Source organism: Sorangium sp. So ce321 (genome assembly GCF_051530195.1).
Classification (GTDB): Bacteria; Myxococcota_A; Polyangia; order Polyangiales; family Polyangiaceae; genus Sorangium.
Genome location: NZ_CP150329.1, coordinates 8,015,914 through 8,243,542, shown reverse-complemented (window position 1 = coordinate 8,243,542; position 227,629 = coordinate 8,015,914). Strand labels below are relative to the sequence as shown.

At 71.2% G+C, this 227,629-nt stretch carries 196 protein-coding genes and 5 pseudogenes (2 of these 201 running past the window's edge); 96 read left to right on the top strand and 105 right to left on the bottom strand.

The features are described 5' to 3' along the window. Positions 1–301 carry the 5' portion of an SRPBCC family protein gene (locus WME89_RS30345; protein ID WP_437745411.1) on the bottom strand. The gene continues 224 nt to the left of window position 1, outside the view, so the window shows 301 of its 525 coding nt (coding positions 1–301); it begins with the start codon at positions 299–301; its stop codon lies off the left edge, out of view. Next, positions 288–644 (bottom strand): ArsR/SmtB family transcription factor, encoded by a 357-nt coding sequence (locus tag WME89_RS30340; RefSeq protein ID WP_438003176.1) that lies wholly within the window; start codon positions 642–644, stop codon positions 288–290. The genes WME89_RS30345 and WME89_RS30340 overlap by 14 nt, the downstream gene beginning before the upstream one ends. Before the next feature lie 225 nt (positions 645–869). On the opposite strand from WME89_RS30340, the gene WME89_RS30335 reads away from it, so the two are divergent. Then, positions 870–1,406 (top strand): hypothetical protein, encoded by a 537-nt coding sequence (locus tag WME89_RS30335; RefSeq protein ID WP_438003175.1) that lies wholly within the window; start codon positions 870–872, stop codon positions 1,404–1,406. A 317-nt stretch (positions 1,407–1,723) separates the two neighbouring features. Here WME89_RS30335 and WME89_RS30330 read toward each other — a convergent pair. Continuing rightward, positions 1,724–2,499: pseudogene (locus tag WME89_RS30330) on the bottom strand (IS3 family transposase); the annotation flags it as partial. A gap of 1,171 nt (positions 2,500–3,670) precedes the next feature. Here WME89_RS30330 and WME89_RS30325 point away from each other — a divergent pair. Beyond that, entirely contained in the window at positions 3,671–6,604 is a 2,934-nt protein-coding gene (locus WME89_RS30325; protein ID WP_438003174.1) for a Kelch repeat-containing protein, read from the top strand. 755 nt (positions 6,605–7,359) lie between these two features. Here WME89_RS30325 and WME89_RS30320 read toward each other — a convergent pair. Both WME89_RS30320 and WME89_RS30315 read right to left on the bottom strand, forming a co-directional pair. After that, a complete protein-coding gene (locus WME89_RS30320; protein ID WP_438003173.1) occupies positions 7,360–7,515 on the bottom strand; it encodes a hypothetical protein in 156 nt (51 codons plus the stop codon). 52 nt (positions 7,516–7,567) lie between these two features. After that, the gene (locus tag WME89_RS30315; protein WP_438003172.1) at positions 7,568–7,939 is read right to left on the bottom strand and encodes a hypothetical protein; all 372 of its coding nucleotides are present in this window, start codon (positions 7,937–7,939) and stop codon (positions 7,568–7,570) included. Between the two features lie 130 nt (positions 7,940–8,069). Between WME89_RS30315 and WME89_RS30310 the strand changes: the two genes are divergently transcribed. From WME89_RS30310 to WME89_RS30300, 3 genes are all read left to right on the top strand, one after another. Further along, positions 8,070–8,231, top strand: a complete 162-nt coding sequence (locus WME89_RS30310; RefSeq protein ID WP_437624180.1) for a hypothetical protein — start codon at positions 8,070–8,072, stop codon at positions 8,229–8,231. 100 nt (positions 8,232–8,331) lie between these two features. Continuing rightward, the gene (locus tag WME89_RS30305) at positions 8,332–9,351 is read left to right on the top strand and encodes a transposase (protein ID WP_438003171.1); all 1,020 of its coding nucleotides are present in this window, start codon (positions 8,332–8,334) and stop codon (positions 9,349–9,351) included. A 406-nt stretch (positions 9,352–9,757) separates the two neighbouring features. Continuing rightward, on the top strand, positions 9,758–10,930 hold the full coding sequence (locus WME89_RS30300; RefSeq protein WP_438003170.1) for a poly(ethylene terephthalate) hydrolase family protein: 1,173 nt from the start codon (positions 9,758–9,760) through the stop codon (positions 10,928–10,930). A 25-nt stretch (positions 10,931–10,955) separates the two neighbouring features. Here the strand turns inward: WME89_RS30300 and WME89_RS30295 are convergent, their stop codons facing one another. The 4 genes and pseudogenes from WME89_RS30295 to WME89_RS30280 all read right to left on the bottom strand — a co-directional run. Next, a complete protein-coding gene (locus WME89_RS30295; RefSeq protein WP_436625379.1) occupies positions 10,956–11,588 on the bottom strand; it encodes a glycoside hydrolase family 30 beta sandwich domain-containing protein in 633 nt (210 codons plus the stop codon). Positions 11,589–11,746: 158 nt separating this feature from the next. Then, positions 11,747–11,905 (bottom strand): hypothetical protein, encoded by a 159-nt coding sequence (locus tag WME89_RS30290; protein WP_437595166.1) that lies wholly within the window; start codon positions 11,903–11,905, stop codon positions 11,747–11,749. Further along, on the bottom strand, positions 11,902–12,627 hold the full coding sequence (locus tag WME89_RS30285) for a transposase (protein WP_438011989.1): 726 nt from the start codon (positions 12,625–12,627) through the stop codon (positions 11,902–11,904). Before WME89_RS30285 ends, WME89_RS30290 begins: the two co-directional genes overlap by 4 nt. Next, positions 12,540–13,292: pseudogene (locus tag WME89_RS30280) on the bottom strand (transposase zinc-binding domain-containing protein); the annotation flags it as partial. The gene WME89_RS30285 and the pseudogene WME89_RS30280, both read right to left, overlap by 88 nt. Here WME89_RS30280 and WME89_RS30275 point away from each other — a divergent pair. Continuing rightward, positions 13,276–13,617 (top strand): annotated as a pseudogene (locus WME89_RS30275) (zinc-binding dehydrogenase); the annotation flags it as partial. The pseudogenes WME89_RS30280 and WME89_RS30275 sit on opposite strands and share 17 nt — an antisense overlap. Before the next feature lie 142 nt (positions 13,618–13,759). On the opposite strand, the gene WME89_RS30270 reads toward WME89_RS30275, so the two are convergent. Then, positions 13,760–14,491, bottom strand: coding sequence for a YciI family protein (locus WME89_RS30270; protein WP_436625307.1), 732 nt, complete (start codon positions 14,489–14,491; stop codon positions 13,760–13,762). Between the two features lie 498 nt (positions 14,492–14,989). Here WME89_RS30270 and WME89_RS30265 point away from each other — a divergent pair, with 498 nt between their 5' ends. Together WME89_RS30265 and WME89_RS30260 are read left to right on the top strand one after the other, a co-directional pair. Next, a complete protein-coding gene (locus WME89_RS30265; RefSeq protein WP_437923700.1) occupies positions 14,990–15,253 on the top strand; it encodes a hypothetical protein in 264 nt (87 codons plus the stop codon). A gap of 462 nt (positions 15,254–15,715) precedes the next feature. Continuing rightward, positions 15,716–17,614: an FG-GAP-like repeat-containing protein gene (locus WME89_RS30260; protein WP_438003169.1), complete on the top strand. Its 1,899-nt coding sequence runs from the start codon at positions 15,716–15,718 to the stop codon at positions 17,612–17,614. A 202-nt stretch (positions 17,615–17,816) separates the two neighbouring features. On the opposite strand, the gene WME89_RS30255 is transcribed toward WME89_RS30260, so the two are convergent. From WME89_RS30255 to WME89_RS30245, 3 genes and pseudogenes are all read right to left on the bottom strand, one after another. Next, positions 17,817–18,614, bottom strand: coding sequence for a transposase (locus WME89_RS30255; protein ID WP_438003168.1), 798 nt, complete (start codon positions 18,612–18,614; stop codon positions 17,817–17,819). Positions 18,615–18,735: 121 nt separating this feature from the next. Beyond that, positions 18,736–19,353 (bottom strand): annotated as a pseudogene (locus tag WME89_RS30250) (transposase zinc-binding domain-containing protein); the annotation flags it as partial. 1,116 nt (positions 19,354–20,469) lie between these two features. Beyond that, complete coding sequence (locus WME89_RS30245) at positions 20,470–21,474, bottom strand: zinc-dependent alcohol dehydrogenase family protein (protein WP_438003167.1); 1,005 nt, start codon at positions 21,472–21,474, stop codon at positions 20,470–20,472. A 39-nt stretch (positions 21,475–21,513) separates the two neighbouring features. Here WME89_RS30245 and WME89_RS30240 point away from each other — a divergent pair, with 39 nt between their 5' ends. The 3 genes from WME89_RS30240 to WME89_RS30230 all read left to right on the top strand — a co-directional run bounded on the left by WME89_RS30240 (position 21,514) and on the right by WME89_RS30230 (position 24,378). Continuing rightward, positions 21,514–22,512, top strand: coding sequence for a hypothetical protein (locus tag WME89_RS30240; protein ID WP_438003166.1), 999 nt, complete (start codon positions 21,514–21,516; stop codon positions 22,510–22,512). Between the two features lie 313 nt (positions 22,513–22,825). Continuing rightward, entirely contained in the window at positions 22,826–23,458 is a 633-nt protein-coding gene (locus WME89_RS30235; protein ID WP_438003165.1) for a TetR/AcrR family transcriptional regulator, read from the top strand. Then, positions 23,455–24,378, top strand: coding sequence for an alpha/beta fold hydrolase (locus tag WME89_RS30230; protein WP_438003164.1), 924 nt, complete (start codon positions 23,455–23,457; stop codon positions 24,376–24,378). Before WME89_RS30235 ends, WME89_RS30230 begins: the two co-directional genes overlap by 4 nt. Before the next feature lie 295 nt (positions 24,379–24,673). On the opposite strand, the gene WME89_RS30225 is transcribed toward WME89_RS30230, so the two are convergent. The 4 genes from WME89_RS30225 to WME89_RS30210 form a co-directional block, all read right to left on the bottom strand. Continuing rightward, positions 24,674–25,603 (bottom strand): aldo/keto reductase, encoded by a 930-nt coding sequence (locus WME89_RS30225; RefSeq protein ID WP_438003163.1) that lies wholly within the window; start codon positions 25,601–25,603, stop codon positions 24,674–24,676. Positions 25,604–25,696: 93 nt separating this feature from the next. Beyond that, positions 25,697–26,530 (bottom strand): ABC transporter permease, encoded by an 834-nt coding sequence (locus WME89_RS30220; protein ID WP_437662261.1) that lies wholly within the window; start codon positions 26,528–26,530, stop codon positions 25,697–25,699. Then, the gene (locus tag WME89_RS30215; RefSeq protein ID WP_438003162.1) at positions 26,523–27,392 is read right to left on the bottom strand and encodes an ABC transporter ATP-binding protein; all 870 of its coding nucleotides are present in this window, start codon (positions 27,390–27,392) and stop codon (positions 26,523–26,525) included. The genes WME89_RS30220 and WME89_RS30215 overlap by 8 nt, the downstream gene beginning before the upstream one ends. A gap of 41 nt (positions 27,393–27,433) precedes the next feature. Beyond that, on the bottom strand, positions 27,434–28,531 hold the full coding sequence (locus tag WME89_RS30210) for an ABC transporter substrate-binding protein (protein ID WP_438003161.1): 1,098 nt from the start codon (positions 28,529–28,531) through the stop codon (positions 27,434–27,436). Between the two features lie 351 nt (positions 28,532–28,882). Between WME89_RS30210 and WME89_RS30205 the strand changes: the two genes are divergently transcribed. After that, the gene (locus WME89_RS30205) at positions 28,883–30,094 is read left to right on the top strand and encodes a PAS domain S-box protein (protein ID WP_438003160.1); all 1,212 of its coding nucleotides are present in this window, start codon (positions 28,883–28,885) and stop codon (positions 30,092–30,094) included. Positions 30,095–30,097: 3 nt separating this feature from the next. On the opposite strand, the gene WME89_RS30200 is transcribed toward WME89_RS30205, so the two are convergent. Then, the gene (locus WME89_RS30200; RefSeq protein ID WP_438003159.1) at positions 30,098–31,102 is read right to left on the bottom strand and encodes a LysR substrate-binding domain-containing protein; all 1,005 of its coding nucleotides are present in this window, start codon (positions 31,100–31,102) and stop codon (positions 30,098–30,100) included. Between the two features lie 143 nt (positions 31,103–31,245). On the opposite strand from WME89_RS30200, the gene WME89_RS30195 reads away from it, so the two are divergent. Continuing rightward, positions 31,246–31,377: a hypothetical protein gene (locus WME89_RS30195; RefSeq protein WP_437618033.1), complete on the top strand. Its 132-nt coding sequence runs from the start codon at positions 31,246–31,248 to the stop codon at positions 31,375–31,377. A 129-nt stretch (positions 31,378–31,506) separates the two neighbouring features. Here WME89_RS30195 and WME89_RS30190 read toward each other — a convergent pair whose 3' ends face one another. The 5 genes from WME89_RS30190 to WME89_RS30170 all read right to left on the bottom strand — a co-directional run bounded on the left by WME89_RS30190 (position 31,507) and on the right by WME89_RS30170 (position 36,479). Next, positions 31,507–31,743, bottom strand: a complete 237-nt coding sequence (locus tag WME89_RS30190; RefSeq protein WP_438003158.1) for a hypothetical protein — start codon at positions 31,741–31,743, stop codon at positions 31,507–31,509. A 550-nt stretch (positions 31,744–32,293) separates the two neighbouring features. Then, positions 32,294–34,351: an OPT family oligopeptide transporter gene (locus WME89_RS30185; RefSeq protein ID WP_438003157.1), complete on the bottom strand. Its 2,058-nt coding sequence runs from the start codon at positions 34,349–34,351 to the stop codon at positions 32,294–32,296. Between the two features lie 273 nt (positions 34,352–34,624). Then, positions 34,625–35,239 (bottom strand): hypothetical protein, encoded by a 615-nt coding sequence (locus WME89_RS30180; RefSeq protein WP_438003156.1) that lies wholly within the window; start codon positions 35,237–35,239, stop codon positions 34,625–34,627. 204 nt (positions 35,240–35,443) lie between these two features. After that, on the bottom strand, positions 35,444–35,860 hold the full coding sequence (locus WME89_RS30175) for a hypothetical protein (protein ID WP_438003155.1): 417 nt from the start codon (positions 35,858–35,860) through the stop codon (positions 35,444–35,446). 202 nt (positions 35,861–36,062) lie between these two features. Beyond that, positions 36,063–36,479, bottom strand: a complete 417-nt coding sequence (locus tag WME89_RS30170; RefSeq protein ID WP_438003154.1) for a hypothetical protein — start codon at positions 36,477–36,479, stop codon at positions 36,063–36,065. A gap of 206 nt (positions 36,480–36,685) precedes the next feature. Between WME89_RS30170 and WME89_RS30165 the strand changes: the two genes are divergently transcribed. Beyond that, complete coding sequence (locus WME89_RS30165; RefSeq protein ID WP_438003153.1) at positions 36,686–38,149, top strand: thioredoxin family protein; 1,464 nt, start codon at positions 36,686–36,688, stop codon at positions 38,147–38,149. A 42-nt stretch (positions 38,150–38,191) separates the two neighbouring features. Here WME89_RS30165 and WME89_RS30160 read toward each other — a convergent pair whose 3' ends face one another. The 3 genes from WME89_RS30160 to WME89_RS30150 form a co-directional block, all read right to left on the bottom strand. Continuing rightward, entirely contained in the window at positions 38,192–38,995 is an 804-nt protein-coding gene (locus WME89_RS30160) for a hypothetical protein (protein WP_438003152.1), read from the bottom strand. Positions 38,996–39,031: 36 nt separating this feature from the next. Next, positions 39,032–39,877, bottom strand: a complete 846-nt coding sequence (locus tag WME89_RS30155) for an aldo/keto reductase (protein WP_438003151.1) — start codon at positions 39,875–39,877, stop codon at positions 39,032–39,034. Positions 39,878–40,295: 418 nt separating this feature from the next. Continuing rightward, positions 40,296–41,201, bottom strand: coding sequence for a PP2C family protein-serine/threonine phosphatase (locus WME89_RS30150; RefSeq protein ID WP_438003150.1), 906 nt, complete (start codon positions 41,199–41,201; stop codon positions 40,296–40,298). Positions 41,202–41,295: 94 nt separating this feature from the next. Between WME89_RS30150 and WME89_RS30145 the strand changes: the two genes are divergently transcribed. The 3 genes from WME89_RS30145 (at position 41,296) to WME89_RS30135 (ending at position 44,159) form a co-directional block, all read left to right on the top strand. Then, positions 41,296–42,240 carry a phosphotransferase family protein gene (locus tag WME89_RS30145; protein WP_438003149.1) on the top strand — a complete coding sequence of 315 codons (945 nt, stop codon included), beginning with the start codon at positions 41,296–41,298 and terminating at the stop codon, positions 42,238–42,240. Between the two features lie 327 nt (positions 42,241–42,567). Then, positions 42,568–42,777, top strand: coding sequence for a DUF1585 domain-containing protein (locus WME89_RS30140; RefSeq protein WP_438003148.1), 210 nt, complete (start codon positions 42,568–42,570; stop codon positions 42,775–42,777). 5 nt (positions 42,778–42,782) lie between these two features. Beyond that, positions 42,783–44,159: a DUF1552 domain-containing protein gene (locus tag WME89_RS30135; RefSeq protein ID WP_438003147.1), complete on the top strand. Its 1,377-nt coding sequence runs from the start codon at positions 42,783–42,785 to the stop codon at positions 44,157–44,159. A 168-nt stretch (positions 44,160–44,327) separates the two neighbouring features. Here WME89_RS30135 and WME89_RS30130 read toward each other — a convergent pair whose 3' ends face one another. From WME89_RS30130 to WME89_RS30110, 5 genes are all read right to left on the bottom strand, one after another. Further along, positions 44,328–44,945 (bottom strand): glutathione S-transferase family protein, encoded by a 618-nt coding sequence (locus WME89_RS30130; protein WP_438003146.1) that lies wholly within the window; start codon positions 44,943–44,945, stop codon positions 44,328–44,330. A 126-nt stretch (positions 44,946–45,071) separates the two neighbouring features. Then, a complete protein-coding gene (locus tag WME89_RS30125; protein ID WP_438003145.1) occupies positions 45,072–45,836 on the bottom strand; it encodes a YkgJ family cysteine cluster protein in 765 nt (254 codons plus the stop codon). Positions 45,837–45,842: 6 nt separating this feature from the next. Next, on the bottom strand, positions 45,843–46,526 hold the full coding sequence (gene ung / locus WME89_RS30120; protein ID WP_438003144.1) for a uracil-DNA glycosylase: 684 nt from the start codon (positions 46,524–46,526) through the stop codon (positions 45,843–45,845). Between the two features lie 7 nt (positions 46,527–46,533). After that, positions 46,534–47,166 carry an endonuclease III gene (nth, locus tag WME89_RS30115; protein WP_438003143.1) on the bottom strand — a complete coding sequence of 211 codons (633 nt, stop codon included), beginning with the start codon at positions 47,164–47,166 and terminating at the stop codon, positions 46,534–46,536. Positions 47,167–47,204: 38 nt separating this feature from the next. Further along, positions 47,205–48,329 (bottom strand): penicillin-binding transpeptidase domain-containing protein, encoded by a 1,125-nt coding sequence (locus tag WME89_RS30110; protein WP_438003142.1) that lies wholly within the window; start codon positions 48,327–48,329, stop codon positions 47,205–47,207. A 423-nt stretch (positions 48,330–48,752) separates the two neighbouring features. On the opposite strand from WME89_RS30110, the gene WME89_RS30105 reads away from it, so the two are divergent. Both WME89_RS30105 and WME89_RS30100 read left to right on the top strand, forming a co-directional pair. After that, the gene (locus tag WME89_RS30105; protein ID WP_438003141.1) at positions 48,753–49,046 is read left to right on the top strand and encodes a hypothetical protein; all 294 of its coding nucleotides are present in this window, start codon (positions 48,753–48,755) and stop codon (positions 49,044–49,046) included. Beyond that, positions 49,007–50,122: an SBBP repeat-containing protein gene (locus tag WME89_RS30100; RefSeq protein ID WP_438003140.1), complete on the top strand. Its 1,116-nt coding sequence runs from the start codon at positions 49,007–49,009 to the stop codon at positions 50,120–50,122. Before WME89_RS30105 ends, WME89_RS30100 begins: the two co-directional genes overlap by 40 nt. A gap of 429 nt (positions 50,123–50,551) precedes the next feature. On the opposite strand, the gene WME89_RS30095 is transcribed toward WME89_RS30100, so the two are convergent. Beyond that, a complete protein-coding gene (locus WME89_RS30095) occupies positions 50,552–51,073 on the bottom strand; it encodes a GreA/GreB family elongation factor (protein ID WP_437618012.1) in 522 nt (173 codons plus the stop codon). A gap of 68 nt (positions 51,074–51,141) precedes the next feature. On the opposite strand from WME89_RS30095, the gene WME89_RS30090 reads away from it, so the two are divergent. Beyond that, positions 51,142–51,489: a hypothetical protein gene (locus tag WME89_RS30090; protein ID WP_438003139.1), complete on the top strand. Its 348-nt coding sequence runs from the start codon at positions 51,142–51,144 to the stop codon at positions 51,487–51,489. A 30-nt stretch (positions 51,490–51,519) separates the two neighbouring features. Here the strand turns inward: WME89_RS30090 and WME89_RS30085 are convergent, their stop codons facing one another. From WME89_RS30085 to WME89_RS30070, 4 genes are all read right to left on the bottom strand, one after another. Beyond that, positions 51,520–52,992, bottom strand: coding sequence for a glycoside hydrolase family 5 protein (locus WME89_RS30085; protein WP_438003138.1), 1,473 nt, complete (start codon positions 52,990–52,992; stop codon positions 51,520–51,522). Between the two features lie 222 nt (positions 52,993–53,214). Beyond that, positions 53,215–53,940 carry a fatty acid desaturase family protein gene (locus tag WME89_RS30080; protein WP_438011988.1) on the bottom strand — a complete coding sequence of 242 codons (726 nt, stop codon included), beginning with the start codon at positions 53,938–53,940 and terminating at the stop codon, positions 53,215–53,217. Between the two features lie 283 nt (positions 53,941–54,223). Beyond that, on the bottom strand, positions 54,224–54,757 hold the full coding sequence (locus WME89_RS30075; RefSeq protein WP_438003137.1) for a hypothetical protein: 534 nt from the start codon (positions 54,755–54,757) through the stop codon (positions 54,224–54,226). A gap of 261 nt (positions 54,758–55,018) precedes the next feature. Then, positions 55,019–56,005: a LysR family transcriptional regulator gene (locus WME89_RS30070; RefSeq protein ID WP_438003136.1), complete on the bottom strand. Its 987-nt coding sequence runs from the start codon at positions 56,003–56,005 to the stop codon at positions 55,019–55,021. Positions 56,006–56,082: 77 nt separating this feature from the next. On the opposite strand from WME89_RS30070, the gene WME89_RS30065 reads away from it, so the two are divergent. The 6 genes from WME89_RS30065 to WME89_RS30040 all read left to right on the top strand — a co-directional run bounded on the left by WME89_RS30065 (position 56,083) and on the right by WME89_RS30040 (position 60,667). After that, positions 56,083–56,511 carry a DoxX family protein gene (locus WME89_RS30065; protein ID WP_438003135.1) on the top strand — a complete coding sequence of 143 codons (429 nt, stop codon included), beginning with the start codon at positions 56,083–56,085 and terminating at the stop codon, positions 56,509–56,511. A 58-nt stretch (positions 56,512–56,569) separates the two neighbouring features. After that, entirely contained in the window at positions 56,570–57,154 is a 585-nt protein-coding gene (locus WME89_RS30060) for a malonic semialdehyde reductase (RefSeq protein WP_438003134.1), read from the top strand. A 145-nt stretch (positions 57,155–57,299) separates the two neighbouring features. Then, positions 57,300–58,175: an RNA repair domain-containing protein gene (locus tag WME89_RS30055; protein ID WP_438003133.1), complete on the top strand. Its 876-nt coding sequence runs from the start codon at positions 57,300–57,302 to the stop codon at positions 58,173–58,175. 268 nt (positions 58,176–58,443) lie between these two features. Next, positions 58,444–59,457: an NADPH:quinone reductase gene (locus WME89_RS30050; protein WP_438003132.1), complete on the top strand. Its 1,014-nt coding sequence runs from the start codon at positions 58,444–58,446 to the stop codon at positions 59,455–59,457. Then, the gene (locus WME89_RS30045; protein WP_438003131.1) at positions 59,454–59,972 is read left to right on the top strand and encodes a GNAT family N-acetyltransferase; all 519 of its coding nucleotides are present in this window, start codon (positions 59,454–59,456) and stop codon (positions 59,970–59,972) included. The genes WME89_RS30050 and WME89_RS30045 overlap by 4 nt, the downstream gene beginning before the upstream one ends. 311 nt (positions 59,973–60,283) lie before the next feature. Then, complete coding sequence (locus WME89_RS30040; RefSeq protein ID WP_438003130.1) at positions 60,284–60,667, top strand: VOC family protein; 384 nt, start codon at positions 60,284–60,286, stop codon at positions 60,665–60,667. A gap of 90 nt (positions 60,668–60,757) precedes the next feature. On the opposite strand, the gene WME89_RS30035 is transcribed toward WME89_RS30040, so the two are convergent. Both WME89_RS30035 and WME89_RS30030 read right to left on the bottom strand, forming a co-directional pair. Beyond that, a complete protein-coding gene (locus WME89_RS30035) occupies positions 60,758–61,480 on the bottom strand; it encodes a dienelactone hydrolase family protein (RefSeq protein ID WP_438003129.1) in 723 nt (240 codons plus the stop codon). A 208-nt stretch (positions 61,481–61,688) separates the two neighbouring features. Next, positions 61,689–62,420 carry a class I SAM-dependent methyltransferase gene (locus WME89_RS30030; protein WP_438003128.1) on the bottom strand — a complete coding sequence of 244 codons (732 nt, stop codon included), beginning with the start codon at positions 62,418–62,420 and terminating at the stop codon, positions 61,689–61,691. Positions 62,421–62,880: 460 nt separating this feature from the next. Between WME89_RS30030 and WME89_RS30025 the strand changes: the two genes are divergently transcribed. Beyond that, on the top strand, positions 62,881–70,383 hold the full coding sequence (locus WME89_RS30025) for an SDR family NAD(P)-dependent oxidoreductase (RefSeq protein WP_438003127.1): 7,503 nt from the start codon (positions 62,881–62,883) through the stop codon (positions 70,381–70,383). 135 nt (positions 70,384–70,518) lie between these two features. After that, on the top strand, positions 70,519–71,184 hold the full coding sequence (locus WME89_RS30020; protein WP_438003126.1) for a hypothetical protein: 666 nt from the start codon (positions 70,519–70,521) through the stop codon (positions 71,182–71,184). Positions 71,185–71,298: 114 nt separating this feature from the next. Here the strand turns inward: WME89_RS30020 and WME89_RS30015 are convergent, their stop codons facing one another. Then, positions 71,299–71,841: an EF-hand domain-containing protein gene (locus WME89_RS30015; protein WP_438003125.1), complete on the bottom strand. Its 543-nt coding sequence runs from the start codon at positions 71,839–71,841 to the stop codon at positions 71,299–71,301. 609 nt (positions 71,842–72,450) lie between these two features. On the opposite strand from WME89_RS30015, the gene WME89_RS30010 reads away from it, so the two are divergent. The 3 genes from WME89_RS30010 (at position 72,451) to WME89_RS30000 (ending at position 74,290) form a co-directional block, all read left to right on the top strand. After that, a complete protein-coding gene (locus WME89_RS30010) occupies positions 72,451–72,654 on the top strand; it encodes an ABC transporter substrate-binding protein (protein WP_438003124.1) in 204 nt (67 codons plus the stop codon). 281 nt (positions 72,655–72,935) lie between these two features. Next, a complete protein-coding gene (locus WME89_RS30005) occupies positions 72,936–73,274 on the top strand; it encodes a hypothetical protein (RefSeq protein WP_438003123.1) in 339 nt (112 codons plus the stop codon). Beyond that, the gene (locus WME89_RS30000; RefSeq protein ID WP_438003122.1) at positions 73,271–74,290 is read left to right on the top strand and encodes a lysylphosphatidylglycerol synthase transmembrane domain-containing protein; all 1,020 of its coding nucleotides are present in this window, start codon (positions 73,271–73,273) and stop codon (positions 74,288–74,290) included. The genes WME89_RS30005 and WME89_RS30000 overlap by 4 nt, the downstream gene beginning before the upstream one ends. A 96-nt stretch (positions 74,291–74,386) precedes the next feature. Here the strand turns inward: WME89_RS30000 and WME89_RS29995 are convergent, their stop codons facing one another. Next, on the bottom strand, positions 74,387–76,477 hold the full coding sequence (locus tag WME89_RS29995) for a hybrid sensor histidine kinase/response regulator (RefSeq protein WP_438003121.1): 2,091 nt from the start codon (positions 76,475–76,477) through the stop codon (positions 74,387–74,389). Between the two features lie 678 nt (positions 76,478–77,155). On the opposite strand from WME89_RS29995, the gene WME89_RS29990 reads away from it, so the two are divergent. Together WME89_RS29990 and WME89_RS29985 are read left to right on the top strand one after the other, a co-directional pair. Continuing rightward, a complete protein-coding gene (locus WME89_RS29990) occupies positions 77,156–78,397 on the top strand; it encodes a sugar phosphate isomerase/epimerase family protein (RefSeq protein WP_438003120.1) in 1,242 nt (413 codons plus the stop codon). A gap of 64 nt (positions 78,398–78,461) precedes the next feature. Beyond that, the gene (locus tag WME89_RS29985; protein WP_438003119.1) at positions 78,462–79,622 is read left to right on the top strand and encodes a Gfo/Idh/MocA family protein; all 1,161 of its coding nucleotides are present in this window, start codon (positions 78,462–78,464) and stop codon (positions 79,620–79,622) included. Between the two features lie 28 nt (positions 79,623–79,650). Here WME89_RS29985 and WME89_RS29980 read toward each other — a convergent pair whose 3' ends face one another. From WME89_RS29980 to WME89_RS29970, 3 genes are all read right to left on the bottom strand, one after another. After that, positions 79,651–80,940 (bottom strand): glycosyltransferase, encoded by a 1,290-nt coding sequence (locus tag WME89_RS29980; protein ID WP_438003118.1) that lies wholly within the window; start codon positions 80,938–80,940, stop codon positions 79,651–79,653. A gap of 133 nt (positions 80,941–81,073) precedes the next feature. Further along, on the bottom strand, positions 81,074–81,364 hold the full coding sequence (locus WME89_RS29975; protein WP_436619827.1) for a hypothetical protein: 291 nt from the start codon (positions 81,362–81,364) through the stop codon (positions 81,074–81,076). After that, positions 81,361–84,318, bottom strand: a complete 2,958-nt coding sequence (locus tag WME89_RS29970; RefSeq protein WP_438003117.1) for an acyltransferase domain-containing protein — start codon at positions 84,316–84,318, stop codon at positions 81,361–81,363. Before WME89_RS29970 ends, WME89_RS29975 begins: the two co-directional genes overlap by 4 nt. Positions 84,319–84,934: 616 nt before the next feature. Between WME89_RS29970 and rfbB the strand changes: the two genes are divergently transcribed. From rfbB to WME89_RS29940, 6 genes are all read left to right on the top strand, one after another. Next, positions 84,935–86,017: a dTDP-glucose 4,6-dehydratase gene (rfbB, locus tag WME89_RS29965; RefSeq protein WP_438003116.1), complete on the top strand. Its 1,083-nt coding sequence runs from the start codon at positions 84,935–84,937 to the stop codon at positions 86,015–86,017. Next, positions 86,014–86,892 carry a glucose-1-phosphate thymidylyltransferase RfbA gene (rfbA, locus tag WME89_RS29960; protein WP_438003115.1) on the top strand — a complete coding sequence of 293 codons (879 nt, stop codon included), beginning with the start codon at positions 86,014–86,016 and terminating at the stop codon, positions 86,890–86,892. Before rfbB ends, rfbA begins: the two co-directional genes overlap by 4 nt. 83 nt (positions 86,893–86,975) lie before the next feature. Beyond that, entirely contained in the window at positions 86,976–87,383 is a 408-nt protein-coding gene (locus WME89_RS29955; RefSeq protein ID WP_438003114.1) for a sugar 3,4-ketoisomerase, read from the top strand. A gap of 169 nt (positions 87,384–87,552) precedes the next feature. After that, positions 87,553–88,512, top strand: a complete 960-nt coding sequence (locus WME89_RS29950) for a Gfo/Idh/MocA family protein (RefSeq protein ID WP_438003113.1) — start codon at positions 87,553–87,555, stop codon at positions 88,510–88,512. Positions 88,513–88,589: 77 nt separating this feature from the next. Continuing rightward, a complete protein-coding gene (locus tag WME89_RS29945) occupies positions 88,590–89,567 on the top strand; it encodes an aldo/keto reductase (RefSeq protein WP_438003112.1) in 978 nt (325 codons plus the stop codon). Then, positions 89,564–90,001 (top strand): MerR family transcriptional regulator, encoded by a 438-nt coding sequence (locus WME89_RS29940; RefSeq protein WP_437662357.1) that lies wholly within the window; start codon positions 89,564–89,566, stop codon positions 89,999–90,001. The genes WME89_RS29945 and WME89_RS29940 overlap by 4 nt, the downstream gene beginning before the upstream one ends. Before the next feature lie 90 nt (positions 90,002–90,091). On the opposite strand, the gene WME89_RS29935 is transcribed toward WME89_RS29940, so the two are convergent. Then, positions 90,092–90,835, bottom strand: a complete 744-nt coding sequence (locus tag WME89_RS29935; RefSeq protein WP_438003111.1) for a hypothetical protein — start codon at positions 90,833–90,835, stop codon at positions 90,092–90,094. Between the two features lie 190 nt (positions 90,836–91,025). Between WME89_RS29935 and WME89_RS29930 the strand changes: the two genes are divergently transcribed. The 3 genes from WME89_RS29930 (at position 91,026) to WME89_RS29920 (ending at position 92,920) form a co-directional block, all read left to right on the top strand. Then, positions 91,026–91,520 (top strand): hypothetical protein, encoded by a 495-nt coding sequence (locus tag WME89_RS29930; RefSeq protein ID WP_437617984.1) that lies wholly within the window; start codon positions 91,026–91,028, stop codon positions 91,518–91,520. Between the two features lie 75 nt (positions 91,521–91,595). Then, positions 91,596–92,477 carry a TIGR02587 family membrane protein gene (locus WME89_RS29925; protein ID WP_437662371.1) on the top strand — a complete coding sequence of 294 codons (882 nt, stop codon included), beginning with the start codon at positions 91,596–91,598 and terminating at the stop codon, positions 92,475–92,477. Further along, positions 92,474–92,920 carry a hypothetical protein gene (locus tag WME89_RS29920; RefSeq protein ID WP_438003110.1) on the top strand — a complete coding sequence of 149 codons (447 nt, stop codon included), beginning with the start codon at positions 92,474–92,476 and terminating at the stop codon, positions 92,918–92,920. Before WME89_RS29925 ends, WME89_RS29920 begins: the two co-directional genes overlap by 4 nt. Positions 92,921–92,931: 11 nt before the next feature. Here the strand turns inward: WME89_RS29920 and WME89_RS29915 are convergent, their stop codons facing one another. The 5 genes from WME89_RS29915 to WME89_RS29895 all read right to left on the bottom strand — a co-directional run bounded on the left by WME89_RS29915 (position 92,932) and on the right by WME89_RS29895 (position 98,964). Continuing rightward, positions 92,932–94,359: a glycosyltransferase gene (locus tag WME89_RS29915; protein ID WP_438003109.1), complete on the bottom strand. Its 1,428-nt coding sequence runs from the start codon at positions 94,357–94,359 to the stop codon at positions 92,932–92,934. Positions 94,360–94,381: 22 nt separating this feature from the next. Further along, positions 94,382–95,068, bottom strand: a complete 687-nt coding sequence (locus WME89_RS29910; RefSeq protein WP_438003108.1) for a polysaccharide deacetylase family protein — start codon at positions 95,066–95,068, stop codon at positions 94,382–94,384. A gap of 366 nt (positions 95,069–95,434) precedes the next feature. Beyond that, on the bottom strand, positions 95,435–96,730 hold the full coding sequence (locus tag WME89_RS29905; RefSeq protein ID WP_438003107.1) for a vWA domain-containing protein: 1,296 nt from the start codon (positions 96,728–96,730) through the stop codon (positions 95,435–95,437). A gap of 77 nt (positions 96,731–96,807) precedes the next feature. Next, positions 96,808–98,166 carry an AAA family ATPase gene (locus WME89_RS29900; protein ID WP_438003106.1) on the bottom strand — a complete coding sequence of 453 codons (1,359 nt, stop codon included), beginning with the start codon at positions 98,164–98,166 and terminating at the stop codon, positions 96,808–96,810. Positions 98,167–98,358: 192 nt separating this feature from the next. After that, positions 98,359–98,964, bottom strand: a complete 606-nt coding sequence (locus WME89_RS29895; RefSeq protein WP_438003105.1) for a hypothetical protein — start codon at positions 98,962–98,964, stop codon at positions 98,359–98,361. A 233-nt stretch (positions 98,965–99,197) separates the two neighbouring features. Here WME89_RS29895 and WME89_RS29890 point away from each other — a divergent pair, with 233 nt between their 5' ends. Further along, positions 99,198–99,791, top strand: a complete 594-nt coding sequence (locus WME89_RS29890; RefSeq protein ID WP_438003104.1) for a Uma2 family endonuclease — start codon at positions 99,198–99,200, stop codon at positions 99,789–99,791. A 50-nt stretch (positions 99,792–99,841) separates the two neighbouring features. On the opposite strand, the gene WME89_RS29885 is transcribed toward WME89_RS29890, so the two are convergent. Continuing rightward, positions 99,842–100,843, bottom strand: a complete 1,002-nt coding sequence (locus tag WME89_RS29885; RefSeq protein WP_438003103.1) for a hypothetical protein — start codon at positions 100,841–100,843, stop codon at positions 99,842–99,844. A 155-nt stretch (positions 100,844–100,998) separates the two neighbouring features. After that, entirely contained in the window at positions 100,999–102,042 is a 1,044-nt protein-coding gene (locus tag WME89_RS29880; protein ID WP_438003102.1) for a hypothetical protein, read from the bottom strand. 620 nt (positions 102,043–102,662) lie between these two features. On the opposite strand from WME89_RS29880, the gene WME89_RS29875 reads away from it, so the two are divergent. Together WME89_RS29875 and WME89_RS29870 are read left to right on the top strand one after the other, a co-directional pair. Next, a complete protein-coding gene (locus WME89_RS29875; RefSeq protein WP_438003101.1) occupies positions 102,663–102,929 on the top strand; it encodes a hypothetical protein in 267 nt (88 codons plus the stop codon). A 76-nt stretch (positions 102,930–103,005) separates the two neighbouring features. Continuing rightward, positions 103,006–103,599 (top strand): TetR/AcrR family transcriptional regulator, encoded by a 594-nt coding sequence (locus WME89_RS29870; protein WP_438003100.1) that lies wholly within the window; start codon positions 103,006–103,008, stop codon positions 103,597–103,599. An 85-nt stretch (positions 103,600–103,684) separates the two neighbouring features. Here the strand turns inward: WME89_RS29870 and WME89_RS29865 are convergent, their stop codons facing one another. Both WME89_RS29865 and WME89_RS29860 read right to left on the bottom strand, forming a co-directional pair. Then, positions 103,685–104,386, bottom strand: a complete 702-nt coding sequence (locus tag WME89_RS29865) for a hypothetical protein (RefSeq protein ID WP_438003099.1) — start codon at positions 104,384–104,386, stop codon at positions 103,685–103,687. A 39-nt stretch (positions 104,387–104,425) separates the two neighbouring features. Further along, positions 104,426–105,640: an epoxide hydrolase family protein gene (locus WME89_RS29860; RefSeq protein ID WP_438003098.1), complete on the bottom strand. Its 1,215-nt coding sequence runs from the start codon at positions 105,638–105,640 to the stop codon at positions 104,426–104,428. Between the two features lie 634 nt (positions 105,641–106,274). Here WME89_RS29860 and WME89_RS29855 point away from each other — a divergent pair. Further along, positions 106,275–108,389, top strand: coding sequence for a TonB-dependent receptor plug domain-containing protein (locus WME89_RS29855; protein ID WP_438003097.1), 2,115 nt, complete (start codon positions 106,275–106,277; stop codon positions 108,387–108,389). Between the two features lie 229 nt (positions 108,390–108,618). Further along, positions 108,619–109,635, top strand: a complete 1,017-nt coding sequence (locus WME89_RS29850; protein ID WP_438003096.1) for an aldo/keto reductase — start codon at positions 108,619–108,621, stop codon at positions 109,633–109,635. A 6-nt stretch (positions 109,636–109,641) separates the two neighbouring features. Here the strand turns inward: WME89_RS29850 and WME89_RS29845 are convergent, their stop codons facing one another. Together WME89_RS29845 and WME89_RS29840 are read right to left on the bottom strand one after the other, a co-directional pair. Further along, the gene (locus tag WME89_RS29845; RefSeq protein WP_438003095.1) at positions 109,642–110,274 is read right to left on the bottom strand and encodes an NUDIX hydrolase; all 633 of its coding nucleotides are present in this window, start codon (positions 110,272–110,274) and stop codon (positions 109,642–109,644) included. An 84-nt stretch (positions 110,275–110,358) separates the two neighbouring features. After that, positions 110,359–112,038 (bottom strand): carboxylesterase/lipase family protein, encoded by a 1,680-nt coding sequence (locus WME89_RS29840; protein WP_438003094.1) that lies wholly within the window; start codon positions 112,036–112,038, stop codon positions 110,359–110,361. Positions 112,039–112,333: 295 nt separating this feature from the next. Between WME89_RS29840 and WME89_RS29835 the strand changes: the two genes are divergently transcribed. After that, positions 112,334–114,304, top strand: a complete 1,971-nt coding sequence (locus WME89_RS29835) for a hypothetical protein (RefSeq protein ID WP_438003093.1) — start codon at positions 112,334–112,336, stop codon at positions 114,302–114,304. Between the two features lie 77 nt (positions 114,305–114,381). Here the strand turns inward: WME89_RS29835 and WME89_RS29830 are convergent, their stop codons facing one another. Then, positions 114,382–117,426 carry a GAF domain-containing protein gene (locus tag WME89_RS29830; protein WP_438003092.1) on the bottom strand — a complete coding sequence of 1,015 codons (3,045 nt, stop codon included), beginning with the start codon at positions 117,424–117,426 and terminating at the stop codon, positions 114,382–114,384. Beyond that, entirely contained in the window at positions 117,423–117,650 is a 228-nt protein-coding gene (locus tag WME89_RS29825) for a hypothetical protein (protein ID WP_438003091.1), read from the bottom strand. The genes WME89_RS29830 and WME89_RS29825 overlap by 4 nt, the downstream gene beginning before the upstream one ends. A gap of 340 nt (positions 117,651–117,990) precedes the next feature. Here WME89_RS29825 and WME89_RS29820 point away from each other — a divergent pair, with 340 nt between their 5' ends. From WME89_RS29820 to WME89_RS29790, 7 genes are all read left to right on the top strand, one after another. Next, positions 117,991–118,398, top strand: a complete 408-nt coding sequence (locus WME89_RS29820) for a hypothetical protein (protein ID WP_438003090.1) — start codon at positions 117,991–117,993, stop codon at positions 118,396–118,398. 78 nt (positions 118,399–118,476) lie between these two features. Next, positions 118,477–118,629, top strand: a complete 153-nt coding sequence (locus WME89_RS29815; RefSeq protein ID WP_438003089.1) for a hypothetical protein — start codon at positions 118,477–118,479, stop codon at positions 118,627–118,629. A gap of 1,042 nt (positions 118,630–119,671) precedes the next feature. Then, positions 119,672–120,952: a glycosyltransferase gene (locus WME89_RS29810; protein WP_438003088.1), complete on the top strand. Its 1,281-nt coding sequence runs from the start codon at positions 119,672–119,674 to the stop codon at positions 120,950–120,952. 150 nt (positions 120,953–121,102) lie between these two features. Further along, positions 121,103–122,149, top strand: coding sequence for a polysaccharide deacetylase family protein (locus tag WME89_RS29805; RefSeq protein ID WP_438003087.1), 1,047 nt, complete (start codon positions 121,103–121,105; stop codon positions 122,147–122,149). Positions 122,150–122,151: 2 nt separating this feature from the next. After that, a complete protein-coding gene (locus WME89_RS29800) occupies positions 122,152–123,387 on the top strand; it encodes a carboxylate--amine ligase (RefSeq protein ID WP_438003086.1) in 1,236 nt (411 codons plus the stop codon). Continuing rightward, the gene (locus WME89_RS29795; protein ID WP_438003085.1) at positions 123,353–124,132 is read left to right on the top strand and encodes a metallophosphoesterase family protein; all 780 of its coding nucleotides are present in this window, start codon (positions 123,353–123,355) and stop codon (positions 124,130–124,132) included. Before WME89_RS29800 ends, WME89_RS29795 begins: the two co-directional genes overlap by 35 nt. Before the next feature lie 84 nt (positions 124,133–124,216). Then, positions 124,217–125,494: a GNAT family N-acetyltransferase gene (locus WME89_RS29790; protein ID WP_438003084.1), complete on the top strand. Its 1,278-nt coding sequence runs from the start codon at positions 124,217–124,219 to the stop codon at positions 125,492–125,494. Positions 125,495–125,578: 84 nt separating this feature from the next. On the opposite strand, the gene manA is transcribed toward WME89_RS29790, so the two are convergent. Beyond that, positions 125,579–126,778: a mannose-6-phosphate isomerase, class I gene (gene manA, locus WME89_RS29785; protein ID WP_438003083.1), complete on the bottom strand. Its 1,200-nt coding sequence runs from the start codon at positions 126,776–126,778 to the stop codon at positions 125,579–125,581. A 45-nt stretch (positions 126,779–126,823) separates the two neighbouring features. After that, positions 126,824–127,492 (bottom strand): PAS domain-containing protein, encoded by a 669-nt coding sequence (locus WME89_RS29780; RefSeq protein ID WP_438003082.1) that lies wholly within the window; start codon positions 127,490–127,492, stop codon positions 126,824–126,826. Between the two features lie 309 nt (positions 127,493–127,801). On the opposite strand from WME89_RS29780, the gene WME89_RS29775 reads away from it, so the two are divergent. The 3 genes from WME89_RS29775 (at position 127,802) to WME89_RS29765 (ending at position 132,409) form a co-directional block, all read left to right on the top strand. Beyond that, positions 127,802–129,085 (top strand): MmcQ/YjbR family DNA-binding protein, encoded by a 1,284-nt coding sequence (locus WME89_RS29775; RefSeq protein WP_438003081.1) that lies wholly within the window; start codon positions 127,802–127,804, stop codon positions 129,083–129,085. Between the two features lie 102 nt (positions 129,086–129,187). Further along, on the top strand, positions 129,188–130,315 hold the full coding sequence (locus WME89_RS29770) for an endonuclease/exonuclease/phosphatase family protein (RefSeq protein WP_438003080.1): 1,128 nt from the start codon (positions 129,188–129,190) through the stop codon (positions 130,313–130,315). Between the two features lie 690 nt (positions 130,316–131,005). Beyond that, positions 131,006–132,409: a glycoside hydrolase family 5 protein gene (locus WME89_RS29765; RefSeq protein WP_438003079.1), complete on the top strand. Its 1,404-nt coding sequence runs from the start codon at positions 131,006–131,008 to the stop codon at positions 132,407–132,409. 260 nt (positions 132,410–132,669) lie between these two features. Here the strand turns inward: WME89_RS29765 and WME89_RS29760 are convergent, their stop codons facing one another. Genes WME89_RS29760 through WME89_RS29745 form a run of 4 tightly spaced genes read right to left on the bottom strand, consistent with a single transcriptional unit; the run spans position 132,670 to position 137,647 of the window. Continuing rightward, positions 132,670–134,070 (bottom strand): TolC family protein, encoded by a 1,401-nt coding sequence (locus WME89_RS29760; RefSeq protein ID WP_438003078.1) that lies wholly within the window; start codon positions 134,068–134,070, stop codon positions 132,670–132,672. Further along, the gene (locus WME89_RS29755) at positions 134,058–136,157 is read right to left on the bottom strand and encodes an HlyD family secretion protein (RefSeq protein WP_438003077.1); all 2,100 of its coding nucleotides are present in this window, start codon (positions 136,155–136,157) and stop codon (positions 134,058–134,060) included. Before WME89_RS29755 ends, WME89_RS29760 begins: the two co-directional genes overlap by 13 nt. Before the next feature lie 3 nt (positions 136,158–136,160). Further along, a complete protein-coding gene (locus WME89_RS29750; protein WP_438011987.1) occupies positions 136,161–136,850 on the bottom strand; it encodes a DUF4956 domain-containing protein in 690 nt (229 codons plus the stop codon). After that, positions 136,850–137,647 carry a polyphosphate polymerase domain-containing protein gene (locus WME89_RS29745; RefSeq protein ID WP_438003076.1) on the bottom strand — a complete coding sequence of 266 codons (798 nt, stop codon included), beginning with the start codon at positions 137,645–137,647 and terminating at the stop codon, positions 136,850–136,852. Before WME89_RS29745 ends, WME89_RS29750 begins: the two co-directional genes overlap by 1 nt. Positions 137,648–137,813: 166 nt before the next feature. Between WME89_RS29745 and WME89_RS29740 the strand changes: the two genes are divergently transcribed. After that, positions 137,814–138,725 (top strand): hypothetical protein, encoded by a 912-nt coding sequence (locus WME89_RS29740; protein WP_438003075.1) that lies wholly within the window; start codon positions 137,814–137,816, stop codon positions 138,723–138,725. A gap of 72 nt (positions 138,726–138,797) precedes the next feature. On the opposite strand, the gene WME89_RS29735 is transcribed toward WME89_RS29740, so the two are convergent. Continuing rightward, a complete protein-coding gene (locus tag WME89_RS29735; protein WP_438003074.1) occupies positions 138,798–140,156 on the bottom strand; it encodes a CotH kinase family protein in 1,359 nt (452 codons plus the stop codon). Between the two features lie 180 nt (positions 140,157–140,336). On the opposite strand from WME89_RS29735, the gene WME89_RS29730 reads away from it, so the two are divergent. Both WME89_RS29730 and WME89_RS29725 read left to right on the top strand, forming a co-directional pair. Continuing rightward, a complete protein-coding gene (locus WME89_RS29730; protein WP_438003073.1) occupies positions 140,337–141,398 on the top strand; it encodes a hypothetical protein in 1,062 nt (353 codons plus the stop codon). A 360-nt stretch (positions 141,399–141,758) separates the two neighbouring features. Beyond that, complete coding sequence (locus tag WME89_RS29725; RefSeq protein WP_438003072.1) at positions 141,759–144,182, top strand: substrate-binding domain-containing protein; 2,424 nt, start codon at positions 141,759–141,761, stop codon at positions 144,180–144,182. A gap of 11 nt (positions 144,183–144,193) precedes the next feature. On the opposite strand, the gene WME89_RS29720 is transcribed toward WME89_RS29725, so the two are convergent. The 3 genes from WME89_RS29720 to WME89_RS29710 all read right to left on the bottom strand — a co-directional run bounded on the left by WME89_RS29720 (position 144,194) and on the right by WME89_RS29710 (position 148,573). After that, positions 144,194–145,267, bottom strand: a complete 1,074-nt coding sequence (locus WME89_RS29720; RefSeq protein ID WP_438003071.1) for an ABC transporter permease — start codon at positions 145,265–145,267, stop codon at positions 144,194–144,196. Then, positions 145,264–146,826, bottom strand: coding sequence for a sugar ABC transporter ATP-binding protein (locus WME89_RS29715; RefSeq protein ID WP_438003070.1), 1,563 nt, complete (start codon positions 146,824–146,826; stop codon positions 145,264–145,266). Before WME89_RS29715 ends, WME89_RS29720 begins: the two co-directional genes overlap by 4 nt. Before the next feature lie 634 nt (positions 146,827–147,460). Beyond that, positions 147,461–148,573, bottom strand: coding sequence for a Gfo/Idh/MocA family protein (locus tag WME89_RS29710; RefSeq protein ID WP_438003069.1), 1,113 nt, complete (start codon positions 148,571–148,573; stop codon positions 147,461–147,463). A gap of 313 nt (positions 148,574–148,886) precedes the next feature. Between WME89_RS29710 and WME89_RS29705 the strand changes: the two genes are divergently transcribed. Then, positions 148,887–149,642, top strand: coding sequence for a methyltransferase domain-containing protein (locus tag WME89_RS29705; RefSeq protein ID WP_438003068.1), 756 nt, complete (start codon positions 148,887–148,889; stop codon positions 149,640–149,642). A gap of 136 nt (positions 149,643–149,778) precedes the next feature. Here the strand turns inward: WME89_RS29705 and WME89_RS29700 are convergent, their stop codons facing one another. Then, positions 149,779–151,656 carry an erythromycin esterase family protein gene (locus WME89_RS29700; RefSeq protein WP_438003067.1) on the bottom strand — a complete coding sequence of 626 codons (1,878 nt, stop codon included), beginning with the start codon at positions 151,654–151,656 and terminating at the stop codon, positions 149,779–149,781. Between the two features lie 220 nt (positions 151,657–151,876). Between WME89_RS29700 and WME89_RS29695 the strand changes: the two genes are divergently transcribed. The 5 genes from WME89_RS29695 (at position 151,877) to WME89_RS29675 (ending at position 156,988) form a co-directional block, all read left to right on the top strand. Continuing rightward, positions 151,877–153,250: a helix-turn-helix domain-containing protein gene (locus WME89_RS29695; RefSeq protein WP_438003066.1), complete on the top strand. Its 1,374-nt coding sequence runs from the start codon at positions 151,877–151,879 to the stop codon at positions 153,248–153,250. 63 nt (positions 153,251–153,313) lie between these two features. Further along, positions 153,314–155,062, top strand: coding sequence for an amidohydrolase (locus tag WME89_RS29690; RefSeq protein ID WP_438003065.1), 1,749 nt, complete (start codon positions 153,314–153,316; stop codon positions 155,060–155,062). Positions 155,063–155,078: 16 nt separating this feature from the next. Continuing rightward, a complete protein-coding gene (locus WME89_RS29685) occupies positions 155,079–155,462 on the top strand; it encodes a hypothetical protein (protein WP_438003064.1) in 384 nt (127 codons plus the stop codon). A gap of 575 nt (positions 155,463–156,037) precedes the next feature. Continuing rightward, entirely contained in the window at positions 156,038–156,550 is a 513-nt protein-coding gene (locus WME89_RS29680) for an OmpA family protein (RefSeq protein WP_438003063.1), read from the top strand. Between the two features lie 51 nt (positions 156,551–156,601). Then, positions 156,602–156,988: an AgmX/PglI C-terminal domain-containing protein gene (locus tag WME89_RS29675; RefSeq protein WP_438003062.1), complete on the top strand. Its 387-nt coding sequence runs from the start codon at positions 156,602–156,604 to the stop codon at positions 156,986–156,988. A gap of 140 nt (positions 156,989–157,128) precedes the next feature. Here WME89_RS29675 and WME89_RS29670 read toward each other — a convergent pair whose 3' ends face one another. Together WME89_RS29670 and WME89_RS29665 are read right to left on the bottom strand one after the other, a co-directional pair. Beyond that, complete coding sequence (locus tag WME89_RS29670) at positions 157,129–157,863, bottom strand: serpin family protein (protein ID WP_438003061.1); 735 nt, start codon at positions 157,861–157,863, stop codon at positions 157,129–157,131. Between the two features lie 271 nt (positions 157,864–158,134). Then, the gene (locus WME89_RS29665; RefSeq protein ID WP_438003060.1) at positions 158,135–159,415 is read right to left on the bottom strand and encodes an MFS transporter; all 1,281 of its coding nucleotides are present in this window, start codon (positions 159,413–159,415) and stop codon (positions 158,135–158,137) included. 74 nt (positions 159,416–159,489) lie between these two features. On the opposite strand from WME89_RS29665, the gene WME89_RS29660 reads away from it, so the two are divergent. Continuing rightward, entirely contained in the window at positions 159,490–160,455 is a 966-nt protein-coding gene (locus WME89_RS29660; RefSeq protein WP_438003059.1) for a LysR family transcriptional regulator, read from the top strand. Between the two features lie 13 nt (positions 160,456–160,468). Here WME89_RS29660 and WME89_RS29655 read toward each other — a convergent pair whose 3' ends face one another. Beyond that, positions 160,469–161,395, bottom strand: coding sequence for a hypothetical protein (locus tag WME89_RS29655; protein WP_438003058.1), 927 nt, complete (start codon positions 161,393–161,395; stop codon positions 160,469–160,471). Positions 161,396–161,651: 256 nt separating this feature from the next. Next, entirely contained in the window at positions 161,652–161,906 is a 255-nt protein-coding gene (locus tag WME89_RS29650; RefSeq protein ID WP_438003057.1) for a JAB domain-containing protein, read from the bottom strand. 164 nt (positions 161,907–162,070) lie between these two features. Between WME89_RS29650 and xseA the strand changes: the two genes are divergently transcribed. The 3 genes from xseA (at position 162,071) to WME89_RS29635 (ending at position 164,626) form a co-directional block, all read left to right on the top strand. Then, positions 162,071–163,723 carry an exodeoxyribonuclease VII large subunit gene (gene xseA, locus WME89_RS29645; protein ID WP_438003056.1) on the top strand — a complete coding sequence of 551 codons (1,653 nt, stop codon included), beginning with the start codon at positions 162,071–162,073 and terminating at the stop codon, positions 163,721–163,723. Positions 163,724–163,727: 4 nt separating this feature from the next. After that, on the top strand, positions 163,728–164,051 hold the full coding sequence (xseB, locus tag WME89_RS29640) for an exodeoxyribonuclease VII small subunit (RefSeq protein WP_438003055.1): 324 nt from the start codon (positions 163,728–163,730) through the stop codon (positions 164,049–164,051). A 110-nt stretch (positions 164,052–164,161) separates the two neighbouring features. Beyond that, complete coding sequence (locus WME89_RS29635) at positions 164,162–164,626, top strand: GNAT family N-acetyltransferase (protein ID WP_438003054.1); 465 nt, start codon at positions 164,162–164,164, stop codon at positions 164,624–164,626. 30 nt (positions 164,627–164,656) lie between these two features. Here WME89_RS29635 and WME89_RS29630 read toward each other — a convergent pair whose 3' ends face one another. Next, a complete protein-coding gene (locus WME89_RS29630) occupies positions 164,657–165,556 on the bottom strand; it encodes a hypothetical protein (protein WP_438003053.1) in 900 nt (299 codons plus the stop codon). A gap of 315 nt (positions 165,557–165,871) precedes the next feature. Further along, positions 165,872–167,320: a cytochrome P450 gene (locus WME89_RS29625; RefSeq protein ID WP_438003052.1), complete on the bottom strand. Its 1,449-nt coding sequence runs from the start codon at positions 167,318–167,320 to the stop codon at positions 165,872–165,874. A gap of 414 nt (positions 167,321–167,734) precedes the next feature. On the opposite strand from WME89_RS29625, the gene WME89_RS29620 reads away from it, so the two are divergent. Together WME89_RS29620 and WME89_RS29615 are read left to right on the top strand one after the other, a co-directional pair. After that, the gene (locus WME89_RS29620) at positions 167,735–168,298 is read left to right on the top strand and encodes a tyrosine-protein phosphatase (RefSeq protein WP_438003051.1); all 564 of its coding nucleotides are present in this window, start codon (positions 167,735–167,737) and stop codon (positions 168,296–168,298) included. 173 nt (positions 168,299–168,471) lie between these two features. Beyond that, positions 168,472–169,560 carry a HisA/HisF-related TIM barrel protein gene (locus WME89_RS29615; protein ID WP_438003050.1) on the top strand — a complete coding sequence of 363 codons (1,089 nt, stop codon included), beginning with the start codon at positions 168,472–168,474 and terminating at the stop codon, positions 169,558–169,560. 148 nt (positions 169,561–169,708) lie between these two features. On the opposite strand, the gene WME89_RS29610 is transcribed toward WME89_RS29615, so the two are convergent. Then, positions 169,709–171,259: an outer membrane protein assembly factor BamB family protein gene (locus WME89_RS29610; RefSeq protein WP_438003049.1), complete on the bottom strand. Its 1,551-nt coding sequence runs from the start codon at positions 171,257–171,259 to the stop codon at positions 169,709–169,711. A gap of 559 nt (positions 171,260–171,818) precedes the next feature. Between WME89_RS29610 and WME89_RS29605 the strand changes: the two genes are divergently transcribed. Next, on the top strand, positions 171,819–173,069 hold the full coding sequence (locus WME89_RS29605; protein ID WP_438003048.1) for a hypothetical protein: 1,251 nt from the start codon (positions 171,819–171,821) through the stop codon (positions 173,067–173,069). Between the two features lie 35 nt (positions 173,070–173,104). Here the strand turns inward: WME89_RS29605 and WME89_RS29600 are convergent, their stop codons facing one another. Beyond that, complete coding sequence (locus WME89_RS29600) at positions 173,105–174,034, bottom strand: NAD(P)/FAD-dependent oxidoreductase (RefSeq protein ID WP_438003047.1); 930 nt, start codon at positions 174,032–174,034, stop codon at positions 173,105–173,107. A 961-nt stretch (positions 174,035–174,995) separates the two neighbouring features. Between WME89_RS29600 and WME89_RS29595 the strand changes: the two genes are divergently transcribed. From WME89_RS29595 to WME89_RS29580, 4 genes are all read left to right on the top strand, one after another. Next, entirely contained in the window at positions 174,996–175,490 is a 495-nt protein-coding gene (locus WME89_RS29595) for an RNA polymerase sigma factor (protein WP_438003046.1), read from the top strand. Between the two features lie 62 nt (positions 175,491–175,552). After that, positions 175,553–175,780, top strand: coding sequence for a hypothetical protein (locus tag WME89_RS29590; RefSeq protein WP_438003045.1), 228 nt, complete (start codon positions 175,553–175,555; stop codon positions 175,778–175,780). 266 nt (positions 175,781–176,046) lie between these two features. Continuing rightward, on the top strand, positions 176,047–176,532 hold the full coding sequence (locus tag WME89_RS29585; RefSeq protein ID WP_438003044.1) for a hypothetical protein: 486 nt from the start codon (positions 176,047–176,049) through the stop codon (positions 176,530–176,532). 759 nt (positions 176,533–177,291) lie between these two features. Further along, the gene (locus WME89_RS29580) at positions 177,292–178,212 is read left to right on the top strand and encodes a hypothetical protein (RefSeq protein WP_438003043.1); all 921 of its coding nucleotides are present in this window, start codon (positions 177,292–177,294) and stop codon (positions 178,210–178,212) included. 300 nt (positions 178,213–178,512) lie between these two features. On the opposite strand, the gene WME89_RS29575 is transcribed toward WME89_RS29580, so the two are convergent. Both WME89_RS29575 and WME89_RS29570 read right to left on the bottom strand, forming a co-directional pair. Then, positions 178,513–179,613: an IS1 family transposase gene (locus WME89_RS29575; RefSeq protein WP_438003042.1), complete on the bottom strand. Its 1,101-nt coding sequence runs from the start codon at positions 179,611–179,613 to the stop codon at positions 178,513–178,515. A 239-nt stretch (positions 179,614–179,852) separates the two neighbouring features. Next, a complete protein-coding gene (locus tag WME89_RS29570; RefSeq protein WP_438003041.1) occupies positions 179,853–180,317 on the bottom strand; it encodes a hypothetical protein in 465 nt (154 codons plus the stop codon). Positions 180,318–180,368: 51 nt separating this feature from the next. Here WME89_RS29570 and istA point away from each other — a divergent pair, with 51 nt between their 5' ends. Beyond that, on the top strand, positions 180,369–181,856 hold the full coding sequence (istA, locus tag WME89_RS29565) for an IS21 family transposase (RefSeq protein WP_438003040.1): 1,488 nt from the start codon (positions 180,369–180,371) through the stop codon (positions 181,854–181,856). Continuing rightward, positions 181,853–182,614, top strand: coding sequence for an ATP-binding protein (locus WME89_RS29560; RefSeq protein WP_438003039.1), 762 nt, complete (start codon positions 181,853–181,855; stop codon positions 182,612–182,614). The genes istA and WME89_RS29560 overlap by 4 nt, the downstream gene beginning before the upstream one ends. 450 nt (positions 182,615–183,064) lie before the next feature. On the opposite strand, the gene WME89_RS29555 is transcribed toward WME89_RS29560, so the two are convergent. Continuing rightward, positions 183,065–183,481, bottom strand: a complete 417-nt coding sequence (locus WME89_RS29555; protein ID WP_438003038.1) for a hypothetical protein — start codon at positions 183,479–183,481, stop codon at positions 183,065–183,067. A 607-nt stretch (positions 183,482–184,088) separates the two neighbouring features. Here WME89_RS29555 and WME89_RS29550 point away from each other — a divergent pair. Together WME89_RS29550 and WME89_RS29545 are read left to right on the top strand one after the other, a co-directional pair. Next, complete coding sequence (locus WME89_RS29550; protein WP_438003037.1) at positions 184,089–184,586, top strand: hypothetical protein; 498 nt, start codon at positions 184,089–184,091, stop codon at positions 184,584–184,586. Positions 184,587–185,493: 907 nt separating this feature from the next. Further along, complete coding sequence (locus WME89_RS29545; protein WP_438003036.1) at positions 185,494–185,859, top strand: hypothetical protein; 366 nt, start codon at positions 185,494–185,496, stop codon at positions 185,857–185,859. A 75-nt stretch (positions 185,860–185,934) separates the two neighbouring features. Here WME89_RS29545 and WME89_RS29540 read toward each other — a convergent pair whose 3' ends face one another. Further along, the gene (locus WME89_RS29540; RefSeq protein ID WP_438003035.1) at positions 185,935–187,407 is read right to left on the bottom strand and encodes a protein adenylyltransferase SelO; all 1,473 of its coding nucleotides are present in this window, start codon (positions 187,405–187,407) and stop codon (positions 185,935–185,937) included. A 137-nt stretch (positions 187,408–187,544) separates the two neighbouring features. After that, on the bottom strand, positions 187,545–187,973 hold the full coding sequence (locus tag WME89_RS29535) for a hypothetical protein (RefSeq protein ID WP_438003034.1): 429 nt from the start codon (positions 187,971–187,973) through the stop codon (positions 187,545–187,547). A gap of 261 nt (positions 187,974–188,234) precedes the next feature. On the opposite strand from WME89_RS29535, the gene WME89_RS29530 reads away from it, so the two are divergent. After that, positions 188,235–188,735 carry a hypothetical protein gene (locus WME89_RS29530; protein ID WP_438003033.1) on the top strand — a complete coding sequence of 167 codons (501 nt, stop codon included), beginning with the start codon at positions 188,235–188,237 and terminating at the stop codon, positions 188,733–188,735. 15 nt (positions 188,736–188,750) lie between these two features. On the opposite strand, the gene WME89_RS29525 is transcribed toward WME89_RS29530, so the two are convergent. Next, a complete protein-coding gene (locus WME89_RS29525; RefSeq protein WP_438003032.1) occupies positions 188,751–189,218 on the bottom strand; it encodes a DUF3072 domain-containing protein in 468 nt (155 codons plus the stop codon). A 200-nt stretch (positions 189,219–189,418) separates the two neighbouring features. On the opposite strand from WME89_RS29525, the gene WME89_RS29520 reads away from it, so the two are divergent. Next, on the top strand, positions 189,419–190,363 hold the full coding sequence (locus WME89_RS29520; protein ID WP_438003031.1) for a LysR family transcriptional regulator: 945 nt from the start codon (positions 189,419–189,421) through the stop codon (positions 190,361–190,363). Here the strand turns inward: WME89_RS29520 and WME89_RS29515 are convergent. The 5 genes from WME89_RS29515 to WME89_RS29495 form a co-directional block, all read right to left on the bottom strand. Further along, positions 190,344–190,661, bottom strand: coding sequence for a putative quinol monooxygenase (locus WME89_RS29515; RefSeq protein WP_438003030.1), 318 nt, complete (start codon positions 190,659–190,661; stop codon positions 190,344–190,346). The two genes, WME89_RS29520 and WME89_RS29515, sit on opposite strands and share 20 nt — an antisense overlap. Positions 190,662–190,811: 150 nt before the next feature. Continuing rightward, a complete protein-coding gene (locus WME89_RS29510; RefSeq protein WP_438003029.1) occupies positions 190,812–191,423 on the bottom strand; it encodes a hypothetical protein in 612 nt (203 codons plus the stop codon). Between the two features lie 261 nt (positions 191,424–191,684). Next, positions 191,685–192,044 carry a hypothetical protein gene (locus WME89_RS29505; RefSeq protein ID WP_438003028.1) on the bottom strand — a complete coding sequence of 120 codons (360 nt, stop codon included), beginning with the start codon at positions 192,042–192,044 and terminating at the stop codon, positions 191,685–191,687. Between the two features lie 98 nt (positions 192,045–192,142). Further along, the gene (locus WME89_RS29500) at positions 192,143–192,391 is read right to left on the bottom strand and encodes a hypothetical protein (RefSeq protein WP_437617923.1); all 249 of its coding nucleotides are present in this window, start codon (positions 192,389–192,391) and stop codon (positions 192,143–192,145) included. 291 nt (positions 192,392–192,682) lie between these two features. Beyond that, on the bottom strand, positions 192,683–193,456 hold the full coding sequence (locus tag WME89_RS29495; protein WP_438003027.1) for an acyl-CoA desaturase: 774 nt from the start codon (positions 193,454–193,456) through the stop codon (positions 192,683–192,685). 615 nt (positions 193,457–194,071) lie between these two features. On the opposite strand from WME89_RS29495, the gene WME89_RS29490 reads away from it, so the two are divergent. The 6 genes from WME89_RS29490 (at position 194,072) to WME89_RS29465 (ending at position 201,422) form a co-directional block, all read left to right on the top strand. Continuing rightward, the gene (locus WME89_RS29490; protein ID WP_438003026.1) at positions 194,072–194,890 is read left to right on the top strand and encodes a transglutaminase domain-containing protein; all 819 of its coding nucleotides are present in this window, start codon (positions 194,072–194,074) and stop codon (positions 194,888–194,890) included. Positions 194,891–194,997: 107 nt separating this feature from the next. Further along, positions 194,998–196,518 (top strand): phospholipase D-like domain-containing protein, encoded by a 1,521-nt coding sequence (locus tag WME89_RS29485; RefSeq protein ID WP_438003025.1) that lies wholly within the window; start codon positions 194,998–195,000, stop codon positions 196,516–196,518. 340 nt (positions 196,519–196,858) lie between these two features. Next, positions 196,859–198,103: an aldose epimerase family protein gene (locus WME89_RS29480; RefSeq protein ID WP_438003024.1), complete on the top strand. Its 1,245-nt coding sequence runs from the start codon at positions 196,859–196,861 to the stop codon at positions 198,101–198,103. 124 nt (positions 198,104–198,227) lie between these two features. Next, a complete protein-coding gene (locus WME89_RS29475; protein WP_438003023.1) occupies positions 198,228–198,950 on the top strand; it encodes an MBL fold metallo-hydrolase in 723 nt (240 codons plus the stop codon). A 242-nt stretch (positions 198,951–199,192) separates the two neighbouring features. Next, positions 199,193–199,723, top strand: coding sequence for a hypothetical protein (locus WME89_RS29470; RefSeq protein ID WP_438003022.1), 531 nt, complete (start codon positions 199,193–199,195; stop codon positions 199,721–199,723). Positions 199,724–200,117: 394 nt separating this feature from the next. Next, complete coding sequence (locus WME89_RS29465; RefSeq protein ID WP_438003021.1) at positions 200,118–201,422, top strand: hypothetical protein; 1,305 nt, start codon at positions 200,118–200,120, stop codon at positions 201,420–201,422. Between the two features lie 120 nt (positions 201,423–201,542). On the opposite strand, the gene WME89_RS29460 is transcribed toward WME89_RS29465, so the two are convergent. Further along, complete coding sequence (locus WME89_RS29460; protein WP_438003020.1) at positions 201,543–202,535, bottom strand: hypothetical protein; 993 nt, start codon at positions 202,533–202,535, stop codon at positions 201,543–201,545. A gap of 755 nt (positions 202,536–203,290) precedes the next feature. Here WME89_RS29460 and WME89_RS29455 point away from each other — a divergent pair. Beyond that, on the top strand, positions 203,291–204,772 hold the full coding sequence (locus tag WME89_RS29455; protein WP_438003019.1) for a hypothetical protein: 1,482 nt from the start codon (positions 203,291–203,293) through the stop codon (positions 204,770–204,772). Positions 204,773–204,822: 50 nt separating this feature from the next. Here the strand turns inward: WME89_RS29455 and WME89_RS29450 are convergent, their stop codons facing one another. The 5 genes from WME89_RS29450 to WME89_RS29430 form a co-directional block, all read right to left on the bottom strand. After that, entirely contained in the window at positions 204,823–205,857 is a 1,035-nt protein-coding gene (locus WME89_RS29450) for a hypothetical protein (RefSeq protein ID WP_438003018.1), read from the bottom strand. Positions 205,858–206,713: 856 nt separating this feature from the next. Continuing rightward, positions 206,714–207,385: a universal stress protein gene (locus WME89_RS29445; protein WP_438003017.1), complete on the bottom strand. Its 672-nt coding sequence runs from the start codon at positions 207,383–207,385 to the stop codon at positions 206,714–206,716. Between the two features lie 238 nt (positions 207,386–207,623). Then, positions 207,624–208,448 (bottom strand): SDR family oxidoreductase, encoded by an 825-nt coding sequence (locus tag WME89_RS29440; RefSeq protein ID WP_438003016.1) that lies wholly within the window; start codon positions 208,446–208,448, stop codon positions 207,624–207,626. A 71-nt stretch (positions 208,449–208,519) separates the two neighbouring features. Next, positions 208,520–208,672, bottom strand: a complete 153-nt coding sequence (locus WME89_RS29435; protein WP_438003015.1) for a hypothetical protein — start codon at positions 208,670–208,672, stop codon at positions 208,520–208,522. Continuing rightward, positions 208,669–208,935, bottom strand: a complete 267-nt coding sequence (locus WME89_RS29430; RefSeq protein WP_438003014.1) for a hypothetical protein — start codon at positions 208,933–208,935, stop codon at positions 208,669–208,671. The genes WME89_RS29435 and WME89_RS29430 overlap by 4 nt, the downstream gene beginning before the upstream one ends. Before the next feature lie 564 nt (positions 208,936–209,499). Here WME89_RS29430 and WME89_RS29425 point away from each other — a divergent pair. Beyond that, positions 209,500–213,369: a serine/threonine-protein kinase gene (locus tag WME89_RS29425; RefSeq protein ID WP_438003013.1), complete on the top strand. Its 3,870-nt coding sequence runs from the start codon at positions 209,500–209,502 to the stop codon at positions 213,367–213,369. Positions 213,370–213,596: 227 nt separating this feature from the next. On the opposite strand, the gene WME89_RS29420 is transcribed toward WME89_RS29425, so the two are convergent. From WME89_RS29420 to WME89_RS29410, 3 genes and pseudogenes are all read right to left on the bottom strand, one after another. Next, positions 213,597–214,538: a hypothetical protein gene (locus WME89_RS29420; protein WP_438003012.1), complete on the bottom strand. Its 942-nt coding sequence runs from the start codon at positions 214,536–214,538 to the stop codon at positions 213,597–213,599. A gap of 10 nt (positions 214,539–214,548) precedes the next feature. Beyond that, positions 214,549–214,872 (bottom strand): annotated as a pseudogene (locus WME89_RS29415) (MopE-related protein); the annotation flags it as partial. 9 nt (positions 214,873–214,881) lie between these two features. Beyond that, positions 214,882–215,427: a Hint domain-containing protein gene (locus tag WME89_RS29410; protein WP_438003011.1), complete on the bottom strand. Its 546-nt coding sequence runs from the start codon at positions 215,425–215,427 to the stop codon at positions 214,882–214,884. A 47-nt stretch (positions 215,428–215,474) separates the two neighbouring features. On the opposite strand from WME89_RS29410, the gene WME89_RS29405 reads away from it, so the two are divergent. Beyond that, positions 215,475–215,984 (top strand): SDR family oxidoreductase, encoded by a 510-nt coding sequence (locus WME89_RS29405; RefSeq protein ID WP_438003010.1) that lies wholly within the window; start codon positions 215,475–215,477, stop codon positions 215,982–215,984. Between the two features lie 12 nt (positions 215,985–215,996). Further along, positions 215,997–216,350 carry a hypothetical protein gene (locus WME89_RS29400; protein ID WP_438003009.1) on the top strand — a complete coding sequence of 118 codons (354 nt, stop codon included), beginning with the start codon at positions 215,997–215,999 and terminating at the stop codon, positions 216,348–216,350. A 30-nt stretch (positions 216,351–216,380) separates the two neighbouring features. Here the strand turns inward: WME89_RS29400 and WME89_RS29395 are convergent, their stop codons facing one another. After that, positions 216,381–217,121 (bottom strand): hypothetical protein, encoded by a 741-nt coding sequence (locus WME89_RS29395; RefSeq protein WP_438003008.1) that lies wholly within the window; start codon positions 217,119–217,121, stop codon positions 216,381–216,383. Between the two features lie 286 nt (positions 217,122–217,407). Here WME89_RS29395 and WME89_RS29390 point away from each other — a divergent pair, with 286 nt between their 5' ends. Further along, positions 217,408–217,893: a DUF2243 domain-containing protein gene (locus WME89_RS29390; RefSeq protein WP_438003007.1), complete on the top strand. Its 486-nt coding sequence runs from the start codon at positions 217,408–217,410 to the stop codon at positions 217,891–217,893. Here the strand turns inward: WME89_RS29390 and WME89_RS29385 are convergent. From WME89_RS29385 to ybaK, 3 genes are all read right to left on the bottom strand, one after another. Continuing rightward, a complete protein-coding gene (locus WME89_RS29385) occupies positions 217,890–218,978 on the bottom strand; it encodes a serine/threonine-protein kinase (protein ID WP_438003006.1) in 1,089 nt (362 codons plus the stop codon). The two genes, WME89_RS29390 and WME89_RS29385, sit on opposite strands and share 4 nt — an antisense overlap. Beyond that, positions 218,975–219,799, bottom strand: coding sequence for a hypothetical protein (locus tag WME89_RS29380; RefSeq protein WP_438003005.1), 825 nt, complete (start codon positions 219,797–219,799; stop codon positions 218,975–218,977). Before WME89_RS29380 ends, WME89_RS29385 begins: the two co-directional genes overlap by 4 nt. 71 nt (positions 219,800–219,870) lie before the next feature. Continuing rightward, the gene (gene ybaK, locus WME89_RS29375; protein WP_437617898.1) at positions 219,871–220,356 is read right to left on the bottom strand and encodes a Cys-tRNA(Pro) deacylase; all 486 of its coding nucleotides are present in this window, start codon (positions 220,354–220,356) and stop codon (positions 219,871–219,873) included. Between ybaK and WME89_RS29370 the strand changes: the two genes are divergently transcribed. Further along, on the top strand, positions 220,334–221,683 hold the full coding sequence (locus WME89_RS29370) for an ABC1 kinase family protein (RefSeq protein WP_438003004.1): 1,350 nt from the start codon (positions 220,334–220,336) through the stop codon (positions 221,681–221,683). The two genes, ybaK and WME89_RS29370, sit on opposite strands and share 23 nt — an antisense overlap. Positions 221,684–221,850: 167 nt before the next feature. Here WME89_RS29370 and WME89_RS29365 read toward each other — a convergent pair whose 3' ends face one another. The 5 genes from WME89_RS29365 to WME89_RS29345 form a co-directional block, all read right to left on the bottom strand. Then, on the bottom strand, positions 221,851–222,030 hold the full coding sequence (locus WME89_RS29365; protein ID WP_438003003.1) for a class I SAM-dependent methyltransferase: 180 nt from the start codon (positions 222,028–222,030) through the stop codon (positions 221,851–221,853). A 75-nt stretch (positions 222,031–222,105) separates the two neighbouring features. Then, positions 222,106–223,230 carry an LLM class flavin-dependent oxidoreductase gene (locus WME89_RS29360; RefSeq protein ID WP_438003002.1) on the bottom strand — a complete coding sequence of 375 codons (1,125 nt, stop codon included), beginning with the start codon at positions 223,228–223,230 and terminating at the stop codon, positions 222,106–222,108. A 617-nt stretch (positions 223,231–223,847) separates the two neighbouring features. Continuing rightward, positions 223,848–225,542, bottom strand: coding sequence for a hybrid sensor histidine kinase/response regulator (locus WME89_RS29355; protein WP_438003001.1), 1,695 nt, complete (start codon positions 225,540–225,542; stop codon positions 223,848–223,850). After that, on the bottom strand, positions 225,535–227,097 hold the full coding sequence (locus WME89_RS29350) for an ATPase domain-containing protein (RefSeq protein WP_438003000.1): 1,563 nt from the start codon (positions 227,095–227,097) through the stop codon (positions 225,535–225,537). Before WME89_RS29350 ends, WME89_RS29355 begins: the two co-directional genes overlap by 8 nt. A gap of 139 nt (positions 227,098–227,236) precedes the next feature. Next, a protein-coding gene (locus tag WME89_RS29345; protein WP_438002999.1) for an alpha/beta hydrolase crosses the window boundary here: on the bottom strand, positions 227,237–227,629 show its final stretch. It continues 522 nt past the right edge of the window; the window shows 393 of its 915 coding nt (coding positions 523–915); its start codon lies off the right edge, out of view; its stop codon occupies positions 227,237–227,239.

The window sequence follows — 227,629 nt, the reverse complement described above, 5'->3', positions numbered from 1 at the left end:
GCGAATGCGGTGTCACTTCGAGGTACGTGCCGAAGAACGCCATCGGCTGCGCGGCATCGTGACCAAAGACCAGGCGGTAGCTGCCGCCGGCGCGAATATCCGCTTCGTAGGAAAGTAGAGGCACGGGCATCGACTTCGGTATCCACCACCGCCTGAACAGCTCCGGCGTGGTCCACGCCTGGAACACGATGCGCGCCGGGGCATCGAAGGTCCGTGTGACGACGATCTCGCGATCGGACTTCGGTTCCACCGTCGTGCGATTACTCGTCAATTTGGGCTCACTCTCTTTACTTGCGTCCATCGACGTTCTCCTTTCGTTTCAGCTCCTCGATGACCTTGTCCAGCTCGTCGAAGCGTGCGGCCCAGAGCTGGCGGTACCTCTCGATCCACGCCGTCTCTTCGTCGAGCTGGCGCGGGCCGAGCTTGCAGGTACGCACGCGGCCGACCTTCTCGGTGGTGACGAGCCCGGCCCGCTCGAGGACGCCGACGTGCTTCTTCATGCCCGTGAGGGTCATGTGAAACTTCTCGGCGAGGTCCGTGATCGAAGCGTCGGCTCGTCCGAGCTGCTCCAGAACGCCGCGCCGGGTCGCGTCGGAAAGCGCGGCGAAGGAAGCATCGAGGCGGGCACTCGAATACTGAACCATGTGGTTCAATATTTAACGCGCGAGTCGGCGTCGTGCAAGAGGAGATCGAGCGCGTGCTCCGTCGCGAGCCGACTTTGATTCAGAAATTTGCGGCCATTTGCAGTGACAGCGGAATGCGGCTCGGCGCCGCCACCCCGCCTCGCCGGGCCAACGCGCCCCCCGCCGCGGGGGTACGGGGCCAGCAGGCGGTTGGACTACCTAATCCCGTACGGGGCCAGCTGGCGGTTGGACTACCTAATCCCCGACGACGGCGCGGGCGGCTATCGCGATTACGACGAGGTCTCGTACGCGTTCACGCTGCCCTCGGCCTTCACCGACGGCGCGGGAAAGGCCTTCGTGCGGCTCGTCTACCAGCCCACCACCAAGCACTACGTCGAGATCCTCGAGCAGGCGAACGCGGGCAAGAACGACCGCGGCGCCAAGCTGCGCGCCACCTGGGAGGCGCCCGGCAAGGCGGCGCCGTTCGTCGTGGCCGAGCTGACGACCGACGTCACGCTCGTCGGCGGCACGCTGCCCGACCCGGGCGCGGGCGGGGCGGGCGGCTCACCCCAAGGCGGGGGGGCGGGGCGGCGCCGGCGGCCGGCGCGAGCGGCGCGGGCCCCGCCAACCCGGCCGGCCCGGCCACGAGCCTCGAGGGCGGCGGTTGCTCGTGCAATCCCGTACGGGGCCAGCAGGCGGTTGGACTACCTAATCCCCCCTGGGCCCGACGCCACAGAGCCAGGTGCACTACGACTTCATCATTTTCCCGCTGTAGTTTCGTAGGGCCCCCCTCCGTTCGCGCTGCAGCCGCTTTGGCTTTGACTCCGTTCCGTGGAATAGCGGCTACCGACTGTCGGACGACCGAGTGCGAGGGCAGCGGATGTAACTGGTGGGTAAGGCCGCCTTTTGTCGGGGGCACTTCGCGCATCGGCCCTCGCGCTCGCCGAGGTCGGGAATGTTGAGAGGCGCGGCGCGCGGCCGGCTTCTTGAAAAAAAACTCTGCCCCGGATGGCGATCGGCAGGTGAGCGAAACGCGCGTCTGTGGTACCGCCGCGCCATGCGCTCTGGTCCTCCAGGGCGCGATCGTTGAACGCGCTCGCGGCCCAGCCGACCACGCGGCGCGAGAACAGGTCCAGGATCACGGCCAGGTACAGCCAGCCCTCGCCGGTGGGGATGTACGTCACGTCCGTCACCCAGACCTGGTTGGGCGCTCGGGCATCGAATTGCCGCTCGATCACATTCGGGGCGCTCGGGCCGTTGTGCCGCGAATCGGTGGTGCGGCGGAAGCGCCGCTTCCTCCGAGCCGCGAGCCTCTGAGCGCGCATCAGCCGCTCGACCCGTTTCTTGCCGACACGCATGCCGCGAGCGCGCAGCTCCGCATGGATGCGCGGACTGCCGTAGCGGCCACAGCTCTTGTGGTGCACGGCCCTGATCTGCGCGCTCAGTTGAGCGTCGGACTTGGCCCGCGCGGACTCCGAGCGCTTGGCCCACCCGTAGTAGCCGCTGCGCGAGACCAGCAGCACCGCGCACAGCACCAGCACCGGGTAGTGCGCCTTCTCCGCGTCGATGAACTCGAACCTCACTCGTTTTCCTTCGCGAAGAAGGCCGCCGCTTTTTTTAGGATCTCGCGCTCCATCTCCAGCCGCTTCACGTCGCGGCGCAGCCGCTGCAGTTCCTCACGCTCCGGCGTCGTCAGCGCCCCCGGCGGGCCGTGGCCCGCGTCGGTGTCCGCGCGCTTGATCCAGTCGCCCAGCGCCGTCTCGGTCAGGTCGAGGTCCTTCGCCACCTGGCCGATGCTCCGGTCGCTCGCCTTCGCCAGCCGTACCGCCTCCGCCTTGAACTCGGGCGTGAACGCCCTCCTCTTTCTCCGTCCCATCCCTGCCTCCTGGTGCCGTCCGGGGTGTCGACGGAAGCGGGGGAGGACCACTCGCGTGGTGCGCCATCGCCATAGGTTCGCGGCGCGATGCGAGAGCAACCTACGGCGAAGGTGGCGGGGAGCGGCAGCGCGCAGGGCAAGCCGCGGTGGGCACTGGCGCCGCGACCAGCGTGGTCGTCCGCAGGCGCGCCACGACGCCGAGGGCGGCCGATGCTCCTGCGCAGCCGGAGGCCCCGAGAGGGCGCCGGGCGCCACGCGCCGATACCGCGAGCGTCGAACAGGCCGCGCCAGCACGCCGAAGCCGGCGAGCCGCCTGCACCGGCGACAGTGAAGAGGCGCTGACCCGGGCGACGCCGGGTCACATTTCCACGGCGCCCAGGGGGCAGATTTCCGCGGGCGCCGCGGTCATTTTCTGCAGACGCGACGGTCACGTTTCCGCGGATCTTCGTGGTTAGATTCCTGCGGATCTCCGTGGCCATCTACACAAGGGTGAATCACGACGCGTGTCTCGGGCTGACATCCGGGGCTCGGGAGCGGCGTGCCCCAGGTGAATGCACGCGGCGGGGCCGGCGGTGCCGCGGGTGGGCGGGGAGCGCCGCGGCCGGCGGGGGACGGGAAACCTGCCTCACGATGCACGGTCCAGCGCTGCTCGGACGGTGCAGCGCTGCTCGGGTGGAGGCCACCCATCACGATCCACGCGTCCCCGCGCAGGAATGGGGGGCCGATCGGCAGGTGCCGCGTGGACGTACTCCCAGCCGAGCGCATCGGGGATCTCGCGCGCGATCAGGGCGCGCGGAATCGCCCCGAGCAGCCGCTTGCATGCAGGCCGACCTCGGTGGGGAGGGTTGTGCCATTCATGACCCTGGGTTAGATCGGCAGCCTGTTCCTGGTCCGGAGCGGCTCTCCAGCCGCAATCCAGACCTCATCGTGATGGGCGTGCCCAGCGCACGAGGTGCCATAACCTGGCACCGTGTAATGACGTGAATTGCCGCGACCGTCGTGTTCCTGGCACCGGCTGAAGAGTCCGCCTTTCCTGGGCAAGACACGGGCGCGCGCCCTTGACGCGCTTGAAAGGCGAGGGTAACAGCAGTCCGCTGATTGTCTCGCGCCCACCGGCCGGCTGGGGAGGGAGATTATGCATTCGGCACACGTCAAGTCGTTGCATTGCCGCATGGGGTGCTTCCTTGTCGTGGTCGTCGCCGGCTGCGGCACGCGCGAGGCGCCGTCGCGTGGAGCGACGGGCGACGGTGACGGCGGGGTGAAGATCCACTTGTTTTCGGCCGACAGGCTCTGGGGGGATGCGCCGCTCTCCACTCGGCTCTTGTGGGAGATTGAGGCGTCCCCAGGCGTCACGATGCGATGCGATCTGGACACCGACGGAGATGGAACGTTCGAGACTTCCATAGCGACCTGTCCGGTGTCCGGCAGCCACGCCGTCACGCTCACACGTGTCGGCGAGGTCGAGCCCAGGCTGCGGGTGACGGCGAACGGGACTTCGGTGGATGCGAAGGAACTCGTCTACGTCAACCACATCGACTGGGCACCCAACGTGGTGCGCGTGGCCGATCTCCCTGGCCTTGAGTCCTCCGTGGCGATCGACACGCATGTCACCCTCACGTTCCGGGACGCCGCGAGCGTGCCGGCGCTCGAGCCTGGGGATGTGCTGTTCGATCGGTCGGCGGACGGTTACGTCGCCAAGGTGACGAGCTCGAGCCGGACCGGGACCAAGGTGGATGTCGTGGTCACTCCGGGCAGCCTGGAGGACGTCGCAACGGGCGGCTTCTACGGGATCCGCAATCCGGACCCCGCGGTGAAGGCCCTGAGCGGCGGCGTCGCGTGCGATCCGGAGCGCTGGTCCGGAGGCTGGACTGGGGCCTTCGTCGGAATTCCTACGTTAGAGCTGAAGAAGGATTCCTTTTCGCTCACGCTCGACGACGGACGGATCGGCGGCGCGATCTGGATCGAAAAAGCTGTCTTCGATTTGAATCCGTTTCACCTCGTCGTCCACATCGACGTCCGCTCGAAGGCCGCGCTGTGTGCGGAGGTGACGGCAGCGATCAACGGCACTTGGGAGCCAGCCCCGCGGGAGATCCCGGTGCCAACCCTGGGACAGAAGGTGAACCTTGGTTTCATCGAGGCCAAGGCAGGGCTGATCCCGAAGGTCGGTCTCTCCGTGACTTCCTCGCTGAATCTGTCCGCGAGTATGGTCGCCAGCGTCGAGGCACAAGCGCGCTTCCATTTCGAGTCGGGCAAGCCCGTGGAGGCAGGAGTGCAGGTCACGCCCAACGTGACCTTCGACGACCTACATGTTGCGGCCGAGGGCGAGGCAAAGCTGTTTTTCGACCCGGCGCTCGAACTCACGTGGGCCAAGCCGCCGGCGGAGTGCAAGCCGGACACCAGCGCGGGCGGCGCCCTGCGGGTGGCGATCGATCCCGAAGTGGGGGTGAAGGACAGGATCGCGCTTAAGAACGGCCAGCTGTGCCTGACCGCGGCGATGTACGGCGAGGCGAGCGCGGAGGCCATTCCTCCGTTCGGTGTGTTTGACTGCTGGACGATCTCGGCGCCGCTGTTCCCAGACGCGGAGCTCTACGATCCCCCGTGGTGCACCGCTGCTGCGTCGGCCTGCGACGATGGCATGAAGAACGGTGAGGAAACTGACGTCGACTGCGGCGGCCCGTGCGCCTCGTGCCCAGACGGCAAGACGTGCAGCGGGGACGCGGACTGCACGAGCGGCGCATGCAGGGGGCAGATCTGTGTCGCGGATGCCGGGACGAGCGAAAGCGGGGCATCGACCGGAGCGAGCTCGTCCAGCGCAGGCGACGGTGGCACCGGAGGCACGGGCGGTGCGAACTCGGACAGCGGCGTCGGAGGTGCCGGCGCCGCCAGCACTGGCGCTGCCGCCAGCACTGGCGCTGCCGGCGGCGCTGGCGAGGGCACAGGCGGCGCTGGCGAGGGCACAGGCGGCGCTGGCGGCACCGGCGGGGATAGCGGCACCGGCGGGGATAGCGGCACCGGAGGAGCGATTGGCTTGTGCTCCGAAACTCCTTCTGGTTGGGCCGTGACATCCAGCATGGCTGTCACTCGATACGACCACACGAGCACTGAGTTACCCACGGGACGTGTTCTTGTGGCTGGCGGAGGCTTACCTGACGACAGACCTGAAATATTCGATCCGGCAACCGCAAGATGGTTCCCGACGGGTTCCACTACCGGCCCTCAGAACGACAGGCGCACCCTCGTAACGCTGCTTGATGGACGCGTTCTCCTTGCGGGAGGCATCGACTCTGGTTATCAGAGCGCACCGACCGAGGTCTACTCAGAGACCACAGACACATGGGAATCGCTCGCAAGCAAACCCAATGAGGCTCACTCCGGAGGGACCCTTTCTTTGCTCAGCAACGGGAAAGCTCTTCTCGTCGGAGGAAACAACTGCGCCTACTCGTGCCCACCAATCACAACAGCACTATTCGACGCCACGACGAACACGTGGACAGACTCCGGCAACCTCCAAATACGCCGCTTGCTTCACACAGCAACGCCGTTCGCCCCAAACAAGGCAATCGTTGCTGGGGGTTACACATGCAGGTCTAGCATTTGCCTATGCAGCAGAGGATATGATTTGTATCCCGAAACCGAAATCTACGACGATGCTACGGGAACATGGAGTACAGGGCCGGCCTTGAGCATCCCGCGTTATGGCCATGCAGCAGTGCTGCTGAGCAGCGGCAAGGTTCTAGTCGTCGGCGGCGTCACCGGCGACGGAAGCTGCGAGGGCCTGCAGCCTACATCCACAACAGAGATATTCGATCCCGCCACGAATCGATGGTCGCCAGGTCCTCCACTAACAGTCCCGCGTCAGCTCCACCGCATGGCAGTTCTTCCCAATGGATCAGTGCTTGTGTCCGGCGGATATGGACCGCTTGATGAATATCTAACGAACACCGAAATTCTGGATGTGTCGACTATGCATTGGTCGACAGCGGGCGACCTCCGTGCACCCCGCATTGGGCACACCATGAACGTGCTTCGTGACGGTGCCGTGCTTGTTTCTGGCGGTGTCGACACCAATGCTAGGCTTTCAGCTGCGGAACGCTTCTGCCCGTAGTTAAGACCCGCCATGGCGGGCACACGGAATTGGCCCTGTCATTTCGTGAAGGGGAGCGTCGTCGACGAGGTGCGTGCCCCGGGGAACCCGCCCGGGCACGTCGTCGCGCACACGCCCGCGGCCCTGGAGTTTTCCGTCGCGCTCGCCGAGCACCCGGCTCGCGCTCGATATGTCGGCGCGCGAGAACGCAGAGCGCGAGCGCGCAGCGTTGCAGGAGGAGATCATCCGGGTGCAGCAGAGCCGGCGAGCGGAGCTGTCCACGCAGATGATCCCGATCACCGAGCAGGTGATGGTCATGCCTCTCATCGGGACCATGGATGAGCAGCGTGCCAGGCACGTGCTTGAATCTGCGCTCTCTGGCGCCGAGGCGCATGGTGCGCGTGCCGCCTCCGTGCCAGCATGCAGGAGCCGCTTCGCCGCTCGTTTTCCCACCGCTCTCCCCATGGCGTCCGCAGTTCCGCCATGGCGTCGCCATGCAGCATCGCGGCGAGAGGGTCGTCGCCTGCGCACGCCGCCGCCGTTGCCTCCCGGCACAGGCCTGCTGCTTGCCGGCATCACTTTCCGGATGCCTCCGGGGCGCTTCGGCACGCAACCGCCGCGCGCGGGCGATCCCAGTAGAGCCGGCGGGCACTGGGTCCATGCCACCCGAGGGGGTGCGATCCGTCGTCACGCCCCCTCGAAATCCCGCCGAAAGTAACGGATCGCGACGGTTCGACACCGCACCGGAATCCTGGCAGGGTTTCTGACGCGCGACACTAGCCGCGCTGCGGCCGACCCACGGCGAGCGCGCCGTCGCCGAGGAGCGCCTGCGCGCCGAGCGCGATCATCAGGAAGGCGACGTACTCCCAGCCGCCCCCCTGGCCGGAGAACATCCAGCTGTTCGGGAGGTGCACGATCAGCGCGCCGGCCATCACCGGCAGGAGCGCGAGCGAGACGAGGCGCGTCTGGAAGCCCGGCGGAGGGTCAGGGGCCGCCGGAGAAGTGCACGTAGAGCACCGGCACGAGGACGCCGATGGCCAGCCACACGCCGCCCCGGCCGAGCAGGCCGCGGCGCCCCGGCAGCATGAAGACGCCGGTCAGGGCCAGCACCAGGAGCCCGGCCGCGTAGGTGTCGGCCACGTAGGTCCACGCCTTCTTGCCGCGGTTGAGGTGTAGCCAGTTGGCCACGCGCAGGAGGAACCGCGGCTCCTGCCCCTCGTCGAGCACGCGGCCCGTGGCGGGGTTGACGTGCAGGGTGCGCTTGTCGAACACGACGTCGAGCTGCTCCTCCGAGGCGCGATAGACCTCTTGCGGCTCGCCCGAGATCTCCAGCCGCTTCATCACCACGGCCGCCACCGCCTGGTCGTCGCCGACGATCGGGCCCCCGAGCTCGTGGGCGCGCTCGTAGCTCTGGAAGCTTGGATCCCAGCTCGAGCCGCGCTTCTACCTGCGCGTCGCGACACGCGCGGGGCTGCGGCGCGAGACCGTGCCGCTGCCCCACGAGGTGAAGGCGATGCTCGCGGCGGGGAAGCTCGATCCGAACGACTTCGAGGATCACACCGAAGAGATCGTCCGTGCGGCGCTCGCCGCCGCGCGTGCCGCGCCGGCGGCGGACCCAGCGGACGTCGCAGATCTGACGGGTCGCTGAGTCGCCCTCGCGGCGCGGAGCTGCGCGCGACACGGCGGTGTGGCGCCTGCTGATGACCGCCGTGACATGCCCCGGTCCAGAGGGGGACGCGCACCCGTGTGTGAACGACGTGCCGCCGGCACTCACGCGCGCGCGCGATTACACGATCTCGAGGCGCTCGGGGGACGGGCCAGGGCGAGGACTTACGCCGGACGATGGAGGCGAAGCGCGGTTCGAGGCGAAGCGCCGTGGGCCGCTCACGGTGGAGCTCGATGGTTTCAACGTCGAGGCGGCGGTGCGCATCGAGGGCTACGACGACGAGGGGCGCGAGCGGCTCGTCCGGTATTGCGCGCGTCCCTGCTTCGCTTTGGAGCGGCTCAGCATCCTCCGCGACGGTCGGGTGGCCTATCAGGTGAAATACCCGCGGCGAAAAGGAACGCATCGGGTGATGACGCCGATTGTGTTTTTCGCGAGGCTCGCCGCGCTGGTGCCGCCGTCGCGCCATCCGCTGGTGCGCTACCACGGTGTGCTCGCGCCGCATGCGAAGCAACGCAGCCTCGTGGTGCCGAAGGCGACGGGGAAGGCGCGTAAGGGCGAGCAGCGCGCCGGAGCTGATAGCGCGGGCAGCGATGACAAGAAGAAGACGACGACGATCACGCCCTTGCCGGCGAGGCAGGCGCCGAAGGGGCCGGCGAGAGGCATGGAGACGCCGTCGCGCAGAGGAGACGAGCGAAGCGAGGCGGCGCCGTCGGCAGTGTCGGAGCGAGGCGCTCGGGACGTGGCGGTTGGGGCGCTGCTGACGATGGTGCATGGCGCGGTCGAGCGCGAGCGGGTGTCGACTGCGCTGGGCGCTGTACTGCCGTGGGCTGATGTTGGATTCGTGTCGGAGGGGATCTCGGTCCGGCATCTTGATCGGCTGCTGGATGGGCTCCTTCTGGCGACGTCGCCTCGCGTCGAATGGGCGAAGCTTTTGCGGCGGACTTACGCAGTAGATGTTCTCGCGTGCCCGCGATGCAGCGGGCGGATGCGACTCATGGCCGCGATCACGGACAAGGCGACGGCGAGGAAGATCTTGAGCCACCTCGGTCTGTTCGCCGAGCCGCTGGAGTGCCGCGCGCGGTACCCGGCGGACCCCGCGTGACGAAACTGAAAGGGGAGGGACGCTGCTCGACGACGTGGCCGGGGGGAGGTCTGCCCTGAGGTGCGTGCGCCGGCCATCACGACGCGCCGCGAACCGCGACGGCGGCCGTTTGGACGAGCTCAGTAGTGTACAGCTATACGGTAGGATGCCTTCCGCTTGGTGCCAGTAGTGTACAGCTATACGGTAGGATGCCTTCCGCTTGGTGCGACGTCGCGGTAATCGCAGGCGTTTCACGAGTGGAAGGCCTGTCTGATCGCATAAGGCCCGTTCTGTCGATAAGCTCGTACAGTCGGACTGCACGAGCCAGGAACGGCTCCGAGAATCTTGACTTTGCGGAACGCGTTTGCTTGTCCTATCCGCCAAAGCGCTTGACGACGCTGAGCGGCTGGGCGAGGACAGAGTCACCATGAGGCGTTGGCTACTGACTTTGGGCGTGTGCGTTTCCACCGCGGCGTGTGGTAACGGATCGAATGGGGACGCTGCCGCGAGCGGGGGCGCGGTTGGCACGGACAGCGGTGGGACGGGCAGCGGGGGCACGGCCTCCGGTGGTGCGACGGGCTCTGGGGGAACGGCCGAAAGCGGCGGCGCATCCAGCGGCGGCGCATCCAGTGGTGGGGCTGGCGGCTCGAGTGGGGCCACGGGTGGCGCGGCTTCGGGCGGCGGCGGCCAAGGAAATGCCGGAAGCGGCGGCACGACCGGTAGCGGCGGCTCGGTCAGTAGCTGCGTCGGCGACCCGTTCCCCACGGCCGATCCTACCAAGACGGGCCCCTTCTCGGTCACCGCAGACAAGAACGTCGGCCCCCTCGCCGGCGTCGTTCCCGATCCGATCTATGGGGACGAGCAACAGCGCTTCCACGTGTACCGCCCGAGCAATATCGCAACCAGCGGCCACTGCCATCCGATCCTGATCTGGGCCAATGGCTACCGGGACAATCCGGAGCAGAACCCGCCGAAATGCGTCGTCAACGCCGGCAGCAATCAGTGGTGCGGACAATACGGACCGATCGTCAACCATCTCGCGTCCCACGGTTTCGTCGTGGTGGCTTCTCTCAGCACCGCGACCGCCGAAGGCGATCCTCTTCCCACGACCGCGGGCCTCGATTGGATCTTGGAACAAGCCGAGGATGCGAGCAGCCCGTACTATCACGCCCTCGACACCACGAAGATCGGCCAGCTTGGCCATTCCTATGGGGGCATGTCGACTTGCAAGACGGCCTCCGATCCCCGTTTCTCGGCCCTCGGCACGATTTGCGGCACCAGTGCCCTCGAGGGAGTGCACACCCCCATGTTGTTCTTCTGCGGGGGGAACGACTCCACGGTGCCCTGCAGCAGGGTCCACGATGTCTTCAAGACGGTCACCGATCAGCCCGCGTTTTTCCTCAACGAGCTCAACGCGGATCACGGTAGCTGGGTCTATCAGGGCGCAAATGGCGTGTCCCTGTCGTCGGCCGCGGCCTGGTTCCGCGTTCATCTGATGGATGACACAGCGAACAGGAACTTCTTCTACGGCGACAACTGCAAGTTCTGCACCGATGGCCGCGTGCAAGCAGAGCAGAACGCCCTGATGAACGTCCCCTGAGCGACGGGGCCGATCTGGCTAGGCTTCACTGACTCACGAACGTCGTCACGCTCATGGCTTCGAGGGCCATCGGGAGCGTGGCGTCCGTTACGGTGACGGGAGTTCCTTCGGCCCAGTTCTTCGAAGCGGCGGTCACGAAGGGGACCATCGCGCTTGGCGCGGTGCCGCCTGCGAAGGCGAGGGGAACGGTCTGGGCGGAGGTTGTCTCGTTGATGGCGACGACGACGACTTTGCCGCTGTCGTTTGTGTAGGCGCTGACGAGGACCTTTTCCGGGAAGACGCCGGTGACGGCGACGCGGTGGTAGCCGGGGCGAATGTAGCGGGTGAAGTTTCCGAACGTGTAGTAGCGCTTGGTGGTGACGCTGCCTGACTGCTGAATCAAGCCTTCGTTCGTGGTGTTGCCCGAGTACCACCACCAGAGCCAGGCGTTGGCTTCGCCGACCACGAGCGCGCTGTGCACCCAACGGGCGATGGCCACGCCGTTCTCGATGGTGTTGCTCGGTCCCTGTTCCGGCCACCACTTCACGCCGGACATCTCGGTCTGCCAGACTTCCTTGTCGCCCCGAGGCGGGACATCGTCCGGCCAGGGGTAGGCGACCTGAGTGTGCGCGTAGGTAAAAGAAGCCGGATCGCAGCGCGAAGAAGTGTAGCGCAGCAAACCGAAAGGGTGGGACCGCGGGCGTCGTGATGGCTCGGTCCTGGGTCGAAAGAGCGTGGTCCGGGCGGCGCCGAGCGCGCTACGGGGCGCATCGGCGTGCCGTGGGCACACGTGTCCGTCCGGGCGTTGGTCTGGCCCGGGAGGCGCGTCGCGAGACGCTATGCGGCGTCACCGGGCGCCTTGCGGCGCACAACGGTGCTCTTCCAGTACGGCGGCCCTCGGTTGGGAGAGCGTGCTGGGACGTCGGTCGGTTCGCCGAGCGCGGAGAGGAAGCGGGCGATGTTCCTTGGCTCGGTCACCATGGCGACGAGCTTCATCCGCCCCTTGCAAGCTGGGCACTCGAGGACGTCGATCGCAAATGTGCGGCGCAGGAGCTCGGCCCACGGTCGATAGCCGCCACGCTTGCGTTTCGAAGCGGCGCCTTCGTCCGCCTTCGTAGGCTCTTGTGGCTTAGCAGGGCGCGGTCCGATGCGATTGCGCGCCAACGTGGGCGACTTGCCGAGGCGAGCACGCCCGCGTATTTGACGGTGTGAAAGCGCGGCGGCGGGACGCTGGCTGCGAGGCGACACAAGAGCGAGAGCGGATCCATATCCACCGCGACAGTCCCGTCAGCGAAGGCGCGCTTGAGCGACAGCCGCACCAGGCCGTCCTGCTGCGGCTCGACGCGCTCGTTTGCGATCGGGGGTCGCAGCACGTAACGCAGCAGCGCCTCCCTCGCCGCGGCATGGTGCGCACCGGCGCGCGTCGCTGCGTGCAAGGTGAAGCCATCGAGCGCAGCGCACAGCGGCTTGTCGTACGCGAGCGCGCTCGGACAATACGACGAGAGCCCGCGGAGCCATTGCGGGGCGACGACGTGTGGCGCGGCTCTCGTCCCGAGACGGCGGAAGCACAGAGCGCGGCCTCGGGCTCGTCGTCCTCCTCGACGTCGTGCTCGATCTCGAGATGCCCGTGCCGCCGGAGGTAACGGAGCATCCGCCCGACGGCGTGCTCTAGGACTTGACCGACCTCGCCCGTTCGCAGGTGACCGAGTTCGTTCCACACGAGCTCGGTGCCGTCTTCGTGATAAGCCCCGTCGAGGAAGACCACGTGCAGATGCGGATTGAGCCGCATGTCGCCGGACGTGCGTTGCACGACGGTCACCGCGCCGCTCTTGACCGCGCCGCACGCGCCTCGGCGCGCACCGCGCTCTTCGTAGAACCGCTCCACGCTCTCGACGAAGATGCGGGTCAGCACGCCGAACAACGCCCCGTCCTGGGCGAGCCTGCGCCGCCACGGAAACGGAAACGTCAACACCCACGGACGGTGCGCCACCTCGGGCAGGACGTCCTCGATCAGGTTCGCCGCCGTGGAACACATGCGTCGGCCCAGACACGACGGGCAGAAACCGCGTCCTTTACAGCTGAAGGCCACCAGCCGACTCTCTTCGCAGCGCTCGCACCGGAGCCGCGCGAACCCGCGGCAGAGCAGCCCGCAGTCGAGGTAGGCTTCGAGCTCCTTCTTCGCGTGCTTGGGTATCCGGACGGCGATGGCGCCGTCGTCGATGGCCCCGTACAGCGTCTCCACGTTGTCGCGCACGATCTCGTAGAGCGTCGTCTTCTCGGGACGACGGCGCTCGTAGACGACGCCCGTGGTGCGAGCCGCGCTGGCCACACGGCGCCGACACCGCACGCCGCACGCCACGCGGTGAGGCTCGTTCGACTTCATCCTCGACACCGTGTCGGCCTCGCACGACGTGAACGCGCTCATCGGCACGCTCCGGCGCGACGGCACGCTCGTGCTCGTGGGCGCGCCGGAGAAGCCGCTCGAGATCGGGGCCTTCGGCCTGCTCCTCGGTCGCCGTCGGTTCGCGGGCTCCGCGATCGGCGGGATCAAGGAGACCCAGGAGATGCTCGATTACTGCGGCGAGCGCGGGATCGTCTCCGACGTGGAGGTGATCCCGATCCAGCAGGTCAACGAGGCGTACGAGCGGACCGTGAAGGGCGACGTTCGTTACCGCTTCGTGATCGACATGAAGAGCCTCTCGGCCTGACGTTCAACCGAACGCGTCCCGAAGCACGATCGTCTCGTCCCGCCGCGGCCCCACCGACACCAGGAACACCGGCACGCCGCTCCCTTCGACGCCACACCGCAGGCGGCGAGACCGCCTCGACGGCCGTCTCCGCCCCGCGCGCCTACTCTTCGTCCTTGCTGACGAGACGCACGTCGATCTCGAGCGTACCACCGAGGATGTCCGCGTAGCGCCGGGACACGTCGATGACTTCGTCCATCCCCGAGAGGTCGAGGACCGCGAAGCCACCGATGAGCTCCTTCGACTCCGCGAAGGGCCCGTCGAGCACGCTGAGCTCGCCCTTGGTGAACATGAGGCGTTTGGCCTGGGCACTCGGCTCGAGTCGATGGGTGCGGACGAGCACGCCAGCTTTGGTCATCTCGGTCCGGAGGCGCGAGAGCGCAGCCTTCTGCTGGGCACTCCGCCCGCCAGCCTCGGTGGACTGATCGGCCTTTTCGATCAGGAGCACCTGGAGTGGAGGGTTCTCCGGCATGGGCATGACGCCGATGTCCCACGGCTCGTTGACCTTGCCGACCTCGAGCTCACAGTCGCCGAGGATCTTGCCGTAGCGCTCCGCCCAGCCGAGCGCTTGATCGAGGGTGCCGACCTTGAGTTGCAAGGTTGCCGCGGGAAGCTCGTGCGCGCCCGGGTAGGGGCCGCGCTTGGTGGTGACCTTGCCTTCGCGGAAGACCAAGCGCGTTCGCGTCTTGCTGCCACCGAGGCCGGCACCGTCGATGAGTCGACCGGATTGTGCGAACTCGCCGACGAAGGCGCCCATCTTGTGGACGAGCTCGAGGGGCGGCGGGTTTCCTGCTTCGGTTTCGGGATCGTTCTTGTGCATCATCATAAAACGCATGGCTGACTCCTGATGTTAGAGGTGAGAAGAAGCTCGACGGGGCGGCCTCGCCACTCGCCTGGCCTTCATGGAGCACGACGTGCGGCGCATGGTCGTAAACGACGGGGCAGGGGAAATTTTCTCAACTCTGCGAAATGAAAAGGGAATCTTCTTCAGCGCTCCTGGCTGACAGGACGGGCGCGTGTCGCCCCTGCGACTGGCACGAACGTTGCTTCCCGTTACAGAAGCGATTAAAAACGTGTTAAATATTACATTGGTTTCGGTGGGCCTCGTCGTGGTGGGGCTCTGGGCCGGATTGGGTCGCAGTTCGGAGCCTGGACCCGACGGCGGCACCGGTGGGAGCGGCTCGGGCGGCGGGCCTGACGGAACGGGTGGCGGATCGGGCGGGGGTTCCGGCGGCTCAACGAGCTGCACGTCTAGTCTCGACCTGGGCACTTTTCTCGTGGAATCCGCGGCCATTGTTACATCACGAGGACCGGCCTGCGATGGTCCGCGATCGTGCGCCGTGGTTGCTGCGCCAATCCATGCACGTTGCCGCAGGGCGGGCCCTATTATGGGATCCACGATACGGGCGAGCCCGACGAGATACCGGCGGCGGTCGTGGAAGAGATCGAGGCCACGTACCCCGGCTACCAGACGATCCCGCCGGAGCTCGGGAACGAGGTGGTGCCGGATGTGGACATGGACGGGGTGATGATGATGGGCGAGGCGACGATCTACATGTGCCTCTTCTCGCCCAAGTGGACTTGGGTGGAACCGTAACCATTCCCTGGAACGAAAGGCCGTTGCCGGTACCTCCCGCACGGCGGTGGACGGCCGAGGAGCACGAACAGAGCGCGGCGCTTCGGATCGCCGCCGAGGTGGTCACGCACGACCGCAGTGCGGCAGTCGGCAACGCGCAGGAGCAAGCTCGTCGAGCGGGGCATCATGGCCCCGGTGATGGCATGGTCGACCCCGGTGAGCGCCGCAAGGGCCACACCCAGGGCGATGGGCGGGCGATGATGTTGATGCACCGTCCGATCGATCTCGCCTTGCTGCGCCTCCAGCACGGACGACCAAAAGCGTTATGGACACAGCACAATCCCTGTTGCCGCGTGCACGCTGGCCGCGCACAGACACCCTGATGAATGCCTTGAGCTCAGCATAGGGAAGGGGGACCGACTCCAGATCAGCGCTTGACGCGGGCCGCCGCGCCATGGCCTCCTCGGTGCGAGGGGGGCTGCGATGGCGCTCGTTCTTCGACGCGTTCTCCGGGCGTGGAGCCCGCTCTTGATGTTTCTCGCTTGCGTGCTCGCGCAGGCTGGATGCCAGTGTGTGCGCGGCGACCCGCCCATGGATCCGCGTCCGGGCCTCGTCGCCTGCCGGACCCAGCGCGCGCACGGCCCTGCCACGTCCCGCCCCGCGCTGGCGATCGAGACCGTCGCCGCCGGCACCCTGCCGGGGACGTTCTCGATCACGAGCACCGGCGAGGCCGTGTACACCATGGAGTTGGCTACCGTGCCCTCCCGCGCTGGCATGGGACCTCGGCTCCAGCTCGTCTATCGCAGCGATGGCGGCGACGGCGTGCTCGGCGCCAGCTTCGCCATCGCAGGGCTCTCCGCGATCACGCGATGCCCGAAAAGCCTCGCGCAGGACGGGGAGATCCGCGGCGTGCGGTACGACGGCGAGGACAAGCTCTGCCTCGACGGCCAGCGCCTCGTCCCTGTGAAAGAGGGACCGGGAACCATCGAGTACCGGACGTTCCCGGAGACCTTCGTCAAGGTGGTCGGTCACTACCCTCCGGAGGGCGGTGCGCCCGCCGAGGCGCTCTTCTTCGAGGCCTACCTGCCGAATGGCCGCGTCGTCGAGTACGGACGCACCGAAGGCAGCAAGCCGCTCGCGCGGGGAGAGGTCCCGCGCGCGTGGCTCGCGGAAAAGGTTCGTGACGGCCGGGGCAACGCCATGACCTACGCGTATTGCCTCGCCGAGGCCGAGGACGGCCATGCCGCGGACTACGCAGTGGATGAGATCCGCTACACGGGCTTTGAGGGCACGCCATCGCTCGCGCCTTCCCGGGCGGTGCGCTTCGTGTATGGCACCAAGGATCCGGCCGCCATTCGCACCGGCTCCTCGGGCGGCATGGCGCTCCAGCGCTCGCTTGGCCTGGAGGAGATCCAGATGCTCGGTCCGGGCGACGCGCTGGTCCGGAGCTACGGATTCCGCTACGAGCTCAGCCCGACGACGAGCCGGACGCTCCTGACCCAGGTCGAGGAGTGCGCGAGCGATCGGGTCTGCAAGCCTCCCACACGTTTTCAGTACAGTCACGGGAAGCCGGGGTTCAAGCGGCTGACGACGGATGTCGACAAGCCGGTCTCCGAGCTGGCGAGCCCGATGGTGTTCGACATCGACGCCGACGGGCTCGACGACCTCGTGATTCCGGACATGGTCGCGGGGCTCAGCACGCCGTCGAATCCGATCACCGCGTGGCGGGTGGCGCGAAACCTCGGGCCGCGCGTCGCATCGACCTACCTCGCACCGGCGGAGCTCGCCTTCCTTGAGGATTGGCTGTTCGTCGCCGATCCGGCTGGGCCCTCCGATCCGGCCCTACTTCAGCCCGAGCTCGGGACGGTCCTGGACTTCGACGACGATGGGCGGAGGGACGTCTTGCTCCACGACGCCTACGATTCCAAGACCACGTGGCATGTGCTCCTGTCCCGGCCGGACCGGACCTTCGCGCTTCATGACACGGGGATCCGCCGGCCGTTCCCGCTCGGGGTCACGCCCGCACCGCCGAGCCTGAGCAGCCCCGGCGGCTCGATGCACCTCGCCGACCTGGACGGCGATGGCATGCCGGATCTGCTCCAGTGCGAGGACCACGACCGACTGGGACAGTCGCCGATTCCGGCCTCTTCCGTGTGGGCCGTCCACCTCTGGAGGCCCGCGCGCGGCGCGACGCCCGCGGGCTTCGACCCGACGAGCGAATCGATCGAGCTGCTCACCGGCTACCCCTGCGATACGGAGCTTCACACGCTCGACGTCGACGCCGACAGCAAAATCGATCTCATCGTGCCGTCCCTGCGGCGGTTCGGTGACGGGACGGTCCTCCTCGGAGAGAGCTACGACGCGATCATGCGCAGCGCGTAGGTAAAAGAAGCCGGATCGCAGCGCGAAGAAGTGTAGCGCAGCAAAGCGAAAGGGTGGGACCGCGAGCGTCGTGATGGCTCGGTCCTGGGTCGAAAGAGCGTGGTCCGGGCGGCGCCGAGCGCGCTGCGGGGGCGCGTCGGCGTGCCGTGGCACACGTGTCCGTCCGGGCGTTGGTCTGGCCCGGGAGGCGCGTCGCGAGACGCTATGCGGCGTCACCGGGCGCCTTGCGGCGCAGAACGGTGCTTTTCCAGTACGGTGGCCCCCGGTTGGGAGAGCGTGCTGGAACATCGGTCGGCTCGCCGAGCGCGGAGAGGAAGCGGGCGATGTTCGTTGGCTCGGTCACCATGGCGACGAGCTTCATCCGCCCCTTGCAAGCTGGGCACTCGAGGACATCGATCGCAAATGTGCGGCGCAAGAGCTCGGCCCACGGTCGATAGCCGCCACGCTTGCGTTTCGGAGCGGCGTCATCGTCCGCCTTCGTAGGCTCTTCTGGCTTCGCAGGGCGCGGTCCGATGCGCTTGCGCCATGGACTTGCCGAGGCGAGCACGCCAGCGTACTTGACGGTGTGAAAGCGCGGCGGCGGGACGCTGGCCGCGAGGCGGCACAGGAGCGAGAGCGGATCCATGTCCACCGCGACAGTCCCGTCAGCGAAGGCGCGCTTGAGCGAGAGCCGCACCAGGCCGTCCTGCTGCGGCTCGACGCGCTCCTTTGCGATCGGGGGTCGCAACACGTAACGCAGCAGCGCCTCCCTCGCCGCGGCATGGTGCGCACCGGCGCGCGTCGCTGCGTGCAAGGTGAAGCCATCGAGCGCAGCGCACAGCGGCTTGTCGTACGCGAGCGCGCTCGGAAAGGACGGCGAGAGCCCGCGGAGCCATTGCGGGCCGGCGGGCGGCTCTCGTCCCGAGACGGCGGAGGCGCAGAGCGCGGCCTCGGGCTCGTCGTCCTCCTCGACGTCGTGCTCGATCTCGAGATGCCCGTGCCGCCGGAGGTAACGGAGCATCCGCCCGACGGCGTGCTCTAGGACCCGACCGACCTCGCGCGTTCGCAGGTGACCGAGCGGAGGCGCAGAGCGCGGCCTCGGGCTCGTCGTCCTCCTCGACGTCGTGCTCGATCTCGAGATGCCCGTGCCGCCGGAGGTAACGGAGCATCCGCCCGACGGCGTGCTCTAGGACTTGACCGACCTCGCCCGTTCGCAGGTGACCGAGTTCGTTCCACACGAGCTCGGTGCCGTCTTCGTGATAAGCCCCGTCGAGGAAGACCACGTGCAGATGCGGATTGAGCCGCATGTCGCCGGACGTGCGTTGCACGACGGTCACCGCGCCGCTCTTGACCGCGCCGCACGCGCCTCGGCGCGCACCGCGCTCTTCGTAGAACCGCTCCACGCTCTCGACGAAGATGCGGGTCAGCACGCCGAACAACGCCCCGTCCTGGGCGAGCCTGCGCCGCCACGGAAACGGAAACGTCAACACCCACTGCCGGAACGCCACCTCGGGCAGGACGTCCTCGATCAGGTTCGCCGCCGTGGCACACATGCGTCGGCCCAGACACGACGGGCAGAAACCGCGTCCCTTACAGCTGAAGGCCACCAGCCGACTCTCTTCGCAGCGCTCGCACCGGAGCCGCGCGAACCCGCGGCAGAGCAGCCCGCAGTCGAGGTAGGCTTCGAGCTCCTTCTTCGCGTGCTTGGGTATTCGGACGGCGATGGCGCCGTCGTCGATGGCCCCGTACAGCGTCTCCACATTGTCGCGCACGATCTCGTAGAGCGTCGTCTTCTCGGGGCGACGGCGCTCGTAGACGACGCCCGTGGTGCGAGCCGCGCTGGCCACACGGCGCCGACACCGCACGCCGCACGCCACGCGGTGAGGGCGCGTTTTCGCCGCGAATTTCGACAACCCGCCGGGCTATCGCCCATGGCGGCGCCATGGCGGAGCGGCGGGGCGGGGGGCGGCGGGCCGCGACGCTCGCTGCCGCGGCGGCGGAGGCGCTCGCCGAGCACCCGCCTCGCGCTCGATATGTCGGCGCGCGAGAACGCAGAGCGCGAGCGCGCAGCGTTGCAGGAGGAGATCATCCGGGTGCAGCAGAGCCGGCTAGCGGAGCTGTCCACGCCGATGATCCCGATCACCGAGCAGGTGATGGTCATGCCTCTCATCGGGACCATGGATGAGCAGCGTGTCAGGCTCGTGCTTGAATCTGCGCTCTCTGGCGCCGAGGCGCATGGTGCGCGTGCCGCCTCCGCGCCAGCATGCAGGAGCCGCTTCGCCACTCGTTTTCCCACCGCTCCCCGTGGCGTCCGCAGTTCCGCCATGGCGTCGCCATGCAGCAACGCGGCGAGAGGGTCGTCGCCTGCGCACGCCGCCGCCGTTGCCTCCCGGCACAGGCCTGCTGCTTGCCGGCATCACTTTCCGGATGCCTCCGGGGCGCTTCGGCACGCAACCGCCGCGCGCGGGCGATCCCAGCAGAGCCTGCGGCACTGGCGAGCGGCAAGGCTCCGGCAGCGAGTCGACGCGAGCGGCGGGCTCGACGTTCGGCCCAAGCTTGCTCACCCCTCCGGTGCCACCGGTAGCCCGAGCAGCTGACCGATCGCCTCGTGCACGACCCGGGCTGCCTCCGCGTCCCCGAGGGCGACGGCTCGGCTCAGGGTGCCGGCGAGCGACGCAACCACGGCGGCTCGAGGCGATGGATCGACCATCGCGAGCTCCCCGGGCCCAGGGCTCGGCGCTTGGGCCCGGGTTGGGTCCATGCCGTCCGAGGGGGTGCGATCCGTCGTCACGCCCTCCCGAAATCCCGCCGAAAGCAACGTATCGCGACGGTTCGACACCGCACCGGAACCCTGGCGGGATTTCTGACACGCTAAACTAGCCAGCACGGCCCGGCACGAGCACCGCCGCCCCGGAGAAGCGGCCGTGCCGCAGGTCGTCGAGCGCCTCGTTGGCCGCCTCCAGCGGGTAGACGTTCACCTCGGTCCGGACTGGCACCCGCGGCGCGAGCGCGAGGAACTCCTCGCCGTCCCTGCGCGTCAGGTTCGCCACCGAGCGCAGCACCCGCTCGCCCCAGAGGAGCGAATAGGGGAACGACGGGATATCGCTCATGTGGATTCCCCCGCAGACCACCGCGCCGCCCTTGCGCACGGCGCGCAGCGCGGCCGGCACGAGCTCGCCGGCCGGGGCGAAGATGAGCGCCGCGTCGAGCTCCTCGGGCGGCGCGTCCGAGGAAGCGCCCGCCCACTCGGCGCCCATCGACAGCGCGAACGCCCGCGCCGCCTCGTCGCCCGGCCGGACGAACCCGAAGAGGCGCCGCCCCTCGAAGCGGGCCACCTGCACCACGATGTGCGCGGCGGCGCCGAACCCGTAGATCCCGATCCGCTCCGCGTCCCCCGCCATGCGCAGCGTCCGGTAGCCGATGAGCCCGGCGCAGAGCAGCGGCGCGGCCGAGAGGTCCGCGAAGCCCGCAGGGACAGGGAAGCAGAAGCGCGCGTCCGCGACGGCGAGCTCCGCATACCCGCCGTCGATCTGGTAGCCGGTGAAGCGCGCCCTGTCGCAGAGGTTCTCCCGCCCGGCGCGGCAGTGCGCGCACGCGCCGCAGGTCCACCCGAGCCAGGGCACCCCCACGCGCGCGCCCCGCGCGAACCGCGGCCCCGCGCCGGGCGCGGGCACCTCGTCGAGGACCTCGCCGACGATCTGGTGCCCGGGCACGACCGGCAGCCGGGGGTCCGGCAGCTCGCCGTCGACCACGTGCAGATCGGTGCGGCACACGGCGCAGGCGCGCACGCGCAGCAGCACCTCGCCGGGGCCTGGCCGCGGGTCGGGCCGGTCCTCGAGGACGAGCGGGCTCTTCGCGGCTTTCAGGACCAGGGCGCGCATCGCTTCGAGCCAGTATATGCTGCGTCACCGAGCGTGCTCATGCGTGAACCCTCCTTGCTCCTCGTCTCCGCTGCTCTCCTTGTCGCGTGCGCCCCTGACGTCATCCTGGCCCCAGCCGGCTCCGGGGCCGCGGCGCCCGCCACCGGCGGCGCGGGGGAGAGCCCGGGCGGCGCGGGAGGCGCGCCCGCGCCGCGCGGCCCGGTCGTGCTGGCCTCCGGCCCATCCGAGCCGAGCTCCATGGCCGTCGACGCGACCCATGTCTACTGGACGGTCGATGACCAGGTCATGAAGGTGCCCCTCGAGGGCGGCAGCCCGGTGTCGCTCGTGAGCGGCTCTCAGTTTTATCCCACGAAAGGCATCGCCCTCGATGCCGACCACGTCTACTGGATCGCCTACTACGACGGCGTATTCCGTGTCCCGAAGAGCGGCGGACCGCCGGTCCACATCGTTTCGGTCTTCACCGAGGCCGCGAACGTCGCCGTGGACGACGACTTCGTTTACATGGGGGAATATGGCTCGGAAGAGGTCGACGGCTTCGCGAAGATCGTCAGGGCGCCAAAGACGGGAGGCGCGCTGGCCGACGTCGCTCAGACCGTGAACGGTGTGGACGTCATCGCGATCGACGCCGACCAAGTCTACTGGATCAACAGGTCGAGGGAGCGAGTCCACAGGGTCTCCAAGGCCGGCGGCAGCCCTGTCGAGCTCTTCAATGCCGGCGAGCGGCCCTCCGGCACTTATCGGATCTCGACGAGCGATACCGATGTCTTCTGGGCGAGTAGACAGGGGATCATGAAAGGCCCCAAGGGCGGCGGCGACGCCGTCCTGCTCCAGCTAGCCGGTTGGGGCGAGGACATGGCTCTGGACAGCGAGAATGTGTACTGGACCCAGTGGGGGAGCGACGTCGCGAAGAGCCCTCTCACCGGCGGAGAGCCGACGCTCATCGCCGAAGATCAGCCTTCTCCTGCGGCGATCGCCGTGGACGCCACGCACGTCTACTGGATCAACTACGACGGCACCGTGATGAAGGCCCCGAAGTGAGGGGAGAGGCACCCGGCGCGGCGGGTCCCGGGCAGGAGCGAGCTTCCGCGGCGCCTTCCTGACGGCGCAGGCCCGCGCGGCGCCTTTCCTGACGGCGCAGGCCCGCGCGGCGCCTTTCCTGACGGCGCAGGCCTGCGCGGCGCCTTCCTGACGGCGCAGGCCCGCGCGGCGCCTTCCTGACGGCGCAGGCCCGCGCGGCGCCTTCCTGATGACGCCGGGCCGTCGCGGCGGCCGGGCGAGCGGTCGAGGTCCGCCCTCGATCGTCTCCGCTCCCCCTTGCGCTTTCTCTCCGCCCATGACATGAACACGTTCAGTGAACGCGTTCACTCAAAAGCCGGGCCGGCGCGACGCGCAGAAGGACGCGACGCGCGCCCGGATCCTCGAGACGGCGCGCGACCACTTCGAGCGCCACGGGTTCGAGGCGGCGAGCGTCCGGGCCATCGCCGCGGACGCGGGCGTGGCGGCGGGCACGGTCCTGCTCCACTTCGAGGACAAGCGCGCCCTGCTGCACGCCGCGCTGTTCGACGACCTCGCCGCCACGGCGGCCGAGGCCGTGCGCGACGAGGAGCCAGGGACGCTCGAGGAGCGGCTCCACCGGCTCGCGGCCGGCTTCTTCGGGTACTACGCCCGCAGGCCGGCGCTGTCGAAGACGCTGCTGCGCGAGTCGCTGTTCGCCGACCCGCCCTGGCAGGCGCGCTTCGCCGAGCAGGTCGGCGCCGCGCACGGCCGCGTCGTCGCGCTGTTCGACGCCGCGCGCGCGCGCGGGGAGGTGGCCGAAGGCGCCGACGCCGCGCTCTTCGGGGTCGCGTTCTTCTCCTTCTACTACTTCGCGCTGATCGCGTGGGTCCAGGGCGCGCACCCGGCGCCCGTCGCCCTCCTCGATCGGCTCGTTGCTCAGCACCTGTGCGGCCTTCGCCCCGCAGATCACCCCGGGAGGTCCCGATGACGTCATCGATCATGTTCGAGAGCCCCGAGGCGCGCGCGCGCATCGCGGCGTGGTACGAGAGGTTCCGCGACAGGCTCACGTTCCCGACCGAGTCGCGCGAGGTAGCGACGCGCTTCGGCGCGACGCACCTCCTCGTCGCCGGCCCCGAGCACGCGCCGCCGCTCGTCTGCCTGCACGGCGCGCTCGCGAGCTCGGCGCACCTGATGGGCGAGCTCGGCGCGCTCGCCCAGCGCTTCCGCGTCTACGCCGTCGACGTGATCGGTCAGTCGGTCAAGAGCTCCGACGTGCGCTTGCGGCCCGACGGCCCGGCCTACGCCGAGTGGCTCACCGACGTCCTCGACGCGCTCGGGCTCGCGCGCGCGCACCTGCTCGGCGTGAGCTGGGGAGGCCTCGTGGCCGTGCGCATGGCCGAGTTCGCGCCCGCCCGGATAGACAAGCTCGTCCTGATCGTGCCGGGCGGGCTCGTGATGGGCTCGGTCTGGCAAGGCATGGTGCGCGTGGGGATCCCGATGGCGCTCTACCGCGCGTTCCCTTCCGAGAAGCGCCTCGCCCGCGTCGCCGCCGGGATGTTCTCCGCCCAGGACGACACGTGGATCCCTTATATCGGCGACGCGCTGCGGAGCTACCGGCTCGACTTCCGGCTGCCGCCGCTCGCGAAGCCCGAGACCCTCGCGGGCTTCACGCGCCCGGCGCTCGTGTTCGGCGCCGACGAGGACGTCCAGTTCCCCGGCGCGAAGCTGATCGCGCGCGCGAAGGAGCTGATGCCCCGCGCCGAGACCGAGCTGCTCGAGGGGTGCCGCCACTCGCCCCCCACCGACGACGCCTTCCGCGCGCGGCTCGGCGCGCGCATCGCCCGCTTCCTCGGACCCGACGCCGCGTCGCCCCTCGCGTCGCCCGGCGTCGCTCCTCCGGTCGCGTGACCCGCTCGCCGTGCGCCGGCGTGACTGACGCTCTCGCCGTGCGCCGGCGTGATTGACCCTCTCGCCTTACGCCGGCGTGATTGACCCTCTCGCCGCGCGACGGCGTGATTGACCCTCTCGCCGCGCGACGGCCGGCGAGCGCCCTCAGTGCCCTGACCTGGGGGATCGCCTCATTGTGAAGCCATTTCAGCGGGGAAATGGAACAGGGAGGCGGGGAGACGGGGAGTAATTTGAAGATTTTCCTCCCCGCCTCCCCGCCTCCCTGTGAATTTTCCGAAGAATCTACGGGGATGCCTCAGTGACCCGAGACGTCGTCGACCTGCGCGAACGCCTCGACGAGGCGCTCGCGGGCCCCCGGCGACAGCCGGGGCGCCTCGATCGACCGCACGTTCTCCAGCAGGTGCGCCACGCTGCTCGTCCCCGACAGGATCACGTGGGCGCCTGGCTCGTCCCGGCAGAAGCGGTATGCCGCGTCCGGGAGCGACGCGACGTCCTCGCCCTCGAGGAGCGCGTCCAGCCCGTCGGCGGCGAGCTCGCGCGACACCTTGCCCCGCGCCGCCAGATCGCCGAGCAGCTCCCTCAGCCGGTCGGGGCGGCTCAGCGCGCGCCGGACCGCGAACATGATCAGCGTGCCGATGTTCTTCGCCTGCGTCAGCGGGAACACCCTCGCCCGCGCCGACTGGTTCAGGAGGTTGAACCCGACCATCACGACGTCCCAGAGGTCGTCGCGGAGCGCCCGCTCGAGCATGGCGTGCGTCGGATCGGCGGCGAACGCCTCCGTGATGCCGAGGAAGCGGATCTTGCCCTGCTCCCGCAGCCGCAGGAGGACGGGGACGATCCGCTCGCGCAGATCGGCGTAGTGGTCCGGGAGCACCCCGTGCAGGTGATAGACGTCGACGTGGTCGGTGCCGAGCCGCTCCAGGCTCGCGTGCAGCGACGTCACGACGTCCTCGGCCCGGAGGGGCGCCTCGAGGCGCGTCGTCTTCTTCGTCGAGAGCACCACGCTGTCGCGCGGCACCTCGCGGAGCGCCTTCCCGAGGAGCCCCTCGGTGCCGTACGCCTCCGCCGTGTCGAAGAAGTTCACGCCGCCCTCGATGGCCGCACGGACGAGCCGGAGCGACTCGGCCTCGGTAATGCGCCCGGAGCCGAGCCGGCTGTCGCCGCCCGCGCCCAGGCCGAGCACGCTGACCGTGAGGCCGGTCCGACCCAGGATGATGCGATTCACGCGGTCCTCTCCCTCTGTCGATGAACGGTGGGCGCGCCACGGTGCGCGGCGCGCGACGTACAAAGCGCGCTGCGCGCGCGCGGTGGGGTCACGTCACTCCTTGGGAGCGACCTTCCACGCGGTGAAGCGCCGCTCGACGCGCATGAGCAGGTAATTGAACGTCAGCCCGAGCGTCGTGATCGTGAGAATGCCGACATACATGCTCGGGATCTGGAAGTTGTATTGCGCGTAGATGATGAGGTACCCGAGCCCCGCCTTGGCGCCGATCATCTCCGCCGCGACGAGGACGAGCAGCGAGTACGCGCCCGCGAGGCGGATGCCCACGAAGATCGTCGGGACGGCCGCCGGGAGGATGACCTTGCGGAACAGCTGGAGGGGCGACAGCCCCATCGTCCGCGCCGACTTGATGAGCAGCGGATCGACCCCGCGCACCCCGCTGATCGTGTTGAGCAGGATCGGCCAGGTGCACGAGTAGATCACGAGCGCGACCTTCGAGGCCTCCCCGATCCCGAGCAGCAGGAGGAACACGGGCAAGAGCGCGAGCGCCGCGGTGTTGCGCAGCACCTCGAGCAGCGGGTTGATGGCGTCCGCCACGCCCTTGTACCAGCCGATCGCGAGCCCGAGCGGCACGCCCACCAGGATCGCCAGCGAGAAGCCGAGCAGCGAGCGGGAAAGGCTCGCCTTGATGTGGCTCAGGAGCTGCCCGTTCTGGAGGAGCTGCCACCCGTTCGCCAGCACCTCGGAGAGCGGCGGCAGGAACGCCGCCTCGACGAGGCCGACCCGCGGCGCCGTCTCCCAGAGCGCGGCCACGAGGAGCAAGATCCCGGAGCGCGCGGCGGCGCGGCCGAGCCACCGCCCCACCTCGCCGACGAGCTGCGGCTGCGGCGCTTCCTCGTGCAGCTCGATCGATTGTTCGATGCTAGCCATTGACCGCCACCACGCCTGCCACAGGGCGGCTCTCCGCCGCGCGCTTCTGCTTCTTGCTCCGCTCCAGCTCGTCCGCCTTGAGCACCTCCTCGCGCAGGAGCGACCAGATCTCGTGCCGCAGCCTGCCGAACTCCGGCGTCGACCGCGGGTCCTCGTGGCCCCGGATCTCCGGCGGGATCTCGATGACGTGCTTCACGCGGCCGGGCCGGGACGTCATGATCGCGACCCGCTGCCCGAGGAACACCGCCTCGTCGATGCTGTGCGTGATGAAGAGGATCGTCTTGCGCGACTTCTCCCAGATCCGGAGCAGCTCGGCCTGCAGCGACTCGCGCGTCTGCGCGTCGAGCGCCGCGAACGGCTCGTCCATCATCAGCACCTCCGGGTCGTAAGCGAGGCTCCTGGCGATGGCCACGCGCTGCTTCATGCCGCCCGACAGCTCGTGCGGATACCGGTCCTCGAAGCCGGAGAGGCTGACCAGCTCGAGGTAGCTCTGGGCGATCTCCTTGCGCTGGCTCTCCGGGATGCCCTTGGCCTCCAGCCCGAACTCGACGTTCTCGCGCGCCGTGCGCCACGGGAACAGCGCGTATTGCTGGAACACGATCCCCCGGTCGAGGGCAGGTCCGGTGATCGGCTTGCCGTCGAGCAGGAGCCGCCCGGTCGACGGCATCGACAGCCCGCCGAGCAGATCGATGAGCGTCGACTTGCCGCAACCGCTCGGCCCGACGAGGACCATCAGCTCGCTCGCCCTCACGTCGAGGCAGAGGTTCTCGATGGCCGTGAACCGCGCGCCCTCCTTCGTCCCCGCCGGCCCCTTGATGGCGAACGTCTTGCTCACGTTTTGGAACTGGATCTTGTTGCTCATGGCTACTCCTGCTGCCCATCCTCGACGAGGGCCCGATCCTTTCACGGACCGCCCTTCCAAAACGGGTTGAACTCGTTCGTGTACAGCTCGCTCAGCTGGACCTGTCCTTGCTTGAGCTCGCCGTCCCTCACCAGCCAGTCGATCCACACCTGGAACTCGGTCTCCGCGATGAGCCCGCCCTTGCCGGCCACACCCGTGCTCCGCCAGTACTTCAGCACCGACGCTTCCTCGTTCCGGCCCCGGCCCGCGACGATCTTCTCGAACCGCGCGATGACCTCTCCCCTCGGCGTCGTCTGCGCCCAGTCGATCGCCTTCGCCACGGCCTCGACGAACTTGCGCGCCGTCCGCGGGTTGTCGCGGATGAACTCCTTCGTGAGCACGTAGCTGCCCGCGGTGAACGCGCCGAAGAGGTCGTGATCCGTGAACAGCGGGTGCAGCCCGCCCCGCTCCATGGCCTTGTCGCGCAGGATGCCGCCGAGCGTCGCCACGTCGACCTGCTTCTGCCGCAGCGCGAGCTCGCCGTTGACCGGCGGGATGACCACGAGGGTCACCTGATTCACCTCGTCGCGGCTCAGCCCGTTGCGGAGCAGGTACTCCTTCAGGATGAACTCGGAGTGCGCCCCGAGCGTGTTGACCGAGATCTTCTTGCCGATGAGATCCCGCGGGCTCTTGATCGGGCTGTCGTCGAGGACGTAGAAGCCGCTCCACGTCTCCTTGTCGACGCCGTAATAGCCGATCACCGCCTTGATCGGCGCCCTCGCCGCGAACAGCTTGATCACGGCCCCGTTGAACGCCCCGCCGAAGTCGGTGTCCCCGGTGACGACCGACTGGATGTTGTGCGGTCCGCTGATGGAGCTGCCGACGAAGCTCAGCCGGAGGGGCGCGAGGAAGCCGAGGTCCTCGGCGAGCTCCGGGAACGAGACGCCCGTCCCTCCCTCGTAACGGAGCTCGAGCTTCTCGTACCCCTCGGCGTCGCCGCCGCCCAGAGGCGCGGAGGATGCTTTGGAGCAGCCGAGCACGGCGATGGCGACGAGCAGCGCCGCGAGGCCCCGCCAGGCGATCTCGGAGAGGTGTCGATGGCTGAGCGGGGCGGGACCGAGAGGCCCAGAGGCGTTCGCAAAGTCAAGGCCATCCTGCATAAAACGACCGCAAATCCCTCGACCTGGCGCGCGCCGTTGCCCTTTGATGAGCTCGACCACGCGTGGCTGCGGGGGCGCTCTCCTCGAGCACGCCGGAGGTGTGGAGCACCGGGTGTCGCGTGTTGAGCACGCGCCGTACCAACCACGCGCCGGCTCACAAGACGTAGATCCGCTATAGCAGACGGCGGGCTGCTGCTGGCGCAGCAGGCGCTGCGCGGGGGGTGTTGCTGCAGCAGCAGGAGATCCGCGCGGCCGGGGCGCGCGACCGGCGCGGGCGCTGTCCGCGGCGCGCCGGAGCGAGCGTCTCAGCCTCTCGACGGCCAGGGAACGCTCGGGTTAAATTTTGCAATCATGAACGTGTCCAATGCCCCGCAGGGGGGGGTCGAGGCAGAACCGCGCGCTGGCAGGCGAGCGCTCCTTTTTGAACGGGCGCCGCTCGCGATCGTCGAGGTCGGCAGCGATCTCACGATCCAGGACTGGAACGGCGCGGCCGAGCGCCTGTTCGGTCACGCGCCGCGCGAGGCGCTCGGCCGCCGCGTGGACGAGCTGCTGCCGGTCTCCGGCGACCCCGAGGCGTGGCGGCGGCTCCTCGCGGAGGACGGCCCGACGCCCCGGGTGTGGACCCATGTGAGGAAGGACGGCGGCGAGGCGTGCTTCGAGTGGCTCCACGAGCGCCTCGTCGACGAGCAGGGGAAGGTCCTCGGCGTCGGGGTGTTCGGGCAGGACGTGACGGAGCGGATGGAGCGGCTCCGCCGCCACCAGCAGAAGGAGGTGGTCCTGCGGACCGTCACGCAGACGCTGCCGATCGTCGTCTGGGCGATCGATCGCGAAGGGATCTTCACGTTCCACGAGGGCAAGGGGGTCGTGAGCGCGGGGCTCGAGGAAGGCGCGCACATCGGCAAGAACGTGTTCGAGCTCTACGCGGGCAACGAAGGCAACGACGTGCTGCGGCGGGCGCTCGAGGGCGAGGCGTCCCACTCGATGAACGAGTCGCACGGGGTGTTCTGGGAGAACTGGGAGATCCCGATCCGCGACGAGCAGGGGAAGGTCTACGCGGTCGTCGGCTTCACCCTCGATGTCAGCGACACCAAGCGCACCGAGCAGGAGCTCCGGACCAAGCTGGACCTCATCCAGCGGCAGCAGCAGGTCATCCGCGACCTGTCGACTCCCATCATCCAGGTCTGGGACGGCGTGCTGACGTTGCCGATGATCGGGATGGTCGACAGCCAGCGGACCGCGGAGGTGATGGATGCGCTGCTCGACGCGATCGTCCGCACGGGCGCCCGCTACGCGATCCTCGACCTCACCGGCGTCGAGATGGTCGACACCAAGACGGCGAGCTACCTCCTCGAGCTCGTCCGCGCGATCCGGCTCCTCGGCGCCGAGGGCATCGTCACGGGCATCCGGTCGAACGTCGCTCAGACGATCGTGAGCCTCGGGATCGATCTGGCCAATATAACGACCCTGTCGAACCTCCGCGCGGCGCTCCAGCACTGCATTCGCCAGATGACCAGGGAGCGCGCGGCGCCGGCCGCGATGCAGGCGGCGCCCGAGCGGGGGTGACGGCTATCGCGTCCTTGGCGGCCTCGCGGTCTGGCGGCCAGAGCTCTTGTCTTCCTGGCGTCCTCGACGACTCGAGCTCTCTTCATCTGAATCTGATCGCGCCGCTCCCGCTGCCCCGCGCCCCTTCATCACCCTGGCCAGCTCCTCGACGAACACGCGGACCGCGGCGCGCGCGGGCGCCGCGTAGACCGCGAAGCTCGCGCGCTGCGACGCGCCGTAGGCCGGCAGCACGCGCCGCAGCGCGCCGCTCTCCAGGTGCTCCTGAACGAGGTAGTCCGGGAGGTTGGCCAGGCCGAGGCCGGCGACCGCGGCGTCGCGCAGCGTCATCGTGTCGCTGGTGCGGAACGTGCCGCTCACCGGGATGACGCGCTCCCCCTCGGGGCCGACGAGCGTCCACCGAGCGACAGGCTCCATGTTGAGCGTGATGCAGTCGTGGTCGGCCAGGTCCTCGAGGCGGCGCGGCGTCCCGTGGCGGCGCAGGTACCGCGGGCTCGCGCAGAGCACGCGCAGGTCGTCCGCGAGCCGCCGCGCGACGAGCGAAGCAGGGGAGATCGCGGCCGCCAGGCGCACCGCCACGTCGACGCGCTCGGCCACCAGATCGACGAGGCGGTCGGTGAGATCGAGATCGATGCGGAGCTCCGGGTACCGCGCGCGGCAGGCCAGCACGGCCGGCGCGACGCGGATCGTGCCGAGGACCGTGGGCGCCGAGATGCGCAGCGCCCCGCGCGGCGTCCCGTCGAGCTCCGCGACCGCCCGCTCCGCCTCCTCGACGTCCGAGAGGATCCGGTCGGCGCGCTCGGCGTAGAGGTGCCCCGCCTCCGTGAGGCTCACGCGGCGCGTGGTGCGCTTCAGGAGCTTCGCGCGGAGGCGCTCCTCGAGCCGCGCTACCTGCTTGCTGACCGACGACGACGTGAGCCCGAGCGCCTTCGCCGCCGCCGAGAAGCTCTGCCGCCGCGCCACCTCCAGGAACGCCCTCATCTCCCCCAGGTGACCGCTCGCCGGATCCATGCCATTCGTTCCTTCCGCGACGCAATCTTCGTCGACGGACCAGGATTATCACGCGCCTCGTCCAGAGCTAGCTTCCTGGAGAGCGAGGCGAACGCCCCGCGATGGACAGCGGGGCGACCGCCTCGCCGTGTAAGGAGGGATCCATGCTCACGCAGGCTCGCGGCCGCACAGGCGTCGCTCTGCTGCTCTTCATCCTTGTCTCTGCGCTCGCCGCAGATCAGCTCGCGGCGCTTCCCCCGGCGCAGGGGGCGCCGACGGCGCTGCGCGGGCTGTAGGCGTCGCTCGCGGCGCTGGCCGACCGCTTCGCGGCCGTGACGCCGACCGAGGCGGCGCTCGCGCTGCCGCTCCACGACCCCGCGATGTGAGCGCGCCGGCTCGCCGGCGCGGGCCCGGCGGCCGCCGGGTCACGCCACGCGATCGATCGCGCCCTGGACGCCCTCCTGCTTGGAGCAGTGCGCACAGCAGTAGAACGCCCCGCCGGCCTCGACGCCGTGGCCCACGATCCGGCAGGCGCAGTGGGCGCACACGGGCGCGAGCTTGTGAATCGCGCACTCGAAGCAGTCGAATGTGTAGGTCGTGCCGCCCGCCATGATCTGGAAGGCCTTGTCATAGGTGTTGCCGCAGCAATCGCAGGTGTTCATGGGACCTCTCGACAGTTAGGGACGCCGTCACGCCGCAAGGCCAACACGGCCAGCACTCGCGATCACGCCGGGCTCCTTCGGCGGTTGCCCCGGCGCCGGAGGGTCCTCGATGATGTCGGGAGAGGGCTCTCCGGGCTCGGGCGGCGACGGCGGGGGATCCCGACGCGCTGGCTCGCCCGGATCAGGGTCGCGCCGCGGGGGCTCGTTCGGGGCGGGATCCCGCATCGGCGGATCCTGCTCGGGATCGCCGACAGGCGCGGGGCTGGGCGTTCCTCGGGACGGGGGCGCGTTCGTTGACATCAAGGGTCCTTTCCCCGCGCGTCCTCTCGCGGGCTCGTGCTGACGCGGCGTGAGCAGGGCTGCACGAAGCGCGCCACTGCAGTCCCGAGCAGCGCGGCTCAGCCGGGCGACGCGCTGCGCTCACCGCGGCTCGCCGCGGCCGCCGGGAGCGGGCATTCCTGTCACACTGGGGCGCTGCTGCGTGGTGGCTGAGCGGCCGCGAGCGGGCCGGAGGGGCCCGCGCATCCAGCGGGGCCCGCCCGGCGGCGCCTCACCTGGGGACGAGGCCGAGGAGCTGCCCGAGCGCCTTGCCGAAGCTCGTGGCTTCCAGGACGTCGGGCAGCACCAGCACGCCGAGCACGCTCAGGCCGATGCCCATCAGCGAGCCTCCGGCGATCACGCCCGCGCAGATCGCCTCGGTGTTCTCCGCGGCCAGTGCATACCAGGGCCGATTGACCGGCGGGGGCAGCGGCGCCTCGACGAGCCCGCCGGGCCCGGTCACGCTCATCCGCGCCTCCTGCTCGCGCCTCCTGTGCCACGCCGCGGCGCGCCGCTCGAGCAGCCAGAAGGCGAACGAGCCGAGGAACATCGACCAGATGTCGGTGAAGTTCAGGATGAAGGCGAGCCCCAGGGCGACAGCGGAGAGGGGGAATCGGTTCTTCGTGACCTGCTTCGTGACCTCGACGACGACGCCGACGATCGCCCCGACGAGCACCGCGGACTTGGCCGTCGGGTGGAGGAAGTCGAGCCCCTTCATCAGCACCTCGGCGACGGCCTTCCAGGTGAGCGCGCTCGGGACCGGCAGCTTCTCCGTCCCGTAGCGGCCGATGTCCCCCTGGATGAGCACGAGGTACCAGACGGGCACCGAGAGCACGAGCCCCGCGATGGTCCCGAGCACGTGCCCGAGCGCCTGGTGGCGCGGCTTGCCGCCGAGCATGTAGCCCGGCTTGATGTCCATGAGCAGGTTCGCGGTGTTGCTCGCGACCTCCGCCGTGATCCCGGCCGTCATCAGGTTCGTCGTGATGTTCTTCGGCGCGAGGACCCCGTAGGTGAGCTGCGTCAGCTTGCCGAGCGCCCCGGTCGGGGTGATCGCCGTGATCGCCGTCGAGTTGACGGCGATGAGCGAGAAGACGAAGACGAGCGGGATCGCGAGGATCCCGAGCCACCACGCGATGCCGAACCAGACATGCCCGAGCACGACGACGACCGCGCCGACGACGGGCACGCCGATGATCGACAGCTTCACCGGCAGCTCGATGTCCGCGAGCACGTCCCGCGAGCCACCTTTCCGGGAGAGGCCCTTGAACGCGTCCAGGATCACCTTGGGCTTGGAGAAGAAGGCATAGAGCGAGGACGTCGTCATGCACGCGACGCCGCCCCACAGCGCCCAGATGGTGATCTGCCCGAACCCGTAGTGCCCGTTCCTCGGCAGGATGATCCCGTGCTGGATGAGGAGCGGGGCCAGGACCCAGTAGTTGAGGATGCCCCCGAGGAGGAGCGAGACGCCGGTCCGGATGCCCATCAGGCCGCCCGTGGCGACGAAGATGAGGCTCGTGTCGAAGCGGATCGTGAGCTCGTTGAGGGGGACGCCCCGGATGGCCGGGGTGAGCCCCCACCGCTTGAGCAGGTCGGCGAAGCCACCTTTGTAGAGGAGCTCGTCGTAGTAATGGGGGATGTTCTTCAGCGCGAAGAGGGCGCGCATCACCTTGTCGTCGCGCAGGAGCTCGAGGGCGGCGCTCAGGAGGCCGCCGCCGAGGAGGAGCTTCGCCTTGAAGAGGCCCTCCTTCTCGTCGCTCTCGTGCAGCGCGTCCATGACGACGCCGGCGGCCATCCCCTCGGGGAAGGGGAGCTGCTCGTCGTTGATGAAGCGCTTCTTCATGGGGAAGGCGAAGAGCACGCCGAGGATGGCGAGGACGAACATCCAGATCATCGCCCTTCCCATGGGGATGACCGTGGTCGTGACCATCGAATAGGCCGCGAGGCTCGTGAAGAGAGGCGCGTTGATGTACCCGGCCGACGTCGCGATGGACTGCATCGCGTTGTTCTCGAGCACGGTCATGTCGCGGCCGAGGCCCAGCCGGGAGAGGACCTTGAAGAGGCCGAAGGCCAGGATCACGCTCGTGATCCCGACCCCGAGAGACCAGCCGGTGCGCGCGCCGATGTACACGTTCGTGAGCGACAGGAAGGCGCCGAGGAGCATGCCCGTCATCGCCGAGCGCAGCGTGAGCTGAGGCATGTCGCCGCGGTAGACGTTCTTCAGCCACCATGTGTCCTTCTCTTCGAGGGACATGGTGTGGACCTGCTCTGGCGTGAGCTGCTTGATGGCCATTGCTCGGCGACCTCCGCGCACCTTGTACCATGGTGGGCGAGGCGCCGTGCAGCTCTTCGGCGGGCGCTCCCGGCGCCGCGCAGCTCCTTTTTGACGGCGGCGCCGGCGCGCTGGCCGGCGTGACATGGAATTCGCGGCGGCGACGGAATTGCTGAGCTCGTGTCGCGGGGCTCGCGCCCGGCGCCGGCTCGCGTCGCGCGCGCCGCCGACTCGCATGCTCGTCCGGAGGCGGAGTCGCCTCCTCCGAGCATGCCTGTCGTCGCCGGCGGCGCCTCAGTCGTCCCGGCCGCTGCCGCTGAAGCCGTCCTCACGGCGGGCGAAGAGGACGTTGAACGTGGTGAGGGTCCCGTAACAGCCGGTGATGTACGCCTGGAGCTGGACCTTCTCCGCGTCGCTCAGCCCCTCGTGCGTGTTGATCTTCTGCTCCAGTACGCGGAGCTTGTCGCGGAGCATCACGATCTTGTGGAAGAACACGTCGAGCGGGATGCGCTTCTCGGCCGTGCCCTCCTTTCCCGGCCGGAGGACGATCTCCCCGCCTTCCCAGCGGCCGCCCATCTCCGCGCGGCCGACGCCGAGCTCCTCGGACAGCACCTCGCGCAGCACACGGCGGAACTCGTCGATATCCATGTCGATGTCGATCTCCCTTGGCAGCGTGGAACGGAGGGGCTGCGGCGCCGCGGCGGGCCGGCGCTCCGGCGACGGCGCCCGCTCGGGCGCCCGCGGCTTGCCGCCCGAGCCGCGCGGCTGGCCAGCGGCCCGGGGCGGCGGCGGCGGCGGCGGCGCGCCCTTGGCCCGGTAGCGGGCGCACGTCGCGGTCGCCTTGACCGGCGGCGGGTACACCTCGAGGGCGCACTCGCCCACGCGGCCGCGCGCCGGATCCTCATGCACCCTCGTGTATGCCGCGCAGCTCCCGCACCGACCCGCGTAATCGTTCACCGCGGCGCCACTCTACCAGCTTTGTGGCCAGCGGGGAGGCGCGTCGTCAGATCACCGCCGCGGCGCTCCCCGGGCGACGGCCTCATCCCCGAGGCGCCCTCGAGGCGCCCGGCCGCTCCGAACCCGGCCCCCGCTCGGGCGCGACGGGCTGCGGGCTCACCCGGCGCTGGGCCTCGCCGCGATCTGCTCCCGCCGCGTCACGAGCCACGCCCGTACGTCTGCCTCTTCCCTGGCGAAGTAGACCGCTATATCGGCGCCCGTGGCGAGCGCATAGGCCCGGATCACCAGCTCGTTGATGACCCTCGCCGCGAAGGTCGCGCGGTAATAGGCGACGCCGCGGATGGGCGGCACCCTCGTCGCTTCCTCGAAGATGACCCTCCGGGACTCCGCCGGGATCCGGCCCAGCCCGGACATGTCGCCCGTGACCAGCGCGTAGCTCCGGCCCGCGAACCGTGCCGCAATGAAGCCGAAGAGCTCCTTCACCTCGTCCGGCGCGAGGTCGCCCCGCAGCGTCAGCTCCAGGGTGTCCTGGTGTTCACCGACGCGGGCCGTGTGCTTTCCTATCCTCTGCACGTGCTCGATCATACGATTCCGCCCCCCGATGTGCTCAGCGTGGCTTATCCGGCGTGTCCGGGCGCCATCGCGCGACAAGCGAGCACCGGCAGGCCCATCGTCTGATCCAGGCGGGGGGCCGACGGCGCGTCAACGTGGCATTCGACGCGCGCTCGACATGCCGCGCCGGGCGGGCGCCGCGGGGCGCGGACAACCCCGGGGCTCACCTGTGCGGCGCCGCGCCCGCGAGCTGCGCCCGGCGCCTCGCGAGCCACGCGCCTGCCTCCGCCTCGTCCTTGACGAAATGGACCGGGAGGTCGGCTCCCGTGGCGAGCGCATAGCCACGGATCACGAGCTCGGTGAGGACCCTCGCCGTGAAGCCCGTGTGGTGATAGACAAGCCCGCGGATGGGCGGGATCCTGCTCGCATCCGTGACGAGCAGTCTCCGCACCTCCGCCAGGACATGGCCGAGCTCGGACATGTCGCCGGTGACCAGCATGTAGCTCCGCCCCGCGAACCGGGCCGCCATGAAGTCGAAGATCTGCCTCGCGTCGTCCAGCGTGACGTCGCCCCGCAGCGTCAGATCGAGGGTGTCCTCGTGTTCACCGACGCGGACGGTGTGCTTTCCTATCCTCTGCACGTGCTCGATCATGCGACTCCGCCCCCTGATGTGTTCGCCCTGGCGGGCCCGGCGGCGCGGCGATTCCATGGCGTGGCACGCGAGCACCTGCCGGTCGAGAGAGACCATCTATGCGGAGCGATGATGGCGCGTCAACGTGGCGCTGTCTCTCCGCGCTGGTGGTCGCGGAGAGGGCGAGGCGGCCGCGCCTGAGCTACCATGCCGGCGTGCGTCACCCCGCCTCGCTCGCCGCGCTCGTCTCCGCCCTCGCCTCCGCCCTCGCCCTGGCCGCCTGCGCGGCCGAGCCGCCGCCGCGCGCTCCGGCGCCCCCGGCCGCCGCGGCGCCGCCGCCCGCTGCCGTGGCCGCGGCGCCCGCCGCCAAGCCGGAGCCGGCGCGGCCGCCGCTCGAGTTCATCCACGACGACCTGCCAAAGGCGCGCGAGAAGGCCCGGGCCGAGGGCAAGGCGCTGTTCGTCGATGCGTGGGCGCCGTGGTGCCACACGTGCCTGAGCATGAAGCACTACGTGCTGACCGATCCGTCGCTGCGCCCGTTCGCCGATCGGGTGGTGTTCGCCGACATCGACACGGATCGCCCGGAGAACGCGCCGTTCCTGGAGCGACACGAGGTGACCGTGTGGCCGACGTTCTTCCTCTTCGAGCCGGCGAACGGCGACGTCGTCGGGCTCTGGCGGGGCGCGGCCTCGGTGGAGGAGCTGCGCGAGCTGTTCCGCGAGGCGCTGCTCGCCATGGATTCCGAGGCCGCCGCGAAGCTGCGGGCGGACGACCCGAACCGGCTGCTCGTCGAGGCGAAGCGGGCCCACAGCGCCGGCGATCACGCCGCCGCCGCGTCCGCGTACCAGCGCGCCCTGGCGAGGGCCGGGAAGGACTGGCCGCGGCGCAGCGAGGCGCTGCTCGGCCTGGTTTCGTCGCTGCGCAAGAAGGACGCCGCGGCGTGCGCGGACGTCGGCAGGGCGCACGTCGGCGAGGTGAAGGGCGCGGCGCTGCCCGCCGATTTCGCGAGCGTCCTGCTCTCGTGCGCGGCGGCGCTCCCGGACCGCAATGCGCAGCGGGCCGCGCGCGAGGCGGCGGTCGCCCGGCTCCGGTCGATCGTCGAGAGCCCGCCCGCGGACGCGAGCGCGGACGACCGCGCGGACGCGTGGGGCCTGCTCGCCGAGGGGCTGGAGGCGCTCGGCGAGGCCGACAAGGCCCGCGCGGCGAACGAGTCGAAGCTCGCCGTGCTGGAGCAGGCCGCGAAGGAGGCGAGGGAGCCCGAGGCGGCGGCCGCCTACGATTACGGGCGGGCCATGGCGTACCTCGCGCTCTCGCGCGGCGACGAGGCGGTGGCGATGCTGAAGCAGCGCGAGGCGCAGATGCCCGCGTCGTACGAGCCGCCCGCGCGGCTCGCGCAGGTGCTCCACGCGATGGGCCGCGAGCCGGAGGCGCTCGCCGCGGTGGAGCGCGCGATCGGCCGCGCCTATGGCCCGCGCCGGCTGCGCTACCTGAAGCTCCGCGCCGAGATCCAGCAGAAGCTCGGCCAGCGCGCGGAGCAGGTGGCGACGCTGCGCGAGGAGGTGGCCGGATACGAGGCGCTCCCGAAGGGCCTCGCGAGCCAGGCCGCCCTCGACGACGCGCGGCGGCGGCTCGCCGAGGCCGAGAAGGCGCAGCGCGGCGGCGGGGCGAAGAAGCGCTGAGGGAGGCAGGGGCAGGAGGCCGCGTCGAGGCCCGCGGCGCGGCTACCTGCAGCCGCCTTCCACCTCCACGTCGGTGGCCCTGAGGACGACGGTCGCGGGCTCGTCCGGAAACGTGACCGTGACGTCGACTCCGAGGGAGCACGGGAGGGCCGTCCCCGCGATATCCCACGTCAGCTTCCCGGTGGCGCCCGTGGCGTTCACGGCCTTGCCGGTGGGGCTGATGGTCCCCGGCGCGCAGTCGGCCGCCCGGTCGGTCCTCTCGACGCGCGACACGACCCAGGGCGTCGGGAGCGTGACGTCGAAGCCCTCCCGCGCCCCCTCGACCGGCGCGTCGGCGAACAGCATCACGCACCGGTTCGCCTCCGGGTCGGCCTTGTAAATGATGAGGTGATCGAGCCCGCCGGGCCAGTAGGATGCGGCGTAGTCGACGGCCGCGGGCTTCCTGCACGAGGTGCTCTCCGAGACATCCACCCCGGCTCCCTGCGCGGCGCACGCGTTGCAGTAGAGCTGGCCGTCGCACCCGCAGACGCCCGGGCAATCCGTGGGGCAGACCTCGGGCCGGGCGGAACACTCGCCCTCGGTGTCGAACGTTCCGCACGAATCGTCAGGGAAGTCGCAGAACTCCTCCGCGCCACAGGTGCCGCCGCTGCGCGCTCCGCAGGCGACCGACGCCTCGCCGCCGCCGCCCGAGGTCGAGCTCGTGGCGCCGCCGGCGCCGTCCGAGGTCGAGCTCGTGGCGCCGCCAGCGCCGCCGGCTCCTCCGCTGCCAGGCGGGGTGTCGACGGAGCCGCCGCAGGCGGCGAGGAGGAGCCCGAAGAGAGCCGAGCCGATGAATGGTTGTCTCATGTGCGGAGCATGCCACGACCGGCCGGCCAGAGCCGCCTACAGCGTCGGCAGCACGCCGCGGTCGCGGCCGAGCGGGAACGCCGTCTCGATGCGGGCGAGGTCCTCGCTGGTGAGGCGCAGGTCCCCCGCGGCCGCGTTGTCGAGCGCGTGCGCGGCGCTCGCGGCTTTGGGGATCACGAAGACCGGCTGGCGCCGGAGCAGGAAGCGCAGGGCGACCTGCCGCGGCGTCGCGCCGCGGGCGGCGGCGATCGACGCGAGCACCTTGCCCGTCGTGCTGTTCGGCGCCGGGAACCGGCCCGAGCCGAACGGGCTGTAGGCCACGACCGCGATGCCGTGCCGCTCGCAGAGCGGCACGACCCGGTGCTCGATCGCCCGCTCGAGCAGGTGGTAGAGCACCTGGTTGCAGGCGATCTCGTTCGGCCCGGCGATGGCGATCGCCTTCGAGAGCTCCGCCTGGTCGAAGTTGCTGACGCCGAAATAACGGATCTTGCCCTGGTCCCTCAGGTGCTTGAAGGCGCGGAGGGTCTCCTCGAGCGGGTGCGCGCCGGGCCAGTGGAGGAGATAGAGGTCGAGCCGGTCGGTGCGGAGCCGCTTCAGGCTGCGCTCGCACGCGGCGATCGTGCCGGAGTAGCTCGCGTTGTTGGGCAGCACCTTGGAGGCGAGGAACACCTCGTCACGGCGCCCCTCGATGGCCTTGCCGACGAGCGACTCGACCGCGCCCGAGCCGTACATCTCCGCCGTGTCGATGTGCGTCATCCCCGCGTCGAGCCCCCGCCGGATGGCGTCGAGGCAGGCCGCCTCGTCGTCGCCCTCCATCTGCCAGGTGCCCTGTCCGACGACCGGGAGCTTGATGCCCGTGAACCCGAATGCGCGCTGCTCCATTGACGATGACCTCCGCTCCATCCCGAAAGGACAGCATGCGGCTCCCTCCCTCGTCCGAGGCGAGCCTCCGCCCCGGGTGGGATCGCCGAGATCACCGCGGAAAGCAAGCCCGAGCGCGCTCCGCCCGGGCCGAGGCCGGCTGTCTGCAGCGCCGTCCGCCCGTGGAAAATTCCTCGCGCGAGGACGGCGCCTACGGGCGATGAGCGGCTGTATGGATTGCCCGCCGCGAGCCAGGGAATCCCCTCACTTCGCAGCCCTTTTCAGCGGGGAAATTGAACAGGGAGGCGGGGAGACAGGGAGTATTTGAAGATTTTTCCTCCCCGTCTCCCCGCCTCCCTGTGAATTTTCCAAAGAATTCGAGGCGATGCTTCAGCGCCGCGAGCCCTGGAGGAGACCGGCCGCGGCGGCCGTCGCGCGCTCAGGAACGGCGGATAGACGCTTCAGAAAACTTCGCGATCTCGACGACCTGTGGAGCGCTGTCGCCAGCCGGCGGGGCGAGCCACGGGCCGTCGAACCGCGCGACGACGACGGTCACGTTGTCGTGGCCTCCGGCGGCGAGCGCGGCCTCGATGAGGGCGCTGGACGCCGCTGCCGGGTCGGGGTGGGCGTCGAGCGTCGCGGCGATGTGCTGATCGTGGATGAGGTCGCTCAGCCCGTCGGTGCAGAGCAGCAGCGTGTCCTCGCGGCGGAGCTCCACGGCGGAGAGCGCGATCCTGAGCTGCTCGCGGAGCCCGAGCGCCTGGAGCATCACGCCCCGGTGCTCGAACGTCGCCGCCTCCTCGGGCTGCAGCTTGCCGCTCTCGAGCAGCGACTGGACGAGGGTCTGGTCGCGGCTGATCTGCGTGAGGGCGCCGCCCCGGAGGAGGTAGGCGCGGCTGTCGCCGACCTGGGCGAGCAGCAGGCGCTCGTCGCAGAGCGCGGCCACGGTGGCGGTGGTGCCGCTGCTGCGGTGCTCCGTGCCGCGGCGGGCGTTGCCGAGGACGGCGCGCCCGGCCGCGGCGATCGCGTCGAGCAGGCTGCGCTCGAGCGCGTCGCTCGACCGCGGCGCGGCCCGCGTGAGGGCGGCGTGGACCGTGCGCGCCGCGAGCCGGCTCGCCGCGTCCGGGGACGACGCGCCGCCGGAGCCGTCGTAGACGCCGAGCGACAGGGTGAGCGGCGGCTCTGCCAGCACCTGGGCGGCCGCTGACCCGTGGGCGAGCCCGCGCGCGAGATCGCTGATCAGGAAGGCGTCCTCGTTGTGATCGCGGCTGAGCCCCACGTCGGTCCGGGCCGCCATGGCGACCGACGCGGCGCGGTCGAAGGCGGACGAGCGGTACACGGGCATGTGCGCATCGTACTCCGAGGTAGCCGTCCGAGGGAGGGCGTCGGGCGGCGCCGCGCCCTCGACGTGCCGCGCGTTCCGTGCTGAAGAGGCCGCAATGAGACAGCTGCCCAACCCCGAGCGCGCGTGGGAGCGCGCCGCGCCCGCCGAGACCCTGGCGCGCGCCGGGGTCGACCTGGCTCGCGCGGAGACCGACCTGGTTCGCGCCGAGGTCGAGCGGCGGATCGGGCCATTCGACGGCGAGATGGAGGTGCTCTCCGGCGGGCTCGCCAACGTGAACGTGCGCGTCGGAGCCGGGCGCGTCGTGCGGGTGTACCTCCGGGACCCGGGCGCGGCGTTGAAGGAGGCCAGCCTGCTCGCGCGCGGCTGGCGGTCGTTCCGCGTCCCGGCGGTCCTGTCGGCGGGGGAGGACTTCCTCGTCCTCGAGCACGTCCCTCACGGGCCCCTCCAGGACACCGCGGCGTGCGGCGCCGCGGCCGGGCGCGCGCTCGCGGAGATCCACGCCGTCGGCTTCGACACGGCGGGCTTCCTGGGGCCGGATCTCGCCGTCACCTGGCGGTTCGACGACTGCGTCGGCGCGTTCCGGGCCCACATCGACGCGGTCCTCGACAGGGTGGCTCCTGCCCTCCGCGACGCGCTCCGCGAGCCCGTGGGCGCGTTCCTCGACGCGAGCGCGGGCTCGCTCCGCGCGCTCGCGTCGGCGCCGGTGCTGCTGCACGGGGACTTCAAGGCGTCCAACCTGCACTGGCTCGCGTCCGGCGAGCTGCTCGTGCTCGACTGGGAGTTCGCGTACGCCGGACCGAGTCTGATGGATGTCGGGCAGATCCTTCGCTGGAGCCCGGGGCCCGAGTTCGTCGCGGCGTTCGCGGACGCCTACCGAGCGCGCGCGCCGCTCCCGGAAGGGTTCGAGCGCTGGGCCGCGGCCTTCGACCTGTTCAACCTGGTGGGGCTGCTCGACGGGGTGGAGCCAGGCTCGCGCCGGGCCATCGATGTCCGCGAACGGATCCTGAAGACGGTCGAGAGGGTCGAAGAGGAGAGCTGATCTGGGCTGATCGGCTCGTCTTCGACTTCGTACAAGGCCAGTCGCTCACGGACGTGGCGACGCGGATGTCGCTCGCGCAACGCGGCGCCGCGCTGACCCAGATCGCGGCCGCGCTGGCCCATGTACACGGCCTGGGCCTCGTGCACCTCCACATGGACGGCATGAGCCTGCCGGAGATCGCGGAGAGTGAAGGAGGCCCGACAGCGTCGCCGCTCCGAGTGCACGTGCTCCACCGGGATACGGCCTGCAGCGAAGGGGGCTTCGTCGGGGGCGACCAGACGCACGCTTCGGTAGTAAAAATTCACCTCCGCGATATCTTCGCTTGTGGTGAACCGGTTCGAGGGCCAACCGCTACTGCTTGAGTACGAGCACGCACCGGCGTGTACAACGTGGCGGACCCTGCGCGCCGAGGACTCCTGCACCAAGCAGCCGATAACGACCGCCTTCAAGCCGTCCGGGTACAACGTGAAGCAGCTCCTGATCGATCTCACGCAGACGGATGCTTTCCACTACATCACGGTTGCTCACCAGGAGTGATGGTCATGTCCAACTTTCGTTTGAGCCGACGTGCCGTGCTGCGGGGCGCTGGCGCCATCGCCATCGCGCTCCCCTGGCTGGAAATCATGGGCACCGAGAGCACGGCGCGCGCGGCCCCCGCCCCCGCCAAGCGCTTCCTCGCCGTCTACACGCCCGGCGGAACCGTGATGGACCGCTGGCGGCCGACCGGCACCGAGACGAGCTTCACCCTGGGCCCCATCCTGTCGCCGCTCGCGCCGGTGCAGGACAGGCTGCTCGTCGTCGACGGCCTCGACATGAAGAGCGCGCTCGGTGAGCAGCACCAGGCCGGGATCATCGCCTGGCTCACGGGCACGCCGCAACAGCTCGTGTCGAGCAGCGGCTACGCGAGCGGGCCGTCGGTCGATCAGGTGATCGCCTCCCGGATCTCCGCCGGTATCAAGGCGAAGGCGAGCATCCAGCTCGCGGTGCGCTGGGCGACGGGCAGGTCCCACGGCCTGATGTCGCCGATGAACATCGCCAATTTCGAGGACGCCGCGCCGTACAGCCCCATCCCGCCGCGCCTCGATCCCGTGGAGATCTTCACCGAGCTCTTCGGCACGCTGGACCCCAGCGCCGGCGACGATGCCGCTCGTCGCCTCGCGCGAAGGCGGTCGATCCTCGACTTCCTCGACGGGCGCTACTCCGCCCTCTCCGCGCGGCTGGGCGCCGCCGACAGGCAGAAGATCGACCAGCACCTGACGAAGATCCGCGAGATCGAGCAGAGCCTCAGCACGACGCCGGCCACGCCGGCCGCTTGCCGGGCCCCGACGATGGTCGACACGTCCGACTACAACCCGCGCGCGGGGCTCAACGCGGACGACGTCGGCGTGATCAAGGACCTCGCGACCGACGCGGCGATCCCCAAGGTGGGCAAGCTGATGACGGACATGCTGGTGATGGCGCTCGCCTGCGACATCACCGCGGTCGGCACCCTGCAGTGGAGCGACACCGAGGCGAAGTACACGTTGCCGTGGCTGAACCTGCCCGAGCACCACCATTTCTACCAGGAACAAGGCGGCTTCAAGCCGGCCGAGTGCGAGCTCATCTACACCTGGTACTCGGAGCAGCACCTCTATCTCTTGCAGGAGATGGAGAAGGTCGACATGGGCGGGCACTCGCTGCTCGACGAGAGCGTCGTCTTCTTCGGCTCCGAGATCTCGGATCCGGCGAGGCACGCCAAGAGGGACATGCCGTTCCTGCTGGCGGGCGGCGGCGGGGGCCTGCGCACCGGGCGCTGGGTCCGGTACCCGAGCCTCCCGCACAACAACCTGCTCGTCTCGATCTTGAACCTGTTCGGCGACACCCGGACCACGTTCGGCGATCGGGGGTACTGCACCGGGCCGCTCACGAACCTGACGTAGCCATTCCGGCGGCGGGGCACCGGCTGGCTCGATCTCGACGGGAGATCGCCGGTGCAGCAGGGGATATCGACACGAGCTCATGCGCCGGGACGCGCGCGCGTCCCGGCGCCTCGGGCTACCTCGCTCGCCGGCGCTCGCGGCCGTCGACTCGAGTCAGGACGAGGACGTTCAGGAAGACACCTTCACCCACGCCGGGCGCGCGCTGAGGCGCTTCCACCAGGCCGCGACGTTCTGCCGGTCGGTGATGAGCTCCCCGACCTTCGACACGACGAGACACTGGAGGTACGGCATGAACGAGATGTCGGCCAGCGAGTAGCTCGAGCCCGCGAGGTACTCCTGGTTGCCGAGCGCCTTGTCGACCACGTCGAGCGTCCGCGCGACCTCGCCCTTCGCCACCTCGACGATCGACTCGTCGCCCTGCTTGCTGAGCATCGGCATGATCACCCGCTGGTAGAGGATCTTGATGGCGGGCGTGGAGAAGTACGACTGCTCCACGCTGAGCCACTGATCCATGAGCGCCCTGGCCCTGAGCTCGGTCGGCGTCAGCGACGCGCCGGGGAGCTTCTGGTCGAGGTAGCGGATGATCGCCCTCGACTCGTACAGCGAGAAGTCCCCGTCCTCGAGCACCGGGATCACGCCGAAGGGATGGCGCGCGAGGTGGTCGGGCTGCTTGTGCTCGCCCTTCATCAGGTCGACGACCACGACCTGCGCCTCGTGACCCTTCTCGGCGAGCACCGTCAACACCTTGCGCGTACACGTGCTCATGGGATGTCCGTAGAGCTTCATGGAGCCTCCTTGTCCTGTGTCGTGGCGTGAGGCGCCGACCGGCGGCGCCCTCCGCGGCGCGCTAGACTAAACCGATTTCCCGGCCTGCCAACGCCCTCATGGGCCCGGGGGGGCCGCGGCGCGCGATCACGCCTCGCGCCGCCGGTCCTCCTGCCACTCGGCGTCGCGGGCCGCGGCGAAGACGGGGAGGCGCGCGAGCCACCGCTCGCCGGCGTTCGGGCGCTCGAGCGCGATGCGCAGCGCGGCGATGAGCTCGAGCGGGACGGCGTCGAGGCCCTGCTCCTTCGCGGCCCAGCCAAGGCCGGCGAGGACGGCGTTCGCTACCTCGTAGCTCGGGCGGTGCATCGGCGCCGTGGGGACGGCCGCGGGCGCGGCGAAGTGGCGCTCGCACGCCGCGGCGTCGAGGGAGTTCCAGCCCGCGCAGACCAGGGGGCGGACGGCGTGGACCGAGCAGGCGCCGCGCTCGTCGAGGAGCGGGCAGGGGACCCGCGCCTCGGCGCGCTCGAGGCGCGTGAGGCCGCGCGTCGCGGCGTCGGCGGCCCGGACGCGCTCCGCCAGCGCGGCGAGCTCCGCCCCGCTCCGCGTGGCGCGCAGGTGGGCGGCGATGCGGAGCACCTCCGGCGCCATCACGAGCACCTTGCTCACGCAGCAGGTCGAGCAGCCGGCCCTGCACGCGATCGGCCGAGCGGGCGGCTCGGCCGCCGCGGCGGCCTCCTCCAGCGCCTCGGCGCGCGCGAGGGCCGCGGCCGCCGCCGACACGGCGCCCAGCTCGGTGCGCCTGGCGAGCGAGAGCCCGAGCGCGGCGCGCTCGCCGTCGGCGATGCCCTCGAGGACGGCGGGCGTGTACCGCGTCGGCGGGGCGAGCGGCAGCGAGCGCGTCTGCCGGCGCATCGCGCGCTACTCGAGCTCCGGGAGCCGCCAGTCGATCTCCGCCGCGCCGCGCGCGCGGAGCGCGGCGTTGATCGACGAGAACGGCTTGCTGCCGAAGAAGCCGCTCCGCGCCGACAGCGGCGAGGGGTGCGCCGCCTTGATGACCGTGTGGCGGCGCGCGTCGATGAGCTTCGCCTTCTTCTGCGCGTGGCCGCCCCACAGCACGAACACGACCCCGTCGGGCCTGTCGTTCACCTTCCTGATCACGGCGTCGGTGAACGTCTCCCAGCCCTGGTTCTTGTGCGAGTTCGGCGTGTGCGCCCGGACGGTGAGCACCGTGTTCAGCAGCAGCACGCCCTGGCGCGCCCAGGGGGTGAGGCAGCCGTGGCTCGGGATCGTGAAGTCGGGGACGTCGGAGAGCGCCTCCTTGTACATGTTGGCGAGCGACGGCGGCGGCGGGACGCCCGGGCGCACGGAGAAGCACAGCCCGTGGGCCTGCCCCTCGTCGTGGTACGGGTCCTGGCCGAGGAGCAGCACGCGGACGCTCTCGTACGGCGTGAGCCGGAACGCGGCGAAGACGTCCTCCTCGGCCGGGAAGACCCGGTGCGCCTTGCGCTCGGCCTCGAGGAAGCCCAGGAGCCGCTGGAAATAGGGCTGGTCGAGCTCTCCGGCGAGCACGCCTTGCCACGAGTCGGGCAGATCGATCTTCATCGCTCGTTCAGACCCCTTCCTTCGGGCAGAGCGCGCTGATGCGGCACTCGGCGCACTTCGGCTTCCGGGCGACGCAGGTGTAGCGGCCGTGCAGCACCATCGCGGGGCCGAAGAAGGTCCACTGCTCCTTCGGCACGAGCCGCATCAGGTCCTCCTCGATCTGCTCGGGCTTCTCGCGCTTCGAGAGGCCGATGCGCCCGCTGAGCCGGGCGACGTGCGTGTCGACGATGATCCCCGAGGGGAGGTTGAACGCGGTGTTGAGCACGACGTTCGCCGTCTTCCTGGCCACGCCCGGCAGCGAGGTGAGCTCGGCCATGGTCTCGGGCACCTCGCCGCCGAAGCGCGCGACGAGCTCCTGGCAGGCGGCCTTCACGGTCTTCGTCTTCTGGCGGTAGAAGCCGGTCGGCTTGAGCTCCTCCTCGAGCTGCTCGGTGGGCGCGTCGGCGTACGCCTGCGCGGTCGGGTACTTCTTGAAGAGGGTGGCGGTCACCCGGTTGACGCGCTCGTCCGTGCACTGCGCGGCCAGGATGGTCGCGACGAGCAGATCGAGCGGCGTCTCCCAGTCGAGCTCGTAGCGCGCGTCGGGGTAGGCCTCGCGCAGGTGCTGGAGGAGGAGCGGTACGCGGTCTCGGGCATTCATGCGGCTCGCCGCAGCGTAGCCCAGCCTGGTACCGGCCGTCAGCGCCTCCGGGCGACGGGGCCGGCGCGCTTGCGGCCGAAGTAGGTCTCGAGCAGCTCGCGGCCGACGAGGTTCGCCTTGGTGCGCCACGCGATGTCGTTGGCGAGCATCACGGAGACGGCGATCTCGGGGCGATCGGACGGCGCGAACGAGGCGAACCACGAGAACATCCGCGACGGGTTGCCGCCGACGAGCGTGCCGGTCTTGGCCGCGACGGGCATGGTGCCGAGGGCGCGGGTGCCGTCGGGCTTGCGGAACGCCTTGGCGCAGGTGCCCCGCCGCGTCGTGACCTCGAGCATCGACCGGAGGGTGCGCGCGACGTCGGGCCGGAGGCCGCGGCCGTCGGTGCTGCGCGGCGCGGCGGCGTCCCCGCGGGCCGGCGCGAGCAGCGAGAAGCGGACGCGCTCGCCGTCGTTGGCGATGGTCTGCATCGCGAAGAGGGCGCCGAGCGGGCTGAGCTTGCCGCTCCAGAAGCCCGCGGCGGCGCGCGCGAGGCCGAGCGAGTCGGCCGGGACCTGGGCGGCGCTCGGCGCGACGGGGATGTCGATGGGGACCTCGCCGTCGAAGCCGAGAGCGCGGGCCTTGTCGCGCAGGTCGGCGGCCGTGAGGTGCTGGCCGGCGAGGCGGGCGAACACGCCGTTGATGCTGCGGCCGAGCGCCTCGCCGAACACCGTGCAGGTGGCGCCGCGCCCCTCGAGATCCCGCGCGGTGATCGCGCTCATGCCGCCCGTGTAGCAGACGGGGGTCGCGACATTCACCTTGCCGGCCTCGAGGAGCGCGGCCGCGGTGACGATCTTGAAGAGGCTCGCGCTCGGGGCGAGCGGGGTCGCGACGTAGTCCCTGCTGCCGCGGCTCGCCCACACGAGGATGCGGCCGGTGCGGACGTCGGAGGCGACGATGGCGCCCTCGGGGGCGCCGGAGCGGGCGAGGAGGCGCTCGGCGGCGCGCTGGAGCTCGGGGTCGAGCGTGAGGCGCACCTGCTTGCCCGCGGCGCCGACCGTGGCGTGGAAAGCGCCGGCCTCGACGTGGAGCTTTCGGACGCCCGGCGGGGCCGGAGATGCCACCGCCGGCGCGATCCACACGGCGACCGCGGCGGCGAGCGCGAGGTGAAGACGCGAACGCACCCGGGGCAGATGCCAGAGGGGGGGCGCGGGGGCCAAGTTTCGCGCAGCCGCGTCGCCGCGCTGGAGGGTGAGGAGGGGCCCGGGTCGTACACGAGGCGCTCCGGTTGGCTGCTCGGGCGGCCGGCGGCTTGTCGAGCGAGGCGATACGCGACGGGTTTGCGGCGCTCACGCACCCTCCACGCGTGCCTGCGCGAGGGAGTTCGTCGGATCCGCATCGACCCTTGTCGGCGCGGGGCGGGCGCGAGTTGCGGCGGCCGGCGGCAGAGGGCAACCCCGCGTCCTCCTGGCTCGGCCAGACCGTTCTCTCCGGGATGAATCCGCGCGCGCGTCGCGGCACCCATGGCTTCATGGCCTGAGCTCCGCGGGCGTACAGGACCAGGGTAGCGTTCGGGATACGTGGCCACTCAACGAAAGATGGAGCGCATGAGACACGGAGATACCGGGGTGTGGTACGGGTTCAGAGGGGCCGTGCTGCTCGCGACGACGCTGGCCGTCGGCTGCACGATCGGCGGCGGCGGCCAGGGAGGCGCCGGGGGAGAGCCGGCGACCGGCGGCGGCGGCCAGGGGGGCGCCGGGGGAGAGCCGCGACCGGCGGCGGCGGCCAGGGGGGCGCCGGGGGAGAGCCGGCGACCGGCGGCGGCGGTGGCGGCCCAGCGAGCTGCGTGCCGGGATCGCAGATGGGCTGCTATTCTGGGCTCCCGGGGACGCAAGGGGTAGGGCTCTGCACCTCCGGCGTTCAAACCTGCCTCCCCGACGGATCCGGCTACGGCCCGTGCACCGGCGAGATCGCGCCATCTGTCGAAGACTGCGCCACGGACGCCGACGAGGACTGCGACGGCATGGGGCAGTGCGCGCCGCCGCTGTGGTCCACCGGTCTGGGCGGCGCTGGCGATCAGGCTGCCTACGCCGTCGCAACGGACGCCGCAGGCAACCTCTATGTGACGGGCTGGTTCGAGGGGACGGTCGATTTCGGAGCGGGGCCTCTCGTGAGCGCAGGGAACGGGGACGTGTTTGTGCTCAAGCTCGACCCGGCAGGCCATGCGCTATGGAGCAGGCGATTCGGCAGCAGCCCCTACAGGGAATCAGGAACCCACATTGCGCTCGACGGGAGCGGCAACATCCTCGTTGGCGGCAGCTATTCCGGCGCCCCCTTTGACGGGCCGCCGCCTGTAGACTTCGGGGGCGGCCCGCTCCCCTGGGGCAATGACTTCTCCTTGAGCGCCGTCTTCCTGGTCAAGCTCGATCCGGACGGGAATCACCTCTGGACGTGCCCCTGCGACTACTACTTCCACGTCGAGAAGCGAGACCCTGCGGGCAACGTGCTCTGGCAGAAGCTCCTGTCAGGACCGTCCGCACCGGACTTCGGGGGAGAAGGCGGAGATGCGGAGGATGTCGCCGTCGACGCCGAGGACAATCTCCTGGTCGTGGGCCGCAGTCAGCGGAATCTCGATCTCGGCGGTGGGCCCATCGCCGACGGAACGCACTTCGTGGTGAAGATGAGCCCGCTCGGCGACTACCTCTGGCACCGGGAGGCCCCGCCTGACGCCGTGGTCAGGGGCTCGGGCGGGAACTTCATCGTCCTGGCAGAGCGGTCCCTCGTCAAGCTCGATGCTTCCGGCGCGGAGCTCTGGCGCCGCACGTTCACGGACGTGCCTGTCACGATAAGAGGCCTGACGACCGACCGCGACGGCAATATCGCGCTCGTCGGTGACTTCACGGGTACAGCCGATTTCGGCACCGGTCCGCTCACCGCCGCGGGCACGGACGGCTTCGTCGCGGTCTTCGGTCCCTGACGCACGCGATCGCGCGCGCATCGCGTGGTCCTTTCCGGTCGCAAAGGGCGCTCGAGGGCGCCGAGCGGGCTGAGCTTGCCGCTCCAGAAGCCCGCGGCGGCGCGCGCGAGGCCGAGCGAGTCGGCCGGGACCTGGGCTGTGCTCGGCGCGACAGGGATGTCGATGGGGACCTCGCCGTCGAAGCCGAGAGCGCGGGCCTTGTCGCGCAGGTCGGCGGCCGTGAGGTGCTGGCCGGCGAGGCGGGCGAACACGCCGTTGATGCTGCGGCCGAGCGCCTCGCCGAACACCGTGCAGGTGGCGCCGCGCCCCTCGAGATCCCGCGCGGTGATCGCGCTCATGCCGCCCGTGTAGCAGACGGGGGTCGCGACATTCACCTTGCCGGCCTCGAGGAGCGCGGCCGCGGTGACGAGGTGGTCAACCTGAGTCAGGTCACCGGCGCCCCGCCGGCGCGTAGCTCACCTGCACCACCTCGAGCTCCTCGTCCCCCCGGGGCGAGCGTGCGACTACCACGTCCCCCACCTGCGCCCCGAGCAGCGCCTTCGCGATCGGCGACAGCCAGCTCACGTCACCGCGCCCCGGATCCGCCTCGTCGACGCCCACCAGCCGGTACCCGCGCTCGGCGCCCCCCTCGTCCCGCACGGTGACCGTCGCGCCGAACAGCGCCCGCCCGGCCGGCTGTCCCGCCGGGTCGACGACCTCCAGCGCCTCCAGCCGCCGCCCGAGGAACGCGATCCGCCGGTCCACCTCGCGCAGCGCCCGCGCGTCGCCGGTCGCCGCGAGCCCCGGCCGCTCGACCTGCGACAGCCGCTCGATCTCCTGCCGCAGCCCCGCCGCGCCCGCCGGCGTCATGTAGTTCCTCGCCCCCGCCGGCAGCTCCGCGCCGAGCGGCCGCGCGGGCGCGTCTTCTCCGTCGTCGTCCGATTCGCGCGTGAACGCCTTGCTCATCGCCATCACCCGGGTTGTTGTCGAAAGACAACGGATCCTAGAGCCGAGCCCGGCGATGGCAACGGGCGTTCCCGGTGTCGTCCTTCTCCCCGGCGCTCGGCAACGCCGTGGAGCTCACCGGGACGGGCGATGGGCGGCGCTACGGGTTGTTCATGGATACGGCCCTGAGCCAGTCGCACATCGCGCAGGTGGACAAGAAGAGCGGCGCGGTGAAGGAGATCGTGGCCCTGCCGCTCGGGGAGGAGACCAACTCGTTCGCGTTCGCGTTCTGGGGCGGAGATTTCTACGTGTTCCACGCGAAGTGGAAGGAGCCGACGAGCGTCACCAGGGTGAGCCCGGTGGGCGGCTCCATGGTCGACGTGGCGACGCTCTCCACCCACGTGGTGGGGGTCGGCGTCTCCACCTGCGCTCCCAGGGGGTGAGGAGGCGAGCGCCTCGCGATCGCCGGGCGATCACGGCACGAGGAGGAGATCGACCCAGGGCTTCCAGGTGTAGTCCAGGTTCTGCGCCGACATGCTGCCGCCGCTATGCCACTCCCAGTAGGTGCGGCTGAGGTCGTACTTGTTGAAGATGGCCGTCTGCTGCTGGAGCCAGAGATCGTGGTTCGCGACGCCATCGCCGAGCCCGTACTCGCCGACGTAGGCCGGCAAGCCCACCGTGGCCAGGCGGTCCAGGATGACGGTGACGTGCCTCTCGAGCTGGTCGGGCGTAGAGCTGGGATAGCCGCTCGTGCCGTTCCACACATAGCAGCCCACCGGGACGCCGGCGCCGTCGAAGCCGTCGTAGTCGCAGCCCGCGAAGTAGTCGTGGATTGACCAGACGATGTTCAATTTGTCGGAGAGGAGCGAGAAGTCGGCCTGGTCGAGCCCCGAGTCCCCCCAGATGGGCTCGAGGATGCAGATCTTGTCGGGATCGATGGTCCGGATCCCCTGGACAAGCTTGCTGTACACCGGCAGCATCCGGTTCTGATCCGCCGTGGTCATGTGGGGCTCGTTCACCACGTCGTAGGCGATGACGTTCGGCTCGTCCTTGAAGAGCGAGGCCATCTTCTGGAGGTAAGGCAGGGCGTAGTTGTTGATCTGGTCGACGTCGTCGCCGGATCCGGCGGCCCAGCTGGGGACGCCCACCGTGCCCCCGCTCTTCAGGTGGATGGGATCGAGGATGATGTACAGCCCCGCGGCCTTGGCGTTGGCGACCGCCGTGGTCAGGGCGTTGATGGCGGTCTGGTTGAACACGCCCTGCGAAGGCTCGAAGGAGAACCAATCCAGCGTGAAGCGGACCGTGTTGAACCCCTTGCTCGTGATGGTGGCGAAGTGCGCCTGCGTCTGGCTCCAGCCGTTCTGCGGGTTATACACGGTGCTCTCGCGCGCGTTGAAGCCGTTGAGGCGCACCGAGCTGCCCTGGGCGTTCACGAAGGCGTGGGGGTAGGCGGTGTGGAACAGCTCCTTCGAGACGATGAAATAGGTGCTCGGGCCGTCATGCCAGACGTTCGCGGAGTCCTTGTAGGTGCTGTAGGCCTCCCACCGGCCGATCGGCTCGGACGTGGAGTAGGTGCGGGAGGCGCTCAAGGTGACCGTGGCCCCGGGGTTGATGGTGGTCGTCGTGAGCGTCGGGCTGAGGTCGTTGAAGGGGCCGCCGCCGTGGGTGCCGCCGGGCGGGCGCGACGCGATGACCAGCGACCCGATGGTGATCGGCGACGCGCTGGTGTTCTGATAGGTCACGGTGGCGGTGAGGGCCTGGCCGCTCACGACCGTGCTCGTGCTCAGCGTGAGCGGGCTCGAGATGACCAGGCCGCCGAGGCTCTGGGCGGCTTGACCGAGGGGCTCGTCCCCGTCCTCGATCTCCTCATCTCCGGCGTGGACCGCGCATGACGAGATCGCGAAGCAGGCAGTGATGGCCACGCCCATGTGAACGAGACGCTTCATGGTCCTCTCCTCTCCAGGGGTTGCGCGGGGCTGCGGATCGCTGCCTGTTGGGCGCTGAGCAGGAGGTCACAAGGACGCAGGCTCTCGAGCTCGTCCGGCTCCAGGATTCATATTCTCTCCGGGTCGGAAGTCAAGTCGTATTCGTGCTCAATAGCGTTCGTGTAATATATCGACACGCCTGGAAGAGGCCTTGTGGGCGAGCCCCGGGCCGGGCTCGAGGCCTCAATTCACGGGGATGCCGGCCATGCTCGGGTACTTCTGCCGCTCGGCGTCCTTGTTGACGCCGCGGTAGCGCTCGTCGAGCTGCTGCATATCGAACTTGAGGATGCGCCCGTAGAGCTGGAGGGCGAGCCGGTAGATCGAGGGGTGGCACTCGGCCTTCACCTTCTCGTCGTAGTGGGGGTACGCCGCCTCGTGGAAGCTCCGGAGGTTGTACCAGGGGATGCCCGGGAACTTGTGGTGCTCGTTGTGGTAGGTGACGTTGTTCCAGAGGAAGTTAATGATGTGCGCCCTGGTGCCGTAGGTGCGCGAGCTGTAGGCGTCCTCGCCGGGGAGCATCTCGTAGTGCTCGATCATCGACGTCAGGCTCGCCAGGAAGGCCCCGAAGACGAACGGCAGGACGTAGAAGAAGAAGACTTGGTAGGGCATCACGTGGAAGCAATACCCCATGAGCGAGAACCCCCTGACGATCTCGGGGTTCATCCGGATGCGCTTCCAGGGGGTGAGCCGCTTCATGTACCCGGGCATGTTCGAGAGCCAGTACATGGGGTAGCCGAAGAGATAGACCCCGAGGAGGAGGACCTTGGCGAAGAACGGGCTCCGCGTGTAGTCGGTGACGACGAAGTTATCGACGTCAGGGTAGGTGTTCGCGATGCGGTGATGGTGGAGGTGGTAGTTCGTATAGAGCGTCACGCTCATCCCGGTCGGCGCCCAGCAGAGGAGGCTCAGCCAGTAGCTCCACGCGCCGAGGCGCGTGCGGCGCGGTCAAGAGCGGCGCGGTGACCGTCGTGCAACGCACGTCCGGCGACATGCGGCTCAATCCCGCCCCCGCGCTTCCACACCGTGAAGTACGCGGGGGTGCTCGCATCTGCGAGCCGCCCACGTTGGCGCGCCAGCGCATTGGACCGCGCCCTGCGAGGCCGCAACAGCCCGCGACGGCGGTTTGCTGCGACACCGTGACGCACTTCTTCGCGCAGCGATACGGCTTCTTTTCCCTACGCGCCAGGACGCATCAGTACAAGACACCCCGCGCATCGTGCGCCTGGATGCTCCAGGTACCCTCGACGATCTTCACGAGGTTGCCGAGCCTGCGCACATCCGCCCGGACCATCCTCTTGAACCCCTCGTCGTAGCGCGGGCCCTCGAAGTCCTTGAAGGCGTAGAGCTTGTGTCCTTCGATGTGGAACGAGCACGGCCCGAAGCAGTGGGGCCCTTCCGGGTAGATGATGAGGCGCCTCCGCGGGGGACGGGACTCCTCCCGGAGCGCGACGGCGCAGCCAAGCGAGGGACCAGTCGGCTGCGACGGCGCCGGCTCCCCCACCGACGTCGGGATCTCCGGCAGCCGCTGGCAGCCGAGCCGGACGAACCGTTCCAGCAGCTCCTCGAGCGCGACGGGCTCGATGGCAACTTCGCCCTCGTACCTGTACCGCTCCGGCAGGGCGTCGAGCCCGCTCACCGGCGTTGCGCCCTGCGCTCCACAGCCCACGGCACCGCATCCGGTGAGCAGCGCCGCCGTGACCACGAATCGCGTCCATCGTGCGAGCATCTCTCGATCTCCTCTGCGAACTCCCCTGCGAACATCGTGCGAGTTCCGAGGTCGAACGCGGGCGCCCCGGTCCGCCTTACACCTGGGCGCGCGCGACGGCCGCGCCCCCGGGCGCGCGACGGCGCGCGGACCGGTCCGCAGGGCGGCTTGACACCGCCCGTCGCGGTGGCCAGGGAGCTCGCTCTCCCCGATTGATCCACGTCCGCAGAGAGGCTCTCCTCGACGCGCACGCGGAACACGCGCGCATCGGGCCCTGCCAGGCTATCCGGAGGCGCGCCGGATAGCGCCGGGCGATCTCGAGCGCGGGCGCAGGCCGCTCTTCGCCGCCCGCTTCGGCTTCGGCGCGCCCGCCCGCGGGAGGAGATCCCCCCCTCCCCACGCCGTCACCGCGTCGATGAAGGCGCGGACCTGCGGCGGCATGAACTCCCGCTCCGCGTAGATCACCGCGATGTGCGAGTCCGCCTCGATCACGCCTGGCAGCACGTGCACGAGGGCGCCGCTCTCGAGGTGCGGGCGCACGACCCGCTCCGGCACGAGCGCGATGCCGAGGCCCTGGAGCGCGGCGTCGCAGAGCAGGAACATGTCGTTCGTGAAGAGCGCGCCCTCGACCTGGAGCTTGCCGCCGGAGGACGGCCAGTGCGTCTGCGGCAGCTCCCCCCGGGCGAAGCCCATGAGGCAGCGGTGGCTCCGCAGGTCGCGGCGCGTGCGCGGCGCGCCGCGGGCCTCGAGGTACGCGGGCGAGGCGACCGCGAGGAGCGGCATGCGCACCAGCGTCCGGGCGACGAGGCCGGGCTCGAGCGCGGTGCTCGCGCGGAGCGCGACGTCGTAACCGCCGCGCTGGAGGTCGACGTACTGGGTCGAGCTGTGGACGTGCAGGCGGACCTCGGGGTAACGCCGCGCAAAATCGCAGAGCATCGCGCTGAAGCTCTCGCCCATCATCGGCGGCACCGAGACGCGCAGCTCGCCGCGCACGGCGTCGTCGGCCTTGCGCACGCTCGCCTCGGCCTGGTGGACGGCGTCGAGCACGATGCGGGCGTGGCGGTAGAGCGCCTCGCCCGCGTCGGTGAGGGCGAGGCTGCGCGTCGTCCGGCGGAGCAAGCGCACCCCGAGCCGCTCCTCCAGCCGCGCGAGGCGGCGGCTGATGGTGGCGCGAGGGATGCCGAGCTCGGCGGCGGCGCGGGACAGGGATCGGGCCTCCACAGTCTTCGAGAAGGCGAGGAGCTCGGAGGTCTCGAGGGGTTCGTCCATTTGGATCAAAACCTGGCAGGTGCTTCCAACTGTTGATGCATTGTTACAGGCGCGTCCACGGCCCAGAATGCTCGCTCATGAACGACAAGGCACGCACCATCGGTTACTGGATCTCGACGGGTCTCCTCGGCCTCGCCTTCGCCGCAGGCGGGCTCGCCGATCTCGCTGGCTCCCCCCAGGTCCTCGAGGGCATGGCGCACCTCGGCTACCCGCCCTACTTCGCCACCATCCTCGGCGTCTGGAAGGTCCTCGGCGCCGTGGCCCTCCTCGCCCCGCGCTTCCCGCGCCTCAAGGAGTGGGCGTACGCCGGCATCTTCTTCGATCTCACCAGCGCCGCCGCCTCGCACGCCGCCGTGGGCGACGCCGCCGGCCAGGTGATGACGCCCCTCGTCCTCGTCGCAGTCGCCGCCTCCTCCTGGGCGCTGCGCCCCGAGAGCCGCAGGCTCGCGAGCGCTCCGAAGCGCGAGGCCGGGGCCCACATCGGCGAGCCCGCGCTCGCGACCTGACGCGGGATCTCACGGAACGACTCGCCCCACCTCGACCACGTACGACGGAGCAAGCCTCATGAGCGACCAACTCCTCCAGCAGATCTTCCTCGAAGCCCGCACCCACAACGGCTGGCTCGCCGAGTCCATAGACGACGCGACCCTGCGCCGCCTCTACGAGGCCCTGCGCCTCGGGCCGACGGCGGCCAACAGCGTGCCGGCGCGGATCGTCTTCGTGAAGAGCCCTGAGGCCAAGGAGCGCCTGCGCCCCTGCCTCGCGCCGGGCAACGTCGAGAAGACCATGAGCGCGCCGGTCACCGCGATCATCGCCTACGACACGCGCTTTCACGAGAAGATGCCGAAGCTCTTCCCGGCGCGCCCGACGATGGGCGAGACCCTGGCCGGGATGCCGCCGGAGCAGCGCGACTTCTTTCTCCTGCAGAACGCCTCGCTCCAGGCCGGCTACCTGATCCTCGCGGCCCGCGCGCTCGGGCTCGACTGCGGGCCGATGGCCGGCTTCGACCGGGAGAAGGCCGACGCCGCGTTCTTCGCCGGCGTGCCGTGGAAATCGATCCTCCTCATCAACCTGGGCCACGGCGACCCGGCGAAGCTCTACCCGCGCAACCCCCGCCTCGATTTTGAAGAGGCCTGCCGCATCGCGTAGCGATCGGCGTGGAATCGGCCGGCGCGGCTTGCAAGGCGAGGCCGCTACGAGCGAGGGCAAGCGCGGCTCTCCGCCGCCCGTCGCGCGCTACCCCACGGTGACGTGACTCCCTGTCGCGATCGCCTCGGGCTGCTACCTTCCTGGCATGGCTCGGCAAGAGAGCTCAGGACACGAAGGCGAGGCGCGGCAGAAGCTCCGGACCAGCCGGCAGGTGTACGACCAGATCCGCTGGGACCCGCGGCTCGACCCGGCCGCGTTCGTCATCGGCTACGAGACCCGGGCGTCGGGAACCGAGGAGATCGGCCTCCCGAGCTTCGACCCGGAGGGCGACATCCCCTGGCATCGAATCCAGTACATTCGCCGGGGCGCAACCACCGTCTGGGACCGCCGCCGGCGCGTCGACCTGCTCGAAGCCCAGCGCATCGCGCCCGCGCCGCCGGCGCCATGCGGGCTCGACGCCCGGCCCGTTCACCGCAGCGCCCTCGCGCTGATCCCGCCCCGGGAAGCGTGGGCGCCGATCGAGGCGATTCGCCGGGCGCACGACAGGCACGTGCAGCGGTGGATGCCGCACATCAACCTGCTTTACGGGTTCTTGCCGGAGGCCGCCTTCGCCGAGGCGAGCGGCGCCATCGCCGCGGCGCTGCGCGACGTTGCCCCCTTCGAGGTGACCCTCGACGACGTGCGGCGCTTCCAGCACCGCGCCGGCGCCACGGTGTGGCTCCACCCGCGCTCCGAGCCGCCCGGCGCGCTGGAGGCCCTGCAGGCCAGGCTGGAAGCCCTCTTCCCCCAGTGCAGCGAGCAGAGCACGGTCTCACCCGGGGGCTTCACCCCGCACCTGTCCATCGCGCAGCTCCGCGGCGGCGAGGACGGCGAGGCGCTCGTGGCCGAATGGCGGCGCATCCTGCCGATCACCTTCCAGGCCAGCGCGATCCACCTGCTCAGCCGCCGCGGCGACGAGGCGTTCGCGATCCGCCACGCCATCCCGCTCGGCGAACCGCCCCCCGAAGGAGGAGATCGGTAAGGCGCACGTCAGCCCGCGCTCTTTGGCGGAGCCGCGAGCCGGCTCGACCAGGAGCACGCGCCGGTCTACTTTCAGCTCATCTGGAACGGGTTGCGTGAGCCCATGCGGCAGTCGCTGGAGGCGTTCATCATGGAACGGCAGCTCGAAGGCGAGGCGACCTTTCCCCCATTCGTGCAACGATCTAGACAGACCTGGTCCGGCAGCTTCGGTCGACGAATCGACTGGTAGCTGGGCGGAGCAGGAGCTGAGCGAAGGAGGTATCTGTCCGATGATTGCAGCTTGGTACGAGAAACAGGGCCCCGCTCGTGAGGTCTTCATCATCGGGGAGCTGCCGGATCCCGAACCTGGCCCGGGTGAGGTACGTCTCCGTGTCGCAGCCTCCGGAATCAACCCCGGCGACTTGAAGAAGCGACAGGATGCGTTCGGCATCGGGATGCCCTATCCCCGCGTGATCCCACACAGCGATGGCGCGGGAACCATCGACAGCGTCGGTGAGCATGTCTCCACGTCGCGGATCGGGGAGCGGGTGTGGTGCTACGGCGCGCAGAGCTATCGCCCCTTTGGCACGGCCGCCGAGTACGTCGTCGTCCCGTCGGGTCAGGCCGTGCCGCTTCCCGACGGCGTGTCGTTCGAGCAGGGGGCGTGCCTCGGCATCCCTGGCATCACCGCCCACCGTGCCGTGCACGTCGCAGGGCCCGTCGCGGGGCGTCCGGTGCTGGTGCAGGGCGGGGGCGGCGCAGTCGGTTGCTGCGCCGTTGGCCTGGCGCGGCAGGCGGGCGCACGCGTCATCGCGACCGTCCGCTCCGAAGCCGATGTGGCGGTGGCGGCGCGAGCGGGCGCCCACGAGGTCGTCCGGATAGACGGCCTTTCGACGAAGGAGGTCGTCGACCAGATTCGCGCGCTGGCTCCTGATGGCGTAGAGCATGTCGTGGAGGTCGCGTTCGATGCAAACATCGGCATCGATGAGGGACTCTTGAAGGTCGGCGGTTCCGTCGCCACGTACGCGACGGGAAGCGCGACGCCCGCGATCCCCTTCTGGCAGCTCCTGTTCAAGAACATCGGGGTCTTCTTTCTGGGCAGCGATGACTTCCAGCCGGAAGCGAAGGCGGCGGCGGCGAACGCCGTGAACGCGATGCTCCGCACCGGATGGCCGGGGTTCAGCGTCGACAGGCGCTTTCCCCTGGCGGAGATCGCCGACGCACACGAGCACCTCGAAGCACGACGCGGTCCGGGACGGGTCATCGTGATGATTCCAGACCGCTCACGCCGAATCGCCGAATGAAGATCCAGCTGGTTCCGCCCACGGAGAGATACCGAGAGAGCTTCTTGCGCGGGCTCCGCGAGTTCCGACAGGAAGGCCTTCCCTGGTGGGTTGGAGGCGACCTCGAGACCGTCGAACAGGACTTCGCCGCGTTCGTGGCGAGGAAGCTGGCAGACTCGAGTCGGAGAGCCGAAGCGTTCGTTCCCAAGACGCATCTATGGGCCGTCGCGGAAGAGCAGTTCGTGGGACGGATCTCCATTCATCACGAGCTGAACGACGCGCTCCGCGTCAAAGGCGGCCATATCGGCTACGACACAGTCCCGTCCTTCCGAGGCCGCGGAGTCGCTACGGAGATGCTGCGTCAGGCTTTGCCAGTGGCTCGTGCGCTCGGACTGACTGAAGTGCTCCTCACGTGTGACGACACGAACGCGGCCTCCATCCGCGTCATCGAGAGAAACGGGGGCTCGCTGCGGGAGACGAAGGCCATCGATACGAACCGGCCTCTGAAGCGCTACTACTGGATCTCCCTGTCGTAGCAGCCGCGTCTCCTCTGCCCGCGTCAAGGACCACCACAGCCGCATCTTTGAAGCGTCGGACGAAGACCGGTCGCGCCACTGTGCCGCACAGGAGCGCCTGAAGCCTGAAGCCTGAAGCCTGAAGCCTGAAGCCTGAAGCCTGAAGAAGGAGCGCTGAGCTGTTGCTGTCCAGCAAGCGAGTGGAGCCGACGAAGCCCACCGTGCGGATGACCGCAGCCTTGCGCCGGAACGGAAGGCCGTGGCATGCTGCACCGTCGGCCTCGGCGGGCTCCGCAGCTCACCCGCGGGTCGTCAGACCGCAGGAGAAGCCGATGAAACGCACGTGGACAATCATTGGGGTCGCTGATGTGGCGCGCAGCTTCAACTGGTATCAATCGCTCTTCGGTCAGCCAGAATCGGTGCCTGCTCATGATTATTTCGGGCAAATCCTCGACACGGACGGGACGGTCCTGCTTTGTCTGCACAAGTGGGGAGACCATGAGCACCCCACGCTGATCAGCCCCGAACGAGCGGAGCCTGGCAATGGGCTGCTGCTGTTCTTCCGGGTGGATGATTTCGACGAGGCGCTGTCACGCGCCAGAGCGCTTGTCAGTCAACTCGCGGAGGAGCCCCGGACGAACCCGGCCACCGGGACCCGAGAGTTCGCGCTCCGCGATCCTGACGGTTACTACGTCATGGTCAGCGCGCTCTCTTGAACGTGCATACGTCACGTGGCGCGACACCCGGTTCGAGCGCTTCGACCTCCCGCCGGTGGGGGGCGAGCGGGTCCTCGACGCGATCGACCTTCAAAGGGCGTTCGCGGGGACGTGAGCCGGCGCGCCCGGGCGAGCGCCGGCGCCGAGGTGCTCCCGGAGGAACGCGAGGGTCCGATCCCAGGCGAGCCTGGCCGCTTGCGGGTGGTGGACCTCGGGCCGCGTGTCGTTCATGAACGCGTGGTCCGCGTCGTAGACGTGGAGCTCCATGGGCTGGCCGCGCGCCGCGAGCTCCCGCTGGAGCGCCTCGGCGAGGGCGGGCTTCGCCCAGGTGTCGCGCGCCGCGAAGTGGGCGAGGATCGGCGCCTTCACCTTGCTGTAGTCGGTGGCCTTGCTCGGGATGCCGTAGAAAGGCACCGCCGCCCCGAGCCGCGGAATGGTGGCGGCCGCGGAGAAGCAGAGCGCGCCGCCCATGCAGAAGCCGACGGCGCCGACGTGGCCGTTGACGCGCGGGTGATCGACAAGGAAATAGACGGCGCCGGAGATCTCGAGGAGGGCCCGCTCCCAGTCGAGCGCGTTCATCAGCTGGCTCGCCTCGGCCGGGTCGCGCGTGCTCTTCCCGTGGTAGAGGTCGGGCGCGAGCGCGACGAACCCGGCGCCCGCGAGGCGATCGAGCAGCGAGCGCAGGTGATCGCCGATCCCCCACCACTCGTGGATGAGGACGACGGCGGGCGCCCTGTCCTCCTGCTCCGGCAGCGCGATCTCTCCGCTGGCCGGCGCCCCGTCGATCGCAGGAAACGAGATCTTCTGCGCCATGGTTCTCCTGGAGCGGTGCTCACAAGTTCGATCCTGGTCCCGTGGTGGGGAAGAATTTGAACCACGGAGGGCACAGAGGCACGGAGTTTGTCGTCCTCTCCTCTGTGCCTCTGTGGTTCATTCTCTCATGAAACCAGGGACGAGCTTGAACGATGCGATACCATCGCGAGATCGAACGCGCGCCCAGCCGCGGGGACCGCGAGGGCGGTCACGTCTTGATCGCCTCGACGTAGAGCGTCTCGTCGCGGTGGATGACGAGATCGATGTCGGCGACCTGCTGGTCCCTCCCTTTCCGGAAGGAGCGCCGCTCGATCGACCCCTCGTCGAACCCCGCCTCCCGCAGGGCGTACGCCATCTCCTCGAAGTCGTAGATCCACTGGTGTCCCCAGTGCTTGAAGATCTGGTTGACCATCCACGCCGGCCGGTCCTGCACCTCGGGGAACGGGTCGTCCACGTCGGGGAACATCCTGCCGAGATGCTCGAGTATCTTCGCGTGCTTATTGAAGAACTTCCGCGACGGGTCGCGGTAGCCGTCGATGTAGAGCGCGAGGTCCGGCGTGGAGATGCGGAGCAGGGCGCCGGGCTTCAGCACGCGATGTGCCTCCTTCAGGAACCTGATCGCCCCGTCCTGCGGCACGTGCTCGATGAGGTGCTCGGTGTGGAGCCAGTCGAAGGACGCGTCGGGCAGGGGCAACGGCGTCGTGACGTCGTACTCCAGGTAGTAGAGCTGGCCGTCGAGGAGCGCCAGCCGGCCGTACTCGGTGGCCTGCCCGCCGGGGTTCTCCAGCTTCGAGAGATCGATGTTCAGGCTGCCGGGCCTCATGTTCCAGAAGGAGCACCCGACGTTGAGGCCGGTGAGGCCCGCCTCCGCGAAGAAGGCCGCCGGGAACGGCGGCTCACGACGCAGCACCTCGATCGATTGGTTGCGTTCAACGAGCATGGATGTCGACCTCGTGGATTGTCCGGGGCAACGCGCTGTTTCGAGCGGTGCAACCCCGTGTGTCGAGCGCGTTGCCTGGCGCCGCCTGGCCAGCGGCGGTCAATCGCTCCCTGGCATACCGCCGCGCCGGCGCTCTGCGAAGGGGCGCCGCGGATTCTTTACGTTTCTTCATACGATTGCTGCTGGTTCAATGCGCGCCGCCTTCACGTTTCTTCACCGGCCTGGTGCACGGCGGACGCGCGGGATGATCCAATGGACTTGGAGGTGGCCAGGCGCGCAGGGCGGGCTAGAGTTGCCCGCGCAGCAGGGCCCCGTGCCGCGTGAAGCCGGACGCCTGGCCCACCCGCGCGGCGGAGCTGCCGCAATCGCTATCTCGCTATCTCGCTATCCGTTGCCTGTCGGCCGCCTGTCCGTTGCCACCGGTCGCGACAGGTCGCCGATAGCCGTTGGTGGACGCCGCATGACCGATTTCCATTGCGTGTCGCTGTCGCCGATCCATTGGCCTCACCCCGGCGTCGCGGTCGCCACGGCGCGCGCCGGCGGCGTCGCGGTGCTGGACCGCGAGCTGTGCGGCGAGCCGGATCTCCCGCTCGCGCGCGAGAACCTCCGCCGCCTCCTCGACCTCGCGCCGGCGGGCTGCCCCGTCGGGCTCCGCCTCCGCGCGGACCAGCTCGCTTCGAGCGCCGAGCTCCTCGCGGCCCTGGAGCCGCGCCCGCACTGGCTCGTCGTCTGCGCGTGGGAGGCGCCGCCCGCGCGCGCGGCGCTCGCCGCCCTCTCGCCTTCCCGCCGCCGCAAGCTCTGGCTCGAGGTGCGCGACGGCGAGGAGCTCGACGCCGCCGGCGGGGCGCTCTCGTTCGACGGCTGGCTCGCGAAGGGGCGCGAGAGCGGCGGGTTCGTCGGCAAGGAGTCGGCCTTCCTGCTCGCGCAGCGGCTGGCGCGGCAGCCGCGCCCGTTCCTGGTCCAGGGCGGCATCGGCCTGCACAGCGCCGCCGCCTGCCGCGCCGCGGGCGCGGCGGGCGTCGTCGTCGACGACCAGCTCCTCCTCCTGCGCGAGGCGCCGCTGCCGGAGCACGCCCGCGCGGCGCTGTCCCGCCTGGAGAGCACCGACACCGTCGTCGTGGGCGAGCGCCTCGGCGCGCCGCTGCGCATCGCGGCGCGCCCCGACCTGCCGGGCAGCCAGGAGGTCGCGCGGCTCGCGGAGGAGCTCGAGCGAGCGGAGCTCGACGCGGCCGACGCCGCCGACCCTCGCCCTCGGCGCGACGCCTGGGTCGCCCGGGCGCGCGCGCTCCTCGGCTGGGATCGGCAGGGCCGCGGGGCCTTGCCGGTCGGGCAGGCCGCCGGCCGGGCTGCCGAGTACGCCCGCAAGTACGCGACGACGGGGCGCTTCCTCCGCGCGCTGCGGGACGCCGCGTCCGGGCACGTCGAGCTCGCGCGAAAGCACGACGTGCTGGCGGCCGGCAGCCCGCTCGCCCGCTCGCACGGCACGCAGTACCCGATCGTGCAGGGCCCGATGACGCGGGTCAGCGACAGGGCCGAGTTCGCGGCCGCGGTCGCGGAAGGCGGCGCGCTGCCGCTCCTCGCCCTGGCGCTGATGCGCCGCCCGCAGGTGGACGAGCTGCTCCGGGCGGTCGAGGAGCGCCTCGGCGACCGGCCGTGGGGGATCGGGATCCTCGGCTTCGTGCCGCCGGAGATCCGGCAGGAGCAGCTCGCGGCGTGCGCGTCGGTCCGGCCCCGCTACGCGCTCATCGCGGGGGGCAGGCCGGACCAGGCCGCCGAGCTCGAAGCGCAGGGCATCCCCACCTACCTCCACGTCCCGACGCCCGCGCTCCTGCGCGCCTTCCTCGAGGGCGGGGCGCGGCGGTTCGTCTTCGAGGGCTCCGAGTGCGGCGGCCACGTCGGCCCGCTCACCAGCTTCTCCCTGTGGGACGCGATGGTCGACGCGCTGCTCGACGCGAGGGTGTCCGACGCGGCCGCCGTCCACGCGCTCTTCGCGGGCGGCGTCCACGACGCGCGCTCGGCCGCGATGGTGTCCGCGATGGCCGCGCCGCTCGCGGCCGCCGGGCTCCGCGTCGGCGTGCTCATGGGCACCGCGTACCTGTTCACCGCGCAGGCGGTCGCGAGCGGCGCGATCGCGCCGGCGTTCCAGCAAAAGGCGCTCGCCGCCGGCGCCACCGTCACGATCGAGACGGGGCCGGGGCACGTCATCCGCTGCGCGGCCACGCCGTTCGTGGGCGAGTTCGAGGCGGCCCGCGACCGGATGCGGCGCGAGGGCCAGCCCGCGGCCGCGATCAGCGCCGCGCTCGAGCAGATGACGCTCGGCCGGCTGCGGATCGCGTCCAAGGGCCTCGACCGCGGCGAGGAGGGGCAGCTCGCCGCGGTCGACGACGCGCGGCAGGCGGCGCGCGGGCTGTACATGATGGGCGACGTCGCGGCCCTGCGCGCGGGCGTCATCGAGATCGCGGCGCTGCACGAGGAGGTGTCCGCGGGCAGCGGGCGCGCGCTCGACGGCCTCGTCCAGGCCTCGGTGGAATACGTACCCCGCCGCGCGCCGGCGCCCGCGCGCATCGCCGTGATCGGCGCGGCGTGCCTGCTGCCCAGGGCGCAGGCGCCGGACGAGCTCTGGAGCAACGTCCTCGGCAAGGTCGAGGCGATCCGCGAGATCCCCCGGGAGCGCTGGGACCACCGCCTGTACTACGACCCCGACCCGCGGGCCGAGGACAGGATCTACTCGAAGTGGGGCGGCTTCATCGACGAGCTCCCGTTCGATCCGCTGCGCTACGGGATCCCGCCCGCGTCGCTGCGGTCGATCAGCGTGTCGCAGCTCCTGGCGCTCGAGGTCACCCGGCGCGCGCTCGCGGACGCGGGGTACGCCGCGGGGGGCTTCGACCGCGAGAACACCGCCGTGATCTTCGCTTCCAGCGGCACGGCCGACCTGGAGCAGGCGTACGTGGCGCGCGGCCTGCTCCCGCTGAGCGTGGGCGGCCCGCTGAAGTCGAGCCTGGAGCGGCTGCCCAGGTGGTCGGAGGAGAGCTACGCCGGCATCCTCGTGAACGTCATCGCCGGGCGGGTCGCCAACCAGTTCGACCTGCGGGGCCCCAACCTGATCGTCGACGCGGCGTGCGGCTCCTCGCTCGCGGCGCTCGACCTCGCCGTCCAGGAGCTCGTCTCCGGCCGGTCGAACGCCGCGGTCGTCGGCGCCGTCGAGCTCGAGCAGACCCCGCACGGGTACCTGGCGTTCAGCAAGACGCGGGCCTTCTCGCCGCGAGGCCGCGCGAGCGTCTTCGATCGGAAGGCCGACGGCATCGTGATCAGCGAGGGCGTCGGCGTGCTGGTCCTGAAGCGGCTCGCGGACGCGGAGCGCGACGGCGACCGCATCGATGCGGTCATCCAGGCTGTCGCCGGCTCGAGCGACGGCAAGGGGATGGGGCTCACCGCGCCCAAGCCCGCCGGCCAGCGGCTCGCGCTCGAGCGGGCGTACGAGCGGTCGGGCATCGACCCGGCCTCGCTCGGGATGTACGAGGCGCACGGCACCGGCACGGCCGTCGGCGATCGCGCCGAGCTCGAGACGATCGCGGGCTTCCTCCGCGCCGCAGGCGTGCCGCCGCAGCGCTGCGCGATCGGATCGGTGAAGTCGCTGCTGGGCCACACCCGGAGCGCCGCCGGGCTGGTCGGGCTGCTCAAGGCGGTCCTCGCGCTGAAGCACCGCGTCCTGCCGCCCCACGCGGGCGTGGACACCCCGCTCGAGGCGCTCGCTTCCGACGACTCCCCGATGGTCCTGCTCGACGAGGCGCAGCCCTGGCTCGCCGGGCCCGAGCCGAGGCGCGCGGGCGTGAGCGCGTTCGGCTTCGGCGGCACGAACTTCCACGCGGTCGTGGAGGAGTACCAGGGCGACTTCGCCGCCCCCGTGCTCGGCGCCGCCGACCGGCCCCACGAGCTCGTCGTCGTCGAGGCGCCCGACGCGCCGGCGCTCGTCGCAGAGCTCGAGCAGCTGGCGCGCGCGCTGCGCCGCGAGCGCGACGGCGTGCGCCTCCGCGACGTCGCCTTCACGTGCGCGCTCGCGGCGCAGCAGGGCCGCGAGCGACGGGCCGGGGGGGCCGCGGGGGCCGCCGCCTGCATCGTCGCCGACGACCGCGAGCACCTCCTCGGCGCGGTCGAGCACGCGCTCGCGCACCTCGGGGGCGCCTCGCCGGGCCCGCTGCCCGCCCACGTCCACCTCCGGACCGCGCCCGGCGCGGAGCCGGGCAAGGTCGCGTTCCTCTTCCCCGGGCAGGGCTCGCAGTACCCCTCGATGGGCCGCGAGGTCGCCCTGTACTTCGCCGAGCTGCGGGGCGCCCTCGAGCTCGCCGATCGGCAGCTCGAAGGCGCCCTGCGCGATCGCCTGAGCCGCTTCATCCTGCCGCCGGCCGCCTTCTCCGACGCCGCGCGGGAGCGGCAGCGGCGCGAGCTCACGGCCACGCGGATCGCACAGCCGGCCATCGGGGTGATCAGCGACGGGATGCTCCAGCTCGCGCTGCGCGTCGGCCTGCGCCCGGAGGTGCTCGCCGGCCACAGCTACGGCGAGCTGACCGCCCTGCGCGCGGCGGGCGCCCTGTCGCGCGAGGGCTGGCTCGCGCTCTCCGAGACGCGCGGGCGGCTCATGGAGGAGGTCCCCTCGGAGCCCGGCGCGATGGCCGCGGTGATGCTCCCCCGGGCCGAGCTCGCGCCGCTGCTCGAGGCGTTCCCGGCGGTCTGCATCGCGAACCACAACGCGCCCGATCAGTGCGTCGTCTCCGGCGAGCTGGGCGCGATGACCGCCGCGCTCGACGCGCTGTCCGCGAAGGGGATCCGCGCGCACCGGCTCCCGGTCTCGACCGCGTTCCACTCGCCGCTGATGCGCCCGGTCCGGGCCCCGTTCGCCGACGCGCTCGAGCGCGCGTCGATCGCGCCGCCGGAGATCGAGGTCTACGCGAACGCGACCGGCCGCCCCTATCCCCGCGACCCGGCGGGCGTCCGCGCGCTCCTCGCGGCGCAGCTCGAGGCCCCCGTCGACTTCGTCGCGCAGATCCGGCGGATGTACGAGGACGGCGCGAGGACCTTCGTCGAGCTCGGGCCGAAGGCCACGCTGACCGGCCTCGTCCGGCGGATCCTCGGCGACGAGCCGCACCTGGCCGTCGGCTTCGACGGCGCCGGGGGCGGCGTGAAGGGCCTCTTGCAGGCGCTCGCGGCGCTGTTCTCCGCCGGCGTCCAGCTCGACCTGCCGGCGCTGTTCGCCGATCGCCCCTGCCAGCGGCTCGACCTGCGCGCCCTCGCGGAGGGCCGCGCCGAGGCCGCGTTGCCCGGGTGGCGCATCGATGGCGGCCGCGTGCGGCGCGGCGACGACCCCGTCGGCCTGCTCGGCGAGCGCCAGCTCCTCGAGCACGGCGCCGCCCCCGAGCTCGAGGAGGCGCTCGCTGGCCCTGGCGCCGGCGCGCTGGACGGCCCTATCGCCGCCTACCGCGAGCACCAGGAGACGATGCGCCGGTTCCTGTCGATGCAGGAGCGGGTCACCACGGAGTTCCTCCTCCGGCTCGGCGGCGGGGCCGACACGGCCGCGCTCGCAGCGCCTGCGGGCTCGTCGGCGCCTGCGGGCTCGTCGGCGCCAGCGGCCTCGCCGCGGGGCAGCCTCGCCGCGCCGCCCGCGGCGCTCGCAGCGCCAGCGGCCTCGTCGTCGCCTGCGGCGCTCGAGGCGGCGAGCGCGCCGGCGCGGGAGGCGGATCCCGCGGCGCTCGAGCCGTCGGCGTTGCGGCGGACGCTCGCCTCCCTGGTCAGCCGCCGGACCGGCTACCCCGAGGACATGCTCGGCCTCGACCAGGACATGGAGGGGGAGCTCGGGATCGACTCCATCAAGCGCATCGAGATCCTCGAGACCCTGCTGCGCCAGCTCCCGCAGCCTCTGGCCGCGCGGCTCCGGGCGTCGATGGACCGGCTGTCCCGCATCCGCTCGATGAACGGCCTCGTCGACGTCGTATCGGGCGAGGCGCTGGCGCTGGGCGCCGGGGCTGCGAGCGAGGGCGCGCCGGCCGCGCCGCCCGCCGCGCCGCCCGACGGCGCGCCGGCCGCGCCGCCCGCCGCGCCGCCCGACGGCGCGCCGGCCGCGCCGCCCGCCGCGCCGCCCGACGGCGCGCCGGCCGCGCCGCCCGTCGCCTCGCCCGAGGGCGCGCGGGCGGGCGTGTGCCCTCGCTTCGTCCTGCGCGCCGCGCGCAGGGAGCTCCACGGCGCGGCGCCGGTCCGCCTGGACGGGCTCGTCCTCGTGACCGAGGACGCGATGGGCCTCGTCGCGCGCGTGTGCGCCCTGCTCGCGCAGCGCGGGGCAAGGCCGGTCGTCATCCCGCGCGAGGCGCTCGAGTCGCCCGAGGAGATCGCGCGCCACGTCGCCGCCGCCCGCCGCGAGCACGGCGCCGCGCGCGGGATCGTGCACCTCGCGTCCTTCCACCGCGGCGCCGTCGACGGGCTCGGCGCGTTCCGGCGCGGCAACCGGGTGCAGGGCAGGAGCCTTTTCTTCACGGCGCAGGCCTGCGCCGGCGAGCTGGCCGCGGGGGAGCCGCTGCGGATCGTGGCCGCCACGCTGCTCGGGGGCGGCAGCGGGCAGGACGGCCTCGACGGGTCGGCGTCCGGCGCCGCCTGCCACGGCATCCTGCGGAGCGTGGCGCAAGAGCATCCCCGCGCGGTCGCCAAGGCGCTCGGGTTCGACGAGGCGCTGCCGCACGACGCCGTGGCGAGCCGCATCCTCGACGAGCTGCTCCACGCCCCGGACGACGTCGAGGTGCGTTACGCGGAGGGCGTGCAGCGGACGGTCATGTCCGTCGCGCCCGCGCCGCTCGATGATGCGCCGGAGCGCCGCGACTGGGAGCCGGGCCCCGGCTGGGTCGTCCTGGTGACCGGCGGCGCGCGCGGCATCACCGCCGAGGTAGCGCAGCGGCTCGCGCGCCCGGGCGTGCAGCTGGTCCTCGTCGGGCGCGCGGAGATCGCCGAGGGGGACGCCGCGGATGAAGGCGGCGACGTCGAGGCGCTGCGCCGGGGCGCCATCGCCGCGATGCGGAGCGCGGGGCGGGAGCCGCTGCCCGCCGCGATCGAGGCCGAGATCAGGGGCAAGCTGCAGGCGAGGCAGCGCCGCGCCACGCTCGACGCCCTGCGCCAGCGCGGCGCCGCCGTGGAGTACCACGCGCTCGACGTGCGCGACGGCGAGCGCCTCGGCGAGCTGATCGCCGGCGTTTACCGCCGCTTCGGCAGGCTCGACGCGGTCGTGCACGGCGCGGGCGTCATCGAGGATCAGCTCCTCGCCGACAAGCGCGCCGACTCCTTCGATCGCGTCTTCGACACCAAGGCCGACAGCACGTTCGTCCTCGGGCAGGCGCTGCGCCCGGACGGCCTGAGGTGGTGTGTCCTGTTCAGCTCGATCTCCGGGCGGTTCGGCAACCGCGGGCAGTCCGACTACGCGGCGGCGAACGAGGTCATGAGCCACCTCGCGGCGCAGCTCGACGCGCGCTGGCCCGGGACGCGCGTCGTGTCGATCGGGTGGGGGCCCTGGCGCGAGGTCGGGATGGCCGGCGAGGGCGTGCTCCGGCGGCTCGCGGCGCAGGGGATCGTCCCTGTCGACGTGGAGGCGGGCTGCCGCTTCCTCTTCGAGGAGCTCTCGCGGGGGTCCAAGGGCGACGTCGTTGTCGTCGCCGGCGAGGGGCCGTGGCGCCGCGGCGACGGCGCCGCGGGCGCCGCGTCGGTCGCGGGGGAGGGTGCCGCGTCGGCGACGGGCCAGGGCGCCGCGCCGGCGGCGGGGGAGGGGGCCGCGTCGGCGACGGGCCGGGGCACCGCGCCGGCGGCGGGGGAGGGTGCCGCGTCGGCGACGGGCCAGGGCGCCGCGCCGGCGGCGGGGGAGGGGGCCGCGTCGGCGGCGGGCCAGGGCGCCGCGCCGGTGGCGGGCCAGGGCGCCGCGCAGGCGGCCGAGTGAGGGGAGGGCAGGGCGCCGCCGGCTCCGCCTCGCCGCGGGGCTGGCGCCCGGCCTGCGCGGACGCCTTCGACGTCCGTGCTGCTCCGGCGCGCGCTATGGTGTGGTCTCCCGGCCGGGGCCGGGGGTTCCCCGCCCATGCCGCCGACCCGCCTGCTGCGCAGCACCGAGATCCCCCAGGCCGACAACCTCGCGAACGTGCGGCGCGTGCTCGAGGCGCTCTCGGCGGGGGTGACCGCGAAGGAGCAGATCGTGGAGCAGACGGGCATCTCCTTGCGCCACGTCGGCTACGCGATCGCCGCCGCGCGCGTCCTCGGCTGGCTCGACGACGACGACACGTCGCTCACGCCTGGCGGGCGTGCGCTGCTCGCCGCGCCGACCGGCACCTCTGACGAGCGGTCGCACCTGCGGCGCGCGATCTTCGCGTGCGACGTCGTGAAGGAGGTCGCCCCCGATCTCTTCGAGCCGACGCCGCCCACCGCGGTGGCGCTCGCCCGGAGGATCTTCCGCTTCACCGCCGGCATCGGCAAGGGGACGGCGCGTCGGCGCGCGCAGACGCTCCTCGCCTGGCGGGGTCAGGTGCTGGAGCAGCAGCTACCCCTGTTCCCCCGGCGTCCGAGGAAGCGCGGCGCCGCGGCTCCGGCGGGCGCTGCCCCCTCGGTAGCGCTGGGCGGCGGGGAGGGCGCATCGCCGGGCGGCGGGGAGGGCGCATCGCCGGACGGCGGGGAGGGCGCATCGCCGGACGGCGGCGAGGGCGCATCGCCGGGCGGCGGGGACGGCGCGGCGTCCGGCGCTGGCGAGTAGCCGCGGTCGCCCGGCGCGCGTCAGGCGACCGACTGCCCGCGGCGGCCCGCGTCGCGCGTCCACCGCGCCACCGCCGCGCCGCCGGTCGCTGCCGCGCCACCGCCGCTCGTCTCGCTACCGCGCTGCCGGCTGCTTGCGCGCGAGGCGCGCCGCGCGCAGCTCGTCGGCGGTCAGCTTGTTGTCGCGGTTCGCGTCCGCCGCCTTTACCCGCTCCCACCGCTTGTCGCCCACCTCGTCCCTGGTGAGGAAGCCGTCGCCGTTCTTGTCGCTCCGGGCGAAGCGCTCCTTCTGCTTCGTCGCGCGCGCCTTCGCGTGCTGCTCGGCGTGCGCCTTGAGCTCCTCGGCCGACAGCGCGCCGTCCTTGTTCGTGTCCGCCCCGGCCAGCCGCTTCTGCGCCTTCTCCGGGAGCTCGGAGACGGCCAGCTTGCCGTCGCCGTTCTTGTCCAGGCGCTTGATGAGGCGGGCCGGGTCCTTCGGGCGGTGCTCGCGGCGGCCGTCCTTGTCCTGGCGCGGCGCCGGCGCCGCCTGCGTGCCGCCCGCGCCGTTCGCTGCGTAGGCCGCTCCGCCGCCGGCGAGCACGGCCGCCGAGAGGAAGGTGCCGAGGACGAAGCGACGGATGGTGCTGTTGGCCAGGTTTGAGAAGAGGGGGCGGTTCATCTTGGTCGTGCTCCTTGGTGCAAGGGCCAGCCTGTTCTTGCCGGCTTCTGTTCTTCGGACGCGCTCCGGCCGGTCCTCCCTACGCGCCCTTCGACTTTTTCTTTTGTCGACCGGGCGCGGCCATGACCTACGGCACCGCGCGCCAGGCCCAGCCCGTCATCTCGCGACGCGACGCGCGGGGTCGCCTCACTCGCCACCGCGCCGCGCCGTCGCGCTCCGGACTCGCGCCAGATGTCGCTCGTCGCTCTTGCGGGAGCGGACCATGGCCGCCACGGGATCCCCGTGTCCTCCACGCCGTCGAGCGTCTCGCGGTCCGGACCGAGCGGGGCACTCGCTCTCTTCCGCGAGTCGCGGCCCGCACGTATCGGTTCCCACGTATCGGTTCCGAGGATATCGCACCTGCTCCTCTCGGCGACTTCGTTCCAGCGCTGGATCTCTTCGTCACTCAGGCCAGCAACCCTGATCACCGCTCGAGCTCCTCTCGCCACGTGTGCGTGGCGCTCTCCCGGCGGCGCTGACAGTCACCTTCGGTGTCCGGCTCCACAGCGGCGCATGCGCGGCCTCCCCTGGCTGCCGCGTCGCGCAACTCGAGCGGCGTGGACTCGTATCGTGGGACTCGCGTCCATGCTCCCGGCGTCCTGCTCATCCGAGGCGCCCGGTCACCCGGAAAATGCAATCGTCATCGGGGCTCTCCTGCCCTTCTCCGGTAGCGAGTCGGCCATCGGGCGCAACCTCGAGCAAGCCATGTTGCTCGCCGTCGACGACCTGAACGCTGCGGGCGGGCTCGACGGGAGGTCGTTCGTCGCGGGATGACCACAGCTCCAGGGTGAGCAGCGAGTTCACGACCAAGTTCGCGGTGCTCGGGGGCAGAGTCCTCCCCTCCGAGACCTTCACGCCGGGCGAGCAGACGTATGTGAACAGGATCGCGTCCGCCTTCGCATGGCGCGCCGACCGCACGTTGCTGTCCGCCTATCCCCCCGCCGCCTCGACCATCGTGACCGAATGGACCCTCTCCGGACACCCGGGCAACTGGCTGCTCGGTCCGGCGCTGCGCACCGAGGTGTTTCTCGCCAACATCCCTGCAGGCTCTCTCGATGGATACGTGGGGGGTCTCGCCTTCGCTCAGCCTGCGGAGCGACTGCCAGACAGCGGACGACGCCCGGGAGACGGTCGACTGCGCGGCCGGGAACGCCGCCGCCTTCAGCGGGTACTTCTCCCGCCGGTGGGGCGGCGAGGTGCCGTTCCCCGCGGCTCACTTCTATTACGACGGTGTCGTCCTCATCGCGATGGGTCTCGCCTTCGCCCGGGCGACGAGCGGAGCGACCCCCTCGTCCGGGCATGAGCTGCAGAGGATCATACTGGGCGCTTTCCTCGTGCCGATCGCCGAGGTTGACGGCCCCCCGGCCGGCGGCTCTGCTCGGGGCCGCGGATGACGACACCTCTGCCCCAGCGCGAGCGGACGCCTCCGGCCGGATCGCGCGGGGAGGCGTCCTCCCGCGCGGCGAGCGGGTTCCGGATCGCGCTCGCGGTGGGCGGGCTCGTCGCCCTGGTCGCGATCGTGCGGCGCGTCGGGGCGGAGGAGATCCTCGCCGCGCTCCGCCCCGCGGTCCGGTGGCTGCCGATCCTCTGCGCGCTGGAGCTCGTGCGCATCGCCTGCGAGACGCTGGGGAGCTACCTGGCGTTCGGCTCGCTCGCCGCGCGCATCCCGCGGGCGACGCTCTTCCGGGCGCACGTCATCGGCATGTCGCTGGGCAGCCTGGCGCCCGCACCCCGGGTGGTGAACGAGACCATCAAGATCGGGCTCCTCGCGCCGTTCGTGGGCGCGCCGGCCGCGACCTCGGTGGGGTTCATCAATCAGGCCGCCACGTTGATCGCGGTGGGGCTCTTCTCGATCCCGTGCGGCCTCGCCATCTTCGCGCTGGGCGGCGCGTCCGTGTGGGTGTGGGCCTCGGTCGCGCACGCGGTGGTGCTGGTCGCGACCGGGCTCGCGCTCCAGGCGGTCACGCGCGCGGACGCGATGGGGCGCTGGCTGGCGCGGACGTCCCCGCGCCTGGCGACTCGGGCTGAGGCGTTCCGCGCGCACGCGATCGAGACGGGGCTCTGGGCGGCGGGGCCGACCAGCGCCCTGATGCTGGGCCGGTGCTTCCAGGTCGTCCAGCACGGGATCGCGGCGCGCGCCGTGGGGATCGACGCGGGCGTCCTCGGCGCCATGGCGGCGGAGGGCGTCCACCTGCTCGCGTCCGCGGCCTTCGTGCTCGTGCCCGGCGGGCTCGGGACCACCGACGGCGCCTTCACGTTGGCCGCGGGCATGCTCGACACGACCGTCGCTCGCGCGACGTCCCTCGCGCTGCTCATGCGGTGCATGCAGATCGTCTGGGTGCCGCTCGGATCGCTCGTGGCGCTGCTCGGGCCGCGGGCGGGCGCAGCGGCCGAGCCGCGCGGCCCCTGAGCGCCCGGACGGCTCCTGCACGGCGGCGATGAGCGCCGGCGCGGTGAAGAGCTCCCGCAGGCCGTGCGGTGAGACGGCCCCTTCGATGCCCGCCGCTCACCCCGGCGCCCGCTCCCTGACGAGCGCCGCGACAACCCCCACGAGCTCCGCCGGATCGAGCGGCTTGGCGACGTGCGCCTGGTAGCCCGCGCCGAGCGCGCGCGTCCGGTCCTCGGCCCGCGCCAGCGCGCTCAGCGCGACGGCCGGCGTCGCGCCCCCGCGCGCCGGGCCGAGGCCCCGCACCCTCCGGATGAGCTGAAAGCCGTCCTCGAACGGCATCCCGAGGTCGCTGACGAGCACGTCGGGCCGCTCTCGCTCCAGCGCGGCCATCGCCTCCGCGGCCGACCCCACCGCCGTCACGCTCGCCGCGCACTCCTCGAGCACGCGCTGGGCGACCTCGCGCGCGTCCGGCTGGTCATCGACCACGAGCACCCGCACGCCGGTGAGCTCGGCCGCCGGGTAGTCGACCAGCGCCTCGGCGCACGCCGACGTGGGTCGCTGCGTCGCGCCGGGCGCCTGCGGCGAGACGCCGGCGAGCGGCAGCTTCACGGTGAACGTCGCGCCCTGGCCCTCGCCCGGGCTCGCGACCTCCACCGTGCCGCCGTGCAGCTCGACCAGGTGCTTCACGATCGAGAGCCCGATGCCGAGCCCGCCGTGCTTCCTCGTCGAGGACGCGTCCGCCTGTCGGAAGCGCTCGAACAGGTGCGGGAGGAACTGCGGCGCGATGCCCGGGCCGGTGTCGGTCACCGACAGCTCGGCGAACGCGCCCGCGCGTCGCAGCGCCACGTCGATCCGCCCGCCGGCCGGCGTGAACTTCGCCGCGTTCGACAGGAGGTTCCAGGCGACCTGCTGGAGCCGGGCCGGATCCCCTCGGAGCGAGCCCGCCTCGGGCTCGATGCTCGAGACGACCGTGAGCCCCTTGGCCTCGGCCGCGAGCTTGACCGCCTCGAGCGCGGCCTGGAGGACCGCCGGCAGATCGACCGGCTGGACGTCGAGCTGCAGCTTCCCCGACACGACCCGGCTCATGTCGAGCAGCTCGGACACCATGTCCGACTGGAGCCGCGCGTTGCGCTCGATGACCTCGAGCCCTCGCGCGAGCGCCTGCGGCTCCTGCGCGCGGCTCCGCAGGATGCGCGCCCAGCCGAGGATCGCGTTGATGGGCGAGCGCAGCTCGTGCGAGAGCGTCGCGACGAAGTCGTCCTTGATCCGGCTCACGCGCTCCGCCTCGTCGCGGGCGGCGCGCTCGCTGTCGAGCAGCTTCTGGCGCTCCTCGTCGGCCAGCCGCTCCGCGGTGACGTCCTCGGTGATCCCCATGAACGACTCCACCGCGCCGTCGGGCCCGAGCTCGGGGATGTACCGGGCGCGGAACCTCCGCGCGCCGAGGCTGAACTCCATCCGCTGCGGCTTGCCCGTCCTCTGCGCCTCGCGACACGCCGCTTCGCCTGCCTCGCACACCTCGAGCGGGAGCCCGTTCTCGCGGGGCGTCCTGCCGACGTAGTGCTCCGGCGGGAGCCCCGTGACCGCCAGCGAGGTGGGCGACATGAACGTGCAGCGCAGATCCAGATCCATGCGGTAGATCGCGTCGGGCGAGTTCGCCATCAGCGAGGCGAGCTGGCGCTCGCGCCGGCGGAGCTCGTCCTCCAGGAGCTCGCGCTCGGCGAGGACCCGCCTCGCCTCGTCGAGCGCGGCGCGCAGCTGGCGCTCGCTCTCGCGCAGCGCCTCCTCCGTGCGCTCGAGCCGGCCCATGTCCGGGCAGAGGCCGGCCCAGGTCTCGGCGCGCCGCTGCTCGGTGATGTCCTCGATGAGCACCACCACGCGGTAGGGCCGGTCGCGCGCGTCATCGACGAGGACGCCCGTCACCTGGAGCGATCGAATGCCGCCGTCCTTGCAGCGGCAGCGCATCTCGAACGTGAGATCGTCCCCGCCGCCTTCGAGCAGCGAGCGCCACGCGGCCAGCGACCCTGCCCGGTCCTCCGCCAGCGCCCGATCGAGCAGCTTCGTCCCGAGCAGCTCCCGCTCCGTGTAGCCTAGCAGCCGGCAGAGCGAGCTGCTGACACGCAGGATCTGCCCGCCCGGCGCGTCGAGCTGCGCGCACCCGCTGCCGGGTGAGCGTATCGCCCAGGCTGGCTGTCTGGCGGTCTCCCCCATCGCTGTCCGTCCGATCTCCCGGACACCGGCCCGTCCACGCGCTCCCCGCGTGCGTGCGCGGCGTTCCCCTGCTTCGTCCGGCCACGCTATCACGAACACGCCGTCTGGCGGCAGCATGGCGGCCGGATCGAGCGAACCTCAGCGGTCCACCCGAGCAGTTCTCGGTCCTTTCCGTCCCGGTCTCGCGCGGAGCCCGGCAGTCCGACCCGGACATGTGGTGATGAGCTCGCTTGCGCGCCGGCATGTCGACCGGCGACGCGTCGGTGAGCCGGGGGGCGCACGCAGCGGCCGTGCGCGCCTCGTCCGCGCGCTGCGCGCGGGCACGCCGGGCGCGTGAAGCGTGGGTCTCCCTGCCAGCTGTCTCGAGGTGGCATTCCTGGAGATGTCATGACCCCTCTCGTCATGCGCCGGCAGGGAGGAGCTCCGGGCAAACAGCCCACATGCCGTGGACTGCGCGCCGCGCCGGGCGGCGGCGTCGATGCCTGCTTGAACGGGCTTCGAGGGCAGCTCTGGCAGCTTTCGAGAGCCCTGGATGAAATTTCTTCTTGGACCTCAAGCTTCGTGTAATTTCCCTGTGCCTCGCCGCGCTGCAGGACTTGTTTCATGTTTCCCGATGTTGCGGCCACCCCGGAGTCTGGATGGGCCGTGTTGCCGTCTGAAGCGATGAAGGAGCCCCGTATGACCTTGAAGTTGTTCGAACCCAAGCCGATGAAGCTGAGCGTCCTGACGGCCGCTCTCCAGGAGCTCACCCCGCGCGCCAGGCGCGATGCCGATCCGGATCTCGCCATCGAGGATTGGTTGCAGTTTTCCAGGGACATCGGTTCTCCGAACATCCAGCTCTCGGCCGCCCTCCACCCGACCGAGTCTGACGTGCCTGCGGAGGCCATGCTGGACCCGGTGGCGAACACGCTCGACCTGCGCCAGCCCTTCACGAAGGAGCGCGCCGCGCGCGTGCACGCGGCGATGAAGGCCACGGGCGTCGGCCTGTCCGACCTCGCCTACTTCGACAACTTCCTGCACCCCGACAAGGCGGTCCGCCAGAAGAAGACCGACTTCATGCTGCGCGTGTTCGACGCGGCAGCGCTGCTGGGCACCGACGCCGTGTGCGGCTTCGTGGGCCGCAACCACGAGCTCGACATGGACCAGAACCTGGGGATGTTCGAGGAGGTGTTCGTGCCGATGCTCAAGGAAGCGAAGGCGCGAGGGCTGACCTACCGCGTGGAACAGTGCCCGATGCCCGGCTGGAACATCACCGACAGGTGGCACAACAACATCGCCTACGCGCCCGGCCCGTGGATCGCGCTGCACCGCATCTGCGAGAGGCACGGGGTGGGGGACCAATTCCGCATCCACTATGATCCCTCGCACGCGATCCTGATGGGCCAGGACACCCGCGCCGTCTTCCAGTACCTGAAGGATGAGGGCTATAACTTCCTTATCGCGGGCTTTCACGTGAAGGGCCAGGTGGTCGATTCAAAGGGCGTCGCCGCCTGGGGATACGGCGGCCAGACCCTGGAACGCGGCGACTGGATCGCCGGGAAGCCGAGCGCGAACCCGGCGGATCATGTGAACGCCTGGAAGAAGCAGGTGGTGCTGGCCGAGCACGAGCTGCCCGGCACGGCCAGGCACGATCCCCTCGCGTATCTCCAGAACCGCACGGTGGACTGGCTCGACCATCAGCTCGCCGCGCGCGAGCTGCTCGCGATCGACCCGGCCGAGACCTACCTGGTCGTGGAGCACGAGTACCCGCGCGCGCGCATCCAGGACAGGGAGAAGCTCGCGCCGATCCTGAAGGGGTCGCTCGCGTTCACCAGGGCCATCGACGAGGCCGCCGCCGCCATGTACGCGCTGCAGCACGAGGTGCTGGCGGCGCAGGGCATTCCCGTCCAGGGCCGGGGCCGCGAGGCGTACCGCTCGTGACAGCCAGACATCGCAAGCTCGCGACGCACGGTCGTGCGTCCTTCCTTTTCTCGAGAGGTTCAACATGATTCAAGGCACCAATCTTCCCGAGGCGAGCAAGCGCAGGCTGCGAGCCGGCATCGTCGGCGGCGGCGAAGGCGCCTTCATCGGCAGCGTGCACCGCATCGCCTCCGAGCTCGACGGGCAGGCCCAGGTCGTCGCCGGCGCGATGTCAGCCGATCCCGCCAGGGCCCAGCGGAGCGCCGACGCCTGGTTCCTCGACCGCTCTTACGGCTCGTTTCAGCAGATGGCCGAGGAGGAGGCGCGCCGCGCCGACGGCATCGACTTCGTCATCATCGCCACCCCCAATCACATGCACTTTCCGGTCGCCAGGGCCTTCCTGGACGCGGGCATTCACGTGGTGTGCGACAAGCCCATGACCTTCACGCTGGAGGAGTCCGAGCGCCTCGTGGAGATCGTGGCGTCGAAGCGCCTGGTGTTTGCTCTCACGCACAACTACACCGGGTATCCCGCCGTGCGCCAAGCGCGGGCGATGGTGCAGCGCGGCCTGATCGGCAGCGTGCGCAAGGTGCTGGTGGAGTACAACCAGGACTGGCTGATGGAGCCGCTGGAGCGGCAGGGCCACAAGCAGGCCATGTGGCGCACCGATCCGGCCAGGGCGGGCCTCTCCAACTGCGTGGGGGACATCGGCACGCACGGCGAGAACTTGCTGGAGTTCATCACCGGCCTCAAGATCAAGTCGCTCTGCGCTGATTTCACCTCCTTCGTGGAGGGCCGTCAGCTCGAGGACGACGCCAACATCCTGCTGCGCCTGGAGAACGGCGGCAAGGGCACGCTGGTCTGCTCGCAGATCGCCTGCGGCGAGGAGAACAACCTCAACATCCGCGTGTACGGCAGCAAGGGTGGCCTGGAGTGGCACCAGCAGGAGCCGAACACCCTGATCTTCAAGCCCGCGGGCAAGCCCTGGGAGCGCATGCGCGTAGGGCTCGACTACATGTCGGACGAGGCCAAGCTGTCGACGCGCACCCCTTCGGGCCACCCGGAGGGTTACCTCGAGGCCTTCGCCAACATCTACAGGCGCGCCATCGGCGACATCCGTCGCGTCAAGGGCGGGCTGCCCATGGAGGGCGGCTATCCCTCGGTGCACGACGGCCTGCGCGGCGTCCGCTTCGTGGCCAAGACCGTCGAATCGGCCAAGGCCGGCGCGGTCTGGGTGGATCTATAGGCTGTCCGCGCTCATCCGCGGGGGATAGCTATGCCGCGCTGGCCGTCGCGCCCTTGCGGGCCCTCGCGACCGTCTGCTCCAGCGCCTCCACGGCGCGCCCGACGCCGTCCTCGGCGCGGAGCTTCTCTCCGAGCCGCTGCGCCCGCTCGCGCATCGCGCCGTCGCGCGCGAGGCGCGAGATAGCCCTGGCGAGGCTGTCCGCGGTGAGCTTCTTGATGGGCAGCGGGTCGACGCCCACGCCGAGGTCGGAGATGCGCTGTCCCCAGAGCGGCTGATCGTAGCCGAAAGGCACCGCCATCGACGGGATCCCCGCGCGCATCGCCGCGGCCGACGAACCCGAGCCGCCGTGGTGCACCATCGCCGCCACCCGCGGGAGGATCCAGTCGTAGGGCACCGTCTTCACCTTGAAGATCGTCTTCGGGAGCTCGATGTCCTTGAGCCCTCCCCACCCCGCGATCAGCAGGCCGCGCTGCCCGGCGCGCTCCAGGGCGGCGACGACCTCCCGGGTCAGCTGCTTCGGATTGCGCCCGACGATGCTTCCGAAGCCGATCGCCACCGGCGGATCCCCCGCCGCGAGGAACTCCTTCAGATCCTCGGGCGGCTCGTAGTCCTTTGCCTCGTCGAAGATCCAGTAGCCGGTCACGTGCATCCAGTCCGCCCAGTCCCGCGGCTTGGGGAGCACCGTGGGGCTGTAGCCGAACAGGTGGGGTGTGCGCCGGATTATCCGCAGCTCGTCGCGCCAGTGGCGCGGGGGCAGGTCGAGCTCCTCGCGCCGCCACCGGTTGATCTGGTCGGAGCCCGTGCGCGACACGGGCTCGGCGAGCAGCCACGTCAGGCGGTTGTAGAGCGGTCCCAGCTTCCATACCGGCGCGTGAAAGGGATTGGGGAAGCCCCACGTCGGGATGTGCGGGACCGGGTTCGGGCTGACGACGACATAGGGGATGCCCAGCTTCTCGGCGATCGACGGGCCTACCTGCAGCCACGGCCAGCAAAGGAACACGTCGGTTCCCCGGACCGCGTTCCAGCAATCGCGCAGGTGGTTGACGACGTAGGTGTGCAGGTTGTCGCTCAGGAATTTGCTGAACTCACCCGCGTGGCCGGAGCGCTCGCGCAGGGCGACGGCGAGGCGGCTCGCGTAGAACCCCTCCGCGCTGCCGCCGAGCGGGAAATACTCCAGCCCGCACTTGCGGACGAACGGCTCGAAGTCCGACTGCGTCGCGAACCGCACGTCATGTCCGGCAGCCTTGATGCCGGCTGCGAGCGCGACGAGCGGCTGGACGTCTCCCCGTGAGCCGCTCGCGACTACCGTATAATGCATCGCATTTCTCCTCGACCTCCCTCGCCGGGCGGTCCCTCTCGCGACGTGCCCCGGCGGAGCGAGGTGGCTTGACGCTCCGCCCTCCCCGGTGGGGCAGGGGGCGCGAGAGGGATCGCCGGATCGGTCCGGCACACTACGCTGTGATCCGCAGCCCCTTGCACACCAGGTCCGAGAGCTGCGCGAGCGACAGGTCGCCCGGGGGTTGCTGCTCGTCTCCGAATACATCCTTGTAGGTGAGCGACCTGCCGATGCGATCCTTGAGCAGGAGCACGAGGTGGATCACATCCATCGACTTGATCCCGAGGTCGCCCATCAACGTGATCTCGGGGGTCAGGTCGCCGGGATCCTGGTCGAGGTCCTCCATGAGCTCCTCGACCGTCTCGACGACGCAACGCCACACGTCCGCCTTCGTACGTACCTTCATCCTGGCTCCTTGTGCTGAACGCCCGCGCTCGGGCTGCTCGTGTTCCAACGTCCGGCGGAGGGCTGCGCCCGCGGAGCGCGGGCGTCCCTCGCCGCCACGAAGGACAGCAATCGGGCGACGCGGCGGTCGCCGTCGCTGTCCTCTCGATACCAGTCGTCGAGCTCGCGCTCGGAGAGCACCACGTGCGCGAGCGCCCGCGCCCAGATGCCCCAGCTCGCCGTCAGGAAGGACCGGTCGAGCGCGTCGACGCCGCCGGCCCCCGCCTCGCGCGGCGCGTGGTCGTCCAACGTCCCGCCCGCCCCGCCGCCGAACAGCAGGCGATGGATCGCCTCGGGGAAGCGCACGAACCGCTGCTGGAAGCCCTCGACGACGGCGGCTGTCGCCCCGCGCTCGTCGACCATCTCGAACGTGGCCTCCGTGGTGCCCGGGCGATCGAGGCGGACGCGGCCGCGGCAGCGCACGCGACCGCCCGGCGCCGAGGGCCGCCGGTACCAGACGACGCGCCGGGCCTCGAAGGGGAATATCCCGAACTGGCGCTCACCCCGCTCGAGGAGCCAGAAGGCGACGAGCTGACCCGTGCAATCGAGGAGCGCCGGGTGCATCCGGAGATCTCCGGCGTCGAGCCCCGGCAGATCGGTGATCGCCAGATCGGCCTCGATGCTGTCCTCCCCGACCGCGAGGACGCGCTCGATCGCACGGTAGGAGGGCCCGTGGAAGGCGAAGCTCGAATAGAAGCGCGCGGCCGACCACGCGCGGGGCGGCGCCGCGCCCGCGTCTGCCGGGAGCGCCGGGGGCGGCGCCGGCGGGGGCGCGAAGGGCGCGTGGGCCGTGCCCTCGAAGGCGAGGTGTCGCCGCGGGCCGTCGACCTCGTGGAGCCGCACCCTCACCCTCACCTCGCGCCCGTCCCCGGACAGGCGCTCTGCGTGGATGGCGACGGTGAGCCGGCCGCGGTCGAGCGCGAGCCACCGCCCCGCGCGGAGGTCCGAGAGCGCGACGGGCTGGAGGCCGGTGAGGCGCCAGGCTGCCTGGGCCACGATCTCCAGGCTGAGCGTGAACGGGAGGACCGGCAGGTGAGGCCCGCCCGCCCGGCGCTGCGGCGAGGGCGGCCCGAGGCTGTGGTCGAGCACGAACGGGTCGCGCCGCCAGTCGAAGCGCCGCTCGGCCTGGAGCTCGCGGCCGTCGAGCCGCACGACCTCGCCGAGAAGGGGGCAGCCCCCGGGCGCCGCCGCCGCGGGGGCGGGCGCCGTCGCGGCGGACGGCGCCGCCGCGAGGGCGCCGGGGAACCGCGTCAGGCGCTGGACCAGCGAGAGCACGCGCGCCTCGGTCTCGTCGGCCTCCGCCAGCAGCGCCGCGTGCAGCGCGCGGATCGAGCCCTCCCGCCGCGCCGGCCGCCCGGCCTCCCCGGCCCCCCGGCCGCGCTGCGCCGCGCGGTCGCCGCCGGCCAGCGCCGTTTCCCGGCCCTCGTCCTGCGCGAGGCCGCCCCGCAGCACGGCGTCGCATAGCCCATCGAGCGGCTCGATCAGGACGGCGAGGCCGTGGGCGTACAGCTCGCCGACGAGGTGCTTCAGCTGCAGGGTATCGCTCCGGTGCTGGGAGGAGGCTGCGACGGCCAGGTGCGGCCGCCCGCGCAGCGTGTCCTCCACGAACGCGGTGAGCCGGTTGTTCGGGCCCGCCTCGATGAACGTCCGCGCCCCACCCTCGTACAGGGCCTCGATCATCTGGCGGAACCGCACCGGGGAGGACCACTGCGCGGCCAGGAGATCCCAGGCGCGAGACGGCTCGTCCGGCACCGGGCCCAGGGTCGCGCAGCAGCGCACCCGCGTGCGCGCCGCGCCCGGCACGAAGCGATCGTAATGCGCCCGCAGCGTGCGCTGCCAGGCCCCGAACAGCGGGGTGTGGTAGGCGCGCTCGAACGGAAGCCGCAGGCAGACGGCGCCCTCGCGGCCCAGCGCGTCCACCGCCGCCTCCACCGCCGGCTCGGTCCCGGCGAGCACGACCTGGCTGGGGCAGTTGTCCATCGCGATGAACAGCTGGCCCTCGTGGCGCTCGAGCAGCGCGTCGAGCACTCCCCGGTCGAAGGCGTTGACCGCGACCATGCGCTCGGGGACCTCGGGCGCCGGCAAGGCCCGGCCGCTCAGGCCGATGTGCGCGATGACGTCGCAGAGCTCGCGCCGGCCCGGCACCGCGATGACGCCCGCGGCGATGAGCGCGGCGTGCTCGCCGTTGCTGTTGCCCACCATGATGTCGGCGCGCACGCCGAGCGCGCAGAGCATCTCATACGACGCCAGGCTGGCGATGAGGCCCACCTGCGCCCCGCGCTCCGTGTCGACGAGGCGGCGCTCCCGGGCGAGCCGCTCTTCGTCGGTCGCCGCCGGCTCGCGCGGAAACACCGTCTCGCTGGGCGGCGCCTCGCGCGCGCTCGCGTACGACGCGTCGAGGGCGTCGAACCACGCGCGCGAGGCCGGCCAGTGGCGGTGGAGCTGCTCCAGCATCCCCTCGTGCTGTGAGCCCTGCCCCGGGAAGAGGAGCGCCGTGTCACCGGCCGGCGCGCCGCTGCCGTAATAGATGCCGCTCCGCACGTGCATCCGCCGCTGCTCCGCGCGCGCGAGCGCGGCCTTCGCGCGCCGGAGCTTGCCTGCGAGATCGCGGCCGTCGAGCGCGATCACCGCGAGGCGGTGCTCGGCGCGCTCCTGACGCGCGTGACGCGCGCGACCGCGCTCGCGCGCGAGCCGCCGCAGCGGGATCGAGGGGTCCGCCTCCGCGACGGCGAGGAGCTCGTCGATCGCGCGCGTCATGCCCGCGCGATCGGGAGAGGAGAGGAGGAAGAGCTCCGTCCTGTCGCGCTCGCGCTCGCCTCCGGCCGGCGCCGCTGGAGCTCCACTGGCCTCCTCGGCGCGCGCCTCCTTCGGCGCGTCGCCCGCCCGGAGCTGCGCCTTCTCTACGATGGACGCCATTCGTGTCGACAGGCTCCCTTGCCTCGCTGCGCCTGGGCCGTGAAAAGACCGCCCGGCTCAATGCGCGCGGAGTCTCCCCGAAAAATATCTCCATAGCAAGGCGAGAAGCGCCTCCGCGCGATCGGTCGCGCGGGTCGGGGCGTGACGACTGGATTTGTGCGTATGCAACTGTTCGTTATTATTGATGATTTTTATATGTGGCGCCCGTGTTTCGTGATGGGTCTTTGCAATACTTTACATCGCGTGGTCCGGCTCTTTATCCGGTTCGATGTTTGCAATACTTTACAGTCAATGAACTGAAAGTTCATGGTCCGGCGCGACTCCATTCCTAGGTACAGAGGTCCGTCGTCGTCGTCGTCGTCGTCTTCTTCTTCTTCGCGGTCGTTGAGTCGTGAAGGTGTGGCGAGTGTTTCTTCCTGTCGCGCGCCTGCCGCGTGGCGCGCGACCCATCGAATGGCGCGATCTCGATGCGATCGAGGGTTGACAGTCTCTGTGTTCGGATCAGAATCCGTGCGCCTGGCCGGAGGGCCGACATCGCTCGTCAACGGCCGGGCGCTGCGGGTCCTTGGTGGACGTCAGGCGTCGTGAAGGGCGCTCGCGCGGGTCAGGTGCAACCATGAAGAGGATCCTTGTGACGGGGGGGGCGGGCTTCATCGGCTCGAACTTCGTCAGGTACGTGCTGACGGAGAGGCCCGGGGTGCAGGTCGTCAACCTCGACGCGTTGACCTACGCCGGGAGTGTCGAGAGCCTGAGCGGGCTGCCGGGCGAGGGCAGGCACGCCTTCGTGCACGGCGATATCCGCGACAGGGGGCTCGTCGAGCGCCTCCTGTCCGAGCGGCAGATCGACACCATCGTCCATTTCGCCGCCGAGTCGCATGTCGACCGGTCGATCGCCGGGCCGGAAGCGTTCATCGACACGAACGTGGTCGGCACGCTGCGCCTGCTCGAGGCCGCCCGCGCGGTGTGGCTCGGCCGCGGCGGCTCGGCGGAGGGCAAGCGCTTCCATCACATCTCGACCGACGAGGTGTTCGGCTCCCTCGGGCCCTCGGACGCCGCCTTTCATGAGGGCACGCCCTACGCGCCGAGCTCGCCGTACGCCGCCTCGAAGGCCGCCGCCGATCACCTGGTCCGCGCCTACGCCCACACCTACGGCCTGCCGGCGTCGATCACGAACTGCTCGAACAACTACGGCCCGCGGCAGTTCCCCGAGAAGCTCATCCCGCTGATGATCCTGAACGCGCTCACGGGCAAGCCGCTGCCCGTCTACGGCGACGGCGCCCAGGTCCGCGACTGGATCTACGTGGTCGACAGCTGCGAGGCCGTCCTGCGCGTCATCGAGCGGGGGCGCGCCGGGGAGAGCTACAACGTGGGAGGCGGCAATCAGCCCACCAACCTCGATATCATCCAGCAGATCTGCGCGGTGCTCGACGCGCGCTTCCCCGACTCTCCCTATCGGCCGTACAGCAAGCTCCTCCAGTTCGTGCCGGACCGGCCCGGGCACGACCGTCGGTACGCGGTCGACTTCCGGAAGATCGAGCACGAGCTCGGCTGGCGGCCGCGCTTCTCGCTTGACGAGGGGGTGCGTGAGACCATCGCCTGGTACCTCGCCAACCCGGGGTGGCTCTCCGCGATCGGGCGGCGCGACGACTATCACGGCTGGATCGAGCGCAACTACACGAAACGAGGAGCGGACCAGTGAAAGGGATCATTCTCGCCGGGGGCCGCGGCACGCGCCTCCACCCGGTCACCCGGGGCGTGAGCAAGCAGCTCCTGCCGGTCTACAACAAGCCGATGGTCTATTACCCGCTCTCGATCTTGATGTTCGCGGGTATCCGGGAGATCCTCGTGATCAGCACGCCGGAGGACCTTCCGCTCTACCAGCGGCTCCTCGGCGACGGCCGGCAGTGGGGCCTCCGCCTCACCTACGCCGCGCAGGACGAGCCGCGCGGGCTCGCCGACGCGTTCCGCATCGGCCGCGGGTTCGTGGGCGGCGAGCCCGTCGCGCTCGTGCTCGGGGACAACATCTTCTATGGCACCGGCCTGCCGGAGACGCTCCGCCGCGCGGCGAAGCTCGAGGTAGGCGCGGTCGCCTTCGCGTATCCGGTGAGCGATCCGCACCGGCACGGGATCGTCGAGCTCGACGCGTCCGGGCGCGTGGTCAGCCTGGTGGAGAAGCCGAGCGAGCCCCGCAGCCACTACGCCGTGCCGGGGATGTACTTCTATGACGGCAAGGTCTGCGAACTAGCGGCTTCGCTGAAGCCGTCGGCCCGCGGCGAGTACGAGATCACCGATCTCAACTGCGTTTACCTCGCGCGGGGGGAGCTCAGGATCGAGATGCTCGGGCGGGGCGTCGCGTGGCTCGACGCGGGGACGCACGAGTCGCTGCTCCAGGCGTCGAATTTCGTGCAGACCGTCGAGCTGCGCCAGGGGCTGATGATCGCCTGCCCCGAGGAGGTCGCCTACCGCATGGGCTTCATCGACGGGGACGCGCTGGCCGCGCTCGCCGACGAGCTGCCGAGCGAGTACACGGATTACCTGCGCAACATCCTGAGGGACCACCCCGTGCGTCGTTAGCGGCGCTGGCCGGAGGGCAGGGGGCGCCCGGCGAGGTCTGCCGCGCGCCTCCTCCGGGCCGGCCATGACACTGGAGGTTCTCTATGAGTCGGCTCGACAACGTGCGCTGGATCGAGTTCCCCTCCGTGGTGGACGAGCGCGGGGCGCTGACCTTCGTCGAGGGGGCGCAGGACATCCCGTTCGAGATCAAGCGTGCTTATTACCTGTACGACGTCCGCCGGGACCGGGGAGGGCACGCCCACCGAGACACGCAGCAGGTGATCGTCGCCCTCCGCGGCCGCTTCGTCCTCGAGCTCTCGGACGGCGTCGACAGCCGGCAGTTCGCGCTCGATTCCCCCACGCGGGGGGTCCACATCCTGCCCATGCTCTTCATCCGGCTGCTCGACTTCGCGCCCAATACGGTCGTCCTCGTCCTGGCGAGCACCCATTACGACAAGTCCCGCTCGATCCGCTCCTGGGAGGACTATCTGCAGGAGGCGAGGGGAGCGTGACCTCAGGGGGCGAGGGGAGCGTGACCGCAGGAGGCGAGGGGAGCGTGACCGCAGGAGGCGAGGGGAGCGTGACCGTGCGCGCGACGCGGCCGCGGCGCGCCGCTTCCGGCGTCCTCTGGCGCGGCCGGCCCGGGCGTCGCTCCCGCGGCTCTTGCGAGCGGGGTCGCGGGTGAAGGTCCTGCTCCTCGGCTACTCCAGCCTCGCGCGGCGGCGCGTGCTGCCGGCGCTCGCCAGCCTGGGCGTGCGCGACATCGACGTAGCGTCGGTCTCCCGGGGCGCCGACGTCGCGCTGCCGCCCGGCGTGACGGGGCGCTGCTACGACGATTACCGGGTGGCGCTCGCCCGCAGCGACGCGGCCCTCGCGTACGTGTCGACGGTCAACTCGACGCACGAGGAGCTCGCCGAGCGCGCCCTCGATCGGGGCCTTCACGTCGCGGTCGACAAGCCAGCTTGCCTCTCGGTCGAGGCGTCCAGGCGCCTCGTCCAGCTCGCCCGGAAGCGGGGGCTTTGCCTCGCCGAGGCCACCGTCTACGCGTATCACCCCCTCTACCGCGAGGTCCGCCGGATCTTCGGCGACGCCGGCCGCGCGCCCACGCGCCTCACCGCGGCGTTCAGCTTTCCGCCTCTCCCCGCGGACAACTACCGCTACCGCGCCGCGCTCGGCGGCGGGTCGCTGCTCGATCTAGGGCCGTACGCGGTCACCCTCGGCCGCGTCCTCCTCGACGGCGCGGCGCCGGAGTCCATCGCTTGCCGCGTCGTCGAGCGCGCCGGCGAGGTCGAGTCGTCGTTCAGCGTGCTCATGACCTTCCCGGGCGGCCGCTCGCTGGTCGGGCACTATGGAATGACCACCGCCTACCAGAACCGCCTGGACGTCCTTGGCCCGGACGTCCTCGTGACCATCGACCGCGCCTTCTCGCCCCCCGCGGATCTCCCGATCCAGCTCGGCGTCGCCGAGCGCGATCGGCGTCGGACGGTCGAGGTCCCCGCGGCCGACAGCTTCGCGGAGTTCTTCCGGAGCGTCTTCGGCGCCATCGCGCGCGGCGAGCACGATGAGCTCGCCGCGACGTTGCTCGCCGACGCGGCCGTCCTCAACGAACTGCGCCGCGCCGCTGCGACCCCGCCCCCTTGACTTCGAGCGCGCTCTAACTCTTACGGTGGCCTGCGTCGAAGCGCCGCGGCCGTTCGCCGTGGCAGAAGGAGCCCATCATGCACACGCGCAAGCTCGGTCCCCTCCAGGTCTCCGCCCTCGGTCTCGGCTGCATGGGCATGAGCGATTTCTACGGCCCCCGCGACGAGGCCGAGTCGATCGCGACCATCCACCGCGCGCTCGAGCTCGGCGTCACGCTGCTCGACACGGCGGACATGTACGGTCCCTTCACGAACGAGGAGCTCGTCGGCAGGGCCATCGAGGGCCGGCGCGACAGCGTCGTCCTCGCGACCAAGTGCGGCATCGTCCGCGATCCCACCGAGCGCACGATCCGCGGCATCAACGGCGCGCCGGACTACATCCGCGCGGCCTGCGACGCGAGCCTGAAGCGCCTCCGCGTCGACGTCATCGATCTGTACCAGCTGCACCGCGTCGACCCGAAGACGCCGATCGAGGAGAGCGTCGGCGCCATGGCGGACCTCGTGAAGGCGGGCAAGGTGCGCGCGATCGGCCTCTCGGAGGCGAGCTCGGCGACGCTCCGGCGCGGCCACGCGGTGTATCCGCTCGCGTCGGTGCAGACCGAGTACTCGCTCTGGACGCGCGATCCCGAGGACGACGTGCTCGCCACGTGTCGCGAGCTCGGCATCGGCTTCCTCGCCTACAGCCCCCTCGGCCGCGGCTTCCTCACGGGGCAGATCAAGCGCTTCGAGGACCTCGCGCCGGACGACTTCCGGCGCCACTCGCCGCGCTTCCAGGGCGAGAACTTCCAGCGCAACCTCGATCTCGTCGCGAAGGTGGAGGACGTCGCGCGGGAGAGGGGCGTCAAGGCGTCGCAGCTCGCGCTCGCCTGGGTGCTCGCGCAGGGCGATTTCATCGTCCCGATCCCCGGCACGAAGCGCCGCAGCTACCTCGAGGAGAACGTCGCCGCGGAGACGATCGAGCTCACCGCGGACGACCTGCGGCGCCTCGACGCGGTGATGCCGAAGGGCGCGGCCTCCGGCCTCCGCTATGCCGACATGAAGTTCGTGAACCAGTGAGCGCCGCGGGTCGCGCCTCGCGCGCCGCCGCGCCGCGCTCCGGCACGGCCGGCGGGCTCACGATCGCCGAGGTCGCCGCCGCGACGGGGACGAGCGCGCACACGCTCCGCTACTACGAGCGGATCGGGCTCATCCGGTCCGTGTCGCGGGCGCGGAGCGGCCACCGCCGCTACGGGCCCGACGACGTGCGGTGGGTCGAGTTCCTCCGCAAGCTGCACGCGACCGGCATGCCGATCCGCCGCATGCTCGCGTACGCGGCGCTCGTGCGGCGCGGCGACGGGACGATCTCCGAGCGGCGCGCGCTGCTCGAGGCGCACCGCGACGACGTGGCCGCGAAGCTCGCGGAGCAGCAGGCGCACCTCGCGATCATCGAGAAGAAGGTGAGCCTGTACCTGGACCTCGAGGAGCAGAGCGCGCGCAAGCGCGCGTCGTGAGCGCTGCTCTCGTGCGCCCGCCGCGGGCGGGCCGCGAGGGGCCCCGGCGCTTGCTGCGGGCGGGCCGCGCGCGGGTGCCGGGGGCGGCGCTCACGCTGTTTCCGGCACCCCGGGCTGCCGGAGGACGCGCAGCGGGCCTTCGGACGAGACGAGGCCGGCGAGCTCCGGGTCGGTCATGACGTCCAGGAGCTCGCGCTCGGCCCCGTCCACCGTGCACCGCCGCCGCACGAGCCGGACCACCTGCGAGTAGTCCACGTGATGCAGGTCGTGCGCGAGCCCGAGCGGCTGCCAGAGGGCGTGCTGGCCGTGCCGGTGGGCGGCGCTCGCGTCGTACCAGCCGTAGTTCGCGGCGCGATCGCGGCTCCCGGCGAGGCGGTTCGTGAGGACCCAGTGCTTGCCGACGTTCTCGATGAGCCCGGCGCGCCCCGCGACCCGCTCCTCGACGCGGCGGTGGTGCTCCAGCATGCGCGAGGTGTTCGCCATCGTCGGATCCGGGGCGCCGATGCACGGCGGGATCCGCACGCTGGCCTGCTCCCAGACGAGGTCGCAGAGGCGGGTCGTCAGCATCGCGCACTCGAGCAGATCGGCGATGCGCTGCGTCGTCCGCGCCGAGGCGTTGATCCGGATGGAGTCCTCCGCGTCGCCGATGCGGAGCGCGTCCGCGCTCACGAGGAAGGTCGCGCGGTGCTCGCCGTGCTCGCTGTGCACCGGCGCCCAGCTGATGGGCGCCAGCAGGCCTGCCTGCACCGCCTCGAGGAGGGCGTCCTCGCGCGCCGCGCAGGCGCGCTCGGGAAGGCGTGCGACCCAGTCCGTGCCCCGTACGACGTCTGCCATGCTGCCCCCCGGCGAGCGCGCCCCGATCGGCCGCGGCCAGCGCAGCGCCGTCCGACGGGCTTCGTGAGCTGATCGGCTCGCCCGATCATTGTGTGGAGCGCGCTGGATCCGCGCAAGGCGCGCCGGTGCGGGCGATCGCGCACCCCGACTCCTCTTTGCGCAGCTCGACCGCCAGCCCTAAGCTCCGCCCATGTCGCCCTCGGCGAGCCGGTCCTCGTTGCGCCACCCCAGGCAGCTCCGCGCCTTCCGCCTCCTCCTGGTGGCCGGCGCCACCGCCCTCGCCGCGCAGGTCGCCGGCTGCGGCTCCGGTAAGGCCCAGGGCTCCGGCGGGACCGCCGCCGAGATCGCGTCGATCGACGCGCGCCTGCGCGGCACCTTCCGGCTCGTCCGCTTCGACCCGGAGATGCCGCTCGAGCCGATGCTCGCGTCGATGCTCGAGTTCCAGTACGCGCACCTGGCGATCCGCTTCGACGGCGATCGCATCCTCGCGGACTCGCCCGGCCTTCACGTCGACCGCGCCTACGAGATCCGCGAGCCCGCGTGGAACCGGTTCAAGCTGATCTCGTACGACGAGGCGGGGGTCGCTTACGAGGCGGTGTGCGAGTTCTCCGGGGAGAAGGAGCTCATCGTCTACGCGCAGACGCCGCCCTGGAAGGGCGTGGCCACGCTCCGGCGGGCTCAGTAGCGGGCGAGCGGCCGCGTCGCCAGGGCGTCCACGCGGCCGACCGCCGGCCGAATCTGGTGTACAAGTCGGCGCGACGTGGCCGAACCGAGAGCGCAGCAGAGCAGCGATCCGCACGGGTGGCGCCGGGAGGGGAAGGATCTCACCGCGGCGGTCGCCGGCGGGGCGATCGTGGGGATGCCCCTGCTTTACACGATGGAGATGTGGTTCCACGGGATGATGCTCCCGGCGTGGCACCTCGGCGGGATCCTCGTGTTGACGCTGGTCGTGACGTTCCTTTGCTCGCTGGAGTCCGGCTTCCGGAACGAGGACACCCTCCTCGGCGTCGCCATCGAAACGGTGACGTCGGTGGGGATCGGCATCGTCCTCTCGGCCGCGATCCTGGCGCTGATCGGCGAGATCACCCTCGACCGCGCGCCCCGCGAGGTCGTCGGCAAGGTCATCTTGCAGGCGGCCGCGGTGAGCCTCGGGGTGGCGTTCGCGAACGCGCAGGTCCGGGACAAATCGCGCACGGGGGATGATCAGGAGGGGGAGAAGCCCCCGGAGGGGGATCCGGAGGCGCTGCAGCTCAGGGCGGACCTGCGGGACTTCTCGGCGGCGGCCGCGGGCTCGCTGCTCTTCACGTTGAACATCGCGTCGACGGAGGAGGTCGTGATGATCGCGTCGCGGCTCTCGCCCTGGCGGCAGCTCGCGATCCTCGGAGTGAGCGTGGCGCTGTGCTACGTCATCCTGTTCGCCTCGGGGTTCGAGCGACACGACGTGTACGTCAAGAGCGTGTTTCAGAGCCGGGCGTTCGAGACGCTGATGACGTGCGCCGTGTCGCTGGTGATCGCGCTGGCGCTGCTCTTGTTGATCGGCGAGCGCGAGGCCACGAGCGACCTCCCGACGCTGGTGGCCAGCGTTGTCACGCTCGGCCTGCCGGCGATCGTCGGCGGCGCCGCGGGGAGGCTGATTGTATGAGCGCGGCGAAGGGGGAGGGGCAGGGGCAGGAGCCCGGCGAGGGCCGCAAGGGCCGGCGGATCGGGAGGCGCCTGGCCGAGTGGCTCTCCCTCGGGGTCAGCGCGGTGTTGATCCTCGCCCTGGTCGTGTTCCTTGTGTACGAGGGGCTGACGAGCTCCGAGGGCTCGGTCGTGCCGGAGGTCCGGGCGCTGCCCGATCGGGCCGAGCAGCACGGCGAGGCGTGGGTGCTGCCGGTCCGGGTGAAGAACGGAGGCAGGCAGATGCTGGGCGACCTCGGCGTGGAGCTCCGGTACACGCCGCCGGGCGCCCGCGAGCCGGAGCGCGTCGAGGCGACGATCGACTACCTGGGCAAGCGATCCGAGCAGGAGCTCTACTTCTATGTGCCGGGCGATCCGCGAGGCATGTCGGTCGAGGCGCGGGCGCTGCACTACCAGGTGAAGTGAAGGCCACGTCCTCAGGGCGCGACGGGGAGATGATCCAGGACCCTCACGAGCTGCTCGCAGAGCCGCTCCCTGGTGAACCGCGCGATCTTGGCGGCATGGTTGTTCGGGAGTATGCGCCGTCCACCCTGCACGCGCGCGAGCAGCCAGCCCACGATCTCGAGCACTTCGCCCGGACGGAAGTGGCTGCCGGCGTCGTGCTCCTTGATGATATCGGCCGCCTCGCTGTCGGGGACGATCGCGAGGATCTCCTTCCCGATCGAGAGATACTCGAACATCTTCGCCGGTATGACCCGATGCGCGTTCTCGACGTCGCTGAGAAGCATGCAGAGCGCGTCGGCAGACTTCATCCAGGCGATCGAGCGCGTATGGTCGCAGTAGGGCTCGAGGCGCAAGCGACATCGCGTCTTCTTGATCCGGTCGAGGAGCTTCTCCTGCTGCTCGGTTCTCCTCCCGACGATGACGAGCTCCAGGTGCGCGAGCCTCTCCGGCAGGGACGCGTCGATCGTCTCGATCGCGGTGACCAGCGGCTCGATGCTCGTCAGGTTCCAGAGCGTGCCCGTATAGATGAGCCGGAAGACATCCTTCTCGGGCATGGAGATGTCGGCCGCGATCGTCCCAGGCGTGATGTCGTCCTCGTCGAAGCCGTTGTAGATGCACGTCGACTCGGCCTGGCTGCCCGCCTCGCGAGCGCGGTCCTGGAGCCGCCGGGCGCTCGACAGCGTCGTGCAGGTGAGGGCATCGGCCTGCTGCAAGACGTAGCGCTGCATCCAGCTCTGGACGGCACAGGAGAAAGAATCCTGACGCGCGTTCTCGAGGTAACACTGGCTGATGTCCCACTCATCACGAAAATCGACGACGAGCGGCAGCCGGAAGCGCTTCTTCAACAGGGCCCCAAGGACGAGGTTGGAGTATGCCGGGGCGGTCGCGAGGATGGCATCGTGATGAACCCGGCGCAGCAGGTCGCTGCCCGCGCGCAGCGCCGAGGGAAGCCAGAGCACCTGCGGATCGGGCTGCAGCGCGAGCGTGGCCGCTCCGCGCAACGCCCGGGCGAGGCGCCGGCGCGGTCCAGGCGTGGAGGTCGCCGCCGGCGGGCCGGAAGCGACCTTGGCCTTGAAGGTATAGCTCGGTTCCCAGGTCGTCGCGCGCTCGATGTGCGTCTCCGCCGGGATGTCGCGCAGCAGGCTCTCGTCGGAGAGCGGGGCCGACGGGTTCGCCGCCACGAGCACGCTGACCTCCCAGCCGAAGCGGCGCAGGTACTTCACAAACTTGACCGGGCGCTGCACCCCCGCCCCGCCGACAGGCGGAAAGTGATAGCTGATGAGCAAGAGCCGCCGAGACCCAGCCGCTCGATCGAAATCGAGCGCGACCTGGGCGGCTGCCTCGCTCGCTGCTCCGTGCTGTCTCCTGTCACGGAAATGAACGCTGTTGTCGAAGATCATGGTTCCCCCCTCGACGAGATGTTCACGCGATGTACTGACTGATCCGTGAAAACCGGAGGTTTTGCCGGCCCGTGCGCTCCACGAGCTCGCAGACCAGCGCGCTGGCGATGAACGAGGTGTCGTGAAGGAGGAGGATGTCCCCGCTCCGGGGTCTGTAGTGCGCACACCACGCCGTGGCGGCCTCGGGCGACCGCATGGCGTAATCACGAGGGTCATCGCTCCAGAGGACCACGGTGTGCTCATCGCTCCAGAGCTGAAGGAGCGCGCGGGCCGAGACCTTCCCCCAGGGCGGACGGAACAGCGGGCATGGGCTCCCCGTGAGGTCCTCGAGGAGCGCCCGGGTCGTCCCCACCTCCGCGCGCAGCAGCGGAGGAGACGCATGCTCCAGCGACACATGCGTGTAGGTGTGATTGCCTATTTCGTGTCCGTCCGCCACGATCCGGCGCACGAGGTCGGGGCGACTCCGGGCCATGTTGCCGAGGACGAAGAACGTCGCGTGCATCTCGTGCTCGGCGAGCCAGTCGAGAAGTCGTGGCGTGTGCTCGGGGTGGGGGCCGTCATCGAACGTCAGCGCGATGTCCGCGGCGCCCCGGCCGGATCGACCGGCGATGAACGCGCGCTCTCCGAACGAAGGCCCGCGCTCGATGAGCATGCGGTGGGGGAGCGCCATCGTCGCGATTCGCTTGACCGTCTGTCGCAAGAAGCCCATGTATGCCCCTTTTGCTCCGCAGGTGAGCTCCAGTCCTCCTGCTCGGCGCCGCGAGAGCGGATAGTGCAACAAAATGGTAACTGCCGAATTGTGCATTTAGCAATGTGGGGTGTCTCTGCAACGCCATCCCATCATGAGGCGACCGGTCCTGTGCGTCGCGGACGTCGGCGCTCGATCCGTTGCCGCTGCCGGTGTGCGCGGCCCGCTGCGCCCCGCCGAGCGTTGAAGACGGCCGGTGATGGCGCGCGCACGTGACGCGCTTCAATGCGGACAGGCCGCCGACGTCGCCGGATAGCGCTCGTCAATGCGACGATGGATTAGGCGTGAGCTTCTCCGCGGCTGACCCCGGAGACGCCGCTCTCCCGCTCACCGCTGCCGCGGCTTCCGCTCCAGCCACGCCCGCTCGCCCCACGGGCACGCGAACTCGAGCGGCTTCGTCAGGACCCAGAGCACCGGCAGCGGCGGCGGCGCCGGCGGCGTGGGCCCGGCGCCGTCCGTGAAATAGATCACCCCCGACACCCGGCGCGCCGCCAGGAACTCCGGCGCGAACACGGGCCGCAGGTCGGTCCCGCCGCGGCCGGCCACGTCGCCGAGCCGCCCCTCGAAGGCGTACACGCGCGCCACCTCCGTGTCGCACTCGGCCACGGTGATGCGCGCGACCTCGCTCATCGCCTGGAGCTGCCGGGCGATCTCCTCCAGCTCGTCGCGGCGCATGCTCATCGACGTGTCGATCGCCACGAGCACCGACGGCTTCGCGATCGCCCGCGGCGCGTACGTCCTGCCGGGCACCTCGCCGATGCGGCCCGGGAAGCGCCGGTTGGGCCGCGCGTACGTGTGCACGGGCGCGCGCTCCCGCGCCACGAACATCCGCAGCGCTGTCTTCCAGTCGAGCGGGTGCGCGCGCGGGCCGAGCACGTCGGTGAGCTCCTCGACGAGCCGGCCGGGCGTCTTGCCCGCGAGCAGCAGGCCCGGCAGATCGGCGGGGTCGCCGTCGCCCGCGAGCGCGTCCGCCTCCTCGGCGGCGCGGAGCAGGAGCTGCCGCGTCTGCTCCACCGCGCCCGGCTCCCGCGACGGGCGGCGGAGCACGCGGTGGTCGTCGACCGCCTCGCCGCCCCGCTGCGGCAGCTTGCCCTCCCGCGCGGCGCTCACGAGCAGGTCGTAGCGCTCGAGCGTGCTCTGGCCGCCGCGCAGGCCGAGCTGGGCGTACGGCTGCCAGCGGATCGGGTCGGGCAGCGGCTCCTCGATGTACTCGTTGGCCGACATCTCGAGGGCGAGGTCCATCAGCTCGGGCTCGTCCGCGCCCGCGAACTTCGGGTGGCAGAGGTGCCCGAGCGCCACGTGGTGCACCTCGTGCAGGAGCACGCCCCGCAGGAACAAGGGCTCGCTCATGAACGACTCCACGTTCACGTGGAGGAAGAAGCGGCCGTCGAACAGCGAGACCGCCATGCGCTTCACCGAAGGGTCCGCGACCGGCGCGAGCCGCGCGAGGATCGCCGCGTAGCAGGGGTACCGCTCCAGGAACCCCGGATCGCGCACGAAGGCGTCGAGCCACGCCGCGAGCGCGTCCTCGCGCTCGCCCTCGCCGCCGGGCCCCGCGGGCTCCGGCGCCGGCGCCGCGGCGCCGCGCGCTTGTGTCGCGGCGCCATGTGCTGCTTTGTCCAATGATTCCGAATGCTTGTCGGTTTTTTGCGCCGCCCCTGTCGCCCCCGGCGCCGGCCTCCCGGCCTCCCTGGCCCCCTTCATTGCGGCCGGATCGGCGTGACGCCGTGCTTCTTCAGCGCCCCCGCCAGCCGCAGCGCCCAGCGCTCGGGCAGCTGCGCGAGGAGCTGCCCGAGGCACGCCCGCGCCACGTTGCTCCGCCGCACCTCCACGAGCTTCGCCTGCTGCGCGAGGTGCGCCGACAGCGCCGTCACGACGAGGCCGATCCGGTGCTGCCGCAGCGGATCGGCGCGCCACGCGAGCACCTTCTGCTCGGCGGGGCTGGCCGCGTAGTTCTGGAGCAGCTCCTCGGGGCGGACGTCCACGAGCTGCGTCGCCGTCGCGTTGCCGCCGAGCGCGTCCTGGAGGCGCTCGCGGTGGTCGCCCGGCAGGTCCGCGAGCAGCGCCTCGAACGCCGCCAGCGACAGCTTCCGCTGCGCCGCGAGCACGCCCACCTCGGGGCCCTCGAGCAGCGGCGCGAGCCGCGTCGTCACCTCATCGAAGCGGTCGGTCTCGCCGCGCTCGCGCGCCGCGCGCAGCGCCTTGCCCGCGGGCGAGGTCGGCCCGTAGTCGGCGAGCAGCGCGCGCAGGTCGAACGGCAGGCGCGTCGACCACGACTCCTTCGACGCGAGCAGCAGCTCCACCCAGCTCGGGGGCAGGTAGCCGCCGAGCGCGTCGCGCAGCAGCACGCCGTCCGCGAGCTCCTCGGGGCGGAGCGCGCCCAGCACGTGCGACGCATACGTCCAGGTGCGCGGCGGCACGTCGTCCAGGATGCGCTCGTGCGCCTGCGCCAGCGCGATGACGCCCGGGTGGATCCCGTTCTCCTGCGCCCACGCGAGCCACGACGCCCGGTCCGCGCGCACGCTCAGGTTGAGGAACCTCGCCCGCAGCGCGCGATCGAGGGACGTCACCTGGTAGTCGGCCGACTCGGGGTTCACGGCGGCGAAGCACACCCAGCCCGCGGGTAGCTCGTACTCGTGCAGCCGCCGGGCGCTGAGCAGCTGGAGCGCCGGCTGCTGGATGTACCGCTCCGCCCGGTTGAGCTCCTCGAGCATCAGGATGCCCGCGCCGTCCTGGGGCAGGACCGAGGGCGCCGCGTAGGCGGTCCGGTTGTCCCGGATGACCGGCAGGCCCACGAGGTCGGGCGGCTCGAGGAGGCTCAGGTCGAGCACGACGGTGGCGATGCCGAGCCGCTCGGCGAGCTGCCGGACGAGCTCGCTCTTGCCGATCCCCGTGGGCCCCTCGAGCAGCACCGCGCGCCGGGCGCGGTAGGCGAGCTCGAGGACGGCCTCGAGCCGCGGTCCGAGCGGGATGGGCGCGGAGCGCCCCTCGAGGAGGCTGGGTGAGGTCGCCGCGGCCGGCCTGCCCGGCGCGTTGCCATCGGATCTGGGCTTCGTCACGGAGTTGATGGAGTTGTGCGGGGCGGGAGGCGCGAAGAAAAGACCGCCAGGGCCCGGGGCGCAGGGCCCAGAGCGTGCTCGGCCTTTTCCGTGCCCGGCGGGCTCTCGGCTCTCTCCTGCCAGGTGGACCCGAGCTCTAGCAGCCGCTGCGCGGCCTGTCATTCGCCAGCGACGAGATGGGAGGCGGCGCGCTCAGGCGCCGAGGAGCAGCCCCAGGGCGGTCGCGAGCGCGGCGTCGCTCCACGACGACAGCCCGCGGGGCAGGAGGACGGTCACCTGGTGCGGCTGGCCTCCGCAGCTGCGCGGCCCCTCGTAGTACCGCCCCGACCGGGTGAGCTCGTAGCTGCAGCGCCCGATGACGCCGGCGATCTGCCGCTCGTCCACGCGGTAGTCCGAGAGGGCGCCGCCGACGAGGCCGCGCGCGCGGAGCCCCGTGTCTGCCCGGGTCACGGAGAGCTCCAGCGGCGCGCCGCCGACGATGCCTGTCGCGCCCTCGCGGGTCGCGGTGACGCTCACGGTCTGATTGAAAGCGACGCCCCGGACTGCCTGCCCGTCGCGCCCGCTGTCCGCGGCGTACACGCCCAGGTTCACGTCCGGCCCGAGGACGCGCCCCGGCTCGATGTCGGCGCTGACGAGCTCCCCCCTGGCGGTGAGCAGGATGAACTCGCTCGGCCCCGCGGCGCCGAGGATGTCCGTGCGCGCGGCGTGACCAACGCCGGCGGCCGGCGCTGGCCCGCAGCCCGCCGCGAGCGAGGAGCCGAGCGAGAGACAGAGCACAGGGAGCAGCCTCGACCGCATTGCAACACCTCCGCGGCGCGTCGACGCTCCCAACATGACACCAGCGCCGCGCGTGCGGTAGATGCAGATGCCTTGTACCGCCGGGATCGCGTCCCCTGGATCCGTTCCTGGTCTCACCGGGAAAGCATGAATCAGGGGGCGAGAGAGGCGCTATCGCGCGCGAGGCGGCCGCGCCGCGCTGCGAGGGCGGGGCGCGATGCCGCGCGCGGCGCGGCCGTGGTAGCCTGCAGCGCATGTCCACCTCCGCGAGCCGGACGCCTTCCCGCGCCACCGTGGCGGACCTGCTCGCCATCCCGGAGGACCAGCGCTACCACGAGATCATCGGCGGCGAGCTGGTCCGGAAGGCCACCCCGAGCGGTGAGCACGGCGGGACCCAGGCGGCGCTCACCGGCGTCCTGTTCGATCCCTTCAACCGCCGCCCCGGCGGTCGCCGCCCCGGCGGCTGGTGGTTCCTCACCGAGGTGGAGGTCGAGCTGGAGCCCGGTGAGGTCTACCGCCCGGACGTGCTCGGCTTCCGCCGCGAGCGCGTCCCCGAGCGCCCGACGGGCAACCCGCTGCGCGTGCGGCCTGACTGGGTGTGCGAGGTGCTGTCGTCCACCAACGCGCGGCACGACACCGTGAGGAAGATGCGTGTCTACCACCGCTGCGAGATCCCTCATTGCTGGATCCTCGATCCCAGGGAGGAGACGCTGGCGGTTCATCGATGGACGCGTGAGGGGTACCTGACCGCGCTGCTCGCGGAGCGCGGGGAGCGGGTCCGGGCGGAGCCGTTCGACGCCATCGAGCTCTCGGTGGGGGTGCTCTTCGGCGACGACGCCGAGGAGTGATGGGCTGAGCCTGGCCGGCTGGCGGGCGCAGCCGCGCCCTCAGCAGGCGCTCAGCGCGGCTGCTCGATCGGGGCGCAGGTCGACACCCCCGCTCCGACGATGCGGAAGCCGATGTTGGTCATGTAGGCCGTATCGATGGAGCCGTCGGAGGGGCGATAGCGGCTCACGTTCGTCGTGCGCGACGGGGAATCGAACGAGTCCGGGGCGGTGTAGAAGTAGAAGTCCCCGCCCCAGAAGGAGAACGCCCACGCGCTCGGGGTCTCGATGCCCGGCAGCGGCTTCGCCTCGATGACATCGCCCGTCTCCTTGTCGATCTCGGCGAGCTGGACCGGCGAGGTGGTGAAGAAGCCGAAGAGGCGTCCATCTCCGGTGCCGGTGAGCTCGGCCGACTTGCCGCGCAGCGAGCCGCTGAACTCGCCGACAGGGGTCAACGACGTGCCGTCGATCCTCCCGAGCCCGATGCCCGGCATGTTCGTGGTCCCGGCCACGAACAGCTCCTCCGCGTCCGGGCGCGAGAGATCGCTCGAGAAGCCCATCCCGAGCCGGGACCACCCGTCCGAGAGCGAGGCCCCGGTGGGCTCGCAGCTCGCGTCCTCGGTGCTGACCTTGAACAGCGTCCCGGCGCTGTCGTCCGGATACACGTAGTTCACCCACGCCACCGCGTCGCGGTCCACCGCCATCGAGTTCGGATCCATGTCGGTCTGGCAACCGAGGACACCGATCCTCGTGAACTCTTTGCGATCGGGCCTGAAGCTGTAGAGCTCGTTATCCTGTGAGAGAACGTACACGAAGGACGCCCGCTCGATGCACCCCTTCTCTGTCTCCTCATCCCCGCTGCCCGCGCCGCTCCCGCCGGTCCCGGCGCCCGCGCCGAACGTGCCGTCGTCGTCGCCCGCGCCGCTCCCTGGTTCGCCGCCGCCTGGTTCGCCGCCGATTCCCGGATCGGTTCCCCCGGAGGTCTGGTCAGTGTCCGTCGCGGACGTGCCGCCCTCGGACGCGCTGCAGCCGCTCGCCGCGAGCGCCATCCAGAAGCACCATCGTACGATTCGCATATCCGCTCTCCCTTTCGCGTGATTCGCTCTTATAGCCGCGAAGCGAGGGGCCGGGTACACGAAGTCTCTCGTCTTTTCCACGTGGCGCCGCGCGCGCTCTGCGAGGGACGCAGGCGCGCGCCCGCGTCAAACGAAGTCCATGGCGGGCGGGGTCATCAGGGAAGGGGGATGACCTCGTCGGACTGGCAGCAGAAAAACGATGCGCTCTTCGGCGTCGCCTCGCCCAGGGCGACGCCGCCGGTCGGCGCGCACGCGCCTGGCTCGTCCTTGAGCCACCGGGCATCCATGCTCTCGAGCCGCAGATCCGGCCCCGCGACGCACTTCGGCCCGGCGAGCGTCACCGTCTCTGCGCCGAGGAGCTGCTCGCAGCTGCCGCCCTCGTGGACCGACACGAGCGCGGAGCACGCGCTGCCCTCGATCGGGCCGCACCCGCACGGCGTGCAGCTGCGCGTATCGTCGAAGCCCTCGTAGAGCTCGCGCAGATCGGGGTACTCCTCCGGGCACGCCGGGACGCCGGGGCGGAGGTAGCGGACGCATATCGAGAAGCTCGCCGGCAGCGGCGCCGGCGACGCGACGCACATGCTCGACGGATCCCTGCACGTGTGCTTGTCCACCGAGCCCACGCAGCCGCGCGCCCGGACGCTCCAGGGGACGGGCAGCTCGGGCGGCGCTCCCGCTGGATCGAGCGCCGGCGCGCAGCCGCTCACCGTCGGCGCCGGGATGAGCAGCGAGCCGAGCTCATCCGAGCTCACCGCGGCCGGCGCCGTGCACGCGCCGTCCCACCCGGCGGGGGCGTCGAACGACGTGGCCCCCGTCCCGTCGCACGCGGCCGAGGCGCTCCCCACGAGGCCCCGCGGCAGCTCGCAGGACGGCTCGGTGCAGAGGCACGCGGGGCAGCTGTGCGCCTCCTCGAAGCCGCCGTATCCGTCGAACACGAGGTCCGGCGCCTCCGCCGGGCACGCCGGCACGGACGCCGCGTCGGTCGCGTCGCCGGTCCAGAGCAGGATGGGATCGGCGAACCCGAGGGGCGGCAGGATCACGCAGCCGCCCTCGCACTCGGCGCACGGATTGTCGCACTCGTAGATAGGGCGGCCGCGGCACGGGTCCTCGCACGTCTTCATCCCGACCGAGCCGTTGTAGAAGCAGCCCGCGAGGCCGGCGGCGGCGGCGACGGCGATCACGAAACGAGCTTTCGTCATGGTCATGGCCCTTCTCTGGCTTTGTGTCGGTGCGGCTCTCAGACAGGGTATCGCGCGCGCCGCGCCGACCGCTCGGCGCCGCCGCCCAGGCCTCTCCTCGTGCTCAGCCGCGCTGGCGGCGCGGCCCGACCGGGGCGCGCGGCGCCAGCGTCGACTCGGAGCCAGGGAGAGCGCGCACACAGGACTCTTACTTGGACTGACGAAGGCAGGAAAGCTCGATCTTGCTCGCCGACTCGATATGTCGAACGCATTCCGGATGGTCTGCTCGAATTATCAATTCTCGCGCGCTGTGCATGTTGGTCGAGAGGACCGTCCCTGGTGGCGGAAAGCGCCTGTCGAGCCCTGGATTGCTCCTGAGGCGCATCGGGCCACTCCGGACGTGTGGAGAGGGCAGGGCGGGGGTTGCGCCCGCGCGTGGGACCTCCGGCCCCCAGGCTCCGGCGCTCGGATCGTTGCGCCGGAACAAACCATACGGTATGGTATCCTCCGAAGGTGAGGCACTCATGGACTTACTTCTCCCGAGCGCAGCGGTATTCGCCGGCGGCATCGCCGCGGTTCACGCATTCGTCGGCGGTCCCGACGTTCTTCCGCCGCTACAGCGCGCGGAGGTAGATCGGCACGTGGTCGCCACGCACGAGCTCTGCTGGCACGGCGTCACCGCGACGCTCGCGTCCATGGCGGTCGGTCTGTTCCTCGCCTGGCTGAGCGGCGGCCAGGCCGCGCTGGTCGTGCCCGGCGCCGTCGCCGCGCTCAGCGCCCTGTTCGGGGGCATCGCGCTCGTCCTCGGCATCTCACGGTTCGGAAAGCCGCTCGCGATGCCGCAGTGGACGCTCTTTTTCCCGCTCGCGATCCTGTGCGCCCTCCGGGCGGGGGGCGTCGAGGTCTGATGGGGGGAGACGTGTTCGCCTGGACGGCGAGCGCCCGTGCGACCACGGTCGCGGGCGCCGCGCTGGACTGACCCGCATGGCGCGCACCTCGAGGAACGACTGGCTCGACCAGGGGCTCGACGCGCTCCGCGACGGCGGCGAGGGCGCCCTGACGATCGATGGGCTCTGCGCCCGGCTCGGCCGGACGAAGGGCTCGTTCTATCATCATTTCCAGGACATGGCGGCGTTCCTCGCGGCGCTCCTCGCGCGCTGGGAGGAGCGGCAGACGTCGGCGCCCATCGACCATGCCGAGGCCGGCGGCGCCCCGGAGCAGCGGCGAGAGCGGCTGTCGGCGGTCGTGCGATCGCTGGATGTCCGGCTCGATCTCGCCGTCCGTGCGTGGGCGCTCCGCGACGAGCGCGCCGCGGCCGTGCTCCGGCGGGTCGACGCGCGCCGCATCGACTACCTCGCTTCCCTGCACGCCGCTCCGGGGCGCGCGCGCGGCGCCGCCTTGCTGCTCGCGCGGCTGGAGTACGCGGCCTTCATCGGCGCGCAGCAGCTCTTCTCCGACCTCTCCGCCGAGAGCTCGCGCGCGCTCGAGCGATCGCTCGAGCGCGCCCTCGAGCTCCTGGCGCAGGACCAGCAAGCCACGTCGCCAGAGGGCACGACGGGAAGACGACGCGCGAGGTAGTCCCCGGCGCCGCGGGGGAGCCTGGCGCCACGGCGCGGCTCAGGGGGGCGGGCCGGTCCGCACGAGAGCCACCGGCGACGGGGTACTAGCGACGCGCTCGCTCGAGCGCGTCCACGGCGTCCAGCTCCGCCCGGATCTGCGCGCTGTCCTCGCCGGAGAGCGGCAGCTCGTCGATCTCGGCGCGCAAGGTGCGCGCGCGCGCCTCGTCGCCCACGGCGACCGCGATCTCGAGCCGGGCGGCGAGGGCGCGGGCGCGCTCGATCGGGGCGGCCGGCTCGCTCCGGGCGAGCGCCCGGTCGAGGACCCTGGCGGCCGCGTCGTCGTCGTTCTTGAAGTCGCGCAGCCGCGCCGCCGCGCGCAGCGCCCGACCGAGGTGGGAATCCGGGTGCGACCCGGCGGCGCCCTCGTCGTAGTCGTCCGGCGCGTTCCGCTTGATGAAGACGACCGAGTTGCCCGCCACATCGACCACCGTGAAGCGACTCTGCCCCTTCTTCATGCGCGAGATCCGGGGCAGACCGGCGGTGGGCAGCTTGCCGTACGCCCTCCGCAGGCCCTCCGCGAAGGTCCCATGGAGGTGCTCGACCTCGGGGACGATCACCAGGCACGTGCTGTACGCCTGCCGGGGATCCAGGTTCTTCATGCCCATGAAGTGCAAGTGGACCTCGCCGCGGCGCGTGGCCGCGTACACGTTCGGCCTCGTCTGCTGGTGGGTCACCTCGAAGCCCAGGGCGCCGTAGAACGCCAGGGTCTCGGGCATCGACACGCACGGAAGCACGGGAATCGTCATCACCTCGCTCATCGGATCACCCCTCTTCCCGCGGGATCGTCACGCGCGCTGCGCCGCCGGTCCGCGGAAGCGGCGGAAGAAAGCGCGCACGTCGCCGATGAACAGGTCGGGCTCCTCCATGGCCGCGAAGGTGCCCCCGCGGTCGAACTCCGACCAGTGCACGATGTTCGTGTTGTCGCGGGCGGCGAACCTGCGGACCGGAGCGATGATGTCCCGGGGGAACACCGCGACGCCGGTCGGCAGCGTCGAGGGCTTCACGTCGGCGGCGAGGTCCGCCTCGTCCGGGGTGTCCGGCGTCTCCACGAACGAGCGGGCCGACGAGCCGGCGGTGTTCGTGAGCCAGTACAGCATCACGTTCGTGAGGATGCGATCGCGGTCGATGGCGTCCTCGGGGGTGTCCTTGCAGTCGGTCCACTCCTTGAGCACCCCCACGATCCACGCGAGCTGGCCGACCGGCGAGTCGGCGAGCGCATAAGCCAGCGTCTGGGGCCGGGTCGACTGGATCTTCTTGTAGCCGTAGAGCTCCCGCATGTAGTAGTCGGCCGCTCCCAGCCGCGCCTGCTCGGCGTCGGTCAGGCCGACCAGCTCCTCGGGATCTCCGGAAGGCCACGAGACGAGCCCGTTGGTGTGCACGCCGATCACGCGCTCGGGGTCGACGAGGCCGACCTCGCGGGAGATCCACGTGCCCCAGTCGCCCCCCTGGGCGCCGTAACGTGGGTAATCGAGCCGGCGCATCAGCTCGGCCCAGGCGCTGGCGATCCGGCGCGCGCCCCACCCGGCCTCGCGGGTCGGCCCGGAGAGGCCGTATCCAGGCAGCGAGGGGATGACCAGGTGGAACGCGTCCTCCGGATCTCCGCCGTGGGCGCGAGGATCGGTGAGCGGGCCGATGACGTCGAGGTACTCCACGACGGAGCTCGGCCAGCCGTGCGTCACGATCAGCGGCAGCGCGCCGGGCTCGCGCGAGCGCACGTGGAGGAAGTGGATCCTCTGGCCGTCGATCGTCGTCGTGAACTGCGGGTGCTCGTTCAGCCGCGCCTCGTGCCGGCGCCAGTCGTAGCCGGTGCGCCAGTACGCGGCGAGCTCCTTCAGGTATCCGAGCGGGACACCGTACGACCAGTCCCTCGACGACAGCGAGGGCAGCTCGTCGGGCCAGCGCGCGCGGGCGAGGCGGTCGCGCAGGTCGTCCAGCGCGGCCTGCGGGGTGTCGACGCGAAACGGCCGGATGTCGCTCTCCACGAGCAGGGGCAAGCTCATGCGTACTGAATACCGTACATCGTACGGTTCGTCAACCGGATGGAGCGCGGCGGGGCACGGGCTGCCAGGTCTGCAAGCACTGCTCTCAGGATCGAAAGACCCGGGGGTGTCCTTAAGGGGTAAACTCCAGAGATCTGTCAGGCCGAGCCCTGGCCCGCATCCTGCTACTACTGGAGGCCAGAGCGCCCGTGACGGCTTCCCCCCCCGCCGTCGAATGGGCGCTCTTTTTTTTGTCTGCTTGCGCGGAGCCGGTCGCCGGCTGGCGGTCGCGCGGCGCGGCAGACGTTCCGTCGACGTGGCGACGGTGCTCGTCCCGGTGGCTCACCGGGCCCTGTGTTGACGCCAATCGCTTCGGAAGCTTCCGGTGTCTACACGGCGCAGCGCGCGGGACCGCTCCGGAGGGTCGCCGGCGGGCCTTGTAGCGCGCGGATGGGTGGGCAAGCGCGCCGAGGCGCGGCCCGGGCGCCTGGCCGCGCGCGCCGAGGTCCTCCGCCGGCGAGAGCGCGTGGTGCGCCGCCCTGGCTTTCAGCGCGTGTGGCGCCACCCTGGCTTTCGCCGGGCGGCTGGATTTGCTAACTCCCGGCGCCCGGGTGCTGCAACTCTCCGTTCCCGGCGGCGCATCAGCGAACTCCGCGTGAGATCCCCCAGCGCACTCCTCGCCATCACGCTCGCCGCCGCCGCCAGCTTCCACGCGGGCGAGGCGCGCCCCCAGCCTGCGGCCAGCCCGGCCGATCCCGAGCCGCCCCCGCCCCCTGGCGCGGCTCCACCTGCGCCCGCGGCGCCGCCGTCCGACCGCCCTGCGCCCGCGGCGCAGCCGTCTGCCCCGCCGGCGCCGCCGGTCGACGTCGACCCGCCACCGCCCGCCGCCCCCACCGCGCCCGCCGGGATCGAGGTAACCGTCGAGGGCAACCGGGCCCCGCCGGGCTCGGTCTCGCTCTCGCGGCGCGACATCCGCGAGCTGCCCGGCGCGCTCGGCGACCCCTACCGCGCGATCGAGATCCAGCCCGGCGTGACCACCATCGCGAGCGGCATGCCGTACTACTACATCCGCGGCGCGCCCCCGGGGAACATCGGCTACTTCTTCAACGGCATCCAGGTCCCGCTCCTGTTCCACGTGGGCGCCGGCCCGAGCGTCATCCCGGCCTCCATGGTCCAGCGCGTCGAGATGCACCTCGGCCCCTATCCCGCGGACATCGGGCGGCTCGCGGGCGCGGCGATCGAGGCCGAGAGCGCGCCGCCGTCCGACGTCTGGCGCGGCGAGGGGAGCCTCCGGTTCGTCGACCTCGGCGGCGTCGTCGAGGGGCCGATGGACAGGGACACCCAGGTGCTCATCGGCGGCCACTACGCCGCCGGCGCGGCGCTCGCGTCGGCGCTCGTGCCGAGCGTCGACGCGAGCTACGCCGACTACCAGGCCCGGATCGTCCACCGGCTCGGGCCGGAGGAGCGCTTCACCGTCCTCGCTTTCGGCGCCTACGACTACCTCTCCAGCATCGACGAGGACGAAGGCGCCGACGCGCGGAACGTCCTGCTCGACAGCGACTTCCACCGCGTGGACCTGCGCTACGACCGCGATGACGCCGCCTCCGGCGCGCGCGTCCGGGCGGCGCTCACCCTCGGGCTCGACCAGTCGCGCGGGGTCGGCGTGGAGAGCGCGCAGGCCTGGAAGCTCAACGCGCGGATGAGCCTGGCCCGGCCCCTCGCCGGCGGGCGCGCGCTCCTGCGGGCCGGGGTCGACGCCGCGGTCGACCGCTACGACGTGACGCCGCGCCCGAGCCCGCCGGGCGAGGAGCCCGCCGGGCCGGACGACGAGCCCGCCGAGGGCACGGATCAGCTCGACGAGAGCTTCCCCGAGCTCTTCCGCAGCCGGCTCGACCTCGCCCTCGGCGCCTGGGCCGACGCGCTGCTCGTGCTCGGCGAGCGGTCGACCATCACGCCCGGCGTGCGCGTGGACCACTACACCTCGCTCGGCCGGACCGCGATCGCCGTGGACCCGAGGATCGTGGGCCGCTTCGGCGTCGGTGAGCACGTGCGGCTCATCCCGGCGTTCGGCCTCGCCTCGCAGCTGCCCGGCCTCGCCCCGCTGCCGGCGCTCCAGATCGGCGGCATCCCGGGCGGCCTCCAGCGGAGCCTCCAGTCGAGCCTCGGCGTCGAGGTGAGCGCCGGCCCCGTCAACCTGGGCGCCACGGTGTTCCGGCAGGTGACCTTCGGCCTGAGCGACCCGATCGGCACCGGCCGCGGCACGAACCTCAGCACGGAGCGGTTCCTCACGCGGAGCCTCGGCGACACCTACGGCCTGGAGCTCGGCGCGCGCGGCGCGCTCCGCCGCGACATGTTCTTCCTCGCGTCGTACACGCTGTCGCGCTCCACGCGCACGCGGGGCAAGGCGACGATCCCCTCGGCCTACGACCGGACGCACGTCGCGCACGTCGCGCTGCTCTACGACCTCGGCAAGGGCTGGCGCGGCGGCATCCGCCACGTCTTCTACACCGGCTTTCCGGCCGACGAGGCCTCCCCGGGCCGCCCGCCGCGCGAGCACCCGGAGCGAATCCACCCGTTCTACCGGCTCGACCTGCGCCTGTCGAAGCGCTGGGCGCTGAGCGAGCGGAGCTACCTCGGCCTCGTCTTCGACCTGCAGAACGCGACGCTCACGAAGGAGGTGTTCGACGTGAGCTGCGACGACAGCGGGTGCACCCCGCAGACGATCGGGCCCATCACGATGCCGGGGCTCGCGATCGAGGGCGGGTTCTGAGGGGAACGCCGCGCGCGAGGCGCAGTGAGCGGTGATCCGAGCCGATCCTCGCCCGCGGTCCGCGCGTCGCCGCCGCGCCCCACGACGGATCCGGCTGCTGCCTGGGCAACAACGCTGCGCGCGCGCTGCTGAAGCATCAGCAGCGGAGCCGCGCGAAGCGGCCGGGGGAGGATCCGGTACGCAAGTTGCTGTGCCGGGCGGCTCACCTCACCCCGCATCCAGGAGAGATATGCAGTATCGCCTGCTCGGAAGGACCGGTATCCACGTCAGTCCACTCACGCTCGGCTGCATGATGTTCGGCGGTCGCACGAGCGTGGAGGACTCGTACGCGATCATCGACCGCGCCATCGGCGTCGGTGTCAACCTGCTCGACACCGCCAATGTCTACAACGACGGGCGCAGCGAGGAGATCGTCGGCGACGCCCTGCGCCGGAACGGGCACCGCCACCACATCGTGCTGGCGACCAAGGTGCACGGCAACATGCACAAGGGAGACGGGCTCGATCCGAACCGGGCGGGCAACAGCCGCCGGCAGATCATCGAGCAGTGCGAGGCCTCCTTGCGGCGCCTGAAGACCGACTGGATCGACCTTTATCAGATCCACCGGCCGCAGCCCGAGTGTCCGATCGACGAGACGCTGCGCGCGCTCGACGATCTCGTCCGGAGCGGCAAGGTCCGCTACATCGGCTCGAGCACGTTCGCCGCCTGGCAGGTCGTCGAGTCGCTCTGGGTGGCCAAGGAGTACGGGCTCAATCGCTTCGTCACCGAGCAGCCGCCGTACAACCTGCTCGATCGGCGCATCGAGCGCGAGCTCATCCCGGCCTGCCGCAGCTACGGCTTCGGCGTCCTGCCCTGGAGCCCGCTCGCGGGCGGCTTCCTCGCGGGCAAGTACCAGCGCGACGGCAAGCAGCCCGAGGGCCGCTTCGCCGACGGCACCCACATGCGCGCGCCGGCGCTGCTCGGCAGCCAGCGCGCGTTCGATGTGGTCGAGGCGCTCCGGAAGCTCGCGACCGAGAGGGGCTTCACCATCAGCCAGCTCGCGCTCGCGTGGACCGCGCAGCAACCGGGGATCACGAGCCCGATCATCGGGCCGCGCACGCTCGAGCAGCTCGAGGACAACCTCGGCTCGCTCGAGCTGAAGCTCGGGCCCGAGGACCTCGCGCGGATCGACGCCATCAGCCCGCCGGGCGACGTGGTGGTCCCGTTCTATCAGGCGTCCTTCGGTCCTCACGAGCTCCGCTGGTAGCCGGGCTCACCCGTGGAGCACCTCGAAGAGCTGCTCCAGCATGCGGTAGGTCAGCCCCCAGACGACCCGCTCGTCCACGAGCAGGCAGGGCAGGTGGACGACGTTCCCCTCGTGCGTGTACGCGTAAGTCGACGCGCACTCCCCGCGCGCCAGCGGCCCGAGCGGCGTCCAGAGCGCCTCGGCCACCTCGTCGTTCAGGGTGAGCTCCGGCGTGGAGCGCAGCGCGAAGACGAACGGGGTGATGATCATCCCGACGCGCCGCCCGCGCACGACCGCGGGCAGGTCGGGCAGGCGCGCGAGCAGGGTGCCGTGCGCCGCGAGGTCGATCCCGACCTCCTCGCGCGTCTCGCGGATCGCCGTCTCGAGCAGGCTCGCGTCCGCCGCGTCGCGCCGCCCGCCCGGGAGCGCCATGTGCCCCGACCACGGGTCGCGCGGGTGCTCGGCCCGGCGGATCAGGAGGAGCTCGGCCTCACCAGGGTCCTGGCCGCCGGCGGGCCCTGGCGCCGTTCCCGGAGGCCCCGCCGGCGCCCGGAGGATCGCGGCGACCGCGGCCTGGCGCTCCTGCGTCATCGCGTCGAGCGCCGCCTCGCGCCCGCCGAGGCGGGCCACGATGGCGGCAAGGTCGTAGGAGGGGAGCACGGCGCGAGGATAGCATAGTACCTACCGGTACTTACGGATCGAGCTCGGCAGGGGGGCCGGGCGCTCGCGGTGCTCCGCCTCGCGCTACTCCGCCTCGCGCTGCTCCGTGGCGAGGAAGCTGTCCCACATGTCGCAGACCTCCTTCCTCAGCCCGGCCTGCTGGGAGATGGTCAGATCGAGGACGATGTTCTCGTCCGTATCCGCGTCGTACCTCGGCCACTCCATGGCGTCTCCGCCGTTCGGGTCTCCGTTCTGCGCGTGGCGCGACCAGTACCCCGAGATCACCCGCGATAGCTCCAGCTCGCTCTGGGTCAGCGGCTGCGGCAAGAGCAGGCTCGGGTTGCCGAACACGTACCTGATCTCGGCCGAATGGAACGACCCGAGATCGCCGAGCAGCGAGCCCTCCGGCGCGTAGGTGAAATGGTAGAGGTACGTCGCCACGCCGGCCTTCGCGATCGCGCGCGCCGCCCGGCGCGCCGGGCACACGAACAGCGCGTCGCCCACGGCCGCGAACGCCGCTGCCTGCGCCGACCCGTGGGTCGCGCTCGGGTAGCTCGCCACCACCTCCTCGCCGTGGCCGGGGGCGAGCTGCTCGGCGAACGCCTCGAGCTCCGCGTCGTCGGCGATCGAGGGTGAGCCGCCCGCGAGCGCGAAGAACAGAGTCGCCTCATCGTCGTTGCTGCCGAGGATCGTCGGCACCTTCTCGAAGCTGCCCTCCTCGAGGAGCTTGCCCGGCGTGTCGGGGAGGTTCCAGCCGTCGATGACAGGGTACCATTGCGTGCCGCCAAAGAGCATGTCGCCGCTCGGCGGCAGCGCGGTGATGACCTCCTCGGCCGACTTGCCTCGGAGGCACTCGAGCACGGAGGGCGCGTCGCCGCAGCCGAGCGCCTCGACGAACGCCTCGCCCTGCGCGGTGGCGGTCGCCTCGTCGAGGGCCGTGTCGCACGGCCCGCTCTCGATGATCGCGCGCTGGAACAGGCCCTTGCTCGGCGGTGACACCATGTGCATGCAGACGCTGATGCCGCCGGCGGACTCGCCGAACAGGGTGACGTTGCCCGGATCGCCGCCGAACGCGCCGATGTTGGCCTTGACCCACTCGAGCGCGGCGCGCTGGTCCTCGATGCCATATCCGCCCGTCGAGGGGTGATCGGGATCCTCCGATTTGAGCTCCGGGAGGGCGAGGTACCCGAGCGGGCCGAGCCGGTAATTGACGGTGACCACCACCGCGCCCGCCGTCTCGGAGAGGACCTGCCCGTCGTAATCGGCCTCTCCGCCGCTCCCGAGCGTGAAGGAGCCGCCGTGTATCCACACGAGGACGGGCAGGGACTGGGACGCCGGGCGCTCGGGGGCCCAGACGTTCACCGTGAGGCAATCCTCGCTCGAGCTCGGCTCGAAGCCCGGCATGAGCACGCGCAGCTGCGCGCACGCGGGGCCCACCTCGACCGCCTTCAGCGCCTCCGTCCACGGCTCGTGGGGCGCGGGCGGCTTCCACCGCAGCGCTCCGGTGGGCGGCGCGGCGTAGGGGATGCCCAGGAAGGCGCGCGTCGAGCCGACGACCTCGCCCTCCACAGGACCCTTGTCGGTGTCGATGCGCAGGGGAGCCGCCGCCTCGGCGCTCCCGCCGGCGCCGCCGGTGCCGCCGGCGCCCCCGTCACCAGCGCCGCCGCCGCCGCCCGGGCCCGTCGAAGCGGACTCACTCGAGCTGCAGGCCGCGGCGAGCAGGCCAAGAAGAATAGTGTACGACAATGAAGGTCGGATAGGCATGATCGTCTCCTGAAGAGGGCGTCGCGGGCGCGGGGCTGCGGATATTCCGCGAGGCTCGCCGGGGCAGTCTACTTCTCCTTCCACATCGCGGCGGCGCCGTCTCCTGCCCGCGCGCGGCGCCGGCGGATCCAGGCCAGCGCGGCCGCCCGCCGGCCTGGGCCATGGCGCGCGCCGCGACCCGGCCGCCGCGCGCCCGCAGCCTCCCGCGTCGTCACCGGCCGCAGGCGCGCCGCGAACGCCGCGGCGGGACGGGGCGGACTTGACAGGGTGAATGGCGGTCACGTCTCCTGTGCGCATGAAAGCTCTTCGCGAAGGCGGGATTGCGGGCGGCGCCGGGCATCGGGAGGCGCTGGCCAGCAGGCCGCGGCGCCGCGCCGCCCTCGCCGCGAGGCTCGGCTGGCCCCGGCTGCTGCCGTGCGCCGTGGTCGCCGGCGCTCTGGCCGGGGCCGCCTGCGGCTCGGACCCGGACCCGGGCGGCGCGGGGGGTGGAACGGGCGGCATGGCCGCGTCCAGCGCGAGCGCGGGGGGCGCAGGGGGCGAGGGAGGCGAGGGAGGCGCGGGCGGGGCCACCGCGACCACCGGCGCAGGGGGCGCGGGCGGCGGCGGAGGCGACGTCGCGCCGGTCATGCCGGAGATCCATCCCGAGGCGTTCGGCTCCCTGGATACTTCCGAGCTGACGGTGTTCGCTTTCAGCCAGGTCGAGGTGCACCAGTCGGATCCGCAGGTGATCGAGCTCGCGCCGGACATGGTGCCGAGGGCGTGGCAGCGCTGGCGCGACACCGGGCTCGCGACCGACGATTACGACGCGGATTACCCGGCGAGCTGCCGCGAGCGGGGCGTCCGCTTCGTCGCGGGCAGCACCGCGTCCGTCGTCTTCGCGGACGAGGTCGAGAGCGAGGAGCAGTTCCTGGACCAGACGACGCGGAACGCCGCCGGCGAGCTCGTCGCCCATGACCAGATCGTGGAGGGCGCCCACCGCGCGAGCATGGCGTCACCGAGCTACCGCGCGCGCCTGATCGAGATAGGCAAGCTCCAGATCGATCTCGGCGTGGACGGGCTCACCTTCGACGAGATCAACGGAGGCTACGGGGGCGCGCAGTACGACGGCAACGAGGGGTTCGACGACCATCACGTCGCGGACTTCGGGAACTACCTCTGTCGAAAGCACGGCGCCCGGTCGGACGGCTGGCAGCAGGGCTTCGGCATCATCCCGGAGGACGGCCTCGATTGCTCGGGGGCGCCGGAGACCGCCGGCAGGGGCTTCGATTTCCGCGGGTATCTGGCGCGCATGGCCGCCACGGAGAACCCCTTCGAGAGCGGGAACAAGCTGCTCCTCGAGGAGTGGGGCTGGACGATCGGCAACCGCCCGGATCCGCAGGTGGGGACCTTCGTCGAGATCTACCCGACGCTCGTCTACTGGCAGGAGGTCGTGCTCGAGCTGCGCCGCTACGCGCGCGAGCAGCACGGCCGCGAGATCTTCATCTCGTCGAACGGCGTCGTCCCGTTCGTCGATTTCCAGAGCGTGGGCCTCTACGACTGGAACATCGACGGCGACGGCCCGCGGGGGATGGACTGGGTGCCGATCGTCGATGGACACCTGGACGGCGCCGCGTCGTTCCAGGCGGCGCTGCGAGGGCTCAAGGCGCGCTCGAAGCGGATTCAAGAGCTCGTCGGCGGCAAGGAAGTCCCGCTGATGCTGTTCCTGGACTGGCCCACCGACATGATGAATCGCTACTACGGTCTCTCGCTGGAGGAGCGGAAGGACTACTTCCGTATCTTCGCCGCGGAGGTCTACGCGAACGGCCTGTACTTCGCCCTGCCGCTGCACACGACAACGGACGAGAACACGGCGACAGCGCTCGAGATGATGGACTTCTTCGCGCGCTTCCGCGACTTCTACAGGTCCCACGCGGACCTGTACCACGGCGCGGCCGACCTGACGGACCCTGTGCGCTTCTCGTTCGAGGGGTGCGCGTCCGCCGAGGATCCTGACGCCTGCGCGGAGGCGAAGAAGATGAGCCACAACCTCGCGCGGCTCCCGGACGGCCGCACGGTGCTCCACGTCATCAACCACGAGTACACCACCGCGGTGGTGGAGCAGCCCGGGGTGACGGTGAGCTTCCCGGTGGACAGGGCGCCCGCCAAGGTCACGGTCGCCTCGCTGGACTTCGAGCAAGACCACGAGGCGCCCTTCTCGTACGAGGAAGGCATCGTGACGATCGAGGTGAGCGCGCTCCCGGCCTCCGTCGCGATCATCGTCGAGTGAGCGAGGCGGTCGGCGCCGGGTGAGCGCCGCCGCCGGCGCCACGTCGGCGCTGCGTCGACGCCGCCCGAGCGCCGCGGTCAGCCGCCCTGCCGGCCGGTCGCGGCGCCCTGCGCGACGCGCGCGACGAGGCGCCGCACCTCGGCCGCGTCCACCGGCTTGGTCAGGTGGTGGTCGAACCCCGCCTCCCGGGCCCGCCGCCGGTCGTCCTCCGTTCCCCAGCCGGTGAGCGCCACGAGGACGAGCCCGGCGAAGCCCGGATCGGCCCGGAGCCGCCGGGCCACCTCGTAGCCGTCCATGCCCGGCAGGCCGATGTCCAGGAACACGATGTCCGCGCCGAGCTCCCGGGCCGCGGTGAGCGCCTCGGGGCCGGTGTGGACCGCCCGGGTGCGGTGCCCCGATATCCGGAGGAGCAGCGCCAGGCTCTCCGCCCCGTCGACGTTGTCGTCCACGACGAGGACGCGGAGCGCCGCCGTGACGTCGAGCGTCGCCGGCCCCGACGACCGAGGGCGCGACGCTGGACCCTCGGCCGCGGCGAGCGCCAACGCGGCGAGCGGGAGCCGGACGGTGAACGCCGACCCCCGGCCAGGGCCCTCGCTCTCGGCGTGGATCGTCCCGCCGTGCAGCTCGACGAGCCGCCGGACCAGGGTCAGCCCGATCCCGAGCCCGCCCTGAGCCCGGTCGATGGAGCGGACGACCTGGGTGAACATGTCGAACACCTTCGGCAGCATGTCGGCCGGGATGCCGACGCCGTTGTCCATCACCCGGACGACCACCGCGGCCCCGTCCCGCTGGGCGGCGAGCCGGATGACGCCGCCCCCGGGCGTGTACTTGGCCGCGTTGTTGAGCAGGTTCGCGAACACCTGGGCGAGCCGCGTCGGATCCGCGTCGAGCAGGAGGGGCTCCGCCGGGAGCCGCACCGCGAGCTCGTGCTCGGCCGCCTCGATCAGCGGCCGGCTCGTCTCCAGCGCGCTGTTCAGGACCGCTCGCAGGTCGACCCGCTCCCGCCGCAGCTCCACCTTGCCGCGCGTGATCCGGGACACGTCGAGCAGGTCGTCCACCATCCGGACCATGTGCCCGACCTGCCGCTCGATCATCGCCAGGATCTTCCGGTCCTGCTCCGCGCTCCCGGAGACCTGGAGGACCTCGAGGCCCGTCCGGATCGGGGCGAGCGGATTGCGGAGCTCGTGCGCGAGGGTGGCCAGGAACTCGTCCTTGCGCCGGTCCTGGTCGCGGAGCTGGTCGTACAGCCGCGCGTTCTCGATCGCGACGGACGCGATGTGGGCGAGCTGGACGAGGATCGCCTCGTCGCTCTCGGTGAACGCCCCCTCGTGCTTGTCGGAGAGCTGGATGGAGCCGAGGCTCTCGCCGCTGCGGCCGATGAACGGGGCGACCAGCTGGCCCCACACCGGCGGGCGCGCGTCCTCGTCGCGGCCGCCGCCCCCGGCGGCGAGGCTGGCGATCGCCTGGTGGGCCCCGATGATGCGCCGGGCCTGCTCGGTGATCCCCTGGAGCACGCCGTCGAGGGACCCGGACGCGTGGACGGTGAGCGCGGCATCGGCCACCTGCCGGAGGAGCCGGCCCTGCTCCCGCTCCCCGTCGAGGAGCCGCGCGAGCCGCTCCTCGTCGCGCTTGCGGTCGGTGATGTCGACCGTCACCCCGTCGAACCGCCGGGGGGTGCCGTCCGGCGCGTAGGCCGTCCCGCCCAGCGCCCGGACCCACTTGATCGCCCCCGTGGCCGGGTCGACCGTGCGGTAGTCGATGTCGTACGGGATCCGCTCGCGGATGGACGCCTCGATCGCCCGCCGGGTCAGCTGCCGGTCGTCGGGGTGCAGGCGGTCGTAGAAGGCGCCGATGGTGATGCGGGCGTCCTTCGGGAACCAGAAGTGATCCTTCACCCGCTCGTCCCAGATCAGCTCGTCGAACGGCAGATCGCAGTACCAGAACCCGATCCCGGACAGCCGGACCGCGTAACCGAGCCGCTCGTCCCGCTCCCGCACGCCACGGGCCGCCCGGGCCCGCTCGATGGCCTCCCAGCACCGGCCCACGACGAGCTGGACGAGCCCCACCTCGTCGGGCGTCCAGGGCCGCGGGGTCTTCTGGTGGACCGCCATCGCGGCGGTGAACCTGCCGGACTTGTGCAGCGGGACGCAGATCACCGCCTGGATCGTCGTCGCCCGGTACGCCGCGAGGTCCTGCCCGGCGCGCGGGTCGACGTCGACGTCCGTCATCACGTAGGGCTCGTTCTCGAGCATCAGCCGCACGCACTCGGCCCCGAAATCAGCGACCGGCCACCGGCCGACGATGCTCGGGACGTCGCGCGTGTAGTCGCCCGTGATGACGAAGACGCGCTCGTCCTCGACCTCGGCGTAGGCGCACCGGTCCGCCCCGAGGTGCTCGGCGAGCATACGGGCGCTCACGGCCATGACCTCGTCGGGGTCGACGAGCGGCTGGGTGGCGGCGGCGAGGTCGGCCAGGAACCGGTGCCGGCCCTCGCTCACGCGGAGCGCCTCGGCTGCCCGCCAGGCGTCCTGCGCCCGGGCGACGGCGCGGACGGCGGTGGCGGCGAACCGTGACACGCTGGAGAGGAGCCGCGCGTCCTCGGCGTCGAACTTCCGCTCCTCGGTGTGGGCGATGACCCAGACCGTGCCGATCGGCGTGTCGCCGTCGTGGAAAGGGACGGTCAGCGCCTCGACGACCGGCGGGTCGTTCATGGCATCCGCCGTGAAATAGCGGGCGGGATGCGAGAAGAGGAGCGCCTCGTCGCGGTCGAGGACGGTGCCGCACAGGCTCGGGTTCCGGGGCATCGTGCCGCCGAGGTTGGGCGCGAAAGCCCCGGCGATGGCCCGCCACCGGAACACCTGCCGGCCGTCCTCCCCCTCGAGGACGCTGACGCCCGCCGATTCGGCCCGGCAGAGCTCGAGGAGCAGCGACACGAGGCGCGGGAGGACGTCCTCCAGGGGCCCGGCCATCGCCGTGGCGAGGGCGAGCAGGGCCCGGTTCTCGGCCGCGTGATCCGGCAGCCGCGACGGGCGGCGAGCCAGCTTCTCGGTCACCAGCACGTCCTCGAGGCGGACCGTCGTCGGCGGGAGCGGGGCCGCGCTGCCGTGGGACCGGAGGCTCATGGGCGATCGAGCTCCGCCCGCGGGCCCGCGCGGCGCGACTGGAGCGCTCCGGGCCGTCCCGGCACCAGGGAGAGCAGGTGCCGGTGGCGTGGGGGCAGGGCGGGCAGCCGGCTGCGCTCCGGCGATCCCTGGTGGAGAGGCCAGGCGGAGTGGCCGAGGTGCTCGTCCACCTCCCCGGCGGGCAGATGATCCCGGAGGTCGGGAGGGGCCGGCTGCGCTTGCATACCTCGTGGGAGCCTTGATGAGCGGAAGGGGGCCCAGGGTACCGGACCGGTGGCGCAAAGCAAATCGTGGCTGGCTATCTGCGCAGGTAAGCGTATATAAAAATACACTTCGGTGGAGGAACGTGCGATCGCCGAGGAGAGGGGTTCTTCCAGGCCTTCGACAGGCGTTCGATGGCCCAACCGCTGTGCTCGCTCTCGACGGGCGGGGGAGCGCCGTTGAGCGACGCTGGTGCCTTGAAGGGCGCCTTTGCGGCAGCCGGCCGGCGGGCCGCGGATTCAAAAGCTCCGGGCGGGAGCCGCTCGAGTCGAGCGGCTGTTCTGGGTAGAATATTCGCGAGTCATGCCCGAGCTCCTGCGCAATGCTCACTACGTCGTCACCGTCGACCCGGTGGCGCAGCTCGCGCGGGTCACGCGGAGCGCGCTGCCGTCCGAGTCTCCTGCGCAGTTCGAGGAGAGATGGATGGAGGTGAGCCGCGCGCTCGACCTTACCGGCCGCACCGGGCTGTCCCTGCTCGTGGATCTGCGCGCCGCGGTGGGGCGGAATGATCCGGCGTTCGAGGTAGCAATGCAGCGATTGAAGCCGATAGTGATGCGAGGCTTCCGGCGCGTCGCCATCCTCGTGCGGACGACCGTGGGAGCGCTGCAGATCCATCGACACCTCCGGGAGGACGGCGTCGAGCGGATGATCGGCAGCGACGAGGCCCAGCTGCTCGAGTACCTCTCCGGCGCGCCGCGCCGCGGCCGCTGAGGGAGGCGCGGAGCCCTCGACGCCGCGCCGCGGCGAGGCTTCGTCCAGGGCGCCCTCTACCGGGGCGACTGGCTCGGCGTGTGGGGGCTCCTCCCCGCCGGCGTCCCCGCGACGACGACCGACGAGGACCTGGAGCTGCGGCTCGGCGGCAGGGACCTCCCCGTGAGGAGCGGGCTCGGCTGGCTATCGCCGGGGAGCCCCCCTGTCTGCGAGGCGCTCGATCCGCGCTGATCACCCGGGAGAATGCCTCCTCGCTGAAGCCGTCTCCCCACCGGGCCGAGGTGGTCTCCGGGTCGAAGACGCTCCCCGTCGACAGCACGGGCGGGCAGCAGGCATGGCCGCCCGCGACCAGCGCAGCGCGCGTGAGCCCGCCGGCGTACAAGGGGGCTTCCGGGGCGTACTCGCCGCCTCCGGCGATGCCGCAGAGCCCGTTGGATAGCCGCTCTCGTCCCGGGTCAACGAGCCGGCGTGATCGGGATCGAGCGCGTGGTGCACCGCGGCGCCGGGGCTCACGTCCACCGCGCCTTCTGTCGCGATATCGAGCCCCTCCATCGTGCCGTTGCCGCCTTGTCCCGCGATGGCGAAGGCGAAGCGTCATGAAGAGGACCAAGTGCGGCGAGACAGCGCGCATACGACTCTCCTTTGTAAGGCCTCACGGCGGCCACCCGCGCTTGCTTGCAGACCAGCGCATCACCCGGGCGACAGCGTGCCCTCTACAGTGCTCGCGCGATCTGCCGACGGCTCACCTTTCGTACTCTCATGACTGGCCGACGACGGCTCACGTCGCGGACGAATGACCAGGCCGGCCCACGCGCGCCCTCGCCCATATCTTCGCCCGGTGAGCGCCGCCCGCGACGCGCTCGACCACTCGCAGGCTGGTGCAGAACACCTGGGCTCGGAGCCGTGGCCCATGTCCTTATCCAGGTTGTATAGCCTCTGACTTCGATTTTCCATTTGTTTGCGTGATTCGCTTGTCAGCTCGCAAATCCAACGTATAGTGAGCTCGAGTCGAGCCCCTGCCGTCCGCCATGTAGTCATGCGGCGTGTTGCAGCGCTCGTGCCGATCCGCCGGATCGAGGCTCCGACCCCTCCGGGTCCGCTCCGGTGGTGCCCCGGACAGCACTTGCCGTGCCGGGAGACCGGCGCGACGGGAGGAGGGCCAGGCATGGGCGGCGCCGGGCGAGCAGGCGAGTCGAATGGGGGGCAGTCCGCTTGATCGGGGGAGATGGGTATGGACACACAGGCTGTTTGCGGTGTCGAGGATCGTGGTCGCATGGACTCGCGGGCTCCTCGACGGCTCGCCATCGTGCACGTGTTGAGCAGCTTCCAGACCGGCGGCGCCGAGCAGGTGGTCGTCGACCTGGCGGCGTCCCAGCGGGCCGCGGGTCATCACGTGCTGGCGGTCGCGATCGCCGAGGATCCGGACGGCCCGCGCGCGGAGCAGCTCCGGAGGCGCGGGGTCGAGGTGCACCTCGTGCCGAAATGCCCCGGGTTCGACAGGACCCTCACCGCCCGCCTCGCCGCGCTGTTCGCGACGAGGGGCGTCGGGCTCGTCCACTCGCACAACCACCTGTCGCTCATCTACGCCGCGCCCGCCGGCTGGCTGCACCGGGTCCCTGTCATCCACACGAAACACGGGGTCTCCCAGGACATGCAGGGCCGGCGATGGCTGCGCAGCGCCGCGTCCGCTTTCGTCGATGCCCATGTCGCGGTGTCGCAGCCGACCGCCGCGGTCGTCCTCGGCCGGCGCGAGGTCGAGCCGCCGAAGCTGCATGTCGTGGCGAACGGCATCGATCTATCGCGGTTCGCGCCGGATCCGGCGGCGCGGGCCCGGGTGAGGGCCGAGCTCGCGATCCCGCAGGACGCCTGGGTGGTGGGGAGCGTGGGGCGCCTCTCTCCCGTGAAGAACCACGCGCTGCTCGTGCGCGCCGCCGCGAGGTCGCTGCCCCGGAGCGGGCGGCTCCTGCTCGTCGGCGACGGCCCCGAGCGCGGGCGGCTCGTCGCGCTCGCGCGCGAGCTCGGCGTGTTCGAGCGCGTCGTGTTCGCCGGCGAGCGCCACGACGTCCCGGCGCTCCTCGCCGCGCTCGACGTGTTCGCGCTGCCCTCCCTGTCCGAGGGGCTGCCGCTCGCGCTCCTCGAGGCGATGGCCGCGGGCCTCCCGGCCGTCGCGACCGACGTGGGCGGCGTGGCCACCGCCCTCGTCGACGGCGAGACGGGCTTCCTGGTGCCCTCCGGCGAGGTAGCGCCGCTCGCCGCGAGGCTCTCGGAGCTCCACGCCGATCCCGGGCGCGCCGCGCAGATGGGCCGGCGCGGTCGGATGATCGCGCTCCAGCGCTACTCCGCCGCCCGGATGGCCGAGCGCTACATGGACCTGTACGCGCTGCTGCTCACGCGGCAGCCGGCGCGCGTCGCCGTCCGCCCGAGCGCGCTGCTCGCCTGGATATGGCGAGCGAGCCCCAGGCTGCCCGAGGTCAGCGCCGCTCCGGACCGCGGCGACGGCGGACCTCGCGGCGATCACCCGTCGCCGCGCTCGCCGGCGGCGCTCGCGAGCTGAGCGGACGCGCGAGCGCTGCCGTCGCCGATCTTTGCTGCTGTCAAAGGCTCTCGAAGGGGGGGACTCATGTCGAACGTGGTGAAATGGCTCTCAGATCTCCTGGCCGTGCCGTGGGCGACTCGTCCATTCACGCGGATGATGCGCGGCCACGTGACCATCATCGTGATGCATCGGCTCGCGGACCCAGGCCGCGGCATCGCGGGCGTCGATCCGCGCGACCTCCGGCGCGCGCTGCAGTTCCTGAGGAGCGAGCGGTATCCGATCGTGTCGCTCGAGCGGGTCTTCCGGAGCCTCGCGGGCGAGGCCCCGCCCATCGACCGGGCCGTCGCCTTCACCCTGGACGACGGCACGATCGACCAGGCGACCGTCGCCGCGCCGATCTTCGCGGAGTTCGATTGCCCGGCCACCATCTTCGTCGTGACCGGCTATCTGGACGGCGCGCTGTGGTGCTGGTGGCACCGCGTGGAGTACGTGTTCGAGACGACGCGGCGTCGCGAGCTCAGCGTGATGGTGGCCGGCCTCCGCCACGTCATCCGCCTTGACGGCGGCGCCGAGCGGGCGCAGCTCGCGAGGAGCTTCATGGAGCGGTGCAAGCGCGTCCCCGACGCCGAGAAGCTCGGCGCGATCGAGCGGCTCGCCGCCGCCGCCGAGGTCGAGCTGCCGGCGCGCCCGCCCGCGCGCTATGCGCCCATGTCGTGGGATGACGTCCGCGCGTGCGAGGCGCGCGGCATCACGTTCGGTCCTCACACGGTCAGCCATCCGGTGCTCGCCAGGACCAGCGACGCGCAGTCGGAGCGCGAGATCGTCGTGTCCTGGGCGCGCCTGTGCGCCGAGGCGAGGCGCCCGGTCCCCATCTTCTGTTACCCCAACGGGCACGTGGGGAGCGACTTCGGTCCTCGCGAGTGCGCCACGCTGCGCCGCCTCGGCTTCCTGGGCGCCGTGACGAACGCGCCTTGCGACTACGCGACCGTCGAGGGGTTCCAGAGCTCCCCGGATGCGCCGTTCTCGGTGCCCCGGGTCGACTTCGGCGCGGACCATCGGACCTTCATCCGCTCCGTGTCCGGCGTCCTGCGGACGAAGCAGGCGATCCAGCGGCGCGTCGCCCAGCGAGTCCCGGCGGCGCCGCGCCATCTGGGCCCGGCGCTCGATGGAGCTCAGGAAGAACCCGTCGACCCCAGCGCCTCGCTGTTCGAGTGATCATGGACCGCCGGGACATCGACGTTGCCCGCTTCTCCCCCGAGCGCCCCCCGGCGCTCGTGCTCGGAGATATCACCCTGGTCCGGCCTCACGGGATGGCCGGGATCCCGGTCATCGTGGCGGCGAAGGACCCGTCCGATGCGGTCCTGTGCTCGCGTCACGTGGGCGCCGCCTGCCTCGTCCCCGGCTTCGACGAGGCGAACCGGGACGCGTCCGCGGCGATCCTGCTGCGCCACGGGGAGCGCCTCCACACGGCCCTCGGACGCAGGATCCCGCTGTTCTACGGCACCGACCCGCAGCTCGAGCTCGTCTACCGGCACCGGAGAGCGCTGGCGCAGCACTTCCTCTTCCTCCTCAACGAGGAAGACGTGTGCTGGTCTCTGCTCGACAAGGAGGGGTTTTATGGCCTCTGCGAGGCGAGAGGCGTCCTCGCGCCGCGCACGCTGCGGCCCGGCGGCGATCTCGCGGACCTCTGCGAGCCGCTCCTCGTGAAGCCGCGCCGCAAGTCCGCCTGGGCCGAGATCCAGCGCGAGCTCCTCGGCGGCGCGGGCAAGGCGCGCCTCTTCAGCACGCGCGCCGAGCTCCTCGGGCACCCGCAGTTCGAGCGCCTCAGGCAGGATCTGATCGTCCAGGAGCACATCCCGGGCGACGTCGTCGATCTCGTGTCGTTCCACGGGTTCGCGGACGAGCGGCGGGAGCTGCTCGCGTGGTTCTGCGGGCGCAAGCTCCGCACCTACCCGGCCTTCGCTGGCGAGAGCGCGGTCGTCGAGGTCACCGGCGATGAGGACGTCGCCGCGGCCGGGCGCGAGGTGGCCGGGAAGCTCGGGCTGACGGGGCCCTTCAAGATCGACCTCGCGCGCGACGCGAGGAGCGGCGCGCTCTACACCCTCGAGGTCAACGCGCGGTACACCCTCTGGAACCACGTGGGCGCCGCGGCGGGCGTCAACCTGCCGCGCGTCGCGTACGACTACCTGGTCGAGGGCCGCCGCCCGGCCGCGCCGCCGCGCGCCGCCCCGGGCTACCGCTGGCTCGACGTCTACCGCGTCTACCGCGCGTTCCGGGAGCAGCGCGGCGGCGCCTCCCTCGCGGCGTGGCTCGGCTCGGTCGCGGGGGCGCGCACGGTCTACGACGCCTTTGCCTGGGACGACCCGAGGCCCTTTGCGCGGTGGGCCAGCACATTCCTCAAACGAAAGGTGGCGCGCCATGCTCTACGGGATCATCGCGGACGTTCACGGTAACCTCGAGGCCCTCTCGGCCGTGCAGGCGTTCCTCGCGGCGCGGGGGGTGGAGCGCCTGCTCTGCCTCGGCGATATCGTGGGGTACAACGCCGACTCGGACGCGTGCGTGCGCCTGCTCGCGCGGCCGCCGGTCCTCGCGGTCGCGGGCAACCACGACCTCATCGCGATCGGGCGCCTTGGCGCCGAGCGCTGCGGCGCCAAGGCGGCCTTCGCGCTCCGGCACACGCGCGACGCGCTCTCTGCAGAGAGCAAGCGGGCGCTCGCCATGCTGCCGAAGCGGCGCGTCATCGAGGGCGACATCGTCCTCGTCCACGGCGGCGTCGTCGATCCCTGCCAGTACATGGTGAGCCCCGTGCACATCGAGGAGAACGCGCTGCTCCTCGGCGAGCGCGAGCCGACCGGGCGTGTCTGCTTCTTCGGGCACACGCACGTCCAGGCGCTCTACGAGGTCGAGGCGGGGGTCGCGACGGCGCGGCCGACAGGCGAGCGCGTCCCGCTGGGCCGCGGGCGCCGGTGCTTCTTCATCAACCCCGGCTCCGTCGACGCGGCCCGGCGGAGCGAGAAGCTCGCGGACCTCGCCGTCTTCGACTCGTGGCGACAGGAGATCTCGTTTTACCGGGTCCCTTATGATCACGAGCGCGCCGAGCGGCGCGCCTGCGAGGGGGGATATCGAATGACGTGGCTGGACACGCGCCTCGGCGCGGCGCGGGGGGCGCTCGACCGCCTGCGGCCGCGATGGCGCTGACGGGGAGCGACGCCGCCGCCGCGCCGCTGCGAGCAGGCCCGGGCGGCCCTGCGGACAGCGGGGCTTGTTCGAAGGGGAGGGGACATGTTGCGCTTTCACCTGGTGACCGATGTCGTCGAGCTCGGCGCGATGCGCGGGGCGTGGGAAGATCTGATGGGGCGGAGCGGCATGAACGAGCCGATGCTCACGCCGGACTGGACGCTCGCCTGGTGGCGCGTGTTCGGGGCGCAGGGCCGCTCGCTGCGCGCCGCGCTCTTCTTCGATGGGCCCCGCCTGGTCGGCCTCGCGCCGCTGCTCGAGCGCCGCTGTCGGCACCGCAGCGGTATCCCGTTCCGCCGGCTGGAGCTCCTCGCCTCCGGGGAGGACCAGGCCGACGAGATCTGCTCCTGCAACCTCGGTGTGATCGCAGAGCGGGGCGCCGAGGCCGACGTGGCGCGCGCGCTCGCCGGCGCGCTCGCGGGCGCAGCGCTCGGCGCCTGGGACGAGCTCGTCATGCCGGCCATGCGCACCGACGGCGCGCTCGCCGTGATCCTCTCGCGCGAGCTCCGGCAGTGTGGCATCGACGCGCGGATCGAGGTCACGGACGCATCGCCTTACATCCCGCTGCCGTCCAGCTGGGAGGAGTACCTGAGCGCGCTCCCCGCGTCGCGCCGCTACCTCGTGCGCCGCTCGATGCGCGACCTCGAGGCGTGGGCTGGCGGCACGCTGACGTTCGAGCGGGCGAGGACGCGGGCGGAGCTCGCGCACGCGCGGGAGATCCTGGTCCGCCTGCACGCCGAGCGCTGGTCGGCCGAGGGGCGCGCGGGCGTCTTCGCCTCGCGGCGCTTTCGCGAGTTCCACGACGAGGTGATGCCCGCGATGTTCGAGCGCGGCGCCCTCGACCTCGCGTGGCTCTCGGCGCGCGGCGAGCCCGTCGCGGCGCTCTACAACCTCGTGTGGAACAACAAGCTCTATTTCTACCAGTGCGGGCGCAGGGTCGACCTGCCAAAGGGGCTCCGGCCCGGGACCGTGATTCACGCCCACGCCATCCGCGCCGCGATCGCGGAGGGGCGGCGCGAGTACGATTTTCTGGACAGCCCTTGCCAGTACAAGCTGGCCCTCTCGCTGTCGGCGCGGCCGCTCATCGAGCTCCGGGCCGCGCGGCCCTCGGTCAACGACAGCGCCCGCCGCGCCGCGGAGCTCGCCGCGCACGAGCTCCGCGTGCTGAAGCGGCGCGTCCTCGCGACGTGGCGCGCCGCCGCGCGGTCGCTGGCGCGCGATCCGGCGGGCGGGCAGGCGCCCTCGCGCCGCGAGCTCGCAGGCGGCCCGGGGGACGGTCCCAGCCCCCCGGGGGCGGCGCGGGGGCGTGCCGCCGCGTCATGAGCCTTCCGCTGCGGCGGGCTCCCCTGCTTTCTCGACCGTCTCTGCTCTGTCTGCTCGCCCGCGCGGCTCGACCTGGGCTCGATCTCAGCAGCCGACGGTGGCGCGGAAGAACTGGCCACTTCCCTCGATGGCGTAGCTCCCTGAATCGAACGGGACGAAGATCGAGCCGCCCTGGCGGAGGTCGCGGGTCGCGCCGCGCGCGTCGAGGAGCGAGGCCTTTCCGCGGGTGCACAGCACGATCTCCGGGCCGCGCCGCTCGTCCGTCCTCCAGGCAGACGCGGTGTCGAGATCGAGCCGGGAGAGCCGGAACTCCGGCGCGGGGGTGTCATAGAAGGACTCCGCGCCGGCCTGGCGCGGCGCGACGGGCTCGACGCGCCACGGGGAGAAGTCGAGGACGCGCACGAGCTCGTCGACGTTGACGCGCTTCGGTGTGAGCCCGCCGCGGAGCACGTTGTCGGAGCTCGCCATGATCTCGATCCCGACCCCCTGCACGTAGGCGTGCAGCCGGCGCGGCGGTAGGTACAGCGCCTCGCCGGGCTCGAGGTGCACGTCGTTGAGCAGGAGCGCGATCGCGACGCCGACGTCGCCCGGGTAGAGCTCGTGCAGGCGGAGCGCCCAGCCGCAGGCCCTCGCGAGCCATCCGCCGGCCTGCGCGCGCGCCCGGCACGCTTCGACCACCGAGGCGACGAGCTCCCGCCGCGCCGCCGGATCGAGCCCGAGGAGGGCCTGGACGAGCCGCGAGACGGCGGCCGCGTCGACCGGCGCGGCGCCGCGCGGGACGAGCGCGTCCCCCGGGCCTCCGGCGAGGAGCTCGAAGACCTCCGGCAGGGCCGCGGCCGGCCGGAAGCCGCAGAGCGCGTCGAAGGGGGTGAGCGCGCAGATGAGCTCGGGCTTGTGGTGCGGGTCGCGGTAGGTGCGCTCGGGGGCGTCTACCGGGATGCCGGCCGCGTTCTCCGCGTCGAACCCGCGCCGTGCCTGCGCCTCGTCCGGGTGGGCCTGCAGCGACAGGGGCTGATCGGCCGCGAGCACCTTGAGCAGGAAGGGGAGCCGCGCGCCGAAGCGATCGACCGTCGGCCCGCCCAGGAAGGCTTCCGCGCGGCTGGCGATCGCGTCGATGAGGCGCTCTCGGCCGCCGTCGAGCTCGATGCACGAGGAGGCCGCCGGGTGGGCTCCCATCCAGAGCTCGGCCTGCGGCTTGTCGGAAGGCCCCTGTCCGAGCAGCGCCGCGATGGCGTCTCGTGAGCCCCAGGCGTACTCCTGAACACGGTTCTCGAGCGAAAACATGGACGGCTCCTGTGCGGTGCACCCTACCTGATGGCCCTGGCGAAGTCAGCGATCGAGCACGTGGGCGATGCCGCTCTCCAGCGTCCCCCGCGTGACAAGGCTGCTGAGGTCGACGCCGAGCTCGACCAGGGTCTGGGCGATCTTCGGCTGGATGCCTGTCAGGATGACGGCCTGGAGCTGCCGATTCTCCTCCTCCGCTCGCTTGTAGCTGCTGATGTCCGTCGAGATGCCGCAGACGCCGCGGAGCGCCCCCGCCGGGTCCCTGAGCGGGAACTTGGTCACGGCGAAGTGGCGGAGCTGCCCGTCGGCCCCCGTGTCGCTGTCCTCCCACGCCAGGGGCCGGCCCGTCGTCATGGCCTCGATATCGGAGGCGCGAAACGCGTCCGCCCTCTCCTTCGGGAACAGCTCATGATCGGTCTTGCCGGCCACCTCGTCCCACGTGAGGCCAACCCAGCGCAGGAAGTAGCCGTTCGCGAGCATGTAGCGGCCCTCGGCGTCCTTGACGAAGAGCAGCATGGGCGCGGCCTCGACGAGCGTGCGGAGCAGGTCGACGACCTCGCGCATGGCGTGCTCGCGGCCCCCGCCCTCGTCGGCGTCGAGGCCCGAGGCATGTTGCAGTGCTCCGGCCAGCGGGCTGGTTCGAGGCGCACGCGGGGCGAGCGCATGCCGCAGCTCGGCGAGCTCGGCGCGGAGCTGCTCGTGCTGTGATCGCAAGGTCTCGTTCACGCGCTGCAGAACGTCTCGGGGTGTGCTGTCCTCAGCCATTCTCCGCGGGCCTCGCGTCGTTTGCTCCGCTGGCCGCTTCGGCCCCTTCCGGAACGGGCGGACGCATAAATTCGCACGTAAGCGCGTCGCGATGACACTGTCAAGGCCGTTCCCCGCGGCGGGTGAGCGCGTTTGCGCGGCCGGCATCGCTTGGTCGTCGTTGGCGTGGGTGGCGTCGTCGGCGTCGTCGGCGTCGGTGGCTGACGCTGCGCGCGGCTCCGGCTTTACGTGGTCCGGCGAGCGACCTAGGCTCGCCGAATGACAACGACCAAGAACGACTCGAGGTTCACGCCCATCCTGGCGAGGCTGCGCGACGCCGTGCTGGCCTACCCCGAGGCGGTAGAGGAGTTCCCCTGGGGCGACCGGGTCGCCAAGGTGAGCGGGAAGATCTTCGTGTTCCTCAACATGCACGAGGGGAAGCTCGTCGTGACCGCGAAGCTCCCGCAGTCGGGCGAGGCTGCGCTCATGCTGCCGTTCGCGGAGCCGACCGGGTACAACCTGGGCAAGAGCGGGTGGGTGACGGCGCGCTTCGGGCCGAAGGACAGGGTGCCCGAGGCGATGCTGCTGGAGTGGATCGAGGAGAGCTACCGCGCGGTGGCGCCGAAGCGGGCTTTGCAGGCGCTGGACGGCGCGGCTGCGGCGCCGGGGAAGAAGGGCGCTGCGGCGAAGGCGGCGTCGGGGAAGAGGGCGGCGCCGGCAACGAAGGCAGCGCCGGGGGAGAAGGTGGCTCCGGCCAGGAGGGCGGCGCCGGGGAAGAACGGGGCACCAACCAGGAAGGCGGCGCCGGTGAAGAAGGCTGTGCCCGAGAAGGCGGCGCCGGCGAAGAAGGCTGCGCCCGAGAAGGCGGCGCTGGCGAAGAAGGCTGCGCCCGAGAAGGGGGCGCCGGCGAAGAAGGCTGCGCCCGAGAAGAAGGCGGCGCCGGTGAAGAAGGCTGCGCCCGAGAAGAAGGCGGCGCCGGTGAAGAAGGCCGTGCCCGAGAAGGCGGCGCCGGCGAAGAAGGCTGTGCCCGAGAAGAAGGCGGCGCCGGCGAAGAAGTCTGTGCCCGAGAAGGCGGTGCCGGCGAAGAAGTCTGTGCCCGAGAAGGCGGTGCCGGCGAAGAAGTCTGCGCCCCAGAAGGCGGCGCCGGCGAAGAAGGCTGCGCCCCAGAAGGCGGCGCCGGCGAAGAAGGCTGCGCCCCAGAAGGCGGCGCCGGCGAAGAAGGCTGCGCCCCAGAAGGCGGCGCCGGCGAAGAAGGCTGCGCCCGAGAAGGCGGCGCCGGCGAAGAAGGCTGTGCCCGAGAAGGCGGCGCCGGCGAAGAAGGCTGCGCCCGAGAAGGCGGCGCCGGCGAAGAAGGCTGTGCCCGAGAAGGCGGCGCCGGCGAAGAAGGCTGCGCCCGAGAAGGCGGCGCCGGCGAAGAAGTCTGTGCCCGAGAAGGCGGCGCCGGCGAAGAAGGCTGCGCCCCAGAAGGCGGCGCCGGCGAAGAAGGCTGCGCCCGAGAAGGCGGCGCCGGCGAGGAAGGCGGCTCCGGCGCCGCGAGCGCAGACCTCCCGGAAACGCGGCTAGCGGCGTGCTCTCGACCGCTCACGCCTGCACACCCACGGAACGACATCGATGCGACAAAGCGAGCAGTCCAGCGAAGCGTCATCGGATCCACGACAGCCCGCCGTGCGGCGTCCTGCGCCGCGCTGGCGCCGGCTCCGGGCCCTCGTGCTCGCCAGCGCGGTGCTTTACCTCATCGTGGTCGCCTCGCTCTGGCTCGCCCTGCCCATCGTGGGCGACCGGTGGTGGCCTGGGACGCTCTTTCTCTTCGGCCCCCGCCAGGTCATCGCCCTCCCGCTCCTCGTGATCGTGCCCGCCGCGCTCCTCGTGCAGCGCCGCGCGCTCATTCCGGCGGCGCTTGCGTCGGTGATCGTGGTCGGCCCCATCCTGGGGTTCTCTGTCTCGCTCCGGGCCCTCGTCGGAGGGGCGGACCGCGGCGACCTGCGCGTCGCGTCCTTCAACACTGGCAGCCGCGCCATGAGCATGGATCGACTCAAGGGCTTCGTGTCCGAGGCCCGGCCCGACGTGCTCGCCCTCCAGGAGTGCTCGATACCCGAGCCGGAGCTGACAGCTGCCTTTCCGGGGTGGTTCGTCCACGTCGACCGCGGGATGTGCCTTGTGAGCCGGCACCCTCTCCTCGAAGCCGAGTCCAGGGACCGCCGCGACGTGTGGCGTGAAGGCGGCCACGGCGCCATCCTCCGTTACACGATCGCGCTGCCGGACCGCGCTGCCGGCGCCGCTCCGGTCGGCTCTTCCGGCCCCGGCGCCGCGCCGGAGGCGCCCCGGCCAGGCGCGCAAGCGCCCCCCGGCGCGCGCACCTTCAGCCTGCTCAACCTGCACCTGGAGACGCCCCGCGAGGCGATCGAGGCGCTGATGCACGGCCTCTGGAAGCAAGCCGCGGAGCACGACCGGGTCATCGCGTTGCGCACCTGGGAGTCCGAGCTCGCGAGGAAATGGGTCGACGAGGCACCTTATCCGGCCGTCATCGTCGGCGACCTCAACATGCCCGTCGACAGCGCCATCTACCGGCGCTTCTGGGCGGGCTTCGAGAACGCGTTCTCCCGCGCCGGGCTCGGGTTCGGCGCGACGAAGCGGACGCGCTGGTTCGGTATCCGCATCGACCACGTGCTCGCGGGGCCGGGCTGGACGACCGAGCGCGCATGGATCGGCCCTGATCTCGGCTCGGACCACCTCCCCATCCTCGCCGACCTGCGCTGGACCGGCGGCGCGCCCGGGGGAGACGCCCAGCGCTAGAGTCCACCTCCGTTCACCGGCGACCGCGGCGCGGCACCGCGCGCGTCAGGAGCGGCCCGAGGCTCTTACCTGTACGATTTGTGAGCCGTGGCGCCGCGCGAGAGGCACTGTTGCGCGGAGGCTGCTCCACTGTGCGCGCGCTCGCTCGGCACCGAGGAGCAACGCGCCGCCATGGCGCAATCCGGCAAGGAGCAACGAGCCAGGAGCAAGGAGCAACGAGCAGGAAGCCTATGTCCCACATCGTCTCTTGACGCGACGCAGGAGCACCGGAAGACGTCAGTAAGGCTCCGCCTGATGCCCGAGATGGCGAAAGAAAAATTCACCTTGGTTGCATATCGTGGGGAGTTGAAATTGACGTTTCTGGACACGACAGGAGTGTGTTAGTAGATCGACATGCTTCTTTCCCCGCTCCTGGAGATCGTCTCCGGGGTTGCGGGTGTCACCAGCATTACTTAGCCAGGAACTGGTCGCGAGTCGGCACCTTACGTTCGGCTCCCGCGACGCTCGTCACTTGCAGCCTCACCGCCCCGGCCCGTTGCCCGGTCCCGGGCGTCCGGGCCTGCTGGGCCCCGGAGAGGCCAGAAGAGCGTACCGCGAGGGACTGTCTTGCTTCGACTCACCATCTCTCCTGGCGTTCCTTGGGAGGACAGGATGAAGAGCTCGCTTTTTGGGATGCTTGCGGATTCGGGCTTGCGGCTGGGGTTGTGCGTCGCCGCGGTGCAGGCGGCCGCGCTGTGCAGCTGCGTGGCGTCGTCGGAGGACACGGGCCAGAGCGACGCAAGCGAGGTCGAGGTCACCGACGAGGAGGCGTTCGCGGCCACCGCGAGGCCGGTGGACACGCACGGAAGGCTCCAGATCGTGGGCAAGGAGCTCCGGAACCAGTACAACGCCCCGGTCCAGCTGAAGGGCATGAGCCTGTTCTGGAGCCAGTGGGGCGGCTCGTTCTACAACGCGAACGTCGTCAACTCGATCGCGGACAGCTGGGGGGCGACCGTCGTCCGCGCCGCGATGGGCGTCGAGTCGGGCGGGTACCTCACGAACCCGGCGGCCGAGAAGGCCCGGGTGAAGGCCGTGGTCGACGCGGCGATCGCCAAGGGCATCTACGTGATCATCGACTGGCACGATCACAGCGCCTCGTCTCACACGGCGCAGGCCAAGGCGTTCTTCACGGAGATGGCGCAGGCGTACGGTAACCAGCCCAACGTCCTCTTCGAGATCTTCAACGAGCCGGACGGCGAGAGCTGGGACAACATCAGGGCCTATGCGAACGAGGTGATCGGCGCGATCCGCGCCACGGGCTCGAACAACGTGATCATCGTCGGCACGCCGACCTGGTCGCAGGACGTGGACATCGCCGCCAACAACCCCATCACCGGGTACTCGAACATCGCGTACACGCTGCACTTCTACGCCAACACGCACCGGGAGAGCCTGCGCGCCAAGGCGCGGACGGCGATGGACAAGGGCCTGGCCCTGTTCGTGACCGAGTTCGGCACCTGCGACGCCTCCGGGAACACCGGGCTCAACCTCAGCGAGTCCCAGACCTGGATCAACTTCCTGAACACCAACAAGATCAGCTGGGCCAACTGGTCGCTGTTCGACAAGAACGAGACGGCCTCCGCGCTCGTCCCCGGCGCCAGCACCAGCGGCAGCTGGCCGGACTCGCAGCTCACCGAGTCGGGCAGGTGGGTCAAGGCAAGGATGCTGGAAGGCGGCGGCGGCTCGGGCGGCGGCAGCAGCAGCAGCACGAGCAGCAGCAGCAGCAGCAGCGGGACGGGCGGCAGCGGCGGCGCGGGTGGCAGCGGCGGCGCGGGTGGCAGCGGCGGCGGCACCACGACCTCCGGCTTCCAGTTCACCGTGTCCTCGAGCATCAACCGGTGGTGGATCCAGGTGAAGGTCGTCGAGCCGGGGTACAGCATCAGCCGCGTCACCGCACAGGTGAAGGACACCACATACACCCTCGATCCCAAGCCGTCGTGGGGTGAGGGCGAGTTCGCCATCAGCAAGGAGGTCCCCTCCGGCACGGAGGTGGTCTTCACGGCCACCGACAATCGAGGCGTCTCCGCGACCTTCAAGTCCAAGCCCTGGCCGTGAAGCTCCGCGCGTGGCCCAGGTAGCTCGGCGACTCAGGAAGGCCTCACTCGGGCCTCGTCACCAGCTCAGTCCCTCGAACCACGGTAGGCCCCCGGAGAGGGTGTTCGCCGCGCGGGGTGGGGGATGGGCCGATGTTTGAGGCCGAGACATGGCCATCCGGCATCGCCGGATGATCCATGTCTCGGCCGAGTTCGGCGGGGCCCCCACCCCGCGCGGCGAACACCCTCTCCGGGGGCCGGGCCCCTCGGCAGAGCGGGAGCTCAGCGCCGGGCCGCCGGGCCGGCCGCGGGGAGGTTGCCGCCCACCGCCGTCCGGAGCTCGGCCAGCGCGGTCCGGTAGTCGCGCACGAGGCGAAGGAGCTTGACGCGCGCGGCGTCACGACGCTCTTCGAGGCTCAGCGCCTCCAGCGCGTCGATCTGGCGATTGTCGAGCGCGCGCGCGACCTCGACCCCGGCGCGCTCGGCGGCGGGGAGCGCGCGGGCCCTGAACTCCTCGACCAGCGCCCCCGCCGCGCGCACCTCCCGGAGCCGATCGCGCACCTCCCGCGCGACCCGCTGGACCTCCGCGGCGAGCATCCGCTCGGCCGCGACCGCGTCCGCGTCCGCGGCCTCGATCGCGCTGGAGTGCGTGTCGAAGAGCGGCAGCTCGATCCCCGCCTCGAACGTCCAGCCGAGCGGGTCGCGCGTGGCGGGCGTGAACTCGTAGCCGACCTCGATGAACGAGAGCCACGGCCAGCGCAGCGCGCGCGCGAGCGAGCCCTCCGCGCCCGCGGCGTCGACCTCGGCGGCCGCGATCGCGATCTCCGGGCGGCTCCGCAGCGCCGCCTCGACCAGCGCGTCCTCGGGCAGGAGCGCGACGAGCGGCGCCGACCCGAGCGGCTCGCCCACGAGGCGCACCGGCGCGTCGGGGTCGAGCCCGACCCGCTCGAGCAGCGCCCCGAGCGCGGCCCGGCGGCGCGCGCGCGGCTCGGCGCTCTCCTCCGTGGCCACCGCGGCCGCCAGCGCCGTCATCGCCTCGTCGACGGCCGTCCCGCGCGCGGCGCCGACCAGCGCTCGCTGCTCGTCCGCGAGCTTCCGGCGCGTCGCGGCGACCGCGTCGAGCGCCTCGATCTCGGCGTCGATCAGCAGCACGTCGTCGAACAGCCAGCGGACCTCGGCCTCGAGCTCGTGCTCCGCGGTCCGCGTCTCCGCGCGCGCGACGGCCACGTCCGCGCGTGCGGCGTCCGCGGTCGCGCCTGCCTCGCCGGGCCTGGGCGGGCGCACGCGGACGCCTGCGCTGATGCGCGGCTCGCGGTCGAGATACTGGTCGAGGCGGATCTGAGAGATGCGGATCTCCGGGTTCCGGTAGGTGCCCGCCGACTCGGCGGCGACGCGCGCCCGGGCCGCGCTCTCGCGCGCGCTCATCGCCGTGAGCGTCGCGCTCCGCTGCTTCGCTATCGCCACCGCGTCGTCGGCGGTGAGCTCGCGCGGCGCGGCCCCGCGCGCCGCCGCTCGGCCCGCGCCCTCGCGCTCGCTCGCCTTCGACTTCGCCTTCGCCGCACGGTACAGCGCGACCGCCCGGTCGCCCGCCTCGAGGTGCGCCGGCGCTGCGCACGCGGCGAGCGAGAGGCACGCGATGGTCGACAGCACCGACAGCGTCCGCGCGCCGCTCAGCCTTGCCATGGCAGCTCCAGGAACGAGGGCACCTCGGCGCCTGCGTCAAACACGACGATCAGGTTGCCGGACGACAGCGAGAGCGAGATCCCCTCGGGCTTCAGGCCCGGGAAGCGCCGCACGAGCAGGGGCGAGAGGACGCCGGCCTGGGGGCGCGGGACGCGGAAGAGCGCCCCCGCGTCGCCGTCGGCGGTGGACGGCGTCGACGTGATCGCGAGCGAGCCGTCCGGGAGGAAGCTCAGATCGGAGATCCCGCCCGGCGTGGGCGCGCCGCCGAGCTCGACGTCGACGCGCGCGCGCGCCCACAGCGAGAGCCCGGCACCTTCGAGCCGCTTCGCGTCGAAGAGCGCGCCCGGCGCGTCGAGCTTCCAGATGAGCGCGTTGCCCTGCGCGTCGAGCGGCGACTTGAGCCCGAAGTAGAGCGCGCCGTCCCGGTAGGCCATGCCCTCGATCTCGAGCGGGCGCGTGCCGCCCGGCAGCCCGAGCCCCGCGAGGACCGCGGGGCCCGCGGCGTCGAGCAGCTCCGCGAGGTGCACCTCGCCGTCGACGCGGAAGCCCCGGCCGTCCGGCTTCAGCCGGAGCAGCGCGGTGCGCGCCGTCTTGCGCTTGCCCTTCGCGCTGTAGCCCTGCGACGAGAGCAGGTACACGTCGCCGCCGTCGCCCGCCGCGATCGACTCGATGTCGACGAGCTGCTTCACGCCGGTCACCGGCACCGGCTCCGGGGCGACGGCGCCGGCGGCGGACATCGCGAACAGCCAGGGCGCGCCCTCGTCGTCCTCGTCCTTGTGGCCCGTGTCGTCGCTGACGAGCAGGTATCGCCCCTCCGCGGGGCGGGGCAGGACGCCGGACGGCTCGAAGCGCGACCGCTGCCGCAGCGCGGCCGGGACCGTCATGCGGAGCGCCTCGGCGCCGGCGCGCTGCGCCGACGCGGGCACGACGGGCGACGCCGACGCCGCGGGGTCGCCTTGCGCGGCCTGCGCGACGGGCACGGCGGGCAAGCCCGGCGCGGCGGGCAAGCCCGGCGCGGCGGGCCCCGTCGGGCGCTCGAAGGTGACCTCGAACGCCTGGCCGGCGAGTAGATCGACCGGGTGATCGAGCGTGATCTGGACGTCGCGGCCCCACGCCGGGAGGTTCAGCGAGGCCCAGCAGCGCGTCGGCAGCTCGAGCACCACCGGGCCGACCGTGACGGCCCTGCCGATGAGCGGCGCCCCGCTCCGGCCGCGCACCCAGGCCTTCGCGACGTAGCCCGCCTGGACATCGAGCGCCGCGCGCTCCGGGACGCAGGCGACGATCCGGCCCCTCGAGCTGACGATCTCGACGATCGGATCGCCCGGCACGGCCACGTCGCCCGGCCGTTTGCGGATCGCGGCGACGCGCCCGGCGTGCGCCGCGCGCAGCACGGTCTGGGAGCGCAGCAGCTCGAGCTGCTCGATATCCCGCCTCGCCACCGCGAGATCCGCCTCGATCTTCGCCGTCTGCGGGCCCGCCTGCTCGCGGAGCTTCCTCCGGCGATCCTCGGCCGCCGCGATCTGCGTGCGCAGGAGCTGGATGGTGCGGGGCTTCTCGCGCGCGATCGCCGCGACGCCCGCGCGCTGCACGTCGAGCGAGCCCAGATCGTCGATGCTCGCCTGCCGGTCCTCGACCATCTGCTTCACCCGGGAGATCTCGCCGGCGAGCACCTCGCCCTCGGCGCTCGCGCGGCGCTGCTCTTCGACCTCCCGCGCGAGATCGCGCTGCAGCCCCTCGACGTTCGCCGCGATCTCGTCGTCGAGCCGCGCGACCTCCGCGGGGATCATCGCCTGGAGGCGCGCCTCCTCGGCGCGCGCCACCGCGAGCTCCGCGTCGACCGAGCCGCTCTCGAGCGTGACGATCACCTGACCAGGCGCCACCTCGGCCCCGATCTCGACGTCGATCGACCTCACGCGCCCGACCTCGATGACGGCGATGGCCTCGATGTCGGACTGCGCGAAGGCGAGGATTCCATCGCTCGGTCCCGCGGAGAAGTGCATCCACGCCGCGAGGCCGAGCGTGCCCAGCATGGTGAGCGCGGGGACGGCGGCGGAGAGCGCCGCTCTGGTTCGGCCGGAAAAATTCATGGATCAGAGGTCCAGCGTTGGTTCCTGGAGCATCAAGCTCACGTCCTCCACCCCGGGTACTCCCTGCAGGCTCGTCACGAGCTGGACCCGCAGATCGGGGTGGTGCACGCTGATCTGGTAGGCGTGCTCCATGACGGTGCCCTGCGCGGCCTCGCGCAGGGTCACGAGCGAGAAGGTGCGGCAGTGCTCGCGGAGGATGCGCGCGATGGCGCCGGCGCTCTCCGCGCCCGCCTGCCCGGCCGGCGCGACGAACCGCAAGAGCCCGTCCGGCTGCCGGCGCGACCCGTACCCGGTCACGTGCAGCAGCAGCGACGCGGCCGCGAACATCACCGCGCCGGCGATCGCCGCGCCGTAGGCCTGCGCGCCGCTCGCCATCCCGATCGCGAGCGACGCGAAGACGAACACGACGTCGCGCGGGTCGCGCATCGTCGTGCGGAACCGGATCGCCGTGACGCCCCCCGCGACCCCGATGCCGGCCGCGATGTTGTTGCCCACAGCGAGCATCAGCGTGCACGTGATGATGCTGCCCATGGCCATGCTCTGGACGATGGTCCGCGAGTACGAGAGGCCGCGGAACGTGAGCATGTAGACGCCGGCGATGCCCTGCGTGAGCCCGAAGGCGACGAGGAGGGCGACGACCGCGCGGCGCCACTCGACGGTCCCGCCGCTCGACAGGGTCGACAGCCAGTCCATCACGGCTGCAGCCCTCCCTCGAACCGGGCCGCGCGCGTTTCCGGGAGCGTGAGCTGCGCGTTGACGCCGTAGCAGTACTTGGAGAACGAGCGCCGGACGAGCTCGAGGCGCCGCACGAGCGCCGCCATCCACGGAGGGGGCCTGCGCTCGAACTTGAGCTCGAGGACGCAGACGGGCTCGATCGTCGCGGTCTGGACCGGGTGGTCGACGGGGCGCCACCCGCGGGAGGGCGCCTCGAGGTCGAGCGTGTCCCGGCGCTGGCACACGATCTTCCGGTCGAACGTCAGGCGCGCGTAGGTGTCGATCGTGCTCTCGTAGGCCTCGCGCTCGTAGTCGACGAGCAGCACGGGCCGGAGGTCGTGGCGGTGGACCGCGCCGAGGAACTTCTCCGCGCCCTTCCGCGCGTTCGGCGCGAGCTTCTCGAGCGCGGCGGGGCGGCCGTGCGCGAGGAGCTCTTGCCACCCGGCCGCCGGCGTCACCGCGCGCGACTTCACGATGACGTCCTGCACCCGCCGCTTCACCTCGAGGAAGACCGGGCTTGTCTTCCCGGGATAGCTGCGCACCCGCACCTTGAAGCGGTCCCGCTGCTCGCGGTCGTTGGCCCAGTAGAGGTCGAACCCGCGCGTGTCGAGGTAGAGCGAGCGGATGCGGTAAACGCCGTCCGCGTCCCCGTATCGATCCCGCTTGCAGATCCCGCGCACTGCGTCCCGGATCGCCGGGACGAGCCGCTCGGGCACCAGGTACTTGAACTCGTATCGTTCGATGACGTCCAGGATTCGGCCCTCCTCGATCGTCAAGGCCAAGCGTGCGACGCCGACGCGCGCGTCGCAGAATTGTTACGGTAGCTCGGTTATGATGACACAAATGCCACCGCACGCCGCAAGCGGAATCCTGCGCAAGCCACGGAAATCTCCGTGCTTTCCCCGTGCATTCCACTGGCCCCACAGAGCTACAGCAGGAGCGATGGTGCGCCGCTCAGCGCAGCTCGCGCTCGCGCTGGCGCTGCTCGCCTCGGGCTGCCAGGGCTCGACGCCGCCGCCCGCCGTGCGGACCTCGGGCTGCCCCCGCTGCGGCGGGGTCACGCAGGCAGGCGCGCTGCCGCGGGGCGACCTCGACGAGTGCTCGGGCGTCGTCGCCGGCAGTACGCACCCGGACGTACTTTACCTCCACAACGACTCCGGCGACGGCCCTCGGTTCTTCGCGATCGGGCTCGGCGGCGCGCTGCGGGAAGAGCTCGATGTGGCGGGCGTGGGGGCGATCGACTGGGAGGACGTCGCGCGCGGGCCGTGCGGCGCGGGCGACGGCAGCTGCCTGTTCTTCGGCGATATCGGCGACAACGAGCGCGAGCGCGACGGCTATGCAATCTACGAGGTGAGGGAGCCGGACGCGCTCGGGGGAGCGTCGCGCGCGCTGACCGCGGCGGTGATCCCGATCCAGTACCCCGACGGGAGCAACAACTCGGAGACGCTGCTGGTCCACCCGGTCACCGGGGCGATCACCGTGGTGACGAAGGTGAAGGACGACGAGGCCTCGGGCGTCTACGAGCTCGCGACGAGGCCCGGCCCCGGCGTGCGGGCGACGCTCGTCGAGGCGGGCGCGATCCAGGCGCCGACGGGGAGCGGGCGCTTCACCGGGGGCGACGTGCGCGCGGACGGCACGGGCGTGCTGCTCCGGACCTCCACGCACGTCTTCTTCTATCCCATGACGCCGGACCAGACCGTGGCGCAGGCGCTCGCCGGTATGCCTTGCCAGATGCCGGTGGCCGACGAGGAGCAGGGGGAGGCGGTCGCGTGGTTGCCGGGCGGATGGGACTACGTGACCATCGGTGAAGGGGAGCAGGCGCCCATCCACCGCGTCTCCTGCGAGGCGCCCTGAGCGGCGCCGTCCTGGCGCGCGCGCCCGGCCGGACCGCCGCGTCGGACGGGCCGGGGCGCGCGGCGGGGCTCCTCAGTCGCCGCGCGCCGCGTCGTCGAGAAGGCGCTCCATGCGAGCGCGCATGCCCGAGAGATCGCGCTTGAGGACGTCCAGGTCCGCCCTCCAGTCGAGCAGCTGGAGGCCGTGCGGGTCCTCCTCGACGGAGGGGCGAATGAGCTCGGCGTAGCGGTCCACCTCAGCCTCGAGCCGCCCTTCGCTGAACGGGCCCTCGAGCATGTCCCGGACCGCGCTCCGGTAGCCCTCCAGATCCTGGTTCAGGGCGCTGAACAGCACGTCGCAGCCCGGCGCGTAGACCTCCTCGGTGCCGCGGTAGATCGGGAATCTCTCGGCGCAGTCCTCCGGCGTCTCCGTCCAGTGCGGCACCTGGCCGAAGTACTCGAAGCTCCCCATGCTCAGCGTGTTGTCGAGATCCCATGGGATGAGGCGGAACGTGCCCGACGTGGGCTCTTCGTAGAAGAAGAAGTTGTGGTTGGCGCTGGAGCCGTCCGCGCCGGCATAGAAGGTCGTGACGCCGTCCCAGTTCAGGATCGCGTCGTCGACGGCCATGTAGCGTTGCAGCTCCGCGACATCCGTCCACCTCGACAGCGCGGCGAGGCGGTCCGCGCCCTCGCTGATCGCGAGATCCTCTGCGAACGCGAGGAAGCGCTGGTGCGAGGTCCCCTCTTCCTCTTCGTTCGTCTCGAGCTTCTCGCCGTAGTAGTGGGGGTCGTCCGAGATCGGCCAGGCTGCCTTGTAGAGCTTGCCGTCCGGCTCGTCGGGAAACTGGTTCTTCGTGAAGCGGCCGTCGATGTCTTCCACCATCGCGAAGAGGCCGAGCGGCTCGCCGTTCACATGCAGCGTGGCCCACGCGCTCCTCGGGGCGACGACGCCCATGTCCCTGTAGAGACCGTAGGTGATGCGCTCGTGGACCCTGGTGGGGTCGCGCATCATCGCATGGAAGTTGAGGCGCTTCTGCCGGTAGAAGCGCTGTCCGTCGACGTACTCGTCGAACTTCACCTTCATGCTGAGCTTCGGGCAGGGGAGCTCTTTCTCCTCGTCGTAACACAGCTCGAGGGTGCCGTAGCCGCCCTTGAAGCGCAGGCCCAAGAGGCCCACGCGGCTGCCCCGGTAACAGGCCTCCGCCTCGACGTACTCCTCCTCGAGCGCGTTCGCCTGGAGCTCCGCCCAGGTCTCGTCGCGGAGCCGGAAGTCGAAGCGCGGGATGTCGCTGGCCGCGTACAGCTCGTCCGGGTCGCCGTCGGCCAGCGCGGTGTCCGCCGGATAGCACGGCAGCGTCACGCCCTGTCCGCCGCCCCCGGTGCCCTCGTCCCCACAGCCCGCGCCCGGCGTGGAGGCCGCCAGCGCGAGCAAGATGCAATAAGTTCGTTTCATCAGCCGCTCCTTGCGGGCGGCGAGGGTAATCGCGACGTCCGCGCATGTCGACGCTCGGTGTCCGGCGCTGCGCGAATTTTCCTGGCGAAGCCGCCCGGGCGCGTGGTCATGCTCGTGCCCTCGTGATAACAACGCGAGATGATTGCGATCTACACGCCACGACGCGCGAGCATGGTTTTCTTGAGCCTCTTATGGCTCGGCTGCGGCGACAGCGAGGACGACGGGAAGGGCAGCGGCGGCGCCGGCTCCGCCAGCACGAGCGCCAGCGCCGGCGGGGGAGGGGGGAGCGGGGGTGAAGGCGGCAGCGGAGGTGGCCCGGCGGACCTCGACCCGCGCGTCGAGGCGTGCTTGCGGATCAACGCCTGTGACGCGGACGGCGGGACGCCGCTGGGGATCCAGGCCTGCCTGGGCCACGAGCTCGATCAGCGATGGGCGTGGGCGACCACCGGGCCGAGGCGCCTCGGCCTCGCGGCCATGGACTGCAAGCTCGCGGCGGCCGACTGCGCCGGCGTCCGCGCGTGTACGCCGGCGGCCGAGGCGTTCGCCGAGACATGCAGGGAGAAGGCCGGCGCCGACCTGTGCGAGGGCGATACATGGGTGTTCTGCGACGAGCTGGGCGCGCCGCTCGCCGCGATGGACTGCGCGGCCGCCGGGCTCTCCTGCTCCTCCGACTTCGTCGCCGGGTGCGGCGCCGAGCCGTGCGATTACGCCACCACGTCACCTTCGTGCGACCCCGCGGACAGCGACGTGCTCATCGAGTGCAGCGCCGCCGGCGTCCTGACCCGGGTCCACTGTCCGAGCCAGTACAACCTGGTGCTGGTGAACAGCACCGAAGGGGAGAAGGTCTTCACGATCGCCGGGGAGACCTGCGGCTTCGACGAGCAGCGCGGCGCCTTCGGCTGCGTGGGCACCGGCGAGGCGTGCAGCTTCTTTTCCCAGCAGTGCGACGGCGCTGTCCTGGAGACCTGCGCGGGCGGGAAGCTGAGCCGCCGCGACTGCGCCGCCGAGGAGCCGGACGGCCAGGGCTGCGGCTTCGTCCAGAGCGGGCAGTTTGCCGGCGCGGCCTCTTGCGGGCTCGTCGGCGGCGCGTGTGATCTCGGCGACGACGAAGCGTGCGACGGGGCGGTCCTCCGTTTCTGCGACCTGGGGACGCCCGCAGCGGTCGATTGCCGGGCGGCGGGCTACACCGGCTGCGCCACGGCCGAGCAGGGCGAGCGCACCGTCGCTCACTGCACGCCGTGAAGACGCCCGCAGATCTCTCCGCAGATCGCGCTCGGTGAGGAGGCCCTTGATCGGGCCGCCGGCTCCTCGCGCGCGAAGTCCCTTCTCGGCCGTGAGGTTGTGTCGGCCCATTCACAAGGTGTCCGGAGCGCGAGGGGGCAGTGTGGTCCCCTACCTGCTCCATGACGCTGTCGTGCCCACGTGCTGCGCGAGCTTCGCTGGCCCGAGCGCGCTCGGATTTCATGAGGAGCGACGGGAGCCCTGTGCCATGGTGCCCGCCTGGCCTCCCGCGAAAGCGGAGCAATCTTGACAGCGGAGCGGCCCTTTGCGCTCCCTGGCCCCGCTCGCCGCGCACACGGAAGGCCGCCCGGAAAGAACCGCATGCTCAAGGTGCCCGACCTCCTCGCCGTCCTCCAGCAGATCGTGCGACGGGCCATGGCCATCCCTCCTCGCGCGCCGCGCGGCAGCCTGCTCCTCCGCGAGGGGCGCCGCTTCGCGGTCCGGGCGCTGATCGGGTTTGACGTGCTGCGTGAACATGCGCTGTACGTGCCGGCTGCTGCGGCGCTCGCCGGCGGCGGCGCCCCGCTCGCCCCGAAGGCGGCGCCTGACGCGGCGCGCGGGGGTTGCGTCGTCGACGCGCACGCATGGTACCGGGCGTACTTGCCTGGCCCCGTCGCGACCGAAGGCGCGATTCCAGAGGGCGCAGGCGTGCTTGTCACGCCCATCCAGGTGTGCGGAGAGCCAGTTGGCTACCTCGCCATCGAGCAGCCGACCCTTGAGCCGCCGGACGCGGAGCGCCGCGCCCTGATCGAGAGCATTGCGGACGCCGCCGGAGACGCGCTGGAGCGGAACAGGCTCTATGACGACAAGGCGAGATCGGCGCAGGAGATCCGCCTGTTCGAGAAGCTGCTGAACGCGGTGGGCACGACGGTCGAGCTGCACGACCTCATCGAGACCATCGCCCACGGCATCAAGAGCGTGCAGCTCGATCCGGACTGGAAGGAGGTGGAGCTCTGGGTCCTCGAGGAGGACAGCCCCACGTCGGACCGGGGCGAGCTCCGCGCCCGCGTGTACCGGGCCCCGTCGTCGGAGCCGACGACCTACTGGCAGAACATCCGCGCCGGCGCCGTCAGCGCCGGGCGCCCCCTGGGCGTCGCCGTCGACTTCCGGACCGGGCACGGCGGCGACGGCGACGGCTCCCAGCGCGCCCTGCTCGACGAGGCGATCCGCCGGCGCATGTCCGGCATCCTCATCGCGCCGACCAACCCCGAGGGCGCGGAGGAGGCGTTTCGACAGGCAGCCGACGCAGGCATCCCGGTCGTCGTGATCGACGCGCCGCCGATCGCGGGCAGCCGGGCGCAGCTCTACATCGGGACGGACAACGTCGCGTCGGGCAGGCTCGCGGCCGAGATGATGATGCGGCTGCTCCCGGGCGGCGGCGCGGTCGCGGCCCTCGGCGCCGTGGACCTCGCGCGGAACGTCTGCGAGCGCGTCGACGGCTTCCGCGCGGCGGCGCTCGGGTCGAGCCTCACGGTGCTGCCGACGATCGCGTGCGACTGGGACCTCGCGAACGGGACGAGGCTCGCCACGGCGGCGCTCGCGGAGCGGCCCGACATCGTCGGCGCCTTCGGGGCCGCCGCGGACAACGGGCCTGCCTGGGGCTTCTCCGCGAGGGCCGCGGGCAGGGGCGGCGATCTCAAGGTCGTCGGGTTCGACCTCATCGCCAGCACCGTCGCCCTGCTCCGGCAGGGCGCGATCCACGCGACGATCGTGCAGCGCGAGCACGACATGGGCTTCCGCGGCGTCGAGGTGCTCCACCGGATGATCACCCAGGGCATCGAGCCGACCCTCGCCGAGCTGCCGCCCTCGCGCGTCCTCCACACCGGCGTCGATTGCGTCACCCTCGAGCGGACGCCGTGGTCCACGACGCTGAGCGACTACCTCACGCGCGACGCGGCCCACCGCGCCGCGCACGAGCGGGGCGACCGGGACCCCTCCGCCGCCCACCCGACCGAGATCATGCTGATCGGGTTCCCGCCCCCGTCGCGCACCTTCATCGAGGACCAGGTCTCGATCCCGGCGCGCTCGCTCGTGGGCCGCGCGCTCAGCGCGGGCAGCCCGCTCGTGGTCGACCCGGACGAGGGCGACGCGCGCGCGGACGCCGCCCTGTCCGCGGCCCACGCCGGCGCGCGCACGCTCGTCGCCCTGCCCTTGCAGGCCCGGGGCAGCGTCCTCGGCGCCCTCGTCCTGAGCACCGAGCGCAGCGCGGCGTGCGGCGAGGACGACGTGTCGTTCCTGGTCCGCGTCGCCGGCACGGTGGCGGTCGGCGTCGAGAACGCCCGGCTCTTCCGCCGGAGCTCCGAGCGCAGCGCGGCGCTCGAGCGCGCCAACCGGCAGCAGGCGGCGCTGCTCGAGACGATCCGCGAGCTCTCGAGCCCCGTCGTGCCGATCGCGGAGGGCATCCTGGTGATGCCCTTGATCGGCGTCATGGACGCCGAGCGCTCCGGCCACTTCATCGAGTCGATGCTCCGGGAGATCGGCGCGCAGCGGGCGCAGGTGGTGCTGATCGACGTCACCGGGATGGCGGTCGTGGACGCGGCGGCCGCGTGCCAGCTCGTCCAGGCGGCGCGGGCGGCCGCGCTGCTCGGCGCCGAGGCGGTGCTCGTCGGCATGAGGCCGGGCGCCGCGCAGATGATGGTCGAGCAAGGCCTGGACGTCGGCTCGATGGTGACGCGCAGCAACCTGGCGCAAGGCTTCAGGTACGCGCTCGCCCGGACGCGCCGCCGCGCCGCGACGCGCGGCTGAGCGCGGCCGCGCTACCCCGCCCCGGCGGCGGGCGGCGACTCGGTCGGGCGCGGCGCTGCGAGCCGCGCGTCGCCGGCGCGCCGCGCGCGCCGCTGCTCCTGGACGATGTGCACCACCTGGTCGAAGACCACGGCCACGAGGATGACGCTGCCGATGATGATGAACGTCCAGTTCGGGTCGAGGCGCCAGATCCGCCGCACGCCGCCGTCGCTGTAGCGGACCTGGAACATGTTGATGCCGTTGTCGATGACCCGCATGATCGCCGAGCCGACGAGGATCCCGACCGCGCCGCCCTCGCCGCCGCGCAGCGAGCAGCCACCGAGCACGGCCGCGGCGATCGCGTAGAGCTCGTAGCCTATCCCGACCTGCTGCGACATCTGGCCGATGTACGACGCGTAGCAGACGCCGGCGATGCCCCCCGTCGCGGACGAGATCACGTACGTCGCGACCTCCACCCGGGTCACGTCGATGCCCGAGTACTCGGCGGCCTCGCGGTTGCCGCCGAGCGCGTACATGTAGCGTCCGAGCACCGTGAAGTGCAGCACGTAGGCGCCCGCGGCGAGGACCACGAGGAAGATGACGACCGGGTACGGGATCAGCGCGTTGCCCCCGACGTGCAGGATGCCGTCGTTGGCGAGGCGGAGGAACGGCGAGTCGCTGAAGCTCAGCGTGCCGCCCTCCGCCACCGTCTGCGAGACGCCGCGGATGAGGAGCATGCCGCCGAGCGTGACGACGAACGGCTGCAGCTTGAGCCGCGTGATCAACAGCCCCTGCGCGAGCCCCACGAGCACCGCGGCCGCGAGCGCCACCGTCACGCCGAACCAGAGCGGGTAGCCCAGGCACCCCATCCCGGGCGACGAGATCTTGGCGATCAGGACGCCGGTGAGGCCGATGACCGAGCCGATCGACAGGTCGATGCCGCCGGTGATGATGACGAACCCCATGCCCATGGCGTAGATGCCGAGCATCGCGATCTGCCGCGTCGTGTTGACGACGTTGGACTGCCCGAGAAAGTCGGGGTTGGAGATGTAGAGCCCCGCGCACATCAGGACGAGCACGAGGCTCATGCCCAGCTCACGTCTCATGCCGTCACCTCATCTTCCGCGCGTTCCGCTTTCCCCGTCATCAGCGTGGCGATGCGCTCCTGGGTCAGCCCGTTGCGCTGGAGCACGCCCTTGATCCGCCGCTCGTGCATGACGACCACGCGATCGCTCATTCCGAGCACCTCCTCCATGTCGGAGCTGACCATCAGCAGCGTGATGCCCGCGTCGGCCAGCGCGGCCATGTGCCGGTAGATCTCGGCCTTGGTGCCCACGTCGATGCCGCGGGTCGGCTCGTCCAGGATGAGGACGCGCGGGCTCATCGACAGCCATTTCCCGAGGACGATCTTCTGCTGGTTGCCCCCGGAGAGGTTCACCGCGCGCTGGTCGAGCGACGGCGTCCTGATGCGGAGGCGGTCGACCTCGGCGCGCGCGACGCGGCGCTCGGCGTCGCGGCGGAGCCAGCCCCACCGGCTGTAGCTGGCGAGGTTCGGCAGCGACGTGTTCTCGACGAGCGTCATCGGCAGCACGAGCCCGTGGCGCTTGCGGTCCTCGGGCGCGAGGTACACGCCGCGGTCGATGGCGTGGCGCGTCGTGCGCGGCAGGTAGGGCTTGCCCTCGAGCGTCATCGCGCCGCCGAGCGCCCGGGTCGCCCCGAAGATCGCCTGCATCAGCTCGGTGCGCCCCGAGCCGACGAGCCCAGCGAACCCGAGGATCTCCCCGCGCAGCGCGGAGAAGCTCACGCCCGCGGGCGCGCCGGGCACGATGAGGTCGCTCACCACGAGCACCGGCTCGCGCGGCGGACGCTCGCGCTTCTCCGGGAAGTAGTGGCCGCTGAGCTCCCGCCCGACCATCATCGCGACGATCCGGTCGTGCGTCGCCTCGGCCCGCGGGAGGTCGCCCACGTGCTTGCCGTCGCGCAGCACGGCGATCCGGTCGGACAGGCTCAGCACCTCGTCCATGCGGTGGGAGATGTAGATGATGCCGATCCCCTCCGCGCGGAGCTTGCGGACGATGGCGAAGAGCTCCGCCGACTCACCCGCGGTGAGCGACGATGTCGGCTCATCCATGATGATGATGCGCGCGTTCACCGAGAGCGCCTTGGCGATCTCGACCATCTGCATCTGCCCCGCGGAGAGCGCCGAGACGGGCGTGGTCGGCGGCAGCGAGAGGCCGACGCGCCTCATGAGCGTCGCCGCCCTCGTGTTCAGCTCATCACGCCTCAGCCGGGCCAGCAGGCGGCCGTTCGCCCCCTCGTTGCCAAGGAAGATGTTCGCGGCGATATCGAGGTTCGACGCGAGCATCAGCTCCTGGTGGACCAGCGCGATGCCGAGGCGCTTGGCCTCGCTCACCCCGCGCAGCGCGACCGGCGCTCCGTCGAGGAAGATCTGCCCCTCGTCGGGTGGGTATGCCCCGCCGAGGATCTTCATGAGCGTGCTCTTGCCCGCGCCGTTCTCTCCCATGACGGCGAGGACCTCGCCGGCGCGCAGCGAGAGCGAGACGCCGGCCAGCGCGGTGACGCCCGGGAACCGCTTGACGATCCCCCGCATCGCGAGCAGGGGGGCGGGATCGGGGCCAGTCGGAGGTTCGGGGGGGAGCGTCATTCGCAGGGGCGAGCGCTCGAGCGAGGAGAGGCCCTCGCCCGAGCCACCGGGGGAACTGCCTATTTCTTCATCTCGGCGAGCGTGGCCTTGAACTGCGCGACGTTGTCCTTGTCGATCACGTCGACGCCGGTGTCGACCATCCCGTTCTGATGATTCACGGCAGTTCTCCTCGGTTCGTCCGCGCCCAGCGTGCGTCGAGACGACGTCGCGGGTCCGCGACATCGGTGATGCCCCGGAGCGATGCTAGCGACTCACCTCGACGATGTCGCGCCTCGCGTGAGCGACCCAGGCGGATCGTCGAGGCGACGCGCCGGGTCGCCGGTCCCGGCGGCGCGCGGGGTGCGCGAGCTCACCAGATCTCGACATCGAGCGACGCGAGGCACATGGGATGTTCGGTGCGAATCTCCTGCTTGTGGGGTTGCTGCTGAGGATGTGTCCGCGAGGCGGCGACGTGGTGCGCGAAAGGCGCACCGGGGGCCATGTCGGGATCGAGCGGACACGGAGGAGGCCGGGAGCCTTCGTCCGCGCCCGGGAGCCTTCGTCCGCGCCCGGGCGGCGGCGTCGCGCGCGTGGTGGCGAGGCGCCGCGCGCCGGGCGACGCGCGGCGCTGGCCCCTTGGATCCACCCCCCGTGGTCAACCCTCGTCGGGGGAGGCGGCGTGCATGGGAGTCGGGCTCCCGAGCCGGGGCCTGTCGATCTGCAGGCTCAGATCGGGCCGGCGGTCCCGATCGAACGGCGGCAGCGCCTCGGCCTTGCCGCTCGCGGCGGAGCGCTGGATGGCCTGCATCACGCGGACGTCCGCGAGGCCCTCGACGCCGGACGGCTCGGGCTCCGTGTCCTCCAGGATGCAGCGCGAGAAGTAGACCAGCTCGGCGGCGAACTGGTCGCGATCCTCGAAGGTCTGCGCCTGGGTCTTGCCGTCGATCGTGAGATGATGCTTTATGGGGCCTGCGAAGAAATAGGCCTGCTCGACGCGGAGGTCGCCCCTGGTGCCCGTGATGCGGTACGACGCCACGGTCGCGAGCCCCTGGCTCACGGTGAACGTGGCGACGCCGCCGCTCGGAAAGCGCAGGGTGGCCGTGGTGGTCTCGTCGACGCCCTGGGCGGGCCCCTCACCCGGCTGCTGGCTGGCGCCGACCACCTCGAGCGGCTCTTCCCGGAAGAGGTGGCGGGCGGCGTTGATGCAGTAGCAGCCGAGATCGAAGAGCGCCCCTCCGCCGAGCTCGCGGCTGGTGCGGATGTCGCCGGGGGGCGCCGTGTGCGAGAACGACGAGACGAACGCCCGGGCCTGACCGAGCTTGCCAGAGCGGACGATGTCGATCGCCCCGAGGTTCGCCGCCTCGAAGTGGAGCCGGTAGGCGGTCATCAGCTTCACGCCGGCGAGCCGGGTGGCCTCGATCATCGCCGTGCAGTCCTCCTCGGTCATGGCGAGCGGCTTCTCGCAGAGCACGTGCGCGCCCGCGCGCGCGGCGCGCTCGGTGAACTCGCGGTGCATGGAGTTGGGGAGCGCGATGAACACCGCGTCGACCCGGGCGCGCTTCAGGACGGCCTCGAGCTCGGCGTAGCCGCCTCGCTCCGCGACGCCGTAGCGCTCGCCGAGCACCTCGAGCTTCTCGCGGCTGCCCGAGATGAGGGCGACGAGCTCCGAGCTCTCGGCGGCGCTCGCGAACGCCGGGAGGATCGCGACCTGCGCGATGTTGCCGAGGCCGATGACGGCGTAGCGGATCTTCCTGCGCTCGTGTTCCATGGCCCCCGGGCATACCGTGGGGGAGCGGCGGAAGCCAGGGTGGGTAACGAGGCGTGCCTCCGAGATCCCTCTCCCCACCCCCTCGATCCCAAACCTCGCCAATCCGGGCGAAAGCCTCGACCTGCAGCGGTCGCGGCGCCGGCGCTAGAGATCGGAGGTGGCGAACGAGACCGAGGTCCCGCTGCTCACCCGGCGCGCGTGGCGCGCGTGACGCCGAACGGGCGTGCTCTCCGGCGCGCTCACCGTGGGGCTGGCGGGGAGCGGTCTGCTCACTTGACGTCACGGCACGTCACTCACCTGGAGACGGAACACGATGGCCAACATCGTCGATGACATGACGAGGCGATTGCTGATCGACGCGGGCATCACCGCAGGGATGCGCGTGCTCGACGTCGGCTGCGGCCGCGGAGACGTCTCGCTGATGATCTCGCGGCTGGTGGGGGAACAGGGGCAGGTCCTGGGCGTGGACCGCGACGTGAGCCCGATCGCGGCTGCGCGCGAGCGGGCACGCGAGCTCGGCCTCTCGAATGTGGCGTTCGCAGAGGGCGATCTCGGGGAACCCTCGCCCGAGCATGGCCTCTTCGACGCCGCCGTCGGGAGGCGGGTGCTCATGTACCAGCGCGATCCCGTCGTCGCCCTCCGCGGGCTCGCCCGCGCCGTACGGCCGGGTGGGCTGGTTGTGTTCCAGGAGAACGACGCGTCGATCGGGCCGGTGTCCTCGAAGCCGCTGCCGCTGCACGAGCGTGTGCGCGGCTGGCTCTGGCGCACCGTCGAGCGCGAGGGGGCCAACATCCACATGGGCTTCGACCTCGCGTCGGTCCTCGAGCGGGCCGGGCTCACCGTGGAGCACGTCCGCGCCGAGGCGATCGTCCAGACGCCAAGGTCGCTCTTCCCCACCGGGCTCATCGTCCGCGCGATGCTCGCTCGCATCGCGCAACAAGGCGTCGCCTCCGCAGAGGAGATCGAGGTCGACACCCTCGAACAGCGCCTCGCGGAGGAGCTCCAGGAGGCGAACGCGACGTATGTCGGCGAGATGGTCTTCGGCGCGTGGGCGCGAAAGCCAGCGTAGCCTGTCGAGGTGACCGTCGTCTCTCCAGGAGGAGGCGAGTCGCGTCAAACGAGGCCCGGCGGACGGTCCGCCGGGCGAGCCTACGGCGCCAGGCGCCCGGACCCCAGCGAGCCTTGTATGCCGAGGACGCGCGCGCTCACTCGCCCGCCGGGCTTTCGGGCTGGTAGGGCCGCGACGGGGTGACCCCGCTGACGAAGAAGACGCCATCGAAGGCACGCAGCGGGCTCACTTTCTGGAAGCTGCCCTGCCAGCGGCTGTCGATGTCGTCCTCCAGCCACGCGCGCGCCTCGCCGGAGGCGGTGCGCAGGTCGAGCAGCAGCGCGCTCGAGGAGCGCGCCTCCGCGGCCTCCGCCAGCGCCTTCTCCAGGCACCGATCACACTGGCTCGTGGGGATGAAGTCGGGCGGCCACTGCTCCGGCGGAAGCGGGGCTCCCGTCGGGCCCAGGATCGTATCCATCGTCCCCGCGATGAGGACATAGTCGTCCCCGAAGCGCTCCGCGATGAACTGGCCAGCGCCCTTGGTCCCCAGCTTTCCGAGGGCGATGTCTCCCACGGTGACATCGACCTCTGTCTTCAGCAGGTGGAAGTTGTGGGCGTAGACCATCGTCTTCCCGTGACGGGACTGCACCCAGGCGAGGTTCTCGGCGAGCGCGAGCTCTCGCGTCTCCCTTCCTTTGAAGTACACCTTGTAGGCCTCGACGTCATCCAGCCGCATGAGGTGGCGCTGGTCGATCGTGAGCTCCGCCAGGCGGTCCTCGTAGATCGCCTCCAACACCCTGATGTTCTCGTCGAAGTAGACGATCGCCGGGTGCGCCTGCCTCGACCGGAGGTCCCGGAGCATCTGGCTGGCGAGCAGGCCCGCGTGAGAGGCCCACGCGTGCTCCTCGCTCGAGCTCGCGCTCGTGTACGCGGCCTCGTTCGCCGCGAGGCGCTCGTTGAGCCGCTCGATGCCGTCCTCCAGCGCGGCCTGCTCGTCCTCGCCGAGCTGCTCGAAGCTGACCGAGGTGAAGCCGTCCAGGAAGTTGCCCGGGATGTGGTCCTCGCCGAGGCGCTCGTAATACCGGTGGACCTCCTCGGTCACCTCGTTCGCCCTCCCGGCGAGCGAAAGGAGCTCGCTGAGCTCTGCCTCCGCGTACGCGGGATCCACCTTCGCGAGATAAGGCGCGAGGAGCTCCAGCGCGGTCACCGGAGCGTCTCCGCGGACGGTCAGGTCCATCCCGTAGTAGTGGACGTTGTCGTCCGCGTCTCGCTGGCTCGCGTTGTACGTCCTCATCCATTCGAGCATGTCGCGGACTTCCTCGTACAGGCCAGACCCATGGGTGAAGCCGCCGATCATCGCGTCCTCGACGGTGATGTCCGGGTCTCCCTGGACGTACCTCTCGGCCAACCGCCCCTCGATGATCCCGGACTCCAGGACGATCGCGCGGAAGCCCTTCCTCTCGACCAGGTACTCGAGAAGCCTGATCCGCATCTGGTTCAGCTCGTGCAGGACATGGGCGCTCTCCCCGAGCCCCGCGACCTTCGCCGATCCGAGGAGGTCGCCGAAGGCCTCCATGTCGGCGTCGTCCTCGACGGGATCCGTTGTCCTGATGGGTGTGGCCTCGCGGATCACCCACGCCGTGCCGCCGGCAGGCGGATCGAGCGGGTCGCCGGCGGGCCCTTGCCCGCGCGGGTCCGAGGAGCACCCGGCCAGCGCGAGCGAGCCGAGGAGCGCAGCGACCGCTCCGGTGCGCCGTCCGGAGCCGGCGCCCGACCGGGGGCTGCCCTGGGCCGCGCGCCGCGACGGGCCGGAGGCGGACGCGAAGGGGAGTCCGGTCACGCCACCTCCGGGGAAGCGGGCGCGCGGCTCGTGCGCCTCCTCCGCCTGGAGGCACTGGAACTCTGCGCAGCTGTCGGCGCGGGGCAGCGGCGGCGCGGGGGGCTCCTCGCGGGCCGTGGTCCAGGCGAGCGGCGCGACAGGGAGGCTCGGGAGCGGGATGGCGGGCGGCAGGGCGTTTCTGGATCGGGTGGTCATTGTACAGCTCCTTGGTGGGACACCCTGGATCTGCGTCTCCGCCGGCGGGGGAGCGCCTGGCCCCTTGAGACCGGACCCGGATCTCTCGGGCGCTGCGTCCCGTCTCATGAGGTCGGACCCGGGACGCGCTCCGCGGGCGCGCGCACGCGCGGCGCAGGTCCGCCGGGCGTCCCGGGAGCGGCATGAGGCAGGCCCGCCGAGGTGCTAGGACCCCACCTCGATGAGGCTCTCGAGCTGGTTCGATGTGATGTACGTGCTCGTCGTGGCGCAGGGGCTGCTCACGTGCATCCTCCTGTGGGTGCGCCGGCAGAACCGGACGGCGAACCGCATCCTGGCCTTCCCCATCGCCGCGATCACCGTCTCGAGCCTCTATGTGCTCTACGTGAGGTCGGGCGCGTTCCAGAGCGACCCGCGATGGCTGCTGTCCATCGACACGCTGCCTGCGCTGTATGGCCCGCTCTTCTATCTCCATGCGCTCGCGCTCACCTCGCGGCCGAAGCGCTGGGGATTACAGCTGTTTCATCTTGTTCCATTCGTGCTGTACACCGTCCACGACATCCCGCGCTTCCTCTTGCCGGGCGAGGAGAAGCTCGCGCTGGCGATGCGCGAGGGACGCGGGGGGCTCGCCTGGGATCAGGCGCTCTGGCAGTGGGGGGTCGAGCTCCAGGGGCTTGGCTATCTGCTGGCGGCGCTCCTGGCGGTGCGCCGCTACCGCGCTGCGGTCGCCGGTGAGGTCTCGAACGTCGACCGGATCAACCTCCGCTGGCTGCAGTGGCTCCTGGGGGCGCTGCTCGTCCTCTGGCTCGGGTCGATGTTCGCGCGGATCAGCCCCGTTCCCGTGCTGGGCTATCTGCACACCGGGCTGATGGTCCTCATCTACATCATCGCCTACAGGACCGCGTCCGAGCCGCAGGTGCTCCCGGCGCCGGGCGGCGGCGCCGAGGCGAGGGCTCCGGCCCCGCTGGCGAGGGCGGAGGAGACGAGCGGGGCCTCGCGCGTCGAGGAGTCAGGGCCCGCGGCAACGCCGGACCACCCATCCGAGGCGCTGCTCGCGGTGCCAGGTGAGGCGGGGGCGGCCGGCGAAGTGGGCGAGCCGGGCAGGCCGGGCGAGGAGGAGCACGGGGAGGCTGCCGCGGTGAGCGCCGAGGTGCGGCCGGCCGCGGTCAAGTACCAGAAGACGCGGCTCAAGGAGAGCCAGCTAGCGCAGATCGAAGCGCAGCTCGCCGCCTTGCTCGCTCGCGAAAAGCCGTACCGAGACCCCGACCTCACGCTCTCGGGGCTGGCGCAACGCCTCGGCGTGCCGTCACACCACCTTTCGCAGGTCCTGAACGACCGTTTCGGCAAGAGCTTCCATGATGTCGTGAACCTGGCCCGCGTCGAGGAGCTCAAGCGGCGGCTGCTCGATCGAGGCCTGTCGGCGGAGAAGATCCTCGCCCTGGGGATGGACTGCGGCTTCAGCTCCAAGTCGACGCTCAACGCCAACTTCAAGAAGCATACGGGCCTCACCCCCAGTCAGTTCCGCGATCAGGTCCTCCGGACGGCGCGTCGCGCCGCGGAGGAAGGACGTCGCGCCGGCGATGCGACGCCTCCCTGAGCGAGGTGACGCCCGCGCCCTGGGCGCCGTTGCGCGCCGCGCGCGGGTGCTAGGGTGGCGCTCATGTCGAACGTGCTCCGAGCGACGCTCCTGAGCCTCTTCGGCAGCCTCGCCCTCGGCTGCGCCTCGCCGGGCCCGCCCGCCGCGACGGCGACGCCGGGGACGCCCGCAGATCTCGTGATCACGGCCGGCGTCGTCCGGACCATGGACCCCGCGGAGCCGCGCGCCGAGGCGGTCGCCGTGCGCGGCGAGCGGATCGTCTTCGTGGGCAGCGCGGCCGACGCGAAGGCCTTCGTCGGGCCGGGGACGCGCGTCGTGGAGCTGCCGGGGCGCGCGGTCGTGCCCGGGCTCGTCGACGGGCATGGCCACCTCTACGGGCTCGGGGTCGCGCTGGAGACGCCGAGCGTGCGCGGCACGAGGAGCGCGGAGGCGGCGGCGGCGGTCGTGGCCGAGGCGGCGAAGGCCCGCCCGAGGGGCGAGTGGATCACCGGGCGCGGCTGGGACCAGAACCTCTGGCCGGGCGCCGCGTTCCCCACGCACGGCCCGCTCGACGCGGCGGCGCCGGAGCATCCGGTGGCGTTGCGCCGCGTCGACGGGCACGCGCTCTGGGCGAACGCCGCGGCGATGCGCGCGGCCGGGGTCGGCAGCGGCACGCAGGATCCGCCGGGCGGGCGCGTCCTGCGCGACGCGGCGGGCGAGCCGACGGGCGTCTTCATCGACAACGCGATGGGCCTCATCGAGGCCAGGATCCCGGCCGACCCGCCCGCCGTGCGCGAGCGGCGCATCCTGCGCGCGGCCGAGGAGGCGCTCTCGTCCGGGCTCACGGGCGTGCACGAGATGGGCATCGACGACGAGACCGTGGCGGTCTACCGCGCGCTCGCCGCCGCCGGGCGGCTGCCGATCCGCGTCCACGCGTACCTCGCGGGCGAGGGGAGGCTCGAGGGGCTGAGGGGGCGCGCGCCCGACGTGGACGCGACGGGCACGGCGATGTTCGTGCTGCGCGGGGTCAAGCTCTACGCCGACGGCGCGCTCGGCTCGCGCGGCGCGGCGCTCCTCGAGCCGTACGCGGACGAGCCCTCGACGAGCGGGCTCTTGCTGATGGATCGCGACGCGCTCGCGCGCGCGGCGCGGCTCGTCGCGGACGCGGGCTTCCAGCTCGCGGTGCACGCGATCGGCGACCGCGCCAACCGCGCCGTGCTCGACGCGTTCGAGGCGCTCGGCCCGGGGCGGGCGGCGGCGCTGCGGTTCCGGGTGGAGCACGCGCAGATCCTCTCGCCCGACGATCTGCCGCGCTTCTCGGCGCTCGGCGTGATCGCCTCGATGCAGCCGACGCACGCGACGAGCGACATGGCGTGGGCGCCCGCGCGGCTCGGCGCCCATCGCCTGAAGGGCGCGTACGCCTGGCGTTCGCTGCGCTCGTCGGGCGCGCGCCTCGTGTTCGGCTCGGATTTCCCGGTGGAGGAGCCCTCGCCGCTGCTCGGCATTCACGCGGCCGTGACCCGGCAGGATCTCTCGGGCCAGCCCCCGGGCGGGTGGATGCCCGAGGAGCGGCTCGACCTCGACGAGGCGCTCCTGGCCTTCACCGCCGAGCCCGCATACGCGTCCTGGGCCGAGGGCCAGAGGGGCCGGATCGCGCCTGGCTACGTGGCCGATCTGACGGTGCTCGGCCGCGATCTCTCGCCCGATCGCTCGCTCGTCGACACGCCGATCGACATGGTGGTCGTGGGCGGCCGCGTCGCGCGCGCCGGCGCCGCGGTGAGGGGCGCGGCGCTTCGTCCGGACCGCCACCCGACGTCACGGCCGACGCAATGAAAGCAGGAAGCAGCGCATGCTCGCACGCTACCAGATCGTTCGCGGGCGCCGTCGGGACGGCGATCCGCTGCCGGAAGGCAAGCGGTACGACACGCGCAAACACACGCAACACGTCCTGAGGCCCACCCGGGAGATCGTCGAAGAGTTCCTGTCCGACGCCTCGCGAGCTGGCTTCGAGCGGTTTCGCGCCGCCTACATCGCGGTGCTCGATGAGCGGTTTGCGGAGCAAGCGGGGCGCTTCGACGCGCTGGCGCAGGAGGCCCGGCGAGGTGACGTCTTCCTTGGCTGCAACTGCCCCACGGCTCGTCAACCCGACGTTCGGCGCTGTCACACGTGGCTGGCACTGGAGTACTTCGCCCGCAAGTACCCGGACCTGGACGTGAGGTTCGGCGCGCGGTGAGAGGTGCTCGGGCGTGCCCACGGCGGTCGAGGCGGTCCGGGCATCGCGTCGGCGCCGGGCACCCTGGACCTCAGGCGCGCGTCCCCGCCGAGGTATCTTCACCAGGCGCGCAATGCGCCCCTCGGGCAGGACCGCGCGGTCAGGCTGGATTTTCACAGGGGGAGATCGGCTGACGCAGCGCCGATCTGGCACCGACCAGGGGAATGCGACCCGGAGCGAGGCACCTCCCCACCCGGGCGCAGCGATCGTGTCGCGAGCGCGCTGGAGCAGGGCCATCTTGGTGAAAATCGAGGCTAGCTCGCCGCGCTCGATCTGGGCTAGGGTGCGCGGCATGGAGCTCGCCCGCGAGCCGACCCCACCTTGTATCCAGGGTGTTTCGTCGTGCTTGCGCTGAGCGCGCCGCCCAGCGACCTGGGCCCGTGACGGCGGCCCATGGAGTCTCGACCATGAACGATATTTCCGACAACCGAAGCGCGAGGCGCCGTCCGGGCCCTCGCTCCTTGCCCGGCGCCCATCGCGCGTCGCGGCGACCCGCGGGCCTCGGGCCTCGAGTCGCCCTTGCCTTGCTCGTCGGCGTGAGCCTTGGCTCGGCGGCCTGCGGCGGCGTCACCGCGTTCGAAGGGGGAAGGGCGTTCGCCATCGTGGGCAAGCCGCCCCCGCCGCCCCCGCCGCCCCCGCCGCCCGAGAAGAAGCGCGTGGAGGTGACGGAGAAACAGATCGTCATCAACGAGAAGATCCAGTTCGAGCACGACAAGGCGGCGATCCGGACGGAGTCGCACAGCCTGCTGAACGAGATCGTCGACACGATCAAGAAGCACCCGCACATCAAGAAGATCGCCATCGAGGGGCACGCGAGCTCCGATGGGGCGGACGACCACAACCTCAAGCTCTCGGATCGCCGCGCGAAGGCCGTGATGGAGTACCTCGTCCAGCACGGGATCGCGCAGGGCATGCTCACCGCCAAGGGCTTCGGCGAGACGAAGCCCATCGCGGACAACGAGTCGGAGGAGGGGCGTGAGAAGAACCGCCGGGTCGAGTTCAACATCGTCGAGCAGGACACCGCGAAGGCCGCGGGGAAAGGGGAGTAGATGCTGGTCCGCGGTCGATCCACGAACGCTGCTCCCGGCAAGGAGGCGCGCATGAAGCAATGGCTCTTCGGTATTGTCCTGGTGGCCTCGTCGAGCGCTTCCGCGGGGTGCTCCTTCGCCCTGCGCAGCCCGGAGATGTACCGAGACGACACGGCCGCGCTGCTCTCGACGAGAGAGGAGCAGATCCGCGCGTGCTACGACGCGGAGCTCGCCCGGAACCCCGGCGCCGAGGGGAAGGTCACCCTCACCTTCCTCGTGCTCGAGGACACCGGCCGCCTCACGGACATCGTCGTCGACGAGGACGGCACCACCGCCTCGAAGGAGGTGACGAGCTGCGTCGTGCAGTCGATCGACGGGCTCGTCCTGACGCCGGCGGATCAGAACAAGGGCAAGGGGAAGTTCGTCTGGGAGTTCACGCCCCGGGCCCCGAAGGCGTAGCCGCGGGTCCAGGGGCGGGTGGGGGAATGCCCTTACCCTGCTGGATCGAGGGAGCCGACAGGGCGCCATGAGGCGCCGGGCTCTCTCGGGTCTTCCTGGCGGGGGGAGCTCCCTGTCGGTGCGCTGTCCGAGGCTCGCTGTCAGTGCGCTGTCGGATCGTTGATGCGCCCCGCGAAGAGGAGCGCCCCCGTCGGTACGTCGCGGATGAAGAAGAAGAACGGGTGATCGAGGACGAGCGGCGCCTCGGCAGGCTCACTTCCCCCGCTCCCGGTGGACATGATGACCGCCGTCGCCGCCGCCGCCTCCGTGCCGGCCTCATCCACGTCGATGAACGCCTTGTGAATGACGTCCTCGATCTGGATACCTCCGCTCGACAGGATGCCTGAGAAGTCGGCGCGTTCGCCGAAGGCGACCTCGATGCCGAGCCCCGCGAGCGCTTGCCGGAGCGTGGCCGACGAGCGGAACGAGAACTTCGGCATCGTGATATCCACGGATCGATTCTCCATCGAGGCGACGATGGCCTCGAGCCCCGCGCCGTCGAGCGACTCCTGGAAGGCGTCCGCGGTCCCCTCGTCGGGCATCACGACGAGCATCGAGACGGGGGTCCCCGCGTAAGGGAGCTCCACGGCTTCCCAGCCGTCGCCGGCGCCGTAGAGCGTATCCTGATTGCCGTGCATCATCTCGGCGGTGACGCTCGTGTTGTCGCCGCGCCGGAAAGGACCAGGCTTCGTCGCTGCCTCCTTGAACGGCTCTCTCCACGCGGCGTCGAAGGAGATCGCGTTGACGAGCACGAGCCGCGTATACATGGCGAGCGCGGTCGAGATGCTGAAGGGCGAGTAGAGGACGTTCGCCGTCAGGTCGTGGAGCGCGCGCATCAGGCTCATTGTCGTTCGCATGCCGCTGGCCCTGTGCAGGCCGTATGCCAGAGAGCTCCACTTGGAAATGAGTATTTACCAAGAGGCATTGCCACGCGGAGCCGCGGAGTCGGAAACAGATTGTGCCACGACGAGCCGAATTGACCCGCCCGCGCGGCGTGTGACCCAGCTTCCTGGGAAGCCGAGCGCCGCGCGTGTCCTTCGCTCGGCGACAAGCGGAGCGAGCAAGTCGCAAGGGCTTCCACTCGGTCCGTGATCGACGTCATGGACGTTAGCTAACCTGAGCGGATACGGGCGCGTCGCCGGCCAGAGCCGGACGAGCCGGCCAGAATCGCACGATGAGCGCGCCGGCCGCCGTCGACGAGGCGAGGGCCGTCACCGCCAGCCAGCCCCACTGGGCGAGCAGCACGCTGCCCAGCGCGGCGCCGAGGGCCATGCCGATGAACATGCCGACGAAGAGCACGGCGTTGAGGCGGCTGCGTGCGCCGGGCTCGATGCCATAGACGATGGTCTGGTGCGCCACGAGCGCGGCCTGGATGCCGAGGTCGAAGGCGACGGCGCTGGCGCCGAGCAGCCACAGCCTTCCGTGGGCCGACAGCATGGGCGACAGCGCCATGGCGGCGAAGGCCACGAGCGCCAGCCCGGCGCCCATGCGCGTCACCCGTTCGGGCCCGCTGCGGTCGGCGATGCGGCCGGCCAGGGGCGCCGCCACCGCGCCGGCCGCGCCGGCCAGGCCGAAGGCGCCCGCCACCGAGCTGCCGAGGTGGAACGGCGCGCCGTGCAACATCACGGCGAGCGTGGACCAGAACGCGCTGAACCCCACCGACAGCAGCGCCTGGGCCAGCGCCGCGCGGCGCAGGGCGCCGTGGCGCCTCCACAGCCCGGCCAGCGAGCCGAGCAGCGCGGCGTAGCTCAGCTGCGTGGTCGGCTTGAAGCGCGGCAGGCTGCGCCACATCGCCGCGCCGAGCAGGGCGATGCTGGCCGCGGCGGCGATGAACACGGTGCGCCAGCCGAGGTGCTCCGCCACGAAGCCGCTGACCACGCGGGACAGCAGGATGCCCAGCAGCAGGCCGGTCATCACGGTGCCGACCACCTTGCCGCGGTTCGCCTCGGGGGCCAGCGTCGCGGCGGCGGGCACGATGTCCTGCGCCAGGGTCGCGGCAAGGCCGGTGACGAGGCTGGCGACCAGCAGCGTGCCGATGCCGTGCGCGGCGCCGCCGAGCAGCAGCGCGGCCGCCAGCACGGCCGCCTTGGCCAGGATGATGCGCCGCCGGTCGTAGCGGTCGCCGAGCGGCGCGAGCAGCAGGATGCCCAGCGCATAGCCCAGCTGGGTCAGCGTGGGCACGAGGCCGAGCGCGCTGTCCGAGGCGCCGAGCTCGGCCCCCAGCACGCCGAGCATGGGCTGGCTGTAGTAGAGCGAGGCCACGGCCAGGCCCGCTCCGGTGGCCAGCAGCAGCACCAGGGCGCCGGGCAGGGGCGGCGCGGACGCGGCGGGCAGCGCGGACGGCGGCAGGGGGGCGGAGGTTGTATGCGTCGGCTGAATGATGAGCATCGTGTAGCGAGTATGCGCAGCGTCGTTCCGACGCTGTAGTAGCGTGGGGTGCACGATGGTTATACGCTTGGCGTATGACCACGCCGGCGCCGCCCATGGCCTCGCCTTCGTCGCTGGACCGCATCGCCTTGATGCAGACGTTCGTGAAGATCGTCGAGGCCGGCAGCCTGTCGGCCGCGGCGACCCTGCTGGGGACGACGCAGCCCACCGTGAGCCGCCGTCTGCAGGCGCTGGAGCGCTCGCTGGGCCTGCCGCTGCTGCAGCGCTCGACGCACACGATGAAGCTGACCGAGGACGGCGAGCGCTGCTTCGAGCGGGCCAAGGCGCTGCTGGCCAGCCTGGACGCGTTCGAGGCGGACATGCGAGGCGATCGCGACCAGCCCGACGGGACGCTGCGCGTCGTCGTGCCGCACGCCTTCGGGCAGCAGCAGCTGGTCGGGCCGCTGGCCGACTACCTGCGCCGCTATCCGCGGGTCTCGGTCGAGTGGCTGCTGCACGACAGGCAGCCGAACTTCATCGCCGACGGCATCGACTGCGCGATCCTTGTTGGCGCGGTGGCCGATCCGGCCGTGGTGGCGATCCGCCTGACCGAGGTGCCGCGCATCGTGTCGGCCGCGCCCTCGGTGCTGGGCCGGGCCGCGCCGCCGGCGCATCCATCGGACCTGGCGGATATGCCGTGGCTGGCGTTGCGCACCTACTACCGCGACACGATCACGCTGACCCACTCGTCAGGCGGTGAACGGGGTGAGCGGATCGATCTCGCGATCCGCCCGCGCATGAGCACCGACAGCCTGTATGCCCTGCGCAGCGCCGCGTTGATGGGCCTCGGCGTCTGCGTGGCCTCGTCCTGGCTGGTCGCCGACGACCTGGCGCAGGGGCGGCTGCTGCACCTCGCGCCGTCGTGGCAGGCGGATCCGCTGCCGGTCCACCTGGTGTATCCGCACGCCCGCTTCTATCCTGCCCGGCTGCGGCGCTTCGTCGAGGCGATGCGGGAGTCCGTGCCGGCGGTGGTCGACGGCGCGGCGGGGCGGGGCGGGTGAACACCGGCCTCGCTCAGCTCAGCGTGTCGAGCACCTCGGCGAGCGACGCGGCGACGATGGCGCGTTCATGCCACCGTTCCAGCGTCTCCGGATCCTTCTCGGCCAGGATGCGCTCCCGAGCGGCGTCCGGCACGGTGATGCCGCGAACCCGGAGCGCGGTCAGCACGGCACGCGCGGCCTCCTCGGCGCGCCCCTCGTTGCGGCCTTCCTTCCGCTCCTCGGCCCGAAGCTTCCGCTCGTAATCCTCGAACCACGCCCGGATCTCTGCGCTCACCTCGTCCTCCTTCTCGTCGATCGGCTCCTGGATTCCGAGCCGGAAGTGTACCAGCAGCGGCTTGGCGATGCTCTTCTCCCAGGCATCGTCCGGTAACGCCGCCAGGTCGGCCAGCGCCTCGCGCAGGAGGCGGCCTGAGCCGAGCAGCCGCAAGAGCAGCGTCGCGCGCGTCCGGGGCAGTTCTGCGAGCACCACGACGCGCATCACCAGGCCCGGCACGGCGTGGTAGACGCCTGCCTGCACCGGCTCGCACCGGTAGGCATCGAGCACCGTCTCAGGACGCCCGGGGCTGATGACGACCAGCGCCGGGAAGTCCACCGGCGGCTGCGGCGGCGCGTCGGTGTCCGGGGCCGGCGCGGCGGAGCCGGCTGCAGCGCGGGCGCGGCGTTCGAGCTCGTGATGCCACGTCAGCTGCTTGCGCAGGCACCGTCGCACCAGACGAAGGCTCGGCGTGCCGCGGAACGGCTCGAACAGGCTCGGCTCCCTCGAGAGCTCGCCGAGCAAGCCCATCCCGGCGCGCTCGGCTTCGCGAGCGGGATCAGGCACGCTATAGACATCGATCTTCTGTGTCGCTGCCAGGACCTCTACCTCGGTCTCCGTCGCTGAAACGAGGCTCAGCCCGTCGCGCAGCAAGCTCTTGGCGAACTGGTCGGAGCGGTTGTGCATCGGAGTGCGACTCTAATCCATCATCGCAGCATGCGCCACCATGCATCGATGCGAAGAAGCGAATCATATAGTCACCGAATCGCGCCACGATCATCAAGCTGCCCCGTAGTAGATCATCGTGTGGCAGGTACTTGCTGAGAGGTCGAGTTGATCGTGTGGGAATCGTTGTCGGTCGCGTGATTTTCTTTTTTGTTGCTCGTGGGAGATGACCGCTCCGCGGTTCTCCCACCGGTGAGGAGATTACCGCGACTGCGGACTACCGACGTGGGTTGGCGTCGCGCAGGTGCGGCGGCCGGACCGGACCGGTTTCAGCGCCGGAGCACAGAGGAGAAGCGCCCGGCGGGGGCGTGACGATGACGTGATCGTCGAGGGGTACGCCGATCAGGTGCGCGGCGTGCTGGACGGCGTTGGTCAGGAACACGTCCTCGTCGGTGGGCTTGGGGTCGCCGTCTGGATGGTTGTGGCAGAGCACGAACGAGGTGGCGGCCATCTCCAGGGCGTCGCGCAGCACGTCGGCCCCTCCGGGGCGGTCGGCACGTCGACGAGCGTGGCGGCGGGGGCGGGCACTCGCGACGCGCGGCGGAGCGCTCCCGCCCGAGCGCGCTCGTGGCCTGACCGCCGATCTCGACCGCGATGCCCGGCCGCGATGCTCGCCCGCGATGATAGAGTGCCGCGATGAGCCGCCGGGTCACCAACGACGGGACCGGGACCCTCCAGATCCACTTCGCCTTCGACCGCAGGCTCGTGGACGTCGTGAAATTGCTCCCCGCTCGCAGCTGGAACCCCGCACAGAAAACCTGGCGGGTCCCGGAGGCGCACGTGGTCGCGGTGGTGGACAGGCTGCACATCGAGGGCTTCGCCTTCTGCGAGGTGACGCAGCGCCTCTACCGGGAACGCGGCGGCGCCCTCGACGCCCTCGTCCTCGCCGAAGGCCGCATCACGCCGGTCCGAACCGCCGAGCCCATCCGCTCCGACGATCCGCGCGACCCGGACGCCCGGCCGCGCTCAGCAGCTACCGCGTCCGACCTCACCGTCTCGCAGCTCAACGGAAAGGTCCGCGCCGCGCTGGAGGCCGCGTTCCCAGCCTCGATCTGGCTCGTCGGGGAGGTCTGCGGCTACAACCGGGCCGCCCACAGGAGCACCGTCGGCTTCGAGCTCGTCGAGCGCGACGCCCATGGCAAGACGGTCGCCGAGATCAAGGCGACCCTCTTCGAGCGCGCGCGCGGCGAGATCGAGCGGCGGCTCGCCGCGGCGGGCAATCCGTTCCAGCTCGAGGACGAGATCCAGATCCGCGTGCGCGGGCGCGTGGAGCTGTACGTCCCGTGGGGCTCGTACAGGTTCATGATCGAGGAGCTCGACGTGGACTACACCCTCGGGGAGGCCGCCCGGCGGAGGGAGGAGATCCGCCGACGGCTCGCCGAGGAAGGGCTCCTCGAGCGAAACCGCTCCCTGCCTTTCCCCGCGCTGCCCCTCCGCGTGGGCCTCGTGACGAGCCTGGGCTCGGACGCCTACAACGACGTGCTCGGCACGTTCAGGGAATCAGGCTTCGCGTTCCGCGTCGTGGCGCACGGGGTGCGGGTCCAGGGACGGCAGACGGAGCCATCGGTGCTCAACGCCCTCGACTGGTTCCGGGCACACGCAGCGGAGCTCGACGTGCTGCTGATCTGCCGCGGCGGCGGCTCGCGCACCGACCTGGCCTGGTTCGACTCGGAGCCGATCGCCCGGGCCGTCGCCACGTTCCCGCTCCCCGTGGTGGTCGGGATCGGCCACGAGAGAGACATCTCCGCGCTCGACTTCGTGGGCTGGCGCGAAAAGACCCCGACCGCCGCTGCCGCATCCCTCGTCCTGCGGGTCTCGGAAGCAAGGGATACCGTCGAATCGTCCCTCCTGAGCATCCTCGACCAGAGCCGGCGGGCCCTCCGGTCCGCCTCGTCGGACCTCACCCGCCGGGCGACCCGGGTCCCGCGCACCGCGTCGCTGCTCATCGCGCGCCGAGCGGGCCAGCTCCAGGAAGCGGTCCGACAGCTCCGCCAGGGAGCGCGGCGCGATCTCGACGCCGCCTCGCACCACGTCGACGAGATGGCCTCGCTCCTCGGCCCGCGCTCCTCCCGGAGGCTCGCGCTCGAATCCGAGCGCGTCGCGTCGCGCGAGCGGCGCCTGCGCCTCCTCGACCCGCGGCGCGTGGTGGAGCGTGGCTACGCGATCCTGCGCACGCAGGAGGGGACGGTGCTCACCGACGCGGCACGCGCACCCCAGGGGACGACGCTCGTGGCCGAGCTGAAGCGGGGCGTGCTGCGGCTTCGCTCGGACGGGTCGGAGGAGAACTAGGGCCATGGTAAAACCGAAGCGCGCGACGAAGGAGCTGTCCGACGGGGGCACGGCAAAGCCGCAGCGCGCCACGAACGAGCGCTCGTACGGCGAGGCCTCGTCGCGCCTCGAGGAGATCTTGCAGGCCATCGAGGAAGGTCAGGTGGACATCGATGAGCTCTCCGCGCTCGTGAAGGAGGCCGCGGATCTGGTGACGCTCTGCCGCCAGAAGATCCACGCCGCGGAGGTCCAGGTGAAGACCATCACCGAGCAGCTCGAGCGCGAGGCCCCGGTCACCACAGACGAGGACGACGAGGACGACGAAGACGACGAGGAGGAGGACGAGTAGACGCGCGCGGGCGACCCCGCGATGGCTCCCGTGATAACGTCAGGCGTCGCGCCGCGCCGAGCGGCGGCACACCCGTGAAGGGTTCGACCCCTGGGGCAGCGAGAGAGACGATGATCGAGATCGGGTATGCCACCAGCGCCGAGCAGATCGAGCAGGTCCGCGCGCTCTTTCTCGAGTACCAGGCCTCGCTGGACGTCGATCTCTGCTTCCAGGGATTCGCCGACGAGCTCGCTCGCCTGCCCGGATCCTACGCCCCGCCGTCGGGTCGACTCCTGCTCTGCACGGTCGAGCAGGTCCCGCGTGGCTGCGTCGCGCTACAGGCGATCACCCCCGAGGACTGCGAGATGAAGCGGCTGTATGTACAGCCGGGCCAGCGCGGCCTCGGGCTCGGGCGGCGGCTCGTGGCTCGGGTGCTCGACGAGGCCCGCGCGATCGGGTACCGGCGCATCTACCTCGACACGCTCCCGTCGATGGCCCGCGCGGCGGCGATGTACGAGGCGCTCGGATTCAAGGACGTCCCCCCCTACCGGCACAATCCGGTCGCCGGCACCCGCTACATGGCCCTCGCTCTGTAACGGGCGAACACGTCCCAGAGCGCCTCCGCGTCACTCGGCGGTGCAGTCGGGCGCCGAGCTCGGGTCGGCCACCCACGCCGCGAGGCGCGCGGTTCCGGCGTCGCCCCACGCATCATGCGTGAGCTGGTTGAGCCGGCACCACTCATGACGTGTCTGCCGGATCGCGAGCGACTTCGCCGCCAGGTGCTGCTCGATGCGATCGGTCAACGAGGTCTTGTCCTTGCTGAGCTCGTCGTGGGTCATCGCCACCGGGGGCGGACAGAAGTCGCCTGGCTCGTAGTCGACCGTGCCCGAGACGAGCCCATAGGACGTCGTCCGCCGCTGGCGTACGGTCACGATCGCGTACTCCGGGTAAGGCGCGTCGTCGTCGCGAGTCACCGCCGTCTCCCTCGGCTTGGGGCCCTGCACGACGATGAAGCCCGTCGACGGCACCGCGGAGTACGGCCTGAGCGCGGGGAAGGCCGTGAGCGACTGGTCCACGAGGGCGTCGCCGCCGAGCTCGACCCAGTTGGTGTGTGCGTAGAAGTCCTGCACCGCGTGGAGTGAATGGGAGAAGGCCAGCATGGCCAGGGCATCTCCGTCCAGCTGCGCGATGCCCGGACCCAGCGCCTTCACGGCCTGGGCTTGCTTCTCGGCGACGAAGGCGGCGCCTCCGCGGAAGTTGCAGTCATCGAAGTGGGCAGCATTGCTGGTATAGTACTTGATGTCCGTCGACACGTTGCCGATCGTCAAGGCCTTGATCACTTCAGGCCTCAGGAACGACAGCGCGGTGATGGTGATCTCTTCGTGGTTCGGCTCACCCGGCGTCGTCGAAAATGCCTCGGCGCTCTCTTCGAGCGTCTCGGTGTCTCCTGTTCCAGGCTCGCCGGCGCAGCCGAGCGTCAGCGAGAACCCCATGACTCCCACCATGAACGCAGCGTGTTGATTCATGTCTTTCACAACTGCAAAGCGCGATCCAGGCGTGCGGGCTGAGCGTTGATCCGGAGAAACGCCCGCAAGGAGCTTGCGTGAAACGCGCTGGCGCCCGATGAGCACACCTCATCACACTCCATCCCCTCCCACGCGCGACTTGCACGCGCGCCCCACTGCGGCGTTCCGCCACGCGCTTGCGCGAGAACGCGCGTTGGCTCAGGCACCTTCCGGGCAGTCTGTCTGGCGCTCTGGCGCTCTGGCGAGAGCCTCGCTCTCGGGCGAGGCTCGGTGTGGTGCGCACTCGCGCGCACCCGGTGAGTCGATGTCCGGACGTCAGCGGCGGCGGGCCGTGAACCGGACCATGAGCCCTTCAGGCTTCATCGTGAATCCGAGGAGCTCCTTGACGGGCTGCGCCGGGTCGACCAGCGACACATCGAGATCGCGCGCGACCATGGCGCCCACCATGGCGCTCTCGAGCAGCGAGAGCGCGCGCCCGGGGCAGACGCGCGGGCCGCTGCCGAAGGCGAGCGCCGCGCGCGGGTCGTGCTTGCCGGCGCCCGCCGGCCGCGGGGTCAGCCACCGCTCGGGCAGGAAGGAGCTCGCGTCCTGGAAGCTCTCGTCCTTCAGGGCGATCTGCCGCGTGAGCAGGATCATCCGCGCCCCCGCGCCGAGCCGCAGCGGGCCGAGCACCGTGTCCGCGCAGGCCTCGATGAACAGGAGCGGCGCGGCGGACCTCAGGCGGAGCGTCTCGTGCGCGACCGCCCCGATGTACCGCAGCCGCTGCGCGTGCTCCGCGGTCCCGGGCAGGTCCGCGTCGCCGAGCTCGGCGTCGGCCTCGGCCCGCATGCGCGCCTGCACGTCCGGGCGCAGGGCCATGAAGTGGAGCATCCAGGCCATCGTGTCGGCCGTCGTGTCCTCCCCGGCGAGCAGCACCGTGAGCACGTTGCCGAGCACCTCCTGGTCCGACAGCCGCGCCTTCGGGTCCTCCGCGTCGCGCGCCACGAGCATCGCCTCCAGCAGCGAGCGAGGCGCCGCGGCCCGCGCCGGGTCCCGGTCGAGCTCGGCGCGGGCCGTCCGGAGCATGTCCAGCATCCGCTGGCGCACCGCGGAGAGCGCCTGATCGAGGGCCCGGTCGGCGGGCAGCTTGACGTGCCGCCAGTAAGGGAACGGCGCGAAGATGCGGCGGTTGACCGCCGCGAAGATCTTCTCGAGCTGGTGCGACAGGGGGTCCGCCCCGCGCTCGAGGAGGTTGATGTCCATGCCGAACGCCACCGCGCTGGTGACATCCACCGTGTAGCGCGCCAGGTCTCGCCGCGCGTCGACAGGCTCTCCCCGCGCGGCCGCCGCGCGCCAGCGCTCCCGGAGCCGGCGGGTGATCGTGGCCAGCATGCCGTGGCTCTCGCGCAGCTGCGCGGCGGTGAACGCGCTCATCACGAGCCGCCGCTGCCGTGTCCACTGGTCCCCCTCGGCGGAGAAGACGCCGTCGAAGCCGATCTCCTCGACGATCTCCTGCAGCGGGCTCCAGCGCCGGAACTCCTTCGGCCGCTCGCGGAGGATGCGCTGGACGAGCTCGAGGTTGCTGACGACGACGATCGGCGTGCGGCCCATCCAGAACGTGTAGAGATCACCGTACTTGCGGCTCCAGTCCTCGAGCGTGAGGTGGAACTGCGTCGGCCGGATCTCGAGGATGTTCCCGAGGAAGGGCAGCCTCCGCGGCCCTGGCAGCGTCGAGAGGTCGCGCGCGCCCCGTGCCGGGGCGACTTCTGCTCTAACGGTCTCCATGGTCTCCTCTCCGAGGGCGATGGCGGCCAGCGCTGATGCCGCCGCGGATCGGGGGTGAAAGGTAGCTCGACTCGAGAGGCCGCGATCGACAGAAGATCGGCGCGCGAGGAGATCGCGGGTCCTCGACCTCTCCCGGTCGCGCGCCGCGTCCGGGCGACGACCTTGCTTCCCCCCGGCCGCGCCCATATGGGGCATTGCCATGAAGGCCGTCCTGGCGCCGGTGGGCGCTCTCCGGCCGGGGCGGCATCGGCGAAGGGGTGCGCGACCCGCGGTGCAAGGTGATCGGCGCCGTGGGCCACGTCCTCGAGCAGGAGAGCTCGGCCCGCGGCGGGGACCGATCCCGGTAGGCCTCCGCCCGGGGGCAGGCGCGCGCCGCTCGAGCGGCCCGTTGAGCGACCGAAGGAAGCGCGGTGTATGAGCGCGACGTTCCGACCCGTCAACCACCGAGATGTGGGCGAAGCCCTCGGGCTCTGGCTCGACGTATCGCCGATCCCTGCTGGCCGGCTGCTCCGCGGCGGGCGATTCGACGCGATGACGGCGGCAGGCGATCTCGGCTCACCCGGTACGATACTGAACCTCCGGCGCGGCCCCGATCCGGCTCATCTCACCGGCGTCGCGTATGTACACGTCGCCGCGGACGATGACATCGAGAACTACGACACGCGGCAGCGCCGGGTGAGGAGCTGGCTCGGCAGGGCGCTCTCCGTGCTCGCGACCCCAGGGCTCGCGTGGCCGGTGTACGTACACTGCACGTCGGGGAGAGACCGGACCGGGGTTGTCATCGCGGCGGCGCTGCTGGCGATCGACGTTCCACGACAGGTCGTCGCGGAGGAGTACATGCTCAGCGACGGCGCCGACCCCGCCGCCATCGAGCGGGCCATCGACGGCATCCTGGAGTGGCTGCCGTCCACCGGGATCCATGGGACGAGGCTGCGGGCAGCGCTCACCTCGGGTGGAGGGAGCCGGCATGGGCTGTGACATCCAGCGCTTCGCCGAGCTCGGAGGAGGTCGTGGGCCGTTCGTGGCGCTCTCGGATGGCGCCTCTCTGCTGTCACCCGACCAACGATCCGTGCACACCGCGCACCATCACCGCCGCCGCGCCGTGCGCAGCACGCTGCGCACGCGGCTCGGCGGGTGCTAAACACGTCCCCGTGACCTCACCGCTGCTCTCTCCTTTCTCCTTCCCGAACGGCCTCACCGCCAGGAACCGCGTCTGGCTCGCCCCGCTCACGAACCAGCAGAGCCACGACGACGGCTCCCTGAGCGAGGACGAGCTGCGCTGGCTCTCCTACCGCGCGCGAGGCGGCTTCGGCGTCGTCGAGACCTGCGCCGCGCACGTCGCCGAGGATGGCAAGGCCTGGCCGGGCGAGCTCGGCATCTTCGCCGACCGGCTCTTGCCCGGCCTGCGCCGGCTCGCGGTCGAGCTCGCCACCCCCGGCGCGCTCGGCCTCGTCCAGCTCTTCCACGGCGGCCTCCGGGCCGATCCCAAGCTGTCCGGCGTGCCCACCTGGAGCGCCAGCGCCGTCGCCGAGCCGGACCTCCCCGTCCCCCGCGCCGCCACCGAGCAGGACATCCTCCTCGCCATCGACCGCTTCCGCGACGCCGCCACGCGGGCGCTCGCCGCGGGCTTCGCGGGCGTCGAGCTGCACGGCGCCCACGGCTACCTCCTCGGCCAGTTCCTGTCCGCCACCCAGAACCGCCGCACGGATCGCTGGGGCGGCGCGTGGGAGAACCGGGCGCGCCTCCTGCGCGAGACCCTCCGGGCCGTCCGCGCCGCGGTGCCCGCCTCCTTCGTCGTCGGCGTGCGCCTGTCGCCCGAGGACTTTGGCCAGGCCCAGGGGCTCGACCTCGACGAGAACCTCGAGCTCGCCCGCTGGCTCGCCGAGGACGGCGCCGACTTCCTCCACCTCTCGCTGTGGAGGTCGAGCAAGCCCTCGCAGAAGCGCCCGGACAAGCACCCGCTGCCGCTGTTCCGCGAGGCGGTGGGGGCGACCCTGCCGCTCGTCGTCGCCGGCGGCGTCTGGACGCGCGCCGAGGCCGAAGCGCTCCTCGACATGGGCGCCACAGCGGTCGCGCTGGGGCGCGCCGCCATCGCGAACCCCGACTGGCCGCAGCGGATCGCCGACCCCGCCTGGGAGCCGCGGCGGCCGCCGCTCACGCGCGCCGAGCTGTACGAGCGCGGCATCTCCGAGACGTTCGCCGTGTACCTGCGGAGGTGGAAGGGCTTCGTGGCCGACTGACGGCCGCTCGAAGCGCGAGGGATGGCAGGAGCAGACCCGGCGCCAGCGCGCAGCGCCCGCGCCGGGCTCCACGGCCGCGCCGGGCCTCACCGCCGCAGTGGGCAGCCCCGCAGAGCAGGCCCCCGCAGGGCAGGCCCGCGAGGCAGCGCTACGGCAAGTCGAAAGCGAACAGCGTGTTGCCCGGCGTGCCGATGCCGAAGCTCTCGTAGCCGCTACCCCAGTACACCGTGCCGCTCGCCACCGCCGGGCCGGCGCTGACGGAGCCGTCGGCCGGATGGCTCCAGAGGAGGGCGCCCGTCGCGGCGCTCAGCGCGTGCACGTTGCCGCTCATCGAGCCGCCATAGAGCACGCCGTTCGCGACAGTCAGCGGCCCCCGGGTCTGCGCGCCCGGCGTGGGATCGGGCGTCTGCCACACGATGTCGCCCGTGGCCGCGTCGAGCGCGCTCCACGATCCCCACGAGATCACCTGCCCGGAGGGCTCCAGCGTGTACTCGACCTGACCGTTGTTGCCGATCGGCACGTAAATCTGGGTGTCATCCACGGCGACTCCCCACATGATGCCGCCCAGCTCCCCGCCGGGGCCGACCAGCGTGCTCCACACCACGCTCCCGTCGTCCCTGTCGAGCGCCCAGAAGATACCGCTCTTCTGGCCGGCGCCGACCAGGTCGCGGCGCCCAGCCCCCGCGCCGGCCGTGAACAGCGTGGCGCCCGTGCCGAAGTCGTAGTCCGGGCCCGCCGGATCAGGGCACCAGTTGCCGCCGAAGTAGCACGCTCCCGTCCAGGCATCGAAGCCCTGGAGCCGCCGCGCCCACTTCAGCGCGCCTGTGTCCATGTCGAGCGCGAGGATGGCGTCGATATAGTTGTCTTCCGGGAGGCAGGCCTCGACGGCGACGAGGTCGTCGCCGGCAGCCTCGACGCACGCGCTCACGGCCGGCGGCACCGTGTAGTTGTTGCCGGTGGTGATGTACACCGTGCGCCGCTTGAGGTCGAGCGCGGGCGCGCCACCCCAGACGGCGCCGCCGGTGTAGCCTTCGGGGACCAGGTAGCGCTGCCAGAGCACCTCCCCGGTCACCGCGTCGAGCGCGACGACGCTGCCGCGGAAGGAGCAGCACGGATACGCGTTGTCCGCCGCGAAGAGCTCCTCGCGCGAGGAGACGCCGACGTACACGCGACCGCCGTGCACGACGGGAGACTGCGTGATGATCGCCGCGGGGTGCGGGTCGAGCTGCGTCTTCCACAGCAGGGCGCCGGTGCGGCTGTCCACGGCGACCATGTGCGCGCCGGCCTGGGTGCCGAGGAACAGCATGTGGCCGTGGAGCGCGGGGCTCGTGCGCGAGACGGCGCCGGCCGTGCCTGTCAGGCCCGAGATCGTGCTCGTCCAGAGCGGGAGCCCGGTGTCGGCGTCGAGCTTGTAGAGGTTGCCGCCCCCGTCCGGGAAGTAGATCGCGCCGCTGTCGACGGCCGGCGTCGCGGGGACGTTGCCGCTCGTGGTGAAGGCCCACTTCACGGACAGCGAGGCGACGTTCGCTGGCCCGATGTCGTTCTCGCCGCGCGCGTGGTGCGTGTTGGCGAGATCCCAGCCGTAGACGGTCCAGCGCCCGGAGCCCATGCCCCTGGCCTCGGGGCCCTGGACGGCGTGGAACGCGGCGAGACACGCGGCGGCCGCGATCGCGGGCCGCACCCAGAAGATGCGCTTCATGATGAATCCTCCTGGGGCATCGAGTTCAGCGGCGGTCAGCGACGCGACACGTCAGCTCCGTTGCCTCTGCGACACGAGGCCCCGAGGGTAAATCACTCAGAATCGACCCGCTCGTCAATGGGATAGAGAAGCGACCCGTCCCGCGCCGGGGCGCTGCTGGCCGCGCCGCCCTGCGCTGCATACCTGCCAGGGCTCGCGGCATGGACGCGGCGTGCGGCGACCACATCCGCCTCCCTCGACGCTGCGACCGAGCCCACGCACTGCGGCCGGGGGTAAAGCCCGTTGGTCTCCGTTCGCGAGGTCGCTGCGGTCATCGCGCGGACTTGCGCTCTCTTGACATCCCGGGAGCCGTTTGTTCTTCTTGGATGTTTGCGAGGTCGCTCGGCTCGGTCGCCGAGGCTCGCCGCGGCCTCGCGCGGGCGCTCGAACCACTGTGGTCCAGATACAGCAGCATGGACGGGCTCTCGGCGTGGACACGCGCCCCTCGACCGGCGCGGACGCGATGCGATCACCGCTCCGGACGAGGTTCCCCTGCCACAATCATCACCAGAGAGAGCTCATGCCTACCGTTCTTGATTTCCGTCGCCGCTCGTTCATGTCCTGTCTCTTCCCGCTGATCCCGCTGCTCGGGGCCGGCGCCGCGGGCTGCGTCGGGCAGGACGAGGCGAGCTCCGGCGAGCCTGTCGCGGTCGCCTCCCAGGCGCACGGGGTCCAGAGCGGCCAGCGGCTCTTCGAGACAGAGACCTTCGGCGGCAACGGGCGTCGCTGCGTCACCTGCCACAGCGAGGAGACCGGCACGCTCTCCCCGGCGGACGTGCAGGCGCGGTACGCCGCCGACCCGAACGACCCTCTCTTCCGCCCGATCGACAGCGACGACGGCGTCGGCGACAGCTACACGCGGCTCCTCACCGAGGCCACGATTCGCTTCGAGTTCCAGCTGCCCCCGAACATCTGGCTCCACGACGACCCCGCGGCCACGAGCGTGACAATCTATCGCGGCATCCCCACCATCAAGAACTCGCCCGCGCTCGACCCGCTCATCACCTTCGACGCCCGGGAGCCCGACCTCGAGACGCAGGCCGCGCACGCGATCCTGGCGCACCTCGAGCCGACGGTCACGCCGACGCAGCAGCAGCTCGAGAAGATCGCCGACTACGAGAGGAAGCAGTTCAGCTCGAAGGAGCTGCGCCGCTTCGCGCACGGAGGCGCGGAGCCCGTCTTGCCGCCTGGCAACACGCCGTCGGAGCAGCGCGGGCGCGAGCACTTCCTCCCGAACAAGCTCTGCGGCCAGTGCCACAGCGGGCCGATGCTGAACACGACCAGCGACGGGTTCCCCTTCGGGGCGTTCACGAGGATCACGGGCGTGCTGGCGGGCTTCTCGGCAGAGGCCCTCGGCACCTCCGAGCCGAAGCGCACGCCGAACCCGATGCGTCGCTACGACATGGCCTGTCCCTCGGACGGGAGCAGCCTCCTTTGCTCCGATCCGGAGCTGTTCTTCCCGCTGCTCGCCGCCTACCAGCCGAGGCTCGAGGACGGCGTCCTCTCGATGCTCGCCGCGGATCCGGGCTACACCCTGACCCTCGGCAGCCTGGACTTCATCGGAGACGGCAAGACCACCTCGCTCTGGGGCGTGAACGAGACGGCGCCGTATTTCCACGACAACTCGGCCCACACGCTGGAGGAGCTCGTCCACCACTACAAGCAGGTCTTCGAGATCGCCCCGGTCCTGTCCGCCTGGACCCTCGGGGGGCGCACGTCCCTGACCGCCCAGGAAGAGGCGGATATCGTCGCGTACCTCAGGCTCCTCTGAGCGGAGAGCCCCACGTGGGCCTCCGCGCTCCATCGTCACGGGCGAGCTGAACCAGGCCGGGTCGACGGCCCTCCCTGGAGCGCCGCCTCGACCGTGAGGGCGTGGTTCAGGAGGGCCGCCGCCATCACGCCGGCCGACGACGCGACGATGGCGGCCTGGAGCGGCGTTGTCGCGTCGCCCGCGACGTGCACGCCAGCCATCGAGCTCTGTTTCTGGTCGTCGACGCGCACGAAGCCTTGCTCGTCGAGGGCGAGCCCGAGCCGCTCGACCAGGGGCGCGGGGCGCTGCCGCGGGTGCATGAAGAGCATGCGCCTCGCGAGCCGAGCGCCATCCTCGAGCTCCACCGCTTCGAGCTGCGTCTCGCCGAGGAGGCGCCGGATGCGGCGCGGCTCGACGCGGACACGGGCCTGCGAGAGGCGGGCCACGACGTCTGGCGGCAGGTCCGCGCCCTCGGAGAAGACGACGAGATCGTCGGTCCAGCCCGTGAGCAGGAGGGCCCACTCGGCGAGCTTGGCGGAAGGCGCGAGGACCCCCCACGGGAGCCCGCGGACCTCCCAGCCGTGGCAATAGGGGCACTGGGCGATGCTGTGGCCCCACAGGCCGCGGGCGCCAGGGATGTCGGGCACCTCGTCGACGACGCCGACGGTGAGGAGCACCCGCCGGGTGAGGTGCTCGGCGCCGTCGTCGGTCCGGACGCGCAGGAGCTCTCCCTCTCGCGCGACGTCGACCACGGCGGCGTCGCGCAGCGACACGGAGGGATAGGCGCCGAGCTGCTCGCGGGCGATGCGCCGGAACTCGCGCGGTGGCGTCCCGTCGCGCGTCACGAAGTTATGGATCTGGTCGGCGGCCGCGTTGCGCGGGACGCCGCCGTCGCAGAGCAGGACCTTCTTGCGGCCCCGCCCGAGGGTGAGCGCCGCGCTGAGCCCCGCGGGGCCACCTCCCACGATCACGACATCCTGGTTCATTCGCTCCTCGCTCCGCTCTGGCCATCGCTCCCGCTCACCCGCCGTCGGCCTTCGCTGCCCCATGCAGCCGGTGACCAGCTGCGCTCCCGCGCAGAGAGCGCTCCAGCCCAGAAGGCCTCGGCGTGTGCGGGAGACCGCCGTCCCACGTGTCCTCGACACACCACCAGGATGGCCATGGGCGCGACGGCGGGGAATGGCGGGAATTTCGATCGGCCTGGCGAGGCTTTCGCCGTGCCTGCCGGGAGCGAGACACGATCCGCGGCGCCTCGCGGAGAGCCCTGCGCGCGGGCCACTTCATGACCGGCCGAGGGGTTCTCGCCTTGCAGTCGCCGCCTCTCTCGGCGCGCCACGATGGCTGCCGCGGGGCGGCCTCCCACGGACAGCCAGACGTCTGGCCACGGACAGCCAGACGTCTGGTAATGGTCAGCTTTGGCCCGCAGTGGTCAAGATAGCCTGATTCGCGTGGCGACTACGGATCTCGACGCGTAGGTTCGGCCGTAAGCAAGTGCAGCCCGCGGGTGCGGCAAACACCCCGGGCTGCGTGGCCGAACCCCGCGAACACGAGGTCCGACGTGACTGTAATACACCTGCGCCCTGAGAAGGGCAAAGGGAGCGGTGCGCCCAAGGGGCGCCACGGCTCCGTGTGCCTCACCCGAGAGGAGAGCGCCGCCTTGCGCGCGGTGCTCTAGAACCTGAACCGCACGCGCACGTGGGCCGCGATCGCCCGCGAGATCGGCGTCTGCACCAACACCGTCCGGCACGCCGGAACCGGTCGGACGCCCGGATCCGCTGGTCTCGCCCTACGCATCGCGCGCCTCGCAGGCCTCGGCTTGGACCGCATCCTGAGCGCTGGGCCCGTCAGCTCGACGGCATGTCCGGCATGCGGGAGGAGCGGATGAAGCACCCGCGGAAGGGGGCTCGCCGCCCGCCTGCCGCACGACATCCCCGGAAGAGGCCGACGATGCAGGCGATCCTTGCCGAGCGCGGCATCGTCCGCGCGACGCTCGACGGCATCCCGAAGCGCGACCGCGCCGATGTGGAGCAAGAGGTCTTCCTTGGCGCGTGGCGAGCGGTGAGACGCGGCAAGTACCGGCCCGACCCGAAGGACAAGCCGCGCGACGCGCTTCGCAAGTGGCTCCACGGCATCGCATGGCGCCAGGCGTCGAAGTACTTCGACGCGGCGTACACGAGGCGCGTCATCCTCGACCCGCAGCCGCTCGGGTTGCTCCGCGGGTTCGTTGGTCCGAGCCTCGACGCGCAGGTTGAGGCGCGCGACCTGCTCAGGGCGATCGAGCGGCTGGAGCCGCGCCATCGGGAGATCCTCCTGGCTGTCGACGCCCCGGAGACGCTCTCCGCGTACGCCGCGCAGCGCGGGATGAGCCCGTTCACCGCGGCGTCCAGGCTCCGCATCGCCCGCGCCATGCTGGCCCTGCGCATCCGGAGGTGGCGCCGATGAGGCGTCGGGGCCGCAGACGACGGCGCCATGGCAGCGCCCAAGCGGCAGCCGACGCGGCCTCCGTGAGCATCCAGCTCGCTGCTCGTCTCGGCGAGCTGGCCGGGCTGCTCCGCGCGCTCGCGCACCGGGCAGGCGACATCCGCGCGGAACTCCACCAGCTCGGCCAGAACGCCACCGCCGAGCACGAGCGCCTCATCCTCCTGCGTGCGGAGGCCATGCTGCGCCCGCGCATCCTGCGGATGGACGACGCCGCTGCCTACATCGACCGGCGCGGCGCCCCGCGGGTGTAGGCGAAGTCCTCGCCGACATCGCGGCAAGCCGGGGCCTGCTGCGCCTGCTCCGCGGGCTCGCTGGCGCGACTTCCCGTAGGGCGGGCCTCCGCCGTCCAGGGCCCCCAGCACCGGCATGCCTGTGGAAAACATGTTTACAACATGTGAGCTTTCTGTGTGAAAGTCCGGTCTCCGATGTTTCGTTCTGAAATCACTGTTTCGCAACGCTTTGTGGTTGCTCCTCCCCGGACGGTCCCGTAGACCTCGTCAGACGGCTGAGGTTGGACATGGGCAAGCGCGAGCAGATGATTCAGATCGCAGCGAGGATCCAAGCGCTGCGCAGCGAACTCGCCGAACTGGAGTTCCAGTTCGACCTGTTGCTGGAGTCTGACGCCGGCCCGGTGTCGCCTAGGTCGCCGCACGAAGCGACTGCCGCGACGCCACACGAGGCGGAGGCGAGTGCTGCGAGCCGCATAGTCGCGCTGCTGGATGAGATCCCGAGCAGGGACTTCGGCGTCACGGAGATCGCCAAGATGCTTCAGCTGACGAACGTGCAGTCGGTGCGTGCCGCTCTCGCGAGGCTTGCTCGCGACGGCAAGATCTCGAAAGCGGCTGCCCGTGGCCGCTACCGCTCGGCGTCGCGGCTGCGTCTTGCGGACGCGGCCGACTACGACGGGGAGGACGAGAACGAACTCGACATGCTACTCCAGCGACCCGCGCACGACGGCCTGAACGGAGCGTCTTACTCGACGGAGGCCGTAGCGGACGAGTAGCCCAGAAAGACTTCGGGCCGAAGGGAGCGTTGCAGCGCACCCAACGGCCCGGGCCGGTCTCAGCAACCGGCTTGCGTAGTACCAGCCGGCCCCGAGCGGGGCAGGCCAGCGCCTCACACAGTCGCTACCTTACCCGCTCGAAGGGTGCTGCGCAAGCCCCTTTTAGCGACCTTCGCGTCGCAGCGGGGATAGGTGTACCATGCGATCAAAAGATCGCGTCTGTAGAGCGTGAATGGGTGCGCCGGCCGTCGGCACGGCGATTACGTGCCGTCGCGCCCGCTACGGAGTTTCGCGTCTCTGCGGGCCGGCCCCGCCGAGACAATCCGTGAGTCACGCTGTTCCGAGTGAGGTGGCCCCATGGCCAACGACGAGCCCCGTCCGGGGTACCGATTCATCTACGTCTCCAGTTATTGGAACTGGGGACTGAAGCGTCGGGTGTACGCGTACGAGTTCGGTTACCGAGCCATTCGTCTGGAGGTGAGGATCGACGGTCCGCGCCGCCAGGCGCCTGACCGGCAGCCAGGTACTCAGCATGCTGCGCCCGCAGCGCCGGTCCCGAGGCGGAGGACCAGCAAGACACCGCGCCGGTAACACCGGAGCGCGGCTGCGCTGCCTGCTTCGTCTTTGCCGAGGCAGGCAGCGCTTTGTTTGCGTGGCCGAGGTGCGGCGCGCGATGCAGAACGATCGCGACGAGATATCCGAACTAATCACACAAACCGGACGTAAACAGTAATGAGACTGCGTGAGATACAAGAGACGTTGACCGACAATCTGGCGAAGATCGAGCCGACAGCTGAGCACACGGCAATGCCAGATAAAAGGACCTCAGGCGTCAGAATTACTGGCATAGACCAGTGTCGCGCGGCGCTTACCAACCTGAGTCGGATCAACGCGCTGCGGTCTTACGTCGACGAAGCACTGTCTCACCCTATCATCGCGGAGCATCGCGACACCGTTGTCGTTCCATCGGACGACTATGCCAGGGTAAAGAGCTTGGTGAAAAGCGTGTACTTTGTGGGGCACACGCTGCTGAACGCCATCAACCAGTCAATGCCGAAGCAGTCGCCGCTGTCGGTGACTATAGAGATTCCTCAGCAAGAGGAGTTGAGCGACCTCAAAGAGTTCGTGGACGATATTCACTGGATGATATCCACGCTGACCGGGAACAGGTTTGCCTCTCCCAAGGTACAGAACTTTGATAACGGTTCGTTGTGCATCGAGTTGATCTTCGACGGAGCGAAGGCGATTGCCCTTCTTTATGCTGTTGCCAGAGCTGCTCTGTGGATCAATCGAGAGTTGCAGCGTCATGACGCAGAGCATGAGCGGAACAGAGCTCTCGGCTTGGCTGTTGACGATCTGGAGCAGTCTGTCCGCCTGAAGCAAAAGGTAACAGACCTGATGATCGAAAAGCTTGCCACGGACATTGCAGGGAAGCACTACAAGGATGCAACTCGAGAAGACATCTCGGTTCTAATGCGAATCATCGAGAAAAATCAGAGGCTCTCGGAGAGAGGCATGAAGCTGATTCAGGCCCACAATGCCCCGACCAACCTCAAAGATGAATTCCCCGAGTTCGCGGGTGCGGCACTGTCCGACTTAGGCATAAACCTGCTGCAAGAAAAGCATGGGAGTACGCCAAAGCTTCTTGGCAGTGGGACAGACGGTGACAAGTCTGAGTGACTAGGCTTGTCCACGTGGCTTCCCCGCCCTTGATCGCCAAAGCGCGACCGAGAGCGCTTGTTGTAGCTCCACGTCAGCAGTCTCGCGCGCTGGCGGTCGATCGCGTTTTCTGGCACACAGACACAGGAGTCGCCCGGCGCCAAGGCGAGCAGCCATCACTGGCGCTATGAGTCCGGCCAGGAACCCCACGAGAAACGAGATCATGGCCGTCCCGCCTCGAAACCACTTGTAAATACTTGTAAAGTCCAGTAGTTGGCCACTGCGTAGCCTCATTCGCAGGCGAAAGCGCCTACGCGTGGCTCATGCAGGAAACGGACCGAGTCGCTCATCAAACAAGCTCAGCTGCACCATCCTGCGCGGCGCGGGCGGCGGCTCTGACGGCGCAGGCTCCGGCTCCGGCTTGCTCACCACGGGCGGCGTAGGCGGCGCCGGCACGGCCGGCGAGCTACCGACGAGCCGCAGGAACCCGCGCCCGTTCGGCAGGGCCCGTGCTGGTGCCGTGGGCGCTCCCCCGGGCGCATCGGGCAGCTTCAGCGCCTTCGGCTTGGGCGGCTCCGTGGGCGCCTCGGCGAGCGCTGCCGCGACAAACTCCTCGATGCTCCAGACGTGATCGGTCAGCCCCGCCTCCATGGCGGGCGTCACGCGCAGCGCCTCGTGCGGGCGGCAGAAGTTGTAGAACGCCATGTGCAGCGCGACGGCCGCCTTGTGGTGCGGGAGGCGCTTGCTGAAGCCGTTGCAGAGCCGCGTGAAGCGGCGGATGTGCATGCGGATCGTGAGGTTCTGCCGCTCGACGTGGCTCGTGCTCGCGCGCTTCACGTCGGGCACGCCGAAGACGGGCGTGCGGGTGATGAACGGGTTGCGCGGCGGTTCGTAGCGGTGATCGTCGTCGCGGCGCGCCTTCCGGCTGTAGTTCTTGACGACCTGGGCGTAGTCGACCGAGCCCGCGAGCGCGAAGGACTCGCCGACGGCGGCGATGTAGGGCTGCCAGCCGTCGCTGTAGAGCTGCGGGATCGTCACCAGCCGAGCGCGCAGGTCGGCGATGAACGCCTTGGTGTTCTCCTCGTCGCGCTTGCCGACGCGGTAGCTGATCACGAGCTTGGACGCGCTCGCCATGCCCACGTAGACGTAGGCCTCGCCGACCTCGGGCGAGTCGCCCGGCGTGACGCGCGCCTGCTTCTTCTGCACGTAGCTCCAGATCTCGTCGACCTGAACCGTGCGGCAGTCGACGTCGCGCACGAGCCGGTTGTGCAGCGCCGCGCAGCCCTCGCCAACGCGGAGCAGCAGCGACAGGATTGCCGGCTTGCTCACCTCGGTGAGCCGCGACGTCGGCCGGATGCCCGCCCCCTCGACAAGATGAGCGACGACCGCGACGCGCTTCGCCATGGGCAGCACGTGTGCCATGCAGGGCCTTGCCTCTCCCCCCGGGCCGGCCTGTCGGTGATCCTCGCGTCCCGCGTCCGATCGGTGAAGACCGCGGCCACGTGATCGCCGGCGTTCACCGTTCACCGCCGGCACCCACGCCGATCTGGGCCGCGCTCGCGTTCGCGGCGTAGACAGCGCGCCCCGCCGAAAAATCGAAGGCCCGAGGGCTGCCACCCTCGAGCCTTCTGGAGCTCCGCCTTCGGAGTCCCCCACCTTCATCACGAGCCGGGCTCCAGGTCCAGAAAACGGCGGCATGGAGCCTGTTGCCTTCGTCCGTCTATCGCCTCGTCCTCTGCTCCGGCTGCCGCGTCCAGCTTCGCCTCTGCGGTCGCTGCGATCGCGGCCAGCGCCTCTGCCCCGACTGCCGCCCGCTCCGGCGCCGTGAGTCGCTCCGTCGCGCCGGCGCCGCCTACCGCACCCGGCCTCGCGCTCGCCGCCTCCAGGCCGCTCGCCAGGCCCGCTACCGCGATCGGCAGCGGGACAAGTTCCCCGCGCAGAAAGTGACGCATCACGGGGTGACGCAAGCCGCGGCCGCGTCGACGTCCCAGTTCGCGCCGGAGCTCTCCTCCGGCCGAAAGGACGACCATGACGATCGGTTCCGAGATGTCAGCCGCTGCTCGCTCTGCGGAGCGCGGCTTTCGCCGTGGGCCCTGCGCGAGCGACGCGCGCGGCCAGCTCTTCATCGACGCGCTCCCCGCGTCCCACGAGGGCCTGCGCCGTAACGGGAGGGGGCGGTGATCATCAAAGAGAAGGAGGCGGAGATCCTGCGCCTCTACCACGGCGAGAAGTGGCCCATCGGCACCATCGCCGGCCAGCTCGGGTTGCACCACACCACCGTGCAGCGCGTGCTCGGACAAGCGGGCGTTGATCCGAAGGTCGTCGCGCCGCGCCCGTCCATGGTCGACCCATTCGTGCCCTTCATCGTCGAGCAGCTCGGTAAGTATCCCTCGCTGCGCTCCAGTCGCCTCTTCGTCATGCTGAAGGAGCGCGGCTATCCGGGCGGTCCCGATCATCTGCGCCGGGTGATCGGCCGTCTCCGCCCCAAGAAGCCGGCGGAAGCGTTCCAGCGGCTGCGCACGCTTCCCGGCGAGCAAGCGCAGGTCGACTGGGCGCACTTCGGCAAGCTGGCTGTCGGCCGGGCACTGCGTCCGCTCTGGGCCTTCGTCATGGTGCTCAGTTACTCGCGGCGGATCTTCCTGCGCTTCTTCCCCGGCGCGGCCATGCCCTTCTTCGTGCGCGGGCACGTCGAGGCGTTCGCCGACTTCGGCGGCGTCCCGCGCGTGCTGCTCTACGACAACCTCAAGAGCGCCGTCGTCGAGCGCCACGGCGACGCGATCCGGTTCCACCCCACGCTGCTGGCTCTGTCGGCGCATTACCGCTTCGAGCCGCGCCCCGTCGCCGTCGCCCGGGGCAACGAGAAAGGCCGGGTCGAGCGCGCCATCCGCTACGTCCGCGAGGCCTTCTTTGAGGCCCGGTCCTACGCCGACCTCGGAGACCTCAATCGCCAAGCGACCGAGTGGACCAGCTCCGCGGCGCTCGATCGCTCCTGGGTCGAGGACCGCGCCCGCACCGTGCGTCAGGCCTTCGACGACGAGCGCAGCGTGCTGCTGCAACACCCCGACACGCCGTTTCCGGACCACGAGCGCGTCGAGGTCGAGGTCGGAAAGACCCCCTACGCGCGCTTCGATCTCAACGACTACTCGGTCCCCCACGACCGGACGCGCCGCACGCTGGTCGTCCTCGCCGACCTCGATCAGGTACGCATCGCCGACGGCAACCAGATCGTCGCGACCCACGTCCGCTCGTGGGATCGCGGCCAGCAGATCGAGCAGCCCGAGCACATCCAGCGCTTGGTCGACGAGAAGCGCCGCGCTCGCGAGCACCGCGGCCTCGATCGCCTCGCCCGCGCCGCCCGCAGCAGCCAGGCATTCCTGCGCATCGTCGCCGAGCGCGGCGATAACGTCGGCAGTGCGATCGCCCGGCTTCTGCGACTGCTCGATGCCGTCGGCGCCGCCGAGCTCGAAGAGGCCCTGGTCGAGGTGCTTGAGCGCGACACCATCCACATCGGTGCCGTCCGCCAGGTGATCGACCGCCGCCGCTCCGAGCGCCACCTGCCGCCTCCTGTCTCAATCCCCGTCACCCGCGGCCAGCACGCCGCCCTCGTCGTCACGCCGCATTCCCTCGCCACCTACGACGCGCTGAAGAAGGACCCGACGCCATGACCGACCTGACGCCCACCGAGACCAAAGACCGCCTCAAGAGCCTCGGCCTCTTTGGCCTGCTCGCCTGCTGGGAGCAGCTCGCCGACAAGCCCTGGCTTCGCGAGGTGCTCGCCATCGAGGAGCGCGAGCGCCACAAGCGCAGCCTCGAACGCCGCCTGAAGAACTCCCGCGTCGCCGCCTTCAAGCCCATGACCGACTTCGACTGGTCCTGGCCCAAGAAGATCGACCGCGAGGCCGTCGACGACCTCTTCGGCCTGGGCTTCCTCTCCACCGGCCACAACGCGGTGCTCGTCGGCCCCAACGGCGTCGGCAAGACCATGATCCTCAAGAACCTCGCCCACCAGGCCGTCGTCCGCGGTCACACGGTCCGCTTCTCGACCGCGAGCGACATGCTCGCCGACCTCGCCGCGCAGGAGTCCTCGGCCGCGCTCGCGCGCCGGCTCCGGCGCTACACGGTCCCCGCTCTTCTCTGCATCGATGAAGTAGGATACCTCTCCTACGATAGCCGCTACGCCGACCTGCTCTTCGAGGTCGTCACCCGTCGCTACGACGCGCAGAAGCCCCTGCTGCTCAGCACGAACAAGGCCTTCGCCGACTGGGGCCAGGTCTTCCCGCACGCCGCGTGCGTCGTCACGCTCGTCGACCGGCTCGTGCACCGCGCCGAGGTGATCGAGATCGAGGCCGAGAGCTACCGGCTGAAGGAAGCCAAGGAGCTCAACGCCACCCGCACCAAGCAGCGCCGCACCAAGAAGCACTGAGCGGCATCTTCACCGGTGAACTTCACCGGCACCCGGCCTGGTCTTCACCGGTGAACTTCACCGGCATCCGGCGTGGTCTTCACCGGCACCGGCTGCGGGTTTCACCGGTGAACTTCACCGAATTCCCGCGGGTTGACGAGATCATCTACAGGCCCATGCTGCGCCTTGCGACGAGCGCTCTGCGGGCCACCGCAGGGTGTGTTGCAGCCCTGTCTCCGGGGACCAGCCGGGGACAGGGCGCTTTGCTAAGTACCCTGCAAGATAGCAACGAAACGCCTATGTTTCCCGGCGTTTCGGCGCAGCTAGGACGGTCGATGTCACAGCCGGCGCACGCGATCGCAGCCTGTTTACAGGCTTGGTTGCTCTGTTGACGAGGCGAGGCCTCCGGACCTCAGCGGGCCCGTGGTAGCCTCGCCGCATGCGAGCACGGCGCGTTCTATCGTTCCAGCGTCAGGAAGGTACCTTGGCCAGGAACGGCGCCAGGCGTTCGGCGAGGGCTTGCACGATGTCCTCGGTGATGAGCTTGGGCACGTACGCTACGCCGCTGTTGGCGTAGCAGATGCACCATTCGTTCTCAGGGTCTCGCTCGCTCGAATCCGAGATCACGCGGCCGGCGGACATGTGCCACGCCTTCTCTCTGTCATCCTCGTTGAGGTAGAAGATCGCGCACGGTAAGGTGCGGTCGACGTCTGCGAGATCGCGAGTGTCGCACGCTGTCGAGCACGTCACCTTGTCGTTTCCGTTGGCTTTCGCGCGAGCCAGGACCGCATGGGCGACGCGGCCAAGCAACGTCGCGGCTAACGAGTAGTCGCCCTTCTCGGCTGGAAGATAAAACCCCTGCATCACACGCTCATCAACACCAACCATGCGCACCTCTCCCACATGACGCCATAATGGCGTCACTGTCGTTGCGGACTCGGCTGAATGCCGAGCCGCGATCGTCGACGCGCTCGCGGACTGGACGCAGCCGCACGCTCAGAAAGCGCGTCGAGAAGGCGGAACGGATACTGGCTCCTACACGTAGGAGCAGCGATCTCCGCCTGCGAGAGGGAAGATGGATCTGGCTGGACAAATGCAAGCCCCGGACCCAAAATTTCTTAGTATATACGCGCGTATATGACCGTCAAGTAGAATCGTGCCGGGCAGCAAGTTGGTGTGCGCGGTTGTGGGCCACGGCAGTCCATGTGTGCGCATGCACCGCCCGGTCAGCTCGCCGTTCACGCGCCGCTCCGGCGACCGCTACCCACCTTGCCTACATAGATCTGATGAAGCGGGACGGATGGGAGGTAGAGGAGGAGCCCGCACTCACGACGTGGTTGCGGCATCAGATCGACCGGCAGGGCGAGGATGAACCGGCAGAGCCGAACTGAAGCACAGACGGCGAGCGTCGCCGGGTCGGCGGTCCCGGGATCCTGTTTGCATTGCATCGCGATCGCACTTGACGACGGTACGAGGGCAGTGCGAGTCGGATCTGATGCATCAACGAACACATTCGGGCATCAATGAACACGCCGCAGATCCGGACCGGGTCCTGCACAATGACGAAATTTGGAAGATCACTGGCAACAAGGGGCCGGATGAGGTCCGCGTGGTAGACGACAGGGTCCTCGTTCGCCAGCCAAACGGTCACATGGCCCGCGTGGGCGCCATCGATCCCGAAAGGAGGTTGGTGTACCTGCACCCCGAGGGGTGGACGGTCCTCTCGCCGAAACACGTTCCCGTTGCGGCTGACCACTGGCCCCGCCCAGGCGATGAGTACGTCAACGAACTGGTGCGCAAGGACGGTGATAGGAGGCGGAGTACCCATGAGCGGGTACACGTGCGGCCGCTGGGAGGGCTTGCTGGAGCGCTTCACAGAGCGGACAGGCTGGCCGCGGATGAGGACTGTATCGCCAGAGTCGTTCGGGTCCGCGAGGGGAAGCCGGTGCCGGTGTATCAGGTAGACGCAGACGGGAACCACGAGTGGCTGTAGACGAGCGGTTCTGCCGTCAAGATCGCACGGGTCCGGTTGGTCAAAATTGACCACTACCAGACGTCTGGCCACGGACAGCCAGACGTCTGGCCACGGACAGCCAGACGTCTGGTGGTGGCCCAAATCGCCATGTGAATCTTGCATCTGGGCCCCTCGAAACCTGCATTGGGGCCACTTGACGCGTCCATGCGCTCGGGCTCACGTCGAGCCGACGCGGCCCCCCGCTGGTCAGTCCTGCTGGCGGATCGCCTGCGTCTCCCTGCTAATCCTGCCTGGTGGGCGCCGGCTGCATGGCCATCCGTAGTCAAAGGTCGGGCATTCCCCTCAGGTCGCGCTCGGCACGCGACGCGAACACCGCCCCGCAGCACTCGGCGCAGGTTGGCTGCCTTCTTTCCGGCATTGTCAGCACCTGGACCTGACGAGCGTCCGGCTCATGCCATGCGCAGGCCGGCCACCATAGAGCTCCGCGCCTGCACCAGAAGTCCCCGCTTGGACAATGACCGGATCCTCGGGTTGCATGCCAATGGCCATCCTCGGCGAGGAAGCAGAAGGGCGGTGGGTCTATCGTAGGTAGGTCCTGGCGGCTCATCCCTCGCTATTCTAGTAGCCGCACACGAAACGCCTAGAACACCAATCATGTTGAAACCCGGAGAATTTTCACAGGGAGGCGGGGAGGCGGGGAGGAAGAAGAAAAAGAATCTCTCCCTCTCGCCGTCTCTCGCTCCCCGCCTCCTCGCCTCCCTGTGAAATTCCTGCTTTTTTTCGGGGGTTTCAACCCGTTTGTCGCTCTAGGTTTCATGGCGCTTCGGTGCAGCTAGGACGGACGCTGTTGCAGCTGAGACGCGCTGTTACGGCCTGTTTGAGCGAGCGCTGTCAGCACGCGTTGGGCCCGTGGTAGCCTGGCCGCATGCGCGTGCGCCTCATCCTTCGTCTCTTCGAGTCTACCATCACCAAGCTGGTGGAGCTCGACGAGGAGCCCGCTGTGGGCTCGGTCTTCCTTGCGGACCGCGAGCGGCTCGTGACCGGAGTCGAGCACTACGACGCGCGCGGCGAGGTGTACGTCTACCTGCAGGAGGACGAGGAGGACGACATGATTCAACTCGCCCCGCTGCCCGACGACGAGGAGGACTACAAGGTTTACGTCGTTCCTCCAAGAGCGCGCCTGGCGCACATCATGTACATGCAGGCCGAAGGGTGGCGCGCGGAGGACGATCTCTTCGGCCGGCGGGACAGTGGCGAGCCCGGTGGTCAGGAGCCGTTTGCTCTAAATTGACCAGTACCAGACGTCTGGCCACGGACAGCCAGACGTCTGGCCACCGACAGCCAGACGTCTGGCCACCGACAGCCGTCACGTCCCGCAGAACGTGTACTGAACGCGCTCTTCCGGCTGCGGGGGCTCGCTCAGGTGCGCGAACTCCGGCTGATCGTCGTACGGCCGCGAGAGCACCTGCACGAGCGTCTCGTACGGCCCGAAGTCGTCGCGGAGAACTGCAGCCTGGATGAGCTCCTCGATCCGGTGATTGCGCGGGATGAACGCGGGGTTCACGCTCCGCATCGCGCTCGCGCGCGCCTCGGGCGAGACGTCCTCCCGGGCGAGCCGCCGGCGCCACCCCTCGGCCCAGTCGCGGAAGGCGCCGGGCTCCGCGAACAGCGACGCCAGCTTCGCGTCCGCCGCGGAGTCGGCCGCGGAGGCGCAGAGCCCGCGAAAGAAGACCGTGTAATCGACGCGGTTCGACGCGAGGCGATCCAGCAGATCGGCGGCGAGGGCGAGGTCCTCGTCCTCCTCGCGCACGAGCCCCAGCTTGGCGCGCAGGACGCGCTCGTGCGCCTCCACGAACAGCCCGGTGAAGCTCTGCACGCGCTCGGTCGCCACCCGGACGGCCTCCTTCTCGTCGCCGGCCAGGAGCGGCAAGAGCGCCTCGGCGAGCCGCGCCATGTTCCACTGCGCGATGCCCGGCTGGTTCCCGAAAGCGTAGCGGCCGCCCCGGTCGATCGAGCTGAACTTCTTCTCGGGATCGTACTCGTCGAGGAACGCGCAAGGCCCGTAGTCGATGGTCTCGCCGGAGATCGACGTGTTGTCGGTGTTCATCACGCCGTGCACGAAGCCGACGCCGAGCCAGCGCGCGACGAGGCTCGCCTGCGCCGCGATGACGCGATCGAGCAGCGCCAGCGCGTCGTTGCCGCTGCCCACCGCCTCGGGGTAGTGCCGCGAGAGCGCGTACGAGGCGAGCGTGGCCAGCGCCTCGCGGTCGCCCCGCGCGGCGAAGAACTGGAACGTGCCCACGCGGATGTGGCTCGCGGCCACGCGCGTGAGCACCGCGCCCGGGAGCACCTCCTCGCGGTAGACCGGCTCGCCCGTGGTCACGGCGGCGAGCGCGCGCGTCGTCGGCACGCCGAGCGCCGCCATCGCCTCGCTCACGACGTACTCGCGCAGCACCGGCCCGAGCGCGGCGCGCCCGTCCCCGCCGCGCGAGAAAGGCGTCCGCCCCGCGCCCTTGAGCTGGATGTCGCGCCGCTTGCCGTCCTTGCCGACGACCTCGCCGAGCAGGATGGCCCGGCCGTCCCCGAGCTGGCTCACGAAGCTGCCGAACTGGTGCCCCGCGTACGCGAGCGCGATCGACTCCGCGCCCTCGGGCAGCGTGTTGCCCGCGAGCACCTGGGCCCCGTCCGCCGAGGCGAGCCGATCCGCGTCGAGCCCGAGCAGCTCCGCGAGCGCGCGGTTGACCTTCACGACGCGCGGCTCGCGCACCCTGGCAGGGGAGACGCGCGCGTGGAAGCGGTCCGGGAGCCGGGCATAGGTGTTGTCGAAAGCAAAATTCATCCGTGAACCTCGTGGCGCGGGGGATCCAGCAGCATCATGCGAGCCGACGTTTTACATCAACATCACTCCGCGCGCCCGCGCCGCCCGGCAATCAATCAACCAGTCACTCGGACGAGCGCAGCAGCCTCCCGCCCCGGTCACTCGTACCACGTCGGCACGACCGCCCGGACCTCGGGCAGCGCGGCGATGCGGCAGACCTTGTCCCACGCCGCGTCCTCGAGCGCGCCATGGCGCTCGGTGCACTCGGCGTCTCCCGTGGGGAAGAGGTACAGCGTCTCCGCGGGCACATCGCAGCTGGCGCGGCCTCTGCCCGAGCTCGCCTCGACCGTCGGCGCGATGTCCCGCACGCGGGCGAGGAGCGCCTCGTCGCCCGCCGGCAGGCAGAACTCCACGGACCCATCGTTCACGCACCCCGTTTCCCTGGTGAAGGCGAGCTTCTCACCCGGGCACGACGCCGCGGAGGGCAGCGGCCCCTCGACAGATCCCTCGCCGGGCGTGGACGGCGGCGCGGACGTGCAGCTCGACAGGCACGCTGCCAGCAAACAGGAGATGGAGAATTGTCGCATGGAGCTCCCTCGGGGGCTCCAGCATGCCACGCGCGCGCGGCGCCGGCAGGTGAGCTCGCTGGCTGCCGTGCTCGCCGCCCGCCGTGAAAGAGCGTCGCGCCCGGCGCCTGGCCTGGAGCGCGCCGGGCGCACCGCCTCGGCTCGCTCGCAGGGCGCACGCGGCACGCGGCACGCACCGCGCGCGGCTCGGGGGAGGCCCGCCGGCGCGGCGGTCGTCGCCGAGGGCCGGGTATGTCTGGTAGAGTGCGCGCAGAGGTGCCTGTGCTCAAGCTGCCGAAAGATCTCGTCGCCGATCCGCGCCATGACGCGGTGTCCGAGCTCCTCACGAAGCACGCAGGTCTGCTGTGGGAGAGCGGTCGGAACCAGGTGGCGACTCTCCCGATGACCGACGCGCTGGCCGCGGAGCTCCGCGGCGCGCTCGCGGCCGAGCACGCCTGCCACGGCCTCGAGCTCATCGCCGAGCGGCTCGCCGGCGAGCAGAAGGGGCTGGACGCCGCGGCCAGGAGGGCCCCGGAGAGCCCGCAGAACGCCCGCGCGTCTCGCATCCTCTTTCTCGCCAACGACGGCAGCACCCGCTTCTACCGCGACTGCGACGCGCTCCTCTCCCGCTACCCGCAGCGCCTCCTGGCCTGCCGGCTCGACATCGCGGGCGAGGCGCTGGGCGAGAAGCTCACGGGGGGCGCAAGGCTGATCCGGAGCGTGCTTGTCCTCGACAAGAAGGTCGCCGCCAGGGCGCTGCTCGCCCTGCTCCCGCCGGGCTGACAGGCGCCCCTCCGGTCACTCCCGCTGCGCCTGCCCGCGGCCGGTCTTCGCCTGCAGCTCGTCGATGCGCTTCGACGCCTCCGCCTTGGTCAGGCCCGGGTCGAACTCCACGCCTGCCTCCTGGGAGAGCGTCTGGAGATACGAGGCCTGCGCGCCGGTCATCGGCTCGTCGCCCGTCTTCCAGTGCTCCGGATCTTTGCGCGTGTTCTCCACGCCGGCAGCGCCCTTCGCGCCGCCGGAGACGCCCGTGGCGCCCCGCAGCTCATCGATCTTCTCGGACGCCTCCGCCTTGGTCAGGTCGTCGGGGACCTCTTCGCCCTGCTGCTCGGCGAGCGTGTGCAGGTACGAGGCCTGCGCGCCGGTCATCGGCTCGTCGCCCGTCTTCCAGTCCCGAGGATCCTTCTGGGCGTTCGACGGCCGCTGCTCGTCCGGCCGACCCGCGGCGCTGGGGCCGGCCGCCTGCTGGTCTTGCTTCGCGCTCATATCCTGCTTCCTAATCCCAGGAGACCGCGTGGCAAGCCCGCGACGACGACGCTGCCTGCGAGGCTCAGCGCGCGCTCCACAGGCCCCGCGCGCGGCTCGAGCCCAGAGAGCCCGCGTGAGCGCACATTGTGGGAGGAGGGGACGCCGGCGACGCGATGATGTCGGGGCGCGGGCGCCGGGGCCGGGTGAAGATGCGCGCCATGGAGATGCATCAGGTCCGCTACTTCCTGGCGGTCACCGAGACGCGCAGCTTCACCCGCGCGGCGGAGCGCTGCGCGATCTCGCAGCCGGCGCTCACCGCGGCGATCAAGAAGCTGGAGGAGGAGCTTGGCGGCGCGCTCCTGCTCCGCGAGCGCGGCGGCGCGAAGCTGACGGCGCTCGGGCAGCACGTGCTGCCTCGCTTCCAGCGGCTCCACGACGAGACGCAGGCCGTGCAGGTGATCGCGGACAACCACCGGCGCCTCAAGCAGGTCCCGCTCCGCGTCGGCGTCCTGTGCACCATCGGGCCGGCGCGGCTCGCGCGGGCGCTCGCGGCGTTCCGCGTCGCGGCGCCGGGGGTGGAGCTGGAGATCTCGGTGGCCGTGCAGGCCGAGATCCTGCGGCGCCTGGAGGAGGCCGAGGTCGACGTCGTCATCACGAGCGTCGGAGGCGCCGTCCCTGCGTCGTTCGTCGTCACCCCGATCTACGACGAGCGGTACGTCGTCGTCCTCCCGCCCGGCCATCGCCTCGAGGCGCGCGAGGCGCTCCGGCTCGAGGATCTGCGCGGAGAGCCGTACCTCGACCGGCTCGCCTGCGAGATGCGCGAGTCGGTGACGGCCGCGTGCGCGGCGCGCGACGTGGCGCTGTATGCGGCGTACAGGACCGAACGCGAGGACTGGGTCCAGAGCCTCGTCCACGCGGGCCTCGGCTTCGCCTTCATGCCGGAGCACTCGGTGCTGCTCTCCGACGCTCCCCGGCGGCCGCTCGTCGACCCGGCGCTCCAGCGCACGATCGCGCTGGTACGCTCGGGGGATCGCACGCCGACATCGGCGCTCCAGCTGTTCTGGGACACGCTGCTCGCGCGCGCCGCCGGCCCCGACGGGCGGGCCGGCGACGCGCCGCCCAGGCGCCCTCCCGGGGGCGGCGTCAGGGCTTCGCGGCGATGATGTCGACGCGCTCGATGACGGGCGCCGCCGCGAGCAGCTCGGGCGCCTTGGCCATCAGCGCGGCCGCGATGGGGCCCTCGAGGTGCGCCTTGCGGCCCTCCTCGCCGGCGAAGGTGTCGAAGACACCGAAGGTCGACGGGCCGAGCCGCAGGGCGAACCAGTGGATTGTCCGCTGCTCCTCGACGGCGAGGGCGATGGCGCCGCGGAGGAAGGCCTCGACTTCGCCCTCCTTGCCGGGCTTCGCCTCGATCCGAACCAGGAGAGAGCGGGTCACGGCAGGGATGTGGGTGGTCGTCATGAGTGTCTCCTTGTCTGGCGGCGCACGGCGCGCCGCGCTTCGTGAGGAGTGTTGTGACGACGGCCGGGTCGCTTCACCAATCGACGTTGTGGATGGATCCATCCGCGGCGTCGATGACCGGCCCGCAGCGCCCGCGCGGCGCGGCTGACCTCAGTGACAGGCCCTCTTGAGGCCGTCATACATGACGTCTTGCTGGCAGAGGAGATTGCAGCTGCCGACCGGGCCTGGATCACCGCACGCGACGTCCAGCAGGTACACGTTGGACGCGTCCCGACATGGCCCGCCAGCCTGGCAGTAGACGGAGGGGATCTGCGGCTCCTCCTCACCGCTGCAGTCGTAATCGAAGCCGCCGTCAGGGCGGATGGGCTTATCGTGGAACGTGTTGGGCTGGCCGGGGTGGACGTCCGCGTTGTCGTCGTTGCAGTCGGTGCCGCCCTCGCACCCGGTCGACGGGTAGCCATCGCCGTCCACGTCGCAGTTGACGCCCCCGCCGCCGCCCGTGCCCGAGGTCGCCCCGCCGCTCCCGCCGCCGCCCGAGCTAGAGGTCGCCTCGCCGCTCCCGCCGCTCCCGCCGCTCCCGCCGCCGCCCGAGGCCGCCGTGTCCCCGCCGCCTCCCGCCGCGTCCGACGACGCGGTGGCGCTCGCGCCGCCACCTCCAGCGCTCGACGGATCGGTGAAGACCACGTCCGGGAAGCTGCACGCCGCGCTCAGCGCGGCAGTCGCAGCGGGCAGGGCGACGAGCGCGAGACACCGATGGCGCAAGGGCATTCTTGCATTGGATGGCATCGCTCCCCCCCGCGTCAACCGTCCGTCGAGCTGCGGAGTCCGGCAGTCCGGTCACGGCCCCTCAGGTACCGTGGGGAAGTGTCGCAGGTGCTCTGCCCGGTGGGCCGGGCGCCGGGCGCGCTGGAGGCTCCCCGGCGGCTGGTGCGGTGATCACCGGCGAGCAGGACGGCCCGCCGTCGAGGTCTGCGCTGGGCTCGCGCGCTCGGCTCGCCGGCGGCAGGGCCCCGCAGCAGCCGGTCAGACGCTGCCGCTCACCTTCGCGGTACGGGTGCTCCCGTCGATCGACGATTCGATGACGTACGACGCTCCCTGGTAGGCGATGCTCCCGTCGTCACTCAGGTTTCCGCCGCGCAGCACGTTGGCGGCGCTCTCGTACAGGAGGAAGGAGGCACGGCCGGTGGGCAGCTCGCTGCGGAGCGTCCAGGTGCCGTCGGCGCCGGCCGACTCGATCACGAGGTGCTGCGGAGCGCCGGACGCGTTGACGAGCACGCCGAGCGTCGAGCCGCTCCGGTCGCGCGTCGTGGCGCGGAAGCTGAGGAGGGCGGCGGTGGCGAGCAGCAGGGCGGAGGCGACTGGCTTCTGGGATGATATGGACATGGCGGGACGAATGACTCCGTGGAGGGCCTTTGCGTGTGGCCCGGGTGATATGTCGTTCCGGGACGGCCTGGCGGCCGCGCTCTCATGGAGCACGGCGCTCAAGGACCGAGGCCGGAAATCGAGCTCTTCGGCTGCCAGACGAGCCCGTTGTACTTGCGGGGGCAGCCCGAGCGGTCCAGCCGCTGAAACGTCTCGCCCGTCCTGAGGTGCCGCTGCCTGTCGCGATCGAACGGGCCGCGCTGGCCGCTCGCCGGCTCGTACGTGACATCGCTCCGCCCATGCACCTGGAACCGCCAGCAGAGCCGCTGCTCCACGCCGTCCACCATCCGAGACAAGCTCTCATTCATGGTCTGTACCTCTCTGCGCCGGGCACGCGAGCCGGCGGCGCGGGAGCAACGGGCACGGCGGGAACGGCGCTCGAGCCCGGTAGCGCCTCGAAGGCGACGCTTGCCAGGCCTGGCCCATACGCCAGGCGGCATCGCCAACAACTTCACTGTGTGTACGCAAATGTATAGCAGAAAAAGGGGCGGCGTCACCACGTTTATCAGCGAAGAACGCGCCGATTTCGCTGGTGCGGCGGTTTTCCTCGATGTTGGTCCCCGGACTTCGCGAGAAATGTCGCGTTCGGGCAGGGGCGCTCAGCCCTCGACCCCGGCGGTCCCTGTATCCAGGCGGGCGACCTGGCGCCGCTCGGGCATCTGCACGATGCCCATCCAGGCGAACACGCGGATGACCTGGTACGCCGGGTCGATCTCGAACCAGCGCACGGCGAAGTTCGGGCTCTGCGCGTACTTGTGGTGGTTGTTCTGGAAGAGCTCGCCCAGCGTCACGACGTCGAGGGCCAACGTGTTGCGCGAGTCATCATCGCTGTTGAACGTGCGGTAACCGTAGCGGTGGCCGCACCAGTTCACGATGGCGCCGTGAAGCGGTCCCATCGTCCAGTGGAGCGGGACGAAGAGGAACTGCCACCACTGCGTGGCGAACGCGATGTAGAAGAGCGCGTAGCCCGTCCCCCAGGCGAGGCGGCTGATCCACGAGTTGCCGATGCGGTCGAGCGTGGGCCACTCGGGGTAGCCGCCGAGAAAGCGCGGCTCCACCTCGGCCGTGCCGTCGCAGATGGCGTCGTAGCGCTTCGCGGTGGACAGCATCATCGAGGCTGGTCCCGCGTAGTAACGCGGCGAGTGCGGGTCCTTCGGCGTGTCGCTGTACGCATGGTGCATGCGGTGCAAGATCGCATACGCCCGGGGCACAAGGTACGAGGAGCCCTGCGTGACGTAGGTGAGGAAATGGAAGATCCGTTCCCAGCGCTTCGACATCGTGAACATGCGATGCGAGGCGTACCGGTGCAGGAAGAAGGTCTGGAAAAAGACCGATAGTGTGGAGTGGGCGATCAGGATGACGACGAATTCCATGACCCTTCATACTTCGATCGTGCGGGGGCGCACCGTCAGCGCACGGTCACGATTCGAGAGCGCAGGTCCGCGCTTTTCGCGCGAATACGTCCCATGTCGCTCGATTCCGTTGGAGACGAGCCGTTCATCGGCCTGAAACATAACGCTTCACAGGACGCTTCACAGGACGCTTCACAGAACGCTTCACAGGACGCGTTCACAGAACGCTTCATCGAGCCGCCATGTTGCTTGCTTCTGCCCACCCTCGCGGTCGCGTGCGCTGTCCCCGTCGGCGCTGCCCGATCGAGGGCCGCTCGTCCACGGCACAGGTCGGCGATCCAGAGAATGACCGCCAGCGGCAACGAATCGTTCTTGACATACTCGCACCTTGCGCGCAGGATGACCCGGTAAACCGCGTGAGCGTGCATCACTGGTTCTGTCGCGCCCGGGGTTCAGGTGCTCTCGGCGGCGTCACACGACCGGCGGGGGCTCGCCGACCTCGAGAAGGGTTGACGTCCGGCCGCTCCGTCGCGGCGGAGGCGCTGGCGCGGAGCGGACGTCGCGCGGCGGCCCGGGCGCGCCAGGGCAGGGTGCCTGCTCGCCACATGGACCGCGCCATCACGTCGAGGTGAACGCATGCAGATCCGCGTAGGTTACGAGCTGGTCTACGAATTTCCACAACCCACGCCGGTGATCCTGACGCTGAGCATCCATTACTCGCGGGTATCGGATCTGGTGCGCCCCGATCACATGCTCATCAGCCCGTCGATCCCGGTCCGGTCCTACCGGGACGCTTTTGGCAACTGGTGCAGCCGTATCGTCGCGCCAGCGGGTGAGCTGCGGATCTCCGCCGACGCGGTGGTGAACGACACGGGCGCGCCGGACCGCATCGTTCCGTCGGCCGAGCAGCACCCGGTGGAGGTGCTGCCGGAGGAGACGCTCGTGTTCTTGCTGGGCAGCCGGTACTGCGAGACGGATCGCCTCTCGGAGGCGGCGTGGGGCCTGTTCGGCAAGGCGCCCACCGGCTGGGGTCGCGTGCAGGCGATCTGCGACTTCGTCCACCGGCACATCGCCTTCGGCTACGAGTTCGCGAGCCCGACCAAGACCGCGTGGGAGGTCTTCAACGATCGGAAGGGCGTTTGCAGGGATTACGCGCACCTCGCGATCGCGCTCTGCCGTTGCATGAACATCCCGGCCCGGTACTGCACGGGCTACCTGGGCGACATAGGCGTTCCACCTCCCCACGGGCCGATGGACTTCTCCGGCTGGTTCGAGGTCTTTGTGGGCGGCGAGTGGCACACGTTCGACGCGCGGAACAACGTGCCTCGCATCGGGCGCGTGCTGATCGCCCGCGGGCGCGACGCCGCCGACGTGGCGATCACCACGACCTTCGGCCCGAACACGCTGAAGAGCTTCCGCGTGCGGACGGACGAGGTCGTGGGTCCGCTCGTTTAGCTGGCCTCCGTCGGGCCGGACGCCGCGGCCCCGGGCGCTCCCGGCGCGCCGGCGGCCGGACCGCTCGCCGGCGTGGCATCCGCGCGGCGATCTGGGTATGGAGGCGCATGCCGCGCATCCTCTCTCCGGGGCGGAACTTCTGGTGCGAGCGGCCGGTGCGAAACGCCGGGCTGCTCATCGATGGCTCCGATTACTACCGAGCCTTCTACGACGCCGCGCGACGGGCGCGCCGTTACATCCTGCTCTCGGGCTGGCAGTTCGACAGCGACGCCTGCCTGCTCCGCGGGGAGGACGCGGAGGGCGCGCCCGAGCCGGTCACGCTGCTCAAGTTCCTGAACAGCCTGTGCGAGCGCACGCCCGAGCTTCAGATTTACATCCTCGCCTGGGACTTTCACGTGGTCTTCGCGATCGAGCGCGAGTGGCTCCAGAAGATCGTCTTCGAGTGGACGACGAGCGAGCGGCTGCGCTTCCGCTTCGACAGCAACCATGTCGACAGGGGCTGTCATCACCAGAAGTTCGCCGTCATCGACGGCGAGCTCTCGTTCCTCGGGGGGCTCGACCTCTGCAATGACCGCTGGGACACGCGGCGGCACCTGGAGAAGAACCCGCTCCGCCTCAGCCGCGGCGAGCCGCACAAACCCTTCCACGACGTCCAGGCCTACCTCCACGGCCGAGAGGTCAGCGAGAGCCTGGCGGAGCTCTTCACGGCGCGCTGGAGCGCCGCCTGCGGTGAGCCGCTCGAGCTCTCCGCGGCCGAGGGGTCGACGTTCGGGGACGAGTACGCGCCGGACGACGCGGTGCCGCTCGCTTCCGGGCGCGTGGCGCTGAGCCGGACCGACCCGCGCGGCGCGCCCACCGGGACGGAGGGCTGCCGCGAGGTCTGCGACCTCTACCTCGACGCGATCGCCGGCGCCGAGCGGTCGATCTACATCGAGACGCAGTACTTCAGCTCGCGCGAGGTGAGCGAGGCGCTGATCCGGCGCCTGCGCCGGGGCGGCGGGTCGCCGCTCCAGGTCGTCGTCGTGCTCAACATGCGCGCGGAGACGCTGAAGGAAGAGATAGCGGTCGGGCTCGCGCAGGCGAAGGTCATCGACGACCTCCGCAAGGCGGCGGAGGGGACCGGCAACGCGCTCGGCATCTATTACACGGTGCCGTGGCACGAGGGCGAGGGCGACCCCCCGCGCGCCACGTATATCCACTCCAAGGTGATGATCGTCGACGACCGCTTCTTCAACGTGGGCTCGGCCAACCTCACGAACCGGAGCTGCGCTGTCGACACGGAGCTCAATGCGTCCTTCGAGACGGAGGACCCTGGCGACGCGCTCGGCCGCTCGATCTGCGCGGCGCGGCTCGGCCTGATGGCCGAGCACCTCGGGGTCGACGATCTCTCCTGCGGCGCGGACCTCGTGGCCGAGCTCGACGACCGCGCGCGCCGGCGCGACGGGCGGCTCCGGATCCACCCGTCGCCGGACGAGACGCAGCGCGCGGCCCTGGCGGTGGTCGACCCGCAGACGCTGCCGTTCGACCCGGATGCCATCGAGGACGAGGAGGACGATCGCACGAACTTCGCCCACGGCCTCGGCGCCCTGTGGCGGCGGCTCGTGAGCCACCGGGACGACAGGAAGTAGCCCGCGGCGGGGAGCGACCCGAGGCGGGCGCGGAGGACCCTGCGCGCGCGGGGCGGCGGGGTACCCAGGAGCAGGTGATGTCGTCGCCGCCGCTTCGATGCATGGATACGTTGTTGATAAGCTTGGCTTTTCAGGGAGATCGGATGGCATGGAAGAAGCTGCCTGACGACTCCGCGGACCTCTGTTCGCGCTTCAAACGTCGCTCGCAGAGCAGCTCGTGCGCCTGCGCCACAAGGGCGAGGACTGCGGCGGTTTCGTGTAGGCTGCGCCCGCATCGATCTGGTAGGGAGGCATCTCACCATCGGGGCGAGGCGATCCTCGCGGAGGGAACAGCATGGCGATGAATCGAATGAGATCGTGGCTCGGGTTGACGATGACGGCGTGGCTCGCGTGCGCCTGCGGCGGCGCGCAGGCCGTCGACGCGCCTCCTGCGGGAGGGCCGCCCCCAGCGACGGAGGCGCCCGCGCCGGCCGCACCCGCGCCGGCCCCGGCGGCCACGCCCGGGCCCGCCGGCGGTGAGGCCGCGAGCGCAAAGCCTGCTCCCGTCTCCAGGGCGCCGTTCGGCAACGCCGACGGCAAGGAGGTCGTCCTCTTCACGCTCACGAACGCGAACGGCCTCGTCGCGAAGGTGATGACCTACGGCGCGACGGTCACCGAGCTCCACGTCCCCGACAAGGCAGGGAAGCTCGACGACATCGTCCTCGGCTACGACAACCTCGACGGGTACCTGAAGAACAGCCCGTTCTTCGGGGCGACGATCGGCCGGGTCGCCAACCGCATCAAGAACGCGCAGTTCCAGCTCGAGGGCAAGACGTACAAGCTCTCCGCGAACAACGGCGCCAACACGCTGCACGGCGGCAAGAAGGGCTGGGACAAGGTCGTCTGGGACGGGGAAGCGACCGAGACGCCGGACGGCCCCGCGCTCAAGCTCACGTACGTGTCGAAGGACGGGGAAGAGGGGTTCCCCGGCACCGTCAACGCGACGACGATCTACACGCTCACCAACAAGAACGAGCTCAGGATCGAGATGTCGGCCACGACCGACAAGACGACGATCGTCAACATGGCCCACCACAGCTACTGGAACCTCGGAGGGCACGGCTCGGGCTCCGTCGTCGACCAGGAGCTGACGCTGCACGCCGACAGCTACACGCCGTTCGACGCCACGCTCGTGCCCTCCGGGCAGATCAAGCCGGTGAAGGGGACGCCGCTCGACTTCACCGCGGCCAAGCCGATCGGCAAGGACCTGAAGGCCCTGGGCGGCAAGCCGGGCGGCTACGATCACAACTTCGTCGTCAACGGCGATCCGCACAAGCTCCGCGAGGTGGCGCGCGCGAAGGATCCGAAGAGCGGCCGGGTGATGACGGTCGAGGCCGACCAGCCCGGGGTGCAGTTCTACACCGCCAATCACCTCGACGGGTCGATCAAGGGCAAGGGCGCCGTCTACAACCAGTATGGCGGCTTCTGCCTCGAGCCGCAGAAGTTCCCGAGCTCGATCAGCATCCCGGCCTGGAAGGACGAGGTCATCCTCAAGCCCGGGCAGCGCTACGCGCAGACGGTCATGTTCCGGTTCACGGCCGAGTAGCTCGTCCGCTCCCGCGCTGGCGCCGCCGCGGCTGCGGGCGGCTGCTGCTCGGCGGCGCCAGGCGCGGCGCGATCGGTGGTAGCCTGCGGCGACGGCGCCTGGCGCTGTCGAGAGGGAGGAGCAGATGGCGGATTCATCGATGGAGACGCGGGTCACCGAGGTGGGCGAGGGGATTTACCAGCTTCACACCCCGGTAGGGACCGGCAAGACCGCCTTCTCGTTCAACCAGTACCTCTTGGTCGACGACGCGCCGCTGCTCTTCCACACCGGCTCGCGCCGCCTCTTTCCGGCGGTGCGCGCGGCGATCGCGCGGGTGATGCCGGTCGAGCGGCTGCGCTACGTGGCGTTCTCCCACTGCGAGTCGGACGAGTGCGGCGCCATGAACGAGCTGCTCGACGCCGCCCCGGAGGCGGAGCCTGTGTGCGGGCGGATCGCCGCGATGGTGGACGCGGACATGTTCGATCGCGCGCCGCGCGCGCTCCAGGACGGCGAGGTCCTCGAGCTGGGCAAGCGCCGGGTGCGCTGGCTCGACGCGCCGCACCTGCCGCACGGCTGGGAGTGCGGCTACCTGTTCGAGGAGTCCACCGCGACGCTGCTCTGCGGCGACCTGTTCACGCAGCCCGGCGCCGGCCAACCCGCGGTCACGCGCGACGACATCCTCGGGCCGAGCGAGGCCATGCGCCGGGCGATGGATTACTACGCGCACGGCCCCGACGCGCCCCGGCTCCTCGAGAAGCTGGCGGCCACGTCCCCCCGCCTGCTCGCGTGCATGCACGGCCGGGCGTACGAGGGCGACGGGGCCGCGCTCCTGCGCGAGCTCTCCCGCGCGCTCTCCGGCGACGCGTGAGCGGCGCTCGCTGCTGAGCCCGTGCTCCCTGGCCGGCAGGCGCGGAGCCCTGGATGCTCGCCATGACCATGGAGAGAGGCGCGCGCATCCAAGCGGCTACACGTGGGAGGACACATGCGTAATCTTCGTAACTTCATCGGCGTCGCCCTTGGAGCGCTCCTGTCGCTGTCGGCCGCTGCCGCTCACGCCGAGATCACCGTCGGAGTCGGGTCGGCCACGACGGCATCAGCGACGACGGCGAGGTGCTGTTCCTCAACGGGGGGAAGCGGTACATCGGCCGGCCGGGCGCCGAGCCCGAGGAGATCAGCAGCGATCTCGGGCACGGGCGCTGGCTGGACGGGAGCTTCTACGTGACCATCGGCAACGCGCTGTTCCAGGTCGCGAGCGCGGAGGCCGGCGCGCCGCCCCCCGCGGGGTCGCGCGAGGCGCTGCGGGCTGCGGCGCTGTCGGACCTCGAGGGGTACGAGGCGCTCGGCGCCACGCCGGTCGTGGTCGAGGTGCTGCCGATCGACGGCGAGTCGCTGCGCGCCGCCGGCGAGGCGGTCGAGCAGGCGCCGGCGGCGCTGCTGGACCTGCACGAGCCCGACGCCTTGCCGGTGCTGTCGGGTGACGAGCCGGCCTCCGACCTCGCCGGCGACGCGTCGAGCGGCGATGTGCCGGCCGCTATCGGGTGCAGCGCTGGCGGCGCGACCCCGCCGGCGAGCGGCGTCGCCGCCTTCGTCGCGGCGATCGCCGGCCTCGCCTTCGCGCGGCGCGGCCGCCGGCGAGGGTAGGCGCTGTGTCGCGCCGGCGAGCGTGGACGCCGCGTCGCCGCCAGCGAGCGTAGACGCCGCGTCGCCGCCGGCGCGTACACGCTGGTCCGCTGTCCAACGGAGACCGGACCTACCCGCCGCTCCGGGGCTCTCGCGAGGCACCCCCTCAAATCTTTCGGAAAATTCACAGGGAGGCGGGGAGACGGGGAGGAAATCTTCGAATACTCCCTGTCTCCCCGCCTCCCTGTTCAATTTCCCCGCTGAAAATGGCTTCAAGATGAGGGAATTCCTCCGGAGGCTCTCTCTCCCTCCCATAGCCGCATTCCGTCATCAGCCGACGTCGTGCCGGCCTGGGCTCTCTGCTAGCTTCGAGCCGAGATCGATCCTTCACCGTGCTCTGGCTTCGGAGGTGTCCATGTCCTCATGTTCACGCGCGCTCCCGCCAGCGCTCGCCGCGCTCGGCGTCGCTGCCCTCCTCTCGCTCCCCGGGGAGACGCGCGCCGACGAGAAGCTCGCTGTCTCGGGCGGGCTCTCCATGTCGCTCTCGTTCGGCCAGAAGGTCGCCTTCGGCCTGGGCGTGGACCTCCGCGCGACAGCCCTCCTCGAGGACAGCTGGGACAGCCCGACCAAGGGACTCGGTCCGTTCGCGCAGGCGACGTGGCTCAATTTCGAGGCCGGCCGCGTCGCGATCGGCATCCACGGCGGCAGCGAGATCCTCACCGCCCACGATGATGTCGTGTGCACCGTCGACGGGGAGCTCGGCTGGACGTACCGCAGCCGCTACAGCGACGAGCTCCCGGGGCAGCACGGCTTCCACGTCGGTGTCGTCAACACGCTGTTCAACCCGGTAGGGCTGGATCTCTTCGCGCGCGCGGCCATCCCGCTGTCCAGCGAGCCGTTCGTCCCCGAGGGGACCCTGGGCACGGGCCTCCGCTTCCTTCCGCCCTTCGGGGCACAGTCCCGTCCCATCGCTGGCAGGCCGCTGCGCACGGCCGAGGGGGTCGTGCTCCCGCCCGCGATCGCGCTGGGCCCCGCTGCCCTGCGCCCGGCGCGGCTCGATCGCGCGACGCGGGCCGCGCTCGCGGGCGCGTGGCTGGACAGCGCGCGGGCCGAGTGCGGCTCGATCCCGGCGTTCCTCGCGCTCGCGCGGGATCTCGCGGCGGTGGGCGCGCCTGCGTCGCTGGTCGGGCGGGCGCTCGCCGCGCTGGGCGACGAGGTCCGCCACACGGCGCGGTGCAGCGCGATCGCGAGCTCGCTCGCGGGGTGGCGCCTCTCGCCGACGCTGCTCCCGCCGCCCGCGGCGCGCGACGCCGATCGGCGGGCGGCGCTCGTCCGGATGGCGCTCGAGGCGTGGCACGACGGCTGTCTCGGCGAGGGCGCGGCGGCGGCCCGGGCGCGTCGCTCGCTCGCGGGGGCTTCCGACGCGGGGGTGCGGGCGGCGCTCGCGGAGATCGCGCGCGACGAGGCGCAGCACGCCGAGCTCGGGTGGCGCGTGCTCGCCTATTGCCTGGCCGAGGGCGGGCGCGAGGTGCGGGAGGCGGTCGGCGACGCCATGACCGGGCCGGCGCCGGCCCCGCCCGGGGACCTCGCGGAGGTCGACGGCGAGCCGAGGGAGACGCTGGCCTTCGGGCAGCTCCCGCGCGCGCAGGCCGACGCGGCCTGGGACGAGACCTGGGCGGCGGCGCGGCGCGACGCGGAGCGGGTGCTGATCGCGGCGTGAGCGGCCCATGAAACGGCGCGGCGCGCTGGCGCCGTCGAGGACCGCGAGCGCTCCGCCGCGGTGAGGTGCGCCCGGTCGCCGCGGCGGGGCGCGCCCGGTCGCCGCGGGGAGCGGCGCGGCTCAGAACGCCCCGGGTGAGTCCTCCGAGAAATCCTCGGGCGCGTACCCGCGGCGACTCAGCTCCTCGGTGAAGAAATTCACCATGCGATCGATGTCCGTCGTCGGCGTGCCCGAGACGTCGCGCGAGAACCCGTTGTTCTCCTCGGGGGCGCGCGAACCGAAGATCGAGCTCTTCACGTAGCCGGCCATGAACGCGAGCCCCCATGGGCTGAACGAGTTCACGAAATTGCCTTCGAACTCCGTGTCCCAGATCGCCGCCCCCGCCGGCGTCTCGCTGCCCTGGTGACAGCAGACGCACGAGCACGACTCGATCTGCTCCTTCACCCACGTGAGCTCCGCCGCGTACGCCGGGTCGCCGAGCCGCGGGTCGGGCGTGGCCTCCGGCATCGGCGGGGCCGGGTAGTAGCCGCGGACGTCGTAGAGCGGATCACAGGACACGTAGTCGGCGAAGTTCCGGCCCGGCTCCGTGCAGCCGGACATCGACTTCCATGTGCAGACCTGTCCGCCCTCGCTCTGGCCCGGCGGCTCGCCCTCGATCGGCTCGCTGCACACGAGCTCCGCTTCGGGCTCGACGGGCTGGGGCGGAGGATCGTCGAGCTTGCCCTCGCAGGCCGCCGTCGGCTCGAAGTCGCCGCGCGCGAACGACTCGCACGCCTGCCCCACGGTCGAGCACAGCGACGTGTCGTCGCCGCTCGGGATGACGTGGATCGACATGCCCTCGCCGGCCGGGATCACGCAGGTCCCGAGCGTCGCCGCCCGGGCGCACGCGCCCGCCGACAGCGCGCCGGCCTCCTCCTCGCAGTCGGCCCGGGCGCCCGCGTCGGTCCAGCTGGCCCCGCGGTACTCCCTGCACTCGTCCTCCTCCGTGAAGGAGTTCACGTAGTCGCAGTGCCCGAACACCGCGTCAGGCGCCGGTTCGTCGTCCCCGCCGCCCCCGCAAGCGGGGAGCGCGGCCAGCAACGGGACGTACAGGATCTTCCTGGTGATCATCATGCCGCTCCTGATTTTTTAGTTTTATTGATCTACAAAAATAACGCCAAGGACGTGGGCCAAGCGTGGACGTTCGCGTATCCATCGCCCACGAGAGAGACGTGGCCGCCGGGCTTGTTCGTTTAAATTAGTTCGATTGATATATTTTATTATCTGCAGCTCGGGCGCTGTCAAGCGCAGCTCGGGCGCTCGTCTCGCCGCCGCACCCCGCGCTCCTGCACCAGCGCGCGCTGTCGGGGACGAGCAGCGCCCGCTCGACGCCGGCGCGCTCATCGACGCCCCGTTGCGCCGCTCGCGGGGGAGCGCCCGTCGCAGAGGCGCTGGCGCCGCCGAGCATGTCTCGGCGCCCACGGCGGCCGTGTCCCGGTGGCAACACTTTCCCGGGCGCGGCCCACGAAGCGGACGGCGTCGATGGGATGGGCGTCCGGCACGCGGATTGCCGAACGGCGAAAGTGCGCCGCAGCATGAACGGTGAAGAGCGTCCACGATCGAGTCCAGCCGCGGGCCCCTCGGAGCCGGGTCTGGTGCGGCTCCTGGCGGCTGTGGGGCTCGGCCTGTGCGCGTGCGGGCCGGCGGCGAAGGCTCCCTCTCGAGCCGTGCAGAAGGTCCACGAGCCGAGGGGGGCTGGAGCTGCCGTTCCGATGCCGGCCGCGCCGGCGGCAGGGAGAGCGCTGCCTCGCGATGAGGCCGCAGCGGTCCCGGCGTCTCGCAGCGCGGCGGCGGTCCCCACGCTCGCGTGGCAGCTCGGAGCGTACGCCGTGCGACCCGAGCCGCTCACGCCGGCGCGCACGGAAGCGGAGTTCGGCTGCGAGGCCCTGGCAGCGGACGCCGCGAGCCCGCCGCTCTGGGTGATCGAGGTGCCGATGCCCCTGCGGCTGTGGGCCAGCACGGGGCCGTCGCCGTCGCCGGAGCGGACCACGACGCGCGGGCTGCTCAGCGTGCAGGCGGTGTCCGATGCCGGCCCGGGGAAGGTGCTGGGGTGCGGCCCGGCGCTGTCGGTCGAGCTCGCGCCGGGCAGGTATCACCTGCGGGGTCAGGTCCGCTCGGCGCAATACGCGGAGTCAGGAGTGCCTCCGGGCATCGACGGGTTCGCGTACCGGATCGGTGAGCTTGCCGATCGCTCCTGCCCGATGGATCTCGCGACCCGCGGTGTTCACGACTGGGACGGCCAGTTCCCGTTCACTGTCGACACCGCGCTGGACCTGAACGCCGACGGCAGACGGGAGGTCCGGGTCGAGTACCAGATGGGTTTCATGAACCCCGGTACGCGGCTGCTCGTGAACGAAGCGTACCCGCGCTGCCTGACGGTCGTGGCCGACGTGCCCGCGCACCTGCGCCCGCTCCCGGCGAGGACACACGGCTTTTCGGATCTCCGTTTCAGCTTCTGGCGGCTCCATCCCGTGGATGGCTTCGGCGGGCGCATGACGATCGAGTACGACGGCAAGTACGACGCGGCGACGTCGGCTTACGACGTGAGTCGATTCATTCGCTGTCGCGACGGCTATCCAGGTGAATCGCCGGCGGCGGACCGCGAGCGCGAGCGGCTGTGTGAGCGGTGGTTGAGGAGCAACGATGAGAGCGCCGTGCCCTACGAGACCGTCGAGCGCTGGCTCGGCGCGCCGGAGCACCGGGGCAGGCTGGAGAACCCGGCGGAGCTCGCGGGGACGCAGGCGACCGCGCTGCTGCGAGCGCTCGACGCTGGAGGCTCTCGGTGGGAATACAGCGGCGTCAACGAGTGCGCGCCCCGGGCCAAGGAGCACGCGTGGGTCTTCGGTCTCCGGCTCCACGCGGCGCGCGACCCGCCGCGGGCGTGGAGCAGAGAGGCGTTCGTCGTCGTCCGGCGGTCCCCCGGGCAGCCCGCCCGCGTGAGCGCGGTGCTCGACGCCTCCCCCTGTCCTGTCGCAGACGTGCCGGGCGATCTGGAGTCGTTCGTCGATGCCTGGCTCGAGAAGCCCTGGCGTGAGGCCAGCGCCGAGGCCAGCGGCTCGCCCGGACTGAGGGCGCAGCACCTGCGCCTCCAGCGCGCCCGTGCCGCAGAGCGCATCGAGTCCACGGAGGTGTCTGGCTGCGCCACACCGCCCGACGCTCCCGCCTGGCTGTGGACCGCGCGTGTTCCGGCGGCGCCCCCGTTCGCCGGGTACATGAGCAGCACCCCGACCTACCTCGTCATCAAGCGAGCTGCCGGCGGCTTCGTGGTGGACAGCAGCGCCGAGGTCCGCCCGCCGCCCTGCTCGTTGTAGGGAGATCGGCTGGCCCTCCGGTCTTCGAGGCCGAGCTCGTCGAGGCCGCGCTACGCGGGCCGGTCGCTCGTGGGCGCCGCGCCAGGCCGGCTCAGGTAAGGCGTGCCCGCTGCGTCGAGGCGACACACCCAGGGGTGAGCGGCGTCGTACGCGACGGCGCCTCCGATGCACACAGGCGGCGCGTCCTGCAGGCGCGGCAGCGCATCGAGGATCGCCTCGCCGCCTGGATGCCACCGGAAGGACCATCGACTCATCTCGGAAGGCCTCTCCGGGCGCTCCTCGCACTCGACGATGCGTCCCTGGCCGTGTCGTGCCCACTCCAGCAGTCGCTTCGGCACGTACAGGTCCCCGGTGTGTGCAAGCCAGGCGTGCAAGCCCAGGTTCTCTCTCGCCGCGTTGGTGAACACCCTGGTCGACGTGATCCACTCACGAGAGAGCTGCCTCAGAAGGAGCTCGTCGAAGCGCGACAGAGAGAGCGTGCCGCCGGCTTGCCTGGGGAAATGGCCAGCGAGGTAGCGGCCGAGGTTCGCGAGCTGCGAGTGGAAGGTGCTGCCCGACGCACAGAAACGGGCAAGGGCGACGGGAGAGCGACGACACCACAATTTCCAGAGCGTGGCGGCGAGCGCGATCTCGAGCTCTGAACATGGCTTCGTCGGCGGGTTGCCTCGCAATGCCTCCGCGACGTCGAAATAGAGCTCTTCCGCGGGATCCGCGCCTTGTGGAAATGGCGCGGTGAAGCCCGGCCTCAGATCGATGACAAACACCGGGCGCCTTCGCTCCACGCCAGAGGCGCAGATCCTGCAACAGATCCTGCAAAAGCTCAGCAGGCCGCTGACCGTCGGCGGCAGCGCCACGCAGAGCGGTGGGCCGTCGGGCCGGGCGAGCTCCTGGTTGAGCTTTGCGGACGGCTGTCGACCCCAGTATCGAGCGCGCAGGGCGCGATGACGGCCGGGAACGGCGCTCGACGGGCCAAGAAGGAGGTTGTCGTCCTCAACGACGACCGGAGACACGAGCTTCTCGAGCTCGGATTGGGCGATCCTGCCCATGGCGACATGGACCATGCCCTGCGTCGAATGGCTCATCATCGAAACCCGCACGAGCTGCAGTTGCACGCCGGTGGATAGGGTACGTCAGAGAGGCAGGCGGTGAAGCAGCTCTTGCACGCGCTGCTCCCGTGCACGTCGCATCCAGGAAAGCCCCTGATGCAGCTTCCGCCGATGTCCTCGCAGTCAGCGTACATGTCGTAGCAGTCCTTGGATGGCGAGCACCCCGCCATCAGCGCGAGCGACTCGCTCTCGACGTTCTCCCCCTCGCCATCTTCGCCACCTTCGCCGTCCCTAAGGTAATCCCCAGCTCCTACTGACCCTGCTGGAATTCCGGCGCCAGCGCCCCCCGGCTCCACCGTCTCACAGTCATACTGCAAGTCACACGCCGGCGCGAGCATCGTCACGAGCGCGCCCCACAGCACGAGCGCGCTCGCCCCCGTCACCAACCGATGTCCCATGTGTTCCCCCAAGCCGCTTCGGTTGCGCTCGTCCGTTCTCCCAGTTCCAACGCGGCGTCAAGTGGTAAGGAGGCACACGACGGTTGTGTCGGCACCCCACCAGGCTCTGCCGCTGTCGACGCCGGGAGCGAGGGCGCGTTGACGCGCACGTCGCCGAGCCTCTCGCGGAGAAGGGCCCGGAAGGAGCGCGCTACCGCGCGACGCGATGTGCGAGAGTCGTCGAGGGGGCCTTTACGCGCAGGAAGGGCGCCTCGTTGAGGGGCGCGCACGAATGGGTCGGGTCGGCGCAAAAGGTCCAGTGGACATGGAGCTTTCCCCCCGGCGACGCGAGCGATGGCGGCGGCGTGTAAATAGGGGTCGCGAGTCGCAATGCGTCGAGCGCGATTACTTCGAAAGTGACGGGACCATTCGACTTCACGACGCCCAGGCGAGCGACGTCAGGACGAGAACCCCCAGGGCACCACCGCGCCACGCACCGTCCTCGCGGTCGCGGCGCCCGAGTAGACATGGGCGTGAATATGGCTCTGGTGGCGCGCGCACCAGAGGTCCGCTCCGCCGCTCCGGTTGCGCGTCGCGAGGCAATCCGGGCAGGGCGGCTCGATCTCCGGCTCGCGCCAGGAGTCATCGTGGTGCTTTTCCCGGACGACGCAGACAGGACACCCCGCGGTCCGCAAGACGCGCTCGGCGACCGAGCCGAGCAGGGCGCGCGCCACGCCGGTGCGCCCGTGCGTGCCCATCACGATGAGATCCGAGTCCACGTGCGCCGCGAGCCAGACGATCTCCCGGGCAGGGTCGCCCGTGAGCAGGTGCGTGACGACGCGCTGGACGTGCGCGGGCCGTGACGGCACCGCGAACTCCTTCACAACGGTGGTCGCGAGCTCCTGGAGCTGGGCCGCGGCGTCGGCGGAGCTCGAGGTCTGGGCAAGGCCCTGCAACCCCAGCATCTCCCGGCGGCTGTCCGCCACCGCCACGACGTGGACCTCGCCGCCCGTCTCCTCCGCGTTCGCCAGCCACAGCGCGCGCAGGAGCACGCCGCGGCTCGACGGTGAGAGATCGACCGCTGCCAGGACGTTGAACGGTCTCGCGCCGCTCGAGGTATTCGATTCCATAGGTTTTCCTCCCGAGTTGTTCCTCGCCGCGGACACGCAACGTCCGTGCCTCTCGCCGCCCTGCGCGATGGAGCGCCAGCAAGCTGCGCAGCGCAGCCAGGAGCGCAGCGGATGCGCGCGTCCGCGCACCCGCTGCGTGGATGTCTCGAGGCGTCGAATCGGAGCTTCAGCCGGCGGGGCTCGACGGCGGCCGCCCGGAGCGGCCCCCGTCGAGCCACCGCCGGCCGCTCACCCGCGCTCAGCCCGCCGCGGGGCCGGCCTTCCGCTGCGCGCTGTCGCAGACCCAGCGGACCACGCCGGGGATGACCCCCTGCGCGATCGCGCTCACGCGCGAGCCGACGTCGGGGTAGATCTCGAATCGACCGCGCGCCATGCCGTCGGCCATGCTGTGCGCCACCGCGTCCGGCTCCAGCGTCTTGACGTTGCCCGCGATGGCCTTGGTCTCCGCGGGCTTGTACTGGTTCTCGAACGCGAGCTGCGGCGTGTCGGTGTCGGGCGGCATGCACACGCTCACCCGGACGCCGTGCGGCCACATCTCCGCGCGGAGCGCCTGCGAGAAGCCGATCAGGGCGAACTTGCTCGCGGCGTACGGCGTGTAGCCGTAGATGCCGATCACCCCCGCCAGCGACGAGACGTTGAGCACGTGGCCGTTGCCGCGCGCCACCATCGCCGGGAGCACCGCCTTGCACAGGTGGACGGCGCCGAAGAAGTTCACGTCCATCATGCTCCGGAACTCCTCGATCGGCAGCTCGAGGAAGCGCCCCGGCATCACGGCGCCCGCGTTGTTCACGAGGTGATCGATCGGGCGCTCGGCCAGCCGCGACTCCATCGCCCGCGCCACGTCCTCCGCCCGGCTGATGTCGAGCTCGAGGACGTCGACGCGCGCGGAAGGGTGCTCGCGCCGGATGCCCACCGCGGCCTCGTCGAGGAGGGCGCGGCGCCGCGCGACGAGCGTCACCGCGGCCCCGTAGCCCGCGATGAGCCGCGCGAACGAGAGGCCGATGCCGCTCGATCCACCGGTGATGAGAACGCTCTTGCCCTGGAAATAAGTTCGGGTGTCCATCGAGGGCGGACGCTACTCCAGGACCACGCCCGGCGCGAGGCGCTCGTGCGGGGACCGTCGCCGGGGCGCGTTCAGTCCTCGCGTCGCTTCTTTCTCGTCTTCCTCACGGCGTCTCGCAGCAGGCTCCCCGCAGCGGAGCCGATGGTCTCGACCGCGAGCATCGCAGCCGCGGCCGACACCGCCTTGACCGCCTTTCGAAGGGCACGGCGGGTCTTCTTCTTCATGACGGCTGCGAGAGCTCAACCTCGGGATGCGCTCTCCCCGAGATGCCATTGGCCAGCTTGGACACGCCCAGCGAGCTCGCCCAGCCCTTCACCTTGGTGGTCACCGTATCGCCAGCGCTGGCCAGATAGCCTCTCGCCCTGGCACCGTAGAGTCCGGCAGTGAACGCCGCGGCGAGGCTCGTCACCGCCGCCACAGGCTTGATGACCTTCCGACCAAGCTTGTTGAGCTTCTTCTTTTGCTTCTTGGACAGCTTCGTCTTCATGCGATTCGGTCCAGCACGCTGTATGCCATGGTATTCGAGTCCAGGTGACCGTGACAGGCGCGGCGAGCCGTCGTGACATGGGCCCGGCGGTTCGGGGCATTTTTACTCACCATGGTCAAAATGCCCTCCCCACCGCGGGGGCACGGCCGACGTGGGGAGCCCGGTGGTCGTCGAGCGAGCGCGAGGTCGCCCCTGAGCCCGGCCGCTCGAGCGCGCGGGGCCGCCGATGCAGCTGCCGCCCGCCCCGCCGGCGCCGGCGGCGCCACGGCCCGCGCCTGCCCACAGCATGCCAGGCGAGCCGGCGTCGAGGGCGCCGCGAGCCCGGACGCGGGCGCCGCGAACCGGACGCGAGCCGGACGCGGGCCGCGCGCGGGCCTGCTCGACCGGCACCACCACAACGCTATGTTGTTGGTCAACTCACAGAACTGGCCGCGGCTGCGGGCAGGCCGCCGCACCACCGCGCCCGGCCGCTCCGGGCGGAGTCGCTGGCGATCGGCGCCGAGTTCGTTTACTCACCGTTGTAAGCAAGCTCATGCGAGGTCTCAGGTAACACGGGGAGCCGGGATGCGCGTGGGAGATGTCATCGACCGTCGCTTCCAGATCGAGCGCCTCGCCAGCTCCGGGGGGATGGGCGACGTGTACGTCGCCCGCGATCTGGCCACGAACGAGCCGGTGGCGCTCAAGGTCCTGCAGCGCCGGGGGCTCCAGGAGGCGGTCCGGTTCGCGCGCGAGGCCGAGGCGCTCGAGGCGCTCACCGCGCTGCGGCACCGGGGCATCGTGCGCTACATCGCGCACGGCGCGACCGACGCGGGGCAGCCCTACCTCGCGATGGAGTGGCTCACCGGCGAGACGCTGACCGAGCGCCTCGCCCGCAAGCCGCTCACGATCGCCGAGAGCGTCGCGCTCGCCACGAGCATCGCCTCCACGCTCGGCGTCATCCACCGCGCCGGCATCGTCCACCGCGACCTCAAGCCGAGCAACCTGCTCCTCGTCGGCGACGCGGTCGAGGGCGTCACCCTCCTCGACTTCGGCGTGGTGCGCCTCGGCGCCATCGACCGGCACCTCACCATGCCCGGCACGATGGTCGGCACCCCGGGCTACATGTCGCCCGAGCAGGCCCGCAGCGAGCCGAACATCGACGCCCGCGCCGACGTCTTCTCGCTCGGCTGCGTGCTCTTCAAGTGCCTCACCGGGCGCTCGGCGTTCCAGGGCGCCGACGGGCTGTCGGTGCTCATCAAGGTGATCCTCGAGGACCCGCCGCGGCTCCGCGAGCTCCGCGGGGACATCCCCGAGGCGCTCGACGACCTCGTCGCGCGCATGCTCGCGAAGCCGCCGCAGGAGCGGCCACGCGACGGCGACGCCGTCGCGGCCGAGCTCCTCGCGCTCGACGACCTGGGCGCGGGCGCGGTGAGCAGCCGCCCCATGAACACCGTGCGCGGCAGCGAGATCACCACGAACGAGCGCAAGATGATGTGCCTCGTGCTCGCGCGCGACGTGACCGGCGACGCGGAGGCGACGCGCTCGCAGGAGGAGGACCTCGAGCGCAGCAAGGCGCTGATCGCCGTCGCCGAGCGCTACCAGGGCGAGCTCGAGATCCTGGAGTCCCGCTCGCCGCTCATCGTGCTCAGCGCCGGCGGCGCCCCGACCGATCTCGCGGCGCAGGCCGCGCGCTGCGCCCTCGCGCTGAACGCGCTGCTCGGCTGCGTGCCCGTCGCGCTCGTCACCGGCCGCGCCGAGATCTCCGCGCGCCTGCCGGTCGGCGAGCTGATCGACCGCGCGATCCACCTGCTGCCGCGCGCGCCGGCCGGCGCTGACGCCGTCCGCCTGGACGAGGTGACCGCGGGGCTCCTGGGCTCGCGGTTCGACGTCACCCGCGACCCGACCGGCATCCGCCTCCACGGCGAGCGCGAGGCGCTCGCCACCACGCCGCCCCTGCTCGGCAAGCCCACGCCGTGCGTCGGGCGCGACCGCGAGCTCGCGCTGCTCGATGCGGCGTTCGCGCACTGCGTCGAGGAGTCGACGCCGAGCGCCGTGCTCGTGACAGCGCCCGCGGGCGCCGGCAAGTCGCGCCTCCGCACCGAGCTGATCCGGCGGCTCCGCGACCGCGGCGAGGAGGTCGAGGTGTGGATCGGGCGCGGCGACCCGATCAGCGCCGGCTCGGCGTTCGCCCTGCTCGCCCCGGCGCTCCGGCGCGCGATCGGCCTGTTCGACGGCGAGCCGAACGAGGCGCGGCAGCACAAGATCCGCGCGCGCGTCGAGCGGTACTGCCGGGGCGACTCCGCGCGCACGGCGGCGTTCCTCGGCGAGCTCATCGGCGTGCCGTTCCCCGACGGCGACAGCGTGCAGCTCATGGCGGCGCGGCGCAGCCCGGTGCTGATGAGCGACCAGATCCGCCTCGCCTGGGAGGAGCTGCTCCGGGCCGAGTGCTCGGCGAGGCCGGTGCTCCTCGTGCTCGAGGACCTGCACTGGGGCGACCTGCCGAGCGTGATGCTGGTCGACTCGGCGCTCCGCAGCCTCGGCGACCAGCGGCTCATGGTGCTCGCGCTCGGCCGGCCCGAGGTGCGCGAGCTCTTCCCGAAGCTCTGGGCGGGGCGCGGCGTGCACGAGGTGCAGCTCTCGGGGCTGCCGCGCCGCGCGAGCGAGCGGCTCGTGCGGCAGGTGCTCGGCGAGGAGGTCACGCCGGAGCTGCTCGCGATGATCGTCGACCGCGCCGACGGCAACGCGTTCTACCTGGAGGAGCAGATCCGCGCGGTCGCGGACGGCAAGGGCGCCGACCTGCCCGAGACGGTGCTGGCGATGGTGCAGGCGCGCATCGAGGCGCTCGACATCGAGGCGCGGCGCGCGCTGCGCGCGGCGAGCATCTTCGGCCAGACCTTCTGGCAGGGCGGCGTCTCGGCGCTCGTCGGCGGGGCGCACGTGGCGCCGAAGCTGGTCGAGCTCGAGCAGCGCGAGGTCATCGCGCGGCGCGGCGAGGGGAGCCTGCCCGGCGAGGTCGAGTACAGCTTCCAGCACGCGATCGTGCGCGAGGCGGCGTACGGGATGCTGACGGAGGGCGACCGGCGGCTCGGGCACCGGCTCGCCGGCGACTGGCTCTCGCGCGCGGGCGCGGCGGACGCGATGGCGCTGGCGGAGCACTTCGAGCGCGGCGGCGAGCTGTCGCGGGCGGCGGCCGCCTACTGCCGCGCGGCCGAGCAGGCGCTCCGGGCGCAGGACCTCGTCGCCGCGGTGGAGCGCGCCGAGCGCGGGATCGCGTGCGGCCCCACCGCGCACACGTTCGGCGCGCTGCGGCTCGTCGAGGCGGAGGCGCACGTCTGGCGCGGGGAGCTCGCGCTCGCGGAGCAGCGGGGGATCGAGGCGGTGGACCGGCTGCCGGCCGGCTCGGCGGCGTGGTTCTCGGCGATCAAGCAGGTCGCCGTCGCCGCGGGCAAGCTGGGCGGCTTCGACCGGGTGGAGCGCTGGATGAGCGCGGCGCAGGCCGCCGAGGCGGCGGTGGAGGGCGCGCGCGTGGCGAAGCACATGTGCCTCGGCGAGGGCGCGCTGCTCCTCGTGTTCGGCGGGCGGTACGCGTTCGCCGACGCGCTGATCGAGGCGATCGAGGGCGACGGGACCGACCTCGCGGAGCGGGAGGCCGAGGTGATGGCGCGGCTGCACGAGGCGCGGTCGATCCGGGCGCTCGTGAACGGCGACCCGGGCGCCTGCCTCGTGGGGCTCTCGGCGGCGCTGGCGGCGTTCGAGCGCGCCGGCGACCGCGGCAACGCCTGCGCGGTGCGCATGAACGTGGGCTACATGCACGCGGAGCTCGGCGACTTCGAGGGCGCGGAGGAGGTGCTGCGCAGCGCGCTGGCGAGCGCGGAGCGGATGGGGCTGCACGAGCTGGCGGCGGCGACGCTGAGCAACCTGGGGCACGTCCTCGGCTACCGGGGGCAGATCGAGGAGGCGCAGCGCACCGAGCGCGAGGCGATCGCGCTGTCGCAGCGGCTCGGGGATCCGCGGACGGAGGGGAGCGCGCGGACGTACCTCGCGCGGATCGCGCTGATCGCGCGGGATTTCGAGGGGGCGGAGCGGGAGGCGCGGACGGCGGCGGAGATCCTGCAGAGCGCGCCGCCGCTGCGCGCGGCGGCGGTGGCGGCGCGCGCGAGGGCGCTGCTCGGGCTGGGGAGGTTCGACGAGGGGCTGTCGGCGGCGGGGGAGGCGTTCTCGATGCTGAAGGCGATCGGGGCGATCGAGGAGGGGGAGTCGTCGGTGCGGCTCGTCTATGCGGAGGCGCTGGCGGCGAACGGGATGGAGGCGGACTGCGCGGCGGCGATCGAGGCGGCGAGGGAGAGGCTGCTGGAGAGGGCGGGGAAGATCAGTGATCCGGTGTGGAGGGAGAGGTTTCTCACGCTGCCGGATAATCGGAGGACGCTTGCGATGGCGGAGAGGTGGCTGGGGTAGGGAGAGGGAGAGCGGGAGGGGGAGAGCGGGGAGGGGGAGAGCGGGGAGGGGGAGAGCGGGGAGGGGGAGAGCGGGGAGGGGGAGGGGCACGCGCACGCGCACGCGCACGCGCACGCGCACGAGAGACGGGGACGGGGGACGGGGGACGGGGGACGGGGGACGGGGGACGGGGGGACCGGGGGACCGGGGGACGGGGAACGAGGCCCCCCGGGGGGTAAGGCGAGAGCTCAGCCGTCGCTGGGCTCGGCCGGGAGGCCGGCGTTCTTCCGGATCGTCGCGAGCAGGCGGTCCATCGCCTCGCGGTAGCTCTTCTGGGCCGCGGCGATGCGCTCGTCCATCGTCTCGTCGATCTGCTTCGCCTGGGTCGCGGCCGAGTCGAGCATCGCCTTGCTGCGACCGAGCTCCTCGATGCGCGCTTCCGACGCCTTCCTCTCCTCGTCGGTGCGCTTGCCCGACGACTGGAACGTGCGCTCGGCCTCCACGGACACGTCGATCGACGCCTTCACCGCCTCGATCTCCTCGAGCATCCGGCGGAGCCGGAGCTTGTGCTCGACCATGTCGATGTGCACGACGTAGCTCGCGAAGCTCACGGCGTCGGCCTGCTTCTCGAGCGCCGCGGCGTTCTCCTTGCCGAGCGAGGCGCGGTAGCGGTCGATGCGACGGTGCGCCTCGTTGCGGTCGCGGACGTACTTCTCGAGCTGGCGCTCGACACCCTCCTCGAGCGCGTGCGAGGTGGCGCCGGTGACGTCGACGTCGCAGCCCTTCTGCTTCGCGACATACTGCGCGGCGCCGCTCACCTTGCGGGTGAGGTCCTCCTTGTTGTCGTTGAAGAACGCCACGGCACCGTCCACCGCCCGCACGCGCTCCACGTAGTCGTAGCTGCGACCAGCCGCGTCCGCCTGCGCGGTGACGTCGAGGACCACCTTCCAGTCCGGCTCCTTCAGCTGGTCCGGGTAGCCCTGGAACTGCTCGGTCACGCGCTTCGCGACGTCCTCGCGCTCGCTGAAGGACGTGGCCGTGGCCTGCAGCTCGGCCGGGTAACGCTCCGCGTAGCCGCTCTGCGGGGCCGAGGAGGCAATCTCGGGCTCCGGCTTGGGAGCGCTGCAACCAAGCGCGAAGAAGTGGCCGGCGAGGAAGAGCGCGCTGGCGAGGAGGCGGGTTCGGTTCATGACCGCACGCCTATACCCCAACTCCGCCCCGGCCGGTCGCGCTCTGCGCTCCTGCAGCGCGGCTCGACTCGCCCGAGCCGCCTGCGCCGCCCGAACCGCCTGCGCCACCTGCGCCACCCGAGCCACCTGCGCCACCCGAGCCGCCTGCGCCACCCGAGCCGCCTGCGCCACCCGAGCCGCCTGCGCCGCCCGCGCCACCTGCGCCGTCCGAGCCGCCCGCGCCGCCCGCGTCGCCGATACCACCCGGATCATAGTCGATGCACTGCGTGCCGTCACAGTCGTTGTCGATGCCGTCGTCGCACACATCCTCGACTCCCGGGTGCACCAACGGATCGCCGTCATCTCAGTCCGCGGGTGACTGGTACCCGTCTCGATCGCAGTCCCAGCACATCATGGACTTGTTGTGGACCAGCAGGCCTTCGGCGAAGTAGTTCCGCTCGGGGCCGTCGATCGTCAGATTGAAGACCTCCACCTTGCCGGCCGAGGGCGCAGGGCGGTGCGCCGTGACGGAGAGCTCGCGGACGTCGGCCGAGCCGAGCCAGCCGAGGAGCCGAGTCCCCTCGCGCAGCGCGCTCGCCTCGACCCACGCTCCGCGCTCGGCATCGTAGAAGGGATGCTCGGCCGTCACGCCGGCGAGGACCAGCTCCCCCGCGGCGACGTGGAGGACCTCGGTCGCCGTGGCGCGGAGCACCCGCGCCACCCTGCGCACCACGGGAGCGCGCCGCTCGAGGTCCAGGCTGAAGACCTCGTCCCCGTAGTCGAGCTCCTCGATGCGCCGGAAACCCCGCGGCGTCACGATCCGTGTGCCGCGCACGAAACAGCTGTCCGTGCCGCACGCCGCCCCCGTCATCAACAGCCCGGCCCCGAACACCCCGGTACCCCGCCACATCGCTCTCATCGTCGTCTCTCCTGCGCGAGCGCGGGAACATACCCGCCATGACGCGGGGACACGAGACCAAAGCAGAGGTCGCGCGGCCCACACCGGCGCGCGGCACGAGCGCAAATTGCCATGAACGGCCATGGACCGCAGGGGCCGCGCTGCGCGCTCCGCCAAACGACGCGGAGGCCTCCGGAAGTGCCCGCAGCGCCGCCAAGGCGAGCATCGTCGCGCTCACGCGCAACGCCGCGGTGGAGTACGCGCAGGAGGGCATCCGCGTGAACGTGGTGAGCCCCGGTATCATCGAGCCGGACAGGTCCACTGCCGACAGCCAGCTCGACGAGCCCGAGCGCCCGCGAAGGTCGCGCCGGGCGGCGTCTGCTGCGTCGTCGCGGCGGCGGTGCTCGCGACGAGGCTCCCCGGGCCGCGGCAGCACGCGCTGGAGCTCATCATTGCATCGCGCGGCAGATGACGGCCGGGACGCCGCCGGCGCGCGCCGGCACCTCACGTGCTGCACGAAGAGCACCGGGGCGCGCGTGTGCGGGAGGTGCACTGCGCGCGTCGGGTGAGAGAGAGGAACCATGGGGCGCGATGACGAGGAGCGGTCCGAGCCGCAGGCGCAGGGCAAGGGGCGCATCGACGAGGTCGATCAATCGAAGGGGATCTTCCGGCTCGACGGGCCGCATCCCAGGGACGCCGAGCTGCGCGCGCCGGGCACGCTCGGCGGGGGGCCCTACGAGGAGTCGGGGCGCGGCGGCCCGGCGGGCTCGCTCGAGCCGCGGGACCCCAGCGTCGCGGCCGCAGGCGCGGCGGCTCCGCCCGAGGAGGCGCTGGCGCCGGACGGCGGCGCGGCCGAGGAGGCGCAGCCGGTGGGCGCGCTGCCGCAGCACGAGGAGCGGAGCACGGAAGAGCGCGGGGCCGCGGGGCCGCGGTAGCGGGGCGCGGCCCGCTCGCGCCCCATGCGCTCACCGCGGGGCCGCAGCGCTCGCGACGCCGAGGGCGACGTACTTGCTGAGGGTGCCGACCACGCCCATCTTGGCGCGGAAGTTCTGCATGAGCCGGTCGGGCAGGACCAGCTCGTCGAGCAGGAAGCCGCCGAGCGCGGACAGGGCGCCCGTGAGCGCGCCGCTGCGCTGCCCCGACGCGTCGAGCGCCTTCTCGTAGCCGATACCCCACGCGAGCAACCCCCCGGCGAGCACCGCGATGCCGGCCGGCGTGACGACCGGATCGAACCGGTCGCTCACACGGCGCCCCCCGATCCCGACCGCCGTCGCCATGGCGTTCATGGAGGCCCAGGGCGACCCGCGCTTGAGCGTGGACGCTGCCATCATCGTGCACATCGTCGCCGCCGTCATCACGGCGCCGGTCCGCAGCCCGCGCGTGACGATCTCACTCATCGGGGCCGCCTGCTGAGGCCGCTGCGCCGGCGCGGGCGGCGTCGCCTCGGGAGACCGGGGCGTGGCCGCCGGCGGCAGCGCGGTCGCTTCAGGCGGCAGAGCGGCCGCTTCAGGCGGCAGGGCCGTCGCCGCGGCAGGGGAAGACATCCCCTCGGACGCGGGGTTCAGCGCCTCGGGCTGGTCTGCAACCGCGCCCTCCTGGCGGCCGACGTGGAGGTAATCCTCGCGGCCATCGTGGTACGTGTAGGGGACCGGCCTGGGACCCTGGTGCTCCGGCTCCGACGTGCCCGCAGCGTGTTCCGGGTTCATTCGATTATCCATCTGGCACCTTTCAGCATTTCTTTGAAACGGTTGAGCCGGGGCATGTGCCAACTCCGTGCCAGGCTCGCTCTGGCCAGTCGACAGGGCCGCGACGGCGCCGGGACAGCCGTCGGCCGCTGCGCCGGAGCGCCGACGCCTGGAAGCTGAATTACCGGGCATTCAGCCGGCCGGGCGGTCTGTCCCGAGCGCGAGGACTCCGTGGTTTGGCCCTCGCATGGCCGCGCCACCGGAGGACCTGATGAGCACAGCGCGCCCGTTCGAGAGGAATACCCCCATGCGGACCTCACGCGCCGTGAAGACGGCAGGCGTGCTCTTCGGCATGGGCGCCGGCGGATTGATCGACGGGATCCTGTTCCATCAGCTCCTGCAGTGGCACCACCTGATCTGCTTCAGCTGCCATCCGGGCGCGACCATCGAGGACGTGCGGAGGAACATCTTCGCCGACGGGCTGTTCAGCGTCGTCGCATTCAGCCTCACCGTGGCAGGAGTCAGCAAGCTCTGGAGCGCGCTGCGCACAGGCGAGATCCGGCTGCCAGGACGGATCTTCCCGGGCGCCGCCGCCGTGGGCTGGGGCGTGTTCAACCTCGTCGAGGGGGTGATCGACCATCACCTCCTCCAGATTCACCACGTCCGCCCGGGGCCGGGTCAGCTGGGCTGGGACCTCGCGTTCCTCGCGTCCGGCGCCTTGCTGGTGCTGGGCGGCCTGCGCCTGATGCGCGAGGCGAGCCTCGGCGCGCCGGCTCGGCTGTCAGCGCGCTAGGGCGCGGTCGTGTCGAGCGACGCCGTGGTGTTCCCCGACGGAACACCGCTGCCCGCGGGCGGAGAGGCCGTGTCGAGCGACGCCGTGTCGGCGCCCTGGACCGGCTCGGCCGCGTCGGTCGCCGCGATGTCCCGCGCCGCTTCCGGCCGCGCTGGCTCGCTGGCGGTCGGCCTGCTCACGCGGAGCGCGGGCACCACCATCGACGGATCGAGCGCGGTGCCGCCCGCGAGCAGCGGGCGCATCGCCTCCAGCATGGCCGCGGCGCTCGGGTAGCGCGCGCCAGGATCGAGCGCCAGCGCGCCGTGAACGACCCGCGCGACCTCGAGCGGGACCCAGGGCGCGACCTCGTGGAGCGGCAGCGGCGGCGTGCTGCAGATGGTGGAGACGAGCTTCCCCACCGTGCCGACCTGCTGGTACGGCGCGTGGCCAGCCAGGGCGCAATACAGCGCGCTGGCGAGCGACCAGAGGTCCGTGCGGTGATCGACGTCGCGGCCGTTCAGGACCTGCTCGGGCGACATGTACAGCGGCGAGCCGAGCAGGCTGCCGGTGTTCGTCAGCCCCGTCGTGTGCAGCACGACCCGCGGATCGGCGAGGATCTTGGCGATGCCGAAATCGAGGATCTTGACGGCGAGCGAGCCGTCGCCGCGCCTGGCGAGGAAGAGGTTCGCAGGCTTGATGTCGCGGTGGACGATGCGCGCCTCGTGCGCCTTCTGCAGGCCCGCGAGCGCCTGGGCGCCCACGCGCAGCGCGACGTCCGGCGGCAGCGGCCCGCTCGCGTCGATGCGCTGCTGGAGGTCCTCCCCCTGGAGGCGCTCCATGGCGATGTACGAGATGCCCGTCGCTTCATCGGTGCCCGCGTCGAGCACCTGCACGATGTGCTCGCTGTCGATCGCGCTCGCCGCCCGCGCCTCGCGGCGAAAGCGCTGCACCCCGTCGCTGCCGGCCGTGAGGTGGCGGCCGCTCATGACCTTGACCGCGACGCGCCGGTGCGCCGTCGCGTGCTCCGCCTCGTACACAGCGCCCATCCCCCCCTCGCCGAGGAGGCGCACGAGCCTGTATTTGCCGTCGATCGTCTGGCCGATCACCCGGACAGGCTCCCCTCTCCCTCGGGCCAGGCCAGCTGGACGAGCCGGCGCAGCAGGGACAGCGAGGGCGCGCGCGAGCCCGCCGCGGACGACGGGAAGGCGCAGGTCAGCTGGATCGCCGCGAACGGCGCCCGCCTCGCGATGAGCAGCTCGCAGTGGCCGTTGAACACCGCCGGGTCCCGGGGCGAGGCGAGCGTGTCCAGCGAGAGCCCCTCCGGCAGCTCCGCGAGCGCCTGCTGCAGGTCCTCGAGCTCCTCGGGCGCGAGCCGCCGCGCGCGCGGCTCGCCCGCGCAGCCCCCGCCGGCGCGGACGAGCGCGTGCCCCCCGGCCTGCGCCCGGAACGGGGCCGCCGAGGACGGAGGCAGCGAGAGCTCGACCTTGACCCAGCGGCGCCCTCCGCCGGCCGGCGCGATGCCCTCGAGGACGAGCAGCCAGTCGGGGGCCGCTGGCCGGCGCGTCATGGCCCGCGCTGCCCAGCGCCGCACCGCCTCGCGGCCCACCCACGGCGAGAGCCCCGCGTGCCAGTCGCGGAACGCGAGCTCCTCGCGGTACGCCGCGCCCGGCAGCCACCCCCTGGCCGCCCCGAGCGACTCCCAGACGGCGAGCCCCGCCGCGAACGCCGGGCCCACGCTGATGCACTGGACCAACCCCGGAATGCACGCGGCGGCCGCGGCGAGCACGGCGCCCCCCGCGGCGGTCGACGCGACGAGCTGGACCGCGCCGAGCCCTAGCTCCCACGGGTGGCTGCTCTGGCACTGGTGCCGCAGCTCGGCGGTGCTCAGCTCGCTGGGGTCGCGCACGTCGCTGGCCGCTCTGGTCATATCCACGTCGTCGCCGCGCTCGGACCGCGGACGAGCCCTGCCAGCATACCGCGATCCGGCGGCGCGTGCCCTCAATCCGCCTCGCCGCCGGGCGCGGCGATGGCGCCGACGGTGGCCTTCGTCGCGCGCAGGTAGTCGCCCGGGGACACGAGGATCTGCGTGCCGCGCACGCCGGCCGAGACGGAGACGACATCGAAGAGCTCGATCGTCTCGTCCGCGTAGACCGGATAGGCCTTCTTCGCGCCCAGCGCCGTGACCCCGCCGCGCACGTAGCCCGTGAGCGGCTGGACCTCCTTGAGGGGCACCGTGTCGACCTTGCGATCGCCGGTGAGCCTCGCCATCGCCTTCAGGTCGAGCTGCGCGTTGCCCGGCACCACCGCGAAGCAGACGCCGTGGCGATCGCCGCGCGCCACGAGCGTCTTCCACACCTGCTCCGGCGGCAGGCCGACCTTCCTCGCCACCGTGCTCGCCGTGAGGTCGCTCGGGTCGACCTCGTAGGTGCGCAGCTCGTACTGGATACCGAGGCTGTCGAGGATGCGCGCCGCGTTCGTCTTCATGGGCCGGGGCATGCTATACGACCCGGCCGCGCCGATGACGAACGAGAAGAAGGTCCCCGAGGGCCGGCTGAACCGCTTCGTCCGGCTCGCGGGGCTCGGCGCCCGTACGGGGGCGGCCCACCTGCTCTCGCGGCGGGGCGACGCCGCCGCGGAGGCCGCGGCGCACGTCGCCGAGGTGCTGGGCACGATGCGCGGGCTCGCCGCGAAGGTCGGCCAGATGGCGAGCTACGTCGACGGCTTCGTCCCCGAGCCCCAGCGCGAGGCCTACGAGGCCGCGCTGCGCTCGCTGCGCGCGGCGGCGCCGACGTCCTCGCCCGCGGCCATCCGCGCGGTCGTCGAGGAGGACCTCGGGGCAAAGATAGGCGAGCTCTTCGCGGCCTGGGACGACGCGCCGTTCGCGAGCGCCTCCATCGGCCAGGTGCACCGCGCGGCGCTCGCGGACGGGCGCGAGGTGGCCGTGAAGGTGCAGCACCCGGGGATCGACAGGGCGATGGCGAGCGACCTCGAGAACGCCGGCGTGGTCCAGGCGATGGTCGGCGCCGTGGCGCCCAGGGAGGTCGACTCGAAGCGCGTGTTCGAGGAGGTCCGGGCGCGCTTCCTCGAGGAGCTCGATTACGGCCTCGAGGCGGAGCGGCAGCGCTATTTCGCGGGCGTGCACCGGGGGGACCCGGCCATCCACATCCCCGAGGTCATCGCGGAGCGCTCGTCGCGCCGGGTGCTCACCGCCGAGCTCGCGCGCGGCGCGACCCTGGAGGAGGCCGCGACGCGCGACGAGCGCACCCGGCGCGCGTACGCCGAGACGCTCTGGCGCTTCGTCTTCAAGGGCAACCTCGTCGGCGGGATGTTCAACGCGGATCCGCACCCGGGCAACTACCTCTTTCAAGCGGACGGTCGGGTCACCTTCCTCGATTTCGGCTGCGTGGAGCCGCTCGACGGCGCGCGGCTCGAGCACGGGCGCGCGATGCACGTCGCCGCGCTCCGCAAGGACGAGGCGGCGTTCGCGCGGCACGCGGCGCTCATCCTGGGGACGCGCGGCGGGCGGTTCGAGGAGCTCTCGCTGGCGTACACGCGGCGGTGCTTCGAGCCGCTGTTCGGCGCGCCGTTCCGCGTCTCGCGGGCCTACGTGGCGAGCCTCGTCGAGGGCGTGAAGGCGATCAAGGAGCAGATCCTGGTGAAGGACAGCGGGTTCGTGCAGCTGCCGCCGGGGATGCTGTTCATGAACCGGCTCCAGTTCGGGTTCTACTCGGTCCTCGCGCGGCTCGACGTGGAGGCCGACTATGCGGCGGTCGAGGGCGCGTTCCTGCGCGAGGCCGGGCTGCTCGAGTAGCTCCGCGCGTCAGAGATCCGCCAGTAAAAAAGGTCGATGACGAGGGGCCGCCGGAAACAGTAGCGTTTTCATGGTTTCCGCCTGTTTCACGGCGGAGGGCGGCTCCGGTGCGTGCCCGAGCGCGGCGCCGGTGGCGAGGCTGGAGCGCACAAACTACGAATGTAAAGTCAGCACGGCCCGCGCAGAAGACGCTGCGCGGCCTGAAGTGCTCGATCCGCGGCCGCGGTCAGCATGTCCTCGTCCGGGTCGAGGCCGATAGCCTCCTCGAAGCGGTCGGCTAACTCGATGGTAATTGTGCCCGGACCGCATCCGACGTCGAGGAGGCGGCCCGAGCCGTCAAGTCCCACTTCGGCTGCGAGCGTAGGGGCCAATGCCCGTGAGTACGGGGGCCACCCCCGAGCGTATCGTGAACAGCGGCTCGCTCACGACGCGGAGACGATGCCGAGCGGCGCGCGAGCGCGGCGCGAGGAAGAGACGAGCGGCAACAGATCCTCGCCCACGCGCACCGCCTCTTCGAGGTTCGGATACCCGGAGAGGATGAAGGTATCGATACCGAGCGCCTCGTACTCGGCGATGCGCTCGGCCACCTGCCGATGGCTCCCGACGAGCGCCGTACCGGCACCGCCGCGCACGAGCGACACGCCCGCCCAAAGGTTCGGCGACACTTCGAAATCGCGCACGCCGAGCTTCTTGCCCGCGTGCAGCGAGAGCATGCGCGCTTGACCCACCGACTCCATCGAGCCGAGCCCGCGCTGCGCCTCTTCGATCGCGCCGGGCGGGATGCCGTCGAGCAGCCGCTTTGCCTCGCGCCAGGCGTCCTCTTCGGTGTCGCGCGTGATGACGTGGACGCGCAGCCCGAAGCGAATCGCGCGGCCGAGGTCTTCCGCGCGGCGGCGCATCGAGGCGATGCGATCGCGCACCATGCTCGGCGTCTCGCCCCACAGCAGATACACGTCCGCATGCTTTGCAGCCACGCGCTCTGCGGCTTCGGAAGCGCCACCGAAGTAGATGGTGGGGCGCACGGCGAGCGGCTCCACCAACCCGCCGTTCTCGACGCGGAAGTGCGCGCCTTCGTGGGTCACGCCGGGTCCGCCGAACGCCTTGTCGACCACTTCCAGGAACTCGTCGGTCCGATCATAGCGCGCGTCGTGATCGAGGAAGTCGCCGTACGCCCGCTGCTCCTTCGCGCTCCCGCCGGTCACGACGTTGAGCAGGAGACGATCGCCCGTGATGCGCTGCATGGTGGCGACGCTCTGCGCGGCCACAGCCGGATACATCTGCCCGGGCCGGAACGCGACCAGCAGCTTCAAGCGGCGCGTGTGCTGCGCGACCGCCGCGGCCACGAGCCACGCATCCTCGCAGCGCGAGCCCGTGGGGATGAGCGTCGCAAGGAAGCCCGCGCGCTCCGCCGCCAGCGCGACTTGCGTCAAGTAGCCGATGTCCGGCGCTCGCTGTCGCCGCGCTTCGGCCTCGAGGTGGTGTGCGCTGCCGATCAAGTCGCGGCCGTCGCCGTGCGTCGGCAGGTACCAAAGAAAGTCGCTGCTCACCGAAACCTCCTAAACCGCGCCTTCATGCCATGATGATGTTTCGTTCGCAAGACGCGCCCCGCCAGGCGCAGGCAGCAATCACCAGCGATTGTTGCCAGGGCAGCAATCACCGGCGACTGTTTCCAGGGCAGCAATTACCAGCGACTGTTTCCAGGGCAGCAATCACCAGCGATTGTTGCCAGGGCAGCAATCACCAGCGATTGTTTCCAGGGCAGCAATCACCGGCGACTGTTTCCAGGGCAGCAGCGGGGCTGCCAATCCGCGCCCCGCGGCGGCCCGGGGGTGCACGGCGCCGCACGGGCGCGTTCTTCTCGATCCTGCGCGAGGAGTGGCCGGGCGCCCGGGCGCGGCTCGAGGCGCGCCTGCGGCACGCCCCTTGAGCTCACGGTGCTCACTTCGCTCACAACAAGGTCAGCTGACAGGTTGCACGGGAGATCTTGCAGGGTTGCCGAGCCCGAAGGCCCCTGCTCACCGTGCGGCGCGGGGACCCTTGCCGGACTCGCGCGACCCTCGCTCCTGCGGCTCATTCTGGAACGACCGGTCCAGAGTGAGCCCACGCGCCCCCGCGGATCATTCTGGAACGACCGGTCCAGAATGAGCCCACGCGCCCCCGCGGATCATTCTGGAACGACCGGTCCAGAATGAGCCCACGCGCCCCCCCGGGCGAGCTGCTCGATGGCCTCGGCGAGCAGATCCGGCTCGACCGGCTTGGCGAGGTGCGCGGCGAACCCCGCCGCCAGCGCCCGCGCGTGGTCCTCGGTGCGGGCATAGGCCGTGACCAGCGCGACCGGGAGCGCGGGCTCGCCCCGCTCTCCCTCCATCGCCCTGAGCCGGCGGAGCAGCTCGTAGCCGTCCAGGTCCGGCATGCCCAGGTCGCTCACCAGCACGTTCGGCCTGCCGCCAGCGTCTGCCGCCGACAGCACCTTCAGCGCCGCCTGGGCCGACCCGACGGCCGTCACCTCCGCCCCCTGCTCTCCGAGGGTGTAGGCCATCACGTCGCGCGTGTCGGGGTCGTCCTCCACGAGGAGCACCCGGAGCCCGCGCAGCGGTCGCGCGACGGCGGCCGCTCCGCCGGCGCGCGGGCGCGCTGCGGCCGGCGCGTGGGTCCCGTCCACGGCGGCACCGACGGGGAGCGCGACAGTGAACACCGCGCCCAGCCCCTCCCCGGGGCTGTCCGCGGAGAGGGTGCCGCCGTGCAGCTCGACGAGCTGGCGGCTGATGGCGAGCCCGAGCCCCAGCCCGCCGTGCCGCCGCTGCGGCATCGTGTCAGCCTGCCGGAAGCGCTCGAACACGTGCGGGAGGAACTCGCGGCTGATCCCGTCGCCCGTGTCCGCGACCGAGACGCGGAGCTCGCCCTCCTCGCGCCACACCCGGACCTGGACGCGCCCGCCCGGCGGCGTGAACTTGACGGCGTTGCTCAGCAGGTTCCAGAGCACCTGCTGGATACGGTCGGGATCGACGCGCACCAGGCCAGCCTGGGCGTCGTGCGCGGCTTCGAGCTGGATCCGCTTGGCCTCCGCCGCGGGGCGGACTGCGTCGACCGCCGCGGCGGCGACCTGCGCCAGATCCATGTCCCGCAGGCGCAGCTGGAGCTTGCCCGCCATCATCCGCGAGACGTCCAGCAGGTCCTCGACGAGCTGCGATTGCGCCCTGGCGCTCCGCTCGACCGCCTGCAGGCCCTGCTGCATCTTCAGCGCGTCGGCCCGCCCGCTGCGCAGGAGGCGCGTCCAGAGCAGGATCGCGTTCAGCGGGTTGCGGAGCTCGTGAGACACCGTGGCGAGGAACGCGTCCTTGATCCGCACCGCGTCCTCCGCCACGTCCTGCGCTGCTTCCGCGGCCTTCCGCGCCGCCCGCTCGCGCGCGACCAGCTCGCGGATCTCGCATTGCCGCCGCCGGGCCCGCAGCGCCGCCTGGACGGCGGTCACCAGGGTCAGCTCCCGGACAGGCCGATCCAGGACCGTCAGGTTGCCGGCCGCGCGCAGCGCCGCGATGGCATCCTGGCTGGAACGCACGTGCGACTTCGCGTCGGCCAGCAGCACGAGCGGCAGATCCGACCACGAAGGCTGCGCGGACAGCGCCGCGAGGAGCTCTGACACGGCCGCGGGCGCCAGCGCCTCCTCCGTCAGCAGCACCGCCCCCGCGCCCTCCCGCACGGTGGCTGCGAGCTGCTCCATGTGGCGGCACGCCATGGGCGCGAGGCCTGCCCGGTCGAGCACCTGGCACAGCAGCGGCGTGTCCCGCCCCACCGGCGCCAGCACCAGGACGCGCTCGTCGCACGGCGAGGCATCCGGCACGGCGCTGGCGCTATCCACGGCTGCCCCCCTCCTCGCTCCCCGCCGTGCCTCCGCTGCTCTTCCAGCCCTGGCCCCCCTCGATCGCCTCGGGGACGCCGCTGAGGATGCTGCGGAACTGCCGCAGCGGCGCCTCCCCGACACGTACACCCTCGGTGCTGATGAACAGCTCCCGGAGCGTCGTCTCGTGCTCGCCCTTGCGCTTCTTGATGGCCGCCACGCACCTGCGGAGGCCGCCGTCCGCCTCGAAGAACCGCAGGGCGAGGATCGAGTCCGACAGGTAGCTGACGTCCACCGCCGGCACGGGCCCGACGCTCATGAACCCCTCCTGGTTCACCACGAGGAGCGTCAGCACCCCGCGGCTACTCAGAAAGTTGAGCAGCTCGTGCATCTGCACCGAGAGCATCGAGACGTCCCCCATCGCGTTGAAGTACCCCGTGAGGCTGTCGATCACGACGACCCTGGCCTTGCCGTACTCCACCGCTGTGCGGACCCGGTGCGCGAACTCTCCCGGGGTGATGTCCGCCGTGTTGATCTGCTCGATCGTCAGCCGGCCGCCGTCCAGGTGCGGCTGCAGGTCGATGCCCACGCTGCTGCTCCGCACCTTGAACAGCTCCGGGCGCTCCTCGAAGAGGAAGATGGCGGCGGCGTCGCCGCCCTGGACGGCGGCGCGGGCGAAGACCGCGGCCAGCGTGCTCTTGCCGGCGCCTGAAGGACCGATGAGCAGGCAGGCCGTGCCCTGCTCCAGCCCGCCCCCGAGCAGCCGGTCGAGCGGCCCGACCCCGCTCTGAATGCGCCGGAACTCGGTGTACTCGCCGCTATGGCGCGCCTCCACGCGCGGATAGACCTCCAGACCGCCCGTCCGGATGCGAAAGTCATGGTATCCACTGCGGAAAGCGATCCCGCGGACCTTGATCACCCGCAGGCGCCGCCGGACCTCGCCATAGTCCGGGGCGGTGTGCTCCATGTGGAGCACGCAGGAAGCCAGGCTGTGAAACTCGGTGTTGAGCGGGCCCTCCAGCTCCGTCTCCGACGGCCATTCGCCGAGGAACAGCGCCGTACACCCCCGCTCGACCAGGAACTGCCGGAGCACCACGATCTCGCGGTGGTAGCGCGGCGTGCTGCCCGCCAGCAGGCCGATCACGCCGATCGAATCGAAGACAACGCGGCTCGGTTGGGTCTGCTCGACCACCTGGCGCAGCTGCCGGGTGAGCTCACCGAGCTCCACGTCCGCCGTGCGCAGGACCGTCTGGTCTGCGTCGAGGTGCTCCGCGATGTCGTTGGGCGACAGATCGTGCACGCTCACGCCCTCCAGCGACCACCCGTGGGAGCGGGCGATCGCCTCCAGACCTTTCTTGGTCTGGGCGAGCGTGATGTACAGCCCGCTCTCCCCGGCCCCGATCCCGGAGAGAAGGAACTGCAGCGCGAGCGTGGTCTTGCCGGTGCCGGAAGAGCCCTGGACGAGGTGCATCTGCTCGCGCGGAAAACCGCCGCGCAGGATCTTGTCCAGGCCAGCAACGCCCGTGCCTGCCTGTCCCTCGACGAGCGATGCTGTCCGATCCCCCCGAGATGTCATGGGGTACTTTACGCCATCGGGTGCGCCTGTCGTGCGGAAGCGCCCAGCTCGGTGCTGCGCCGCGGGCCTCGGTCGACGGGGGCGCATTCCTGCAGGGAGCCGGGCTCCTCGGGGAATACGATCGGCGCGCGGCGCCGGGTCAGCGCGGGCGGCGGTCGTGGAAGAGGAGCATCTCGATCGTGCCGGCCTCGCGGAGCCAGGGCTGGTCGTGCGGGCCCGGCAGGACGCGGAGGGTGTGAGGGACGGAGCGCTTCGCGAGCTGCGAGGCGAGCGCGGCGTTCGCGTCGTGGAACGGGTCGCCCTTGCTGGTGAGCAGGTGGATGTGGCGCGGACCGGCCGCGGCGACGGCCCGGGCGAGCCGGTCGGCGTACGCGGGGGCGCGGTGGGCGCTGATGGCGGACTGCACGCCGCCCCAGGCGCCGAAGAGCTCGGGCCTGCGGAGGAACACCTCGACGCCGACGTAGCCGCCGAGGGAGCAGCCGTCGAGCGAGGTGCGGGCAGCGTCCTGGAACACGGGCGCGTCGGCGCGGGC

What these genes read in the sequence shown, in the direction of transcription:
- WME89_RS30340 (WP_438003176.1), bottom strand. Translation starts at nt 644, where the DNA reads ATGGTTCAGTATTCGAGTGCCCGCCTCGATGCTTCCTTCGCCGCGCTT.
- WME89_RS30325 (WP_438003174.1), top strand. Translation starts at nt 3,671, where the DNA reads ATGGGGTGCTTCCTTGTCGTGGTCGTCGCCGGCTGCGGCACGCGCGAG.
- WME89_RS30320 (WP_438003173.1), bottom strand. Translation starts at nt 7,515, where the DNA reads ATGGCCGGCGCGCTGATCGTGCACCTCCCGAACAGCTGGATGTTCTCC.
- WME89_RS30300 (WP_438003170.1), top strand. Translation starts at nt 9,758, where the DNA reads ATGAGGCGTTGGCTACTGACTTTGGGCGTGTGCGTTTCCACCGCGGCG.
- WME89_RS30290 (WP_437595166.1), bottom strand. Translation starts at nt 11,905, where the DNA reads ATGAAGCTCGTCGCCATGGTGACCGAGCCAAGGAACATCGCCCGCTTC.
- WME89_RS30270 (WP_436625307.1), bottom strand. Translation starts at nt 14,491, where the DNA reads ATGCGTTTTATGATGATGCACAAGAACGATCCCGAAACCGAAGCAGGA.
- WME89_RS30260 (WP_438003169.1), top strand. Translation starts at nt 15,716, where the DNA reads ATGGCGCTCGTTCTTCGACGCGTTCTCCGGGCGTGGAGCCCGCTCTTG.
- WME89_RS30255 (WP_438003168.1), bottom strand. Translation starts at nt 18,614, where the DNA reads ATGCTCCGTTACCTCCGGCGGCACGGGCATCTCGAGATCGAGCACGAC.
- WME89_RS30245 (WP_438003167.1), bottom strand. Translation starts at nt 21,474, where the DNA reads ATGCGCGCCCTGGTCCTGAAAGCCGCGAAGAGCCCGCTCGTCCTCGAG.
- WME89_RS30240 (WP_438003166.1), top strand. Translation starts at nt 21,514, where the DNA reads ATGCGTGAACCCTCCTTGCTCCTCGTCTCCGCTGCTCTCCTTGTCGCG.
- WME89_RS30230 (WP_438003164.1), top strand. Translation starts at nt 23,455, where the DNA reads ATGACGTCATCGATCATGTTCGAGAGCCCCGAGGCGCGCGCGCGCATC.
- WME89_RS30220 (WP_437662261.1), bottom strand. Translation starts at nt 26,530, where the DNA reads ATGGCTAGCATCGAACAATCGATCGAGCTGCACGAGGAAGCGCCGCAG.
- WME89_RS30215 (WP_438003162.1), bottom strand. Translation starts at nt 27,392, where the DNA reads ATGAGCAACAAGATCCAGTTCCAAAACGTGAGCAAGACGTTCGCCATC.
- WME89_RS30210 (WP_438003161.1), bottom strand. Translation starts at nt 28,531, where the DNA reads ATGCAGGATGGCCTTGACTTTGCGAACGCCTCTGGGCCTCTCGGTCCC.
- WME89_RS30205 (WP_438003160.1), top strand. Translation starts at nt 28,883, where the DNA reads ATGAACGTGTCCAATGCCCCGCAGGGGGGGGTCGAGGCAGAACCGCGC.
- WME89_RS30200 (WP_438003159.1), bottom strand. Translation starts at nt 31,102, where the DNA reads ATGGATCCGGCGAGCGGTCACCTGGGGGAGATGAGGGCGTTCCTGGAG.
- WME89_RS30195 (WP_437618033.1), top strand. Translation starts at nt 31,246, where the DNA reads ATGCTCACGCAGGCTCGCGGCCGCACAGGCGTCGCTCTGCTGCTCTTC.
- WME89_RS30190 (WP_438003158.1), bottom strand. Translation starts at nt 31,743, where the DNA reads ATGAACACCTGCGATTGCTGCGGCAACACCTATGACAAGGCCTTCCAG.
- WME89_RS30185 (WP_438003157.1), bottom strand. Translation starts at nt 34,351, where the DNA reads ATGGCCATCAAGCAGCTCACGCCAGAGCAGGTCCACACCATGTCCCTC.
- WME89_RS30160 (WP_438003152.1), bottom strand. Translation starts at nt 38,995, where the DNA reads ATGAGACAACCATTCATCGGCTCGGCTCTCTTCGGGCTCCTCCTCGCC.
- WME89_RS30155 (WP_438003151.1), bottom strand. Translation starts at nt 39,877, where the DNA reads ATGGAGCAGCGCGCATTCGGGTTCACGGGCATCAAGCTCCCGGTCGTC.
- WME89_RS30150 (WP_438003150.1), bottom strand. Translation starts at nt 41,201, where the DNA reads ATGCCCGTGTACCGCTCGTCCGCCTTCGACCGCGCCGCGTCGGTCGCC.
- WME89_RS30145 (WP_438003149.1), top strand. Translation starts at nt 41,296, where the DNA reads ATGAGACAGCTGCCCAACCCCGAGCGCGCGTGGGAGCGCGCCGCGCCC.
- WME89_RS30135 (WP_438003147.1), top strand. Translation starts at nt 42,783, where the DNA reads ATGTCCAACTTTCGTTTGAGCCGACGTGCCGTGCTGCGGGGCGCTGGC.
- WME89_RS30130 (WP_438003146.1), bottom strand. Translation starts at nt 44,945, where the DNA reads ATGAAGCTCTACGGACATCCCATGAGCACGTGTACGCGCAAGGTGTTG.
- WME89_RS30125 (WP_438003145.1), bottom strand. Translation starts at nt 45,836, where the DNA reads ATGCGCCGGCAGACGCGCTCGCTGCCGCTCGCCCCGCCGACGCGGTAC.
- ung (WP_438003144.1), bottom strand. Translation starts at nt 46,526, where the DNA reads ATGAAGATCGATCTGCCCGACTCGTGGCAAGGCGTGCTCGCCGGAGAG.
- nth (WP_438003143.1), bottom strand. Translation starts at nt 47,166, where the DNA reads ATGAATGCCCGAGACCGCGTACCGCTCCTCCTCCAGCACCTGCGCGAG.
- WME89_RS30105 (WP_438003141.1), top strand. Translation starts at nt 48,753, where the DNA reads ATGAGACACGGAGATACCGGGGTGTGGTACGGGTTCAGAGGGGCCGTG.
- WME89_RS30100 (WP_438003140.1), top strand. Translation starts at nt 49,007, where the DNA reads ATGGGCTGCTATTCTGGGCTCCCGGGGACGCAAGGGGTAGGGCTCTGC.
- WME89_RS30095 (WP_437618012.1), bottom strand. Translation starts at nt 51,073, where the DNA reads ATGGCGATGAGCAAGGCGTTCACGCGCGAATCGGACGACGACGGAGAA.
- WME89_RS30085 (WP_438003138.1), bottom strand. Translation starts at nt 52,992, where the DNA reads ATGAAGCGTCTCGTTCACATGGGCGTGGCCATCACTGCCTGCTTCGCG.
- WME89_RS30075 (WP_438003137.1), bottom strand. Translation starts at nt 54,757, where the DNA reads ATGCTCGCACGATGGACGCGATTCGTGGTCACGGCGGCGCTGCTCACC.
- WME89_RS30070 (WP_438003136.1), bottom strand. Translation starts at nt 56,005, where the DNA reads ATGGACGAACCCCTCGAGACCTCCGAGCTCCTCGCCTTCTCGAAGACT.
- WME89_RS30065 (WP_438003135.1), top strand. Translation starts at nt 56,083, where the DNA reads ATGAACGACAAGGCACGCACCATCGGTTACTGGATCTCGACGGGTCTC.
- WME89_RS30060 (WP_438003134.1), top strand. Translation starts at nt 56,570, where the DNA reads ATGAGCGACCAACTCCTCCAGCAGATCTTCCTCGAAGCCCGCACCCAC.
- WME89_RS30055 (WP_438003133.1), top strand. Translation starts at nt 57,300, where the DNA reads ATGGCTCGGCAAGAGAGCTCAGGACACGAAGGCGAGGCGCGGCAGAAG.
- WME89_RS30050 (WP_438003132.1), top strand. Translation starts at nt 58,444, where the DNA reads ATGATTGCAGCTTGGTACGAGAAACAGGGCCCCGCTCGTGAGGTCTTC.
- WME89_RS30045 (WP_438003131.1), top strand. Translation starts at nt 59,454, where the DNA reads ATGAAGATCCAGCTGGTTCCGCCCACGGAGAGATACCGAGAGAGCTTC.
- WME89_RS30040 (WP_438003130.1), top strand. Translation starts at nt 60,284, where the DNA reads ATGAAACGCACGTGGACAATCATTGGGGTCGCTGATGTGGCGCGCAGC.
- WME89_RS30035 (WP_438003129.1), bottom strand. Translation starts at nt 61,480, where the DNA reads ATGGCGCAGAAGATCTCGTTTCCTGCGATCGACGGGGCGCCGGCCAGC.
- WME89_RS30030 (WP_438003128.1), bottom strand. Translation starts at nt 62,420, where the DNA reads ATGCTCGTTGAACGCAACCAATCGATCGAGGTGCTGCGTCGTGAGCCG.
- WME89_RS30025 (WP_438003127.1), top strand. Translation starts at nt 62,881, where the DNA reads ATGACCGATTTCCATTGCGTGTCGCTGTCGCCGATCCATTGGCCTCAC.
- WME89_RS30020 (WP_438003126.1), top strand. Translation starts at nt 70,519, where the DNA reads ATGCCGCCGACCCGCCTGCTGCGCAGCACCGAGATCCCCCAGGCCGAC.
- WME89_RS30015 (WP_438003125.1), bottom strand. Translation starts at nt 71,841, where the DNA reads ATGAACCGCCCCCTCTTCTCAAACCTGGCCAACAGCACCATCCGTCGC.
- WME89_RS30005 (WP_438003123.1), top strand. Translation starts at nt 72,936, where the DNA reads ATGGATACGTGGGGGGTCTCGCCTTCGCTCAGCCTGCGGAGCGACTGC.
- WME89_RS30000 (WP_438003122.1), top strand. Translation starts at nt 73,271, where the DNA reads ATGACGACACCTCTGCCCCAGCGCGAGCGGACGCCTCCGGCCGGATCG.
- WME89_RS29995 (WP_438003121.1), bottom strand. Translation starts at nt 76,477, where the DNA reads ATGGGGGAGACCGCCAGACAGCCAGCCTGGGCGATACGCTCACCCGGC.
- WME89_RS29990 (WP_438003120.1), top strand. Translation starts at nt 77,156, where the DNA reads ATGACCTTGAAGTTGTTCGAACCCAAGCCGATGAAGCTGAGCGTCCTG.
- WME89_RS29985 (WP_438003119.1), top strand. Translation starts at nt 78,462, where the DNA reads ATGATTCAAGGCACCAATCTTCCCGAGGCGAGCAAGCGCAGGCTGCGA.
- WME89_RS29980 (WP_438003118.1), bottom strand. Translation starts at nt 80,940, where the DNA reads ATGCATTATACGGTAGTCGCGAGCGGCTCACGGGGAGACGTCCAGCCG.
- WME89_RS29975 (WP_436619827.1), bottom strand. Translation starts at nt 81,364, where the DNA reads ATGAAGGTACGTACGAAGGCGGACGTGTGGCGTTGCGTCGTCGAGACG.
- WME89_RS29970 (WP_438003117.1), bottom strand. Translation starts at nt 84,318, where the DNA reads ATGGCGTCCATCGTAGAGAAGGCGCAGCTCCGGGCGGGCGACGCGCCG.
- rfbB (WP_438003116.1), top strand. Translation starts at nt 84,935, where the DNA reads ATGAAGAGGATCCTTGTGACGGGGGGGGCGGGCTTCATCGGCTCGAAC.
- WME89_RS29955 (WP_438003114.1), top strand. Translation starts at nt 86,976, where the DNA reads ATGAGTCGGCTCGACAACGTGCGCTGGATCGAGTTCCCCTCCGTGGTG.
- WME89_RS29945 (WP_438003112.1), top strand. Translation starts at nt 88,590, where the DNA reads ATGCACACGCGCAAGCTCGGTCCCCTCCAGGTCTCCGCCCTCGGTCTC.
- WME89_RS29935 (WP_438003111.1), bottom strand. Translation starts at nt 90,835, where the DNA reads ATGGCAGACGTCGTACGGGGCACGGACTGGGTCGCACGCCTTCCCGAG.
- WME89_RS29930 (WP_437617984.1), top strand. Translation starts at nt 91,026, where the DNA reads ATGTCGCCCTCGGCGAGCCGGTCCTCGTTGCGCCACCCCAGGCAGCTC.
- WME89_RS29920 (WP_438003110.1), top strand. Translation starts at nt 92,474, where the DNA reads ATGAGCGCGGCGAAGGGGGAGGGGCAGGGGCAGGAGCCCGGCGAGGGC.
- WME89_RS29915 (WP_438003109.1), bottom strand. Translation starts at nt 94,359, where the DNA reads ATGATCTTCGACAACAGCGTTCATTTCCGTGACAGGAGACAGCACGGA.
- WME89_RS29910 (WP_438003108.1), bottom strand. Translation starts at nt 95,068, where the DNA reads ATGGGCTTCTTGCGACAGACGGTCAAGCGAATCGCGACGATGGCGCTC.
- WME89_RS29895 (WP_438003105.1), bottom strand. Translation starts at nt 98,964, where the DNA reads ATGCGGTCGAGGCTGCTCCCTGTGCTCTGTCTCTCGCTCGGCTCCTCG.
- WME89_RS29890 (WP_438003104.1), top strand. Translation starts at nt 99,198, where the DNA reads ATGTCCACCTCCGCGAGCCGGACGCCTTCCCGCGCCACCGTGGCGGAC.
- WME89_RS29885 (WP_438003103.1), bottom strand. Translation starts at nt 100,843, where the DNA reads ATGCGAATCGTACGATGGTGCTTCTGGATGGCGCTCGCGGCGAGCGGC.
- WME89_RS29880 (WP_438003102.1), bottom strand. Translation starts at nt 102,042, where the DNA reads ATGACGAAAGCTCGTTTCGTGATCGCCGTCGCCGCCGCCGCCGGCCTC.
- WME89_RS29870 (WP_438003100.1), top strand. Translation starts at nt 103,006, where the DNA reads ATGGCGCGCACCTCGAGGAACGACTGGCTCGACCAGGGGCTCGACGCG.
- WME89_RS29865 (WP_438003099.1), bottom strand. Translation starts at nt 104,386, where the DNA reads ATGACGATTCCCGTGCTTCCGTGCGTGTCGATGCCCGAGACCCTGGCG.
- WME89_RS29860 (WP_438003098.1), bottom strand. Translation starts at nt 105,640, where the DNA reads ATGAGCTTGCCCCTGCTCGTGGAGAGCGACATCCGGCCGTTTCGCGTC.
- WME89_RS29850 (WP_438003096.1), top strand. Translation starts at nt 108,619, where the DNA reads ATGCAGTATCGCCTGCTCGGAAGGACCGGTATCCACGTCAGTCCACTC.
- WME89_RS29840 (WP_438003094.1), bottom strand. Translation starts at nt 112,038, where the DNA reads ATGCCTATCCGACCTTCATTGTCGTACACTATTCTTCTTGGCCTGCTC.
- WME89_RS29835 (WP_438003093.1), top strand. Translation starts at nt 112,334, where the DNA reads ATGAAAGCTCTTCGCGAAGGCGGGATTGCGGGCGGCGCCGGGCATCGG.
- WME89_RS29830 (WP_438003092.1), bottom strand. Translation starts at nt 117,426, where the DNA reads ATGAGCCTCCGGTCCCACGGCAGCGCGGCCCCGCTCCCGCCGACGACG.
- WME89_RS29825 (WP_438003091.1), bottom strand. Translation starts at nt 117,650, where the DNA reads ATGCAAGCGCAGCCGGCCCCTCCCGACCTCCGGGATCATCTGCCCGCC.
- WME89_RS29820 (WP_438003090.1), top strand. Translation starts at nt 117,991, where the DNA reads ATGCCCGAGCTCCTGCGCAATGCTCACTACGTCGTCACCGTCGACCCG.
- WME89_RS29810 (WP_438003088.1), top strand. Translation starts at nt 119,672, where the DNA reads ATGGACTCGCGGGCTCCTCGACGGCTCGCCATCGTGCACGTGTTGAGC.
- WME89_RS29800 (WP_438003086.1), top strand. Translation starts at nt 122,152, where the DNA reads ATGGACCGCCGGGACATCGACGTTGCCCGCTTCTCCCCCGAGCGCCCC.
- WME89_RS29795 (WP_438003085.1), top strand. Translation starts at nt 123,353, where the DNA reads ATGCTCTACGGGATCATCGCGGACGTTCACGGTAACCTCGAGGCCCTC.
- WME89_RS29790 (WP_438003084.1), top strand. Translation starts at nt 124,217, where the DNA reads ATGTTGCGCTTTCACCTGGTGACCGATGTCGTCGAGCTCGGCGCGATG.
- manA (WP_438003083.1), bottom strand. Translation starts at nt 126,778, where the DNA reads ATGTTTTCGCTCGAGAACCGTGTTCAGGAGTACGCCTGGGGCTCACGA.
- WME89_RS29775 (WP_438003081.1), top strand. Translation starts at nt 127,802, where the DNA reads ATGACAACGACCAAGAACGACTCGAGGTTCACGCCCATCCTGGCGAGG.
- WME89_RS29760 (WP_438003078.1), bottom strand. Translation starts at nt 134,070, where the DNA reads ATGGCAAGGCTGAGCGGCGCGCGGACGCTGTCGGTGCTGTCGACCATC.
- WME89_RS29755 (WP_438003077.1), bottom strand. Translation starts at nt 136,157, where the DNA reads ATGAATTTTTCCGGCCGAACCAGAGCGGCGCTCTCCGCCGCCGTCCCC.
- WME89_RS29750 (WP_438011987.1), bottom strand. Translation starts at nt 136,850, where the DNA reads ATGGACTGGCTGTCGACCCTGTCGAGCGGCGGGACCGTCGAGTGGCGC.
- WME89_RS29740 (WP_438003075.1), top strand. Translation starts at nt 137,814, where the DNA reads ATGGTGCGCCGCTCAGCGCAGCTCGCGCTCGCGCTGGCGCTGCTCGCC.
- WME89_RS29735 (WP_438003074.1), bottom strand. Translation starts at nt 140,156, where the DNA reads ATGAAACGAACTTATTGCATCTTGCTCGCGCTGGCGGCCTCCACGCCG.
- WME89_RS29725 (WP_438003072.1), top strand. Translation starts at nt 141,759, where the DNA reads ATGCTCAAGGTGCCCGACCTCCTCGCCGTCCTCCAGCAGATCGTGCGA.
- WME89_RS29720 (WP_438003071.1), bottom strand. Translation starts at nt 145,267, where the DNA reads ATGAGACGTGAGCTGGGCATGAGCCTCGTGCTCGTCCTGATGTGCGCG.
- WME89_RS29715 (WP_438003070.1), bottom strand. Translation starts at nt 146,826, where the DNA reads ATGACGCTCCCCCCCGAACCTCCGACTGGCCCCGATCCCGCCCCCCTG.
- WME89_RS29710 (WP_438003069.1), bottom strand. Translation starts at nt 148,573, where the DNA reads ATGGAACACGAGCGCAGGAAGATCCGCTACGCCGTCATCGGCCTCGGC.
- WME89_RS29705 (WP_438003068.1), top strand. Translation starts at nt 148,887, where the DNA reads ATGGCCAACATCGTCGATGACATGACGAGGCGATTGCTGATCGACGCG.
- WME89_RS29700 (WP_438003067.1), bottom strand. Translation starts at nt 151,656, where the DNA reads ATGACCACCCGATCCAGAAACGCCCTGCCGCCCGCCATCCCGCTCCCG.
- WME89_RS29695 (WP_438003066.1), top strand. Translation starts at nt 151,877, where the DNA reads ATGAGGCTCTCGAGCTGGTTCGATGTGATGTACGTGCTCGTCGTGGCG.
- WME89_RS29690 (WP_438003065.1), top strand. Translation starts at nt 153,314, where the DNA reads ATGTCGAACGTGCTCCGAGCGACGCTCCTGAGCCTCTTCGGCAGCCTC.
- WME89_RS29685 (WP_438003064.1), top strand. Translation starts at nt 155,079, where the DNA reads ATGCTCGCACGCTACCAGATCGTTCGCGGGCGCCGTCGGGACGGCGAT.
- WME89_RS29675 (WP_438003062.1), top strand. Translation starts at nt 156,602, where the DNA reads ATGAAGCAATGGCTCTTCGGTATTGTCCTGGTGGCCTCGTCGAGCGCT.
- WME89_RS29670 (WP_438003061.1), bottom strand. Translation starts at nt 157,863, where the DNA reads ATGCGCGCGCTCCACGACCTGACGGCGAACGTCCTCTACTCGCCCTTC.
- WME89_RS29665 (WP_438003060.1), bottom strand. Translation starts at nt 159,415, where the DNA reads ATGCTCATCATTCAGCCGACGCATACAACCTCCGCCCCCCTGCCGCCG.
- WME89_RS29660 (WP_438003059.1), top strand. Translation starts at nt 159,490, where the DNA reads ATGACCACGCCGGCGCCGCCCATGGCCTCGCCTTCGTCGCTGGACCGC.
- WME89_RS29655 (WP_438003058.1), bottom strand. Translation starts at nt 161,395, where the DNA reads ATGCACAACCGCTCCGACCAGTTCGCCAAGAGCTTGCTGCGCGACGGG.
- xseA (WP_438003056.1), top strand. Translation starts at nt 162,071, where the DNA reads ATGAGCCGCCGGGTCACCAACGACGGGACCGGGACCCTCCAGATCCAC.
- xseB (WP_438003055.1), top strand. Translation starts at nt 163,728, where the DNA reads ATGGTAAAACCGAAGCGCGCGACGAAGGAGCTGTCCGACGGGGGCACG.
- WME89_RS29635 (WP_438003054.1), top strand. Translation starts at nt 164,162, where the DNA reads ATGATCGAGATCGGGTATGCCACCAGCGCCGAGCAGATCGAGCAGGTC.
- WME89_RS29630 (WP_438003053.1), bottom strand. Translation starts at nt 165,556, where the DNA reads ATGAATCAACACGCTGCGTTCATGGTGGGAGTCATGGGGTTCTCGCTG.
- WME89_RS29625 (WP_438003052.1), bottom strand. Translation starts at nt 167,320, where the DNA reads ATGGAGACCGTTAGAGCAGAAGTCGCCCCGGCACGGGGCGCGCGCGAC.
- WME89_RS29620 (WP_438003051.1), top strand. Translation starts at nt 167,735, where the DNA reads ATGAGCGCGACGTTCCGACCCGTCAACCACCGAGATGTGGGCGAAGCC.
- WME89_RS29610 (WP_438003049.1), bottom strand. Translation starts at nt 171,259, where the DNA reads ATGAAGCGCATCTTCTGGGTGCGGCCCGCGATCGCGGCCGCCGCGTGT.
- WME89_RS29605 (WP_438003048.1), top strand. Translation starts at nt 171,819, where the DNA reads ATGCCTACCGTTCTTGATTTCCGTCGCCGCTCGTTCATGTCCTGTCTC.
- WME89_RS29600 (WP_438003047.1), bottom strand. Translation starts at nt 174,034, where the DNA reads ATGAACCAGGATGTCGTGATCGTGGGAGGTGGCCCCGCGGGGCTCAGC.
- WME89_RS29595 (WP_438003046.1), top strand. Translation starts at nt 174,996, where the DNA reads ATGCAGGCGATCCTTGCCGAGCGCGGCATCGTCCGCGCGACGCTCGAC.
- WME89_RS29585 (WP_438003044.1), top strand. Translation starts at nt 176,047, where the DNA reads ATGGGCAAGCGCGAGCAGATGATTCAGATCGCAGCGAGGATCCAAGCG.
- WME89_RS29575 (WP_438003042.1), bottom strand. Translation starts at nt 179,613, where the DNA reads ATGGCACACGTGCTGCCCATGGCGAAGCGCGTCGCGGTCGTCGCTCAT.
- WME89_RS29570 (WP_438003041.1), bottom strand. Translation starts at nt 180,317, where the DNA reads ATGAAGAGCTGGCCGCGCGCGTCGCTCGCGCAGGGCCCACGGCGAAAG.
- WME89_RS29560 (WP_438003039.1), top strand. Translation starts at nt 181,853, where the DNA reads ATGACCGACCTGACGCCCACCGAGACCAAAGACCGCCTCAAGAGCCTC.
- WME89_RS29555 (WP_438003038.1), bottom strand. Translation starts at nt 183,481, where the DNA reads ATGGTTGGTGTTGATGAGCGTGTGATGCAGGGGTTTTATCTTCCAGCC.
- WME89_RS29550 (WP_438003037.1), top strand. Translation starts at nt 184,089, where the DNA reads ATGCATCAACGAACACATTCGGGCATCAATGAACACGCCGCAGATCCG.
- WME89_RS29545 (WP_438003036.1), top strand. Translation starts at nt 185,494, where the DNA reads ATGCGCGTGCGCCTCATCCTTCGTCTCTTCGAGTCTACCATCACCAAG.
- WME89_RS29540 (WP_438003035.1), bottom strand. Translation starts at nt 187,407, where the DNA reads ATGAATTTTGCTTTCGACAACACCTATGCCCGGCTCCCGGACCGCTTC.
- WME89_RS29535 (WP_438003034.1), bottom strand. Translation starts at nt 187,973, where the DNA reads ATGCGACAATTCTCCATCTCCTGTTTGCTGGCAGCGTGCCTGTCGAGC.
- WME89_RS29525 (WP_438003032.1), bottom strand. Translation starts at nt 189,218, where the DNA reads ATGAGCGCGAAGCAAGACCAGCAGGCGGCCGGCCCCAGCGCCGCGGGT.
- WME89_RS29520 (WP_438003031.1), top strand. Translation starts at nt 189,419, where the DNA reads ATGGAGATGCATCAGGTCCGCTACTTCCTGGCGGTCACCGAGACGCGC.
- WME89_RS29515 (WP_438003030.1), bottom strand. Translation starts at nt 190,661, where the DNA reads ATGACGACCACCCACATCCCTGCCGTGACCCGCTCTCTCCTGGTTCGG.
- WME89_RS29505 (WP_438003028.1), bottom strand. Translation starts at nt 192,044, where the DNA reads ATGTCCATATCATCCCAGAAGCCAGTCGCCTCCGCCCTGCTGCTCGCC.
- WME89_RS29500 (WP_437617923.1), bottom strand. Translation starts at nt 192,391, where the DNA reads ATGAATGAGAGCTTGTCTCGGATGGTGGACGGCGTGGAGCAGCGGCTC.
- WME89_RS29495 (WP_438003027.1), bottom strand. Translation starts at nt 193,456, where the DNA reads ATGGAATTCGTCGTCATCCTGATCGCCCACTCCACACTATCGGTCTTT.
- WME89_RS29490 (WP_438003026.1), top strand. Translation starts at nt 194,072, where the DNA reads ATGCAGATCCGCGTAGGTTACGAGCTGGTCTACGAATTTCCACAACCC.
- WME89_RS29485 (WP_438003025.1), top strand. Translation starts at nt 194,998, where the DNA reads ATGCCGCGCATCCTCTCTCCGGGGCGGAACTTCTGGTGCGAGCGGCCG.
- WME89_RS29480 (WP_438003024.1), top strand. Translation starts at nt 196,859, where the DNA reads ATGAATCGAATGAGATCGTGGCTCGGGTTGACGATGACGGCGTGGCTC.
- WME89_RS29475 (WP_438003023.1), top strand. Translation starts at nt 198,228, where the DNA reads ATGGCGGATTCATCGATGGAGACGCGGGTCACCGAGGTGGGCGAGGGG.
- WME89_RS29465 (WP_438003021.1), top strand. Translation starts at nt 200,118, where the DNA reads ATGTCCTCATGTTCACGCGCGCTCCCGCCAGCGCTCGCCGCGCTCGGC.
- WME89_RS29460 (WP_438003020.1), bottom strand. Translation starts at nt 202,535, where the DNA reads ATGATGATCACCAGGAAGATCCTGTACGTCCCGTTGCTGGCCGCGCTC.
- WME89_RS29450 (WP_438003018.1), bottom strand. Translation starts at nt 205,857, where the DNA reads ATGATGAGCCATTCGACGCAGGGCATGGTCCATGTCGCCATGGGCAGG.
- WME89_RS29445 (WP_438003017.1), bottom strand. Translation starts at nt 207,385, where the DNA reads ATGGAATCGAATACCTCGAGCGGCGCGAGACCGTTCAACGTCCTGGCA.
- WME89_RS29440 (WP_438003016.1), bottom strand. Translation starts at nt 208,448, where the DNA reads ATGGACACCCGAACTTATTTCCAGGGCAAGAGCGTTCTCATCACCGGT.
- WME89_RS29435 (WP_438003015.1), bottom strand. Translation starts at nt 208,672, where the DNA reads ATGAAGAAGAAGACCCGCCGTGCCCTTCGAAAGGCGGTCAAGGCGGTG.
- WME89_RS29430 (WP_438003014.1), bottom strand. Translation starts at nt 208,935, where the DNA reads ATGAAGACGAAGCTGTCCAAGAAGCAAAAGAAGAAGCTCAACAAGCTT.
- WME89_RS29425 (WP_438003013.1), top strand. Translation starts at nt 209,500, where the DNA reads ATGCGCGTGGGAGATGTCATCGACCGTCGCTTCCAGATCGAGCGCCTC.
- WME89_RS29420 (WP_438003012.1), bottom strand. Translation starts at nt 214,538, where the DNA reads ATGAACCGAACCCGCCTCCTCGCCAGCGCGCTCTTCCTCGCCGGCCAC.
- WME89_RS29410 (WP_438003011.1), bottom strand. Translation starts at nt 215,427, where the DNA reads ATGTGGCGGGGTACCGGGGTGTTCGGGGCCGGGCTGTTGATGACGGGG.
- WME89_RS29405 (WP_438003010.1), top strand. Translation starts at nt 215,475, where the DNA reads ATGACGCGGGGACACGAGACCAAAGCAGAGGTCGCGCGGCCCACACCG.
- WME89_RS29400 (WP_438003009.1), top strand. Translation starts at nt 215,997, where the DNA reads ATGGGGCGCGATGACGAGGAGCGGTCCGAGCCGCAGGCGCAGGGCAAG.
- WME89_RS29395 (WP_438003008.1), bottom strand. Translation starts at nt 217,121, where the DNA reads ATGAACCCGGAACACGCTGCGGGCACGTCGGAGCCGGAGCACCAGGGT.
- WME89_RS29390 (WP_438003007.1), top strand. Translation starts at nt 217,408, where the DNA reads ATGCGGACCTCACGCGCCGTGAAGACGGCAGGCGTGCTCTTCGGCATG.
- WME89_RS29380 (WP_438003005.1), bottom strand. Translation starts at nt 219,799, where the DNA reads ATGACCAGAGCGGCCAGCGACGTGCGCGACCCCAGCGAGCTGAGCACC.
- WME89_RS29370 (WP_438003004.1), top strand. Translation starts at nt 220,334, where the DNA reads ATGCGCGCCGCGTTCGTCTTCATGGGCCGGGGCATGCTATACGACCCG.
- ybaK (WP_437617898.1), bottom strand. Translation starts at nt 220,356, where the DNA reads ATGAAGACGAACGCGGCGCGCATCCTCGACAGCCTCGGTATCCAGTAC.
- WME89_RS29350 (WP_438003000.1), bottom strand. Translation starts at nt 227,097, where the DNA reads ATGACATCTCGGGGGGATCGGACAGCATCGCTCGTCGAGGGACAGGCA.